General features: G+C 68.3%; 205 protein-coding genes and 1 pseudogene (2 of these 206 cut by a window edge). 91 read left to right on the top strand and 115 right to left on the bottom strand.

Annotation, left to right across the window (positions count from 1 at the left end):
- The 5 genes from MF270_RS02045 to MF270_RS02025 all read right to left on the bottom strand — a co-directional run.
- Positions 1-115, bottom strand: the 5' portion of a protein-coding gene (locus tag MF270_RS02045) for a carbohydrate ABC transporter permease (protein WP_238364182.1). 716 nt of this gene lie to the left of the window's left edge; the window shows 115 of its 831 coding nt (coding positions 1-115); its start codon is at positions 113-115; the stop codon falls past the left edge of the window.
- A 13-nt stretch (positions 116-128) separates the two neighbouring features.
- Positions 129-995 carry a carbohydrate ABC transporter permease gene (locus MF270_RS02040; protein ID WP_238364181.1) on the bottom strand — a complete coding sequence of 289 codons (867 nt, stop codon included), beginning with the start codon at positions 993-995 and terminating at the stop codon, positions 129-131.
- A gap of 133 nt (positions 996-1,128) precedes the next feature.
- Complete coding sequence (locus MF270_RS02035; RefSeq protein ID WP_238364180.1) at positions 1,129-2,370, bottom strand: ABC transporter substrate-binding protein; 1,242 nt, start codon at positions 2,368-2,370, stop codon at positions 1,129-1,131.
- Positions 2,371-2,663: 293 nt separating this feature from the next.
- Entirely contained in the window at positions 2,664-3,623 is a 960-nt protein-coding gene (locus MF270_RS02030) for a sugar-binding transcriptional regulator (protein ID WP_238364179.1), read from the bottom strand.
- On the bottom strand, positions 3,620-4,303 hold the full coding sequence (locus MF270_RS02025; RefSeq protein ID WP_238364178.1) for an HAD family hydrolase: 684 nt from the start codon (positions 4,301-4,303) through the stop codon (positions 3,620-3,622). The genes MF270_RS02030 and MF270_RS02025 overlap by 4 nt, the downstream gene beginning before the upstream one ends.
- A gap of 85 nt (positions 4,304-4,388) precedes the next feature.
- On the opposite strand from MF270_RS02025, the gene MF270_RS02020 reads away from it, so the two are divergent.
- Together MF270_RS02020 and MF270_RS02015 are read left to right on the top strand one after the other, a co-directional pair.
- On the top strand, positions 4,389-5,216 hold the full coding sequence (locus MF270_RS02020; RefSeq protein ID WP_238364177.1) for a phosphate/phosphite/phosphonate ABC transporter substrate-binding protein: 828 nt from the start codon (positions 4,389-4,391) through the stop codon (positions 5,214-5,216).
- Between the two features lie 16 nt (positions 5,217-5,232).
- Positions 5,233-7,131 carry an ATP-binding protein gene (locus tag MF270_RS02015; RefSeq protein WP_238364176.1) on the top strand — a complete coding sequence of 633 codons (1,899 nt, stop codon included), beginning with the start codon at positions 5,233-5,235 and terminating at the stop codon, positions 7,129-7,131.
- Between the two features lie 42 nt (positions 7,132-7,173).
- Here MF270_RS02015 and MF270_RS02010 read toward each other — a convergent pair whose 3' ends face one another.
- Positions 7,174-7,833 (bottom strand): SOS response-associated peptidase, encoded by a 660-nt coding sequence (locus MF270_RS02010; protein ID WP_238364175.1) that lies wholly within the window; start codon positions 7,831-7,833, stop codon positions 7,174-7,176.
- A gap of 114 nt (positions 7,834-7,947) precedes the next feature.
- Here MF270_RS02010 and MF270_RS02005 point away from each other — a divergent pair, with 114 nt between their 5' ends.
- The 5 genes from MF270_RS02005 to MF270_RS01985 all read left to right on the top strand — a co-directional run bounded on the left by MF270_RS02005 (position 7,948) and on the right by MF270_RS01985 (position 12,567).
- A complete protein-coding gene (locus MF270_RS02005) occupies positions 7,948-9,717 on the top strand; it encodes a DNA polymerase III subunit gamma/tau (protein WP_238364174.1) in 1,770 nt (589 codons plus the stop codon).
- 320 nt (positions 9,718-10,037) lie between these two features.
- On the top strand, positions 10,038-10,382 hold the full coding sequence (locus MF270_RS02000) for a YbaB/EbfC family nucleoid-associated protein (protein WP_238364173.1): 345 nt from the start codon (positions 10,038-10,040) through the stop codon (positions 10,380-10,382).
- A 70-nt stretch (positions 10,383-10,452) separates the two neighbouring features.
- Positions 10,453-11,046, top strand: coding sequence for a recombination mediator RecR (recR, locus tag MF270_RS01995; protein ID WP_238364172.1), 594 nt, complete (start codon positions 10,453-10,455; stop codon positions 11,044-11,046).
- Between the two features lie 3 nt (positions 11,047-11,049).
- Positions 11,050-12,009, top strand: coding sequence for a 1-phosphofructokinase family hexose kinase (locus MF270_RS01990; RefSeq protein WP_238364171.1), 960 nt, complete (start codon positions 11,050-11,052; stop codon positions 12,007-12,009).
- 63 nt (positions 12,010-12,072) lie between these two features.
- Positions 12,073-12,567 carry a hypothetical protein gene (locus tag MF270_RS01985; protein WP_238364170.1) on the top strand — a complete coding sequence of 165 codons (495 nt, stop codon included), beginning with the start codon at positions 12,073-12,075 and terminating at the stop codon, positions 12,565-12,567.
- Here the strand turns inward: MF270_RS01985 and MF270_RS01980 are convergent.
- Genes MF270_RS01980 through MF270_RS01965 form a run of 4 tightly spaced genes read right to left on the bottom strand, consistent with a single transcriptional unit; the run spans position 12,548 to position 15,126 of the window.
- Positions 12,548-12,835 (bottom strand): PNPOx family protein, encoded by a 288-nt coding sequence (locus tag MF270_RS01980; RefSeq protein ID WP_238364169.1) that lies wholly within the window; start codon positions 12,833-12,835, stop codon positions 12,548-12,550. The two genes, MF270_RS01985 and MF270_RS01980, sit on opposite strands and share 20 nt — an antisense overlap.
- Positions 12,819-13,553, bottom strand: a complete 735-nt coding sequence (locus MF270_RS01975) for a lysophospholipid acyltransferase family protein (RefSeq protein WP_238364168.1) — start codon at positions 13,551-13,553, stop codon at positions 12,819-12,821. The genes MF270_RS01980 and MF270_RS01975 overlap by 17 nt, the downstream gene beginning before the upstream one ends.
- Complete coding sequence (locus tag MF270_RS01970) at positions 13,550-14,449, bottom strand: cell division protein FtsX (protein WP_418887852.1); 900 nt, start codon at positions 14,447-14,449, stop codon at positions 13,550-13,552. The genes MF270_RS01975 and MF270_RS01970 overlap by 4 nt, the downstream gene beginning before the upstream one ends.
- A complete protein-coding gene (locus MF270_RS01965; RefSeq protein ID WP_238364167.1) occupies positions 14,446-15,126 on the bottom strand; it encodes a cell division ATP-binding protein FtsE in 681 nt (226 codons plus the stop codon). Before MF270_RS01965 ends, MF270_RS01970 begins: the two co-directional genes overlap by 4 nt.
- Before the next feature lie 161 nt (positions 15,127-15,287).
- On the opposite strand from MF270_RS01965, the gene MF270_RS01960 reads away from it, so the two are divergent.
- Entirely contained in the window at positions 15,288-16,112 is an 825-nt protein-coding gene (locus MF270_RS01960; protein ID WP_238364166.1) for a zinc-ribbon domain-containing protein, read from the top strand.
- A gap of 172 nt (positions 16,113-16,284) precedes the next feature.
- Here the strand turns inward: MF270_RS01960 and MF270_RS01955 are convergent, their stop codons facing one another.
- The 4 genes from MF270_RS01955 to argH form a co-directional block, all read right to left on the bottom strand.
- Positions 16,285-18,906 (bottom strand): TIGR02302 family protein, encoded by a 2,622-nt coding sequence (locus MF270_RS01955; protein WP_336245981.1) that lies wholly within the window; start codon positions 18,904-18,906, stop codon positions 16,285-16,287.
- A 62-nt stretch (positions 18,907-18,968) separates the two neighbouring features.
- Positions 18,969-20,234 carry a diaminopimelate decarboxylase gene (gene lysA, locus MF270_RS01950; protein WP_238364164.1) on the bottom strand — a complete coding sequence of 422 codons (1,266 nt, stop codon included), beginning with the start codon at positions 20,232-20,234 and terminating at the stop codon, positions 18,969-18,971.
- Positions 20,235-20,532: 298 nt separating this feature from the next.
- Positions 20,533-20,685 carry an argininosuccinate lyase gene (locus tag MF270_RS01945; protein ID WP_238364163.1) on the bottom strand — a complete coding sequence of 51 codons (153 nt, stop codon included), beginning with the start codon at positions 20,683-20,685 and terminating at the stop codon, positions 20,533-20,535.
- Positions 20,682-22,073 (bottom strand): argininosuccinate lyase, encoded by a 1,392-nt coding sequence (argH, locus tag MF270_RS01940; RefSeq protein ID WP_238364162.1) that lies wholly within the window; start codon positions 22,071-22,073, stop codon positions 20,682-20,684. Before argH ends, MF270_RS01945 begins: the two co-directional genes overlap by 4 nt.
- Positions 22,074-22,088: 15 nt before the next feature.
- Between argH and MF270_RS01935 the strand changes: the two genes are divergently transcribed.
- Positions 22,089-22,646 carry a TlpA family protein disulfide reductase gene (locus MF270_RS01935; protein ID WP_238364161.1) on the top strand — a complete coding sequence of 186 codons (558 nt, stop codon included), beginning with the start codon at positions 22,089-22,091 and terminating at the stop codon, positions 22,644-22,646.
- Between the two features lie 63 nt (positions 22,647-22,709).
- Positions 22,710-23,138: a hypothetical protein gene (locus MF270_RS01930; protein WP_238364160.1), complete on the top strand. Its 429-nt coding sequence runs from the start codon at positions 22,710-22,712 to the stop codon at positions 23,136-23,138.
- A gap of 6 nt (positions 23,139-23,144) precedes the next feature.
- Here MF270_RS01930 and MF270_RS01925 read toward each other — a convergent pair whose 3' ends face one another.
- Both MF270_RS01925 and MF270_RS01920 read right to left on the bottom strand, forming a co-directional pair.
- Positions 23,145-23,978 (bottom strand): Hint domain-containing protein, encoded by an 834-nt coding sequence (locus MF270_RS01925; protein ID WP_336245977.1) that lies wholly within the window; start codon positions 23,976-23,978, stop codon positions 23,145-23,147.
- A 369-nt stretch (positions 23,979-24,347) separates the two neighbouring features.
- Positions 24,348-24,779 carry a hypothetical protein gene (locus MF270_RS01920; protein WP_238364158.1) on the bottom strand — a complete coding sequence of 144 codons (432 nt, stop codon included), beginning with the start codon at positions 24,777-24,779 and terminating at the stop codon, positions 24,348-24,350.
- 245 nt (positions 24,780-25,024) lie between these two features.
- Between MF270_RS01920 and MF270_RS01915 the strand changes: the two genes are divergently transcribed.
- Positions 25,025-25,480 (top strand): hypothetical protein, encoded by a 456-nt coding sequence (locus tag MF270_RS01915; protein ID WP_238364157.1) that lies wholly within the window; start codon positions 25,025-25,027, stop codon positions 25,478-25,480.
- On the opposite strand, the gene MF270_RS01910 is transcribed toward MF270_RS01915, so the two are convergent.
- From MF270_RS01910 to glpD, 4 genes are all read right to left on the bottom strand, one after another.
- Positions 25,458-26,498 carry a 2-dehydropantoate 2-reductase gene (locus MF270_RS01910; protein ID WP_238364156.1) on the bottom strand — a complete coding sequence of 347 codons (1,041 nt, stop codon included), beginning with the start codon at positions 26,496-26,498 and terminating at the stop codon, positions 25,458-25,460. The genes MF270_RS01915 and MF270_RS01910 overlap by 23 nt on opposite strands.
- The gene (locus MF270_RS01905; RefSeq protein WP_238364155.1) at positions 26,495-28,144 is read right to left on the bottom strand and encodes an FAD-binding dehydrogenase; all 1,650 of its coding nucleotides are present in this window, start codon (positions 28,142-28,144) and stop codon (positions 26,495-26,497) included. The genes MF270_RS01910 and MF270_RS01905 overlap by 4 nt, the downstream gene beginning before the upstream one ends.
- 342 nt (positions 28,145-28,486) lie before the next feature.
- Entirely contained in the window at positions 28,487-30,067 is a 1,581-nt protein-coding gene (gene glpK, locus MF270_RS01900; protein WP_238364154.1) for a glycerol kinase GlpK, read from the bottom strand.
- A gap of 28 nt (positions 30,068-30,095) precedes the next feature.
- Entirely contained in the window at positions 30,096-31,643 is a 1,548-nt protein-coding gene (gene glpD, locus MF270_RS01895) for a glycerol-3-phosphate dehydrogenase (RefSeq protein ID WP_238364153.1), read from the bottom strand.
- A 143-nt stretch (positions 31,644-31,786) separates the two neighbouring features.
- Here glpD and MF270_RS01890 point away from each other — a divergent pair, with 143 nt between their 5' ends.
- Positions 31,787-32,539 carry a DeoR/GlpR family DNA-binding transcription regulator gene (locus MF270_RS01890; protein WP_238364152.1) on the top strand — a complete coding sequence of 251 codons (753 nt, stop codon included), beginning with the start codon at positions 31,787-31,789 and terminating at the stop codon, positions 32,537-32,539.
- A 62-nt stretch (positions 32,540-32,601) separates the two neighbouring features.
- On the opposite strand, the gene MF270_RS01885 is transcribed toward MF270_RS01890, so the two are convergent.
- Positions 32,602-33,828 carry a Tm-1-like ATP-binding domain-containing protein gene (locus MF270_RS01885; protein ID WP_238364151.1) on the bottom strand — a complete coding sequence of 409 codons (1,227 nt, stop codon included), beginning with the start codon at positions 33,826-33,828 and terminating at the stop codon, positions 32,602-32,604.
- A 122-nt stretch (positions 33,829-33,950) separates the two neighbouring features.
- On the opposite strand from MF270_RS01885, the gene MF270_RS01880 reads away from it, so the two are divergent.
- A complete protein-coding gene (locus MF270_RS01880; protein WP_238364150.1) occupies positions 33,951-35,102 on the top strand; it encodes an amidohydrolase in 1,152 nt (383 codons plus the stop codon).
- On the opposite strand, the gene MF270_RS01875 is transcribed toward MF270_RS01880, so the two are convergent.
- Positions 35,099-35,542, bottom strand: coding sequence for a GFA family protein (locus MF270_RS01875; protein WP_238364149.1), 444 nt, complete (start codon positions 35,540-35,542; stop codon positions 35,099-35,101). The genes MF270_RS01880 and MF270_RS01875 overlap by 4 nt on opposite strands.
- A gap of 65 nt (positions 35,543-35,607) precedes the next feature.
- Here MF270_RS01875 and MF270_RS01870 point away from each other — a divergent pair, with 65 nt between their 5' ends.
- From MF270_RS01870 to MF270_RS01855, 4 genes are all read left to right on the top strand, one after another.
- Complete coding sequence (locus tag MF270_RS01870) at positions 35,608-36,453, top strand: helix-turn-helix domain-containing protein (RefSeq protein WP_238364148.1); 846 nt, start codon at positions 35,608-35,610, stop codon at positions 36,451-36,453.
- 61 nt (positions 36,454-36,514) lie between these two features.
- Positions 36,515-36,940: a hypothetical protein gene (locus MF270_RS01865; protein WP_238364147.1), complete on the top strand. Its 426-nt coding sequence runs from the start codon at positions 36,515-36,517 to the stop codon at positions 36,938-36,940.
- A complete protein-coding gene (locus tag MF270_RS01860) occupies positions 36,940-37,758 on the top strand; it encodes an HAD-IIA family hydrolase (protein WP_238364146.1) in 819 nt (272 codons plus the stop codon). The genes MF270_RS01865 and MF270_RS01860 overlap by 1 nt, the downstream gene beginning before the upstream one ends.
- Positions 37,755-38,510 carry an SDR family NAD(P)-dependent oxidoreductase gene (locus tag MF270_RS01855; RefSeq protein WP_238364145.1) on the top strand — a complete coding sequence of 252 codons (756 nt, stop codon included), beginning with the start codon at positions 37,755-37,757 and terminating at the stop codon, positions 38,508-38,510. Before MF270_RS01860 ends, MF270_RS01855 begins: the two co-directional genes overlap by 4 nt.
- A 144-nt stretch (positions 38,511-38,654) precedes the next feature.
- On the opposite strand, the gene MF270_RS01850 is transcribed toward MF270_RS01855, so the two are convergent.
- From MF270_RS01850 to MF270_RS01810, 9 genes are all read right to left on the bottom strand, one after another.
- Entirely contained in the window at positions 38,655-38,975 is a 321-nt protein-coding gene (locus tag MF270_RS01850; protein WP_238364144.1) for a 2Fe-2S iron-sulfur cluster-binding protein, read from the bottom strand.
- 11 nt (positions 38,976-38,986) lie between these two features.
- On the bottom strand, positions 38,987-39,748 hold the full coding sequence (locus MF270_RS01845) for an SDR family NAD(P)-dependent oxidoreductase (RefSeq protein ID WP_238364143.1): 762 nt from the start codon (positions 39,746-39,748) through the stop codon (positions 38,987-38,989).
- Positions 39,742-40,398 carry an HD domain-containing protein gene (locus MF270_RS01840; protein WP_238364142.1) on the bottom strand — a complete coding sequence of 219 codons (657 nt, stop codon included), beginning with the start codon at positions 40,396-40,398 and terminating at the stop codon, positions 39,742-39,744. The genes MF270_RS01845 and MF270_RS01840 overlap by 7 nt, the downstream gene beginning before the upstream one ends.
- A complete protein-coding gene (locus MF270_RS01835) occupies positions 40,398-41,834 on the bottom strand; it encodes an aldehyde dehydrogenase family protein (RefSeq protein ID WP_238364141.1) in 1,437 nt (478 codons plus the stop codon). The genes MF270_RS01840 and MF270_RS01835 overlap by 1 nt, the downstream gene beginning before the upstream one ends.
- A gap of 9 nt (positions 41,835-41,843) precedes the next feature.
- Entirely contained in the window at positions 41,844-42,437 is a 594-nt protein-coding gene (locus MF270_RS01830) for an HD domain-containing protein (RefSeq protein WP_238364140.1), read from the bottom strand.
- Between the two features lie 68 nt (positions 42,438-42,505).
- Positions 42,506-44,323 carry a PEP-utilizing enzyme gene (locus tag MF270_RS01825; RefSeq protein ID WP_238364139.1) on the bottom strand — a complete coding sequence of 606 codons (1,818 nt, stop codon included), beginning with the start codon at positions 44,321-44,323 and terminating at the stop codon, positions 42,506-42,508.
- A gap of 70 nt (positions 44,324-44,393) precedes the next feature.
- On the bottom strand, positions 44,394-45,461 hold the full coding sequence (locus MF270_RS01820) for a PEP/pyruvate-binding domain-containing protein (RefSeq protein WP_238364138.1): 1,068 nt from the start codon (positions 45,459-45,461) through the stop codon (positions 44,394-44,396).
- 8 nt (positions 45,462-45,469) lie between these two features.
- Positions 45,470-46,711 carry a cytochrome P450 gene (locus tag MF270_RS01815; protein ID WP_238364137.1) on the bottom strand — a complete coding sequence of 414 codons (1,242 nt, stop codon included), beginning with the start codon at positions 46,709-46,711 and terminating at the stop codon, positions 45,470-45,472.
- A 112-nt stretch (positions 46,712-46,823) separates the two neighbouring features.
- Positions 46,824-48,251, bottom strand: a complete 1,428-nt coding sequence (locus MF270_RS01810; RefSeq protein ID WP_238364136.1) for an AfsR/SARP family transcriptional regulator — start codon at positions 48,249-48,251, stop codon at positions 46,824-46,826.
- Positions 48,252-48,496: 245 nt separating this feature from the next.
- Here MF270_RS01810 and MF270_RS01805 point away from each other — a divergent pair, with 245 nt between their 5' ends.
- The 6 genes from MF270_RS01805 (at position 48,497) to MF270_RS01780 (ending at position 54,939) form a co-directional block, all read left to right on the top strand.
- Positions 48,497-50,116, top strand: a complete 1,620-nt coding sequence (locus tag MF270_RS01805) for a GMC family oxidoreductase (RefSeq protein WP_238364135.1) — start codon at positions 48,497-48,499, stop codon at positions 50,114-50,116.
- Positions 50,117-50,209: 93 nt separating this feature from the next.
- Positions 50,210-51,478, top strand: a complete 1,269-nt coding sequence (locus tag MF270_RS01800) for an ABC transporter substrate-binding protein (RefSeq protein WP_238364134.1) — start codon at positions 50,210-50,212, stop codon at positions 51,476-51,478.
- A gap of 86 nt (positions 51,479-51,564) precedes the next feature.
- Positions 51,565-52,521, top strand: a complete 957-nt coding sequence (locus tag MF270_RS01795; protein ID WP_238364133.1) for a branched-chain amino acid ABC transporter permease — start codon at positions 51,565-51,567, stop codon at positions 52,519-52,521.
- Entirely contained in the window at positions 52,521-53,498 is a 978-nt protein-coding gene (locus tag MF270_RS01790) for a branched-chain amino acid ABC transporter permease (RefSeq protein ID WP_238364132.1), read from the top strand. The genes MF270_RS01795 and MF270_RS01790 overlap by 1 nt, the downstream gene beginning before the upstream one ends.
- Positions 53,495-54,205 carry an ABC transporter ATP-binding protein gene (locus tag MF270_RS01785; protein ID WP_238364131.1) on the top strand — a complete coding sequence of 237 codons (711 nt, stop codon included), beginning with the start codon at positions 53,495-53,497 and terminating at the stop codon, positions 54,203-54,205. Before MF270_RS01790 ends, MF270_RS01785 begins: the two co-directional genes overlap by 4 nt.
- The gene (locus tag MF270_RS01780; protein ID WP_238364130.1) at positions 54,202-54,939 is read left to right on the top strand and encodes an ABC transporter ATP-binding protein; all 738 of its coding nucleotides are present in this window, start codon (positions 54,202-54,204) and stop codon (positions 54,937-54,939) included. The genes MF270_RS01785 and MF270_RS01780 overlap by 4 nt, the downstream gene beginning before the upstream one ends.
- Before the next feature lie 87 nt (positions 54,940-55,026).
- On the opposite strand, the gene MF270_RS01775 is transcribed toward MF270_RS01780, so the two are convergent.
- Complete coding sequence (locus MF270_RS01775; RefSeq protein ID WP_238364129.1) at positions 55,027-57,069, bottom strand: choice-of-anchor I family protein; 2,043 nt, start codon at positions 57,067-57,069, stop codon at positions 55,027-55,029.
- Positions 57,070-57,257: 188 nt separating this feature from the next.
- On the opposite strand from MF270_RS01775, the gene MF270_RS01770 reads away from it, so the two are divergent.
- From MF270_RS01770 to MF270_RS01730, 9 genes are all read left to right on the top strand, one after another.
- Positions 57,258-58,223 (top strand): diacylglycerol/lipid kinase family protein, encoded by a 966-nt coding sequence (locus MF270_RS01770; protein ID WP_238364128.1) that lies wholly within the window; start codon positions 57,258-57,260, stop codon positions 58,221-58,223.
- Positions 58,220-59,050: a metallophosphoesterase family protein gene (locus tag MF270_RS01765; RefSeq protein ID WP_238364127.1), complete on the top strand. Its 831-nt coding sequence runs from the start codon at positions 58,220-58,222 to the stop codon at positions 59,048-59,050. The genes MF270_RS01770 and MF270_RS01765 overlap by 4 nt, the downstream gene beginning before the upstream one ends.
- 74 nt (positions 59,051-59,124) lie before the next feature.
- A complete protein-coding gene (locus MF270_RS01760; RefSeq protein ID WP_238364126.1) occupies positions 59,125-60,252 on the top strand; it encodes a LacI family DNA-binding transcriptional regulator in 1,128 nt (375 codons plus the stop codon).
- The gene (locus MF270_RS01755; RefSeq protein ID WP_238364125.1) at positions 60,249-61,595 is read left to right on the top strand and encodes an ABC transporter substrate-binding protein; all 1,347 of its coding nucleotides are present in this window, start codon (positions 60,249-60,251) and stop codon (positions 61,593-61,595) included. The genes MF270_RS01760 and MF270_RS01755 overlap by 4 nt, the downstream gene beginning before the upstream one ends.
- A gap of 63 nt (positions 61,596-61,658) precedes the next feature.
- Positions 61,659-62,897, top strand: coding sequence for a sugar ABC transporter permease (locus MF270_RS01750; RefSeq protein WP_238364124.1), 1,239 nt, complete (start codon positions 61,659-61,661; stop codon positions 62,895-62,897).
- A 121-nt stretch (positions 62,898-63,018) separates the two neighbouring features.
- Positions 63,019-64,218, top strand: coding sequence for a carbohydrate ABC transporter permease (locus tag MF270_RS01745; protein WP_238364123.1), 1,200 nt, complete (start codon positions 63,019-63,021; stop codon positions 64,216-64,218).
- Positions 64,215-65,486, top strand: a complete 1,272-nt coding sequence (locus tag MF270_RS01740; RefSeq protein WP_238364122.1) for an MGH1-like glycoside hydrolase domain-containing protein — start codon at positions 64,215-64,217, stop codon at positions 65,484-65,486. Before MF270_RS01745 ends, MF270_RS01740 begins: the two co-directional genes overlap by 4 nt.
- A complete protein-coding gene (locus MF270_RS01735) occupies positions 65,468-66,517 on the top strand; it encodes an ABC transporter ATP-binding protein (RefSeq protein WP_238364121.1) in 1,050 nt (349 codons plus the stop codon). The genes MF270_RS01740 and MF270_RS01735 overlap by 19 nt, the downstream gene beginning before the upstream one ends.
- Before the next feature lie 54 nt (positions 66,518-66,571).
- A complete protein-coding gene (locus MF270_RS01730; protein ID WP_238364120.1) occupies positions 66,572-66,913 on the top strand; it encodes a hypothetical protein in 342 nt (113 codons plus the stop codon).
- 37 nt (positions 66,914-66,950) lie between these two features.
- Here MF270_RS01730 and MF270_RS01725 read toward each other — a convergent pair whose 3' ends face one another.
- The 3 genes from MF270_RS01725 to MF270_RS01715 form a co-directional block, all read right to left on the bottom strand.
- On the bottom strand, positions 66,951-68,189 hold the full coding sequence (locus MF270_RS01725) for a lytic murein transglycosylase (protein WP_238364119.1): 1,239 nt from the start codon (positions 68,187-68,189) through the stop codon (positions 66,951-66,953).
- A 222-nt stretch (positions 68,190-68,411) separates the two neighbouring features.
- Positions 68,412-68,906 carry a permease gene (locus MF270_RS01720; RefSeq protein ID WP_238364118.1) on the bottom strand — a complete coding sequence of 165 codons (495 nt, stop codon included), beginning with the start codon at positions 68,904-68,906 and terminating at the stop codon, positions 68,412-68,414.
- Positions 68,903-69,430 (bottom strand): permease, encoded by a 528-nt coding sequence (locus MF270_RS01715; protein WP_238364117.1) that lies wholly within the window; start codon positions 69,428-69,430, stop codon positions 68,903-68,905. Before MF270_RS01715 ends, MF270_RS01720 begins: the two co-directional genes overlap by 4 nt.
- Positions 69,431-69,583: 153 nt before the next feature.
- Between MF270_RS01715 and MF270_RS01710 the strand changes: the two genes are divergently transcribed.
- The 10 genes from MF270_RS01710 (at position 69,584) to MF270_RS01665 (ending at position 78,066) form a co-directional block, all read left to right on the top strand.
- A complete protein-coding gene (locus MF270_RS01710; protein ID WP_238364116.1) occupies positions 69,584-70,534 on the top strand; it encodes a helix-turn-helix transcriptional regulator in 951 nt (316 codons plus the stop codon).
- A 110-nt stretch (positions 70,535-70,644) separates the two neighbouring features.
- Complete coding sequence (gene pcaF / locus MF270_RS01705) at positions 70,645-71,847, top strand: 3-oxoadipyl-CoA thiolase (RefSeq protein ID WP_238364115.1); 1,203 nt, start codon at positions 70,645-70,647, stop codon at positions 71,845-71,847.
- 23 nt (positions 71,848-71,870) lie between these two features.
- Entirely contained in the window at positions 71,871-72,863 is a 993-nt protein-coding gene (paaA, locus tag MF270_RS01700) for a 1,2-phenylacetyl-CoA epoxidase subunit PaaA (protein WP_238364114.1), read from the top strand.
- A gap of 72 nt (positions 72,864-72,935) precedes the next feature.
- On the top strand, positions 72,936-73,271 hold the full coding sequence (paaB, locus tag MF270_RS01695) for a 1,2-phenylacetyl-CoA epoxidase subunit PaaB (protein WP_238364113.1): 336 nt from the start codon (positions 72,936-72,938) through the stop codon (positions 73,269-73,271).
- On the top strand, positions 73,271-74,023 hold the full coding sequence (gene paaC, locus MF270_RS01690) for a 1,2-phenylacetyl-CoA epoxidase subunit PaaC (protein WP_238364112.1): 753 nt from the start codon (positions 73,271-73,273) through the stop codon (positions 74,021-74,023). The genes paaB and paaC overlap by 1 nt, the downstream gene beginning before the upstream one ends.
- On the top strand, positions 73,987-74,472 hold the full coding sequence (gene paaD, locus MF270_RS01685; RefSeq protein WP_472850378.1) for a 1,2-phenylacetyl-CoA epoxidase subunit PaaD: 486 nt from the start codon (positions 73,987-73,989) through the stop codon (positions 74,470-74,472). Before paaC ends, paaD begins: the two co-directional genes overlap by 37 nt.
- A gap of 7 nt (positions 74,473-74,479) precedes the next feature.
- Positions 74,480-74,857 (top strand): nuclear transport factor 2 family protein, encoded by a 378-nt coding sequence (locus MF270_RS01680; protein ID WP_238364110.1) that lies wholly within the window; start codon positions 74,480-74,482, stop codon positions 74,855-74,857.
- A gap of 4 nt (positions 74,858-74,861) precedes the next feature.
- Positions 74,862-75,929: a 2Fe-2S iron-sulfur cluster-binding protein gene (locus MF270_RS01675; RefSeq protein ID WP_238364109.1), complete on the top strand. Its 1,068-nt coding sequence runs from the start codon at positions 74,862-74,864 to the stop codon at positions 75,927-75,929.
- A 7-nt stretch (positions 75,930-75,936) separates the two neighbouring features.
- Complete coding sequence (locus tag MF270_RS01670) at positions 75,937-76,695, top strand: Phenylacetic acid catabolic protein (RefSeq protein ID WP_238364108.1); 759 nt, start codon at positions 75,937-75,939, stop codon at positions 76,693-76,695.
- Between the two features lie 339 nt (positions 76,696-77,034).
- A complete protein-coding gene (locus MF270_RS01665; RefSeq protein WP_238364107.1) occupies positions 77,035-78,066 on the top strand; it encodes a sodium:calcium antiporter in 1,032 nt (343 codons plus the stop codon).
- A 92-nt stretch (positions 78,067-78,158) separates the two neighbouring features.
- Here the strand turns inward: MF270_RS01665 and MF270_RS01660 are convergent, their stop codons facing one another.
- Genes MF270_RS01660 through paaI form a run of 3 tightly spaced genes read right to left on the bottom strand, consistent with a single transcriptional unit; the run spans position 78,159 to position 80,503 of the window.
- A complete protein-coding gene (locus tag MF270_RS01660) occupies positions 78,159-78,755 on the bottom strand; it encodes a TetR/AcrR family transcriptional regulator (protein ID WP_238364106.1) in 597 nt (198 codons plus the stop codon).
- 3 nt (positions 78,756-78,758) lie between these two features.
- Complete coding sequence (gene paaK / locus MF270_RS01655) at positions 78,759-80,069, bottom strand: phenylacetate--CoA ligase PaaK (RefSeq protein ID WP_238364105.1); 1,311 nt, start codon at positions 80,067-80,069, stop codon at positions 78,759-78,761.
- Positions 80,066-80,503: a hydroxyphenylacetyl-CoA thioesterase PaaI gene (gene paaI, locus MF270_RS01650; protein ID WP_238364104.1), complete on the bottom strand. Its 438-nt coding sequence runs from the start codon at positions 80,501-80,503 to the stop codon at positions 80,066-80,068. Before paaI ends, paaK begins: the two co-directional genes overlap by 4 nt.
- 89 nt (positions 80,504-80,592) lie before the next feature.
- On the opposite strand from paaI, the gene paaZ reads away from it, so the two are divergent.
- A complete protein-coding gene (paaZ, locus tag MF270_RS01645) occupies positions 80,593-82,623 on the top strand; it encodes a phenylacetic acid degradation bifunctional protein PaaZ (RefSeq protein ID WP_238364103.1) in 2,031 nt (676 codons plus the stop codon).
- Between the two features lie 177 nt (positions 82,624-82,800).
- A complete protein-coding gene (locus tag MF270_RS01640; protein WP_238364102.1) occupies positions 82,801-83,559 on the top strand; it encodes a PaaX family transcriptional regulator C-terminal domain-containing protein in 759 nt (252 codons plus the stop codon).
- A 3-nt stretch (positions 83,560-83,562) separates the two neighbouring features.
- Here the strand turns inward: MF270_RS01640 and MF270_RS01635 are convergent, their stop codons facing one another.
- Positions 83,563-84,408 carry an urea carboxylase-associated family protein gene (locus MF270_RS01635; protein WP_238364101.1) on the bottom strand — a complete coding sequence of 282 codons (846 nt, stop codon included), beginning with the start codon at positions 84,406-84,408 and terminating at the stop codon, positions 83,563-83,565.
- Positions 84,409-84,574: 166 nt separating this feature from the next.
- On the opposite strand from MF270_RS01635, the gene MF270_RS01630 reads away from it, so the two are divergent.
- Positions 84,575-85,192 (top strand): hypothetical protein, encoded by a 618-nt coding sequence (locus MF270_RS01630; RefSeq protein WP_238364100.1) that lies wholly within the window; start codon positions 84,575-84,577, stop codon positions 85,190-85,192.
- 33 nt (positions 85,193-85,225) lie between these two features.
- On the opposite strand, the gene MF270_RS01625 is transcribed toward MF270_RS01630, so the two are convergent.
- From MF270_RS01625 to MF270_RS01570, 12 genes are all read right to left on the bottom strand, one after another.
- Positions 85,226-87,745 (bottom strand): calcium-binding protein, encoded by a 2,520-nt coding sequence (locus tag MF270_RS01625; RefSeq protein ID WP_238364099.1) that lies wholly within the window; start codon positions 87,743-87,745, stop codon positions 85,226-85,228.
- A 118-nt stretch (positions 87,746-87,863) separates the two neighbouring features.
- Positions 87,864-88,643: a succinate dehydrogenase iron-sulfur subunit gene (locus MF270_RS01620; RefSeq protein WP_238364098.1), complete on the bottom strand. Its 780-nt coding sequence runs from the start codon at positions 88,641-88,643 to the stop codon at positions 87,864-87,866.
- A 102-nt stretch (positions 88,644-88,745) separates the two neighbouring features.
- A complete protein-coding gene (locus tag MF270_RS01615) occupies positions 88,746-90,368 on the bottom strand; it encodes a sulfotransferase (protein WP_238364097.1) in 1,623 nt (540 codons plus the stop codon).
- 64 nt (positions 90,369-90,432) lie between these two features.
- Positions 90,433-90,795 carry a succinate dehydrogenase gene (locus MF270_RS01610; protein WP_238364096.1) on the bottom strand — a complete coding sequence of 121 codons (363 nt, stop codon included), beginning with the start codon at positions 90,793-90,795 and terminating at the stop codon, positions 90,433-90,435.
- Between the two features lie 5 nt (positions 90,796-90,800).
- Positions 90,801-92,606, bottom strand: coding sequence for a succinate dehydrogenase flavoprotein subunit (gene sdhA, locus MF270_RS01605; RefSeq protein ID WP_238364095.1), 1,806 nt, complete (start codon positions 92,604-92,606; stop codon positions 90,801-90,803).
- A 10-nt stretch (positions 92,607-92,616) separates the two neighbouring features.
- Positions 92,617-92,988: a succinate dehydrogenase, hydrophobic membrane anchor protein gene (gene sdhD / locus MF270_RS01600; RefSeq protein WP_238364094.1), complete on the bottom strand. Its 372-nt coding sequence runs from the start codon at positions 92,986-92,988 to the stop codon at positions 92,617-92,619.
- Positions 92,989-93,000: 12 nt separating this feature from the next.
- Positions 93,001-93,390 (bottom strand): succinate dehydrogenase, cytochrome b556 subunit, encoded by a 390-nt coding sequence (gene sdhC, locus MF270_RS01595; protein WP_238364093.1) that lies wholly within the window; start codon positions 93,388-93,390, stop codon positions 93,001-93,003.
- A gap of 305 nt (positions 93,391-93,695) precedes the next feature.
- Positions 93,696-94,103, bottom strand: a complete 408-nt coding sequence (locus MF270_RS01590) for a hypothetical protein (RefSeq protein WP_238364092.1) — start codon at positions 94,101-94,103, stop codon at positions 93,696-93,698.
- Positions 94,104-94,140: 37 nt separating this feature from the next.
- A complete protein-coding gene (locus tag MF270_RS01585; protein ID WP_238364091.1) occupies positions 94,141-95,169 on the bottom strand; it encodes a MaoC family dehydratase in 1,029 nt (342 codons plus the stop codon).
- Entirely contained in the window at positions 95,169-95,372 is a 204-nt protein-coding gene (locus tag MF270_RS01580; RefSeq protein WP_238364090.1) for a DUF1737 domain-containing protein, read from the bottom strand. Before MF270_RS01580 ends, MF270_RS01585 begins: the two co-directional genes overlap by 1 nt.
- Positions 95,373-95,385: 13 nt before the next feature.
- On the bottom strand, positions 95,386-95,931 hold the full coding sequence (locus MF270_RS01575; RefSeq protein ID WP_238364089.1) for an NnrU family protein: 546 nt from the start codon (positions 95,929-95,931) through the stop codon (positions 95,386-95,388).
- Positions 95,932-95,992: 61 nt separating this feature from the next.
- The gene (locus MF270_RS01570) at positions 95,993-96,847 is read right to left on the bottom strand and encodes an HpcH/HpaI aldolase/citrate lyase family protein (protein ID WP_238364088.1); all 855 of its coding nucleotides are present in this window, start codon (positions 96,845-96,847) and stop codon (positions 95,993-95,995) included.
- Between the two features lie 316 nt (positions 96,848-97,163).
- Between MF270_RS01570 and MF270_RS01565 the strand changes: the two genes are divergently transcribed.
- Positions 97,164-97,475, top strand: a complete 312-nt coding sequence (locus MF270_RS01565) for a hypothetical protein (RefSeq protein ID WP_238364087.1) — start codon at positions 97,164-97,166, stop codon at positions 97,473-97,475.
- A gap of 70 nt (positions 97,476-97,545) precedes the next feature.
- Here the strand turns inward: MF270_RS01565 and MF270_RS01560 are convergent, their stop codons facing one another.
- Positions 97,546-98,301 carry a sulfite exporter TauE/SafE family protein gene (locus tag MF270_RS01560; protein ID WP_238364086.1) on the bottom strand — a complete coding sequence of 252 codons (756 nt, stop codon included), beginning with the start codon at positions 98,299-98,301 and terminating at the stop codon, positions 97,546-97,548.
- A 162-nt stretch (positions 98,302-98,463) separates the two neighbouring features.
- Between MF270_RS01560 and mdh the strand changes: the two genes are divergently transcribed.
- Positions 98,464-99,426, top strand: coding sequence for a malate dehydrogenase (mdh, locus tag MF270_RS01555; protein WP_238364085.1), 963 nt, complete (start codon positions 98,464-98,466; stop codon positions 99,424-99,426).
- Positions 99,427-99,480: 54 nt separating this feature from the next.
- On the opposite strand, the gene MF270_RS01550 is transcribed toward mdh, so the two are convergent.
- Positions 99,481-100,494 (bottom strand): glycosyltransferase family 2 protein, encoded by a 1,014-nt coding sequence (locus MF270_RS01550; RefSeq protein WP_238364084.1) that lies wholly within the window; start codon positions 100,492-100,494, stop codon positions 99,481-99,483.
- Positions 100,495-100,628: 134 nt separating this feature from the next.
- On the opposite strand from MF270_RS01550, the gene MF270_RS01545 reads away from it, so the two are divergent.
- Positions 100,629-102,101, top strand: coding sequence for a hypothetical protein (locus MF270_RS01545; protein ID WP_238364083.1), 1,473 nt, complete (start codon positions 100,629-100,631; stop codon positions 102,099-102,101).
- 212 nt (positions 102,102-102,313) lie between these two features.
- Positions 102,314-103,507 carry an ADP-forming succinate--CoA ligase subunit beta gene (sucC, locus tag MF270_RS01540; RefSeq protein WP_238364082.1) on the top strand — a complete coding sequence of 398 codons (1,194 nt, stop codon included), beginning with the start codon at positions 102,314-102,316 and terminating at the stop codon, positions 103,505-103,507.
- A gap of 80 nt (positions 103,508-103,587) precedes the next feature.
- Here the strand turns inward: sucC and MF270_RS28120 are convergent, their stop codons facing one another.
- The gene (locus MF270_RS28120; protein ID WP_272490640.1) at positions 103,588-104,424 is read right to left on the bottom strand and encodes a hypothetical protein; all 837 of its coding nucleotides are present in this window, start codon (positions 104,422-104,424) and stop codon (positions 103,588-103,590) included.
- Here MF270_RS28120 and MF270_RS01530 point away from each other — a divergent pair.
- The 12 genes from MF270_RS01530 (at position 104,413) to MF270_RS01475 (ending at position 116,504) form a co-directional block, all read left to right on the top strand.
- Positions 104,413-105,252, top strand: a complete 840-nt coding sequence (locus tag MF270_RS01530) for a hypothetical protein (protein ID WP_238364081.1) — start codon at positions 104,413-104,415, stop codon at positions 105,250-105,252. The two genes, MF270_RS28120 and MF270_RS01530, sit on opposite strands and share 12 nt — an antisense overlap.
- Positions 105,253-105,267: 15 nt before the next feature.
- Positions 105,268-106,509 (top strand): hypothetical protein, encoded by a 1,242-nt coding sequence (locus MF270_RS01525; RefSeq protein WP_238364080.1) that lies wholly within the window; start codon positions 105,268-105,270, stop codon positions 106,507-106,509.
- 138 nt (positions 106,510-106,647) lie between these two features.
- Entirely contained in the window at positions 106,648-107,529 is an 882-nt protein-coding gene (gene sucD, locus MF270_RS01520; protein WP_238364079.1) for a succinate--CoA ligase subunit alpha, read from the top strand.
- Between the two features lie 54 nt (positions 107,530-107,583).
- A complete protein-coding gene (locus MF270_RS01515; protein ID WP_238364078.1) occupies positions 107,584-108,255 on the top strand; it encodes a hypothetical protein in 672 nt (223 codons plus the stop codon).
- 12 nt (positions 108,256-108,267) lie between these two features.
- Positions 108,268-111,231, top strand: a complete 2,964-nt coding sequence (locus tag MF270_RS01510; protein ID WP_238364077.1) for a 2-oxoglutarate dehydrogenase E1 component — start codon at positions 108,268-108,270, stop codon at positions 111,229-111,231.
- Positions 111,232-111,235: 4 nt separating this feature from the next.
- Positions 111,236-112,759, top strand: a complete 1,524-nt coding sequence (gene odhB / locus MF270_RS01505; RefSeq protein ID WP_238364076.1) for a 2-oxoglutarate dehydrogenase complex dihydrolipoyllysine-residue succinyltransferase — start codon at positions 111,236-111,238, stop codon at positions 112,757-112,759.
- 135 nt (positions 112,760-112,894) lie between these two features.
- Positions 112,895-113,227 (top strand): hypothetical protein, encoded by a 333-nt coding sequence (locus tag MF270_RS01500; RefSeq protein ID WP_238364075.1) that lies wholly within the window; start codon positions 112,895-112,897, stop codon positions 113,225-113,227.
- On the top strand, positions 113,224-113,748 hold the full coding sequence (locus MF270_RS01495) for a hypothetical protein (protein WP_238364074.1): 525 nt from the start codon (positions 113,224-113,226) through the stop codon (positions 113,746-113,748). Before MF270_RS01500 ends, MF270_RS01495 begins: the two co-directional genes overlap by 4 nt.
- The gene (locus MF270_RS01490) at positions 113,745-114,134 is read left to right on the top strand and encodes an MAPEG family protein (protein ID WP_238364073.1); all 390 of its coding nucleotides are present in this window, start codon (positions 113,745-113,747) and stop codon (positions 114,132-114,134) included. The genes MF270_RS01495 and MF270_RS01490 overlap by 4 nt, the downstream gene beginning before the upstream one ends.
- 93 nt (positions 114,135-114,227) lie before the next feature.
- Positions 114,228-115,616: a dihydrolipoyl dehydrogenase gene (lpdA, locus tag MF270_RS01485; RefSeq protein WP_238364072.1), complete on the top strand. Its 1,389-nt coding sequence runs from the start codon at positions 114,228-114,230 to the stop codon at positions 115,614-115,616.
- Positions 115,617-115,748: 132 nt separating this feature from the next.
- The gene (locus MF270_RS01480; protein WP_238364071.1) at positions 115,749-116,258 is read left to right on the top strand and encodes a hypothetical protein; all 510 of its coding nucleotides are present in this window, start codon (positions 115,749-115,751) and stop codon (positions 116,256-116,258) included.
- 54 nt (positions 116,259-116,312) lie between these two features.
- Positions 116,313-116,504: a hypothetical protein gene (locus MF270_RS01475; RefSeq protein ID WP_238364070.1), complete on the top strand. Its 192-nt coding sequence runs from the start codon at positions 116,313-116,315 to the stop codon at positions 116,502-116,504.
- Between the two features lie 150 nt (positions 116,505-116,654).
- On the opposite strand, the gene MF270_RS28115 is transcribed toward MF270_RS01475, so the two are convergent.
- Genes MF270_RS28115 through MF270_RS28330 form a run of 3 tightly spaced genes read right to left on the bottom strand, consistent with a single transcriptional unit; the run spans position 116,655 to position 121,715 of the window.
- Complete coding sequence (locus MF270_RS28115) at positions 116,655-121,019, bottom strand: calcium-binding protein (protein WP_272490639.1); 4,365 nt, start codon at positions 121,017-121,019, stop codon at positions 116,655-116,657.
- A complete protein-coding gene (locus MF270_RS28110) occupies positions 120,937-121,290 on the bottom strand; it encodes an acyl-CoA dehydrogenase family protein (protein ID WP_272490638.1) in 354 nt (117 codons plus the stop codon). The genes MF270_RS28115 and MF270_RS28110 overlap by 83 nt, the downstream gene beginning before the upstream one ends.
- Positions 121,275-121,715, bottom strand: coding sequence for an acyl-CoA dehydrogenase family protein (locus MF270_RS28330; RefSeq protein WP_336245976.1), 441 nt, complete (start codon positions 121,713-121,715; stop codon positions 121,275-121,277). The genes MF270_RS28110 and MF270_RS28330 overlap by 16 nt, the downstream gene beginning before the upstream one ends.
- 271 nt (positions 121,716-121,986) lie before the next feature.
- Between MF270_RS28330 and MF270_RS01450 the strand changes: the two genes are divergently transcribed.
- The 5 genes from MF270_RS01450 to MF270_RS01430 are packed head-to-tail and all read left to right on the top strand — an operon-like array spanning position 121,987 to position 127,899.
- Complete coding sequence (locus tag MF270_RS01450) at positions 121,987-122,607, top strand: TetR/AcrR family transcriptional regulator (RefSeq protein ID WP_238364069.1); 621 nt, start codon at positions 121,987-121,989, stop codon at positions 122,605-122,607.
- Positions 122,608-122,630: 23 nt separating this feature from the next.
- Positions 122,631-123,839: an acetyl-CoA C-acetyltransferase gene (locus MF270_RS01445; protein WP_238364068.1), complete on the top strand. Its 1,209-nt coding sequence runs from the start codon at positions 122,631-122,633 to the stop codon at positions 123,837-123,839.
- Positions 123,840-123,852: 13 nt separating this feature from the next.
- Complete coding sequence (locus MF270_RS01440; protein ID WP_238364067.1) at positions 123,853-125,994, top strand: 3-hydroxyacyl-CoA dehydrogenase NAD-binding domain-containing protein; 2,142 nt, start codon at positions 123,853-123,855, stop codon at positions 125,992-125,994.
- A complete protein-coding gene (locus tag MF270_RS01435; protein WP_238364066.1) occupies positions 125,991-127,118 on the top strand; it encodes a CaiB/BaiF CoA transferase family protein in 1,128 nt (375 codons plus the stop codon). Before MF270_RS01440 ends, MF270_RS01435 begins: the two co-directional genes overlap by 4 nt.
- A 10-nt stretch (positions 127,119-127,128) precedes the next feature.
- Positions 127,129-127,899: an enoyl-CoA hydratase/isomerase family protein gene (locus MF270_RS01430; protein ID WP_238364065.1), complete on the top strand. Its 771-nt coding sequence runs from the start codon at positions 127,129-127,131 to the stop codon at positions 127,897-127,899.
- A gap of 573 nt (positions 127,900-128,472) precedes the next feature.
- Here MF270_RS01430 and MF270_RS01425 read toward each other — a convergent pair.
- The 3 genes from MF270_RS01425 to MF270_RS01415 are packed head-to-tail and all read right to left on the bottom strand — an operon-like array spanning position 128,473 to position 135,226.
- A complete protein-coding gene (locus tag MF270_RS01425) occupies positions 128,473-129,348 on the bottom strand; it encodes a transglutaminase family protein (protein WP_238364064.1) in 876 nt (291 codons plus the stop codon).
- Between the two features lie 4 nt (positions 129,349-129,352).
- Positions 129,353-131,770, bottom strand: coding sequence for a circularly permuted type 2 ATP-grasp protein (locus tag MF270_RS01420; RefSeq protein WP_238364063.1), 2,418 nt, complete (start codon positions 131,768-131,770; stop codon positions 129,353-129,355).
- Positions 131,771-131,818: 48 nt separating this feature from the next.
- Complete coding sequence (locus tag MF270_RS01415) at positions 131,819-135,226, bottom strand: transglutaminase family protein (protein WP_238364062.1); 3,408 nt, start codon at positions 135,224-135,226, stop codon at positions 131,819-131,821.
- Between the two features lie 161 nt (positions 135,227-135,387).
- Between MF270_RS01415 and MF270_RS01410 the strand changes: the two genes are divergently transcribed.
- Together MF270_RS01410 and MF270_RS01405 are read left to right on the top strand one after the other, a co-directional pair.
- On the top strand, positions 135,388-136,044 hold the full coding sequence (locus tag MF270_RS01410) for a TetR/AcrR family transcriptional regulator (RefSeq protein ID WP_238364061.1): 657 nt from the start codon (positions 135,388-135,390) through the stop codon (positions 136,042-136,044).
- A 125-nt stretch (positions 136,045-136,169) separates the two neighbouring features.
- Positions 136,170-137,786 (top strand): alpha-glucosidase, encoded by a 1,617-nt coding sequence (locus MF270_RS01405; RefSeq protein ID WP_238364060.1) that lies wholly within the window; start codon positions 136,170-136,172, stop codon positions 137,784-137,786.
- A 72-nt stretch (positions 137,787-137,858) separates the two neighbouring features.
- Here the strand turns inward: MF270_RS01405 and MF270_RS01400 are convergent, their stop codons facing one another.
- Complete coding sequence (locus tag MF270_RS01400) at positions 137,859-140,072, bottom strand: transglycosylase domain-containing protein (RefSeq protein WP_238364059.1); 2,214 nt, start codon at positions 140,070-140,072, stop codon at positions 137,859-137,861.
- Between the two features lie 252 nt (positions 140,073-140,324).
- On the opposite strand from MF270_RS01400, the gene MF270_RS01395 reads away from it, so the two are divergent.
- Together MF270_RS01395 and MF270_RS01390 are read left to right on the top strand one after the other, a co-directional pair.
- Positions 140,325-140,663 carry a P-II family nitrogen regulator gene (locus MF270_RS01395; protein WP_238364058.1) on the top strand — a complete coding sequence of 113 codons (339 nt, stop codon included), beginning with the start codon at positions 140,325-140,327 and terminating at the stop codon, positions 140,661-140,663.
- A gap of 32 nt (positions 140,664-140,695) precedes the next feature.
- A complete protein-coding gene (locus tag MF270_RS01390) occupies positions 140,696-142,015 on the top strand; it encodes an ammonium transporter (protein ID WP_238364057.1) in 1,320 nt (439 codons plus the stop codon).
- A 292-nt stretch (positions 142,016-142,307) separates the two neighbouring features.
- On the opposite strand, the gene dxs is transcribed toward MF270_RS01390, so the two are convergent.
- From dxs to MF270_RS01370, 4 genes are read right to left on the bottom strand one after another with little or no spacing between them, the layout of a single operon-like run.
- Positions 142,308-144,236, bottom strand: coding sequence for a 1-deoxy-D-xylulose-5-phosphate synthase (gene dxs / locus MF270_RS01385; RefSeq protein WP_238364056.1), 1,929 nt, complete (start codon positions 144,234-144,236; stop codon positions 142,308-142,310).
- Positions 144,237-144,262: 26 nt separating this feature from the next.
- On the bottom strand, positions 144,263-145,132 hold the full coding sequence (locus MF270_RS01380) for a polyprenyl synthetase family protein (protein ID WP_238364055.1): 870 nt from the start codon (positions 145,130-145,132) through the stop codon (positions 144,263-144,265).
- A 6-nt stretch (positions 145,133-145,138) separates the two neighbouring features.
- Positions 145,139-145,381 carry an exodeoxyribonuclease VII small subunit gene (locus tag MF270_RS01375; RefSeq protein WP_238364054.1) on the bottom strand — a complete coding sequence of 81 codons (243 nt, stop codon included), beginning with the start codon at positions 145,379-145,381 and terminating at the stop codon, positions 145,139-145,141.
- Complete coding sequence (locus MF270_RS01370; protein WP_238364053.1) at positions 145,378-146,304, bottom strand: histone deacetylase family protein; 927 nt, start codon at positions 146,302-146,304, stop codon at positions 145,378-145,380. The genes MF270_RS01375 and MF270_RS01370 overlap by 4 nt, the downstream gene beginning before the upstream one ends.
- Positions 146,305-146,472: 168 nt before the next feature.
- On the opposite strand from MF270_RS01370, the gene MF270_RS01365 reads away from it, so the two are divergent.
- Both MF270_RS01365 and MF270_RS01360 read left to right on the top strand, forming a co-directional pair.
- Positions 146,473-147,612, top strand: a complete 1,140-nt coding sequence (locus tag MF270_RS01365; RefSeq protein WP_238364052.1) for a histidine kinase dimerization/phosphoacceptor domain -containing protein — start codon at positions 146,473-146,475, stop codon at positions 147,610-147,612.
- A gap of 1 nt (position 147,613) precedes the next feature.
- Positions 147,614-148,132 (top strand): hypothetical protein, encoded by a 519-nt coding sequence (locus MF270_RS01360; protein WP_238364051.1) that lies wholly within the window; start codon positions 147,614-147,616, stop codon positions 148,130-148,132.
- A 441-nt stretch (positions 148,133-148,573) separates the two neighbouring features.
- Here the strand turns inward: MF270_RS01360 and MF270_RS01355 are convergent, their stop codons facing one another.
- The 8 genes from MF270_RS01355 to MF270_RS01320 all read right to left on the bottom strand — a co-directional run bounded on the left by MF270_RS01355 (position 148,574) and on the right by MF270_RS01320 (position 161,217).
- A complete protein-coding gene (locus tag MF270_RS01355; protein WP_418887851.1) occupies positions 148,574-150,955 on the bottom strand; it encodes a glycogen/starch/alpha-glucan phosphorylase in 2,382 nt (793 codons plus the stop codon).
- Positions 150,956-151,086: 131 nt separating this feature from the next.
- Complete coding sequence (gene glgX, locus MF270_RS01350) at positions 151,087-153,174, bottom strand: glycogen debranching protein GlgX (protein WP_238364050.1); 2,088 nt, start codon at positions 153,172-153,174, stop codon at positions 151,087-151,089.
- 1 nt (position 153,175) lies between these two features.
- On the bottom strand, positions 153,176-154,606 hold the full coding sequence (glgA, locus tag MF270_RS01345; RefSeq protein WP_238364049.1) for a glycogen synthase GlgA: 1,431 nt from the start codon (positions 154,604-154,606) through the stop codon (positions 153,176-153,178).
- Positions 154,603-155,859 (bottom strand): glucose-1-phosphate adenylyltransferase, encoded by a 1,257-nt coding sequence (glgC, locus tag MF270_RS01340; protein WP_238364048.1) that lies wholly within the window; start codon positions 155,857-155,859, stop codon positions 154,603-154,605. The genes glgA and glgC overlap by 4 nt, the downstream gene beginning before the upstream one ends.
- Positions 155,860-155,875: 16 nt before the next feature.
- Complete coding sequence (glgB, locus tag MF270_RS01335) at positions 155,876-158,107, bottom strand: 1,4-alpha-glucan branching protein GlgB (protein WP_238364047.1); 2,232 nt, start codon at positions 158,105-158,107, stop codon at positions 155,876-155,878.
- 301 nt (positions 158,108-158,408) lie between these two features.
- The gene (gene glpX, locus MF270_RS01330; protein ID WP_238364046.1) at positions 158,409-159,371 is read right to left on the bottom strand and encodes a class II fructose-bisphosphatase; all 963 of its coding nucleotides are present in this window, start codon (positions 159,369-159,371) and stop codon (positions 158,409-158,411) included.
- Between the two features lie 195 nt (positions 159,372-159,566).
- The gene (locus tag MF270_RS01325) at positions 159,567-160,853 is read right to left on the bottom strand and encodes a homoserine dehydrogenase (protein WP_238364045.1); all 1,287 of its coding nucleotides are present in this window, start codon (positions 160,851-160,853) and stop codon (positions 159,567-159,569) included.
- Between the two features lie 70 nt (positions 160,854-160,923).
- Positions 160,924-161,217, bottom strand: a complete 294-nt coding sequence (locus tag MF270_RS01320; RefSeq protein ID WP_238364044.1) for a hypothetical protein — start codon at positions 161,215-161,217, stop codon at positions 160,924-160,926.
- 432 nt (positions 161,218-161,649) lie between these two features.
- On the opposite strand from MF270_RS01320, the gene MF270_RS01315 reads away from it, so the two are divergent.
- From MF270_RS01315 to MF270_RS01295, 5 genes are all read left to right on the top strand, one after another.
- On the top strand, positions 161,650-162,261 hold the full coding sequence (locus tag MF270_RS01315) for a TetR/AcrR family transcriptional regulator (protein ID WP_238364043.1): 612 nt from the start codon (positions 161,650-161,652) through the stop codon (positions 162,259-162,261).
- Positions 162,262-162,545: 284 nt separating this feature from the next.
- The gene (locus MF270_RS01310) at positions 162,546-163,970 is read left to right on the top strand and encodes a Do family serine endopeptidase (RefSeq protein WP_238364327.1); all 1,425 of its coding nucleotides are present in this window, start codon (positions 162,546-162,548) and stop codon (positions 163,968-163,970) included.
- A 149-nt stretch (positions 163,971-164,119) separates the two neighbouring features.
- Positions 164,120-165,844 carry an AMP-binding protein gene (locus MF270_RS01305; protein ID WP_238364042.1) on the top strand — a complete coding sequence of 575 codons (1,725 nt, stop codon included), beginning with the start codon at positions 164,120-164,122 and terminating at the stop codon, positions 165,842-165,844.
- A complete protein-coding gene (locus MF270_RS01300; protein ID WP_238364041.1) occupies positions 165,841-166,650 on the top strand; it encodes an enoyl-CoA hydratase/isomerase family protein in 810 nt (269 codons plus the stop codon). Before MF270_RS01305 ends, MF270_RS01300 begins: the two co-directional genes overlap by 4 nt.
- A gap of 2 nt (positions 166,651-166,652) precedes the next feature.
- Positions 166,653-167,549: an SDR family NAD(P)-dependent oxidoreductase gene (locus MF270_RS01295; protein ID WP_238364040.1), complete on the top strand. Its 897-nt coding sequence runs from the start codon at positions 166,653-166,655 to the stop codon at positions 167,547-167,549.
- Positions 167,550-167,612: 63 nt separating this feature from the next.
- On the opposite strand, the pseudogene MF270_RS28405 reads toward MF270_RS01295, so the two are convergent.
- The 3 genes and pseudogenes from MF270_RS28405 to MF270_RS01280 all read right to left on the bottom strand — a co-directional run.
- Positions 167,613-167,993: pseudogene (locus tag MF270_RS28405) on the bottom strand (hypothetical protein); the annotation flags it as partial.
- 1,049 nt (positions 167,994-169,042) lie between these two features.
- Entirely contained in the window at positions 169,043-169,186 is a 144-nt protein-coding gene (locus MF270_RS01285) for a hypothetical protein (protein WP_238364039.1), read from the bottom strand.
- Positions 169,187-169,199: 13 nt separating this feature from the next.
- A complete protein-coding gene (locus MF270_RS01280) occupies positions 169,200-169,634 on the bottom strand; it encodes an ABC transporter permease (RefSeq protein WP_238364038.1) in 435 nt (144 codons plus the stop codon).
- A 546-nt stretch (positions 169,635-170,180) separates the two neighbouring features.
- Here MF270_RS01280 and MF270_RS01275 point away from each other — a divergent pair.
- On the top strand, positions 170,181-170,423 hold the full coding sequence (locus MF270_RS01275) for an enolase C-terminal domain-like protein (RefSeq protein WP_238364037.1): 243 nt from the start codon (positions 170,181-170,183) through the stop codon (positions 170,421-170,423).
- A 254-nt stretch (positions 170,424-170,677) separates the two neighbouring features.
- On the opposite strand, the gene MF270_RS01270 is transcribed toward MF270_RS01275, so the two are convergent.
- From MF270_RS01270 to MF270_RS01220, 11 genes are all read right to left on the bottom strand, one after another.
- Positions 170,678-171,142 (bottom strand): LysR family substrate-binding domain-containing protein, encoded by a 465-nt coding sequence (locus MF270_RS01270; protein WP_238364326.1) that lies wholly within the window; start codon positions 171,140-171,142, stop codon positions 170,678-170,680.
- Positions 171,028-172,056: a LysR family transcriptional regulator gene (locus MF270_RS01265; protein ID WP_238364036.1), complete on the bottom strand. Its 1,029-nt coding sequence runs from the start codon at positions 172,054-172,056 to the stop codon at positions 171,028-171,030. Before MF270_RS01265 ends, MF270_RS01270 begins: the two co-directional genes overlap by 115 nt.
- 119 nt (positions 172,057-172,175) lie before the next feature.
- Positions 172,176-172,643 carry an IS66 family insertion sequence element accessory protein TnpB gene (tnpB, locus tag MF270_RS01260; RefSeq protein ID WP_238364035.1) on the bottom strand — a complete coding sequence of 156 codons (468 nt, stop codon included), beginning with the start codon at positions 172,641-172,643 and terminating at the stop codon, positions 172,176-172,178.
- A 570-nt stretch (positions 172,644-173,213) separates the two neighbouring features.
- Positions 173,214-174,227, bottom strand: coding sequence for a zinc-dependent alcohol dehydrogenase (locus tag MF270_RS01255; protein WP_238364034.1), 1,014 nt, complete (start codon positions 174,225-174,227; stop codon positions 173,214-173,216).
- Complete coding sequence (locus MF270_RS01250; RefSeq protein ID WP_238364033.1) at positions 174,227-175,219, bottom strand: branched-chain amino acid ABC transporter permease; 993 nt, start codon at positions 175,217-175,219, stop codon at positions 174,227-174,229. Before MF270_RS01250 ends, MF270_RS01255 begins: the two co-directional genes overlap by 1 nt.
- A gap of 11 nt (positions 175,220-175,230) precedes the next feature.
- Positions 175,231-176,091 (bottom strand): branched-chain amino acid ABC transporter permease, encoded by an 861-nt coding sequence (locus MF270_RS01245; RefSeq protein ID WP_238364032.1) that lies wholly within the window; start codon positions 176,089-176,091, stop codon positions 175,231-175,233.
- Complete coding sequence (locus tag MF270_RS01240) at positions 176,078-176,800, bottom strand: ABC transporter ATP-binding protein (protein ID WP_238364031.1); 723 nt, start codon at positions 176,798-176,800, stop codon at positions 176,078-176,080. The genes MF270_RS01245 and MF270_RS01240 overlap by 14 nt, the downstream gene beginning before the upstream one ends.
- The gene (locus tag MF270_RS01235) at positions 176,797-177,531 is read right to left on the bottom strand and encodes an ABC transporter ATP-binding protein (RefSeq protein WP_238364030.1); all 735 of its coding nucleotides are present in this window, start codon (positions 177,529-177,531) and stop codon (positions 176,797-176,799) included. The genes MF270_RS01240 and MF270_RS01235 overlap by 4 nt, the downstream gene beginning before the upstream one ends.
- A 3-nt stretch (positions 177,532-177,534) precedes the next feature.
- Entirely contained in the window at positions 177,535-178,830 is a 1,296-nt protein-coding gene (locus tag MF270_RS01230; RefSeq protein WP_238364029.1) for an ABC transporter substrate-binding protein, read from the bottom strand.
- 75 nt (positions 178,831-178,905) lie between these two features.
- Complete coding sequence (locus MF270_RS01225) at positions 178,906-179,724, bottom strand: SDR family NAD(P)-dependent oxidoreductase (protein ID WP_238364028.1); 819 nt, start codon at positions 179,722-179,724, stop codon at positions 178,906-178,908.
- 33 nt (positions 179,725-179,757) lie between these two features.
- Positions 179,758-180,252: a 2,4'-dihydroxyacetophenone dioxygenase family protein gene (locus tag MF270_RS01220; RefSeq protein WP_238364027.1), complete on the bottom strand. Its 495-nt coding sequence runs from the start codon at positions 180,250-180,252 to the stop codon at positions 179,758-179,760.
- A 260-nt stretch (positions 180,253-180,512) separates the two neighbouring features.
- Here MF270_RS01220 and MF270_RS01215 point away from each other — a divergent pair, with 260 nt between their 5' ends.
- A complete protein-coding gene (locus MF270_RS01215; RefSeq protein ID WP_238364026.1) occupies positions 180,513-182,138 on the top strand; it encodes a XylR N-terminal domain-containing protein in 1,626 nt (541 codons plus the stop codon).
- Between the two features lie 199 nt (positions 182,139-182,337).
- On the opposite strand, the gene MF270_RS01210 is transcribed toward MF270_RS01215, so the two are convergent.
- Positions 182,338-182,544, bottom strand: coding sequence for a hypothetical protein (locus MF270_RS01210; RefSeq protein WP_238364025.1), 207 nt, complete (start codon positions 182,542-182,544; stop codon positions 182,338-182,340).
- Between the two features lie 292 nt (positions 182,545-182,836).
- Between MF270_RS01210 and MF270_RS01205 the strand changes: the two genes are divergently transcribed.
- Entirely contained in the window at positions 182,837-183,988 is a 1,152-nt protein-coding gene (locus tag MF270_RS01205) for an efflux RND transporter periplasmic adaptor subunit (RefSeq protein WP_238364024.1), read from the top strand.
- Between the two features lie 4 nt (positions 183,989-183,992).
- Positions 183,993-187,085, top strand: coding sequence for an efflux RND transporter permease subunit (locus MF270_RS01200; protein WP_238364023.1), 3,093 nt, complete (start codon positions 183,993-183,995; stop codon positions 187,083-187,085).
- A 42-nt stretch (positions 187,086-187,127) separates the two neighbouring features.
- Here the strand turns inward: MF270_RS01200 and MF270_RS01195 are convergent, their stop codons facing one another.
- From MF270_RS01195 to MF270_RS01175, 5 genes are all read right to left on the bottom strand, one after another.
- The gene (locus MF270_RS01195; protein WP_238364022.1) at positions 187,128-187,658 is read right to left on the bottom strand and encodes an OsmC family protein; all 531 of its coding nucleotides are present in this window, start codon (positions 187,656-187,658) and stop codon (positions 187,128-187,130) included.
- 15 nt (positions 187,659-187,673) lie between these two features.
- Entirely contained in the window at positions 187,674-188,909 is a 1,236-nt protein-coding gene (locus MF270_RS01190) for an NAD(P)-binding domain-containing protein (RefSeq protein ID WP_238364021.1), read from the bottom strand.
- Positions 188,910-188,978: 69 nt separating this feature from the next.
- A complete protein-coding gene (locus MF270_RS01185) occupies positions 188,979-189,710 on the bottom strand; it encodes an OsmC family protein (RefSeq protein WP_238364020.1) in 732 nt (243 codons plus the stop codon).
- 66 nt (positions 189,711-189,776) lie between these two features.
- Positions 189,777-190,247, bottom strand: a complete 471-nt coding sequence (locus MF270_RS01180; RefSeq protein ID WP_238364019.1) for a cupin domain-containing protein — start codon at positions 190,245-190,247, stop codon at positions 189,777-189,779.
- Between the two features lie 130 nt (positions 190,248-190,377).
- A complete protein-coding gene (locus MF270_RS01175) occupies positions 190,378-191,262 on the bottom strand; it encodes a class I SAM-dependent methyltransferase (RefSeq protein WP_238364018.1) in 885 nt (294 codons plus the stop codon).
- 118 nt (positions 191,263-191,380) lie between these two features.
- On the opposite strand from MF270_RS01175, the gene MF270_RS01170 reads away from it, so the two are divergent.
- Positions 191,381-192,949 (top strand): winged helix-turn-helix domain-containing tetratricopeptide repeat protein, encoded by a 1,569-nt coding sequence (locus MF270_RS01170; RefSeq protein ID WP_238364017.1) that lies wholly within the window; start codon positions 191,381-191,383, stop codon positions 192,947-192,949.
- A gap of 32 nt (positions 192,950-192,981) precedes the next feature.
- Here MF270_RS01170 and MF270_RS01165 read toward each other — a convergent pair whose 3' ends face one another.
- A complete protein-coding gene (locus MF270_RS01165) occupies positions 192,982-194,181 on the bottom strand; it encodes a polyhydroxyalkanoate depolymerase (RefSeq protein ID WP_238364325.1) in 1,200 nt (399 codons plus the stop codon).
- Positions 194,182-194,293: 112 nt separating this feature from the next.
- Here MF270_RS01165 and MF270_RS01160 point away from each other — a divergent pair, with 112 nt between their 5' ends.
- Positions 194,294-194,950 (top strand): glutathione S-transferase family protein, encoded by a 657-nt coding sequence (locus MF270_RS01160; RefSeq protein WP_238364016.1) that lies wholly within the window; start codon positions 194,294-194,296, stop codon positions 194,948-194,950.
- 32 nt (positions 194,951-194,982) lie between these two features.
- On the opposite strand, the gene MF270_RS01155 is transcribed toward MF270_RS01160, so the two are convergent.
- Genes MF270_RS01155 through MF270_RS01125 form a run of 7 tightly spaced genes read right to left on the bottom strand, consistent with a single transcriptional unit; the run spans position 194,983 to position 202,076 of the window.
- Positions 194,983-195,444 carry a RidA family protein gene (locus tag MF270_RS01155; protein ID WP_238364015.1) on the bottom strand — a complete coding sequence of 154 codons (462 nt, stop codon included), beginning with the start codon at positions 195,442-195,444 and terminating at the stop codon, positions 194,983-194,985.
- Positions 195,437-196,600 carry an amidase gene (locus tag MF270_RS01150; protein WP_238364014.1) on the bottom strand — a complete coding sequence of 388 codons (1,164 nt, stop codon included), beginning with the start codon at positions 196,598-196,600 and terminating at the stop codon, positions 195,437-195,439. The genes MF270_RS01155 and MF270_RS01150 overlap by 8 nt, the downstream gene beginning before the upstream one ends.
- On the bottom strand, positions 196,597-197,568 hold the full coding sequence (locus MF270_RS01145) for an ABC transporter ATP-binding protein (RefSeq protein WP_238364013.1): 972 nt from the start codon (positions 197,566-197,568) through the stop codon (positions 196,597-196,599). Before MF270_RS01145 ends, MF270_RS01150 begins: the two co-directional genes overlap by 4 nt.
- On the bottom strand, positions 197,565-198,593 hold the full coding sequence (locus tag MF270_RS01140; protein WP_238364012.1) for an ABC transporter ATP-binding protein: 1,029 nt from the start codon (positions 198,591-198,593) through the stop codon (positions 197,565-197,567). The genes MF270_RS01145 and MF270_RS01140 overlap by 4 nt, the downstream gene beginning before the upstream one ends.
- Positions 198,580-199,473 carry an ABC transporter permease gene (locus MF270_RS01135; RefSeq protein ID WP_238364011.1) on the bottom strand — a complete coding sequence of 298 codons (894 nt, stop codon included), beginning with the start codon at positions 199,471-199,473 and terminating at the stop codon, positions 198,580-198,582. Before MF270_RS01135 ends, MF270_RS01140 begins: the two co-directional genes overlap by 14 nt.
- Positions 199,470-200,450: an ABC transporter permease gene (locus MF270_RS01130; RefSeq protein WP_336245973.1), complete on the bottom strand. Its 981-nt coding sequence runs from the start codon at positions 200,448-200,450 to the stop codon at positions 199,470-199,472. The genes MF270_RS01135 and MF270_RS01130 overlap by 4 nt, the downstream gene beginning before the upstream one ends.
- A gap of 18 nt (positions 200,451-200,468) precedes the next feature.
- Positions 200,469-202,076 (bottom strand): ABC transporter substrate-binding protein, encoded by a 1,608-nt coding sequence (locus MF270_RS01125; RefSeq protein WP_272490636.1) that lies wholly within the window; start codon positions 202,074-202,076, stop codon positions 200,469-200,471.
- Positions 202,077-202,444: 368 nt separating this feature from the next.
- Here MF270_RS01125 and MF270_RS01120 point away from each other — a divergent pair, with 368 nt between their 5' ends.
- Positions 202,445-203,086, top strand: a complete 642-nt coding sequence (locus MF270_RS01120) for an aspartate/glutamate racemase family protein (protein WP_238364010.1) — start codon at positions 202,445-202,447, stop codon at positions 203,084-203,086.
- Positions 203,079-203,801, top strand: a complete 723-nt coding sequence (locus MF270_RS01115; protein WP_238364009.1) for a hydratase — start codon at positions 203,079-203,081, stop codon at positions 203,799-203,801. Before MF270_RS01120 ends, MF270_RS01115 begins: the two co-directional genes overlap by 8 nt.
- Here the strand turns inward: MF270_RS01115 and MF270_RS01110 are convergent.
- A complete protein-coding gene (locus tag MF270_RS01110) occupies positions 203,788-205,134 on the bottom strand; it encodes an amidase (RefSeq protein ID WP_238364008.1) in 1,347 nt (448 codons plus the stop codon). The genes MF270_RS01115 and MF270_RS01110 overlap by 14 nt on opposite strands.
- A gap of 155 nt (positions 205,135-205,289) precedes the next feature.
- Here MF270_RS01110 and MF270_RS01105 point away from each other — a divergent pair, with 155 nt between their 5' ends.
- Positions 205,290-206,864 carry a fused MFS/spermidine synthase gene (locus MF270_RS01105; RefSeq protein ID WP_238364007.1) on the top strand — a complete coding sequence of 525 codons (1,575 nt, stop codon included), beginning with the start codon at positions 205,290-205,292 and terminating at the stop codon, positions 206,862-206,864.
- 9 nt (positions 206,865-206,873) lie between these two features.
- Here MF270_RS01105 and MF270_RS01100 read toward each other — a convergent pair whose 3' ends face one another.
- Positions 206,874-207,449: a L,D-transpeptidase gene (locus tag MF270_RS01100; RefSeq protein ID WP_238364006.1), complete on the bottom strand. Its 576-nt coding sequence runs from the start codon at positions 207,447-207,449 to the stop codon at positions 206,874-206,876.
- Positions 207,450-207,735: 286 nt separating this feature from the next.
- Here MF270_RS01100 and MF270_RS01095 point away from each other — a divergent pair, with 286 nt between their 5' ends.
- Both MF270_RS01095 and MF270_RS01090 read left to right on the top strand, forming a co-directional pair.
- Complete coding sequence (locus MF270_RS01095; protein ID WP_238364005.1) at positions 207,736-208,494, top strand: MauE/DoxX family redox-associated membrane protein; 759 nt, start codon at positions 207,736-207,738, stop codon at positions 208,492-208,494.
- 242 nt (positions 208,495-208,736) lie between these two features.
- The gene (locus MF270_RS01090) at positions 208,737-209,342 is read left to right on the top strand and encodes a c-type cytochrome (RefSeq protein ID WP_418887850.1); all 606 of its coding nucleotides are present in this window, start codon (positions 208,737-208,739) and stop codon (positions 209,340-209,342) included.
- Positions 209,343-209,804: 462 nt separating this feature from the next.
- Here the strand turns inward: MF270_RS01090 and MF270_RS01085 are convergent, their stop codons facing one another.
- From MF270_RS01085 to MF270_RS01070, 4 genes are all read right to left on the bottom strand, one after another.
- A complete protein-coding gene (locus tag MF270_RS01085) occupies positions 209,805-211,331 on the bottom strand; it encodes an acyl CoA:acetate/3-ketoacid CoA transferase (RefSeq protein ID WP_238364004.1) in 1,527 nt (508 codons plus the stop codon).
- Positions 211,331-212,506 (bottom strand): acyl-CoA dehydrogenase family protein, encoded by a 1,176-nt coding sequence (locus MF270_RS01080; protein WP_238364003.1) that lies wholly within the window; start codon positions 212,504-212,506, stop codon positions 211,331-211,333. Before MF270_RS01080 ends, MF270_RS01085 begins: the two co-directional genes overlap by 1 nt.
- 18 nt (positions 212,507-212,524) lie before the next feature.
- Positions 212,525-213,100, bottom strand: coding sequence for an NIPSNAP family protein (locus MF270_RS01075; RefSeq protein ID WP_238364002.1), 576 nt, complete (start codon positions 213,098-213,100; stop codon positions 212,525-212,527).
- A gap of 90 nt (positions 213,101-213,190) precedes the next feature.
- Positions 213,191-214,093: a helix-turn-helix domain-containing protein gene (locus MF270_RS01070; protein WP_238364001.1), complete on the bottom strand. Its 903-nt coding sequence runs from the start codon at positions 214,091-214,093 to the stop codon at positions 213,191-213,193.
- Between the two features lie 129 nt (positions 214,094-214,222).
- Here MF270_RS01070 and MF270_RS01065 point away from each other — a divergent pair, with 129 nt between their 5' ends.
- The 3 genes from MF270_RS01065 to MF270_RS01055 are packed head-to-tail and all read left to right on the top strand — an operon-like array spanning position 214,223 to position 217,423.
- Positions 214,223-215,920 (top strand): FAD-dependent oxidoreductase, encoded by a 1,698-nt coding sequence (locus MF270_RS01065; RefSeq protein WP_238364000.1) that lies wholly within the window; start codon positions 214,223-214,225, stop codon positions 215,918-215,920.
- Entirely contained in the window at positions 215,917-216,687 is a 771-nt protein-coding gene (locus MF270_RS01060) for an SDR family NAD(P)-dependent oxidoreductase (RefSeq protein ID WP_238363999.1), read from the top strand. Before MF270_RS01065 ends, MF270_RS01060 begins: the two co-directional genes overlap by 4 nt.
- Positions 216,680-217,423, top strand: a complete 744-nt coding sequence (locus MF270_RS01055) for an SDR family oxidoreductase (RefSeq protein ID WP_238363998.1) — start codon at positions 216,680-216,682, stop codon at positions 217,421-217,423. The genes MF270_RS01060 and MF270_RS01055 overlap by 8 nt, the downstream gene beginning before the upstream one ends.
- A 12-nt stretch (positions 217,424-217,435) precedes the next feature.
- Here the strand turns inward: MF270_RS01055 and MF270_RS01050 are convergent, their stop codons facing one another.
- The 8 genes from MF270_RS01050 to MF270_RS01015 form a co-directional block, all read right to left on the bottom strand.
- On the bottom strand, positions 217,436-217,867 hold the full coding sequence (locus MF270_RS01050) for a type II 3-dehydroquinate dehydratase (RefSeq protein ID WP_238363997.1): 432 nt from the start codon (positions 217,865-217,867) through the stop codon (positions 217,436-217,438).
- Positions 217,864-218,592, bottom strand: coding sequence for an ABC transporter ATP-binding protein (locus MF270_RS01045; protein ID WP_238363996.1), 729 nt, complete (start codon positions 218,590-218,592; stop codon positions 217,864-217,866). The genes MF270_RS01050 and MF270_RS01045 overlap by 4 nt, the downstream gene beginning before the upstream one ends.
- A 2-nt stretch (positions 218,593-218,594) precedes the next feature.
- Positions 218,595-219,341 (bottom strand): ABC transporter ATP-binding protein, encoded by a 747-nt coding sequence (locus MF270_RS28325; protein ID WP_238363995.1) that lies wholly within the window; start codon positions 219,339-219,341, stop codon positions 218,595-218,597.
- Positions 219,338-220,318, bottom strand: a complete 981-nt coding sequence (locus tag MF270_RS01035) for a branched-chain amino acid ABC transporter permease (protein WP_238363994.1) — start codon at positions 220,316-220,318, stop codon at positions 219,338-219,340. The genes MF270_RS28325 and MF270_RS01035 overlap by 4 nt, the downstream gene beginning before the upstream one ends.
- Positions 220,315-221,193: a branched-chain amino acid ABC transporter permease gene (locus tag MF270_RS01030; RefSeq protein WP_238363993.1), complete on the bottom strand. Its 879-nt coding sequence runs from the start codon at positions 221,191-221,193 to the stop codon at positions 220,315-220,317. The genes MF270_RS01035 and MF270_RS01030 overlap by 4 nt, the downstream gene beginning before the upstream one ends.
- 81 nt (positions 221,194-221,274) lie before the next feature.
- Positions 221,275-222,402, bottom strand: coding sequence for an ABC transporter substrate-binding protein (locus MF270_RS01025; protein ID WP_238363992.1), 1,128 nt, complete (start codon positions 222,400-222,402; stop codon positions 221,275-221,277).
- A 20-nt stretch (positions 222,403-222,422) separates the two neighbouring features.
- Positions 222,423-223,223: a shikimate dehydrogenase family protein gene (locus MF270_RS01020; RefSeq protein WP_238363991.1), complete on the bottom strand. Its 801-nt coding sequence runs from the start codon at positions 223,221-223,223 to the stop codon at positions 222,423-222,425.
- A 199-nt stretch (positions 223,224-223,422) separates the two neighbouring features.
- On the bottom strand, positions 223,423-223,838 hold the final stretch of the coding sequence (locus tag MF270_RS01015; protein ID WP_238363990.1) for an NAD-dependent epimerase/dehydratase family protein. It continues 496 nt past the right edge of the window; only the last 416 of its 912 coding nucleotides appear in the window; the start codon falls outside the window, past its right edge; it ends in the stop codon at positions 223,423-223,425.

Genomic DNA, 223,838 nt, shown 5'->3' with positions numbered 1-223,838 from the left:
CGGTCTTGAAGCTTGTGAGGATGGTCCAGAGGATCGGGAAGAAGATCAACAGGCCCACGGCCCAGGCCGCGATGGTGTTGATCGTCTTGCGTTGGTTCGTGACGGATCGTGCCATGGTCAGGTCCTCCTCACGCGTCGAGGTTCTTGCCGACGATGCGCATCAGGAATGCGGCAACGATATTGGCAAGGATGATGGCGTAGACACCGCCGGCGCTGCCGAGGCCCACGTTCTGGCTTTCCAGCACGCGCTGGAAGATCAGATACGACAGGGTGCGGGTGCCGAAGGCGCCGCCGGTGGTCACGAAGATCTCGGCGAAGATGGCCAGCAGGAAGATCGTCTGGATCAGGATCACGATGGTGATCGCCCGGCCGAGGTGCGGCAGGATGATGTACCAGAACCGCTTGATGACCGGCGCGCCGTCCATCTCGGCCGCTTCCAGCTGCTCGCTGTCCAGCGACTGGATCGCGGTCAGCAGGATCAGCGTGGCGAAGGGCAGCCATTGCCAGCTGACGATCATGATGAGCGACGGCATCGACGCCTGGCTCAGCCATTGCACCGGCTCGGCCCCGAAAAAGCGCCACAGATGCGCCAGCAGGCCGTTGGTCGGGTCCATGAACATGTTCTTCCAGACCAGCGCCGACACCGTGGGCATGACGAAGAAGGGCGCGATCACCAGGATGCGCACGATCCCCTGCCCCCACATCGGCTGGTCCAGCAGGATCGCCAGCAGGATGCCGAGGCAGACGGTGATGATCAGCACACCGACCACGATCACCAGCGTGGTCTGCACCGCCGGCCAGAATGAGCTGGAGCTGACGAAGCGGGTGTAATTCTCGAACCCCGCCCATCCCAGGTCCCCGCCGCGCAGCGGCAGGTAGGTCTTGAACGAAAAGTAAAGCGTCATCGTGAGCGGCACCAGCATCCATCCCAGGAGGAGGATGACCGCGGGGGCCATCATCAACCTGGCTGCTGACCGCGACTGCTGTGTCGCCATGACGTCATCCTCCCATGGACAGCGGGTCGGGCACCGCCCTTCGGGCGGCGATCGGGGTCGAATAAAGGAACAAACGAATGGAACGGCCGGGGGGCAGCGATCGGCTGCCACCCCCCGGCACCGGGAGGAGACCTTAGCGGTAGCCTGCGGCTTCCATCGCCTCGTTGGTGATGTCCTGCGCCTTGGCGAGGGCTTCATCCACGGTCTGCTGACCGGCATAGACGGCCGAGAACTCCTGGCTCACCTCGGTGGCGATGCCCGCGAACTCGGGGATGGCCGCGAACTGCACGCCGACATAGGGCGACGGCTCGACCGTCGAGTTGTTCGGGTCAGCCGTGAGGATCGAGTCCAGCGTCATCTTGGCGAAGGGCACTTCCATGTAGTTCGGGTTCTCGTAGAGCGAGGTGCGCGCGCCCGGGGGGACGTTGGCCCAGCCTTCGTTCTCGGCAACCAGCGCAATGTAGTCCTTCGAGGTGGCCCATTCGATGAATTCCTTGGCCGCGGCTTCCTTCTGGGTGCCGGCGGGGATCGCCAGGGCCCAGGCCCAAAGCCAGTTCGACCGCTTGCCAAGGCCGTTGTCGGGCGCCAGGGCAAAGCCCACGCTGTCGGCGACTTCGGATTCGTTCGGGTTGGTCACGAAGGACGCGGCCACGGTGGCGTCGATCCACATGCCGCACTTGCCCTGCTGGAACAGCGACAGGTTCTCGTTGAAGCCGTTCGTGGCATAGCCCGCCGGGCCGGATTCGTTCATCATGCCGACGAAGAATTCCAGCGTGTCCTTCCAGGGCTGGGTGTCGAACTGGGCGTTCCAGTCCATGTCGAACCAGCGTGCGCCGAACGAGTTGGACATCGCGGTGATGAAGGCGCCGCCCTCACCCCAGCCGGCCTTGCCGCGCAGGCAGATGCCGTTGATGTCGGCGTCGCGGTCGGTCATCGCCGCGGCCGCTTCGCGGATGAAGTCCCAAGTCGGGGCGTCGGGCATCTCGAGGCCCGCCTTTTCCATCAGGTCGGTGCGGTACATGATCATCGAGCTTTCGCCGTAGAACGGCGCCGCGTAAAGCGTGCCGTCATGGCTCAGGCCGCCGGCCATTGCGGGCAGGATGTCGCCCACGTCGTATTCTTCGCTGAGATCGTCCAGCGGGACCAGCCAGCCGTTCGCACCCCAGATCGGGGTCTCGTACATGCCGATGGTCATGATGTCGAAGGCACCGCCCTTGGTCGAGATGTCGGTGGTGACGCGCTGGCGCAGCACGTTTTCCTCGAGCGTCACCCACTCGACCTCGTGGCCGGTCTTTTCCGAGAAATCGTCGGTCAGGCCCTGCATGCGGATCATGTCACCGTTGTTGACGGTGGCGATGGTCAGGGTCTCGCCCATGCTTGCGGTTGCCAATGCGCCCAGGGCGCACGCACCCATCAGGGCGCGAACGTGCGTGTTCATGATTGTCCTCCCAATCGTGTTCTTTTCCGGGCCAGGCCAGTTCGAGTGTCAAACTGAGCATATGCCCATCACGTGCACAATTACTCACTCAAGGCTTGATTCGTGTCAACCAAGATTTTCCGAGTGACTTGTTTTCAGGCAGGACGGGCTGTTTTTAAGGAGTTACACGACGAAACCGCCCGCGGCCGGCGGGGCCACGGGCGGTCAGGCGCGTCGGGATCAGGATGTGGTCAACCGGCCAGCAGGGCCCGGGCGGTGTTTTCGTCGGTGATGAGATCGGTGATCAGGCGGCCCTTCAGCGCCGCCCTCAGGGCGGCCTGCTTCTCGCGCCCGCCGCCGATGCAGAGCCGCCGGGCGCTGCCCGACATCAGCCGCTGGCCCACCATCAGGTCGTTCACCGGGTGGTCGAGATACCGCCCCTCGGCGTCGAAGATATGGCTGCAGATCTCGCCCACCGCCCCGGCCGCACGCAGGCTGGCCAGTTGCTCGGCGGTGATGAACCCGTCCTTGAGCAGCGGCGCGCTGTCATCCATCTGGCCGATCCCGACGATGGTCAGGTCGGCCGAACGCGCCAGTGCCATGGTGCTTTTCACGTGCGGAAGGTCGCGGAAGGTCGCCAGCTCTTCAAGGCTGCGGGCCATCACCGGGGCCGACATCGGGTAATGCGCCGCGCCGGTCTTGTCGGCAACGCGCATGATGACCTCGTAGAACGAGGCCGAGCCGTCGGGCGAGACGTTGCCGATCAGCGACACCACCTTGTGGTGCTTGCCGTCCATGGTCTGCATCTGCTCGATCACCGCGCGCAGCGTCCGCCCGGTGCCCAGCGCCACGAGCCGCGGCGCACCGTCGGCAAAGACGCTTTCGATCGAGGGCGCGGCAAAGGGGGCGAGCGCGGTCAGCGCCTCGTCCCCCGCCGCCAGCGCCGGGGCGACGCGCACCCAGTCAAGCGCGTAATGGCCGCGCAGGTCGCGTTCCAGTTCGAGACATTCGGCGATCGGGTGGTCGATGCGCACCCGGATCAGGTTCTCGGACACGGCCAGCGCCACCAGCCGTTGCGCCCGCTGGCGCGAAATGCCCAGCTCGCGCGCGACCTGGTCCTGGGTCATCCCGGCGACGTAGTACAGCCAGGCCGCCCGCGCCGCGAGATCGCGCCGTCCGGCGCCGGTGTCGTCGGCTGCCACGCGGTTCATGGGCCTGTCTCCTTTCGTGAAAGATGCGGGGCAATGTGGAAGAAATCCGCAAAGCTTGCAAACGTCGCGTGCGGCTGCGGCCCCGGTTCGGCCCCGAGGTCGAGCCCGGCAAGATGCGTTCCGCCGGTGAATCGCCAGACTTGCATGCCCGCGGCAAGCCCCGCCTCGATCCCCGCGCGGCTGTCCTCGATCACCAGGCACTCGGCCGGTGGCACGCCCATCCGCTCGGCCGCCAGCAGGAACAGATCGGGCGCCGGCTTGCCGTTCGCCACCTCGGAGGCGGTGTTGACCCGCCCGGCAAAGGCGCCTGCCAGCCCCACCAGGTCAAGCGATTGACGCACCCGCTCGGGCGAGGAGCTGGTGGCCAGGCAATAGGGCACGGAAAGTTCGTGCAATACGTCAGCTACGCCCGGCATGACCTTGAGATCACGTCGAAAGGCCCCGATCAGCCGGGCGCGGTACTCGGCCTCGAACCCCTCGGGCAGGACCACGCCGAACGCACGTCGGACCTGGTCCAGCACCACCTTGTAGCTGCGCCCCAGGAAATGCCGCGCCACGTAGGCCATGTCGATCTCGACCCCGTGGCCGGCCAGTTCGGCCACCAGCATGCGCGCGCTGATCGCCTCGCTGTCGATCACGACCCCGTCGCAATCGAAGATTACCAGCCCGGTCCGCGCCATCGCCCCGGCCTCCTTTGTCGAGTTCTTAACACCTGTCCGATATCGCCTGAGAACCGCAGCCGCAATCACCGCCGGAGGTCGGGTCATGTCGCGTTCACGTTTTCGGGCCGCCTGGCTGGCGCTGGTCGGCGTGCTGGTCCTGCTTGGCCCGGCACGGGCGGACCACTATACCATCGGGGTGGTGCCGCAGTTCGACGCGCGGCGCATCGCCGACACCTGGCTGCCCATTACCCGCTACCTGTCCGAGGCGACGGGGCATGAGTTTGTCCTCAGGGGCGCGCCGACAATCCCGCATTTCGAACGCGAATTGCGGAACGGGGATTACGATTTCGCCTTCATGAACCCCTATCACCTGGTGCAGACCATTGGCACCAGCGACTACCGGCCACTGGTGCGCGACGGCAACCGCGCACTATACGGCGTGCTGGTGACGGCGCGGGACAGCCGTTTCGACACGCTGGACTCGCTCGAAGGGGCCATCATCGCCTTTCCGGCGCCCAATGCGCTCGGGGCCTCGTTGCTGATGCGCGCCGTGCTTGCGCGCCAGTACGGGCTGAGCTTCGAGGAACGCTATGTCCAGACCCACGATTCCGCCTACCTGAACGTGGCCCTTGGTGAAACCGCCGCGGCCGGCGGGGTGAAAAGCACCTTCGACAGCCAGCCGGCGGAACTGCGCAACCGGCTGCAGATCATCTTCGAGACGCCGCGCGTGGCGCCGCATCCCTTTGCCGTGCACCCCCGCGTGCCCGAGACGATGGCGGCAAAGGTGCGCGATGCCCTGATCGCTCTGGGATCGACCGAGGAGGGCCGCGCCCTGCTGGCCGGTGTGCCGATCCAGCAGCCCGTGCCGGCCGAGGCGTCAGACTACGCCCCCATCGCCGAGCTTGGCCTCGAGGAGTTCGCGGTCGAGTGAGGGCAGGAGAGCGACGATGACCAGCCTGCGGTCCGGCAAGCGCCGCTTTGCCCTCAGCGGCACCCTGCGCGAACGCTTCATGCTGCGGTTCGCAACCGTCGCCGTGCTGGCGGTGCTGCTGGTCGCGGGCGCCTGGGTGTCCGAGCTGCGCAGCAGCATCGAACGGACCGAGCGGCAGAAGCTGGAGAGCGAGCTCGACATCCTCTCCGAGGCGCTGACCCCGCTGATCCTGCAGTCGCATTTCAGCGCGGTCTATTCCAGCCTGCGCAGCCTGCAGACCGGCAACCGGCGCTGGACGCGCGTGGTGCTGAATGCGCCGGACGGGCGGCAGCTTTACCCGCTGTCCGCGGTGCCCGCTGCCACCGGCGATCACATGGTGCCGATTTCGCGCGACATCATGTTCGACGGCCGCCGGATCGCCACGATCGAGATCACCAGTGACTACGCCCCGACCTACCATGCCGCGATGCGCCAGTTCCGCACCATCTTCGGCTTCATGACGCTGGCCTGCGTCGTCGGCGTCGCCTTCACGCTGGTCGGCATCGACCGCGTGGTGGTGCGGCCGATCATGCTGCTGTCAAGCGCGGCGCGCCGCCTGTCGCGCGGCGATTACGAGGCCGAGCTGCCGCGCATGACCCGGGACGAGATCGGCACGCTGACCTACGGCTTTGCCCGGATGCGCGAACGCATCCACCTGAACGAGGAACGTCTGATCGCCGCCCGTGACGAGGCGCGCCACAATGCCGAGGTCAAGTCGCGGTTCCTGGCCACAATGAGCCACGAGATCCGCACACCGCTGAACGGCATCATCCCGATCGCCCAGTTGCTGCTTGAAACCGACCTGGAAGAGCCGCAGCGCGAGCTGGTCAACACCATCGTCGACAGCGGCCATGCGCTGCGCTCGGTCATCGACGACATCCTCGACATCGCCAAGCTCGACGAGGGCAAGCTGGCGATCCGGCCCCGGCCGTTCGACCTGTCGCGCACGCTCGGCTCGCTGCACGCCATGTTCGCGGTGACCGCCGACCAGCGCGGGCTGACCCTGACCGTGCAGATCGACCCTTCGGTCATTCCGCGGGTGACGGGCGACGAGGACCGGCTGCGCCAGGTCCTGCTGAACCTCGTCGGCAACGCGCTGAAATTCACCAATTCCGGCGGCATCCACGTCACCGTCGAACCCGCCAGCCCCAAGCCCATGCTGCGCTTTTCCGTGCGCGACACCGGCATCGGCATCTCGGAAGACGACCGCCCCAAGGTCTTCCAGCGGTTCGAACAGGTCGACAACCGCTCGAACCGCGAATTCCAGGGCACAGGGCTGGGCCTGCCGATCTGCAAGGCCCTGGTCGAGGCGATGGAGGGCGCGATCTGGGTCGAAAGCGATCTCGGCATCGGCAGCACCTTCGTCTTCGAGCTGCCGATGCCGCCCAGCGATCCGGAGGCGCTGCCGGCCAGGCCCGCCGAGATCCCGAACGAGACCGACCCGGAGGGGCTGCGCGTGCTCGTTGTCGATGACAACAAGGTCAACCGCAAGATCGCCAGCGCGATCCTGTCCCGGATGGGGCATTTTCCGGCGGTGTCCGAAGATGCCGAGGACGCGCTCGACCGGATGCAGATGGAATTCTTCGACGCGGTTCTGATGGATGTCCACATGCCTGGCATGGACGGGCTCGAGGCGACCCGCCGCATCCGCGGCATGGGTGGCACCCTGGGCGAGACCTGGATCATCGGCTTTACCGCCAGCGCCTTCGACGATGACGTGGCGCGTTGCCGCGAGGCGGGGATGAACGGGTTCCTGGCCAAGCCGCTGGCGCGCGACAAGCTGCGGGCCGAGCTGCGCCGCTGCGCCCGCGCGATGGCCCGCGACCTGCCGCCCGCGTCCCCGCGCCCCGATGTGCCGCCCGCCCCCGGGCCATGAGCGCCGGCGAAGCAGGCCGCAAGGGCGTGAGGCGCCCTGCCTTCAGACCTCGATCGGCTCGATCAGCTCCGGCCCGCTGGCGCGGTTGGAATTGACCGCCTTGTCCACCCGGTGAAAGGCCAGCACCTCGTCCCCCGGCGGCTGCATCAGCGTGGCCGCGCCCTTGCCCTCCTCGCCCAGCCACAGCGCCCAGGCCGCGGGATCGAGGATCACCGGCACGCGGTGGTGGATCTCGGCCATCGGCCCGGTCGCCTCGGTCGTGACGATGGCGCAGGTTCGCAGGGTCTCACCGTCCCGCTCCCAGTCCTGCCAGATCCCGGCCATGACCAGCGGCTCGCCGTCGGCGCGCCGGATGAACCAGGGCAGCTTCTCCTCCTTGGTGCGGGTCCATTCATAGAACCCGTCCGACGGGATCAGGCAGCGCCGGCTGCGACAGGCGGCGCGAAAGGCGGGCTTGTCGGCAATCGTCTCGGCCCGGGCATTGATCAGCAGCGGGCCATCGTTCGGCGCCTTGTACCAATGCGGAATGAATCCCCAGCGCATCCCGCCCAGCCGCCGCCCTTCATCGCCAAAAACCACGTGCACCTGCGTGGTCGGGCAGACGTTGTAATTCGGCACATCCGGCAGGTCGTTCCCCGGCACCGCCTCGAAGAGGCGCGCCATGGCGTCAGGCGGCAGGGTCACGGCGAAACGTCCACACATGCGCCCGACGGTAGGCCGCGCCACGGCCCGCGGCAAGCCCCGGCCATTGTCCTGCCCCCGCCAACCCCCTAGGTTCGGGGCACGCCCGTCCGAATCCAAGGAACCCCTGCCCAGATGTCCGATCCCGCGCAGCCCGCCTACCAGGTCCTGGCCCGGAAATACCGTCCCGAGACCTTTGCCGATCTCGTCGGCCAGGATGCCATGGTGCGCACGCTCCGCAATGCCTTTGCCGCCGACCGGATCGCGCAGGCCTTCATCATGACGGGCATTCGGGGCACCGGGAAAACCACGACCGCTCGGATCATCGCCAAGGGCATGAACTGCATCGGCCCCGAGGGCGGCGGCGGCCCGACCACCGACCCCTGCGGCAAGTGCGAGCATTGCCGTGCCATCATGGAGGGCCGCCATGTCGACGTGATCGAGATGGACGCGGCCTCGAACACCTCGGTCAACGACATCCGCGAGATCATCGACAGCGTGCATTACCGGGCGGCCTCCGCGCGCTACAAGATCTACATCATCGACGAGGTGCACATGCTCTCGAACAGCGCCTTCAACGCACTGCTCAAGACGCTCGAGGAACCGCCCGCGCACGTCAAGTTCATCTTCGCCACGACCGAGATCCGCAAGGTCCCGGTCACGGTGCTGTCGCGCTGCCAGCGGTTCGACCTGCGCCGGATCGAGCCCGAGGTGATGATCGCCATGCTGCGCCGCATCGCCACCGCCGAAGGGGCGGAGATCACCGACGAGGCGCTCGCCCTCATCACCCGCGCGGCCGAAGGCTCGGCCCGCGACGCGACCTCGCTGCTCGACCAGTCGATCAGCCACGGCGCGGGCGAGACGGGCGCCGACCAGGTCCGCGCCATGCTGGGGCTGGCGGATCGCGGTCGCGTGCTCGACCTCTTCGATCTGGTGATGCGCGGTGACGCCGCCGGCGCCCTGGGTGAGCTCTCGGCGCAATATGCCGACGGCGCCGACCCGCTGGCCGTGCTGCGCGACATGGCCGAGGTGACGCATTGGATCTCCGTGGTCAAGATCACCCCCGAGGCGGCCGAGGACCCCACCGTCGGCCCGGACGAGCGCACCCGCGGCCTGACCATGGCCGAGGCGCTGCCGATGCGGGCGCTGACCCGCATGTGGCAGATGCTGCTCAAGGCGCTCGACGAGGTCTCCCAGGCCCCGAACGCCATGATGGCGGCAGAGATGGCGGTCATTCGCCTCACCCACGTCGCCGAACTCCCGAGCCCCGAAGAGCTGGTGCGCAAGCTGCAACACAGCGCGCCCCCGGCCCCCGGCCCGGGCGGCGGCGGCGGCGGTGGTCAGGCAAGCCCCGGCGGCAGCACGACCGCCCGAGGCGCGCTCTCGGGCCCCGGCCCGGGCACCCCGGTCCATGCGCCCACCATGCGCTCCGGCGGCGCGCAGCCGGCCACTCAACTCGACGCGGCACTGGCCCGCTATCCCAGCTTCGACCATGTGATCGAGCTGATCCGCCAGAACCGCGACGTCAAGCTGCTGGTCGAGGTCGAAGGCTGCGTCCGCCTCGCCGCCTACCAGCCCGGCCGGATCGAGTTCACCCCAACGGACGATGCCGCCCCCGACCTCGCGCAGCGCCTCGGCGCCACGTTGCAGCGTTTCACCGGCAACCGCTGGGCGGTGATCGTGGTCAACGGCGCCACGGCCGAAACCATCGCCGAAGTGCGCGACGCCGCGAAACGCGCGATCGAGGAGGAGGCCCGCGCCCATCCCATGGTCCAGGCCGTCTTCGCCGCCTTCCCCGGCGCCAAGATCGCCAATATCCGCTCGGCCCAGGACCTCATGGCCGAAGCCCAGGCCGAGGCCCTGCCCGAGGTCGAGGACGAGTGGGACCCGTTCGAGGAAGACTGACCCTCGCGCGCGCGGCACCTTCGGGAGCCTCCGGCGGGAGTTTATTGGCAAGATGAAGCAGGGGATCCGATCCTTCATTCATCTTGCCCCTAAACTCCGGGGAGTGTGAGGGGCTGGCCCCTCACTCCGACGACGGCCACGGGCGCGGACCGCGGGTAGAAGCAGAGGGAAGAACACCAGGACGCCTCCCGGCCCATCGGATCTTGCGGTTCCTGCCGTGCGGCGCGGGCGATCTGCGTGCATTTCCGCCCGCGGCCCTTGTGTCCCCTGCCCCCTCCCCCCTATCTAGCCAGAAACAGCGGATGCGAAGGAGAGACGCGATGTTCAAGGGTCTGGGCAACATGGGCGACATGGCCAAGATGATGAAGGCCGCCGGCGAGATGAAGCAGAAGATGGAGCAGCTGCAGGAAGACCTGCATACCATCATGGTCGAGGGGCGCTCGGGCGCGGGCCTCGTGACCGCCACCTGCTCGGCCAAGGGCGAGCTCAAGGGGCTGAACATCGACCCGTCGATCTTCAACCCGTCGGAAAAGGAAGTCGCCGAGGACCTGATCCTCGCCGCGATCAAGGACGCCCAGACCAAGGCGACCGAACGGGCCCAGGCCGAGATGTCGAAGATCACCGAAGGGCTTGGCCTGCCGGCGGATTTCAAGCTGCCGTTCTGAGCGCCGCAACGGGCATTGCCAATCCGCAGCGCCCGCGCAAAAGTGGACGAAACGGGAACAAGGCACGGCCATGAGCAGCACCCAGTCCATCGAGGCCCTGATCGACCTCATGGCCCGGCTTCCGGGCCTTGGCCCGCGCTCGGCCCGGCGCGCGGTGCTGCACCTGATCCGCAAGCGGGCGCTGCTGCTCACCCCGCTCGCGGACGTGATGACCGAGGTGGCGCAGACTGCCCGCGAATGCCTCAACTGCGGCAACGTGGGCACCGCAGACACCTGCGACATCTGCAACGACGCGCGCCGCGCCAATGGCGAGCTTTGCGTGGTCGAGGACGTGGCCGACCTCTGGGCGATGGAGCGTTCGGGCGTCTTCAAGGGGCGCTACCACGTGCTGGGGGGCACGCTCTCGGCGCTCGATTCCATCGGCCCCGAAGACCTGTCGATCCCGCGCCTCGTGGACCGGGTCAGCAGCGAGGCGATCTCGGAAGTGATCCTGGCGCTGAACGCCACCGTCGACGGCCAGACCACCGCGCATTACATCGCCGACCAGCTCGAGGGGCGGGTCACCGTCTCGTCACTGGCGCAGGGCGTACCGATCGGGGGCGAGCTCGACTATCTCGACGATGGCACGATCACGGCCGCCCTGCGCGCACGCAAGAGGGTCTGAGCCATGCGGCCGATCCTGACCATCACCCTGAACCCGGCGCTGGACCTGGCCAGCGCGGCGCCCGGTATCCGGCCCGGCCCCAAGCTGCGCTGCACCCCGCCGACCCGCGACCCGGGCGGCGGCGGGCTGAACGTCAGCCGCGCCATCGCCCACATGGGGGGCACGTCGCGCGCGCTGGCCGCGCTTGGCGGGCCCAATGGCGAGGCCGTGGCTGGGCTGCTGGCGGCCGAGGGGATCGACCTGATCCCCCTGCCCGCGCCGGGCGAAACCCGGCTGAGCCTCGCCGTCACCGACAGCGACACCGGCGGGCAGTACCGCTTTGTCCTGCCGGGCCCGGACTGGTCGGGCACTGATCCCGAGACGCTGATTGCGCGCATCGCCGCCGATTGTCCCCAAGACGCGCTGGTGGTGCTGAGCGGCAGCCAGCCGGCCGGCCTGCCGGATGACCTGCCACAGCGCATGGTCGCGCCGCTTGGATCGGCGCGGTTGATCGTCGACACCTCGGGCGCGCCGCTGATGACACTGGGCCGCGCGCCGCGAGCCGGTGCGGCGCCCTGGGTCTTGCGGATGGATCATGCCGAGGCAGGCGAACTGACCGGGGAAACCCTCGACAGCGCCGAAAAGCTCGCCGCCGCCGCGCAGGCCATGGTGGGCCGTGGCGTGGCCGAGACCGTGATCCTGGCCTTCGGCAAGGACGGGTCGGTCATGGCCGGGCGCGAGTTGCCCCGGCCGCTGCACGGCGTCGCGCCCTACAACACCATTGTCAGCACGGTCGGCGCGGGCGACAGCTTTGTCGGCGGCTTCACCCTTGCCACGGCCCGGGGCGACAACCCCGCCGAGGCCCTGCGCATGGGCGTCGCCGCCGCCTCGGCCGCCGTGCAAACCCCCGCGACCGAGCTATGCCGGGCCGAGGACGTGGCCCGCATCGCGCCGCTGGTCCGGGTGACCGAAATTGCGCTCTGACGGCGCGGAATCCGCCGCCGTTGCCATGATCTTGCCGCATCGCGATGCGACAACGGCCATAGAATGACACCCCGTCCGTACCCGTTCCGCGCCCTGTTGTTTGCGCTGGGGGCAACGCTGGCCCTTGCCCCGCGCCCTGCCGTGGCGGCAGAGCCGCGCCCGCTGGTCATGGATGTGTCCGAGGTACTGACCTATGTCGGCCCGTCCGGCATCACCAATCATTCGGATGTCGAGCTGTCGCTGTGCCGACTGGCCTTGCAGGGCCGCGTGCTCATGTTGCCGGTGTGGCGGCGCAACAGCGGCTATGCCCTGGCCGAGGGGCAGTGCCGCGCGGCGCGTTACCTGCCGCTGCCGCCCGAAGAACTTGTGGCGGCGCAGCGCACCGGCCTGTTGCCCGCCGCCCTGCCCGCCAAGCCGCCACTGACGCTGGGCGATCGGATCGCCGGGTTCTGGGGCCTGGCGGTGATCGGGGCGCTGACCTTCCTGATGTGGCGTCTGCCGCGCCGCTGGCGGGCTCGGTCGCGGGCGCATCAGCGGCTCAAGGGGTTGCAGGGTTAGGCGCCCGCCACATCGCCCGTGCCGCGCGGCCGGGCCGGTCGGGCATGGCCAGCGTTCCCGGGTGCACCGCGACCACCGCCTGGCCGTCGTCGCCACCGGGCCAGCCGGCGGAGCCCTCCGCGCCGGGACTGCCGGGCACGCAGACCCGCGCGGCCACGACCCGTTGACGGTTTGGCGACGTCATCCGCGTCACCACCTCGCGCAGCGGCCACGCACCGGGGGCGCCGCCAAGCGCGTCGAGCCCGGACACGTCAGCCAGGCACCCCATCGAAGCCCGCCTCTCTCATCAGCGCGTTCGAGCGGGTCTCGACCACCTCTTCGAGGGTCTTCATGAAGGTGTCGCGGGCCATGCCCGGCGCCATGGGGTCAAGGAACTCGACCACCGCCAGCCCGCGCTTGCGCAGGATGCCGTGGCGCGGCCAGAAGACGCCCACGTTGGTCGCCGCCGGCACCACCGCCTGCCCGGTCTGTTCATAAAGCGCGTAGGTGCCGACCTTGTAGGGCAGCTGCGCGCCCGGCGCGACGCGGGTGCCCTGCGGGTAGATGATCAGCTGCCCGGCGGGCGCGTCGCCATGGGTCACCTCGGCCACCATGCGCTTGATCGCTTCGGCCCGGCGGCCCCGGTTGACCGGCACGCAGCCGATGCGCATCGCGTACCAGCCCAGGATCGGGGCAAAGCGCAGCTCGGCCTTCATGATGAACTTGGGCCGCGGCACCTCGGACACGATCAGGATGATATCGAGAAAGCTTTGGTGCTTGGCGGCGATCAGCAGCTCGGTCGTGGGGATGGGGCCGCGCACCTCGGTCCTCAGGCCGACGATCCAGCGCGCGCTGAAGCGGACCCAGCGGCAATAGGCATGCACCGCGTCATAGGCCGACTGGCGGCGGAAGATGGCCAGCGGCGTGTAGAAGACGGCCAGCACGGCCATGGCCAGGTACATCTGGACGATGAAGATCAGCGACAGCACCCATTGCACGGCGATCATGAGAGCCCTCCCAACATGCGCAGCGCGGCGGTGCGCGTCGCGACGAAGGCCACGATGGCGGCCAGCAGCGGCACCATCAGCGGCCAGATCCAGTGCGGCCCGACAAAGCTCAGCCCGGTGAGAAAGCCCGCCGTCTCGCCCGCATCCGGCAGTAGCGCGACGGCGATCATGGCCAGCGCGGTGCCCACGGCCGCGCCGGTCAGGGCACGCAGGGTAAAGCGGCGGACAAAGGCGCGGGCGATGTAGCGGTCGGTCGCGCCGACCAGCCGCAGCACCGCGATCACCTGCGCATTGGCCGACAGGGCCGCGTTGGCCGCCAGCGTGATCATCGCCGCCGTGGCCAGCGTGATGAGGCCGATGGACACCAGCCCCAGCAGCTTCAGCCGCGACGCCGCCTGCACCAGCGGCCGCCGCCAGCGGGCATGGTCGTCCAGCACGGCGCCCGGCACCTCGGCCGCAAGGCGCAGGCGCAGGCCGGCGGGATCGAAGCTGCCATCGCTCTCGATGATCTCGATCAACTGGGGGATCGGCAGGTCCTCGACCGGCAGGTCCGGGCCGAACCAGGGCTCGAGCAGGGCGCGCTGCTCGTCCTGGCTCAGCGCCCGGGCCGCACCGACGCCCGGCGTGGTGTCCAGCACCCGCAGCGCGGCCTGGGTCTGCGCCGCGACCTGGTCCGCCGGGGCCGAGATGCGCAGCGTCGCGCCGTTCGCCAGCTCGTCCCCCCAGCGCGTCGCCAGCCGGCCCGAGGCCAGCGACAGCGCCAGCGCGAAAACGGCAAGGAACGCCATGGCGCCGGACACCAGCAGCGTGAGCCGGGCCGAGACGCCCGTCGGCGGCACGACCCGGTCGGCATTGGTGTCGCCGGCCAGCAGCGAGGCAAAGGCAGGCAGTTTCACAGGTCCGCCCCCGCCAGTTGCAGCCGCTTGTTGGAAATCCGCAGCACCCGTGCCTGGACCTGCGCCTTGGCGGCGCGGATCAGCGACAGGTCATGGGTGGCGATCATGATGGTCTTGCCCATGCGGTTGAGTTCCACCAGCAGGGTCAGCAGGCGCTGCGACATCTCCCAGTCGACATTGCCCGTGGGCTCGTCGGCCAGCACCACGTCAGGCGACATGATGACCGCCCGCGCCAGCGCCGCGCGCTGCCGCTCGCCGCCCGACAGCTCGGCCGGCAGGGCATTCGCGCGCTCGGTCAGCCCGACCCAGGCCATCAACTCGTCGAGGTTGCCGTCGGCCAGGTGCTCCTGCCCCGAGACGGCCAGCGGCAGGGCGATGTTCTCGGCCACGCTGAGGTGATCGAGAAACTGGCAATCCTGGTGCACCACCCCGATGCGCCGCCGCGCCATGGCGATGTCGTCGCGGTCCATGCCGCGCAGGTCCTTGCCAAAGATCTGCACCTCGCCCGAGGTGGGCCGCAGCGCGCCGTAGCACAGCTTGAGAAAGGTGGTCTTGCCCGCCCCCGACGGCCCGGTCAGGAAATGGAACGAACCGGGCGAGAGTTTCAGCGACAGCTCGCTCAGCAAGGCGCCTCCGCCATAGCCGTAGCTATAGGCCACGTTCTCCAATTCGATCACCCGGGATCCCCTTCGCCTGCGTGCCCTGTTGTGCCGCAGCGACGGTCGGGTTGCAATCCGCACCGGGTGGACGATTTGGACTTTTCCGCGGCAGGACGGCAACCTATTGTGGCATGGAACGGGCCGCGATGAGAACGGCCACCCGAGGTAGAGGGGGCAAGATGCGACTGATCTGCCCGAATTGCGGCGCACAATACGAGGTCCCGGACGAGGTCATTCCGGCGACCGGTCGCGACGTGCAATGTTCCAGTTGCGGCCACACCTGGTTCCAGTCCCATGGCGACCAGGAGGCCGAGGCCGAAAGCGAGCTTGGCCGCCCCGTCGCGGACGAGGACTGGGTGCCCGAGGACGCGGCGGACGACACCCCCGAAGAGATCGAGGAACGGCCCCCCGTGGCCGCCCCTGCGCCGCAGCCGACGCGGCGCAAGCTCGACCCCGCCGTGGCCGACATCCTGCGCGACGAGGCGCAGCGCGAGGTGGCCCGGCGCCAGGCCGCGCCGCTCGAGACGCAGCCCGAGCTTGGCCTGGACGAGCCGATGGACGAAGAGGCCAGGCGCGCCGAGCAGGCCCGCGTCCGCATGGCCCGCATGCGCGGCATGCCCGACAAGGAGCCCGCGACACCCCGCCCGGAAAGCACCGCTTTGACGGTGACCGAAGGGCTGAACACCTCCCGCCGCGACCTGCTGCCGGACATAGACGAGATCAACTCGACCCTGCGTTCTGCCTCCGAGCGGCGCGAGGGGGGACAGGGGGACGGCGCCACGCCGGCCCTGCCCGAAGAGCTCGAGGCGCAGCGGCGCACCGGGTTCCGGCGTGGCTTTGCGCTGACGGTGTTGCTGTTCACGGGTCTCGCGGGGCTCTACGTGCTGGCGCCCAGGATCGTGGACAGTGTGCCCGCGCTGGCCCCGGCGCTTACGGTCTATGTCGCGACGATCAACGACCTGCGGCTCTGGCTGGCCGACCTGGTGGCCGGCCTATCCGGCTGACCCCCGACGCGCCGGCAAGGGCGCGGCGACACCGTCCCGACGTCATGCCCACATGCACAGGCTGACCCCCGCCGCGCCCGCAAAGGCGCGGCGATTCCTTGCAGACCACATGCCGACACGCACAAGCTGAGCCCCGCTGCGCCCGCAAGGGCGCGGCGCGCGGGCCGATCGCCTAGAACCTGTCCAGCAGGCGCTTGAGGTAATCCAGTTCCACGTCCGGCCGGTCGCTCTCGCCCGAGCGGCGGCGGATCTCGTCCAGCAAGTCGCGGGCGCGGCGGTAGACGTCCTCGCCCTGCAGCAGCTGTTCCTCGGTGCCCACCTGCCCGTTCGAGCCGGGGTTGCGGCCCAGCGGGTCGCGGCGCTGGCCGGCCTGCGCATTGTTCTGCGCATCGCCCTGCTGGCCCTGGTTGCGCTGCTCCTGCGCCATCGCCTCGCCGAGGTTGCGGATGCCCTCGCGCAGGGCTTCCATCGCCTCGGACTGGCGGTCGATCGCCTCGGCCATGTCGCCCTCGCGCAGCGCGTCCTCGGCGCCGTCCATCGCGCCCTCGGCCCGCTCGAGCGACCGGCGGGCTTCCTCGCCCTGCTCGGTGCCGCCGCCGGGCAGGTTCTGCCGCTGGCGGTTCAGCTCGTTGCGCAGGTCGCGCTGGCGGTCGGCAAGGCTTTGTTCCAGGTCGCCGTCGCCCTGGCCCTGGCCCGGCTGGCTTTCCGCCTGGTCCTGGCCTTCGCCCTGGCCCTGGCCGGGCTGGCCGCCCTGGCCCTGCTGATCATGCTGCTGGCCCTGGCCCATGCCGCCGTTGCGGCCCTGGTTCTGCTGCGACTGGCCCTGCTGGCCCTGGCCGAACTGCTCCTGCAGGTCGCGGAACGCCTGGTCGCTGAGGCCCTGCTGTTCGCGCAGCGTCTCGCCCAGCCCTTCCATGGCCTGCTGGCCGGGGCTCTGGCCCTGCTGACCCTGCTGGCCCTCGGTGACGCGCATGTTTTCCATCATCTGCCGCAGCTGGTCCAGCGCCTCCTGGGCCTCGGCCATGCGGCCCTGCTCCATCAGCTCCTGGATGCGGTCCATCATCTGCTGCAGGTCGTTCTGCGTCATCTGCATCGACTCGCCGCCCTGCTGCTGCTGCGGCTGGTCGCCCTGCTGGCCGTCCTGCTGCGCCTGGCGCGACAGCTGGCGCAGATAATCGTCGGTCGCCTCGCGCAGCTCCTGCATCAGCTCGGCGATCTCCTGGTCGCTGGCGCCATTGCGCATCGCCTCGCTCAACCGGTCCTGCGCGCGCTGCAGCCGCTCCATCGCATCCTCGAGGTCGCCCTCTTCGATCAGCAAGGCGAGATCCCAGAGCGCCTGGGCCAGCTCGTCCCGCGTGGTGTCGTCCATCGCGGGGCCCGCCGCCTCGATCCGGCGCAGGATCACCCGGTGCTGGAGATAGGCCGCCTCCTTGCGGAAGAGCCCCTCGTCCGGGCGATGCGAGATGGCGCGCATCAGCTGCGCGATGCGGGGCATGTTGGCTCGATTCCACAACAGGTCGCGCCGCTGCTCGGAAATCGCCCGGGCCAGCGGATCGAAGAAGCGCCGCCCCGGCAGCACCTGCGTCTCGGCCACGCCGGTCGCCTCCTGCCCGGCCTCGTCCACGACCGTGAGCTCGATCTTGACCGGCAGATTGGCCCAGGGGTGAAGCGAGAAATCCTCGATCAGCGTTTCCTCGAAATCCTGCCGCTGGCCATTGATCGGCATGGGCAGCGGCACGGTGATCACCTCGACCGGCTCGGGGTCCAGCGCGAGGCCATGGCGGCGGTCAACGGCCGCGAGGTCGAGCGTGATCCGCGCCTCGCCCGATTGCACGCCGTAATCGTCCCAGGCGGTGAAGGGCATGGTCATTTCGCCCTCTGCCCCGACCTCGGCCTGGCCCGAGATGATCACGCCCGGCGCGGTGTCGGGCGTCACGGTGACGGACCAGCTGCGCCCACCCTCGCCGGCGATCTCGATCGTGCCGTCGCCTTCGACGGTAAAGGCCTGGCTGGGGGCTGCGACCGAGCCGACCTCTTCGGTGCGGCCCGAGACGGTTTCGGTCACGGTCAGCGCGCCGACCTCGCCGTAGAGGCGCAGGGTGATGGTGCTGCCCTCGGGCAGGCTCAGCACGCCCGGCGGCTGGTCGTTGAGGTAGAGCGTCGGCAGGCGGGTATAGGCGGGCGGCTCGGCCCAGCCTTCCCAGGCGGGGCCGGTGGCGAGGGCCGTGCCGCCGCCGGGCGTCATCTCGGTGACCGAGCCGACGCGCCAGATCGAGCCGAACATCAAAGCGGTCAGGAAGGCCAGCAGCGCCACGTAGCGCAGCGCGAACGGATCGCGGCGCGACACGCGCAGGTCGGGCTGCACCGGGCGGGCGTCGTCCAGCCGGGCGTACATGCGGCGGCGGTGCGCCTCCCACACGGCGACCGAGGCGGCGTCGCTGCCGCCGATGGCCTGGTGGTCGAGCAGCGCGGCGATGGGACGGTTCGGCAGGGTCGCGTCCAGCCGGTCGAGCGCGGCGGTGCGGTCCGGCCAGCGGAAGGCGCGGATGCCCCAGACCAGCGTGCCCAGCGCGGCCAGCACGGCTATGACGCCGCCGGCCCAGACCACCTCGACCCGGGCGCTGTCGTGCAGGCCCAGCATCAGCAGCGCAAGCGTGACGAACAGCACGGACCAGAAGGGCCAGAAGGCGCGCGTCAGGCTTTCGGCAAACATTCCGGCGCGCGTCAGACGCAGGGGCCAACGCAGTTGGTCCAGCGGGCGGTCGGTCGGGGTTTGGGGGCTGCGATCTGTCAGCGCCTCGCTCCTCGTTCAGGGTGGCGGACCCGCCGCCCCGACGAGGATTCGCCGCGAGCCGCCTAGAGCCACTCAGGTATGCTATCGCGGTTTATGATGTCTTCATAGCTGGGCCGCGCGCGGATAACCGCAAATTGATCGCCCTTCACCAGCACCTCGGGGATCAGCGGGCGGGTGTTGTACTCGCTGCTCATCACCGCGCCGTAAGCCCCGGCCGAGCGGAAGGCGACAAGGTCGCCATCTGTCAGCGGCGGCATGGCGCGCTGCTTGGCAAAGGTGTCACCGGATTCGCAGACCGGGCCGACGATGTCATAGGGCTGCTGCTCGACCCCCGGGGCGGGCTCGTTCACGGGAATGATGTCGTGATGCGCCTCGTACATGGCGGGGCGAATGAGGTCGTTCATCGCCGCGTCGAGGATCAGGAAATCGCGTCCCTCGCCCGACTTCACGTAGATGACCGCGCTGACCAGCAGCCCCGCATTGCCGACGATCAGCCGGCCCGGCTCGATCTCGATCTCGCAGCCGAGATGGCCGAGCACGCGCTTGACCATGGCGCCGTAATCCATCGGCAGCGGCGGCGCCTCGTTGCCGCGGGTGTAGGGAATGCCAAGGCCGCCGCCGAGGTCGAGCCGCCGGATGTCATGGCCATCGGCGCGCAGCACCTCGGTCAGCTCGGCGACCTTCCGGTAGGCTTGCTCGAACGGCTCGAGCTGCGTCAGCTGCGAGCCGATATGCACGTCGATGCCGATCACCTCGAGCCCCGGCAGGCTGGCGGCCAGCGCGTAGACCTCGCGCGCGCGGGCGATGGGGATGCCGAACTTGTTCTCGGACTTGCCGGTGGCGATCTTGGCATGGGTCTTGGCGTCGACATCCGGGTTCACCCGGATGGTGATCGGCGCCGTGACGCCCAGCCGCGTGGCCACGGCCGAGATCGCCTGCATCTCGGGCTCGCTCTCCACGTTGAACTGGCGGATGCCGCCGGTCAGCGCCTGTTCGATCTCGGAGACGGTCTTGCCGACGCCGGAGAACACGATCCGCTCGCCCGGCACGCCGGCCGCTATGGCGCGGGCATATTCGCCGCCCGAGACCACGTCCATCCCCGCCCCCAGCTCGGCCAGGGTCCTGAGGATCGCCTGGTTCGACGCCGCCTTCATGGCGTAGCAGACAAGGTGCTCGGTCCCCTCGAGCGCCTCGTCGAAAAGCTGGAAATGCCGGGTCAGCGTGGCGGTCGAATAGACGTAGAACGGCGTGCCGACCTCGGCCGCGATCTCGGCGATGGCGACGTCCTCGGCAAAAAGCCGGCCGTCACGGTAGAGGAAATGATCCATGGGCAAGGCCTTTTGGCTTGGGTCCGGAGCGAGGGGCCAGCCCCTCACGCCAGAGGCGTGGTACGAAGGTGGGCGCCCCGGAGTTTATGGGCACAACGAAGGGGCTTCCAGCGCCCCTGCTTTCATTATTCCCCAAGTACTCCCGCCGGAGGCTCCGGCAGGTGCAACGGGGTGCGGCAGTCGACATGTCGCGCCGGTGGGGCCACCTGCGCTGGCGAGGGGCCAGCCCCTTGCGCCAGAAGCGCCGCATGATGGTGGGCTCCCCGGGATATTTCGGGCGACATGAAGGGGATCGGGGTTACCAGCGGCCCTTGACGCCCGCCCATCCTTCGACGCCGACTTGGACACCGTTGCGGGTGGCGGGGGTGTCCTGTTCGGGCGGCACCGGGTCGCCGTCGGCGCCGCAGGCGGCGAGCAGGGCAAGGGCCAGGACCAGGGCGAGCGGTTTCATCGCAGGATCTCCTTCCAGCGGGCCACCTGGGCGCGGACCTGGGTGGGGGCCGTGCCGCCGTAGCTGGTGCGCGAGGCGGTCGAGGCCTCGACCGTCAGCACCTCGTAGACATCGGTGGTGATGCCGGGGTGGACCGATTGCATGTCGTCCAGCGGCAGTTCGGGCAGGTCGCATCCCGCGCGTTCCGCCATGGCGACCAGCGCACCGGTCACGTGATGCGCCTCGCGGAAGGGCAGGCCCAGCACGCGGACCAGCCAGTCGGCGAGGTCGGTGGCGGTGGAGAAGCCCGAGGCGGCAGCCTTGCGCAGGCTCTCGCGGTTGGCGGTCATGTCCTTGACCATGCCCTCCATCGCCGCCAGCGCCAGCATCCAGTTGTCGGCCGCATCGAAGACCTGTTCCTTGTCTTCCTGCATGTCCTTGGAATAGGCCAGCGGCAGCCCCTTCATCACCGTCATCAGCGCCACGTTGGCGCCGAAGATCCGGCCGATCTTGGCGCGGATCAGCTCGGCCGCGTCGGGGTTCTTTTTCTGCGGCATGATGGACGAGCCGGTGGAAAAGCGGTCCGACAGGGTGACGAAGCGGAACTGTGCCGAGGACCAGATCACCAGCTCTTCGGCAAAGCGGCTGAGGTGCATGGCGCTGATCGAGGCCACCGCCAGGAACTCCAGCGCGAAGTCGCGATCGCTGACCGCATCGAGCGAATTGGCCATGGGGCGGTCAAAGCCCAGCGCCTCGGCCGTCATGGCCCGGTCGATGGGGAAGGATGTACCGGCCAGCGCGGCGGCGCCCAGCGGGCTTTCGTTCATCCGGCGGCGGGCGTCGCGAATGCGGCTGAGGTCGCGCGCGAACATCTCGACATAGGCCATCATGTGGTGGCCCCAGGTCACCGGCTGCGCGGTCTGCAGGTGGGTGAATCCGGGCATGACCCAGTCGGCCCCCGCCTCGGCCTGGCCCAGCAGCGCGCGGATCAGCGCCATGAGGCCGCCCTCGGCCGCGTCGCACTGGTCGCGCACCCAGAGGCGGAAGTCGGTCGCCACCTGGTCGTTGCGCGACCGCGCCGTGTGCAGCCGCCCGGCCGCGTCGCCGATCAGCGCCTTCAGCCGCGCCTCGACGTTCATGTGGATGTCTTCCAGCGCGGTCGAGAACTGGAACGTGCCGCTTTCGATCTCTGACAAGACCGTGAGCAGCCCTTCCCGCATGGCCCGCGCGTCGCTATCACTCACGATGCCCACCGCTGCCAACATGGCCGCATGGGCCCGAGAGCCCGCGATGTCCTGGGCCGCGAGACGCTGGTCGAAACCGATCGAGGCGTTGATCGCTTCCATGATCGCGTCGGGGCCAGCCGAAAAGCGGCCGCCCCACATCTGGTTCGAGGCAGAATTGGTCATGTCGAGGGAGGCCCCATGCGCATCTTGAAGTCGCTCGTCCTTTATACCGCCCTTGCGGTTTCTGCAAATGCCGCCGCGGCGGACATGTCGGGGCTCGAGGCGCTGCGCGAGGGCGACATGAAGAAGCTGAACTTCGTCGCCACGCCCGAGACGGTGCCCGATGCCGCGTTCCTCAAGGACGACGGGACCGAGGGGCGGCTCAGCGATTATTCGGGCCAGTATGTCGTGCTCAACTTCTGGGCGACATGGTGCGCGCCGTGCCGCCACGAGATGCCGTCGCTTTCCGCCCTGCAAACCCGGTATGGTGGCGCGGGCCTTGCCGTCGTGACCCTTGCCACCGGGCGCAACGCCCCCAGCGCGATCGACCGGTTCCTCGACGAGATCAGCGTGACCAACCTGCCCCGCCACCGCGATCCCAAGCAGGCGCTGGCCCGCCAGATGGGGGTCATGGGCCTGCCGATCACCGTGCTGATCGACCCCGAGGGGCGCGAGATCGCGCGGCTGACCGGGGATGCCGACTGGGCCTCGCCCGAGGCGATCACGCTTTTCGACGCGTTGCTGAAAGGCAGTTGACGCTAGGGCAAACACGTGGGACGCTGGCTTTGTAATCAGTTTGTTCAGGATGTTTCCACCACCATGCCTTGCTTCTACCGCGTGTACGCTGACCGCAACCTGCTGTTGCGGTGGTACCACGGAACCATCACTCCGAAGGCCGTGTTGGCGATGTATGACCGCATGCAGGTGGACCCTCAGCTGCCCCTGGCGCAGTTCGATATCTGCAACCTTGACGGCATCGACGCGCTGGATGCCGAGCCCCGAGAGCTTCGCAACCTGGTGGAGATGGGCGCCTCTATCTACCACGCACGCCGGTCCACCTTTGTCGCCGGAGTCGTGGTGGCGCGGTCCGACCCGGCGCGGTTCCTCGCGCATCATTTCAAGCAGGCCCTGGCCGAGCCGTTCCGCCACCGCTTTCGCGTGGTCGAGTCGATGGAGGAGGCCCTGCGCGCCTTCGACCTGCCCAAGGACCTGGACATCGCGCCGCAGGCGGTTGCGCTGCGGGCCTGAGACCGGTCAGGCCGCCTCGTGCATCAGGATCGCCGCCTCGGAGGGCGACAGGTTGCGCCGCGCATAGGGGCCGTAAAGCTGCGCGTCGTACTCAAGGTCCGGGAACCCGGCCAGCAGGCGCAGGCGGTCCTCCGTATCAAGGCTGGCCAGCGCGGTATTGGCCGGGTGGAAGCTTTCGGTCTCGATCCCGTTGGCCCAGAGCACCTGGTGATCGCTCAGCATGATGTGGATGTAGGTCACCTCGCGCAGCAGCATGTCGACGCAGACCGACTGACCGTTGACCATGTCGCGCGCCGCCACCAGCACCTCGTCGGTGTTGAACAGCGCCCGGGCCACATCGCCGCGCACCAGCATGCGATGTTCGGGCGAGACCAGCAGCTCGTTGTCCGGCCGGTCGAGGCCGAAGGCCCCGGTGCGGATGCGGATCGGGCGCAGCTGCGGCATGGCGAACAGCCGCGCGCCGGTCATCCGGCGGGCGCCCTTCCACAGGATCTCCTGCGGGCCGTTGTCCTTGGTCAGCACCTGGTCGCCTTCGCGCAGGTGGTCGATCAGGCGCGGGCCCTCGGGCGTGTCGATCAGCGTGCCCGGGGTAAAACAGATCACCCCCCCGTCGGTGCGCGCCAGGTCGCGATGCGGTCCCTGGTCCAGCGCGTGATGCACCACCCAGAGGTCCCCGCCCTGCGGCGGCATGTCATCGCAGAACATCAGCAGCGGGGCCGCGCCCGTGCCGGTCTCGATCAGCGTCACGGTAAAGCTGCGCGTGCCGTCCGTCACCACGAAGGTGCTGTCGGAAAAGCTGTCCTCTGCGCCGGTCGCGCCCAGGTTTGTCGTGTTGGACAAGGCTGCGCCGACCAGCCGCCGCACCTTGCGGGCCGCACTGCGCCTGACATTTGCCTCTCCGTCCGCGTCCCCGAGTCGCAGTACACCAGTCGGTCCATCGACGCGCACCGCTTCGCCGCGCCAGGCCCAAGCAGAACCCACCATCAGCGACTCGAGCGGAGCCGCCGTCACACCGTCTACATCTGTCTGCGACCAGGAGATGACGAACGTGCCCCGAAAGCCCGTTCCCATACCCAAAATCCCGCCTCGTTCATTATTATTAACGAATCGTTAACAAATGAACGACGATTGGGGAAGCCCCGTCCGAATCACCCCTCGCGAATCAACCAGAAAGCTTGCGGGCGTTGCGCGCATCCCACAGATGCGCCGTCAGAACCCCAGCGTAAGACGCAGCGATCCGCTGAGCGCCGCGCCCGATGGCCCGACCGGTCCCGGGCCCGTCCAGCCGAGGTCGCCCGACAGGTGCCAGGCCGCACTGGCCGGCACCTCGGCAGCTGTCCGATCCGGGCCGACCCGCGCCGGGCCAACGGCCGCAGAGAGCGGCACCGCAAGGGTGACGGGCCAGGCCTGCCCGCCCAGCGAAAAGCCCTGCCCCGGTGCCCCGCCCCCGTCCGGGGCCGGCGCATTTGGTCCAACGCCTGCATCAGTGTCGGCAAAAGGCAGGCCCGCCCCGGTCTCGGTGGCCAATGGCGCCTCTGCCACGACCTGCCGTGCCAGGCCCAAGCGCAGGTCCTGCCCCGCGACCGGCCCCGGCCCGGCAGCCGCCCCGGCAAGGACCAAGCCTGCCCACGCACGTCTCATCTCGCCTGTCCCCAAGATCCCCGTGGCCCCCGCCCGGTCTGCGCTCAAGCCTGCCTCCGCCACCGTTAACGATACGTAAACCGACGCGCCCTCCGCGCGCCGAATCCGCGGGTCGTGACAGTTTGTCGGAAAATTTGCCCAAAACTGCCGCACCAGGTCCCGCTTGACGCCCAGATCGCCCGCTACACCGCCTCAATCCTGGTTAACGGACGGGGCATGGCGCCATGGCACAGCAACGGAACACCTTGACCGATGCCACACGGCGTCTTTGGGTCTTTGCAACCTACATGGTGGCCGCCGGGCTGGCGCTGCTGGCCTGGGTGGTGATCGGCTACCTTGCGCCCCAGACCGCCGCCACGGGGCACGGCCCCTCGGGCATGGCGCTGCTGCTCGGGCTGGTCTTTGCCGCCTACATGGGCTTTGCCGTGCGCCGCAACTGCCTGAAGGCGCTGGAAGATTTCCGCACGATCATCCTGGATGACGAGATCCGCCAGTCCCTGATCCGTGCCATCCTGCGCGCCGCCCTGCCCTGGGGCCTGGTGCTGGGCACCGGCGCTGGCCTCTTGGGGTTCGAATTCGGAGACCTCGGCACGCTGGTGCAACTGGCGCTGTTCCTGCTGATCGGCATCTGGGTCGATGCCCAGGAAACCCGCAGCGTGCGCAAGATCTGCCGCCCGATCACCGGCCCGCTGTTGCACTGACCGCCGCCTCGAGTTCGGCCAGCAGCTGGCCCGCCGGCCAGGACAGCCGGCGCGGCGCGCCATGGGCGGCCAGCACCAGCTCGGCCAGCCGCGCGTTGACCGGGGCCGCGCGGCCAAGGCGGCGGGCCAGCGCCTCGATCTCGCCGTTGATCCAGGCCACTTCGGGCAGGCGCCCCTCGGCCAGGTCGTCCGACATGGACGAGCGCGCCTTGCCATCCATCTCGAGCATCCGCTTTGCCAGCCGCCGGAAGATCCCGTCCGGCAGGCGCAGCACCGCCGGCAGCCAATGCGGCGGCAGCGGCGTGAGCCGCGCCAGCCGCACACGCCCCTCTTCGTCCAGCAACGCCAGCGCCTCTTCGATCGCCAGCGCAAGGCACAAACGGTAGCCGCGCTGCATCAGCTCGTCCTTCAGCGGCCGGTTGGCCAGCGCGTTGACCGCGTTGTTGAGGTTCATCAGCAGCTTGGCCCACAGCACGCCCTCCATGTCCCGCACCGGCTTCAGCGGCCGTCCGGCGTTGCGGAAGGCCTCAAGAAAGGGCGTCAGCCGATGGCTTTCGGCGACGCGGATCTGCCCTTCGGTCCCCTGGTGGTAAACGCCCGCCGCAACGATCACCACGTTGTAGGGCACCATCCCGGCCAGCACCTCGAGGTCGGGCAGCCCCGCCGCCAGCACCCCGGCATTGCCGATCCCGTTCTGCAGGCTGATCACCAGCGCGTCGTCCTTCAGCACCGGCGCCAGCGCCTCGGCCGCCGCATCGGTCTGGCCGGATTTCACCGTCACCAGCACCAGGTCGCAATGCGCCAAAGCGTTCGGATCGGTGTGAAAGCTGATCCGGCCCGGCGGCAGGATCACGTCCGCCTGGCGGTAATCGGTCAGCCGCATGCCGCGCTGCGCGACCTCGGCCCGCCGGCTGTCGCGCCCGACCAGCACCACGTCCGCGCCGCCATGGATCAGCAGCCCGCCCAGGTGGCCGCCGATTGCGCCGGCACCGAACACTCCGATCTTCGGCCCCGTCACGCGTGCTGCCCCGCGACCCGCCCCGAGAAGATGCAGCCGCCGAGGAACGTCCCCTCGAGCGCGTTGTACCCGTGGTAACCGCCGCCGCCAAAACCTGCCGCCTCACCGGCCGCGTAAAGCCCCGGCAGCGGCGCGCCATCGTCGCCCAGCACGCGCCCCGAGAGGTCGCATTCGAGGCCCCCCAGCGTCTTGCGCGTCAGGATGTGCAGCCGCACGGCGATCAGCGGGCCTTTCGCGGGGTCGAGAATGCGGTGCGGTTTCGCGGTCCGCATCAGCCGGTCCCCGCGATAGGCCCGCGCCTGGCGCAGCGCGATGACTTGCGCATCCTTGGCGAAAGGGTTGGCCAGCTCGCGGTCCCGCGCCTCGATCTGCCGGCGCAGGTGGGCGGCGTCGATGGGCCGCCCGCCGATGCGGGTCATGCCCTGGGCCAGCCTGTCCAGGTCATCGGCCACCACGAAATCCTCGCCATGCTGCTTGAACGCCTCCACGGGCGGCGGCGCGCCGCCACCAAGGCGCGATTTCAGCAGCAGTTTCCAGTCCTTGCCGGTCAGGTCCGGGTTCTGTTCCGACCCCGAGAGGGCGAATTCCTTCTTGATGATCGCCTGCGTGGTGACGAACCAGGAATGGCCATGGCCGAGCTTGCAAAGATGTTCCAGCGTGCCGAGACTGTCGAACCCCGGCAGGCAGGGCGCGGGCAGCCGGTTGCCGTTTGCGTCGAACCAGAGCGAGGACGGCCCCGGCAGGATGCGGATGCCGTGGTTCGGCCAGATCGGGTCCCAGTTGCGGATGCCTTCGGTGTAATGCCACATGCGGTCCCGGTTGATGACGCGCCCGCCCGCGGCCTCGGCATGGCCGATCATGAGCCCGTCCACATGCGCGGGCACGCCGCAGACCATGCGCTCGGGCGCGGGGCCAAGCCGCTCTTCGGGCCAGGCCGCGCGCACCAGCGCCTCGTTCCCGCCGATGCCGCCCGAGGCCACGACGATGGCCTCGGCCGCGTAGTCGAAATCGCCAGTGACCTCGCGGGTGCTCGGCCGGCCGCGCTCCGCGTCATCTTCGGCCAGCACCTCGCCCGCGACGCCCGTGACCTTGCCGTCAGTCACCACCAGCCGCGTCACCCGATGGCGGAAGGCATAGCGCAACCGCCCCGCCGCCTCGGCCTCGGCGCAGAGCCGCGCGAAGGGCGCCAGCACCCCCGGCCCCGTTCCCCAGGTCACGTGGAACCGGGGCACCGAGTTGCCATGCCCATGCGCCAGCCCCCCGCCGCGCTCGGCCCAGCCGGGCACCGGGAACCAGCGCATGCCGAGACCATGCAGCCAGCCGCGCATGTCGCCGGCCGCGAAATCGAGGAACGCCTCGGCCCATGCCTTTGGCCAGCGATCTTCGTCCCGGTCGAACCCGGCCGAGCCCTGCCAGTCCTGTGCGGCAAGATCGCGGCTGTCGCGGACACCCATGCGCCGCTGCTCGGGCGTGTCCACCAGGAACAGCCCGCCGAGACTCCAGAACGCCTGCCCGCCCAGCGAGGCCCGCGGCTCCTGGTCCAGCACCAGCACGCGGCGCCCGCGCGCCGCCGCCGTGCTCGCCGCCACAAGGCCGGCAAGGCCCGCGCCGATGACGATGACGTCGGCCTCAGTGCTCTGGGTCATGGTGCTCTCCCCTCTCCGGCCCAGCATGGACCGAAACCGGGGGCGCTGTCAGCGGTAACGTGGCGCCCCGTGGTGAGGCTGGGGGGCCAGCCCCCCAGACCCCCCGGAGTTTACAGGCACAATGAAGGGGACCGGACCCGCGTGCTTTCATCTTTCGCCAAATATACCCGCCGGAGGCCATCGCGCGGCGGCGCGATAATGGACGGGTCGGCATGAGAGGTGCTGCCCTTAGAACCTCCGAATTGCTTCCAGCAAGGTGAACGGAGGGCGCCCGCCCCTGCTTTCACTTTTCCATAAATACTCAATATTCCGACCGCTGCGGCACAGAGCTCGGCTGGCCGGTCATTCCCCGGCGGCCGAGATCGTGGCGGCGACGGCGCGTTTCCAGGCGGCATAGCGGGCGTCGCGCGTGTCCGCGTCCATCGACGGGGTGAATTCGCGGTCAACGGCCCAGCCCTTTGCGAACTCCGCCATGCCCGGCCAGGCGCCCGCGCGCTGGCCGGCGAGCCAGGCAGCCCCCAGCGCCGTGGTTTCCAGCACCGCGGGCCGGTCGACAGGCGCGCCGAGGATGTCGGACAGGAATTGCATGGCCCAGTCCGAGGCCGTCATGCCGCCGTCGACCCGAAGGGTCGCGGATGACGTGTCCCGAAGGGTCGCAGATGACGTGTCGCGAAGGGTCGCAGATGACCTGTCCCGCAGGGTCGCGGATGACCTGTCGCGCAGCGCGGTGTCGGAGGCGCCGCCCATGTCGGCCTGCATCGCTTCGAGCAGGTCACGGGTCTGGAAGCCGACGCTTTCCAGCGCCGCGCGGGCGAATTCCGCGGGGCCGGAATTGCGGGTGAGGCCGAAGACCGCGCCGCGGCACTCCGCGTTCCAATAGGGCGCGCCGAGGCCGGTGAAGGCGGGCACCAGGATCAGCTCCTGCCCCGCATCGGCCTTGGCCGCCAGGTCCTGCGTCTCGCCCGCCGCGCCGATCAGCCCTAGCCCGTCGCGCAGCCACTGCACGACCGCCCCGGCGACAAAGATCGACCCTTCCAGCGCATAGGTGACCTCTCCGTCCAGCTGGTAGGCGATGGTGGTCAGCAGCCGGTTCTGCGAGGCGACAGGCGACTTGCCCGTATTCAGCAACGCGAAACAGCCCGTGCCGTAGGTGGATTTCAGCATCCCCGGCTCGAAACAGGCCTGCCCCAGCGTCGCCGCCTGCTGGTCGCCCGCGACGCCGAGGATCGGCAGCGCGGTGCCGAAATGCTCGGCCGCGCAGGTGCCGAAGTCGGACGCGCAGTCGCGCACCTCGGGCAGCATCGCCATGGGGATGCCGAGGATGCCGCAGATCTCGTCGCTCCAGTCCCCCGCGTGGATGTCGTAGAGCATGGTGCGGGCCGCATTGGTGGCATCGGTGACATGGGTGTCTCCGCCCGTCATCCGCCATATGAGATAGCTGTCGATCGTACCGAACAGCAGGTCCCCGGCCTCGGCCTTGGCCCGTGCGCCCTCGACAGTGTCGAGCAGCCATTTCACCTTGGTGCCGGAAAAATACGGATCGGCCAGCAGGCCGGTGCGCTCGGTGATCAGCCTGTCATGCCCGGCCGCGCGCAGCTCGGCGCAATAGGGCGCTGTGCGGCGATCCTGCCAGACGATGGCGTTGTGGATCGGCCGGCCGGTCTTGCGATCCCAGACCACGACCGTCTCGCGCTGGTTGGTGATGCCGATGCCGGCGACGGGGGCACCCACTGCCTTCAGCGCCGCGCGGGCGGTGGCGACAACGCTTTGCCAGATCTCCTCCGGGTCGTGCTCGACCCAGCCGGAGCGTGGGAAATACTGGGTGAATTCCTGGCTGGCCTGGGCCGCGATCCGCATCCGATCGTCGAACACGATGGCCCGCGATGACGTGGTCCCCTGGTCGATGGCCAAGACGTGACCCATGGCTTTGCCTCCCCTTCCTTGTCGTCGTTCAGGCCGCTGCGCGATGCGCTGTCAGCCAACCCTCCAGAGTCTCAACCTGTTCCGGTCCGAGGTGCAACCCCAGCTTGGTCCGGCGCCACAGGATGTCGTCGGCGGAGCGGGCGAATTCGCGGGTGATGAGCCAGCGGACCTCGGCCTCAGTCAGCCCGGCGCCGAAATTCTGCCCGAGATCCGCCATCGCAGAGGCGCCGCCGATCACCTCGGCCGCCTCGGTCCCGTAGCACCGCACCAGCCGCCGGGCGAGCGCCGCCTCCAGCCAGGGGTGGTCGCGACGCAGGTCCGCCATCAGCCCCTCGGCCCCGTCCACGGCGAAATCGCCGCCGGGTAACGGCACGCCGGCCGTCCAGGCGGGCTTCAGGTCCGGGATCACCGGCGCCATCTTTTCCAGCGCATGTTCTGCCAGCTTGCGGTAGGTGGTGATCTTGCCGCCGAAGACCGACAGCAGCGGCGCGGCGGCGCGGTCCAGCCGGAACACGTAATCCCGTGTCGCGGCCGAGGCGCTGCCCGCCCCGTTGTCATGCAGCGGGCGCACGCCGGAATAGCTCCAGCGGATGTCGTCCCGCGTCACCTCCTCGGCCACGTAGCGGTTCACGGCGCCCAGCAGGTAATCGCGTTCCTCGGGCGTGCATTCGGGGCGTTCGTCCGGGTTCGGATGGTCCACGTCGGTGGTGCCGATCAGGGTAAAGTCGTCCTCGTAGGGAATGGCAAAGACGATGCGCCCGTCCGGTCCCTGGAAGAGGTAGCACTTGTCGTGATCGAAGAGCCTACCGGTGACGATATGGCTGCCGCGCACCAGCCGCACCTTTTCCGGCGTGTTGAGGCCAAGCGTCTGGCCCAGCACCTGCGCGACCCAGGGGCCGGCGGCGTTGACCAGCACCCTGGCCTCGACGCTGTGCGGGCCGGCCTCGGTGTCCAGATGGACGACCCAGTGGCTCTCCAGCCGCTCGGCCCCGGTGACACGTGTGCGGGTCAGGATCGTCGCGCCGCGCGCCGCCGCGTCGCGGGCATTGAGCGCGACCAGCCGCGAATCCTGCACCCAGCAATCGGAATATTCCCAGGTCGGGCCTAGGCCGGGCTTCAGCGCCTTGAGCGCCGGCGCATCCGGGGCGACGCGCGACGTGGGCGGCAGGATCTTGCGCCCGCCCATGTGGTCGTAAAGGAACAGCCCCGCCCGGATCATCCACGCCGGGCGCCGCCCCCGCGCCCAGGGCATGACCGCACCCAGCAGGCGCGAGGCCGGGGTCGCGGTGTCAAAGCGCATGTCGGGATGGGTCGGCAGCACAAAGCGCATGGGCCAGGAGATATGCGGCATGGCCGAGAGCAGCCGTTCACGCTCGACCAGGCTTTCGCGCACCAGCCGCGCCTCGAAATACTCGAGATAGCGCAGCCCGCCGTGGAACAGCTTGGTCGAGGCCGAGGACGTCGCCTGGCCGAGGTCCCCCATCTCGGCCAGCGTGACCTTGAGGCCCCGGCCCACCGCGTCGCGGGCGATGCCGACGCCGTTGATGCCGCCGCCGATGACGAAAAGGTCCTGCATGGGGCTGTCCTTGGCTGCGCGAATCTCTGGGTTCAACGGCGAATGTATTTTCGTTTACGCGCGATTTCCAGCCATAGCGAACAGAAACGAAAATTCTTGCCGCGTTCCGCGCCTGCGGCTAGTCAGGTCGAAAAGGGACCGGGATGGCGCAGAGCTTTCGCAAATCGCAGATCGTCGCCGAGGCGCGCCACAGCGGCCAGGTGACCGTCGACGGGCTGGTTGCGCGGTTCGGCGTCACGCCGCAGACCATTCGCCGCGACCTGGCCGAGCTGGCCGAGGACGGCCTGCTCGAGCGGGTGCATGGCGGGGCCATCCCGGCCTCGGGCACCGCCAACATCGCGCATGGCGAACGCGCGCGGCTGAACGCGGCAGGCAAGCAGGCGATCGCGCGGGCCGTCGCGCGCGACCTGCCGGGGGGCGCGTCGGTCTTTCTCAACATCGGGACCACGACCGAGGCGGTGGCCGAGGCGCTGACCGGGCACGCGGACCTGCTGGCGGTGACCAACAACATGAACGTGGCGGCGCGGCTGGCGGCGACGGCCAAGGTGATCGTGACCGGCGGCACGCTGCGCCCCTCGGATGGGGCGCTGGTCGGCACGCTGGCCGAGGCAAGCGTGCGGCAGTTCAAGTTCGACTACGCCGTGATCGGCTGTTCGGCGCTGGATGACGCGGGCGACATCCTCGATTTCGACATCGAGGAGGTGGCGGTGAGCCAGTCGATCATCGCCCGTTCGCGCCGGGTCTTCCTGGTGGCCGATCACAGCAAGCTGGGCCGGCCCGCACCGGCGCGGATCGGGTCGCTGGCGGACGTGGATGCGCTTTATACCGATGCCGAGTTGCCGGAAGGTCTGGCGGCGCGATGTACCGAGTGGGGGACGCGGGTGAAGGTCTGCTGATGCGGGTTGACCGCGATAGGGTCGATAGCTCTCTGCGTCCTGCCCTGTTCAGGTCCCACCCCTCACACCGCCGTCTTCACCACTCCCTCGGCGATCCAGCCATCCAGCACAGCCAGCACCGCCTCGGCAAAAGCCGCATCGTTGATATGCGCGTCCACCTCGGTCAGCGACGTGACCACCTTCCGCACCTCGTCCACCATCGCGGACAGCCCCTCGGGGTCATGGGCCGGGCCACCGGGCTTGTCCCATTCCTCGACCCCCTGGAGCGGCATCACGAAATGCACCGGCCCCTGCGCCTGCCCCAGCCGCTGCGCGATGTCACGCACCAGCGCGCGGCGTTCGTCGGGTGACAAACCGGAGGACTTGATCAGCCGGTTGTGCGCGTGGAAGGGACGGTCGGCATAGGTCTCGGGGATCTCCTGCCAGCCGGCATAGTCGATCAGGTCCGCGCAGCCCGGCGCCACGATCTGCGGTATGCCCACGGCCCCCGCGCCCAGCAGCCGGTCAGGGCCGGAATTGACCACCGAGCCGACCATCAGGTTGCCCACCTCGGGCAGCGCCAGGTCCAGCACGGCGGCGAAATAGCCCTGCCGGGCCAGCGCCTCGAAGGCCATGCCGCCCATGCCCGTCGCGTGGAACACGGCGACCTCGAAGCCGCGCTCCTCGAGCGGCTCCTTCAGCAGCTTCATGTATGTCAGGCACGACGAGCCAAGGCTCATCATCCCGATCACCGGCTTGTCGCGACGCGGCGGCTCGGCCGCCTGCGCGGCGCCCAGCACGGCACCAGCCGCCTGGCTCAGAGACGATTTGCAGACCGAGTTCAGACCATAGAGGCCCCCCGCCCAGAGGATCATCTGCACATCCGGCGCCAGCCGGTCCGGCGGGATCAGCGGCGAGAAGCTGATGGTCGAGACCACGTATTTCGGCACCCCCAGCGGCAGCGCCTGGCAGCAATCAAGCACCAGGTCCGTGCCCATCGACCCGCCCAGCCCGATCATGCCGTCGATCCGGCCCGCCGCCTGCAGCTCGGCCGTCAGCCGCGCCGCGCCGCGCGCCATGATCTGCATCGCGTGGTTTTCGTCGCCTGCGTCGATGGCGTCCTGGATCGAGCTGCCCGCCGCGTCGGCCACCTGGTGTTTCGAGATGTCCGTGGGCTGCGACGGGTCGCCCAGCACGCTGACGTCCATCGACAGCACCGCGCCGCCCAGGGCCCGGATGCGGTCGCAGATGTAATGCAGCTCGTCGTCCTTGGTGTCGTAGGTGCCGATCACGAGGATTGTCTTGGTCATGGGCGCTCCCTCCTGCTGGCGGCCAGAGAGCCACAGATCGTTGCGCAGTGCAACGATCTCGCCCAGCGTCTTGCCCGCGCCGCGCGGCTTGCTAGGCTGGGGCCATGAGACCCGGAGGAGCCATGCCGATCACCCTGCCCGACACCGACCTTGCCCGCCTGACCGCCTGGCGCCGCGCGAGCCACCGCGCACCCGAGCTGTCCGGGGCCGAAGCCGGCACCGCCGCCCGCGTGGTGGCCGAGCTGGGGCCGGCACACCCGGACCGCGTGGTCACTGGCCTGGGCGGCCACGGCGTGGCGGCGGTGTGGGACAGCGGCGCGCCCGGGCCGTCGGTGCTGGTGCGGTGCGAGCTTGACGCCCTGCCCATCGTCGAGACCGGCGCGCCGGACTGGGCATCGCAGATCCCCGGCGTCGCGCATCTTTGCGGCCACGACGGGCACATGGCGATCCTGCTGGCAGTGGCCCGCTGGCTGGGCCGCAACCGCCCCGCGCGCGGCCGCGCCATCCTGCTGTTCCAACCGGCCGAGGAAACCGGCGCCGGGTCTGCCGCCGTTCTGGCCGACCCAAGGATGGCGCAGCTGCGGTACGACCTTGCCCTGTCGCTGCACAACATGCCGGGCATGCCGCTGGGCCATGTGCGGCTGGCCCCGGGCGCGATGAACTGCGCCTCGCGCGGGATGCGCATCCGGCTGACGGGCCGCACGGCCCATGCCTCGGACCCCGCCACTGGCCTGCCGCCCACGCCCGCGCTGGCGCGCCTCGCGCTGGAAATGCCCCTGCTGGCGCGCGAACAGGGCCCTGAGGACGAAGGCTTCCGCCTTGTCACCATCACGCATCTGAGCGTCGGGGAACCCGCCTTCGGCATCGCCCCCGGCACCGGAGAGCTCTGGGCCACCCTGCGCACCCGCCACGACGATGCCATGGCCGCGCTGGTGGCCGAAGCCGAGGCGATGGTCGCCGCCGCCGCCGGGCCGCTGGGGACAAGGGTCACCTACCACGACATCTTCGACCATTGCGACAACGCCCCCGAGGCGGTGGCCGTGCTGGACGCCGCGATCGACGCCGAAGCCCTGCCCCGCGCCACCTTCCCCCTGCCGATGCGGGCGAGCGAGGATTTCGGCCGTTTCGGCCAGCACGCCCCATCGGCCATGTTCCTGTTGGGGTCCGGCCCCGATTGCCCGGTCCTGCACGCGCCCGATTACGACTTTCCCGACGCGCTGATCGAACCCGGCGCGCGGGTGTTCTGCCGCGCCCTGTCGGACCTGTTGCTTTAGTCCCCGTTCACGGAGACAGGCGCATAGCTCGACGAGGTCTCGAACGAGTCCTCGAGGCACAGCTCGACAAACGGCGCCTTGCCCCGCGCGAAGACCTCGCGCTTGACGTCGAACCAGAAGGTCGGCGGATCGAAACTGCCGCCCGCGATTCCGCGCAGCCCCGGAAACACCTCGAGCGTCCACATCACGTTGGTCCCGCAATCGGGGCAGAAATGCGTGGTGAAATCGCGCCCCGACTCGGTGACGAAGCTGTAATCCTTCATCTGTCCCGACAGGATTTCGACATTGCCTTCGTTGAAATAGGCCGACACGCCAAAGGCACTGCCGGTCCGCGCCTGGCAGTAGCGGCAATGGCAGACGGCCGCCTTTTCGGGCTGGCCCGTGGTCCGATAGCGCACCTGCCCGCATTGGCAGCCGCCCTCGTGAATCTCCTCGCTCATCTTTCATCCCCCCTCGGTTCGGGGCAGGATGGGGCAAGGCGCACGGATTTGGCAAGGGGCCGGGAATGAAGCAATTGCAGGTCAAGTCGATCCGGTCGCTGGCGCGCGGGCTCGAGGTGCTGCAATTGCTGCAGACCTCCGGCGCGCTGACCCTGCACGACCTGCATCGCCTGTCGGGTATTCCCAAGCCGTCGCTGCTGCGCATCCTCAAGACGCTGCGCGAACAGGGCGTGGTCTGGCAGCGCATGGTCGACGATGCCTACGTGCCGTCCTATTCGCTGACCGAACTGGCCGGCCGGATGGACCGCGAAAGCGAGCTGACCGAGGTGGCGAGCCCGGTGCTGGCGCAGCTGGCGGATGCGGTGAAATGGCCCTCGGTCCTGGCCGTGCCGCGCCTGACGCATATGGAGGTGATCGAGACCTCGGCCTCGCGCGCCTATATCGACAACATGCCGCTGGGGCCGGTTGGCTTCCGCGTGAACATGCTGCGCAGCGCCTCGGGCCGGGCCTTCCTGGCCTGGTGCGAGGCGCCGATCCGCGAGGCGATCCTGGACCGCCTGCGCCGGTCCGACAACCCCGGCGACCGGCTGGCCCGCAGCGCCGATTACGTGGCCCGCGCGCTGGACGAGACGCGTGCGGCGGGCTACGGGCTGCGCGATCCCGATTTCGGCGGCGATTTCGACGAGCCCCGCGCCAGGATCGACGACAAGCGCGATTCCCTGGGGGTGGCGATCCGCCTTGGGCAACACGTGCCCGGCACGATCAACATCACCTGGTCGCGCCGCGCCTTCACGCGCGAGCGGGCGATCGCGGTCTTCGCCAAGCCGGCGATGGAAGCGGCCGAAGAGATCGCCCGCCGCCTCGCCCGTCCCGATCCGGTTTCACAGGGTGAAACGCCCCAAGGCGCGTGATTGAGCGCGCTTAGGCTGCTGCCTAGCCTCCGGCCGCATGCATTGCCTTGGGGAGGACAGGATGAGCGACCTCGGCCACAGGGTCATGGTCACGCCCTTTTCCCGGGCCGTCGGCACCATGGCGCTGCTGAACGTCATCGGGACCGCGCGCGACGTCACCGTCCCCGGCACGGTCACGCGCTGCCTGCGCGGCCGCGTCGGCCTGCCGATGAGCGATGAGGTCGAGGACCGCAACCGCTCATCCAAGCGCGCGAAGGAACCGGAGGCCGAGCCGCACATTGCCACGCTCGACGCGCTGCGCGGGAAGATCGGCCGCCACCTGGCCGACGAGGCGTTCCTGCCGCACCCCGTCATGCCCGCCGACCAGGTGGATGCCCTGATGGCCGCGCCCAAGGCCGCAGACCGCTACGCCCCGGCCAGGCGTAGGCTGGCCCGTGCACGGATCGAAACCCCGGGCCTCGCGCTCAAACTGAACGGAGAGACATGATGCGCTGGAAAGCCGCCATCTTCGACATCGACGGCACGCTTGCCCTGATGAACAAGGCCGAGGGGACGTTCACCGCCCTGCCCGGCGCAATCGAGGCGATCGCCGCCTGCCGCGCCGCCGGCACGCGGGTCGTGGCCTATACCAACGGCACCTTCTTCCCGCCCGCGCATTACTACCCGCTGCTGGCCGATGCGGGGATAAGGATCGAGCCCGGCTTCCTGCTGACCCCCGCCGCCGTCGCCGCCGCGCGGCTGCGCGACATGGGCTACACCCGGATCATGGTCATGGGCGGCGACGGCACCACGGTGCCGGTCGCAGAGGCAGGGATCGAGATCGTCGCCCCCACCCCCGACGCCGGCCCCGTGGACGCGGTGCTCTTGGGCTACACCCGCGATTTCGGCGCGACGGAACTCGAGGCGGTGGTGCAGGCGGTCTGGGACGGCGCCAAGCCCTTCGCCGGCTCGGTCGCGCCCTATTTCGCGTCCAGCAAGGGCCGGATGCTTGGCATCTCGGGCGCCATCGCCGCGGCGCTCGAGAACGCGACGGACCAGAAGGTCACCGTCTTCGGCAAGCCCGAAACCGCGGGGCTCGACATGGTCGCGGCCCTCACCGGCGCGGATCCGTCCGAGATGGTGGTGATCGGCGACGACCCCAAGCTGGAAATCCGCATGGCCCGCCGCGCCGGCGCCCATGCCGTGGGCGTGACCACCGGCATCTCGGACGCGGCGATGTTCGCGTCCTTCCCCGAGGGCGAGCGCGCCCACGAGGTCCTGCCGACGCTCGAGACCTTCGCCGATCTCCTGAAAGCCCCGGCATGAGCGATCCGGTCTTCTCGGTCGCGGGCCGCGCGGCGCTGGTCACCGGCGCTGCCGCCGGCCTCGGCTTTGCCATGGCCGCCGCACTGGCGCGCAACGGCGCGCGTGTCGCCTGCCTCGACCGCGACGCCGACATGCTCGCCCGCTGCGCGGCGTTGGGAGAGGTCCTGACCCTGCCTGCCGACGTCACCAACGCGGCCGCGATGGAAGACGCCGTGGCGCGTACCGTCGCCCGTTGGGGTGCCCTCGACATCTGCGTCGCCAACGCGGGCGTCTCGGATCGCCCCGGCACCCTGCTGCACAAAACCGCCCCCGAGGACTGGCGGCGCGTGACTCAGGTCAACCTCGACGGCGTCTACAACACCGCCCGGCCCGCGCTGGCGCAGATGATGCGGCAGGGGCACGGCAAGCTGATCCCGGTCGCCTCGATGTGGGGCCATGTCGGCCCCGCAGGCCTTTTCCCGCGGCCCGCCTACGCGGCCTCCAAGGGCGCGGTCGTCAACCTGACCCGCGAACTTGGCGCCGAATACGCCCCCCACGGCATCCAGGTGAACGCCCTCTGCCCCGGCTTCTTCCGCACCGAAGGCCGCCCCCGCACGAACGAGGCCGCCGCCGCCATGGCCGCCTACACCCCCATGTGCCGCATCGCCGAAGCAGATGAAATCGCCGGCCCACTCCTGATGCTCGCCTCGGCCGCATCGGACTTCATGACCGGCACGTCGCTCGTGGTGGATGGCGGGGTGCTGGCGCGCTGACGCGCGCAGATTCAAAGCCTCCGGCGGGAGTTTAGCGGCAAGATGAAGACTGGATCCTTCATTCATCTTGCCAATTAAACTCCGGGGAGCGCGAGGGGCAGCGCCCCTCGCATCCGACGCCTGCAACGCAAAGGCGCCCGAAGTTTACCGCCCCGTCGCCACCTGGAACACCGCGCCTTCCATATCGGCGGTCACGGTGATCTGGCAGGGCAGGCGCGAGTTTTCCTGCGGTTCATTGGCCATGAATTCGATCGTGTCCGCCTCGGCCGCCTCGGGGGCGGGCAGGCTGCCCTCGGGCGCCTCGATCACGTAGCAATGGCAGGTCGCGCACATGGCCGAGCCGCCGCATTCGGCTATGATGCCTTCGACCTCGGCATCCTTGGCGGCGTACATCAGCGGCTCGCCCTCGGTCGCGTCCACCTCGCGGCGGGTGCCGCTTTCCTCGATGAAAATCACCTTGACCATCGTTTTCCCCTTCAGATGAATTGCTTGCCGCCATCGACGATCAGCGTCTGGCCGGTCTGGAAGGACGACAGGGGCGACCCGAGGTAGAGCGCCGCGCCCGTGATGTCCTCCACCTCCGCGTTGCGCTTGAGCGCGGCGCGGTCGACGCCGTAGGTCTTCGCATCCTCGATCTGCGCGAGACTCGCTTCGGTCAGCACGAACCCCGGCGCGATCACGTTGACGCGGATGTTGTCGCCGCCCAGTTCCTTGGCCATCACCCGGCTCATGGCGATCACCGCGCCCTTGGAGGCGACGTAATGCATCCATTGCGGCGACCCCGAGAACACCGTGGCCGAGGCGATGTTGATGATCGACCCGCCCGCCGTCTTCATCAGCGGGGCCACGGCGCGGGACATCTGCCAGACGCCCTTGACGTTGACCGCCATGACTTTGTCCCAGACGCCTTCCTCGATGTCGAAGTGGTGGCGGCGTTCCAGCCCACCATACAGCGCGGCGTTGTTGACCAGCACGTCCACGCCGCCCATGGCCTCCTGCGCCGTCGATGCCAGCGCGCGGCAGCTGTCGGTGCTGGTGACGTCCACCGCCGCCGTATGGGCCGTCCCGCCGGCGGCGCGGACCAGCTCGGACGTCTCGCCGAGGCCGCCCGCGTTGATGTCTGCGACAAGCACCTTTGCCCCCGCCCCGGCGAAGGCCAGCGCGAAGGCGCGGCCCAGCCCCCCGGCGGCGCCGGTCACGATCACCCGTTTCCCTTGCAACCCCAGATCGGTCACCATGTGGTCTTTCCTTCCTTGCGTCGTGGCGGTCCATGCTCGGGCGCGCGGCCCAGAAAGGTCTCGATTTCAAGCTCGGCCGCCATGGTGGCGGTCTGCGCCTCGGCATAAAGCCGCCCCGCATCCGTCAGCATCATCGGGTTCGAGCGTTCGCGCAGCATCTGCAGCACCTCGTGCAGCGGCACGTCGTACCAGCCGGCGATGGTGCGCATCCCGTGCCAGGTGCAGCGCCAGCCCTTGTCGGCATCCTTCATCACCGCGTCGTTGAGCGACCTGGCCTCCTTCACCGTGTCGTGGCCGTCGATAATTTCGAGCACGGCGTCGATGTCCACACCCTCGGGGCGGTGCCGTTCCAGGATCTCGCGGGCGATCCTGACACCTTCCAGCTCGTGGTCGCGTACGAGGTCAAGCCGCGTGGGGTGGCGCCCGATGGCGAGCAGCAGCAGGTCTTCGGGGATCATCTTCCAGCCGACGTCATGAAGCAGGATCGCGGGCAGGACCACGCTTTCGTCGGCCTCGGGGATCTGGGTCAGCAGGAAGCGCGCCAGGCCGTAGGCGACGATCGTGTGTTCGTCGTTGTTGCGCACGTCGAGGTAGGGTTTGGCGTCCTGCCACATCGGCAGGTCGCGGGGCAGGAAAACGCTGTCATCCATCAGGCCGGAACCTCGTAGCTGAGATACATTGTCTTGTATTCCAGGTAGGACTCGACGCCGTAGTGGCCCTTTTCGCGGCCCAGACCCGATTGCTTCATACCGCCGAAGGGCACGTAATGCGAGGAGCGCTGGATGTCGTTGAGCCAGACGGATCCGGCCTCGAGCCCCTCGCAGATCGCCAGCCCTTTCGCGAGGCCGGCCGTGAAGGCAAAGGCGGCAAGGCCGTAGATCGAGGCGTTGGATTTTGCGAGGCCGTCGCGCCAGTCGGCGACGGGAGAGATGCCGAGGACGGGGCCGAAGGTTTCCTCCTGCATCACAGCCATATCCTCCGTGGCGTCCGCGATCAGCGTCGGTGGCCAGTAATGACCCGCGTCGAAGCCCGCGCCCAGCGGCTTGTCGCCCCCCGTGAGGATGCGGGCGCCCTTGGCGCGGGCGTCTTCGGTCTGGGCAATGGAATTGGCGAGGATGCGGGCGTTGACGAGGGGGCCGAGGTCGCCCTCGCCGCCGGCGGGGGCGAGCGTGAGTTTCTGCACCAACGGGGTGAGGCGCGCGAGGAAGTCCTCGTAGACCGCCTGTTCCACGTAGACGCGGTTGACGCGGTAGCAGAATTGCCCGGTGTTGGCGAAGCCATGGCGGGCGATGGCAGCGGCGGCTTGATCAAGGTCCGCGTCGGCGCAGACCAGCGCGGGGGAATGCCCGCCCAGTTCCAGCGTCAGGCGTTTCATCGTGCCGGTCGCGGCGGCGGCGATGGCGCGGCCGGCCGCGGTGCCGCCGGTGAAGGCGACCTTGCGCGGCACCGGGTGGTCGACCAGCGCGGCGCCGATGCCGCGACCGGTGCCGGTGACCACATTGAAGCAGCCCGCAGGCAGGCCGGTGGCGTGGAAGAGCTCGGCCAGAGCGAGGGTCGACAGGGGCGTGTCCTCGGCGGGTTTGGCGACCACCGTGCAGCCAGCGATCAGGGCCGCGCCGAGTTTGAACATCAAGAGCGTGATGGGGTAGTTGAAGGGGGTGATGGCGACGACGACGCCCACCGGCTCGCGCGTCACGACGGTGCGTTCGCCGGGGGCGCTGCCAAGGGACATGGTGGCCGAGAGGCGCAAGCCCTCTTCGGCGTAGATGTCCAGCAAGTCGGCGGAGCGGGCGATCTCGCCCACGCAGGCGGCGTGCGGGCGGCCGAGTTCCAGGTGCAGCAGCTGCCCGATCCGGTCGGCGTTGTCGCGCATCGCCTGGGCGAGTTTCTTTTGCAGTGCCACTCGGTCGGCCATGGGCACCTGACGCCAGTGTTCCATGGCGCGGGCGGCAGAGCGGATGGCGGTGTCGGCATCGGCAGGCGTGCCCATGGGCACGTCGTCCACCAGCGATCCGTCGCGGGGATTGCGCACCTCCATCGGGGCGCCGTGGCCCGGGGTCCAGGCGCCGTCTATGAACATGTCCATCGGGCGATCCTAAAGCACGTGCAGCATGAGCTGGGCGCGGCTGATGTCGAGCGCTTCCTCGGCCATGCGGCGGCCGTGGTCGGTTTCGAACTTGTGCAGCTCGCCTTCGATCCGGTCCGCGTAGCCGCCGGGGGTCGTGCCGAACCAGTCGGCGGCGACGCTGATCCCCGTCACCTCGTAGCGCCAGAGCTTGTCGCTGTCGCGCACGATGCGGTCGTTGAGGTGATGCGGGGTGCTGCGCGTGTCATGGCCGTCGATGATCTCGCAGACCTGCGCGATCACGTCCTCGGACCAGCCGGTGGCCTTCAGCACCTCGGTCCCCAGCCGCACGCCCTCGATCTCGTGCAGCACGCGCACGTCCGAGGTCAGGAAGTTTTCCGACCGGAAGCCTTCGGTCAGGATCCGCTCCATGTCGATGGAATACCAGCCGATGTCATGCAGCAGGATGGCCAGTGAACAGATGTCGGCATCGGCGCCGGGGTGGAGGGCCAGCAGTTTCTGGCACCAGGCGAAGGACAGCGGGATGTGCACGTCGTTCTTTCGGGCGCGCATGTAGGGTTCGGCTGCGCGCCATACCGGGTCGTAGAGAGACAGGTCTCGCATCACGGGTCCTTGGAAAGTCTTTCAGGCAAAGATGGGGGCCGCCGCAGCGGCCCCCAGTCGGGGAGAGATCAGTCCTCGAGGATGGTCACGGTGCCGGCATTGCCGTCCACGCGCACGCGCATCCCGGTCTTGATCTTGGACGAGGCGGAGCCCGTTCCGGTCACCGCCGGCAGGCCATACTCGCGGCAGACGATGGCCGCGTGGCTCATCATGCCACCGATGTCGGTCACGGCCGCCGAGATCTTGCCGAAGACCGGCGCCCAGGACGGAGCGGTCACGGGGGTGACAAGGACTTCGCCCTTCTGCAGCTCGCCCAGCTGGTCGGGGCTGCGCAGCACGCGCGCCACGCCCTCGACGACACCCGGGCTGCCGGCCATGCCTTGCAGGGCGCCATCCTCGCCCTCGCCCGAGCCGGCCCAGCGCTTGATCGAATCCGAGGTGATGCCCCAGAGCATGATCGTGAAGGGTTCGGTGATGACCTCGGGCGGGTTGTTCAGCGCCGGCAGCGGGGAATGCTGCGCCAGCGCGTCGACGATCTTGCGGCGCCGCTCGATCTCGCGCGGCCAATGGGCCAGGCCCTGCTGGCCGCAGCCAATCGCCCAGCTCGAGCCGTAATCCCAAAGCACATCGCGCACCTCGTTGCGCGACAGGAAGAACATGCCGTCCTCGGTGTCCCAGTAGCCCTGGTCCTTGAGCAGGTTCGACAGCTGCCGCATCTTGCGCCAGAAGACGCCCAGCGCCCAGTGCTCGATGTAGAAGTTGTGGTCTTCCACGTAAGGAAACACGGTGCGCGCAAGGCCCAGCTTGCCGTCAAAGACCTCCTGCGCCTCTTCGTCCATCATGTCGCGGTATTCGCCCGCGATGCGGTCGCGTTCCTCGAGCAGCCTGGCGGTGGGGCGCATGATCTCGTCGCCCGCCTCGACCCGCTCGATGTAGTCGCGCAGGTAGGTCATCGGGATGTCGAGATGGTCGATCCAGTACTTGTCGGTCGAATAGAACCCGTTTCCGCTGGTGAAGTTGAACCAGGGGTCCTTGGCGGCCTCCCACTGGGCGATCCACTGGTCCCCGCCGGGGGCTGCGGCCACGGCGGCCAGCGCCGCGTCCACGGTGCCGGTCTTGAGCTTGTCCGCGACGCCCAGCTCGACTGCCAGCTTGGCCAGCTTCTTCAGCTCGTCATCGGGGCGGAAAAGCTCAGAGTCCACGCCCTGCACCATCTTGGCGATGGCCTGGTCGGGGATCGACGGGAACTGTTCCTTCACGAAACCGAAGAAGTCGAGATAGGCGGCGTAGCCGAGGTTCAGGAACTCGAAATGGTATTGCCAGGTCTTGTAGCAAAGCCGGATCGCGTCGTCATAGGCATTGAAGAGGTCATAGGTGTTGTCGAGGCCCTTGCCCGACTTGACCCAGTCCACGTCCACCACCTCGGGCAGCGGATCGAAGCTGATGGCGTTCATCTCGTCGATGGTCGCCAGCACCTTTTTCTTCCAGTTGGCCAGCAGGTCGTCCCAATTGGCGTAGTAATGCCCGGCGCGTTCCAGGAATTGCGGCACCCGCGCCTCGATCTCGGACGGATCGACGCCGATGGGCGAGAAATAGACGTAGCCGTTCAGGATGCGGTAATCGACGCCGTTGGCGGGCGGGACAAGCAGGTGACGGGTGTTGTATTGCCCCAGACCCTTGGTCGCGAAATCGACCATGATCGTGTCGAAGGGGCGGAACGGCGTCGGCCAGTGCTGCGAGTTGCAGAACCAGAACTTGCCTTCCTCTTCCGCGCGCCGCTCGGGCTGGTACTGGACGTAATAGGGGTAGATGCTCTTCCAGTCCTCCGCGCCGGCCGGGGCCTCGACCTCGTAGGGGCTCGGGAACATCGGGGTTTGTGCGTCCATTCGGTTGTCCTCCCTGGGAATGGAATTATTGGCGCGGGCCTGTCTTCCTGCCCGCGCAGGTGTCTGCGCCTCAGCCGCGAGAGGCGTAGGGGTTGGTCAGCGTGCCGACGATGGACATCATCCCTGTCGCGTAGCTGGATTTCTTTTCTTTCTTCTTCTGCGACCAGATGGTTTCCGGGCGCGATTGCAGGGCCAGCAGGTTCTCGCCGGCCGGCAGGTCGGCGTCGATCGCCCATTCCACGTCCTGCGGGCACTTGTTCTGCTTTTCCAGACGCTTGGCGAGCCGGGCGACGGCAATCACCTCTTCGTCGCTGAGGCAGGGCACCTTGCGGCGGGCCGCGTCGACCTCGCGTTCGACCGCCTCGCCCCGGGCGGGATCGCCCACCAGCTCCACGTGCTTGTCGCTGATCTTGCGGTCGATGATCTCTTCCAGCACCTTCTCGACGCTGTAATTGTCCGGCGTCACGACGCCCGAGACGACCATCTCGCCCAGCCCCCAGGAGGCGTCGATCACGATGCGGGTGCGGTCACCGGTGCCGGGGTCAAGCGTCATGGCCACGCCGGCGGCGCGGGCATTGACCATCTTCTGCACGGCCACCGACATGAGCACGTCGATATGCGCGATGCCCTGCTTTTCGCGGTAGGCCACGGCACGGGTGGTGAAGAGGGACGCCCAGCAGTCGCGCACCTTGGCAACCACGTCATCGGCGCCGATCACCCACAGGTAGGTGTCCTGCTGGCCGGCGAAGGACGCGTCCGGCAGGTCCTCGGCCGTCGCCGAAGACCGCACGGCCACGGCCATGTCCTCGCCCATCTCCGCATAGGCGGCGCGGATCGCGGCCTCGACGTCGGCGGGCATGTGGTGGGACCGGATGCGGATGCGGATCGCCTGGGCGGCCCGGTCCACGCTGTCGATATCCTCGGGGTCGACATTGGCCAGCGCGCGCTCGATCTCGGCCCTGAGGCCGTGGTGTTCGAGCATGGCGGCAAAGGCGTCAGTGGTGACGGCAAAGCCCGGCGGCACGGCGACGCCCGCTTGGGTCATCTCGCCCAGGGACGCGCATTTGCCGCCGACGCGGGCATGATCACCCGCACCGATGGTGGAAAAGTCGAGGGTGTAGAGGTCGTTCGCACTCATTTTATTGCTCACTTGTCCCACTCGACCATGACCGATTTCGGCACACGGAAGGTGATGTTGCGATTGTATTCCGCCACGAAGCCCGGAGTGACGCGCAGGGACGGGAACCGTTCGGCCAGCTGGCGGATGAGGATCTGCGCCTCCATCTTGGCCAGCTGGAAGCCGAGGCAGTAATGGATGCCATACCCGAAACTCAGGTGCGTGCGGGCGTTCTTGCGGGTGATGTCCAGCGTCTCGCCATCCGGGAACTGGCTGTCGTCGCGGTTGGCCGCTCCGGTCAGCATCAGGATCTCGGCGCCCTCGGGCAGGTCCACGCCGCCGATGGTCTTGGCGTGGCGCGCCTTGCGGCGCCAGCCGACGACCGACGGGGTGTAGCGCAGCATCTCTTCGACCGCGTTCGGGATGAGGCTGTGGTCGGCCTTGACCGCCTCCCAGGCCTCGGGGTGCGCGGCCATGGCCAGCACGTAATTGCCCATGAAGGTCGAGGTCGTCTCGTGCCCGGCGAACAGCGTGGAATAAAGCACGCCCGCGATCTCGTCGTCGCGGATATCCGCGCCCTCGGCTTGCAGGCGCAAAAGGTCGCTGGGGAAGTCATCGCCCGGATCGGCGCGGCGCATGTCCAGCAGGTCGTGGATGTAATTCCAGTAGGCGACCATGTCGTGGGCGACGGGGATCTGTTCCTCGTCGGTCAGGTCGGACCAGGTCATCTTGGCCCGCGCCTCGCCGTAGCGCTTGATCTTGGGCACATCCGCGTCCGGAATGCCCATGAGGGTGAAGAGCACGTAGGCCGGCACCGGGTAGGCCACGATGTCCCAGAAGTTCACCGGGCCGCCGTCCTTTCCCGCCTCTTCCAACTTGTCGAGATGGCGCGCAACGATCTCTTCGATCTTCGGCTCGATCGACTTGAAGCGGCGGGGGCCGAAACAACCCTGCGCGATCTTGCGGATGCGGGTGTGATCCGGCGGCACGCGGGCAGTCAGGCCCGAATAGGCGGTGAACCCGCCGTCCTTGAGCACCTGGCGCCCGGCCTCGCACATCGGCCGCATGGGTTTCTGCGCGTTCTCGGACGAAAAGGTTTTCCAATCGTCGAAGATCGCCTTGATATCCTCGTAGCGCGAGGCGACCCAGTAGCCGCTGTCCTCGTGGAAAAAGATCGGCTCTTCCCGAAACTTGGCCCACTGGGCGTGGGGTTTGTTCAGGTCAAACGGGTCAAAGGCATCCGCCGCGCGGATGCTGTCATGTGCAGTCATCGGATTGTCCTCCCAATCGCCGTATCCGGCTTGAGACTCACGCTAGCGCACGATCTTTGTTTTTTCTTTGGTGCATGTTTCATACCTGTTTTCAATGCCTTGCCGTTGCCGATCAGGCGTGCCCCCCCATCAGCTCATGATACAGCGCGTCCATCTCGCCCCGCCCGGAGAGGTCGCCGAGGCTGGCGGCGGCGGCGCGGTATTGCTTGTATTGCCGGGTCAGCGCGTCGCGCCGGCCCTGCGCCGCGAAGACCCGCAGCGTTTCCGCATGGGCGACGTCGCTGGCGGGGTCGAGCCCCAGCGCCTTCTGGCAATGTTCCAGCGCCGCACGGGTGCGGTCCGCCTTGCGTAACAGGCGCGACATGTCGCGGTGCAGCTTGATTGCCACCTCGCGCAGCCAGGTGCGACGGGCCAAGCACCAGTCGTCGTATTCGTCGTCGACATAGTCCTGCGGCAGGTCGGCAAAGAGATCGCCGACATAAAGCCGCTCGGCCTTGGCGAAAAGCTCCAGCGCCTCGGCATCGCGGCCCGCGTTCGCCAGCACCAGCCCCCGGCGGCAGAGCTGTTCGAAACTGGCGATGTCGATCCAGCTGCCGGGCGGGATGTTCAGCCGGTAGTATTCGCCCGTGCGCAGCAGCGCGTCCTTGCCGCCCAGCGTCTTGCGCAGCATGGCGACGGCGTAGTGCAGCCGTGCCCGCTTGGTCTGTTCGTCGCCGTCGCCGGGCCAAAGCAGTTCGCCGATCCGGTCGGCATGGACGCCCTTTTCACCCGCCTGAAGCAGGTAGGCGAACAGCGTCTTCGTCTTCTTGGGGCTGCCGCCCTTGATCTGCCAGTTCACCCGCTTGTTGCCGCCGACATAGACGCGCAGCTGGCCGAAACAATGGATGTGCCAACGCTCGGCCGAGGCGCCCAGCGGTTGCGGGCTCATCTGTTTTTCCAGCCACTTGGGGTCGGCGCCCCGCGCCGCGACCCGGTCGGCCCGGCGCGCCCGGTCGAGCCCGGCCAGCCCCGGCACCGCGCGGCCCAGCAGGTAGTTCAGCTGCTCGTCCAGCGTCGCCGCTTCGCGCATGGAGACCGGCAGGAAGAACGGGTTGTCGGTCAGCCCTTCGGGTGCCAGGAAATGCGGGTGCAATTGCATGGCGGCGCGCAGCTGGTCCTCGATCATCAGGTCGTGGTTGTAGAGCGCGACGATCCCCACGCCCTCGGCCGCCAACCGTTCGGCCAGCGCGCCCCAGGTCTCGAAGGCGGCGGTGCCGTCGGCCTGCGCCTGGCACCAGCTCATGTCGATGGCAAGCGGCCCCTCGGTCGCGCCGGCCAGCCGGGTCAGCGCCTCGTGCACCAGGTCGGACTCGAGCGCCGCCGTGTCGAGCCCGGCCGCGTCGAGCCCGTGGCGGGCCAGGCCCAGCGCCTCGGCCAACGCCTCGGACCCGGTGACGATATGCACCGACCCTCCGCCCGGCAGCGCCCCCAGCGCCGCGCGCAGGAAGCCGCCGCCCGAAAACGGGCCGATCAATGCAGCGTTCACGGCCACGGGTGCCATTGGTTGCGGTCCTCCTCCTCCTTCGGCGCGCCCTCCTCGCGCGCCGTCCCCTTCTCCAGGCCTGTATTCAAGGAATGGGCCGCGCGCCCCGCCATAGCAATCCCCTGGGATTTCACCCTGTGAAACGGCGTAGCATGGCTCGACGGGCAACTTTACATGTTAAATAATCGACAGCTATTCTCAAGGCGCGCGGCGTGTCCCCGGAGTGGAGGCCAAGAGCACGACAGCCCGCGCGCGGAGGATACATGGCGCAGCAGGACCAGTTCGACTACGTGATCGTCGGCGCAGGCTCGGCCGGGGCCGTGCTGGCCAACCGGCTGAGCGCGGACCCGAAGGTCTCGGTCTGCCTGCTCGAGGCCGGGCCCGCCGACCGCTCACCGTTGATCCGCATTCCGCTGGGCGTGATGTGGCTGACGAAAGACCCCAGGCACAATTGGCTGTTCGGCTCGACCCCGCAGGAGGGGCTGGGCGGACGCAGCGTCTCGATCCCGCGCGGCAAGGTGCTGGGCGGGTCCTCTGCGATCAACGGCATGGTCTACATCCGGGGCCACAGGGCCGATTACGACGCATGGGCGGCGCAGGGCTGCACCGGCTGGGGCTACGACGACGTGCTGCCCTACTTCAAACGGTCCGAGGACAATGGCCGCGCGGCGATAGACGACGCCTGGCATGGCCGGGGCGGTGAGCTGTCGGTGCAGGACCTGCGCGACCCCTCGCCCATGGACCATGCCTTTGTCGCGGCGGCGGAGCAGTTGCAGGTCCGCCCCTGCCCCGATTTCAACACGCCCGAGCCCGAGGGCGTCGGTATCTACCAGGTGACGCAAAAGGACGGGCGGCGGCATTCGACCGGCGCGGCCTTCCTGGCGCCGATCCGGGCGCGCGCGAACTTGACCGTGATGACGGGGGCCGAGGTGGCAAGGTTGCAGCTTGAGAACGGTCGCTGCACGGGTGTGGTGCTGAACCGCGACGGCGGCGAGGCCGTGGTCGGCGCGCGGGCCGAGGTGGTGCTGTGCGCCGGGGCCATCGGGTCGCCCGACCTGCTGCTGCGCTCCGGCATCGGGCCGGCGGCGCAGTTGAAATCCGCCGGGATCGAGGTGCTGCGCGACCTGCCCGGCGTCGGGCAGAACCTGCAAGACCACGTGGACGTGATGGTCATCGCGAAAAGCCGCTCCACGACCCCCTACGGCATCTCGGTGCGCGCCCTGCCGGCGCGGGCGCTCGACACGCTCAACTGGATCACCCGGCGGCGCGGCATGTTTGCGTCGAACATGGTCGAGGCGGGCGGGTTCGTGCGCAGCTCGCCGCAAGAGGACCGGCCGGACATCCAGTTCCACATCATCCCCGGCCGGAAAAGCCACCGCGGCCGCATGGTCGAATGGGGCCATGGCGTCAGCCTGCACACCTGCGTGCTGCGCCCCGACAGCCGGGGATCGGTCACCCGCACCCGCCCCGAGGGCGCGCCCGACATCGACCTTGGCCTCTTGCGTGAGGACAGCGACCTGATCCGACTGTCGAAGGGCGTCAAACTGGCGCGCGAGATCCTGCGCCAGCCGCCCTTTGCCCCCCATGGCCTCAGCGAAATCATCCCGGGCGACCACGTGCAGGACGACGCCGCGCTGGCCGATTACATCCGCGCCCAGGCGCGCACCGTGTACCACCCGGTCGGCACCTGCGCGATGGGCACCGGCCCGGGTGCCGTGCTCGACCCGGCCCTGCGGGTGCGGGGCGTGGACGGGCTGCGCGTCGCCGATGCCAGCATCATGCCGACCATCGTCAGCGGCAACACCAATGCCCCCGCCATCATGATCGCCGAGAAAGCGGCCGACATGATCGCGGCAGAGGCCCGCGCGGCCCGTGCCGCGTGACGGCTTGATCGTTACAAAATCCGGCACGAAGCTGGAACACCTGGGGAAACGGGCCGGAGGAGCCCGCCCCCATGTCCAAGGGAGGAAGGACATATGAAACTCAAGGCAGGACTCTGGGCCGCGACGGCCCTCGCCGGCATGACCATGGCCAGCGGTGCCATGGCCGGCAGCCACGGCGAAGGCCCGATGTGCGGCGCCATGACCGGTGAGGCCGCAAGCGGCGATCCGATCATCGTCGGCGGCATCCATGGCAACGCGGCACCGGGCGACTTTTCCGCCGCGACCGACGCGGCCAAGGCCTATTTCGACTGCGTGAACGCGAACGGCGGCATCCATGGCCGGCCCATCGACTACCGCGTCGAGAACGACCAGTGGAACCCGGAACTGGCCGCGCAGGCCGCCGCCAAGCTGGTCAATGACACCGACTCCGTGGCCCTCGTGGGCAACGGGTCCTTCATCGAGATGGCCGTGAACGCGGGCACCTACAAGGACGCGGACATCATGGTCATGGCCTCGGCCTGCGCCATCTCGGAATGCTTCGAGACCTCGAACATCGTCTCGACCAACCAGGGCCCGCTGCCGTCGAACCTGGGCGCCGTGCAATACGCCCGCGAAGAGCTGGGCGCGACCAACGTGGCCTGCATCGGGCTCAACATCCCCAACAACGGGATCTGGTCCTGCGAAGCCTCCATCAACTACATGAAGGACAACGGCGGCGACGGCTCCATGGCGCTCTTGAACCCCGGCGCGCCGGACGTGAACTCGGCCCTGCTCGAGGCCGTCGCCTCGGGCGCGGACACGATCCTGATCAACCAGCCCGCGGGCCTGGCGCTGGCGATCCTCAAGGCCGCCGAGGAACAGGACCTGCGCGACGAGTTCAACTGGATCGCGCCGACGCCGCTTTATGACCTGTCGATCCCCGACGCGGTGGGCGAATACTGGCACGGCCATGTCTACGTGAACGCGGAACTCGCGCCGTTCCAGGTCAACGGCCCGGATGCGCAGAACTGGATCAAGGTGATGGACGCCTATGCCCAGCCCGAGGACCCGCGCGACACCTTCGCCCAGGCCGGCTACCTGTCGGCCAAGTTCTTCACCGAGACACTGCTGGACATGGACCCGGCCGATGTCGATGACCGCGCCAAGGTCGGCGCGGCGATCCGCGCGATTTCCGGCAAGGAAAGCGACCTGATGTGCGGGCCCTACTACGTGGGCGATGCCGATTTCCACATGCCGAACCACGCCGGCTACATGGTGAAGATCATCGAGGGCGGCTACGAGATCGTCCGCGAGTGCTACGAGTACGACAGCGCCTTCTTCGAGCCGCATATCGCGCTCGAGAAAGAACTCGGCCTGCGCTGAGCACGGCTGGGCGAACCGGCGCGGCGGCGGATGGGGATCCGGCCGCCGCGTCCGGCCTTTCGGGGCCAAAAAAGGGGACAGGGCAGATGGGTCAGGCGCGCGCGCTGAATTGGCTCCTCTACGTCGGGCTGATGGTGCTGATCCTCGGCTGGCTCGGCTGGGGGATGAAATTATCGTTGACGGGGCGGTTCTTTGTCGCCGGGCTTGCCGTCGGCTCGCTTTACGCGCTTGGCGGGATCGGCATGGTGGTGCTCTACCGCGCGACAGGGGTGCTGAACCTTTCGGCCGGGGCCGCGGGGGCGGCAGGCGCCATGACCGCCTGGCAACTGGTCGAGTGGGGCACCTGGCCGCCGTTGGCCTGGCTGGCCTGCATCGCCGTGGCGACGGTGATCACGCTGGCCTACGGGCGGCTGATCGCGCCGCACCTTGCCTGGCGTGACACGGTGGTCAAGGCGGTGGCGACGCTGGGTTTTGCGCTGATCATCCTCGGCCTCGTCAGCTGGCTCTGGATCGACGATCCGCGCTCGATCTCCCTGCCGACCGACAAGATGCGGTTCGAGTTCCTCGGGCTGAAGGTCACTGTGACGCGGCTGATCGTCTTCCTCGCCTCGGTCGCGCTGGTCGTCGGCATCTGGCTGTTTCTCGCCAAGACCAAGGTCGGCCTGCAAATGCGCAGCCTCGCCAATGACCGCGACCTGTCGGCGCTGATCGGTATCCCGATCCTGCGGGTCGAGACCATCGCCTGGGGCATCGCAGGCGTCATCGCAGGCTTCACCGGGCTGATGTTCGCCGACCTCATCCGGCTCGAGGCCACGGTCATCACCTTCATGGTCATTCCTTCCGTCGCCGCCGCCGTCTGCGGCCGGCTGGAAAGCCTTGCCCTCGTCCTGCTGGGCGGGCTTTCCATGGGCGTGATCGAGGCGATGCTGACCCTCTCGCCCACCTTCAAGGGTGCCCGCCCCATCGCGCCCTTCGTCATTGCGGCGCTGGTGCTGCTCTGGTCGCAGCGCGGGACGCGGCTGACGTTCGGAGGGCGCGACTGATGGGCCTTTTCACCATCACCCCCTCGGGCTGGGCTGGCATCGCTTTCGCCATCGTCGCGGGCCTTGTGATCCCCATGATCGCCGGCAACCTGTGGCTGTCGGTCTTCACCTCCACCGGTTGTTTCGTGCTGGCGCTGGCCGGGGTCGCCTTCATGTATGCCCGCCTTGGCATGGTGTCGCTGACGCAGGTGGGCCTGATGGGCGTCGGCGGCTGGGTCATGTTGCGGCTGAACCACGCCCTGCCCCTGCCGTTCGAGGCGAACCTGGTCCTGTCGGGCCTCGTCACCATGGGCTTCGGCTGGCTCTTGGCCCTGCCCGCGCTGCGGATGCGCGGGCTTTACCTGGCGCTGGTCACGCTGATGGCCGCCGGGGGACTCGAGATCATGTTCGCCACCTTCCAGTTTCCGAACGGGGGCGCAGGGTTCTGGGGCGTCAAGACCGGCTCGGCCGAGGCGTTCCGCCGCCCCTGGATCGCCCAATCGGCCGAGGGCTACCTGCGCTACACCGTCGCCGTCGTGACCCTGGGCTTCCTGCTGATCGAGGCGCACCGCCGCACCGCCCCCGGCCGCGCCTGGGCGATGATCCGGCGGTCCGAGGCCGCCGCCATGGCCGCCGGGGTCAATGTCACCCTGATGAAGACCTGGGCCTTCGGCATCGCCGGTCTGCTGGCCGGGGTCGCGGGCGGGCTGCTGGCTGGTTCGCTGGGGCTGCTCGATGACGGCACCTTCAAGGCCAGCGAAAGTATCCTGCTCTTCGCCCTCGCCGTCGTGGGGGGCGCGCGCTACTGGTACGGCGTGGTCATCGCCGCCGCGCTCTACCGCATCCTGCCCGCGCTTCTGAACAACTGGGGCGTCGATGCGGACCTCAGCTTCGTCATCTTCGGCGCGGGACTGCTGCACGCGGTCATCACCGCCCCCGACGGCATCGCCGGCCAAGTGCGTGGGCTGGTCCTGCGCAAGAAGGAGGCCGCCACATGATCCGCCTCACGGATGTCACCGTCCGCTTCGGCGGAGTCGTGGCGCTGAACGCCGTCTCGGCCGAGTTCACCAAGCCCGTCAGCGGCATCATCGGCCCCAACGGCGCCGGCAAGACGACCCTGATGAACGTGCTCTCGGGCTTCGTCTCGGCCACCGGAACGCTCGACAAGGATGGCGACAGCCTCATGGCCCTCGCCCCCCACCGCCGCGCCCGCTGGGGCCTGCGCCGGTCTTTCCAGCGCGAAGAGATCGCCAACGATCTGACGGTCTTCGACAACGTGCTGGTGCAGGTCGACAGCGCCGGCAAGGGCGGCCGGCGGGACGAGGTCGCCCGGATGCTGGACCTTGTCGGCATGGGCGACAAGGCGGGCAAGATGGGGGCCGAGCTCTCGGGCTTCGAACGCCGGTTGACCGACGTGGCGAAATGCATGGTCGGCGCGCCGAAGCTGATCATGTTCGACGAACCGGCCGGCGGCATGTCGATCGAGGAAACCCAAAGGCTGGGCGACCTGATCCTGTCGATCCCAAAGGCGACCGGCGCGCAGGTGCTGGTCATCGACCACGACGTCGAACTGATCGCGCGGGTCTGCGCGGAAACGCTGGTGCTCGACTTCGGCCGCCGCATCGCCTTTGGCCCGACGTCCGACGTGCTGGCCGACCCCAAGGTCAAGGCCGCCTACCTGGGAACCGAGGAGATCGCGACATGATCCTGCGCACCACCGGCCTTTCGGTCGCCTCGGGCGGCCGCACCATGGTCTCGGGCGTCGACCTGGAACTGGCGCAGGGCACCGTCACGGCCGTGCTCGGCTCGAACGGCGCGGGCAAGTCGGAACTGGTGCTCGCCATGGCCGGGATGTTGCCTGTGACGGCAGGCAAGGTCCTGCTGGGCGAAACCGACCTGACCGGCAAGGGCCCCGACGTGATCCGCCGCGCCGGCATCGCCGCCGTGCCCGAAGGCCACCGCGTGCTGACGCGTCTGTCGGTCGACGACAACCTGCGCGCGGCGGGGTCCCTGCTGGACAGCGGCCTCGACGCGGCCCTCAGCGACGTCTACGCCCTCTTCCCCGAGCTGGCCGAGCGCAAGCCGCAGCTGGCCGGCACCATGTCCGGCGGGCAGCAACAGATGCTGGCGCTCGGCCACGCCCTGATGTGCCGCCCGAAATTCCTGCTGATCGACGAGATGAGCCTCGGCCTCGCCCCGCTGATCGTGAAACGGCTGATGGGCGTGGTCACCGACCTCAAGGCGCGCGGCGTCGGCGTGCTGCTGATCGAACAATTCACCGACATGGCCCTCGCCGTCAGTGAACAGGCGGTGGTGCTGCGCGGCGGCAAGGTGCGCTACGCGGGCCGCGCCCAAACGCTGATCGACCACCCCGAGCGGCTGGACGAGGCCTATTTCGGCGTCGACCACGCCAAGGCCGGAACACACCTCGGCACCTGAAAAGGGGCCGGACCCACCCGGATCCAGCCCCTTCATCTTGCCATGAAACTCCGGGGGGTCTGGGGGGCTGGCCCCCCACCTCCGACGTCAGAACAGGAAGCTGTCCTCGGTCAGTTCCACCAGGTTCCCCGACAGCGTGACGTGGATGCTGTCGTCCATCGCGCCGTATGCGACCATGTAGTCCTTGCCGCCCAGCGCGGTGACGGTGATGTCGTCGAACCCGAGGCCCGTCGCAGACAAGTCGATCCGGTCGTGCATCATCAAATCTAGGATCATGTCGTCGCCGTCACCTTCCACGAAGACGAAAGTGTCGTGGCCGTAATACCCGGTCAACACGTCGTCGCCGGTGCCACCCTCGATCAGGTCATGGCCGAACCCGCCGCCGATGAAATCGTCGCCCGCGCCGCCATGCAGCGTGTCGGCGCCCATGAACCCCTTAATCACGTCGTCGCCCATGCCGCCCTCGCCGAGGTCGTGGCCGAAACCCAGCCCGAGGAAATCGTCGCCTGCCCCGCCCAGGACGGTGTCCGCGCCCATCCCGGCGGTGACCACGTCGTCGCCGCCATTGGCGTCGATCATGTCCGCGCCGTTGCCGCCGTCGATCACGTCGTCACCGATCGAGCCCGCGATCTCGTCGGCCAGCACCGTGCCGGTGATCATCTTGCCGAATTCGAGGTCGTAGACCCCCGTCGTGCCCGAGATCTCGTAGCTGACCGCGATCTGCGCGAGGCCCGAGGCGCTGTCTTCCGGGGCGATGAAGGTCACCACCTCGGGCGAGATGTGGCCGAAATCCGAGCTGTCGAGGTAGTCGACAAAGCTGGCCGCGCCCGGCTCTGTGATGTCGTAGATCATCACGCCGCCGTCCCGCTCGAGCCCGACGAAGGCCAGCATCTTGCCGTCGACCTCGCCCACGGCGATGGCCTCGGGCTCGGGGCCCTTGTTGTCCGACCGGTTCTCGTCGATTTCGTCCGCATCGCCCGAGGGGTAGCCGTCGTTGTTGAAGGCATTGGCGGGGCGGGTCGCCGCGATGACCTCTTCGAAGTCCGAGCCGCTGTCGAAGACGACATTGCCCGAGAGGTCGAAGATGGTGAAGGACCGCGATCCGTAGCTGTGCAGCACGTCGATGTCGCCGTCGCCATCCGTGTCGCCGTCGATGATCGACACGGTCAGCCGCTCGAGCCCGGTCGTGTCCACGCCGGCGTCGATCGAAAGGCCCGCGACGTCGCCGTCCAGGATGTCGCCCACGCGGGCCGCATCGCCGCCCTCGTCGAAATCGCCGCGGTCATCGCCTTCGTTCGCGGTCAGGACATAGGTCTGCCCGCCGATCTCGGCCGCGGCGATGGCATCGGGCATGCGCAGGCCGACGAGGTTCTCGTAGGTGCGGATGTTGATCGCGTCGTCGCGGTCCGAGGCGTCGAGTGCCACGACCGAATGATCCTGCGTGCCCAGCGGCAGGATGCTCTCCCACGCCATGGTGGCAAGGTCGAAGACGGCGACCGAATTGGCCTCCTGCAGCGTCACGAACAGCTTGCCACCGGCCTCGGCGATGTACTCCGGCTCCCAGTCGGTCGAGGGCAGCTTGCCCGGGAACATCCGCACGCCCGCATCGACCAGCGCGTCCAGCTGGGCGTCGAAGGCCTCGAAACCGTAGGTGGTGCCGGTCATGGTCGCCACGTCGATCACGGTGATCGAGCCGGCCGGGTCGGTGTCGCCCGGCTCGCCCTCGTTGGCGACGAAGACCTGGGTGCCGTCCTTGGAAAAGGTCACCATGTCCGGCAGGTTGCCGGCGCGAACAAAGCCACGATAGCTGCCGTCCAGGTCGAAGAAGGCCACGACGCCATTGGCGTAAAGGTCCATGTCGCGTTCGACCGCGACGGCCACCCCGGCGGCCGAGGCCGAGACCGAGTTCAGCCCGTCGAAGCCGTCGATCCCCGACAGGTCCAGCGTCGACAGCAGGTTGCCCGAGACCGCGTCGAACACATCGATGCGGCCCAGCGCGCCGTTTGTCACGTAGAGCTTGCCGTCGTGATGCGAGACGACTTCCGAACCGCCTTCGCCCGCGCCGCTGTCGGCAAAGGTGGCCTGGGCCAGTTCGAGGGTATCGAGAATGGTGGTGGTGATCGCTTGCATGGCGCTGTCCTTCCTGTCCTGTCGCCCGGAGGGTCCGGGGGGTGTCGCGCCCGGCGCTACCGGGGTTTCGTGACGTCCCGACAACGGTTTTGTAACAGCGGCTTGGCAGCCGGCCCGCCGCGGGATGCAACCTTTTGGCCACGCCCGCGTTGACTCGCCGACCGGATGGACCGGGCCCAGAGGGACAGATGCGCGCAGAAACCAGCTTTGACACGGGCGAAGTGTCCCCGGCGACGGCCCCGTCCGGGCCGTTCGTCCTGATCGCCAACCGCAAGTCAGGCACCAACAGCCGCGACCGCGACGCACTGGACCGCGCCTGCGCCGTGCTGGGTGACGACACCCGGCTCGAGACCTGGGACGCCGAGGGCGGCGAGGACTTGGGCGCGGTCGTCGCCAAGGCCATCGACAGCGGTGCCGGCTGCATCGTCGCGGCGGGCGGGGACGGCACGGCCATGGCCGTGGCCGACGCGCTGCTGGGCACCGGGGTGCCGATGGGCTGCCTGCCGCTGGGCACGTTCAACTACTTCGCCCGCGGCCTTGGCCTCTCGGAAGATCCCGAGGAAGCGGCCCGCGCGCTCAAGTCCGCCACCCCGGTCGAGATCGAGGTCGGCACCGTCGGCGGGCACGTGTTCCTCAACAACGCCTCGCTGGGCATCTACCCGGCCATCCTGAAGGAACGCGAGAGCATCTACGCCCGCTGGGGCCGCCGCCGCATCATGGCGCATTGGTCGGTGGTGCGGACCTTCTGGCAGTTCCAGCGGCCCATGCGGCTGCATCTCGACGTGGATGGCGCGGTGCACCAGGTGCGCTCTCCACTCGTCTTCGTCGCCCGCTCGGCCTACCAGCTCGAACGGTTCAACCTCGCTGGGGCCGAGGCGATCTCGGACGACCGGATGGCCGTGCTGATCGGCCGGGCGGACAGCCGCTGGGGTCTCTTCAAGCTGACCTGGCGGCTGGTGACCCGGCGGATGCGGCAGGGGCGCGACTATGACCTTCTGCCCGCCCGCAAGCTTCTGGTCGAGACGACCCGCAAGCGCGCGCTCGTGGCCTATGACGGCGAAAAGCGCCGCGCCGCCGCGCCCTTCGACTTTGCGATGAGCGGCGACAAGCGCCTAACCATCCTTTTGCCCGAAGCCGATCCAAGAACCCCATGACCCGACTGATCCACCTGTCCGACCTGCACTACGGCCGCGACGATCCCGAGCTGGAGACACCGCTGCTGGACACCATAGCCGAGCTCGACCCCGATCTCGTGGTCATCTCGGGCGACTTCACCCAGCGCGCGCGGCGGTCGCAATTCGCGCGGGCGCGGGCCTTCCTTGACCGGATCGCGGCGCCGACGCTGTCGGTGCCGGGCAACCACGACACGCCGCTCGACAACCTCTTCCTGCGGTTCCTGCGGCCCTTCCACCGCTACAAGCGGGCCATCGACCGCCAGCTGGAACCCGTGCACGAGGGCGACGGGATCATCGTCGCCGGCGTCAACACGGTGAACCGCTTTGCCTGGCAGCGCGGGCGCATGTCGCGCCATACGACGGCTCGGGTCTGCCGCGTCTTCGACGAGGTGCCCGACAAGGTGCAGATCGCCGTTCTGCACCATCCGCTCGAGCATGGTCCCGAGGTCGACAAACGGCTGATGAAGGGTGCCAGGGCCGCGCTGCAATCGCTGGCCGAGTGCGGCACCGACGTGGTCCTGTCGGGCCACCTGCACGAGGCGCGGGCGCAGCCCTTCTCGACCGCGCCGGGGCTCTTGTTCGTGCAGGCGGGCACCGGCCTGTCGACCCGGCTGCGCGGCGAGCCGAACACCTTCAACCTTCTGGACATCGACGGGTCGCGGATCGCCGTCACCACCTATTCCAACGCACTGGAAACCGCCAACTCCCCCGCCTTCCGCGCCACGGGAACCGCCGTGTTCGAACGCGCCCCGAGCGGTTGGGACAGGGTGGCGGAAACGGTCGGGCCGACCCGCGCGGCCCAGTGAATTTGACCCAAGGGTAAAAAAACACTTGCCGAAACCGGTTTCGGAGGCTCATCCTTGGTAACAGGGAGCGAGAAATGCCAACGAAGACCACTGCCCATCGGCCGCCGACACGCCCGCGCAAACGCCGGGTGACGATTGCGGACGTGGCCAACGAACTCGGTGTGACCAAGGGTTTGGTGAGTCGCGCGCTCAACGATTATCCCGACATCTCGGAGGCCACGCGCGAGCGGGTGCGGGCGGCGGCAGAGGCGATGGGCTACCGCGCTCTGTCCCATGCGCGCGCGATCCGGACCGGGCAGGTGCGGGCGCTGGGTCTGGTGATCCAGCTGTCGGACCATGACGGCCAGCGGCCTTTCCTCGCCGACCTGTTGTCGGGGATCTCGCAGGCGGCGTCGGCCGCGGACTGGACGGTGACCATCGCCACCTCGACCTCGGACGCGGACACGCTGCACCAGCTCGGGCACCTGGCCGACGCGCACAAGGCCGACGGGTTCATCCTGCCACGCACCTATGAACACGACGCCCGCATCGACTACCTGCGGGCCGAAGGGTTGCCCTTCGTGCTTTACGGACGGACGGCCGACGACACCGGCTGCGCCTGGTACGACGTCGACAGCGGCGCGGCGATGGCCGAGGCGGTGGCGTTGCTGGCCGGCCTGGGCCACAGGGTCATCGGCTTTGTCCCCGGTGCGACCGGAACCATGTACGACCGGTTGCGGCGCGAGGGGTTCGCGGCCGGGATGCGCGCGGCGCACCTCGACACGGCCCCGGTTTCGGACCCGGCCTGCGACCGCGCGCAAGGCGCCGCTGCCGCGCGCGCCCTGCTGGGACGCGACCTGCCGCCGACCGCAATCCTCTGCGCCACCGACGCGGCCGCCGTGGGCGTCTACGACGCGGCGCGGGCGGCCGGCCTGTCCATCGGCACCGACCTGTCGGTGATCGGCTACGACGGCCTGCCCGAAGGCGCCGTGCTGGACCCGCCCCTTTCGACCTTTCACGTCGACGCCGCCCGTGCGGGCGCGCGCCTGACCGACCTGCTGATCCGATCCATCGCGGGCGAAGACCCGGCGGATCTGCGGGACCTGGACCCGGCGACCTTCCGCCCCGGCGGATCGCACGGGGCCCCGACCCTGACCCCGGCGGAATTGGCCGCCCGGGTCGCCCATTCCAACCACGTCTCCAACCCTGGGAGGGAAAGATGACCATTCAGTCGAAACTACTCGGTGCAAGCGCGCTGGCCCTGGCGCTGAGCGCGCTTGGCGCGCAGGCCGACACGATCCGGTTCTGGACAACCGAGGAACAGCCCGACCGGCTGGCCAAGCAGCAGGCCATGGCCGAGGAATTCGAGGCCGCCACCGGCACCGAGGTCGAAGTGATCCCGGTCACGGAAAGCGACCTGGGCACCCGCGCGACGGCCGCCTTTGCCGCCGGCGACCTGCCGGACGTGATTTACCATACGCTTCAGTACGCCCTGCCCTGGGCCGAGGCCGGCATCCTCGACACCGAGGCGGCAAGCGAAGTGATCGAGGACCTGGGGGTCGACACCTTTGCCCCCGGCGCACTGGCCATGGCCGCCTACGAGGGCGAGACGGCGTCCGTCCCCGTGGACGGCTGGACGCAGATGATCGTCTACCGCAAGGACCTGTTCGACGAGGCGGGCCTCGAGGCGCCGACCTCCTATGCCGCGGTCGAGGCCGCGCTCGAAGCGCTGCACAACCCGCCCGAGATGTACGGTTTCGTCGCCGCCACCAAGGTGGACGAAAACTTCATGTCCCAGGTGCTGGAGCATGTCTTCCTCGCCAACGGCGTGACCCCGGTCGGCCCGGACGGCTTTGCCCCGCTGGACGAGGCCAAGACCATCGAGGTCCTGGAATTCTACAAGGCCATCGCCGAGGCGTCCCCTCCGGGCGATCTTTACTGGGACCAGTCGCGCTCGCTTTATTTCTCGGGCAACGCGGCGATGATCATCTGGTCGCCCTTCATCCTTGACGAGCTGGCCGGCCTGCGCGACAGCGCCCCGCCGACGATCACCGACGATCCGACCTCGGCCGAGCTGGCCAGCAAGACCGGCGTCGTGACGACCTTCAGCGGCCCGTCGAACCCCGATGGCGCGGCCTGGGGCGACATCCGCTATTTCGGCATCACCAACGATGCGGACACGGATGCGGCGATGGAATTCGTCAAGTTCTCGGTCGACCAGGGCTACGGCCAGACGCTGTCGATCGCGCCCGAGGGCAAGTTCCCCGTGCGGGCCGGCACCATGGACGAGCCCAACAAGTTCAAGGACCTTTGGGCCACCCTGCCCGTGGGCGTGGACCGCAAGGCGCCGCTGGGTGACCTTTACGAGGCCTCGATGATCGACGAGATCGTCGGCGGGCTGGACGTGGCCCAGCGCTGGGGCGTCGAGGAAGGGCAGCTGGCGCTGGCCTCCAAGATGATCAACAGCCAGGTCATCAACCGCGTGGTGCGCCAGTACATCGACGGCGAGATCGACGCGGCCGCCGCCGTGGCCGAGATGAACGACGAGCTGTCCAAGATCGAATGATCCAGCTGTCCCGGGCGTCATGATGGCGCCCGGGACCCTTTCCCCAGAAGACCGGAGGGCCGGATGAGCGCGACATCCCCCGAACCGCCCCGCAAGATGACCCCGCTGGCCCGGCGCGAACAGCACCTGGCCTGGGGCCTGCTGTTCCCGACGCTGGCGGCCGTGTCGCTGGTGGTGATCCTGCCGCTGCTGGCGATCTTCTGGATTTCCTTCAAGCCCATCGGCCTTGCCGACCTGCGCCCGCCGGTGGCGGTGGTGCGCGAGAACCTGCGCGGCTCGGGCACGGACATGCGGGTCGAATACCGGGTGCGCAACTCGAGCCAGGACAAGCAGATCACGAACGTGACCCTGTCCGACACCCTGCCCGAGGGGCTCGAGGTCGTCGGCCCCCTGCCCGAGGGCTGCACGCTGGACGGGCGCGCGTTCAACTGTGACCTCGGCACCCTGCCCGGCGGCTACAACGAACGCCTGCGCCTGCCCGTCAGCGCCGCCGATGCGGACGCGATGGAGGCGGCCGCCGAGGGGTCCGAGCCCAATGTCACCGGCAAGGGTGACAACATCCTGACCAATTTCACCTTCACCACCGAGAATTTCGCCCGCGTCTTCGACGGCGACGAGTTCTGGGGCGTGCTGGGGGTGACGCTGTTCTACACCGTGGTCGGCACCGTGGGCGCGCTGGTCACGGGGCTTTTCGCGGCGATGCTGCTGGACAAGAGCTTCAAGGGCCAGGGCATCCTGCGGGGGCTCTACCTGTTCCCCTATGTGGCGCCGGTGATCGCGGTCGCCTTCTCTTGGCTGATCCTCTTCGATCCCTTCTCAGGGAGCGCCAATGCGCTGCTGATCCAGATGGGCGTGACGGACGAGGCGATCAATTTCTTCGGAGAGAAGCCGCTGGCGCTGATCATGGTCACGGTCTTCGAGATCTGGCGCTACTTCCCGCTGTCGTTCCTGTTCATCCTCGCGCGGATGCAGTCGATCGACACGGACATGTACGAGGCGGCGGACATGGACGGGGCCTCTCCGTTCCAGAAGTTCTGGTACCTGTCGCTGCCGCAGCTGCTGGGCATCCTGTCGGTGCTGTTCCTGCTGCGCTTCATCTGGACCTTCAACAAGTTCGACGACATCTTCCTGCTGACGGGCGGCAACGCGGGCACGCGGGTGCTGACCGTGAACGTCTACGAGCAGGCCTTTGCCGTGTCCAACATCGGCGCCGGGGCGGCCGTGGCGGTGGTGATCTTCTGCTGCCTGCTGATCTTTGCGATCTTCTTCTTCCGGGTCATGAGCCGGGAGGAAGGGTTGTGATCGGGGGCGTGACGGTCGTGCGGATGCGCCCGCGGCGGGCGGGAATGGGGGGCCAGCCCCCCGTCGCCATGGGCGACTCCCCCCGGAGTTTAACTGGCAAGATGAAGCAGGGGATCATTTGATGAGCGTTCTGCGACAAGGATACGTGACGGCCGCGTTGCTGGGGGCGCTTTGGTGTCTCGTGATTGCCGTGACCGTGGCGGTGGCGATGAGCTTTGTGACCGGGGAACCGTTCCGGCCCGCCGCGCTGTGGTCGCTGCTCTGGGGCGCGGGGATCGGGGCGGCGGCGCTGTCGGGGCGCACGGCGCTTTGGGGCGCGGCGGCGGTGGTCTTTGGGCTGGGGATGGTCGGCATCGGCGCGCTGACGAGCGAGGCCGGGTTTCTGGCGGGGGCCGTGGGCCAGGCCGCGCTGGCCGGGTTCACGGCCGTCGGCCTGTGGAAGATCCTGGACGAGGTCGTGCCGGGGCCGCTGACGCGGCATGTCTTCGAGGCGGCGGTGATCCGGTTCCTGACCGGGTTCGGCTACATCTTCTTTACCGCCATCGTGCTCATCCCCTTCTACGTCATGGTGATGACCAGCCTGAAGAACCAGTCCGAGCTGATCCAGAACCCGCTCGATTTCTCGATCGACCTCAGCCTCGGATGGGAGCTGTTCCGCAGCTACCGCGAGCTTATGGTGGATTTCAACTTCGGCTCGTATCTCTGGACGTCGTTCTACATCTCGGTGCTGACGGTGTTGATCACGCTCGCGTTCTCTATCCCCGGCGCCTATGCCGTGGCGCGGCTGCGGTTTCGGGGCCAGGCGCTGATGGGGCGGTCGATCCTGCTGATCTACATGGTGCCGATGATCGTGTTGGCGCTGCCGATCTACATCGCCTTTTCCATGGCGGGTCTGCGCAATTCGGTGCTGGGGATCGTGATGATCTACCCGGTGACGACCATTCCGGTCGCTTTGTACATGCTGCAGGGCTATTTCCGGGGCCTGCCGGCCGAGGTCGAGGAGGCGGGGCTGATGGATGGCCTGTCGCGCCTGGCCGTGATCTGGAAGATCACCCTGCCGCTGTCGCTGCCGGCTCTGGCTTCGGTCTCGCTGTACGTTTTCATGATCGCCTGGAACGAGTTCCTGCTGGCCTTCATGCTGCTGGATGACCCCAGCAAATTCACGCTGACGCGGGGGATCGCCTCGCTCAATTCGTCCGAGATCCCGCGCCAGCACCTGATGGCCGGGTCGGTCATCGCGACCGTCCCGATCATGGTGATCTTCCTGGGGCTCGAGCGGTTCATGACCAAGGGCCTGACGGCCGGGAGCGTCAAGGGATGACCACGATAGACGCGCGCGACGCAGAGGCGCGCCAGATCCTCAGGACCAACGACCGGGGCGGCTATACCGTGCCGACGCACGGGCTTTACCCCTACCAGTGGAACTGGGACAGCGTCTTTGCCGCCATCGGGTTCGCCGAGCATGACATGGGCCGGGCCTGGCAGGAGATCGAGACGCTGATGTCCGCGCAATGGCCCAACGGAATGGTGCCGCATATCGTCTTTCACCAGATCGATCCGGGGTATTTCCCCGGCCCGGACGTCTGGCGCGGCGTGGGGCCGGTGCCGTCCTCGGGCATCTCGCAGCCGCCCATCGCGGCCACCTTCGTGCGGTGGCTGCTCGCGCTCGATCCGGGCGGCGAAGCGCGGGCCAGGGCGCTCTACCCCAGGCTGGTCGAGTGGCACCGCTGGTTCATGACCTGGCGTAACGAGGGCGGCGCCATCGTCGTGACGCACCCCTGGGAGACCGGGCGCGACAATTGCCCCGATTGGGACGGGCCCTTTGCGGCCATCGAGCCCGAGGGCGTGGACCAGTATTACCGCCGCGACACCACCCATGTGGTCGAGGAAGAACGCCCGCGCCGCTGGGATTACGACCGGTATCTCTACCTCGTCAAACTCGGGGCCGAGAGCGGCTGGGACGAGGCGCATCTGGGCCGCGTCACGCCCTTCCGCGTGGCCGATCCGACCATGACCTTCACCCTTCTGCGGTCCACCCGCGACCTGGCCGCCATGGGGCGCGACTGGGGCGAGGATGTCAGCGAGCTTGAGGCATGGATAGGCCAGATGGAGGCCGGGGCGGAGACGCTCTGGAACCCGGCCATCGGCGCGCATGACACGCTGGACATCCGCTCGGGCGCGCATTCCGGCGTCGTGTCGAACGCGTCCTTCCTGGCCTGGTACGCAGGCGTCGGCGACGACCGGCTGCTGGCGGCCTATGACCGGATCATGACCGAGGTGCGCTATGGCGTGCCCTCGACCGACCCGCATCACCCGGCCTACGAGCCGAAACGCTATTGGCGGGGCCCGGTCTGGGCCATGCTGAACGCGCTGGTGGCGCTGGGGCTGGCCGAGGCGGGCCACTTGGACCGCGCCAGGGCACTCACCGACAGCTCACGCGAGATGATGCGCGAGAACGGCTTTGCCGAATATTTCGACCCCCGCGACGGCGCCCCCGCCGGCGGGCGGAACTTCACCTGGACGGCCGCTGTCTGGCTGGCCTGGGCCTCTCCGAACACGAGGAACGCGATATGGGCAGCATACATCTGAACGCCGTCGAGAAATGGTACGGCGAGGCGCAGGTCATCAAGGGCATCGACCTTGAGATCACCGACGGGGAATTCGTGGTCTTCGTCGGCCCGTCCGGCTGCGGGAAATCGACGCTGCTGCGGATGATCGGCGGGCTCGAGGATATCAGCCGCGGCACGCTGGACATCGATGGCACGGACGTCACCGCCGACCCGCCCTCCAAGCGGGGCCTCGCGATGGTGTTCCAGAGCTACGCGCTCTACCCGCACATGACGGTGCGGGACAACATGGGGTTTGGCCTCAAGACCGCCGGCGCGCCCAAGGCCGAGATCGCGGAGAAGGTGAACGCGGCGGCCGATGTGCTGAAGCTCGACCCCTACCTCGACCGCCGCCCCAAGGACCTGTCGGGGGGGCAGCGCCAGCGGGTGGCCATCGGGCGCTCCATCGTGCGCGAACCCACGGCGTTCCTCTTCGACGAGCCCTTGTCGAACCTCGATGCGGCGTTGAGGGTCGAGATGCGCTACGAGATCGCCAAGCTGCACCAGCGGCTGGCCAAGACGATGATCTACGTGACCCACGACCAGGTCGAGGCGATGACGCTGGCCGACCGGATCGTGGTGCTCGAGTTCGGCAAGATCGCCCAGGTCGGCACCCCGCGTGAGCTGTATGAACGGCCGCAGAACCTGTTCGTGGCGCAGTTCATCGGCAGCCCCAAGATGAACATCCTCGGCGTCGAGACGTCGGGTGACAGCTACGCCCTGCCCGGCCATCGCGGCGGGCCCTTCTCGGGCGACCATGCGGCCACCCAGCTGGGCATCCGGCCCGAACATATCGAGGTGGGCGCGGAAGGCAGCGGCCAGGTGGATGGCGAGGTCGACCTGGTCGAATACCTCGGCGCCGACAGCTACCTGGTGGTGGAGTGCGGCGGCGACATCGGCAAGCTGACCGTGCGCTGCATCGGCGAAAGCCCGGCGACGCTGGGGCAGCGGGTCGGGCTGAGTTTCGCCCCCGAACACATGCACTTCTTCGACACGGAGGGTCTGAGGGTCTGACCGGCGGGAACTCCGGGCCAAGCGCGGCGTTGTCCCTTGAAAGAGGAGACAGCCATGACCCGCCATCCCCGCGACCTCGACCTGCCCGCGCCAAGTGCGCTCAGCCCCGAGCGCGGCTCCATCGCGCCGGTGGTTTACGCTGGCGGGATGCTGGCGGCGGGGGCGCTGCTTCTGCTCGCCAAGCCGCGGATCGGAGAGGTCCCGGACCCACGTCATCGCGGCGATGCCCCGCGCCGCAGCCGCGTTCGCCGCGCGGCGCAACACGGGCGCGACGCGGCGCAGACCTTCGCGCCGACGAACCTCACGGATTCCATCGGCCGGTCGCTGCTGATCGGCGGCGCCGCCCTGCTGATCGCGCGCACATTCGATGCGCTGACCGGCAGCGACGGCGACTGACAGGGGGCGCTCATCCGCCTTGACGGGCGGCCTCGCCTCAGCGCAGGCGGCGCAGAAGATCGGGCGACGCCTTGCCCGTCGCCGGCAGCCCCACGCTGCGCTGGAAGGCGGTGATCGCCGCCTCGGTACCCGAGCCGATCACCCCGTCCGGCGTGCCCGCGTCGAAGCCGCGCGCGTTCAGACGCTCCTGCAACTCGCGCCGCTCGGCTTGGGTCAGGCCGGTCTCGTCCGGGCCGAAACCGCGCGTCAGCGCCGGGTCGCCCGCGATCCGCCGCGAGAGGTACCCGATGCCCAGCCCGTATTTCTCGGCATTGTTGTAGCGCAGCACGGTGTCGAAGTTGCGCCCGATCATGAAGGCAGGCCCCGAGCCGCCCCCCGGCAGCAGGATCGACGCCGCGCCAAGCCCCGGCAGGTTGCCCCCCGCGACGGGCCGCACGCCAAGCGCCTGCCAATTGCCGACCGTCCGCCCCGATCCGCGCCCGGCAAGCCGCGTGTCGAAGCCCGAGGGCAGCCGGACCTCCAGCGCCACCGACTCCCCCCGCTGCCAGCCGGAATTCGCCAGGTAGGCCGCGGCCGAGGCGAGCCCGTCCGTCGGATCCTCGCCCCAGATGTCGCGCCGCCCGTCGCCGCGGAAATCCACCGCATAGGCTTCGAAGGTGGTGGGAATGAACTGCGTATGCCCCATCGCCCCGGCCCAGCTGCCCAGCATCCGGTCGGCGCTGGTGTCGCCCCGCTGCAGGATGCGCAGCGCCGCCATCAGCTGCTTTTCGAAGAACACGCCGCGCCGCCCGTCATAGGCCAGCGTCGAGGTCGCCGCGATCACCGGGATGTCGCCGCGCCGGGTGCCGTAATTGCTCTCCATGCCCCAGATCGCGGTGACCACCTCGGCGGGCACGCCGTAGCGGCCCTCGATCTCCGACAGCAGGCTGCGCCGCGACGCCAGCGCCGCGCGGCCCGCCTGGACCTTTTCCTCGCGCGCCACGATGGCGAGGTAATCCTCGAGGCTGCGCTGCACCTCGGCCTGGTTGCGATCGCGCTCGATCACCTCGGGCAGGTAGCCAGCCGACCGGAAGGCCGCGGCCAGCACGCTCTCGGAAATCCCGCCCGCCGCCGCCCGGCCCCGGAACGCCGCGACCCAGGCGTCGTAGCCGGCGTTCGGCACCGCCTGCATCGCCGTTGCCCGCGCCGGGGCGCTGCGCGGCGCGCCCCCGCCAGCCCCGCAGCCGGCCAGAAGGGCCAGCGTGCCAAGGGCGAATCCTCGTCTGGACAGTGTCATGCCTGTCTCCTTTTCTGCTCACCGCAAGCATGCCGCGCCCCGCGCCACCCGGCAAGAAGATGCCGCCCCGTCGGCAACAGATCGCCCGCCCCTTTCATCTTTCCCCAAATATGCAAATCCAACGCCTGCCGCGGGCGCGCCGACCGGGATGACGCGGCTCTTCCCCTTTCATTATTCGAAAAATACTCGACCCCGCCGCCCGCCACGGGCGCGCCCGCCCGGCTAGGGCCCCCAGCCCGCCGCCATGACCACGGCGCCCAGCAGCAGCGGCACCGGCCAGGTCACCGCCACACGCATCCAGGTCGGACGCCGCCCCATCAGCGGCATCTCGTAGGCGAGGATCTTGGTCATGGAAAACAGCGACCAGCCGGTCACATAGGCCATGACCGGCCCGACCGCCGCCCCGGCCTTGAGCGCCGTTGCGCCCAGCGCAAAGCTGACAAAGGCGCCGCCGGGCGTCACCGGCCCCAGCACCGTGGCCAGAAAAAGCCCGCGCCAGCCGGAGGAGGCGCCAAAGAGCTCCTCGATATGCCCCTCGGGCACCAGCTCGGCCAGGAAGCCGGCACCCAGCAGGGCGACCAGCATCCGGGGCAGGGTAAAGGCGGCGGTGCGCAGGTACCGGGCCTTCGCTTCGGCCCCAAGCCCGGCCGCCCGCACGCGCCGACCGACCCAGGCCGCGACCAGCGCGAGAAACAGCGTGCCGATGAGGATGTTCATGCTGCCGCCCGCCGCATGAGCGCCCGCGCCAGCGCGCCGGCGATGATCGGCACCGGCAAGCTCAGCAGGATGCGCAGCGCCACGAAATCGTAGGGCAGGAAAGTGAGTTCCCAGATCAGGATGCGGTTCAACGACAGCAGGCTCCAAGAGGTGACATAGGCCACCGCCGCCCCCAGGTCGGCGCCCGCGGCCAGGAACCCGGCGGCGAGCGCAAAGCTCATGGACGGCCCGCCCGGGATCAGCACGCCGGCAAGGCTCGCCACCGCGAGGCCCTTCAGCCCGGAATCGCGGCCGATCCACGAGGCGATGGTCTCGCGCGGGAGCAACAGCGGGATCGCGGCGGCCACGAAAAGCCCCAGCAGGACCTTGGGCAGCAGGATGCCGAGGAAGCCGAGCGTATGCCACGCCACCTCTCCCACGTGCCCCCATCCGTCGCGCCAGGCCACGGCCGCGCCGGCCACCAGCGTGACGACGATCAGGATCACGAAACCGCTGTCGATGAATTTCCGGGGGCCGGGCGTCATGGCGCGCAAGGTAACGTTTTCCCGGGCAAGGTCCATGGCCCTTTGCCCCGGTCCGGAAGGGCGCAAGATATCCCTCATCCCCGGTGAAATTGGATTGATAAACCGCCCTCATCCCGTAAGGTCGTGCAGGATAATTCACAAGATGCCCAAGAGATGAGCGAGATCACCAATTTCCGCGGCGAGGCGTTGCAGCCCGCCCCCGCCAAGGCCCAGGACGCCGCGGTCGAGGAGCTGATGGCCCGTGTCGGCGCGCGCGTGCGCAAGGCGCGCGAGCTGAAGGGGTTGTCGCGCCGCGTGGTTTCGGAACTGTCGGGCGTCTCGCAGCGCTACCTTGCCCAGCTCGAGGCGAGCGAGGGAAATATTTCCATCGGCCTGTTGCAACGGGTCGCCGGGGCGCTGGACATGCGGATCGAGTGGCTCGTGGGCGCGGATGATCCGTGGAGCGCGGACACGATCCGCGTGGTCGAGCTGTTTCGCCAGGCCACTGCAGGGCAGCGCGCCCAGGTGATGGCCACGCTCAGCCCCGAGCCGCCCGAACGCATGCGCGCCCAGCGTATCTGCCTGGTCGGGCTGCGCGGGGCGGGCAAGTCGACCCTCGGAGCGCGCGCCAGCGAGGCGCTGGGGATGCCCTTCCTCGAGCTCAACCGCGAGATCGAGGCGCATTCCGGCATCCCGGTGAACGAGGTGATGGCCTTCTACGGCCAGGACGGCTACCGCCGGCTCGAGGCGCAGGCCGTCGACCGCGTCATCGCCACCCATGACAGCGTGATCCTGGCCGTCGCGGGCGGGATCGTCACCGAGCCCGCGACCTACAACACGCTGCTGGCCAATTTCCACACCATCTGGATCAAGGCCCGCCCCGAGGAACACATGAACCGCGTCCGCGCCCAGGGCGACCTGCGCCCCATGGCCGGGAACCCCGAGGCGATGGAGCAGCTGCGCGCCCTGCTGAAGAGCCGCGCGCCGCTGTACCAGCGGGCCGATGCGCAGCTCGATACCGGGGGCAAGAGCCTCGAGGACAGCCTATACGACCTGCTCCAGCTGATCGCGGCGCGGGGCTATGACGGCTCGCGGCCCAAGGATGTTTCGTTACAGAAATCCTGACACGCCGCCCGAAGGGTAACATTTAGCTTGCATCGAATCGGCCGGGGGCTTATCCCGACCATACGGTCGGTTATTTCCGCGCCGCCACGGGAGGAGTCAGGGAGAATCTCATGACCGCATTCATCTGCGACGCGATGCGTACGCCGATTGGCCGCTACGGCGGGGCCCTGTCGTCCGTCCGCACGGATGACCTGGCCGCGATCCCCATCGCCGCGCTGATGGCGCGCAACACGGGCGTCGACTGGGCCCGCGTGGACGAGGTCGCCTATGGCGACGCCAACCAGGCGGGCGAGAGCAACCGCAACGTGGGCCGCATGGCCGCGCTGCTGGCCGGCCTGCCGGTCGAGGTACCGGGCGTGACCGTCAACCGCCTTTGCGCAAGCGGCATGGACGCGGTGGGCATGGTGGCCCGGGCGATCCGCGCAGGGGATTACGACCTCGGGATCGCGGGCGGCGTGGAATCGATGTCCCGCGCGCCCTTCGTCATGCCCAAGGCCACCGACGCCTTTTCCCGCGCCAACGCGGTCTACGACACCACCATCGGCTGGCGCTTCGTCAACCCGAAGATGGAACAGCAATACGGCATCGACAGCATGCCCCAGACCGCCGACAACGTGGCCGAAGACTGGGGCGTCAGCCGCGAGGACCAAGACGCCTTTGCCGCCCGCAGCCAGGACCGCTGGGACCTGGCGCACAAGGCCGGCATCTTTGCCGACGAGATCACGCCGGTCACCATCCCGCAGCGCAAGGGCGATCCGATCGTCGTGGACACCGACGAGCACCCCCGCCCCGGCACCGGCGCGGACAAGCTGGCGAAGCTCAGGGGCGTCAACGGGCCGGACAAGAGCGTCACGGCCGGCAATGCCTCGGGCGTGAACGATGGCGCGGCGGCGATGCTGATCGCGTCGGAGGCTGCCGCCAGGGACCACGGCCTCACCCCCATGGCCCGCATCGTCGGCTTTGCCGCCGCGGGCGTCGCGCCCCGCGTCATGGGCATCGGCCCGGTGCCCGCCGTGCGCAAGGTGCTGGCGCGCACAGGTCTCACCATAGAGCAGATGGATGTGATAGAGTTGAACGAGGCTTTCGCGGCCCAGGGCCTTGCCGTGTTGCGCGACCTTGGCCTTTCGGACGACGCGCCCCATGTGAATCCCAACGGCGGGGCCATCGCGCTGGGTCACCCCCTGGGCATGTCGGGCGCGCGGCTGGTGCTGACGGCGGCCTACCAGCTGAAACGCACCGGCGGGCGCTATGCGCTGTGCACCATGTGCGTCGGCGTCGGCCAGGGCACGGCCATGATCATCGAACGGGTCTGATCCCGCGATAAGGAGGACGACAAATGTATGCACAAATGGTGAAGTCCACCGGCCAGGGCGTAAAGACGCGCGAAGAGATGAGCCCCGAAGAGGCGCATTTCCAGGACCGCGTCGATGCCGACGAGAAGATCGAGGCGCGCGACTGGATGCCCGAGGGCTACCGCAAGACGCTGATCCGCCAGATCGGCCAGCACGCCCATTCCGAGATCGTCGGCCAGCTGCCCGAGGGCAACTGGATCACCCGCGCCCCCACGCTGGACCGCAAGATGATCCTGCTGGCCAAGGTGCAGGACGAGGCGGGCCATGGTCTCTACCTCTACTGCGCGGCCGAGACGCTGGGCGTCAGCCGCGACGACCTGACCGAGCAGCTCTTGTCGGGGCGGATGAAATACAGCTCGATCTTCAACTATCCGACGCTGACCTGGGCCGATATCGGCGCGGTCGGCTGGCTGGTCGATGGTGCTGCGATCATGAACCAGGTGCCGCTGCAGCGCACCTCGTACGGGCCCTACAGCCGCGCGATGATCCGCATCTGCAAGGAGGAAAGCTTCCACCAGCGGCAGGGCTACGACATCATGATGAAGATGGCGCAAGGCACCGAGGCGCAGAAGCGCATGGCGCAGGATGCGCTCAACCGCTTCTGGTACCCGTCGCTGATGATGTTCGGTCCGTCGGACGCGGAAAGCGTCCACTCGGCCCAGTCGATGGCGTGGAAGATCAAGATCGACACCAACGACGGACTGCGCCAGAAATTCGTCGACCAGACGGTGCCGCAGGCCGAATATCTCGGTCTGACCATCCCCGACGAGACGCTGAAGTGGAACGAGGACAAGGGCGGCTATGACTTTGCCGAGCCCGACTGGACCGAGTTCTTCGACGTGCTGAAGGGCAACGGCCCCTGCAACCACGACCGCCTCAAGGCCCGCCAGGACGCCTGGACCGATGGCCAATGGGTGCGCGACGGGCTGCTGGCCCATGCCCGCAAGAAAGCCGCCCGCAAGGTGGCCGCAGAGTAACGACAACCCCATGGCTGCCGCCCCACCCCGCCCGCGGGATCGGGGGCCGTGCATCCGACAGGAGGAAAGCCGATGTCTTCCGTGAACCCGGGCGCCCTGCCCCAGACCGAGTCCAAGGCGAAACCGCGCAACGAATGGCCCCTGTGGGAGATCTTCATTCGCGGCCAGCACGGCATGAGCCACCGCCACGTGGGCAGCCTTCATGCGCCCGATGCCGAGATGGCGATCAAAAACGCCCGCGACGTCTATACCCGCCGCAACGAGGGCGTGAGCATCTGGGTGGTCGAGGCGCGCCACATCGCGGCCACCGCGCCCAGCCAGAAGGGCCCGATCTTCGAGCCGTCGGAAAGCAAGGTCTACCGTCACCCGACCTTCTTCGACATCCCCGACGAAGTGGGGCACATGTGATGAACGCCTTGCATGAATTCCTGCTGCGGACGGGCGACAATTGCCTGATCCTCGGCCACCGGGTCAGCGAATGGTGCGGCCATGCGCCGGTGCTGGAAGAGGACATTGCCCTCGCCAACACCGCGCTCGACCTGCTGGGCCAGACCAAGCTGTGGCTGACCTATGCCGCCGAGGTCGAGGGCAAGGGGCGCAGCGCCGATGACCTCGCCTTCCTGCGCGACGCATGGGATTTCCGCAACGTGCTGCTGACCGAGGTGCCGAACGGCGATTTCGGCCGCACGATGATGCGGCAGTACCTCTTTGACCAGTACCACCTGCTGATGCTCCAGGGCCTTGCGCAAAGCAGCGACGAGACGGTGCGCGGCATCGCCGCCAAGGCCGTCAAGGAGGTTGCCTACCACGTCGACCGTTCCCGCGACACGGTGGTGGGCCTCGGCGACGGGACGGATGAAAGCCACAGGCGGATGCAGGAGGCGCTCGACTATCTCTGGCCCTACGTGGGCGAGATGTTCGCCTCCGACACCGTGGACGCCGAGATGGCCGAGGGCGGGATCTCCCCCGACCCCGCATCGCTGCGGGACGCCTGGGATGCCGCCGTCGCGGACACCATGGCTGAGGCGACGCTGGCGCTGCCGGACAGCCGGTTCCACCACAAGGGCGGCCGCGACGGGCGGATGCATACCGAGCACCTCGGCCACATGCTGACCCAGATGCAATGGCTGCAACGCGCCTATCCGGGGGCCACGTGGTGACCACCGAGGCCCAGGTCTGGGACTGGCTGGCAAAGGTGCCCGACCCCGAGATCCCCGCGATCTCGCTCGTGGACCTTGGCGTCATCCGGGGCGTCGCCTTTGACGGCGACACCTGCGTGGTGACGGTCACGCCGACCTATTCCGGCTGCCCGGCCACCGCCGTTATCAACCTGTCGATCGAAACGGCGCTGGCCGATCACGGCGTGCCGGTGCGGCTGAAACAGCAGATCGCGCCCCCCTGGACCACCGACTGGATCTCGCCCGAGGGGCGCGACAAGCTGAACGCCTACGGCATCGCCCCGCCCCAGCCCGCCGGTGGCCCGGCCGCCTGCCCGCGCTGCGGGGGGACACACCTGGAAAAGCTCAGCCAGTTCGGTTCGACCCCCTGCAAGGCCCAGTGGCGCTGCCGCGACTGCCTTGAACCCTTTGACTATTTCAAATGCATCTGAGACCGCGATGACCCAGACCGCCGATATTGAGGCCGTGACCGACATCATGCGCCGCTACATCGACGCCACGCGCGATGGCGACGCGGCGGCGATGCGCGACCTGTTCCATCCCGAGGCGATGCTGGCCGGATGGCTCGGCCCCGATCTCTGCCGCGATGGCAGGCCTGCGCCGTTCTTTGACCGGGTCGGGCAAGGCCCGGCCGGGCCGGGCTACCGGGCGCAGATCGGGGATGTTGCAGTGACCGGCCGGGTGGCCCGGGCCGCGATCACGGAAACCGCGCTTTGGGGCGCGGATTTCGAGAACCACTTTCACCTGCTGCAACGGGCCGACGGGTCGTGGATCATCACGGCAAAACTGTTCCATTGCGAACCACGGAAAGGATGACCGGATGGCGCGTTTCCACCCGCTGGAAGTCACCGATATTCACAAGACGATCCGCGACGCGGTCGTGGTGACCCTGCGCCCCGAGGACGGGGCAGACTTCGGCTTTACCCAGGGCCAATACCTGACCTTCCGCCGCGATTTCGACGGCGAGGAGCTGCGCCGCAGCTATTCCATCTGCGCGGGCCTCGACGACGGGGTGCTGCAAGTGGGCATCAAGCGCGTCGATGGCGGGGCGTTCTCGACCTGGGCCAACGAAGAGCTGAAGGTCGGCGACCGGATCGAGGCGATGCCCCCCATGGGCCGTTTCGCCGCGCCGCTGGAACCGGGCGCCGCCCGCGACTACCTCGGCTTCGCCGGCGGGTCGGGCATCACGCCTGTGCTGTCGATCATCCGCACCGTGCTGGCGCGCGAGCCGCGCTCCACCTTCACGCTGGTCTATGCCAACCGCGCTGTCACCTCGATCATGTTCCGCGAGGAACTCGAGGACCTCAAGAACAGCTACCTCGGCCGCCTGTCGGTGATCCACGTACTGGAAACCGACGCGCAGGAGATCGAGCTGTTCACCGGCCGCGTGACGGAAGAGAAATGCGCGCAGCTCTTCGCCTCGGGCTTCATCGACCCCGAGGCGGTGGACACCGCCTTCATCTGCGGGCCCGAGCCGATGATGCTGGGCATTGCGGCCGCCCTGCGCGCCGCCGGCATGTCCGAGGACCAGATCCGGTTCGAGCTCTTCGCCTCCTCCCAGCCCGGCCGCGCCAAGCGCAAGGCCGTGAGCGCCGAGGCCAGCGCCGCCGCCCGCACGGGGGCGGTCATCACGCTTGACGGCTCGACCCGGACGATCGAGATGGACAAGGACCAGTCGATCCTCGACGCGGCACTGGCCAATGCGATGGATGCACCCTACGCTTGCAAGGCGGGGGTCTGTTCGACCTGCCGCTGCAAGGTGATCGAGGGCGAAGTCGAGATGCTGACCAACCACGCGCTGGAGGATTACGAGGTGGCCAAGGGCTACGTGTTGTCCTGCCAGTCCTACCCCGTGACCGACCGCGTCGTCGTCGACTACGACCAGTGAGGCAGCCATGACCGAGACCATGAAGATCGAGGATTACCTGGCCCGGGGCGGCCGCCTCACCAGCCCCGCCAACGTGCCCGCCCGCTACCGGGCCGAGTTGATGAAGATCATGGCGATCTTCGTCGACAGCGAGCTGGCCGGGGCCGCCGGGTTCGCCGACCGGATCAACGATGCCGCCGGGATCGAAGGCCGCATCGCCGCCGCCCGGATCGTGGCCGAGAAGACGGCCCATGCCGGCAAGGTGCTGAAGCTGATGGGCGAATTCGGCGCGGCGACGGACCGCTACGTGTCGCACCACCCCTGGACCGCGCGGCTGGACCGCGGGGCCGAGGTCGGCTCGACCCGGATCGACCACGACATGCGGCTGTCGGTCTTCAACTACCCGCTGACCGGCTGGGCCGACGCGGTAGTGATGAACTGGCTGATGGGCATGGCGGTCGACATCCAGCTGGGCGAGCTGGGGCAGTTGTCGTACCAGCCGCTGGCCGAGACCTTCCGCGAGATCAGGCCCACCGAGGCGCGCCACACCGAGCTCGCCGCTGCCGGGATCGCGCTGCTACTGTCCGAGGGCGGCGAGGTGCAGGCGTCGGTCGATTACTGGTGGCCGCGGGTGGCGACGTCCTTCGGGCGCGAAAGCTCGGACAAGCTGGCGATGCTGCAGGGCTTCGGCCTGCGCCACAGCTCCAACGCCGATCTGCGCGCGGCCTGGGAGCTGCGCGCCGGAGCCGCGCTGAAGGCGCAGGCGCTGGAAGTTCCCGCCGGCTGACGGCGCTTTGGGCCGAAAGGAGGGGCCGGCGCCCTAACGCCGGACAAGTGGGGGCCGGCCCCCACACCCCCAGGATATTTCCGGAAAGATGAAGAGGGAATGCGCGCCTGGGTGCGTGCGGCAAAGGCAGGGGCCGCGCACCGGGTTGAAGGGGCGGACATGGGGGCCAGCCCCCATACCCCCGGAGTTTATCGGCAAGATGAAGAGGGATCGGCGCCCCTGCTTTCACTATTCTCCAAACACTCAATCCGGCATCGCCACGGACGCGGCGCCCAAAGGACGGGGCACCTGACCGCAGGAATGCGCGGAACAATGCGGGGGGCGGCGGGTTGACCGGCGATGTTTGACGATCTTTCCCTCACGCTGCTCTTTGTCGTTTTCGCCGTCGCAGGCGGCGCGGTGATTGCCGCCTCGATCCGCGCGACGCACCTGGCCGACATCATCGCGGACCGCAGCCGGATGGGCGAGGCGATGGCGGGCGGGTTGATCCTCGGCGGGGCGACCTCGCTGTCGGGGGTCGTCGTGTCGGTGACGGCCGCGGCCTCGGGGGATGCGAGTTTCGCCGTGTCGAACGCGGTGGGCGGGATCGCCGCGCAGACGCTGTTCCTGGCCATCGCAGACCTCCTGCACAAGCGCGCCAACCTCGAACATGCGGCCGCAGAGCCCGCGAACCTGTTCCAGGCCGTGCTGCTGATCGTCCTGCTGAGCCTGCCCATCGCAGCCATGTCCGGGCCCGACATCGCCTATTTCGGCGTGCACCCGGTCTCGATCGTGCTGTTCCTGGCCTATCTCGCCGGGGTGCGCATATCGGCCTCGGTCACCGAAAAGCCGATGTGGACGCCGGTCGAGACCCGCGAGACGCGCCACGACGAACCCGAAAGCGAGGCCGAGGCGCAGAAGAGCGCGCGCAAGCCGGCCATGGGCTTCATCGGCCTCGTTGCCATCATGGCGGCCTGCGGCTGGGTGATCAGCCAGGTGGGCGGCGCCTTCATCACCCGGTTCGGGCTGTCGTCCAGCCTGGTCGGCGCGCTGGTCACGGCAGTCGTCACCTCCCTGCCCGAGCTGGTCACCACCATCGTCGCCGTGCGCAAGGGTGCGCTGCAGCTGGCCGTGGGCGGAATCATCGGCGGCAACACCTTCGACACGCTGTTCCTCGTGTTTTCGGACATCGCCTATCGCGACGGGTCGATCTACAACGCCGTCGGCATGAACGACCTCTACTGGCTGGCGACCGGCATGTTGATGACCGGCGTGCTGCTGGGCGGGCTGATCATCCGCCAGCGCGAGGGGCCGGCGCGGATCGGGGTCGAGAGCGTGCTGATGATGGCGATCTATGCCAGCGCCGTGGCGGTGGAAGTGACTGCGGGCTAGGCGCTTCGGGATAGGATGCTCTCGAAAATGCCCTGCCACACGCCGCGGTCTCGGGCCATGTTCGATGCCAGCTCTGACGATCCCGAAACGCCTTAGATGGCCGGCAAGCCACCGAGGGTCATCCGCGTGACCAGCTGCGCATAGCGCTGACGCTCCGCAGCATCGGCGCCGGCGTTCCACATGTAGAACCAGTTCAACATGCCAAAGACCGACATGGTCGCCGCGCGCAGCTTTTCGGCATCGGCGGAAAAGACCTGCGGCGCGTTGCGCATCAACAGGGCCGAGACGAACCCGACCAGTTCCTTCTGGTAGCCGCGCAGGGCCTGCTGCTGCTCGGGCGCGAGCTTGTCGGTGTAATCGACCTGCAACCGGTGTTCGTGATCCGCGCCCTCGTAAGCCAGCAGGATCTCGCGCAGGCAGGTCTGCAAAGCCTCGTCCGGCGGCATCCCCGACAGGTCCAGCCCGCAGACCCGGTCGCGCAGGGTGGCGAGATGTTCGTCGAGGATGCCGAACAGGATCGCATCCTTGCCGCCGTAATAGTGGTAGAGGTTGGCCTTGGAGATGCCGCAGCCCTCGGCCACCTGCACCATCGAGGCGCGGTCGAACCCTTCGGTGGCGAAGACGCGCGCAGCGGCCCGGAGGATCTGCGCGCGCTTCTCGTCGTGGTCCTTGGCGATGGTCCGCGCCACAGGTCAGCCCTTTTGCCGGTTGTCGACAACCCGGCGGGCCTTGCCCTCGCTGCGCGCGACCGCGCCGGGATCGCCCACGACCACTTCCGTCGACACGCCCACCACGTCCTTGATGCGTTTGGACAGCATCCGGGCCGAGGCCGCGCGCGACGCCTCGTCGGCGGCGTCAGGGGTCGCCTCGACATGGACCCGCATGGCGTCCATGCGGCCCGAGGTGTGCAGTTCGATCAGGAAATGCGGGGCGAGGCCGCCGGTGGCCATCACCTGTTCCTCGATCTGGGTCGGAAAGACGTTGACGCCGCGCAGGATCATCATGTCGTCCGACCGGCCGGTGATCTTGGCCATGCGCCGCATCGACCGTGCCGTGCCCGGCAGCAGCCGCGTCAGGTCGCGGGTGCGGTAGCGGATCATCGGCAGGCCCTCTTTCGTGAGGGTAGTGAAGACCAGTTCGCCCTCTTCGCCGTCGGGCAGGGTCTCGCCAGTTTCGGGGTCGATGATCTCAGGGAAGAAGTGGTCCTCCCAGATGGTCGGGCCATCCTTGGTCTCGACGCATTCGTTGGCCACACCCGGCCCCATGATTTCGCTGAGGCCATAGATGTCGACGGCGTGCATGTCGAAGGCCGCCTCAACCTCCTTGCGCATCGAATCCGTCCAGGGCTCGGCGCCGAAGATCCCCACGTTCAGCGAGCTTTCGCGCGGGTCGAGGCCGGCCTTGTGGAAGCCTTCGAGGATGTTGAGCATGTAGGACGGCGTGACCATGATCGTGGTCGGCTTGAAGTCGGTGATCAGGGTCACCTGCCGTTCGGTCATCCCGCCCGAGACGGGCACCACCGTGGCGCCCAGCCGCTCGGCGCCGTAGTGGGCGCCGAGGCCCCCGGTGAACAGGCCGTAGCCATAGGCGATATGCACGATGTCCCCGGCCCGCGTGCCGCTGGCGCGCATGGACCGGGCGACGAGGTCGGCCCAGTTGTCGATGTCATTCCGCGTATAGCCCACCACCGTCGGCTTGCCTGTCGTTCCCGACGAGGCATGAACCCGCACGATCTGCTCGCGCGGGACGGCGAACAGCCCGAACGGGTAGTTGTCGCGCAGGTCGGTCTTGTAGGTGAAGGGGAACTTCGACAGGTCCGACAGCTGCTGCAGATCGTCGGGGTGCACGCCCGCGTCGTCGAACCGCTTGCGGTACATCGGCACGTTGTCATAGGCGTGGCGCACGGACCATTTCAGGCGGTCCAGCTGCAGGCTGCGGATCTCGTCGATGGACGCGATCTCGATCGGGTCCAGGTCTTCCTTGCGCGGGGCCAGGTCTTTCATTCTTCGCTCCCTTCTTCGAAGAGGTGGCCACGGATGGCGCGGGACATGCCGCGCATCCGGGCGATTGTGGTGCCGTCCTGGTTGGTGACGTCGATGTCGTAGATGCCGCTGCGGCCGGTCAGTTCGACTTCCGAAGCGGTGGCGGTCAGCACGTCCCCTTCGCGGCCCGGTGCCAGGAAGGAGATCATGTTGTGCTGCGCCACGGTGTTCTGGTTGCGGCTGTTGCAGGCAAAGGCAAAGCAGCTGTCGGCCAGGGTAAAGGTCATGCCGCCGTGGCAGATGCCGTGGCCGTTGCACATGTCGCGGCGCACTGTCATGCGCAGCTGCGCCGTGCCCTCGCCCACGGAAACGATCTCCATCCCCATGGCCTGGCTGGCCCAGTCTTCGCGCCAGAGCGCCTCGGCCGATTTCTCGGCGCGATCCTGCGGTGTCATATGGGCCTCCCCCGGCTTTCCTCGCGACTCATCTTGCATAAACCGACTGGTCGGTCAATTATGTTGGCAAGCAAGGGAGGATTTTCCGAATGACGATACGTGACGTGGCAAGCTTTGCGGCCGGTGAGTGGGTGGCATCCGGGGCGGGGGCGCGGTCTGTCGCCTCGGCCGTGACGGGCGAGGTGATCGCGCGGGCCGGGAACGACGATCTGGACGTGGCTGCAATGCTGGATCATGCGCGCCGCGTCGGCGGGACGGCGCTGCGGGCGATGACCTTTCACCAGCGGGCCAAGATGCTCAAGGCGCTGGGGCAGCACCTGGGCCGGCACAAGCAAGAGCTGTATGACCTCAGCTTCGACACGGGCGCGACGCAGGGCGATCACGCCTATGACATCGACGGCGGGATCGGCACGCTGATGGTCTTCGCCTCGAAGGGGCGGCGCGAGCTGCCGGACGGGCATGTCTACCTCGATGGCGAGGTCGAACAATTCTCGAAACACGGCACGTTCCTTGGGCAGCATATTTGCACGCCCTTGCAAGGGGTTGCGGTGCATATCAACGCCTTCAACTTCCCGGTCTGGGGGATGCTGGAAAAGCTGGCGCCGACCCTGCTGGCGGGCGTTCCGGCCATCGTGAAACCGGCGACGGCGACCTGCTATGTCACCGAGCATTGCGTGCGGTTGATGGTGGATTCCGGCCTGCTGCCCGAGGGCGCGGTGCAGCTGGTCACCGGGGGTATCGGCGACATGCTGGACCGTCTGACCAGCCAGGACGTGGTCAGCTTTACCGGGTCCGCCGCCACCGCGCGCAAGCTGCGGGGCACGCCGGCGATCCTCGACAATTCGGTGCGCTTCGTGGCCGAGCAGGACAGCCTGAACGCGTCGATCCTGGGCCCAGACGTGACGCCCGAGACGCCGGAGTTCGATCTGTTCGTCAAGGAGGTCACCCGCGAGATGACCACCAAGGCGGGGCAGAAATGCACCGCGATTCGGCGGATTCTGGTTCCGGCCGCGCAGCTGGGTGCGGTGCAGGAGGCGATCAGCGCCAAGCTGGCCAAGGTCGTCGTGGGCGATCCGCAGGCCGAGGGAACGCGCATGGGCGCGCTGGTCAGCCGGGCGCAGCGGGCCGATGTGCTGGACAAGATCGCGAGCTTCGGCGACGAGGTGACCCGCGTCTTCGGCGACCCCGACACGTTCGAGGTCAACGGCGCGGACCGTGACAAGGGCGCCTTCCTGCCGCCGATGCTGTTTCGCTGCGACGATCCCGACAGCGCGCAGCGGGTGCATGACACCGAGGCGTTCGGCCCCGTCTCGACCATCATGCCCTACCGCGACCTCGCCCATGCCATCGCGCTCGCCAATCGCGGCGACGGCTCGCTGGTTGCCTCGGTCATCACCCATGACCCGGAGGTCGCGCGCGAGGTCGTGCTGGGCGCGGCCAGCCACCACGGGCGGCTTTACTTCAACGACCGCTCATCGATGAAGGAATCGACGGGCCATGGCTCTCCGCTGCCGCACATGATCCATGGCGGGCCGGGGCGCGCGGGCGGTGGCGAAGAGATGGGCGGCATCCGCGGCGTCATGCATTACATGCAGCGCACGGCCATCCAGGGCTCTCCCGCGATCCTGGCCGCGATCGGGCAGAAGTGGGTGCCGGGTGCCACCGAAGTGACCGGCCCCGCCCACCCCTTCACCCGCAAGTACGGTGAGCTGGCAATCGGCGAGACGCTGCACACGGCGCCGCGCGAGATCACGCTGGACGACATCGCGCATTTCGCCGAGTTCACCGGCGACACGTTCTACGCCCACATGGACGAGGACGCCGCCGCGCGGAACCCGTTCTTTCCGGGTCGCGTCGCCCATGGCTACCTGCTGCTGAGCTTTGCCGCCGGGCTTTTCGTCGAGCCGAACGAGGGGCCGGTGCTGGCGAACACGGGGCTCGACTCACTCCGGTTCATGAAGCCGGTGCAGGCCGGAGACAGCATCGCGGTGCGCCTGACGGTCAAGCAGAAGACCGGCCGCACGGATGAGTACGGCGAGGTGCGCTGGCACGTCACGCTGACCAACCAGGACGGCGACAAGGTGGCGGAATACGAGCTGCTGACCATGAACGCCTACTGAGGCGAGACGCCGGGTTCGGCGGCGCAACCTGAGGGCTCGACCTGCCCCGCCGCGCCGCCGGATGTCACCTGCACGTCGCAGGGCAACCCATTGCCGGGGAAGGATAATGTCCACCCCGGCACCCATGCTGCATTATCCCTGTTCCATGTTGTCGCGACCCGCTCTAGAACCGATCGCATGAGCACCGCGAAGACACTTGCACATCTCCAGGGCCTCGGCACGCTCAAGGCGTGGTCGGTGGTCGTGACCATCCTTGGCGACCTGTGCCAGGCCGAGACCGACCGCATTTCGGGCCGGCTGCTGGACCGGCTGGTGGGGCCGATGGGCATCTCGAACCAGACCCTGCGCGTGGCGCTGCACCGGCTGCGGCGCGACGGCTGGGTGATTTCGGAAAAGTCCGGGCGGTCGTCCAACTACGGGCTTTCGGCGCCGGGCTGGGCGATGACCGTGGCCGCGCGCCCCGTCATCTACCCCGCCCCCGGGGCCGAGGCAGACCCCGTCAACGTCGTGATTGCCCCCCCGGGCCTGTCGGCCGCCGATTTCGCGGAAAGCCTGCCGGACGAGGCGGTGCAGCTCTCGGCCCGCTCGGCCCTCGCCCCCGGCGAGGAGTTCGGCGACGAGGCGCTCGTCGTGCCCTTCGCAGCGGAAAAGCTGCCGGACTGGGTCGCGGCCCAGATCGCCCCGGCCGCGCTGTGTGCCGAATATGCCGCGCTGGCCCGCGCCGTGCCGCAATCCGGCTGGCCCGAGGCGATGATCGAGGCGGTTACCCTGCGCCTCTTGATCCTGCACCAGTGGCGGCGCCTGCGGCTGCGCCACGGCCCCCTGCCCGACCAACTGCTGCCCCATTGGGACGGCGCCCTGGCCCGCACCCGTGTCATGACCGCGCTCTCGGCCCTGCCCCGCCCGACGCTGGTGGAACTGGAAGGCGCCGCCTGAGCCTCACCGCCCGTGGCTGCGGTCGTAGCCGTTCGGGGGCGGGCTTTCCCATCCCTCCAGCGCGCCCGGCGCGGGCGCCAGCACCTCGATCTTCAGCGGATGGCAGGCGGCGGTGTCCGAGGAATGCTCGGACCCGCAATCGCCGCCCGGACAGGCGCTGAGCGCGCCCAGCAGGTCGATTTCCGCCAGGAACGTTAGCGCATCGCCGGGGCGGACGGGGCTGGCCTTCATGAAATACTGCCCGGTGTCGCGGGTGAAGCCGGTGCACATGAAGACGTTAAGCACGTCATGAACATGCGGCTCGGCCTCGTGCAACGACAGCCCCGTGGCATCGGCCAATGCGCGGGTCAGGTTGGAATGGCAGCAGTGGTGGTATTGCGAGCCCGACAGCAGGTTCCCGGTATAGGGATCGCAGCGCGTGCCGATCACGTCATGGACCGAGCCGCCATATGCGTCGATTCCGTACCAGTCGAGGCTATCCTCGACCACCGTCGCCATGGGGCGCAGGGTCGGGAAGGACGACCACATGCGCTCCCCGGTCGTGATGTGGGTGCCATGCAGGGCGCGGGTCTTGCCGGAGTAGAACCGCTCACCGAGATCATGCGCGTTCCAGAGGTTCAGGTCCCCGACCTGCGGCCCTCCGGTGCAGGAGATGCGGAAGAACTGGCCTGCCTCGACCCGGAAACTCGCGGCATCGCGGGGCGGGGCAAGCGTCTCGCTGACCACCCGCGCGCCTGCCAGCGCGGCGCGGTAGAGCGAAAGGTCGGGCCGCGGCAGCGTCTCGGTCGGATAGCAGATCACGGGGGCGATGGCGCGGCGGGCCTCGGCGTCGGATGGGGGCGTGGACATGGGGGCTCCGGGGTCTTGGGTCGGGCGCAGGTTAGGCGCGGCGCGGCCGAAGGGAAAGCGGGGTGTGGCACCGCGGACTCCCCCGGCCGGTTTCTGGCACGGGGGGCTTTGGAGGCGCGGGCAACCTGCGGTATCCTGCTCTCAACCAAACAGAGGCAGCAGGCCCATGAGCAGGATTTCCCCTTTCGCGCCGCTGGCGCTGGTCGCGCTGGCGGCCTGCACCGAGGGCAATGGCGACAACCCCTTTGACGGCATCGGCACGGTCACGCTGACCACGACGTCGTCGCTGGCGACCCCGGCCGACGATGGCACGATCACCCACAGCCTGACCGACACCAAGGAGGTCGCGGTGATCGACGCCAGCACCGACGGCTTCGGCGCCGTCGTGGGCGCGGATGGCACGGTGCTGACGGCGCAGGCGGGCACGGTGGTGACCTCGGTCTTTGCCGATCCGCCGATCAGCGGCACCGCGCAATGGTCAGGCGACTATGCCCTGATCAAGAGCGATGCCACGCTGGACGCCGACGACCAGATCGTCAGCACCTGGACCGAGGAAAGCGGCACCATCACGCTCGACGCCGATTTCGACGCGCAGACACTGACCGGCACGCAGGGTTCGCTGACCGTGGCCGGGACCTATGCGGGCCAGGACCTGGGCGGCACGGTGACGGTGGACGGGGTGGACGGCACGCTGGATGGCACCATCGGCGCGACCAAGGCCATCGGCGCATTCCACGGCACGGACGCGGCCAGCGCCTATGCCGGCGGCTTCGTGGTCGAATGATCCGGAGGGGGCGCCGCGCGGCGCCCCGCCCGTTCAGGCAAAGATGAAATCGTCCGGCGAATAGGCCAGCAGCCAGCCGAAATCGGCCACCGCCACGCCTTCAAGCAGGATGGCGTTGGCGCCGATGACGATCTGCGCCTCGCCGCCCAGGTCGACGAGGTGGTTGTTGATCAGGTCCCAGTAGCCGCCGACCTCGGCCTGGGCCGACAGGTCGATCTTTTCCGCGTCAACCGCGTCGAACGCCTTGACCGTGTCCTGGCCGAATTCGCCGGTAAAGACGAAGGTGTCGGCATCGAGCCCGCCGTTCAGCGTGTCGTTGCCGGCGCCGCCGTCCAGCGTATCCTCGCCGCCGAAGCCTTGCAGCAGGTTGTTGCCATCGTTGCCGGTGATGGAATTGTCCACGCCGTTGCCCGACCCCTTGATGTCGGCCGTGCCCGTCAGTTCCAGGTGCTCGACATCCTGGCCGAACCGGGCCAGCGACAGCTCAATGTTGGCACTGATCGTGTCCTGGCCCTGGTAGAGCTTTTCCACCACCCAGTCGCCGGTGTCGTTCACGATGTAGAGGTCATTGCCGTAGTTGCCGATCATCCGGTCGCCTCCAAGGCCCCCGTCAAGCGTGTCGTCGCCCGCAAGGCCGATCAGCTTGTCGCGGCCGTGCTTGCCCTCGAGCAGGTTCTGCCCGGTGGTGCCGGTGATGACGTTCGGGCGCCCGTTGCCGGCGCCGTCCATGTCGCCGGTGCCGATGAGGGTCAGGTCCTCGAGTTGCTGGTTCAGGTCCGACAGCGCGATCGAGATCGAACTCTCGACGCTGTCGCGACCTTCCCCGGCCGCCTCGATGATGACGTCGCCGGCATCGTCGACGATGTAGACGTCCGACCCGGTGCCGCCGACCATGGTGTCGGCCCCGGCCCCGCCGTCGAGCGTGTCATTGCCCGCATCGCCCTCGAGCCGGTCGTTGCCGCCCTCGCCCGCGAGGCTGTCGAGGCCCTCTCCGCCCTGCAGCAGGTCGTCGCCGACGCCGCCAAAGCCCGTGTCGTCGCCCAGACCGCCGATCAGCGTGTCGTCGCCCCAGTTGCCGTTCAGCAGGTCGGCGCCCACCCCGCCTTCGAGGATGTCATGCTGGGCAAAGCCGTTCAGCGTGTCGTTCCCGGTCCAGCCGGCCAGGTGATCGGCGCCCGAAGTGCCGTCCATCAGGTCATGGCCCGTGGTGCCGAGGGTCGAGATCGAGACGCGCTGTGCAAAGACACCGGCGTTGTTGCCGTCCTGGTCGTAGCTGGTCCAGCTGACCACAAGGTTCTGGCCGCTTTCGTCCAGCGCGATGGCCGGATCGAACTGGTAATCCGTGGTCTCGGTGTTGACCTGGAACTCGACCGGCCCGACATGGCCCATCGCCACCCCGTCGTCGGAAAAGCGGGTCAGGTAGACCCCGGTGAGCGACCCGTCCTGTTCCGAGCTGAAGGCGACGATGAAGCCGCCCTGCGGCAGCGCCAGCACCTCGGCCTCGTACTGGTTGCCCAGCGTTTCATCGTGCACGAGCCCGGTCGTTATGGTCGAGCCATCGGCAGTCATCAGCCGGTAGGCGATGTTCCCGCCCCCTTGCCAGTTGGTTTCCCAGGTCGCGACGAAGCGGTCGCCGGAAAGTGCGGTCAGCGTCAGGTTCGCCCCGGCCGAGCCGTCGGCGTCGCTGCTGACATGCACGGTGCTGCCCGCCACCTCGGTGCCGGAGGCGTCGAAGGTCTTGGTGTAATAATCCAGCCAGTAGCGGTAGCCGACGACGAAACCGCCGCCCGACAGCGCGATGACCCAGGGAACGCCCTCGGTCGCGCCCAGTTCGTCCGCCACCGCCGTCTCGCCGCCGATGGCCACGCCGCCGCTGGTGTAACGCTGCATGTAGACGCCCCATTCGTAGGGGGCGGCCACGTTCTGGGACTGCCAGACGCCGACGTAGCTGCCATCGTTCAGCTCGGCGATCACCGGGTCGCGCTGGGTGCCGCTGGTCGACGTATGCAACTGGGTTTCGGTGCCCAGCTTGCCGCCGTTGCCGTCGAAGCGCTGGAAGTAGGTGCCGCCGGTGTCGCCGTCCTGGCTGTAGGATTCCCAGCTGACGACAAAGCTGCCGTCATCGTCCTGGGTCACCGTGAATTCGTCCTGGGTGTAGGCGGTCGTGGTGTTGACGGTCAGTTCGAGCCCCACCCGCGCGCCTGTCTCGTCAAAGCGCTGGTAGGCGATCTCGCCCACGCCCTGCCAGATGGCCATGAAGCCGCCGGTGTTCAGCGCGACAAGCTGCGGCAGTTGCTGGGTATAGGCGGTGTTCGCCGGGACCAGGAACTCGGCCCCGTAGACCGTGCCGTCGGCGTTGTACATCTGCGCGTAGATGCCGTCGTCGCCGCCGTCCTGGCCCATGCTTTCCCAGGCGATGACGTAGCGGCCGCCGGTCAGGACGACCACATCGCTGTTTTCCTGGTCGTTAAGCGTATAGGTGTTGACCTGAGTCTCGTCGCCAAGCGGCAGGAAGGTCGAGACGTAACCAAGGTCCAATGGATTGACGGGCATGAAAATTCCTCCGGTGAATGGAGGCAGCCTAACGAACTGCGCGGCCTGCGACAAATGACATTCGCAAGAAAAAGGGCGCCTCCGGGGCGCCCTTTCGCATCTGGTGTCGGCGGGGCGGTCAGACCGCGCGCTCGACCATCATCTTCTTGATCTCGGCGATGGCCTTGGCCGGGTTCAGCCCCTTTGGGCAGGTCTTGGCGCAGTTCATGATCGTGTGGCAGCGGTAGAGCTTGAAGGGATCTTCCAGCTCGTCCAATCGCTCGCCCGTCGCCTCGTCGCGGCTGTCGATGATCCAGCGGTAGGCATGCAGCAGCGCGGCGGGGCCAAGGTAGCGGTCGCCGTTCCACCAGTAGGACGGGCACGAGGTCGAGCAGCTGGCGCACATGACGCATTCATAAAGACCGTCCAGCTTCTTGCGGTCCTCGATGGACTGGCGCCACTCCTTCGCGGGGCGGTTGGTCTTGGTCTCGAGCCAGGGCATGATCGAGGCATGCTGGGCGTAGAAATGCGTCAGGTCCGGGATCAGGTCGCGCACCACCGGCATGTGCGGCAGCGGGTAGATCTTGACGTCGCCCTTGATCTCGTCGAGCCCGTAGATGCAGGCCAGCGTGTTGATCCCGTCGATGTTCATCGCGCAGGATCCGCAGATCCCCTCGCGGCAGGAGCGGCGGAAGGTCAGGGTCGGGTCGATCTCGTTCTTGATCTTGATCAGCGCGTCCAGGACCATCGGGCCGCACTTGTCCATGTCGACGAAATAGGTGTCGACGCGCGGGTTCTCGCCGTCATCGGGCGACCAGCGGTAAATGTGGAAGGACCGCACGTTGCTGGCCCCCTGGGGCCGGGGCCAGGTCTTCCCGGTGCGGATCTTGCTATTCTTGGGAAGCGAGAATTGAACCATGGAGATCCCTTTCGTCTGGGCCACAGGGGCCGTGGATGAGGTTTAGCGCGCCTGCCCCGGCAGGGAAAGACGCGGGTCGTTCAACTTTGTGCTGGGCGCGGGTCATGCCAGCGCCTCCTGCGGGAGGGGCGGCTGGCCGTGGATGCGCGACAGGATCGCCGCGTCGGCCGGGAAGTGGCGTTCGAGCCGGTCCACCAGCGCCGTATCGCGGGCGGCAAGATGCAGCACGGCCTGGAATTCCGGGTCGCCCGACATCTGCTGCCAGCGGTTGGCGGTCTGCAACTCCTCGGCGCGGGTGGCGTCCTTCTGGAAGGACGAGCCGCCGCCGTAGCCCTGCACCTCGCCCAGCCCGTTGTCCCGCAGCTCAAGGCCGAGGCGGTCGAGCAGGCGGGCGCGGTAGGCATCGTCTTCGGTCCAGCGGTCGTAGCAGATCGGCACAAGCCGATCGTCGGCCGCCGCCACGCGGTCGAGCACCCGGCAATAGGTATCGACCGAGCGCAGAAGCACCCCGGCCCGGTACGACAGGCCGAAACTGTCGTTTGCCTGGAGTTTCTTGAGCAGCGACGCCGCCCAGTTGAGAAAACCCCGGTAGATTGCGACTTCGGCGGTGAACAGCGCCTCGTCCATGGGGCCCGAGAGGCGCCGCGCGCCCTCGTCCCGTTCGGGCACCGCATCCTCGTAAGAGATCAGCAGCAGCGCGCCATCGCCGGCCTCTGCGGTGACCGAGGCGAGGTCGCGCTGCGCCTTGCGGGCCTGGGCATGGGCATCGCCCATCTCGATCCCGCGGAAGCTCCGCAGCGGGTCGGTGCCGGGCTTGCAATTGTTCAGGAACACCGCGCGGCCGTCCGGCGCGTTGCGTTGCAGCCACGAGGCGATCGCGTGGTTGCCCGACCGGCGCATGCCGTACATGCGCAGCAAGGGTCCGGGCGCAAAGCCCAGCCGATGCGCCAGCTCGGCGCTTTCGGGGGCGTGGGCGATCCCGTCCTCGGCCCGGGCCGAGCGGGGGAAATCGGGGCCGGAGGCTTTCGCGGGCAGCGTCTTAACCCAGGCGCCGTTCTTTTCGAAACCAAGGTCGCGCAGCGCATCGCCGTAACGCAGGTGGTAGGCCTCGCCCACGGCGCGGGGCAGTTCGCGCGGCCAGCGGGTCAACAGCCCTTCGACATGGGCATCCGACAGGCCCGCGACGGCGGCAAAGGGGTTGAGTTCGCGGAAGAAGTCCACGCCCTTGCGCTGGATCTGCGGATCAAGCCCGAAGTTCGACAGCGCCGCCTGGATCAGGTAGCCGTCGGTGTCGGCAATCAGGTCCTCGTAGCGCAGGGTGATGACGCGGGACGGCGCGGCGCACCAGTCCATCATCTCGTCCAGCGTATCGGCGTGACGGTTCTCCATCTCGAACAGCAGCTTGTCCTCGGCCGTGGCGAGGCTGGCCAGATGTTCGTGGTAGCTGACCCCGCCGAGGTCCCGGCGCGGGCGGGCGAGGTAGCCGCTGCCCTCGACCGGCGGGATGTGGTGATCGTGGCAACCGGTGATCAGCAGGTCGCGCGGGTCGCGCAGGATGTGCAGGAACGCGGCCTCGGGGTCGGACCAGAGCGGCTGCGGGAACCGCCCCGACCAATGGCCAAGGATCGCCTGCCCGGTCTCGGGCACCTCTTCCAGCCGCCCGCCCGAGATGTTCACCAGCGGGATCCCCGTCTCGTCAGACAGCCGCCGGAACGTGCGGCGCATCCACGATGCGCCGCCTTTCAGGTGGGTCGTGACGACAAGAAGACGGGGGGCTTTGGCCATGGCGTCAGATGAGTTGCAGCGCGTTGCGCGCGATGCACTGCACCGAGTCGGGGCGCTGCGCGATTTCGAGCACCAGCGTCGCCGTTTCCGGCTGCACGCCGGTCAGGCTGTCGGTGGCGATCGTCAGGATCTCCTGCGCCGAGGCGGCGTCGATGATGCAATCGGTCACCGGCGCGGCGTTCACACCGGGAAAGTTGCGCTCTACCACGTTGCCGACCACGACGCGGGCGCGGTCCCGGGCGATTTCGTCCGCCGATTGCTGCACCACCGAACAGGCGGCCAGCAGCGCAACGGCCGCGATGGCCACGGCGCGCCGCACGCCCCGCAAGGCTGCGGGACGGCGGGCGGTATCTGAGAGGGAGACCATGGCGATCAGAAGGTCCGGGCCTTGGGCGCGATCTTCTTGAGGCTGATGCCGCCCTCTTCCTCGGTGGTCAGCGTCTCGGTGATCACCGGGCGGTACGACAGATCGACCTTCGGCCCGTCCACGCGCGCGATGGTGTGGATGCGCCACTTGTCGTCGTTGCGTTCCGGGTAATCCTCGTGCGCATGGGCGCCGCGGCTCTCGTGCCGCGCCTCGGCCCCGTGGATGGTGGCGAGCGCGTTGGGCATGAGGTTTGTCAGCTCCAGCGTCTCCATCAGGTCCGAGTTCCAGACGAGGCTGCGGTCGGTGACCTTGATGTCCGACATCTTGCCGGCGATCTCGGTCATCTTCTCGACACCTTCCTTCATCGTCTTGGCGGTACGGAACACGGCCGCGTCGGCCTGCATGGCGCGCTGCATGTCCAGCCGCAGCTCGGCCGTGGGCGTGGCGCCATCCGCGTTGCGCACGGTGTCGAACCGGTCGAAGGCCTTGTCGACCGACGCCTGGTTGGCCGAGGGCACGGCCGAGGCCGGATCGACCACCTTGCCGGCGCGGATCGCGGCGGCACGGCCGAAGACCACGAGGTCGATCAGCGAGTTCGACCCGAGGCGGTTGGCCCCGTGGACCGAAGCGCAGCCCGCCTCGCCCACGGCCATCAAGCCGGGGACCACGGCGGTCGGGTCGTCCTTGGTCGGGTTCAGCACCTCGCCCCAGTAGTTCGTGGGGATGCCGCCCATGTTGTAGTGCACGGTGGGCAGGACCGGGATCGGTTCCTTGGTCACATCGACACCGGCAAAGATCTTGGCGCTTTCCGAGATGCCCGGCAGGCGTTCGGCCAGCGTCTCGGGCGGCAGGTGTTGCAGGTTCAGGTGGATGTGGTCGCCATGTTCGCCCACACCGCGGCCCTCGCGGATCTCCATCGTCATCGAGCGGCTGACGTAGTCACGCGGCGCGAGGTCCTTGTAGTTGGGCGCATAGCGCTCCATGAACCGCTCGCCCTCGGAGTTGGTCAGGTAGCCGCCCTCGCCCCGCGCGCCCTCGGTGATGAGGCAGCCCGAGCCGTAGATGCCGGTGGGGTGGAACTGCACGAATTCCATGTCCTGCAGGGGCAGGCCCGCGCGGGCGACCATGCCGCCGCCGTCGCCGGTGCAGGTATGCGCCGAGGTGGCCGAGAAATAGGCCCGGCCGTAGCCGCCGGTCGCCAGCACCACCATCTTGGAGCGGAAGACATGCATCGTGCCGTCATCCAGCTTCCAGCAGACCACGCCCTGGCACACGCCGTCGTCGGACATGATGAGGTCGATGGCGAAATACTCGATGTAGAACTCTGCGTTGTTCTTCAGCGACTGGCCGTAGAGCGTGTGCAGGATCGCGTGGCCGGTCCGGTCGGCGGCGGCGCAGGTGCGCTGCACCGGCGGGCCTTCACCGAACTCGGTGGTGTGGCCGCCAAAGGGACGCTGATAGATCTTGCCTTCCTCGGTCCGGCTGAAGGGCACGCCGTAGTGCTCGAGCTCGTAGACCGCCTTGGGCGCCTCGCGGGCGAGGTATTCCATCGCGTCAGTGTCGCCCAGCCAGTCGGAGCCCTTCACAGTGTCGTACATGTGCCACTGCCAGTGGTCCGGCCCCATGTTCGACAGCGAGGCGGCGATGCCGCCCTGTGCCGCCACGGTGTGCGAGCGGGTGGGGAAGACCTTGGTCACGCAGGCCGTGCGCAGGCCCTGTTCGGCCATGCCCAGCGTGGCGCGCAGGCCCGCACCGCCGGCCCCCACCACCACGACGTCGTATTCATGCGTCTCGTATTCGTAAGCGGCCATGGGGGTCTCCTTAGAGGGCGAGCTTGATCAGCGCGTACACCGAGGTCGCGATGATCGCATAGGCGATGCAGGTCACGGCGATGATGGCGAAGCGGCCGGCATAGCCATGCACATAGTCCTCGATCGCCATCTGGCAGCCGTTCTTGAAGTGGATCATGCCGACCCAGATGGTCAGCGCGGCGACGATCGCCGGGAAGGGGCGGCCGTAATAGGCCTGCACTTCCGCGAAATCGCGCCCGAGGGCGCCGCCGATGGTGAAGACAAAGAGTGGCACCAGCACGATCAGCGCCATGGAGCTGATCTGCATGGACCAGTGATGCTCGGTCCCGGACTTGGCCGAGCCGAGGCCGGCGGCGCGTTTGCGGTCGGTGAGATAGCGCATGAAAGCCTCCGGTCAGGTCAGGGCGATTGTGGCGATGGTCATCAGGACAGAGCCGCCGATCACGAGCCAGCCAAGGTTGTCGGCGGTCTCGACGTCGAGGCAATAGCCCTGGTCCCAGATCAGGTGCCGCACGCCGGCAAAGCTGTGGTACCACAGGCCCAGCGTGGACAAGAGCAGGATGATGTCACCGATCCACGAGGTCAGGATCCAGTTCGGGGCGGCAAACGCCTCGGGCGAGGTGGCGGCGCCGATCAGCCACCAGGCGATCAGCAGGGCCGTGACGATCAGGGCATTGCCGGTGATCCGCGTCAGGATCGAGGTCACCGAGTTCAGCTGTGGCCTGTAATAAGTTCCCAGCATGAAGGGAGAAAGCGGGCGATTGCCCCGGTTCACGTCAGCCATGGCGTTGATCCTTTCCGGTTCGGACGGCCCCTGAATAACCGTTTTTTGCGGCGTGTCACGTTTCCGAACCGTTTAAGGCGTGGAAATTCCGCCGAACGCGGCAATTTGCCGAGTTTTGTGATCACTGCTTGCGCGGCTGTGATCACATATTTCGAGCCGAATGCTGCATCGCGCGAATCCGTTGGCGTTAACGGGCCTCGGTAAAGTCAAATGGTCCGGTTTTCCAAGGCTTGCAAAGCCGCGCCGCGGCTGGTCTTGCGGGTCGGCGCGGCACGGGCGCACCGACCAGACAGGCCTAGACCGGCTCAGACCAGGGCGGCGACCAGCCCGGCCGCCAGCAGCAGCCCCGCCACGGCGGCCAGGCGCCAGGGCGTGCGCACGCCGGTGTCCCGCTCGACCCGGTAGGGGACCCACGCGCCCGTGACCGCGACAAGGGCGCCGGCCACGAAGATCGCAAGCGCCGCCCAGGTCTGCCCGGTGCGGACCGGGCCGAGGGCCAGCACCAGCGTCAGCAGGCCGGCCGTGCCCATGGCCGCGCCCATCACCCGGTAGAGCGCGAGCAGGACCTTGCGCACGCCCGGCGTGATCTCGCCATCTGCCGCGATGATGCTGGCGTGGTAATCGACCGGCACCGGGCCCAGCCCGTACTTTGCGGCCATGGCAAGAAGGCCGAGCGCGGCCAGCACGAAACAGATCGTCGCAATCATGAGCATTCCCCCGGGCGGTCGATCCGCCGGGGGCAAGTCTAGCCTAGATCGGCATCAACGCCCAATAGTCGAGGTCCAGCAGCACCTCGGGCAGGTACTTGCCGTTCTCGGACTTCAGCGCGAAGGGCGTGCCGCCCTTGGTCGCCACCAGCCGCAGCCGGATCGCGCCGACGCCGGGGGCCGGGGTTTCGGCCTTGTCCAACACCTCGGACCAGCACTTGATCGTGTCACCGGCAAAGCAGGGATTCGCGTGCGCCCCGCCGTTGAGGCCGACGATCATCTGCGCATTGGCGAGGCCGTTGAACGACAGCGCCCGCGCCATGGAGATCACGTGCCCGCCATAGATCAGCCGCCCCTCGGGCCGGAACGTCAGGTCGAAATGGACCTTGGCCGTGTTCTGCCACAGGCGCGTGGCCATCATGTGCTCGGCTTCTTCGATGGTCACGCCGTCGACATGGTCGATGGTCTCGCCCACCGCGTAATCGCCCCAGCGGTGCGGCTCGCCCGCCAGCGTGAAATCGTAACCGGAGAAATCGAGTCCGTCCGGGATCGACAGGTCCCCGACTGCCAGCGCCGCCTTGAGGTCGGGCACGACGGTCTCGGGCGCGGGGGCATCGAGGTCGTTCTTGCGCACCATGACCCAGCGGACATAGTCCATCACCGCCTGACCGTTCTGGTTCGTCCCGGTGGTGCGCACGTAGACCACGCCGGTCTTGCCGTTCGAATTCTGCTTGAGCCCAATCACCTCGGACGAGGAGCGCAGCGTGTCGCCGGGATAGACAGGTTTCAGCCAGCGCCCCTCGGCATAGCCGAGGTTGGCAACGGCGTTCAGCGACACGTCCGGCACGGTCTTGCCGAAGACCACGTGGAAGGCGGCAAGATCGTCGAGCGGGCTGCCGGGCAAGCCGCTGGCCCGGGCGAATTCGTCGGACGAATACAGCGCATGCCGCGCGGGGTAGAGCGCATGGTAGAGCGCGCGTTCCCCCTGCCCCACCGTACGCGGCACCGCGTGGTCGATGACCTGGCCGACGCTGTAATCCTCGAAGAACCGTCCGGGGTTGGTCTTGGCCATCACTGCTCTCCCAGCTTGATGTCGGGGGTGTAGTCGCCGGGGGCGTCCTTGGTGACCGCCTGGCCGCAGCGCATCACGCCGTTTGCGGCGTCGAAGGCATAGGTGGGGCTGCCGTGCAGGGCCCAGCCCTTGTTCAGGGCGGCAGTCACCTTGTGGCAGAACTCGGACGTGTCGTCGGCCGACAGGAAGCGGTAGAGTTTCATCGGGGTTTTCCGTTTATCCGAAGGCCGGGACGCCCAGCCAGGTGTGGATCATGCCGATCACGCCGACCAGCAGCAGGGCGATGACGGCGAACATGATGTCCTTGCCGATGGAGCCCTTGGCCGGCGGCGTCCAGGCCGGTTCGGCCCGGTTGATGACGCGCATCTCGACCAGCGCCCAGGCGCCCAGCCCGCCAAAGAGGACAAAGGACGGCACGTCGCCGTTCACCAGCAGGTGCGCGAGCGTCCACAGCAGGAAGCCGGTGAGCATCGGGTGGCGCATCTTGTAGAAGATCGCGCCCTTCTTGGGTCCCGGGCTGACGAAGTAGAGCGCGGCGAGCATGAGCAGGTTGTTGATCCCGACCGTGGCCGGGTGACGGCCCCAGAAGAACGCCCCGTCGGCCATGCGGTAGCCGAAGATCATCAGCAGGATCGACACGCCCAGCGCAGCCGCGACGGCGCCCTTGCCGCCATCGCCCATGCTGGCGCGCTTTGCGGGCGCGATGCGCTTGAACAGATGCGCGGCCCACCAGAGCGCGACGCCGAGGATCAGGATCAGCATGGGGATCTCCTTTGGTTAACCCCCGGAAGGGTGCCCGGATGCGGGCCGGGCCGCAATGGCGTTATGCGGACATCGCCGCGATCGCGTCCGCCTTGGCGAGCGTCTTCTTGGCCGTCTCGACATGCAGGTTCTCGACGATCTTGCCATCGACCACGGCGACCCCCTGCCCCGATGCCTCGGTTTGCTCGAAGGCGGCGATCTGGCGGCGGGCAAGGTCGATCTCGGCCTCGCTGGGCGCGAAGGCAGCGTTGGCGATGTCGACCTGCGCGGGGTGGATCAGCGTCTTGCCGTCAAAGCCGAGGTCACGGCCCTGGTCGCATTCGGCCTTCAGCCCCTCTTCGTCCTTGAACTGGTTGTAGACGCCGTCGATGGCGATGACGCCGTGCGCGCGGGCGGCCAGCAGCATGGTCTGGAGCGCGGCCTGCATCGGCAGGCGGTCGGGCCGGTAGCGGCAGTTGAGCTCCTTGGCGAGGTCGTTGGTCCCCGCGACAAAGCCCTTGAGCTGCGGATGCGCCGCGATTTCCAGCGCGTTCAGCACCCCCAGCGGGGTCTCGATCATCGCCCAGATATCCGCATCGCCCACGATATCCGCCAGCGCCTGGATGTCGGCGGCCGAGTTCACCTTGGGCAACAGGAAGGCATCGGCGCCGGCGTCCTTGAGGGCCTCGGCATCGGCGCGGCCCCATTCGGTATCGAAGGCGTTGATGCGGATGATCTTGGCCCGCGCGCCGAAGCCACCCTGCGCCAGCGCGGCCTTGAGCGTATCGCGCGCGGCGACCTTGGCGTCGGGCGTCACCGCGTCCTCGAGATCGAAGATGATCGCGTCGACGGGCAGGCCGCGCGCCTTGTCCAGCGCCCGCTCCTTCGAGCCGGGAATATAGAGGACAGAGCGATAGGGGCGAAGGTCGGCAGTCATCCTGACTCTCCATCAAGCAAGATTGTTGCGTGGGTTGGGCCATTTTTTCACGAAAACTTCAAGAGGATTTTCGCCGCGATGCAGAAAAAAGTTGCGCCCGAGGGCAAAGGCAACGGGTTCGTATCGGCATCTTAACGTTAACTTCAGCAGTTGGTCGCAGCCTTGAGCGCATCGGACCTGCGGGAGGGCCGTGCGGCACGGCCGCCGACAACACGACACAACGAGACGTCCGTTCAGCAACCCCGGGGGGCCGGGCACCGCGACCGGGAACCGGTCAGGCCAGGCGGTGCCGCACCCGTAACGGAAGGTGGATAAGATGAAGAAGACTGTTCTGAAAGTCGCCTACGGCATGAGCCTGGCCATTCTCCTGGCGGGCGCCGCGACGGCCCAGGGCCGCGCCTGCGGGCCGCGCGACGCGGTGGTCGAACGGCTGGCCTCGAAATACGGCGAATCGCGCCAGTCCATGGGGCTGGGCGCCAACAACGCGGTGATGGAGGTGTTCGCCTCGTCCGAGACCGGCACCTGGACGATCACCGTCACCATGCCCGACGGCATGATGTGCCTTGTCGCCAGCGGCCAGGCCTACGAGGCGCTGGCCGAGGCGCTGCGCAAGGGCAACGACGCCTGACGCCGCTGGCCCGGACCGCGTGGAGGGACGCGGCTTCGGGCCCGGCGGCGCTGTCCTCTGGCCAATCGCCTCAGGTCAGCGCATCCCAGATCAGCTTGGCCCCGGTGCAGGTCAGCAGCACGTAGGTCAACAGGAAGAACTGCCGTTCGGGCACAAGGTGATGCAGGCGCACGCCCAGCAGCGCGCCCAGCACGGCAAAGGGCGCCAGCGCAAGGTCGGCGCGCAACGTGTCCCAGGTGAAGATGCCCAAAAAGGCATAGGGCACCACCTTGAAGATGTTCACCATCCAGAAGACGATCACCGTGGTGGCCTGGTACTGCCCCTTGGTCAGCTGTTTCGACAGCAGGTAGACCGCCGCCGGCGGCCCGCCCGCGTGGCTGACGAAACTGGTGAAGCCGGCGACCATCCCGGCCAGCCCGCCCGCCCAGTCGGGCAGCGCGCGCCCCGCCCCCTTGATCCATCCCATGCCCCGCCCCGCCTGCCAGGCGACAAAGCCGATGCTGATCCCGCCGATCAGCAGCCGGAACAGGTCGGCATCGGCCACGGAATACAGCGCCGCGCCTAGCGCCACGCCGGGGATCGCGCCCAGTGCCAGGAACAGCGCCGAAGGCCCGTGCCACTTGCCCCACCAGGGCCGCAGCGAGGTGACATCCATCACCATCAGCAGCGGCAGCATGATGCCCAGCGCCTGCCCCGGTTCCAGCACCAGCGCCAGAATCGAAGAGGCGGCAAAGGCCGCGCCGGACCCGAAACCGCTTTTCGAAATGCCTGCGAATACGACAGCCGGGGCGGCAATCGCAAAAAATCCCCAATCCAGCGCCAGCATCGCATACCCTTGGAAAATTGCCGCTTTGTTCAGGGTTTAGCGGTAACTTTTCCATAACACCAGCGCCCCGCCACAGGGGCCCTCGCGCGCCCACCCTTGCGCGACGGGGCAAGTCGCACTAGGCCAAAGCGCGAATTCAAAACCAGCCGGAGACATGAATCCATGGCAAGACCCAAGATCGCCCTCATCGGCGCCGGCCAGATCGGCGGCACGCTCGCCCACCTGGTCGCCCTGAAGGAACTGGGTGACGTTGTCCTCTTCGACATCGCCGAAGGCATCCCCGAGGGCAAGTCGCTCGACATCGCGGAATCCGGCCCGTCCGAAGGCTTCGACGCCTCGCTCAAGGGCACCCAGGATTACGCCGACATCGCCGGCGCCGACGTCTGCATCGTCACCGCCGGTGTCCCCCGCAAGCCGGGGATGAGCCGCGACGACCTGCTGGGCATCAACCTCAAGGTCATGAAATCCGTGGGCGAGGGCATTGCCAAGAATGCCCCCGACGCCTTTGTCATCTGCATCACCAACCCGCTTGACGCGATGGTCTGGGCGCTGCAGCAATTCTCGGGCCTGCCGGCCGAGAAGGTCTGCGGCATGGCCGGCGTTCTCGATAGCGCCCGCTTCCGCCACTTCCTGAGCCTCGAGTTCGGCGTGTCGATGAAGGACGTCACAGCCTTCGTGCTCGGCGGCCACGGCGACACCATGGTGCCGCTGTCGCGCTACTCGACCGTGGCCGGCATCCCGCTGCCCGACCTGGTTGAAATGGGCTGGACCACGCAGGACAAGCTTGACGCGATCATCCAGCGCACCCGGGACGGCGGCGCCGAGATCGTCGGCCTGCTCAAGACCGGGTCGGCCTTCTACGCCCCCGCGACCAGCGCCATCGAGATGGCCGAGGCCTATCTCAAGGACCAGAAGCGCGTGCTGCCCTGCGCGGCCTATGTGGACGGCGCCTATGGTCTCGACGGCTTCTACGTGGGTGTGCCCACGGTGATCGGTGCCGGCGGCATCGAGAAGGTCGTGGACATCAAGCTGAACAAGGCCGAGCAGACGATGTTCGACAAGTCGGTCGACGCCGTGAAGGGCCTGGTCAAGGCCTGCAAGGAAATCGACGGTTCGCTGGCGTAAGCCTCTGACCTGACACGATTTTGAAACGCCCGTTGCCTCGTGCAGCGGGCGTTTTCATGTGTGCCGATCCACCAGCGCGGTCAGCTCGGGCTGGCGCGCCCGCAGCGCGGCGTCGAAGCCTGCGACCGAAAGGTCCAGCCGCCGGTGCAGCACCCGTTCGGCCACCGGGCCGGGGTCGAAGCCCGCGCGGTCGAGCAGGCCGAAGGCCTCGAGCCGGTCGCAGGCGCTTTCGTCCAGCACACGCAAGAGGTCATGAAACGCCGCCGCCTGCCCCGGTTTCGCCAGCCGCCGCATGTAGCGGATCACCTGCGTCTTGCGCGGATCGGACACGAGGCTGGTCAGCTGCGCCTCGCTATGGGCGGCGTAGCGCAGCATCTTCACGTGCCAGTGCAGCGGCGTCAGCCCGTCGAAATGCAGCAGCCGCGCATGGGTCGAGCCGTAGCTGGCCGCCCGCGGCGCCCCCTTGCGCGGGCCCCGGTAGGCATTGTGGATGCCGATGCGGAAATTGCCCGCCACCGGCACGGCGCATTTGCCGGCCGAATGGGCGAGCAGCCCGTGGTGGCGCAGCTTGCGCTGCCGGCCAAGGATCTGGTCGTCGAACCCCGGCCGCCCCTTGGTGGACCCGCGCAGCACCCCGTCGAACAGGCCGTCCTCCGGTGCACCAAGATAGGCGCGCTCCCAAGCGGGCAGGTTCAGCTCGGCATCGAGGCTGGCGACATGGGCCAGCTCGCGGCCCAGCGGGCGGTCCTGAAGGACGAATTCATCGGCGTCGAGATGGACCAGCCAGTCCGCCCGGCACCGCGCCTTGGCGTGGTTGGCGTTCAGCGACTGGCGGCGCATCTGCAGCTCGGGCCGGCCTTCGCCCAGGGCCTGCCAATGGGCGTCATCGCAAACGGTGACGTGCAACCCCGGCACGTCCGTCAACGCGGCCAGCGGGTCGTCCGGCCGGTCGAGATACAGGTGCACCTCGGCGGCACCCGTGCCGAGGTGCCAGCCGACATTGGCCAGCACCAGCGCCGCGGGCTCGTCCGCGGTCAGCACCACGGCCCATGTGGCCTCTTGCGTCATCTGCCTCTCCGCTGCCTCGCCGCAGCATGGCGGGCGGCGCGAGGCGTGGCAAGCGGGGCTCTTGACCGGAGGGCCCGGCGGTCCGACACTGGTGGCAGGGACGGAACGCGCCGACCGGCGAAAGGGATTGCCACATGTCAAAGCTCTTGATGTCCACCGCGCTTGCCGCGTCCCTGCTTGCTGCGCCCGCCATCGCGCAAGAGGCCCCCGTGACCTTGGCAGAGCACGGGTTGCAGGCCCGGATCGACGCGCTGGCCGGCACCCCCGACGGCGCGTTCGAGATGGGGCTACTGCAGACACTGCGCGGGGTCGAACGGGCCTTGCAGACCGGCTATCGCCACGGTCTCGATACCGGGCAGCTCGATTTTCCCGTGCTGCGCCTGATGGAGGGCGGCAACCCGGCGCCCGAACCGGCAGGGCCGGAGCTGATGGGCGAGAGCCTCTCGGCCTTCCTCGCCGACATGGACCAGGCCCGCGCGCATCTTGACCGGGTGCCCGAGGGCGCTGAACCCGAGGCGCTGATCACCCTGCAGGACATCTGGTTCGATATTAACGGCGATGGCATCCGCGCCCCGTTCGAGGGCGCGATGGAGCTGCTGGCGCCCGAGGTCCTCGACTGGCGCGGGATGCAGGCGGTGCGCGACGGCAACCTGCTGGACACGCCCCTGACCATCCGCTTCGACGGGGCCGACGTGGCCTGGTTGCGGGCCTATACGCATATGCTCTCTGGCCTCGCCGAGGCCTTGCTGGCCTTCGACCCCACCCCGTCGCTGGTCGCGCTGGCGGTCTACGACCGGCAGATGCAGGCCGCGCCGGTCAAGCCAATAAGTGGCGACCAGGACGAACTGGCCGCGCGGCTTGAGCAGCTGACGACCGAGCGGGACGCGCTGAACAGCCGGATTGAGGCCGTGAACACGGAAACAAACGCGATCTGGTCGCGCATCCGAGAGCTCGAGGCGCAGGGCGACGCCGGGGATTCGCTGGCGGCAGAAAAGGACCGTGCCGCGAGCCTGCAGGTCGAGCAGAACCGCATGTGGAATGACCGCCGCGCGCTGGACGCCCGGATCGACGCCACCCGGGCACTCATGGTGCCCGAGGCGCCCTCGATCGGCGACCAGTTCGGGCGCGAGCTGGACCTCGTCTACATCGTCATCGACACGCTGCGGCGTCAGCCCGACGTCGCCCATGCCCAGGCCGTGCGGGACCATTGGCGACGGATGATCGCGCAGAACAAGCTCTTCTGGGCCGCACTGGACGACGAGACCGACAACGACCGCGAATGGATCCCCAATGCGCGGCAGACATCGGCCCTGCCGCTCTCCGTGCCGCCCGAGATCCGCGAGACCTGGCTGGCCGTGCTGGACGATGCCGAAGCGGTGCTCGAGGGCGAGTTGCTGATCCCCCACCCGCTCCTGCCGGCGGGTTACGGCATCGACCTGGCTGCCTGGTTCAACGCGCCCTCGCCGCTCAACATCCTTGACTGGCTGCACGGGATCGGGGCGGTGGACTACACCGCCCGCGGGCCGCGGATCAGCAACGGCAACTGGCGCGCGCTGGAACGATTGACCAGCGGGAACGCCGGCGCCTTTGCCTTGTTCCTGAACTGAAGGCCCGGCGCAGGGCGCGGCGAATCAACCGGCGCGACGGCGATGAAGGCGCGCCAGAGTGGCAGCGCAACCATTGTGATCACAGCCCGAAAGCGTGTGATCACAAAGTAAGCCAAATGGCGACAAATGCAGGAATAATGCGAAAAACCGTTTAAGAACTTGTTTGGGTTGTGCCTATACCCGGGTCAAACTGGCAACGAAGGACGGTTTTCATGAACATCCACGAGTATCAGGCGAAAGCACTGCTGCGTTCCTATGGCGCGCCGGTCAGCGACGGGCGTGCCGTCCTCAAGGCAGAGGAAGCCAAGTCCGCGGCAGGTGAGCTCGACGGCCCGCTGTGGGTGGTCAAGGCGCAGATCCACGCCGGTGGCCGCGGCAAGGGCTCCTTCAAGGAGGCCGAAGCCGGCGAGAAGGGCGGCGTGCGCCTGGCAAAGTCGGTGGAGGAAGCCGCCGAGGAAGCCAAGAAGATGCTGGGCAAGACGCTGGTGACCCACCAGACCGGCCCGGCCGGCAAGCAGGTCAACCGCATCTACATCGAAGACGGCTCGGACATCGAGCGCGAGTTGTACCTCGCCCTGCTGGTTGATCGTCAGTCGAGCCGCATCAGCTTTGTCTGCTCGACCGAGGGCGGCATGGACATCGAGGAGGTCGCGGCCTCCACCCCCGAGAAGATCCTGAGCTTCAGCGTCGACCCGGCCACCGGCTACCAGCCGTTCCATGGCCGCCGAATTGCGTTCTCGCTGGGCCTGACCGGCGCGGCCGTCAAGGAATGCGTCAAGCTGATGGGCATCCTCTACAAGGCCTTCGTCGAGAAGGACATGGAGATGCTCGAGATCAACCCGCTGATCGTGATGAAGGGCGGTGCGCTCAAGGTGCTGGACGCCAAGCTCGGGTTCGACGGCAACGCGATGTATCGCCAGCCTGACATCATGAACCTGCGCGACGAGACCGAGGAGGACCCGAAGGAACTCCAGGCCTCCAAGTACGACCTGAACTACATCGCGCTGGATGGCGAGATCGGCTGCATGGTGAATGGCGCGGGCCTGGCCATGGCGACGATGGACATCATCAAGCTTTACGGAGCGGAACCGGCGAACTTCCTCGACGTGGGCGGCGGCGCCACCAAGGAAAAGGTGACCGAGGCGTTCAAGATCATCACCAGTGACCCGAACGTGAAGGGCATCCTGGTCAATATCTTCGGCGGCATCATGCGCTGTGACGTGATCGCCGAGGGCGTGATCGCCGCGGTCAAGGAAGTCGGCCTGAAGGTGCCTCTGGTGGTGCGCCTCGAGGGCACGAACGTCGAGAAGGGCAAGGAGTTGATCAACAATTCCGGCCTCGACGTGATCGCCGCGGACGACCTCAAGGACGGCGCACAGAAGATCGTGAAAGCGGTCAAGGGCTGACGCCCGACCGGCCGCGCGCCAGCCGCGCGGCCATCACCCACGGTTCCGGCGGGGGGCCCGCCGGGACGTGTCCCCGACCTTCAGCGCATCGGATATTCTCCATGGCCAGCGACGACGATACCGACAAGACCCCCGACACCCCCGAAGCCGCCCCGCAGGGCGGGCCCGGCGCAGGGCGCGGCGGGCGTCGTCCCGGTCGGCCGCAGGGCCGCGGGCAGAGTCCCGGCGCGGATGACGCGGCCGAGGCCGGTGCAGAAGGCGGGCGTCGCGGCCCGGGTGGTCCCGGTGGCCAGGGTGGCCAAGGGCGGCGCGGCCAGGGCGGCCCCGGCCGCCAGGGGCGCGGACCGGGCGGCCCCGGCGGCGAGGGACCTCGTGCAGGTGGTCCGGGCGGCGCAGGCCGCGGACCGGGCGGCCCCGGCGGTGCAGGTGGCCAGGGGCGTGGTCCCGGCGGCGCAGGCGGCCAGGGGCGTGGCCCCGGTGGCGAGGGACCCCGTGCAGGCGGTCCCGGCGGCGCAGGCCGCGGACCGGGTGGCCCCGGCGGTGAAGGCCGCCGCCCGGGCGGCCCCGGTGGTGCAGGTGGCCAGGGGCGTGGCCCCGGCGGCGCAGGCGGCCAGGGGCGCGGTCCCGGCGGCACGGGCGGCCAGGGGCGTGGTCCCGGCGGCGCGGGCGGCCAGGGGCGTGGTCCCGGCGGCGCCGGCGGCCCCGGCCGCAAGGGGCGTGGCCCGCAGGCACGCGGCGAAGGTGGCCCCGAAGGCGGCGCACCGCGTCCCCGGTTCAAGGGCGGCAAGCGGCCCGACCAGGGCCCGGCCGAGCTCGGTGCCCAGTGGAAGGACGTCCCCGGCCGTCCGCTGGACTTCATCGTCTTCGGCGCCACGGGCAGCGGGATCAACGAGCTGGTTCAGGTGATGAACGGGCACCCCGAGATCATCTGCGGGCTCGAGCGGTTCAGCCCCACCACCGATTTCACCAAGGTCAGCTTTCCGCAGTCCTTCTTCGACCCGTCGTTCCCGACCCAGCGCGGCGGCGCCCGGCGCGTGCACACCCTGATCAACGAGCGCAGCAAGGTGTCGCTCGCCGGGGACAAGACGCCGACCTTTTACCTGCACCTCGACGCGGTGATGCAGGGCATCGCCGGCAAGAAGGGCATCGTGACCCTGCGCGACCCGAACGAGATGGTGCAGGCCGGCCCGGCCCGGCCCCGCCCCGGCGGCGATGGCGGCGGCGGCGAGGCCGTCCCGCGCCTGGCCATCCTGGGCGCGCTGGCCCTGCCCGTCAGCCTTGGCGCGGCGCTGACCTGCCCCGAGGGCCGGTTCCTGGCCGTGCCCCATGGCGCCTTCGCGGCCGACACCGCGCGGCTGGCCGCCGAGGTGGTGCGTTTTCTCGACCCCGCGGTCGAGAGCGCGGTCACGCTGCCCGAGACCGCCGCGCCCCAGACCGGTGCGGCCGAGGCGCCCGGCACCCCCGCGCCCCTGGCGCTGGAGGCCGCCGCCTTGGTGAGCTCGCCCGCGCTGGCCGAACTGCTGGCCCGCCCCTCGACCTTCGAGGTCGGCGCCGCGGCAGGGGCTCTGACCGACTGGCTGCGCAGCATTCCGGCGGATTTCCTCGACCAGGCCCAGCACCTGACCGGGACGGACGGGACCAGCGGGGCGAACATCAAGATCGAGCAGTGGCTGACCGCGCATCGCGCGGCCTGGACCCGGATCCTCGACGCGCTGGCCGATGGCCGGCCGCGACCGGTGGCCTGAGGCAGGCCCCGAACGATGAAGGCGATCTTTCACATAGGCTGCCCCAAGACCGGGACGACGACGTTGCAGGCCTTTCTGCACAGCAACACCGAGGCGCTGCGCGAGCAGGGCGTTCGGTTCCAGCGCAGCGTCGAAAATCGGGGCAGCCAGTTCGAGCTCCCGATGACCGCCTTTGTCCGCACGGGCACCCTGCTGCCGCATCGCGAGCAGCGCATCCGCTACAAGGCCACCACGCTCGAGCAGCAGAAGGCCGAGTACGGCGGCTACATCGACCACCTGCGCCGCTTTGCCGAGACCTATCCCGAGCCGGTGGCGATCTTTTCGTCCGAGCATGTCACGCCCTGGCTCAACCGGCCCGAGCTGGTGCAAAGCTTTCACGAGCTGCTGACGGAAAGCTTCGACGAAGTCCGCTACGTCGTCTATTTCCGCGACCCGGCCCTGGCGTTGGCCTCGTCCTATTCCGAGCGGATCAAGCGCGGCGGAGGAATGACGCTGGACGAATTCATCTCTCGGCAGCTCAAGCGGGAAGGGTCGTTCTGGCGGGTCGCCAACTGGGCCGACACCGTGGGCCGCGAGAATTACGATGTGCGCCTGCTCGACAAGAGCTTCCTGGCCAAGGGCGACCTGATTTCGGATTTCTGCCAGGCCTGCGGGCTTGACGAGACCCGGCTGGAGCGGCCGTCGCGGATGAACGAGGCGCTCAGCAGTGTCTCGGCCGAGGCGCTGCGCATGCTCAACCGCCGCATTCCCGAGTTGCGCCGCGACGGCAGGATGAACCCGCTGCGGCGGGGCCTCCTGCGCGTGGCGACGCGCCTGGGCGCCGAGGCGCCGGCGATCCGCCTGAACGACCAGCAACGCCGCCGGGTCGGCTGGAAGCGCAACTGGGTCGACAAGAAGATGCTGTCCGAGTTCTTCCCGGACCGTGACCGGCTCTGGACCCCGATGGACGCCAAGGACGAACCCATGCCGGTCGAGGAGCTGCGCGAGCGGGCGCTCGAGCTGATGACCGAGCTGGTGATCCGCCTGCGCCTTGGCCGCATCCCGCCGCTGGACGAGGCCGAGAAGGAGCTGTCGGTGCTGCGCCCGCGCGGCGCGCCGGTGGCCTCGGGCGCGGACGAGAGCGACGAGGGGGACGAGCTTGACGAGACGGTCGAGACCGGCCCCGAGGAATCGGCCAATGCCACCATCGCGCCCGAACTCGAGCTCGAGCCGGAGCCCGATCCAGGGCGCGCCGCCGCAACCGCGGGGGCGTCGTGATGCGCCGCCCTGCCCCGCTTTCCCCGCCTTGCCGGAGCGCCTCCGCGCGCCCGGCGGGCGATCCGCAGACCAACCGACTTGCCCAGCCCGCCCTCCCGGCGGCCGGGCCAATGACCGACAAGTGAAGGAAGGACCGTTATGGCCGTACTTATCGACGAAAACACCAAGGTGATCTGCCAGGGCCTCACCGGCAGCCAGGGCACCTTTCACACCGAGCAGGCCATCGCCTACGGCACCAAGATGGTCGGCGGCGTGACCCCCGGCAAGGGCGGGTCCGAGCACCTTGGCCTGCCCGTCTTCAACTCGGTCCACGAGGCCAAGCACGTGACCGAGGCGAACGCTTCGGTGATCTACGTGCCGCCGCCCTTCGCCGCCGATTCCATCATGGAAGCCATCGACGCCGAGATGGAGCTGATCGTCTGCATCACCGAAGGCATCCCGGTGCTCGACATGATGAAGGTCAAGCGCGCGCTGGAAGGGTCCAAGTCCAAGCTGATCGGCCCGAACTGCCCCGGTGTCATCACGCCGGACGCCTGCAAGATCGGCATCATGCCCGGCCATATCCACAAGCGTGGCTCGGTCGGTGTTGTCTCGCGCTCGGGCACGCTGACCTATGAGGCCGTGAAACAGACGACGGATGTTGGCCTGGGCCAGTCCACCTGCGTGGGCATTGGCGGCGACCCGATCAAGGGGACCGAGCATATCGACGTGCTCGAATGGTTCCTCGCGGACGAAGAGACCACTTCGATCATCATGATCGGCGAGATCGGCGGCTCGGCCGAGGAAGAGGCCGCGCAATTCCTGGCCGATGAGCGCAAGAAGGGCCGCTGGAAGCCCACCGCGGGCTTCATCGCCGGCCGCACGGCGCCTCCGGGCCGCCGCATGGGCCACGCGGGCGCCATCGTCGCCGGCGGCAAGGGTGGTGCCGAGGACAAGATCGAAGCCATGCAGAGCGCGGGCATCGTCGTGGCCGACAGCCCCGCGACCCTGGGCGAAGCCGTGCTGAAGGCGATCGGCTGAGCGATGCTTCTTGACAGCAAATCACGTCCATCAGAGAGCGCTTCAAGGGACACCTTGAAGCGTCTCATTGCGCGTGTTTTGCAGTCTGAAGACTACCGTTCCCCCCCCACTTTGGCGAGCGATCTTGATGCGTCAGGCTGGGAAGAAACTAACGCCCCTCCGCTTGCACGGCTTCATCGGCGCGTTGATGTAAACAAGCTCAATACCGTTTTTGGGATACGGACGCGCGAGATGTATCGCACCGTGTTTCTGTACCAACGGGCAAGCAAGACCCCTCACGCGATACGTTTCTTGGCAGGCAAAGTTGTTCCAAAGGGGTTTCGGCACAACGACGCCAAAGACTTGCCCGTTTTCATCGCCGAAGGCGCTTCGATCGGCGGCAAAGCCCCCGACTGGAAGTATGCAGCGCTCTGGGCTTTTGACCACGATGTCCTCACTCCCCTTGGAGAGACCTCTTTGATCAACCCCGAAAGCTACGCTGAGCTTTACAATGGGCAAGGGCCGGCGAGCAGAACCCCGTCAGGCAACTACAACGGGAGCCTTCACTACTTGAAGCGCAGCGAGGACAGCATCGAAGGGTCTGTGTTTCATAGCGGCGCCTGGGGCTACCAATCCGGCCATCGACTTTATGCTGGTCGCTTCCTTCGTGAGCTTTTGCCCGGCTTCGACCTCCCCGATCAGACCCGCCTGTACTGTGCCGAACGGTTCTTCATCACTTACAACTAACTGGAAGACGCTATGACCGACCAAAGCCCCAACGACCTCTTCCATGCCTCGAGCTTCATGCAGGGGCACAACGCGGAATACCTCGAACAGCTTTACGCGCAGTACGCGAACGACCCCAGCGCGGTCGATGCCAGCTGGGCCGAGTTCTTCAAGGCCATGGGCGACGACGAACGCTCGGTCAAGGCCGAGGCTGCGGGCCCGTCCTGGGCGCGGGGCGATTGGCCGCCGGCGCCGAATGACGACCTGACCGCCGCGCTGGACGGGCAGTGGCCCGCGCCGGCCGAGGCCAAGGATGCCGGGAAGAAGATCAAGGAAAAGGCTGCCGAAAAGGGGATCGAGGTCACTGATGATCAGGTCAAGCAGGCGGTGCTGGACAGCATCCGCGCGCTGATGCTGATCCGCGCCTACCGCATCCGCGGTCACCTGGCTGCCGATCTCGACCCGCTGGACCTGCGGGCGCATGTGGCCCACCCCGAGCTCGACCCGGCCAACTACGGCTTCGGTGCGCAGGACATGGACCGGCCGATCTTCATCGACAACGTACTGGGGCTGCAGGTCGCCTCGATGCGGCAGATCGTGGACATCGTGAAGCGGACCTACTGCGGCACCTTCGCGCTGCAGTACATGCACATTTCGGACCCCGAGCAGAGCGCCTGGCTGAAGGAGCGGATCGAGGGCTTCGGCAAGGAGATCCAGTTCACCCGCGAGGGCCGCAAGGCGATCCTGAACAAGATGGTCGAGGCCGAGGGCTTCGAAAAGTTCCTGCACGTCAAGTACATGGGCACCAAGCGCTTCGGCCTCGACGGCGGCGAAAGCCTGATCCCGGCGATGGAGCAGATCATCAAGCGCGGCGGCGCGCTGGGGGTCAAGGAGATCGTGATCGGCATGCCCCACCGGGGGCGCCTCAACATCCTCGCCAACGTGATGAACAAGCCCTATCGCGCGATCTTCCACGAGTTCCAGGGCGGCAGCTACAAGCCCGATGACGTGGACGGTTCGGGCGACGTGAAATACCACCTCGGCGCCTCGTCGGACCGCGAGTTCGACGGCAACAAGGTGCACCTGTCGCTGACCGCCAACCCCAGCCACCTCGAGGCGGTCAACCCGGTCGTGCTGGGCAAGGCGCGGGCCAAGCAGGCGCAACTGGGCGATACGGACCGCATCGCGGTGCTGCCGATCCTGCTGCACGGCGACGCGGCCTTTGCCGGCCAGGGCGTGGTGGCCGAGGGCTTTGGCCTTTCGGGCCTGGTCGGGCACAAGACCGGCGGCACCATGCATATCGTCGTGAACAACCAGATCGGGTTCACCACGGCGCCGCATTTCAGCCGCTCGAGCCCCTATCCCACGGACATCGCCCTGATGGTCGAGGCGCCGATCTTCCACGTCAACGGCGACGACCCCGAGGCCGTGGTCCATGCCGCCAAGGTGGCGACCGAGTTCCGGCAGAAGTTCCACAAGGACGTGGTGATCGACATCATCTGCTACCGCCGCTTCGGTCACAACGAAGGCGACGAGCCGATGTTCACCAACCCCTTGATGTACAAGAAGATCAAGGGCCACAAGACGACCCTGTCGCTGTACACCGACCGGCTGGTCAAGGACGGGCTGATCCCCGAGGGCGAGATCGAGGACATGAAGGCCGCCTTCCAGTCCAAGATGAACGACGAGTTCGAGGCCGGCAAGCAGTACCGCCCCAACAAGGCGGACTGGCTGGACGGCCGCTGGTCGCATCTCGACCGGGAAGAGGCCGACCAGTACCAGCGCGGCAACACCTCGGTCAGCCCCGAGACGCTGGAGCAGGTCGGCCGCGCGCTGACGACGCTTCCCGACGGCTTCCCGGCGCACAAGACGGTCGAACGCCTGCTCGAGGCCAAGTCCAAGATGCTCGAGACCGGGGAAGGGTTCGACTGGGCCACGGCCGAGGCGCTGGCCTTCGGCTCTCTGCTGACCGAGGGCTACCCGGTCCGGCTGTCGGGCCAGGATTCGACGCGCGGCACCTTCTCGCAGCGCCATTCCGGCATCATCAACCAGCAGGACGAAAGCCGCTACTACCCGCTGAACCACATCCGCGAAGGCCAGGCCCATTACGAGGTCATCGACTCGATGCTCTCGGAATACGCGGTGCTGGGCTTTGAATACGGCTATTCGCTGGCCGAACCCAACGCCCTGGTGCTGTGGGAAGCGCAGTTCGGCGATTTCGCCAACGGCGCGCAGATCATGTTCGACCAGTTCATCAGCTCGGGTGAATCGAAATGGCTGCGGATGTCCGGCCTGGTCTGCCTCCTGCCGCACGGCTACGAGGGGCAAGGCCCGGAACACTCCTCGGCCCGGCTGGAACGCTTCCTGACCATGTGCGGCCAGGACAACTGGATCGTGGCCAACTGCTCGACCCCGGCGAACTACTTCCACATCCTGCGCCGCCAGCTGCACCGGTCCTACCGCAAGCCGCTGATCCTGATGACGCCCAAGTCGCTGTTGCGGCACAAGCTGGCGATCTCGAAGGCCGAGGAGTTCACCGATGGCTCCAGCTTCCACCGGGTGCTGTGGGACGATGCCCAGTACGGGAACTCGGACACCAAGCTGGTCAGCGACGACAAGATCAAGCGCGTGGTGATGTGTTCCGGCAAGGTTTATTACGACCTGCTGGAAGAGCGCGACGCGCGCGGGATCGACGACGTCTACATCCTGCGGTTCGAGCAGTTCTATCCCTTCCCCGCCATCTCGGCGGTCAAGGAGCTCGAGCGCTTCAAGCAGGCCGAGATGTACTGGTGCCAGGAAGAGCCCAAGAACCAGGGTGCCTGGAGCTTCATGGAACCCAATCTCGAATGGGTGCTGGACCGGATCGGCGCGAAATACACGCGTCCCGGCTATGCGGGTCGTCCCGCCAGCGCGTCGCCCGCAACGGGCCTCGCGTCGCAGCACAAGGCACAACAAGAAGCGCTGGTGAACGCCGCGCTGACGATCGAAGGAAAGTAAGACGATGACCATCGAAGTGCGCGTGCCCACGCTGGGCGAATCCGTGACCGAGGCGACGGTGGCGACCTGGTTCAAGAAGCCGGGCGATACCGTGGCGGTCGATGAAATGCTCTGCGAGCTGGAAACCGACAAGGTGACCGTCGAGGTGCCGGCCCCCGCCGCCGGCACCCTGTCCGACATCGTCGCGGCCGAGGGCGAGACGGTGGGCGTGGACGCCCTGCTGGCCAACATCGCCGAAGGCGAAGGCGCGGCCCCCGCGCCGAAAGCCGAGGCGCCCAAGCAGGAGGCCCCGGCCGCGTCGGGCGGCGGCGCAGGCAAGTCGATCGACGTGATGGTCCCGACCCTGGGCGAGTCTGTCACCGAGGCGACCGTCGCCACCTGGTTCAAGTCCGTCGGCGACAGCGTCGAGCAGGACGAGATGCTCTGCGAGCTCGAGACCGACAAGGTCTCGGTCGAGGTTCCGGCCCCCGCCGCGGGCGTGCTGGCCGAGATCGTCGCGGCGGAAGGCGCCACCGTGGATGCCTCGGCCAAGCTGGCCGTGATCACCTCGGGCGGCGCCGCACCGAAAGCCGCGCCCGAGGCGAATGCCCAGGCGGCGGATGGCAAGGCCTACACCGCCACCACCCCCGGCAAGGATGTCGAGGACGCACCTTCGGCCAAGAAGGCCATGGCCGAGGCCGGGATCAGCCGCGACCAGGTCACCGGCACCGGCCGCGACGGCCGCGTGATGAAGGAAGACGTGGCCAAGGCGGTCAGCTCAGCCTCTGCCGCGCCCAAGGCGTCCGCGCCCGCCGCCGCACCGCGCGCGCCCTCCCCGGCCGAGGACGCCGCCCGCGAAGAACGGGTCAAGATGACCCGTCTGCGCCAGACCATCGCCCGCCGCCTCAAGGACGCGCAGAACACCGCCGCGATCCTGACCACCTACAACGAGGTGGACATGACCGAGGTCATGGCGCTGCGGAACACCTACAAGGACCAGTTCGAAAAGAAGCACGGCGTGCGGATGGGCTTCATGTCCTTCTTCACCAAGGCCTGCTGCCACGCGCTGAAAGAGGTCCCCGAGGTCAACGCCGAGATCGACGGCACCGACATCGTGTACAAGAACTTCGTCCACATGGGCGTCGCCGCGGGCACCCCGCAGGGTCTTGTGGTGCCGGTGATCCGCGACGCCGACCAGATGTCCTTTGCCGAGATCGAGAAGGCGATCGCCGAAAAGGGCCGCCGCGCCCGTGACGGCAAGCTTTCCATGGCGGAAATGCAGGGCGGCACCTTCACCATCTCGAACGGCGGCGTCTACGGCTCGCTCATGTCTTCGCCGATCCTGAACCCCCCGCAATCGGGCATCCTTGGCATGCACAAGATCCAGGACCGGCCCATGGTCATCAACGGAGAGATCAAGATCCGCCCGATGATGTACCTGGCGCTGTCGTACGATCACCGCATCGTCGACGGCAAGGGCGCCGTGACCTTCCTCGTCCGCGTGAAGGAAGCGCTCGAGGATCCCCGCCGCCTGCTGATGGACCTGTAAGCGCCGATGCGCTCGGCGCCCCGCAGACCCTTCAGCGTCTCAACGCTCGGCCTTGGTTCAAGGCCGGGCATCTGGGCCAAGCTAACCGGTCTTCGGTGCCCCTCCTGCGCGGTCATCCAACCGATAGGAATGCTGATGCGCACGAACCCGTATCGCGGCTGGAACAAATCGGATTTCCATAGCTGCCATGCCTGCGGCGCTTTCCTGTACTGCACGGGCCGGGGGCGTTTCCGCAGGTTCTTTGCAGTCACCGTGCCCGTGTTCTTCGCGGTTATCATCGTCACGAGCTTTCTGCTCGAAGCCCTTGGAATGACTGTCGAAACCGGACCCAAACCTGGCGAGCCGACGTTCATTGGCGGCCTTTTGATGGTGGCCACGCTCATTCTAGTGGTCAATTCTATCCAGGGACGGCTCGAGGACATCGCGGCCACCGACCCGCTGCCCGATCAGGACATTGTGCCAGCATGACCCCCAAACCCACCCGAGACCAGACCCGCGACGCCCTCGTCCGCCTGCTCCGCGGGCTGGACTTCTATCGCGACTGGCAGCTTGCCCTGTGGCGCCAGGCCCATGGCCCCGAGGCGCAGCCGGACCTCGATGAATTCGTCGTCACAGGTGCCTCCACGCTGGCCGCCTTCGACGCCTACACCGGCCCGGCTTACCGGCAATTCCTCACGGACGTGCAGCAATGGTACGCCGTCACCGCCGCAGAGCTGACGCATCACCTGCGCAAGGGCACGCCAGAGCTGCGGGCCGAGGTCGAGCGGTTCCTGGCCACTTTCGAACGTCACACCGGCTTCAGCTTCTTCTCCGAATCCGGCCTGCTGAAACGCGCCGCCGCACGCGTCCTCAAACGCGGCCACGTCGCCACGAGTGACGAATGGTATCTTATCAAGGACCTGCTGGACGACACCGGCACCACCATCGTCACGGGCGACCACCGCACTACCCTCAGCCGGTACGTTTCCGACTACGAGGCCAAAGCATGACCCCCGAACTCACCGCCCTCTGCCTCGCGCTGCTGCTGCAGATCGCGCAATTCACGATCTACTCCGTCACGGCGCAGATGCAGGTCGGCCCCAAGGCCGCCCTGTCGCCCCGCGACCGGCAGATCGAACTGACGGGCACCGCCGGCCGCGCCCAGCGCGCGCTCAACAACCATTTCGAAGGGCTGACCCTCTTCGCCCCCGCCGCCCTCATCATCGGCCTGACGGGCCAGTCGACCGGATACACCGCCACGCTGGCCTGGATCTACCTTGCCGCCCGCCTCGCCTACGTCCCCGCCTACCTCTTCGGCTGGGTCCCCTGGCGCAGCCTCATCTGGTGCGTCGGCCTCATCGCCACCCTTCTCATGATCCTGGCCGCCCTCACCTGATCCATCCTTCATCTTGCCCCTAAACTCCGGGGGTGAGGCGCACAGCGCCGAGGGGGCAGCGCCCCCTCCCCCCACCACCAGAAAGGACACCCCATGGCACAATACGACGTCATCGTCATCGGCGCGGGCCCCGGCGGCTACGTCGCCGCCATCCGCTGCGCCCAGCTGGGCCTCAAGACCGCCTGCGTCGAGGGCCGCGACACGCTCGGCGGCACCTGCCTGAATGTCGGCTGCATCCCGTCCAAGGCCCTGCTGCACGCCTCCCACCAGTTGCACGAGGCCGAGCACAACTTTGCCAGGATGGGCCTCAAGGGCAAAAGCCCGTCGGTCGACTGGAAACAGATGCTGAGCTACAAGCAGGAGGTCGTCGACGGCAACACCAAGGGCATCGAGTTCCTGTTCAAGAAGAACAAGATCGACTGGCTCAAGGGTTGGGGCTCGATCCCCGAGGCCGGCAAGGTCAAGGTCGGCGACGAGGTGCACACCGCCAAGTCGATCATCATCGCCTCCGGGTCCGAGCCGGCGTCGCTGCCCGGCATCGAGATCGACGAGAAGACCGTGGTCAGCTCGACCGGCGCGCTGTCGCTGCCCAAGGTCCCCAAGACCATGGCCGTGATCGGCGCGGGTGTCATCGGGCTCGAAATGGGCTCGGTCTATGCCCGGCTCGGCACCCAGGTGACCGTGCTGGAATTCCTCGACCACATCACCCCCGGCATGGACGGCGAGGTGCAGAAGCAGTTCCAGAAGATGCTGAAAAAGCAGGGGCTCGACTTCACCCTCGGGGCCGCCGTGCAATCGGTCACGACCGACAAGGGCAAGAACACCGTCACCTACAAGCTGCGCAAGGACGACAGCGAGGCCACGCTCGAGGCCGAGGTCGTGCTGGTCGCCACCGGCCGCAAGCCCTATGTCGCGGGCCTTGGCCTCGACTCGCTGGGCATCGAGATGACCAAGCGCGGCCAGATCGCCGTCAACAGTTCGTGGGAGACGAACGTGCCCGGCGTCTACGCCATCGGCGACGTGATCGAAGGCCCGATGCTGGCCCACAAGGCCGAGGACGAGGGCATGGCCGTCGCCGAATGCATCGCCGGCAAGCATGGCCATGTGAACTATGGCGTGATCCCCGGCGTGATCTATACCGCGCCCGAGGTCGCCAGCGTCGGTGCCACCGAAGAGGCGCTGAAGGACGAGGGCCGCGCCTACAAGGTCGGCAAGTTCCCCTTCATGGGCAATGCGCGGGCCAAGGCCATCTTCCAGGCGGAAGGCTTCGTCAAGATCCTCGCCGACAAGGAGACCGACCGCATTCTCGGCGCCCATATCATCGGCCCGGGCGCGGGCGACCTGATCCACGAGGTCTGCGTGGCCATGGAATTCGGCGCCTCGGCGCAGGATCTCGCGCTGACCTGCCACGCCCACCCGACCTATTCCGAGGCGGTGCGCGAGGCGGCGCTGGCCTGCGGCGACGGCGCGATCCACGTATAGGCCGCGCCCCGTCCGGCCCCTCGATTGGCGCCCCCGCAGGTCTCTGCGGGGGCGTTTTTCGATGGACCGGCGGAGGGTGCATCGGGGATAGTGCCGACACCCCGAGGCGCGGCGAGACAGAAGGATGGCCGGTTGACCAGGACGACCTCTCCCCATGGCAAGGCGGCGGCCCTCTTGGCCTATGCGCTCGACATCGAGGCGGCGGGGACGATTGGGCCGGCGCAGCTCGCCCGGCTGGTCGATGATGTCTGCGCGGACGACACGGAACGGGCGCGACTGGTGTCGCTGCTGTCCAGCAGCCAGAGCCTGCACCTGCCCCGCGTCATCGCCGAGCTGCTGGGCACCCGGCTCGACCGGCTGAGGACCGAGCTCGAGACGGCAGAGGACGCGGACAATGTCTATGGGATCTGGGCGCAGCGCCTTGCCGGCGGGACGATCCTGGCCAGCCTCGGCTTTGTCGCGACGGGCGTGGTCACGGGCGGCTGGGGGGCGCTCGCGATCGCGGGCGGGCTGGCCTCGGGCGCGGTCACGTCGCTTGGTCGCGACCGGCTGAAACAGCGGGCCCGCGCCGCGCGCCGCGCGGTTGAGCAGACCGAGCGGCTGCTGGGCACGGTCACGGCCAACATGGGGCGCGCGCCCTGATACTGGATTTTTTCACCTCCGGACGTTAAATGTACCCGTGAAGGAGAGCGTTGCATGTTCGAGTCCCTGACCAACGAAGTCGTCTTGTCGCTGGCCACCGTCGCCATGAGCGGACTGGCCATCTGCGGCACGCTGGTCGCGTTGCGCGCCACCCAGCGCCGGCAAGAGCCGGTGGATCTGGACGTGGTCGTCAAGACCGCGCCGTATCACCGGTTGCACAACCTGGTGCGCGGCAACGGCGCCTGAGGCCTGCGCCGGCCGGTGACCCCGGGCGCGCCTGGGCGCGGCAGCGGCCCGGCAGATACGGCCTGACCCCAACGCGATACGATCCCGCGGCCTTCCGCAGCGCGGCCTGGCACCTCTGCCGCGTAGCAAGCGCCCCTGACAACCGGCCACTCACCCCAGCGCGATATCCCCCAGCAGCCCCGCCGTCCCTTCCACCCCTTCGAGCAGCAGCGCGCTGCCCGTGTCGATGGTCAGCACCAGCCCGGCTTCCGTGAGGGCGGCGCGGGTGGCCAGGTCCGCTTCGGTCAGCGGACCGGACCAGAGGGCCGCCGCAAGCACCAGCGCGTCCTCGCCCACCGCGTAATCGGTGATCGTGACATCACCCATCCCCGCGCCAAAGACAAAGGTATCCGCCCCCGGCCCGCCGGTGAGCGTGTCCTCCCCGCCCAGCGACGTGATCCTGTCCCAGCCGCCGCCGCCAAAGACGCGGTCGTTGCCGAAGGCGTCCTGGGTGTCGTCCTCCCAGCTGTCCGCGCCGCGCCCCAGCACCGCGTAGTCGGCCCCGGCCCCGCCGACCACCAGGTCGTTGCCGTCATTGCCGTAAAGCGTGTCGGCCTGGGCGCCGCCATGAAGCGTGTCGAACCCCTTGCCGCCGCGGATGAAGTCGAACCCGTCCCCGCCCCCGAACAGGTCAAACCCGTTGCCGCCAAGGATCGTGTCGTCGCCCGCCCCGGCCCAGACGCTGTCATCGTTCGTCGGCGTGGCTTGCGTGTTGTCCTCGAACACGTCGTCGCCCTGGCCCAGCCAGACGCTGTCCTGCCCGTCGCCGCCGATCACCGTGTCGTTGCCGTGCCCGCCGTCCAGGCTGTCGTTGCCGGCGCCCCCGTTCAGCAGGTTGGGCGCGTCGTTTCCGGACAGGGTGTCGTCGCCCGACCCGCCCATGACATGCTCGATTCCAAGGATATCGTCGATCTCTCCGCCTGCGAGATATGCCTGGCTTTCGCCGCTGGTCAGCCGCAGCGTCACCGCCTCGGCGCGGGTTTCGTAGGACAGGGTGTCGGCCCCCGCGCCGCCGCGCAGCAGGTCGTCGCCAAGCCCGCCCGAGATCCAGTCGTCCCCGTCCATGCCAAAGACCGAATCCGCGCCGCCGCCGCCCGACAACCGGTCGTCGCCGCCGTTGCCGGTCAACACGTTGGCGACATCGTTGCCGGTCAGGGTGTCGGCGCCGGCCCCGCCCCAGGCGTGTTCGATCGACCAGAAGCTGTCGGTTTCGACCCCGTCCACCCAGGTTGTGCCATTGCCTTCGGCGTCGAGCGCCAGCGCCACGTCCTCGGGCCGCCCGGCATAGCCGAGCGCATCCAGCCCGGCCCCGCCCCAGATCGAATCGCGGCCCAGCCCCGGGACCAGCACGTCGTCGCCTGTGTAGCCGCGGATCTCGTCATCACCAGTGTAGCCGCCGTCCAGCGTATCGTCTCCGCCAAGGCCGAGCAGCACGTTTGCCTCGTTATCGCCGGTCAGCGCGTCGCCGTATTGCGAGCCCGTCAGGTTCTCGATCCCGCCCAGCTGGTCGACGAAACCCGGCCCCGTCGCGGTGCCGCCGCCACCTTCGCCAATGACGATCTGCACCGCCCCGGGGCTATAGGCATAGGTGACCACGTCGCGCCCGTCACCGCCCAGCAACCTGTCGTCGCCAAGGCTCGCGACCAGGCTGTCGTCTCCGCGCCCGCCGTCCAACCGCTCGGCCCCTGCACCGCCGGTGAGCGTGTCGTCTCCGTCTTTCCCGTCGGCATGGGCGACGCCGCCCAGTACCGTCAGCCGGTCGTTGCCTGAGCCCAGGCGCAGATACTCGATCCCCGAGAGCCGGTCGGTCTCCGTGTCGGACCGGATCTCTCCGGTGCCGTCCGTGCCGATGGTGACCATCAGCCCCTCGACCCGATCCGAGAAGTCGGCCCTGTCCCAGCCGGACCCGCCCGCCAGGGTGTCATTGCCCGGCCCGTCCACCAGACCGTCGTTGCCCGGGCCGCCGTCCATCAGGTCGTCGCCCTCGTCGCCGCGCAGCCAGTCTTCCTCGCCGCCTCCGTACAGGCTGTCGTGCCCCGCGCCACCTGTCAGAAGATCCGGGCCACCGGCACCGTACAGCGTGTCGTCGCCATCCTCGCCCGACAGGGCATCGTCGCCGGCGCCGCCGAAGAGCGCGTCGAGCCCCCCGCCGCCCCAGATCACGTCATCGCCGTAGCCGCCGAACAGCGTGTCGTTGCCGGCGCCGACGCTTTCGGGGATGTCGTGCCGGTAGCGCGCCAGCGATGCGGGCTGGCCAGAGAGCGCGGTGAAATCGAGCGTGAAGCCGCCCGCGTCCCAGCTGACAGGGTTGGCGATGGCATCCGCGCCGGTCTCGGCCCAGGCGTAGAAGGCCGGGCCGTCGCGGTCGGAGAACCAGGCGGCCAGCGCCTCGGACGACAGGAACCCGTCGCCATATAACGTGTCGTCGCCGAACCCGCCGTCGATCACGTCCTCGCCCATGCCGCCGGCGACCAGGTCGTCGCCATGTTCGCCCTTGATCGAATCGTCGTCGCGGCCGCCGTCGATCAGGTCGTCGTCCCAGCCGCCAAGGATATCGTCGCGGTTGCGCCCGGTCTCGCCGCCGCCGGCGTCGCCAAAGATCAGGTCCTTGCCCCGGTTGCCGGCCAGCACGTCGTCGCCCTGCCCGCCGACGACCAGGTCGGCCTGCCCGTCGCCGCGGAAGGAATCGTTGCCGCCGCGCAGGACCGCGATGTCGCTGCCGTTGTCGCCGACGGTGGCGTTGGTCAGGTCCCCGGCCAGGTCAAAGAAGACATCGCTGCCCTTGCCGAGGTTGTTGAAGCTGGCATAGGCATTGCCGCCCGCGTTGAAGATGAAGTTGGCCGGGTCGGGATCGTAGGTCAGCGCGGCCTCGCCCGCGGTGGTGACGGTCACGGCAAAGGTGTCGTTCAGCGCGTCGCCCACGCCCGGAAAGGGCACGTCCTTGAAGATCTGCGCCTCGGTCGCGGCGGCCGCGCGGGCGGCGGGGTGGTCGATCTCGACGGCAAAGATGCGGTCGGCGGCGGCCAGGACATCGGACAGGGCAATGCCTTCGAACACGATGTGGCGTTCGACCGAAGGGTCGTTGAACTGGAACAGGCGGATATGCGTGTCGCCGTCCTTCTCGAAGGCGCCGACCGTGGTGCTGCCCGCGCTGGTCGCGGCGGTCAGCTGGTCCACCGTATAGGGCAGGTAGGACAGGTCGACCCGGTCGCGGAGCAGGTCGAAGCCGACGATCCGGTCCTCGAAATAGCCGCGCGCCGGGGGGGCCGGGTCGGTGGGCAGGTGCTGGAAGTTCGCGCCGATCACCACGATATCGCCATCGGGCGCCGCCGCGTCGCCGGGATCCAGCGCCGTCACCAGCGAGGCCGAGGGCAGCGTGCTGTCGTCCCAGTGCTCGAGGAACAGGCCGGTGTCGGTGGCGCCGCTGTCCGTCAGGATCTCGCCCCGCGTCCATGGCGTGACAAAGGCGGCAAAGGTCGCGGCGGCGTCGGTGTAATAGAGGTTGTCGCGGAAGCCGCCGATCAGGATGTCATGGCCCGCGCCGCCCAGCAGGCGCACGTGGGGCAGCTCGTCCCCCGTGGCCATCGCTTCCTCGGACCGGGCGAAGGCGCCGTTCAGGATGTCGTTGCCCGCGCCGCCGTCAAGGAAACCGACCAGCCACCAGGCCTCGAGGATGTCGTCACCGTCGCCGCCCGCCGCGCCGTTGTAACCCCATCCGAGGCCCGTCGCCCGGTCGACCTGCACGAGGGCATAGTCGATGATCCCCGGCACCTGGTTCTCGTCCGGGCCATAGGCCTTCAGCTCGGCGCTGAAGGCGATGTAATCGGCGCCGTCGCCGCCATCGGCAAAGCGGTCGTGGCCCTCGTTGGTCTCGATGAAATCGTTGCCCGCGCCGCCCGCGGCCACGTCGGCCCCGTGGTCGGAAAAGACGAAATCGTTGCCTGCCCCGCCATGGACCAGGTCGCGGCCGTAATTGCCCGAGATGTTGTCGTCATCGGCGCCGCCCTGCACGGTGTCGTCGTCCGGGCCGCCGAACATCTCGTCCGCGCCGGCGCCGCCCATGATCCGGTCGTCGCCGTCGAAGCTGGCCACCCAGTCGTCGCCCGCGCCCGCATCGACCGTGTCATGACCAAGGCCGCTGTCGATCACGTCGTCGCCCGCGCCGCCCGACAGGCTGTCCTCGCCCCAGCCGCCGCGCAGGTCGTCATCGCCGTCCCCGCCCAGAACGGTATCGTTGCCGACGCCGCCGCGCAGCGTGTCGGCGCCCGCGTTGCCCTCGACCCGGTCATCGTCGTTGCCGCCATCGGCCACGTCACCGCCATCGCCGCCCAGCAGCCAGTCGTCGCCGTCCTGCCCGTTCAGCAGGTCCGCGCCGCCAAGACCCGACAGCGTGTCATCGCCGGCCAGCCCCTCGAGCGTGTCGGCGGTCGTCGTCCCGGCCAGGCTGTCCGGCCCCATGGTTCCGGCTTGGTACATCGCGCGTCTTCCCTGATTGTGGGTGCAGCCTAGGGGCGTTTGGGGCGCGGCTCAACTCACGTCTCGCGCAAGTCCGTTCGTCAAGGCCCAGGCCGATGATCTCGCGCATGATCTCGGAGGTGCCGGCATGGATCCGCGCGATGCGGGCGTCGCGGTAAAGCCGCAAGGTCTTGTCTTCGTCCATGTAGCCCGCCCCGCCGTGCAATTTCAGGCATTCGTCGACCACGCGACCCTCGACCTCGGATGTGAAGAGCTTCACCTCGGCGGCCATCTCGGGGCTGAGCGCGCCCACCAGATGCGCGTGCAATGGTCGGTCAGCGCCCATGCAGCGTCGATCTCGATCCGCATCGAGGCCATCTTGAAGCGCGCGTTCTGGAACGTCCCGATGGGCCGGCCAAAGGCGCGCTGCTCGGTGATGTATTCCATGGTCAGGTTGAACGCCTGTTCGGCCCGCGCGGCAAACCCGCAGGCGCCGAACAGGCGTTCCTTTGCCAGGTTCATCATCATCGTCTTGAAGCCGCCGCGCCGGCCGCCCGGCAGGTTCGCCTTGGGCACCTTGACGTTGTCAAAGGACAGCTCGGCCTTGGGCACCTGGCAGCCGCGATCCTCGGCCAGGTCGGTGGTCTGGCAGCCATGCAGACCATGCTTGGCGTTCACCTCGTCGAAATGGGCCTTTGCGGCGGCGACAGAGGGCACCGAAACGGGCGCGAAGGTGCCCGACAGGTCATGCGCCCGCCAATCCTGTTCCTGTCTTCGCTGACGCCTGGGGTTTCGGCCAGCGCGGGGCGGGCCAGCAGCGCGGCAGTGGCAAGTGTCTTCAGCAGTGCATGGATCCTCCTCGCTGGACCTTGCGCATCGTCGCCCCTTGCCTGTGACATGTCCTCCGGGCGACGATCAACGTGGTTGACTTGAATTAGACACTGATGTTCATTTTTCGTCAGGAGTGTCTCCAACGAAAGGTCCGCCGGTGAATTCTGCCACGCGTCGCATCCACCAGACCGCGCTCCGAATCTTCGCCGAGACCGGAGGCACCTCGCTGGCGGTCAGCGATCTGGCGCGCGAGGCGGGGCTGTCGCGCGGCACGATCTACAACAACCTCGACGATCCCGGGGCGCTGTTCGATTCGGTCTGCGACCAGACGGCCGCCGAATTCCGCAGGGCGGTCAATCGCGCCTGCGCAGGCATGCAGGACCCGGCCGAAAAGATCGCCGCCTCCATCCGGCTGACGGTTCGGCGGGTTCATGACGACGCGTCATGGGGGCGCTTCATCGCACGCTATGCCATGCTTGAGCCGCGGCTTGGATCCTTCTGGGCCGACATGCCCGCGCAGGAGTTGCGCCGGGGCCTCGCGGCCGGGCGGTTCAGTTTCGAGCCGGACCAGGTCGCCTCGATCACCGCGACGGCGGGCGGGGCCACCTTTGGCGCGATGAGCCTGGTACTGGACGGGAGGCGCACCTGGCGGCAGGCGGGCAGCGACACGGCGGAAATCGTGCTGCGCGGCATCGGCATCGACCGGGCCGAGGCGCGGCGCATCACCGAAGTAGAACTGGACCCATTGCCTCGGGTCGCGTTCTTCGAGACGATCTGAGGCAGCGAGAGGGAGGAGAGACCATGGCGGAAACCGCATATATATACGACGCGATCCGGACACCGCGATCCAAGGGCAAGGCGGATGGCACGCTGCACGAGGTCAAGCCGATCGACCTGGTGACCACCCTGCTGCGCGAGATGCAGGGGCGGCATGACCTCGACACGGCTCGGGTGGACGACGTGATGCTGGGCTGCGTGGCCCCGGTCATGGAACAGGGCGCGGTGCTGCCCAAGATCGCGCTGCAAAAGGCGGGCTGGTCGGATTCTGTGCCCGGCGCGCAGGTAAACCGGTTCTGCGCCTCGGGCCTCGACACGTTCAACACCGCCGCCGCCAAGGTCGCCAGCGGCTGGGAGGACCTGGTCTGCGCGGGCGGGTTCGAGAGCATGTCCCGCGTGCCCATGGGCGCGGACGGCGGCCCGTTTGCCGAGGACCCCGAGACCGCGATCCAGACCGGGTTCGTGCCTCAGGGCATCGGCGCCGACCTCATCGCCACCATCGAGGGCTGGAGCCGCGATGACGTGGACGCCTTTGCCCTCGAAAGCCAGAAACGCGCGGCCCATGCACGGGATGCTGGCTGGTTCGACCGCTCGGTCGTGCCGGTCAAGGACGGCAATGGCCTCACGATCCTCGAGCGGGACGATTTCATCAAGCCGGACACCGACATGCAGAAGCTGGGCGCGCTCAAGCCGTCCTTTGCCGGCCCCGGCGCGCTGGGGTTCGACGCGGTGGCACTGGCCAAGTACACCAACGTCGAGCGGATCAACCATGTCCACACGCCGGGCAACTCGTCGGGCATCGTGGACGGCGCCTCGCTGGTCATGGTGGGTAGCGAACAGGCGGGCCGCGACATCGGGCTCGACCCGCGCGGACGGGTGGTGTCGATCGCGCTGACAGCGACCGATCCGACGATCATGCTGACCGGGCCGGGGCCTGCCTCGCAAAAGGCGCTGGCCAAGGCGGGGCTGACCATCGACGACATCGACCTGGTCGAGATCAACGAGGCTTTTGCAAGCGTTGCCCTGCGCTTGCAGCGCGATCTTGATGTACCGGATGAAAAGCTGAACGTGCTCGGCGGCGCCATCGCCATGGGCCATCCCCTGGGCGCGACGGGCGGCTGCCTTGTCTCGACCATGCTGGACGAGCTGGAGCGGCGCAATCTCAAACGCGCCCTCATCACGATGTGCGTCGGTGGCGGCATGGGCATCGCCAGCATCATCGAACGGGTCTGAAGGGGAGCGGATCATGGAAGATTTCATCTACGACAAGGACGCCGCTGGCATCGTCACGGTGACGATGAACATGCAGGGCCAGGGCGCCAACACGATGAACAAGCGGTTCGAGCCGGGGATGCGCGCCCTGCTCGACCGGCTCGAGGCTGAAGAGGGGCTGACCGGGGTCGTCTTTGCCTCGGCCAAGTCGACCTTCTTTGCGGGCGGGGACCTGAACGACCTGCTGGCCACGGACAAGGCCGACCAGGCGGCCTTCGAGTTCATCGAGGCGAACAAGCTTGTCTACCGCCGCCTCGAACGCCTGCCCGTCCCCGTCGTCGCCGCGATCAACGGCGCGGCCCTCGGCGGCGGGTTCGAGCTGTGCCTGGCCTGCAACCGCCGCATCGTGCTGGACAGCCCGCGCGCCATAACCGGTCTGCCCGAGGTGACGCTGGGCCTGCTGCCCGGCGCCGGCGGCGTGGTGCGGATGACGGCGCTGCTGGGTCTGGAAAAGGCCCTGCCCCTGCTGCTGGAAGGCCGCCAGCTGAAGCCCGCCAAGGCGCTGGAAACCGGCCTCGTGGATGAGATCGTGGCCGAGGCCGACCAGCTGGTCCCGACCGCCAAGGCGTGGATCACCGCCAACCCCGGTGCGCATCAGCAGCCCTGGGACACCAAGGGCTTCCGCTATCCCGGCGGCGACGCGCTGCACCCGCGCATCCGGCAGACCGTCGTGGCGTCCTCGGCCATGCTCTTCGCCAAGACGCGCGGGCTGATGCCGGCGCCGGAGCGCATCCTCGACGTGGCCGTGAATTCCATGCGGATGAATTTCGACGCCGCGCTGCGGTTCGAAACCCGCGCCTTCATCGGGCTGGTGCCGACGCCGCAGGCCAAGGCGGCGATCACCACGTTCTTTTTCGGGATGCAGGCGATCAAGGGCGGGGCCGTGCGCCCGGCCGGCGACCGCTGGAAGGCCGGGTCGGCGACCGTGCTGGGCGCGGGCATGATGGGCGCGGGCATCGCCTATGCCCATGCCAAGGCCGGGCTGCCGACGGCGCTGCTGGATACCGAAATGACCAAGGCCGAGAAGGGCAAGGGCTATTCGGAAACCCTCTGCGACAAGGCGATCAAGCGCGGCCGGATGAGTGACGCGGCCAAGGCCGCCCTGCTGGGCCAGATCACCCCCGTGACCCAGGCGCCCGAAGGCTCTGACCTCATCATCGAGGCCGTCTTCGAAGACATCGACCTCAAGGAAAAGGTCATCAAGGACACCTTCGGCACGCTCTCGGACGATGGCATCTACGGCTCCAACACCTCGACCCTGCCGATCTCTGTCCTGGCCAAGGCCTGCCCGGACCCAACCCGTTTCATCGGGCTGCACTTCTTCAGCCCCGTCGACAAGATGAAGGTGGTCGAGATCATCATGGGCGCGCAGACCAGCCAGGACACGCTGCGCCGCGCCTACGATTACGTGCAGCAGATCGGCTATATGCCGATTGTCGTGAACGATTCGCGCGGCTTCTTCACCAGCCGCGTCTTCGGCACCTACCTGGACGAGGGCTGCCAGCTGCTGGTCGACGGCATGGCCCCGGTGGCCATCGAACGCGCGGCCTGGGCGGCAGGAATGCCCGTAGGTCCGCTGCAGGTCTTCGACGAGGTGTCGCTGATCCTCAGCCAGAAGGTGCGCGAGACCCATGCGGCGCTGGATGCGCGGCTTGGGGTGGACAGCCAGTTCGGCGCGCAGAACACCGCGACCGTGGCCGTGACCGACCCGATGATCGAGATGGGGCGCGGTGGCCGGCACTATGGCGGCGGCTTCTACGATTACGATGCGGCGGGTGAGCGGATACTCTGGCCGGGCCTTGCACAATTCGCCAAGCGCAATGCCGAGATCACCCACCAGGACGCCATCGACCGCCTGCTCTACCGCCAGGCCATCGAGACCCTGCGCTGCCTGCACGAAGGCGTGCTGATGACCGAGGTCGAGGCGAACCTGGGCAGCATCCTTGCCATAGGCTTCCCGGCCCATACCGGCGGGGCGATCCAGTTCATCCGGGGGCTGGGCATCGACGCCTTCGCGGCCCGCGCCGCCGAGTTGGCCGCGCAATATGGGGACCGCTTCGCGATCCCCGAGGGCGCGCTTGACCGGCTGCGCGAGAGCAAGGCGGTGGCCGCATGAGCGGGCCTCTGTCCGGCCTGAAGGTCGTCGAAATGGCGGGGCTGGGACCGGCCCCGCTGGCCGGGCAGCTGCTGGCGGACCTTGGCGCCGAGGTGGTGCTGATCGCGCGCAAGTCCGGCCCCGAAAACCCGGCCACCGTCAACGATCGGGGCAAACTGTCGGTCGCGCTGAACCTCAAGACGCCCCAAGGGATGGAGGCCGCCATGGCCCTCATCGCCCGCGCCGACGTGCTGATCGAAGGGTTCCGCCCGGGCGTGATGGAGCGGATGGGGCTGGGGCCAGAACCCTGCGCCGCCGTGAACCCCGGCCTGGTCTTTGCCCGCATGACCGGCTGGGGGCAGGACGGGCCGCTGGCGCAGACGGCCGGGCATGACATCAACTACCTCGGGCTCACCGGCATCCTCAACGCGATGGGAGAGCCGGACCGCCCGCCCGCGCCCCCGCTGAACATCGCCGCGGACTATGGCGGCGGCACGATGTTTCTGCTCTTCGGCATCATGGCCGCGCTTTACGAGCGCCAGAGCTCGGGCAAGGGCCAGGTGGTCGATGCGGCCATGGTCGATGGGGCGGCCGCGCTGATGGGGCTGATCCACAGCTTCCGCGCGCGCGGGCAATGGACCAGCGAGCGCCAGGCGAACATGCTGGACGGCGCCGCGCCGTTCTATCGCTGCTACACCTGCGCCGATGGCAAGTTCCTCGCCGTCGGGCCGCTCGAGCCGCAGTTCTTTGCCAAGCTGGTCGAGCTGGCAGGACTGCCGCGAGAGCACCTTGGCGACCAGAACGATCCGCGCAATTGGGCCGAGAGACGCGACCTTTATGCCAAGGTCTTCGCGTCGAAACCCCGCGACGACTGGGCTGCGATCTTCGACGGCTCGGACGCCTGCGCGACGCCCGTGCTGGACTGGGAGGAAGCGCCCGAGCACCCCCACCTTGCCGCGCGCGGCACCTATATCGAGGTGGCCGGCGTGCCCCAGCCCGCCCCGGCCCCGCGCTTTGACCGCACCCCGGCCCCCGCCCCCACACCGCCCCATGCACCGGGCAGCGACACCCGCGCCGTGCTGGCGGCGGCGGGCTATGATGATGCCACGCTCGACGCCCTTGCGGCGGCGGGCGTCCTGACCTGAGGACCATGCGATGACCGACCCGCTGCTCTACGAGACCGAGGGCGCCATTGCCCGCATCACCCTGAACCGCCCCGAGGCGTTCAACGCCATGGACAAGGCCATGCGCGACGGGTTCAAGCAGGCGATCATGAAGATCCACCGCGACCCTGCCGTGCGGGTCGTGATCGTGTCGGGCACCGGCCGGGGCTTCTGCGCCGGCACCGACCTGGCCGAGGGCATCCAGAGCCCGGTGACCCTCCTACTCGAGCAGGAATACCGGCCGATCCTGGCGGCCATCGCGACTTCTCCGCGCATCTGGATCGCGCAGGTCCATGGCTCGGCCGCCGGGATCGGCGCGGCACTGGCGATGAATTGCGACATGATGACGATGGCCGAGGATGCAACGATCTACATGGCCTTTGCCGCCATCGGGCTGATCCCGGACGGCGGCAACACCTGGCTGCTGCATCGCGGCCTCGGCTACAAGCGGGCGCTGCAGGCGATCCTCGAAGGGCGCAAGATCCCCGCCGATGAAGCGGTGGAACTGGGGCTGGCGAATGCCGCTTACGCGCCCGATGCGCTGGTGGCGGAAACCGAGGCGCTGGCCGCCCGGATTGCGGCCGGCGCGCCGCTGGCCCAGGCTGCGGCCAAGCGGCTGCTGCGGGCGATGGACGGGATAAGCTACGAGGCCTCGATCACGGCCGAGGCGCTGGAGCAGACCGCGCTGGTGGAGTCCGAGGATTCGCAGGAGGCGGTGAAGGCGTTCTTTGCCAAGCGGAAGCCGGAGTTTCGGGGGAGGTAGGGCTTCTGGCGCAGCTCGCGGTGCGTTGGGTTTTTGGTGGCACGGTGATACTGTGACGTAACGGTCTCAAGGTCCGCCATTCGCCTTCCTTGGCGTGCTTCACCCGAAACACCTCACGGCACGCGCCTGCCTTTCAGGTGACGTTTTGCTACAGGCATTCAGAAGGGTAGGAATCGCCGCCAACCACCGCTTCGCCGCGCTTCCCCGATCACTTCGAAGCGCAACACGCGCGATCGTCGACCCGCCGGGGTGGCGATCCGACGGTGGTCAGAGGCACTTTATCGCGCCAAATCCGAAGACGTGCAGAAGGAATTGCATACGTTGCAAGATCGCCGCCCCGAGGGGGCGGGTCATGCCGGAGGCATGCTTGCAGCATGGCGATGGCGCGGCGCCCTTCGGGCTTGATTCCGTGGGGAGCCCAGATCTGGACGTTTCGTGCCATTCCAACGCTGGAAAGCAAAATCGGGCGCGGAGCATCACCAAATACCTACGTTTTGATCAAACAGGCGCCCATCGGGCAGCGTCCAAACCAGGCGCCTAGCCCATCCGCTTGACGGAATAGCTCCCCCTACCCTAGCCCACCGGCACCACGTCCACCGCGTGGGTGGTCGTATGCGACCCCGAGGACCGCAGCGACCCCTTCACCGGCGCCACGTCGCCGTAATCGCGGCCCAGCGCGACCTCGACATGGTCGAGCCCCGCGTCCATCGCGTTGGTCGGATCGACCTGCATCCAGCCCGTTTCGGCCCCGCACCAGGCGGTGACCCAGGCGTGCATCGCGTCGGCGCCTTCCAGCCGGGGCTTGCCCTTGGGCGGCTCGGTCCGCAGAAAGCCCGACACGTAGCCCGCAGGGATGCCCAGCGACCGCAGCCCGGTGATCATGACGTGGCTGATGTCCTGGCAGACCCCGGCGCGGGCGCGGAAGGCGTCGATCGGGGCGGTCGTGACCTCGGTGGCCTCGGGGTTGAAGTCGAAAAGCGCGTGCAGCGCGTCGCTCACCGCCCGCGTGGCGGTCAGCGCGGTCATGTCCTCGCTCACGACCGAGCGGCAGAACCGCGCGATCTCGGGCGCCGCGGGCAGCCGGGGCGAGGCCCCGAGGAAGTGGTGCGGTGCGTCGGGCGCCACGGAATGGATCGCCGCGATCTCGGGCGCCAGGGCGGGCCAGGGCGGCGACAGGTCGAGCCCCTGCAGCGGCGCGTTGCGTTGCACCCGGCCCTCGAAGCGGAACTCGATCTCGCGCAGCGGCCGGTCATGGGCCACCTCGGTCGTGGCATTGCCAAAGAAATCCACCCCGTCGCGGCGCCAGCTGGGCATGGGGTCGGTCGAGACCTCGCCCATAAGAAGCTGCTGGTCCGCCGAGCCGCGCGGCAGCATGCGCAGCAGCGACCGGCTGGCCCCGGCCGGGCTGTCATAGTCATAAGAGATGGCGAGCCGGATGTCGTAGAGCATGGGCCTAGCCGAGGTACTGCGTCGAGATCATGGTCGAGACCTGCAGGAGCTGACCGCGGATCGCCGCCAGCCGATCGGCCGTCAGGGCGTCGGGCGCGGCGATCTCGAGCTCGGTCCGCAGGCTGAGCAGGGCACGCGCCGCCTCGCCGCGCTGCGAGGCGCGACCGGTGCCCGACAGCTTCTCTTCCTGCTCGGTCAGCACGGCCAGCTGGAAGACCAGCGACCGGGGATTGTCCCCGTCGAGCGCCAGAAGGTCCATGACCGTGTTCTGGTAGGTCTCGACCGAATAGCGCCGGCGGTGGGTCATCACGCTGTCGCCCAGTTCCACCGCGACGTCGTAGCCGCCCGAGGGGCTGTCGAAATCGGCGAAGCGTTCCAGCATGGCGGCCATCTGGATCGCGCGTTCGAGCGCCCGGCCGATGGTCAGGAAGCGCCAGCCGTCGAACCGGAACATGTTTTCGTGCACGAGGCCGGAAAACCCGGCGAGCTTGCGCAGCAGCACACTCATCGCGCGGGCGGCATCGTCACCGGGCTTCACCCGGGTGGCCAGGTCGCGGGCGGTGCGCGCCAGGTCGTTCAGCGCGTTCCAGCCATCGGTCGAAAAGCGGTCACGCACACCCGCAGCGCAGCCGACGGCATGATCGAACATGGCCAGCAGCGGCTCGGGCAGCGGCGCCTCGGGGTCGAGGTCGAGGCCGGCCATATGCGCCTCGAGCGCCTCGAGCAGCGGCAGCGGCGTCTCGCCGTAAGCGGCGATGCGCAGGTGGTAGGCGCGCAGGATGCGCACGGCCGTCTCGGCCCGCTCGGTGTAGCGGCCCAGCCAGAAGAGGTTGTCGCCGGCGCGGGCCGGCAAGAGGCCGGGATGGCGCCGGCTGAAGGCCCCGTCGCGCTGCGGCGCGGTCAGCGTGTCGAGGCTGACGGGCGCGTCCCCCACCACCCAGACATCGGCAACCGAGCCGCCCGATTGCATGGCGAGCGCGGTCGGGTCATCGGTCTGGCCGATCCGGGCATAACCGCCGGGCATGACCGTCCAGCCCTGCGGCGTGCGGGCGGCAAAGACCCGCACCACCATGGGGCGCGGCACCAGCTGGCCGTCGATCATCGCGGGCGTGGTCGACAGCGTCACCGCCTCCTGCCCGCACAGCGCGCCACCCTCGCGGGCGAGCCAGTCGGCGACTGATTGCTCGGCCCCGGCGCGGAACCGGCCACCCAGCGCCGTGGTGCCCGAGATGTCGAAGGGCAGCCGCGTGGACAGCGCCGGGCCGATCATCATCCGGTCGAGGTTGGCTGCCACGTAGTCGCGTTCGCGGTCCTGCCCGCACCACCATGTCGCTATGTTCGGCAGCTTCAGCGGCTCGCCCAGCACCTCGCGCGCGATGCGCGGCAGGAAGGCCATGAGCGCGCGGCTTTCCAGCACGCCGCTCCCGAGGCAATTGACCATGGTCATCGCGCCCGCCCGCAGGGCCGAGACCATGCCGGGCGTGCCGAGAGCCGAGCCTTCGTCCAGTTCCAGCGGGTCGGCGAATCGCGCATCCAGCCGCCGCCAGAGCACGTCGATCGGCACCGGCCCGCGCGTGGTACGCACGGTCAGCGCGCCGTTCTCGACCTTGAGGTCCCCGGTTTCCAGCAGCATGAAGCCGAGGTAGCGGGCGATATAGGCGTGCTCGTAATAGGTGTCGGTGTGCTGGCCCGGCGACAGGATCGCCACCCGCCCCTCTTCGCTTGCGCGCATCCCGTTCAGCGCATCGCGGAAGCCGCGAAAGAAGCCCGCCAGCCGCTCGACATTGGCGCGGGGGAAGAGCTCGGGAAAGATCCGCCCCGAGGCCATGCGGTTTTCCAGCGCGAACCCCGCGCCCGAAGGGGCCTGCGTCCGGTCGCCCAGCACGAACCAGCTGCCGTCGGGCGAGCGCCCGATCTCGAACGCCAGCAGGTGCAGGAAATGCCCCGACCGGGGCCGTGTTCCGACCACCGGGCGCAGCCATTCGGGGTTGCGGGTCAGCAGCTCGGGCGGCAGCATCCCGCCGCGCACCAGCGTGGCGGGGCCGTAGAGATCAGCCATGACCCGCTCGAGCAGCTCGGCCCGCTGCGCGATACCGCCTGCCAGATCGGCCCATTCGGCGCCCGAGATGATCACCGGCACGTGGCTGAGCGGCCAGTCGCGCGGCATCGGCCCGCCCTTGGCATCCGATTGCAGGAAATAGACGCCGGTGTCGTGCAGGTACTGGTCGCCGCGGGCAAAGCTTGCCGCCCGCGTCTCTGGGTCCTGCGCCGCGAGATGGCTGATCAGCGGCGCCCAGGCGGCGCGCATGGTGCCATCGGGGCGCATCAGTTCGTCCGGAATGCCCGGCGTGGGGCGGTATTCGCCCAGCAGCGCCTCGACCGCGCCGGGTCGGGGCGCAGGTGGTGCCAGATCGTCGGCCATGCTCCCCTCCCCTTGTCGTGCCGCAGTCAGATCCCTGTCACATGCCCGTCAGATGCCCGGAGCACGGCGCAGGTCCAGGGTCATGGGAAACTCCGGATGCGTCTCGTTGGGCGCAGGGATGTAAGGACCCGGTGTGTGCCCCATCTTTTCGAACCGCGCAAGGCGGCGCGCGTCCGCCTCGTTGGTATTGATCGGGAACGTGTCGTAATTGCGTCCCCCCGGATGCGCCACGTGGTAGGTACAGCCGCCGAGGGCCCGCCCGGTCCAGGTATCGTAGATGTCGAACGTCAACGGAGCGTTGACGGGCAACACCGGATGCAGCGCCTCGGCCGGTTGCCAGGCCTTGAACCGCACGCCGCCGACCGACTGGCCCGAGGTGCCCGTCGCCGCCAGCGGCACGGGCCGGCCATTGCAATGCACGGCGTAGCGATCCGGGTTCAGCGTGGTCAGCGCGACCTGCATCCGTTCGACCGAGCTGTCGGTGTAGCGCACGGTGCCGCCGATGGCACCGCGTTCGCCCATGACATGCCAGGGCTCGAGCGCCTGGCGCAGCTCGAGGTGGACGCCCTCGTATTCGACCTCTCCCATGAACGGAAAGCGGAACTCCTTCTGCGCCACGTACCATTCGGGCCGCATCTCGAACCCGTGGTCGGTGAGGTCGCGCAGAACGTCGAGGAAGTCGGCCCAGACGAATTCGGGCAGCATGAAGCGGTCATGCAGCTGGGTGCCCCAGCGCACCGGCTTGCTCTTGATCGGGTCGATCCAGAACCGCGCCAGCAGCGCGCGGATCAGCACCTGCTGGGCCAGGGACATCTTGGCATCGGGCGGCATCTCGAAGCCGCGGAATTCGACCAGCCCCAGCCGGCCCGTTGGGCCGTCTGGCGAGAAGAGCTTGTCAATGCAGATCTCGGCCCGGTGGGTGTTGCCGGTCACGTCGATCAGGATGTTGCGCAACAGGCGGTCGACCAGCCAAGGCTGGGGCGGCGTGCCCTCGTCCGGGCTGGGGATCTGGCTGAGCGCGATTTCCAGCTCGTAGAGCGTGTCGTGCCGCGCCTCGTCGATCCGGGGCGCCTGGCTGGTCGGCCCGATGAAAAGGCCCGAAAAGAGATAGCTCAGCGACGGGTGCTGCTGCCAGTAAAGCACCATCGAACGCAAAAGGTCCGGCCGCCGCAGGAAGGGGCTGTCGAGCGTCGTCGCCCCGCCCACCACCACGTGGTTGCCGCCCCCCGTTCCGGTGTGACGCCCGTCGATCATGAACTTGTCGGCGCCAAGGCGCGATTGCCGCGCGTCCTCGTAGATGCCGAGGGTGATGTCCTTGCACTCCTGCCAGCTGTGCGCGGGCTGGACGTTCACCTCGATCACGCCCGGATCGGGCGCCACGCGGATCACGTTCATGCGCGGGTCGTGCGGGGGCGTGTAGCCCTCGATATGCACCGGCAGGCCGAGTTCCTCGGCGGTGGTTTCGGCCACGGCGAGCAGCTCGAGGTAATCCTCGAGCGTCTCGGTCGGCGGCATGAAGACACAGAGCCGCCCGTCGCGGGGTTCGACCGCGATGGCGGTGCGGACCTGGCCACCGGCGGGGTCCACCCCTTGCTCCATGATCGTCTGGCGGTCGCCGACCTCGCGCGGGGCGCTTTGCGGCTGAGTGCGGTCCTTGTCGACCTCGGGCATCATCTCGGCTTCTTCGCGGGCGATGCGGGCGAGCTCTTCCATGATCTCGTCGCGGCGGCGCTGGTGTTCCTCGTGGAAATCCGGCAGCGGCGCGCGCTCGACCGTGGGGTCGGTCGGGTAGACGTAAGGGTAGGACGAAGGCGGGATATAGGGCAGCGCGCCCAGCGGCAGGCGGAAGCCGACGGGGCTGTCACCGGGCACCAGGAACAGCTCTCCGCGCCGGGTGCGCCAGAGCTCGGAGCGCCAGCGGGTCGAGGGCTTGGCCTTGGATTGCCAGCGCTGCACCGGCAGCACGTAGCCCGCGGCATTGCCAAGCCCGCGAGAAAAGACCTTGGCGATCCGTGCCCGCGTCTCGGGGTCCTTCAGCTTGCTGTCCTCGGGGGTGACGTTGGCGGGCAGGTCCGCCTCTTTCAGGATCCATTCGGCCGGGTCCTCGTAGGTCGGCCGCACGTACTCGCTGGTCACGCCCAGGTTCTCGGCAAAGGCGGTCAGGTAGCTTTGCGCCTGCGCGGCCGTCGCGCCTGTCGCTTTCTCGCGGGCGATGGTGTCGGGGTTCTTCCAGATCGGCTTGCCATCCGTCCGCCAGTACAGCGAGAAAGTCCAGCGCGGCAGCGTCTCCCCGGGGTACCACTTGCCCTGGCCGTAATGCAGGAAGCCGCCGGGCGCGAAACGGTCGCGCAGCTTGCGGATCAGCGTGTCGGCAAAGCCGCGTTTCTGGGGCCCGACCGCGCCGGTGTTCCACTCGGCGCTTTCGAAATCGTCGATTGACACAAAGGTCGGCTCGCCCCCCATGGTCAGGCGCATGTCATTGGCCTGAAGCACCTCGTCCACCTTGTTGCCAAGCGCGTCGAGCGCCTGCCAGGCCTCTTCCGAGAAGGGCTTGGTGATGCGCGGATGTTCGGACGTCCGCGTCACGGTCATGTCGAAATCGAAGGTGGTGGTCACGTCCGGCGGGCCGGAAAAGCCGCCGACAATGGGCGCGGCATTGGCATAATGCGGGGTGGCGGCCAGCGGGATATGGCTTTCGCCCGTCAGCAGGCCCGAGGTCGGGTCGAGCCCGATCCAGCCGGCGCCGGGCAGGTAGACCTCGCACCAGGCGTGCAGGTCGGTGAAATCCTTGTCAGTCCCGGCCGGGCCGTCCAGCGACACGAGGTCCGGTTTCAGCTGGATCAGGTAGCCCGAGCAGAAGCGCGCGGCAAAGCCGAGGTTGCGCAGAAGCTGCACCAGCAGCCACGAGGTGTCGCGGCAGGAGCCCCGCACCAGGCCCAGCGTTTCCTCGGGCGTCTGCACGCCGGGTTCGAGCCGGACGATATAGTCGATCTCGCGCGCCAGCCGGGCGTTCAGCCCGACCAGGAAATCCACCGTCCGCCCGGTGCTGCGGTCGATCGAGGCCAGCAGCTTCATCAGCAGCGGCCCGGCGGGTTCCGGCTTGCGATAGATCGACAGGTCCTCGACCACGTCGGCGGGGTAGTCGAAGGGCCATTCCTCGGCCACCTCGTCGACGAAGAAATCGAACGGGTTGTAGACCGTCATGTCGGCGACCAGGTCGACCTCGATCTTGAACTCGGTCACCGGCTCGGGAAAGACGAAGCGCGCCAGCCAGTTGCCGTAGGGGTCCTGCTGGTGGTTGACGAAATGCCCGCCGGGCGAGACCTTGAGCGAATGCGAGATCACCCGCGTGCGCGAATGCGGCGCCGGGCGCAGGCGGATCACCTGCGGGCCCAGTTTCACCGGCTTGTCGTATTTGTAATGCGTCAGATGGGTGATGCCTGCCGTGATGGCCATGTCCGCTCCCGTCGTTCAGTTCGGGCCCAGCAGACAGCCCAACGGGCGGAATGTAAAGTTCTGCATCCCGGCCCGACGATGAAACATGCGCTGCCGCGCCCAAAGGCTGGGCAGCCCGCGCGGGCGCTGCTATGAGGGGCCGTACGAGGGCACGGGACCGCATGACCGACAGCGACGCAAGCAAGGATCGTCCGCGCAGCGGATGGAAGCAGAACCCGGAAGCGGTCAAGCAGGACATCCTGCAGGTCGCGACCGAAATGTTCGCCGCCAGCGGCCTTACCGGCACCCGCATCGACGAGATCGCGGCGCGCACGACCACGTCCAAGCGGATGATCTACTACTATTTCGGCGACAAGGACGGGCTGTGGGCCCGCGCGCTCGAGGCGGCCTATGCCCGCGTGCGCGAAGGCGAACACCGCCTCGACCTCGACGCCCTGCCCCCGGCCGAGGCGCTGGCGCATCTGGCCGGGTTCACCTTCGATCACCACAGCCGGAACCCCGAGTTCATCCGCATGGTGATGATCGAGAACATCCACCACGCCGACTACCTCAAGCGGTCCGAGGTGATCCGCGTGCTGAACACCGCCGCCATCGACCGGCTGCGCCGCCTGGTTGCGCGGGGCGAGGCGGCCGGCGTCTTTCGCGCCGGGCTCGACCCGGTCGCGCTGCATTGGCACATCTCGGCGCTGAGTTTCTTCAACGTGTCGAACCGGCCGACCTTTTCCGCGATTTACGGACAGGACCTTTATGGCAAGGAGGGCCAGGCCGCGCTGCGCCGACAGGTGGTGGAAAGCGTGCTGGCCTGCGCGCTGGCCTGAGGCGCTGCCCATGCTTTGACCCTGCGGCGGCGTGACCTCGCCCTTGCGCTGCATTTCCCCTTCCCGTTAGCGCTCACATCAATAGAGTCTTCGGGGATTCGAAGATTCTGCGGGAAGGACCCGACATGACAGAATGGTGGCGCGACGCGATCATCTACCAGATCTATCCCCGCAGCTTTCAGGACGACGACGGCGACGGGGTCGGCGACCTGGCCGGCATCACCCGGCGGCTCGATCACGTGGCGCGCCTTGGCGTGGATGCGATCTGGCTGTCGCCGATCTTTGCCTCGCCGCAGAAGGACATGGGGTACGATGTCAGCGATTACCTGGCCATCGACCCGCTGTTCGGCACCCTGCCCGAGTTCGAGGCGCTGATCACCCGCGCGCATGAGCTGGGCCTGAAGATCATCACCGACCAGGTGTTGTCGCATACCTCGGACCAGCACGAATGGTTCCGCGAAAGCCGCGCCAGCCGCGACAACCCGCGCGCCGATTGGTACGTCTGGGCCGACCCGCAGCCGGACGGCAGCCCGCCCACCAACTGGCACAGCCATTTCGGTGGTCCGGCGTGGGAGTTCGACCCGGGCCGCGGGCAATATTACCTGCACCACTTCCTGGCCTCGCAGCCCGACCTCAACTTTCACAACCCCGAGGTGGTCGAGGCGATCCTGGGGACCTGCAAATTCTGGCTCGACAAGGGGCTGGACGGGTTCCGGCTGGACACGGTGAACTACTACTTCCACGACGACCAGCTGCGGTCGAATCCACCGGCCGAGACGCGGCCGCAGGTCATGGCGACCGACCTCTACGGGATGCAGCACAACATCTACAACAAGAGCCGGCCCGAGAACCTGGGCTTTCTCGAGAAACTCCGCGCGCTGACGGACCAGTATGACGACATCATGATGGTCGGCGAAGTGGGCGAGATGGGCCACCGCTCGATCGAGCTGATGGGCGAATACACCGCCGGCACCAAGCGGCTGCACATGACCTACAGCTTCGCCATGCTCGGCCCCGATTTCAGCGCGGCGCATTTCCGGTCCTGTATCGAGGGGTTCCAGAAAGGCGCGCCGGACGGGCATCCCTACTGGTCCGTCAGCAACCACGACGTCCCGCGCGAGGTGACGCGATGGGCCGAATACGCCGTGAGCGAGGATGACATGGCGCGGCTCGCCTGCGCGATGCTCATGTCCTTTCCCGGCACCATCGGCATCTACCAAGGCGAAGAACTTGGCCTTTCGGAGACCGAGCTGACCTATGACGAGCTGACCGACCCGCCCGCCCTGCGTTTCTGGCCGGCGGTCAAGGGACGAGACGGCTGCCGCACGCCGATGGTCTGGGAAAAGGACGCGCCGAACGCGGGCTTTTCCACCGGCACGCCTTGGCTGCCCGTCAAGGCGCCGCAGGCCGCGCGGGCGGTGGACCAGCAGGGGCAAGGCGGGATCATGGCGTTCTACAAGGACGTGATCGCCTACCGCAAATCCAGCCCCGCGCTGAGCGGCACGAAGACGGACTTCATCGACCTGCCCGAGCCGATCCTCGCCTTTCATCGCATCGCGGCGGAGCAGGTGCTGACCTGCGTCTTCAACCTGTCGCCCGATCCGCTGTCCCTGAATGTCGACCGCGACTGCACCCCGGTCGGGCCGGTCAATGCGCACCTGCTGGACGGGGTGCTGACGCTGCCGGGCAACGGCTTCGTCTACCTCGAGGCGGCCGCGCCGGTGGAGCTGAGCAAGGACTGACCGGGCCCTGACCAAATGAAAAGGCCCTTGCCCGCAACCGGCGGGCAAGGGCCTTTTGCCATGCGGCGACGCTCAGTTCCCGCCGAAGATATCCCGCAACACGTTGTCGATCACCCGCGCCACCGGATCGTCCGAGCGTTGCGGCTGCGGCGCCGGGGCACGCTGCACCGTCTGCGGCTGTTGCTGCGGTTGCGGCGCGGGGGCAGCGCGGGGCGCCTCGGGCACGTCCATCGGCAGCTCGGACACGGGCACGCCCTCGTTCACGCGCACCATGACCTCGTGCCAGATCTCGGCCGGCAGTCCGCCCCCCGTCACGCCGGTCAGCGGCGTGTTGTCGTCATAGCCCATCCAGACACCGGCCACGTAATCGGCGGTGAACCCGACGAACCAGGCATCGCGCGCGGCCTGGGTCGTGCCGGTCTTGCCCGCCGCCTGCCGGTCGGGCAGACGGGCGCGGCTGCCGGTGCCCTCGCTCACCACCTTCTCCATCATCCAGACCAGCTGGCGCGCGGCATGGGGCTGGATCACCCGCTCGCCGATGCCGCCCTGCTGTTCGATCAGCGGATCGTTGTCGTCGCGCATCCGCAGGTCGATCATGCCATAAGGCGCCACGCTCGACCCGCCGTTGAGGATGCCCGCATAGGCGCCCGTCATCTCGATCAGCGTCGATTCGCTCGCCCCCAGCGCCAGTGCCGGCCCGGCGGCCAGGTCGCTGGCGAGGCCGAACTGGTCCGCCACCGTGCGCACGATGTCGCGCCCCACCTCTTCGGACACTTTCACCGCCGGGATGTTGAGCGAGTTCTTCAGCGCCTCGATCAGCGTCACGCGGCCGTAGAACTGGTTGGTGTAGTTCTTGGGGCACCATTCCCCCGAGCCGGGGATGTTGAGGCAATAGGGTTCATCCACCACCGTCGAATAGGGCGAATGGCCGACGTCCAGAGCGGCCGCGTAAACGAAGGGCTTGAAGGCCGACCCGGTCTGCCGCCGCGCCTGCACCGCGCGGTTGAAAAGCCCCGCGCCATTGGCCTTGCGCCCGCCGACCATGGCGCGCACCGCGCCATCCGCGCTCATCACCACGATGGCAGCCTGCGCCTTGGAGCCTTCGCGCACCTTGGTTTCGAAGATGTCGGCCAGCGCCGTCTCGGCCGCGCGCTGGATGCGCTGGTCAAGCGTGGTGCGGATCACCAGGTCGGACGAGGTCTTGAGCGTCAGGAAATCGGGCACCTCGGTCAGCACCCAGTCGGCGAAATATCCGCCCGCCCGCGCCTCGGCCGCCTCGGACAGTTCGGCCGGGTTGGCGAGGGCATAATCCGCCTCGGCCCCGGTCAGGTAGCCCTGCTCCTCCATCAGCCCGACGACAACCGCGGCGCGGTTCTGCGCCCGCTCGAGATCGGCGGTCGGCGCAAAGCGCGTCGGCGCGGTCAGAAGGCCGGCCAGCATCGCGCCTTCGGACGGCGCCAGTTCCGAGGCGTGCTTGCCAAAGAACCGCTGCGCCGCCGCCTCGGCGCCATGCGCCCCGCCGCCCATGTAGGCGCGGTTGAGGTAGATCGTCAGGATCTCGTCCTTGGTGTACTTGACCTCCATCGCGATGGCATAGAGCGCCTCCTTGCCCTTGCGCATCAGCGAGCCCTGGCGGCAGTCGTTCTCGTAGTCGGTCTGGGTCTTCCAGACCTTGGGGTCATATTCGACGCCCAGGCACATCAGCTTGGCGGTCTGCTGGGTGATGGTCGACCCGCCGTGTCCCGACAGCGGCCCGCGCCCTTCGCGCAGGTTGATGCGCACGGCACTGGCAATGCCGCGCGGCGAGATGCCGAAATGCCGGTAAAAGCGCTTGTCCTCGGTCGCGACCACCGCGTTCTTGAGATGGGGCGACACCGTTTCGGCCGTGACCAGCCCGCCGAACTGCTCGCCCCGCCAGGCGAAGACCTGGCCATAGCGGTCCATCATGGTGACCGAGCCGCGCGCGCGGCCGTCCGCGACCTCGCTCACCGGTGGCAGGGTCGAGTAGATGTAGAGCACGGCAAGGCCGAGGATCAGCGCCGCGATGGCCCCGAGGCGCCAGCCAAAGCCCCAGACGACGCGCAGGACGAACCGGATGATCCCGCCGAAGAAGGCCAGCACGGGATTGCGCCGGCGCCTGGGCGCGGCCTTACGCGCCTTTGCCTTTGCCTTCGGCTTGGCCGCCGCCTTGGGTTTCGGCTTGGCCGCGCCCTTTGCAGGCGTCGTTTTCGAGGCGAAACGACGCTCTGCAACCAGTGGCGGCTTCCTGCGCCCTGAATCACTCATGTCCGACCTGCCCGATCTCGCTGTTTTGCGATATCCTACATCCGTATCCCGGGAATGTAGAGCGATCCTCCCGACAAAGTGCGTTCTCTTACCGCACAATTTTCAGGCATCATTTCTGAAAAGCACATTTTTTGTGCTTAATGCGTGGAATCCAGCGCCTAATTTCGCGGCATTTCTTCCGATTCCGTGCCCGCGGGGGCTTACCTGCCTGTGCGAATAGCAGGGCGACCTGCCAAACCGAAAGGGACCAAGGTGAAACTCATCATTGCGACGATCAAACCGTTCAAGCTCGAGGAGGTCCGCCAGGCGCTGACCGAGGCGGGCGTGCGCGGGATGATGGTGACCGAAATCAAGGGCTTCGGCGCTCAGTCCGGCCACACCGAAATCTACCGCGGGGCCGAATACGCCGTGAACTTCGTTCCCAAGGTCAAGCTCGAGATCGTGGTTCCGGCCTCGATGGCAGACCAGGTGGTCGAGACGATTTCGACGGCAGCCCGCACCGGCAAGATCGGCGACGGCAAGATCTTCGTCCTGGACGTGTCGCAGGCGGTGCGTGTGCGCACCGGCGAAACCGACGCCGACGCCATTTGAACGCACGGGATACACAGAGGGAAACTCACGACATGAAACTGACCAAGTTCATCCTTCCTGCGGCGCTGGTCGCGCTGCCGAGCCTCGGGCTCGCGCAGGAGGCCGAAGCGGCCGCCCCCGGGTTCGACGAGATCGGCCCCTACATCATGACCACCCTGCTGTTCTGCATGGCCGGCTTCCTGGTGTTCTTCATGGCCGCCGGCTTTGCCATGCTCGAAGGCGGCCTGGTGCGGTCCAAGAACGTCACCATGCAGATGACCAAGAACATCGCGCTGTTCTCGATCGCGGCCATCATGTACTGGTTCATGGGCTTCAACCTGATGTACCCGGGCGATTTCAACGGCTACGTCGGCACCTTCTTCTCGCCGACCGTGCTCGACCCGGTGGGTGTGGCTGCGGCCGATGCGGCGCTTGACTATGCCTCGGTCGGCTCGGACTTCTTCTTCCAGCTGGTCTTCGTCGCCGCCACCGCCTCGATCGTGTCGGGCGCGCTGGCCGAGCGGATCAAGCTGTGGCCCTTCCTGATCTTCACGATCGTCCTGACCGGCGTCCTGTACCCGATCTCGGGCTCGTGGAAATGGGGCGGCGGCTGGCTTGACGGCATCGGCTTCTCGGACTTCGCAGGCTCGACGATCGTGCACTCGGTCGGTGGCTGGGCCGCGCTCGCCGGCGCCATCGTGCTGGGCCCGCGGATCGGCAAGTACGGCAAGGACGGCAAGGTCACGCCGATGCCCGGCTCGAACCTGGCGCTCGCCACACTCGGGACCTTCATCCTGTGGCTCGGCTGGTTCGGCTTCAACGGCGGCTCGCAGCTGGCCATGGGCACTGTGGGCGACGTGTCGGACGTGTCGCGCATCTTCGCCAACACCAACATGGCGGCAGCTGCCGGGTCCATCGCGGCGCTCATCATGACGCAGATCATGTACAAGAAGCCCGACCTCACCATGGTCCTGAACGGCGCCCTGGCCGGCCTCGTGTCGATCACCGCCGAACCCCTGGCACCTTCGCTCTTCGGCTCGCTCCTGATCGGCGGCGTCGGCGGCATCCTGGTGGTCTTCGCGGTTCCGATGCTCGACAAGCTCAAGATCGACGACGTGGTCGGCGCCATCCCGGTGCACCTTGTCTGCGGCATCTGGGGCACCATCGCGGTTGTCTTCTCGGGCTCCGCGACCCTGACCGCCCAACTGACCGGCATCGTGGCCTACGGCGTCTTCACCTTCGTCGCCTCGCTGGTGGTCTGGTTCATCCTCAAAGGTGTCATGGGCATCCGTGTCTCGGAAGAAGACGAGATCATGGGTCTCGACATGGCCGAGCTGGGCATGGAAGCCTACCCCGAATTCTCGCGCGGCTGACCTCCTCCCTGAGGCCACGCGACATGGACCCGGGCGTTCGCGCCCGGGTCTTTTCTATTAGGCAAGCAGGCCCACGGTCCCGCGCCGCCTTGCCTTTCGCTGTTCCTCGAATACTCGATCGACGTCTGCCCAGGCCCCACCCGCCGGAGTGAGGGGCCAGCCCCTCACACTCCCCGGAGTTTAGAGGCAAGATGAAGAGCGGATCAGCGCCCGCAGTCTTCATTGTTTTGAAAATACCTCGGGGGGCGGCGGCAAGGCCGCCGGGGGGCAGCGCCCCCCTACCCGGCCCGCCTCAGGCCTGGCGCTGGCCGATCCGCGCGACGCCGAGCACGTCCAGCACCTTGGTCTCGATGTCCGAGGCGTTGAGGCCCGCCACGGCGTACATGTCCGCCGGGCTTGCCTGGTCGATGAAGATGTCGGGCAGCACCATGGAGCGGTACTTGAGCCCGGTGTCGAACACGCCTTCCTCGGCCAACAATTGGGCGACATGGCTGCCGAACCCGCCGATCGCGCCTTCCTCGATGGTGATCAGCGCCTCGTGGCGGGCGGCAAGGTCAAGGATCAGCGCGCGGTCGAGCGGCTTGGCAAAGCGGGCATCGGCAACGGTCGGCGTGATCCCCCGGGCGCCAAGCGCCTCGCAGGCCGTTTCGACCTCGGACAAGCGCGTGCCGAAGCTGAGGATCGCGACGCGCGCGCCTTCACGGATCATGCGGCCCTTGCCGATTTCCAGCACCTCGCCGCGCTCGGGCATCTCGACACCCGTGCCTTCGCCGCGCGGGTAGCGAAAGGCGATGGGGCCGTCGTCATGGGCCACGGCGGTGGCGACCATGTGCTTGAGCTCGGCCTCGTCGGCGGCGGCCATGACGACCATGCCCGGCAGGTTCGCCAGGAAGGCCACGTCGAAGGCGCCCGCATGGGTCGCGCCATCGGCGCCGACCAGACCCGCGCGGTCGATCGCGAACCGCACCGGCAGGCGCTGGATCGCCACGTCATGCACCACCTGGTCGTAGCCGCGCTGCAGGAAGGTCGAGTAGAGCGCGCAGAAGGGCCGCATCCCCGCCGCCGCCAGCCCGGCCGAGAAGGTCACGCCGTGCTGTTCCGCGATCCCCACGTCAAAGACGCGCGACGGGTAGCGTTCGGCGAAAAGGTCCAGCCCCGTGCCATCGGGCATGGCGGCGGTGACGGCGCAGATGCGGTCATCCTCGGCCGCATGGTCGAGCAGCGCATTGGCGAAAACCTTGGTATAGGCCGGCGCGTTGCTGGGCGTCTTCTTCTGCTTGCCGGTGACCACGTCGAACTTGGCCACGCCATGGCCCTTGTCGGCGGCATGTTCGGCATGGGCATAGCCCTTGCCCTTCTTGGTCAGCACATGCAGCAGGATCGGTCCCGTCGCGCGCTGGCGGATGGTGCGCAGCACCGGCAGCAGCTGGTCGAGGTCATGGCCGTCGATGGGGCCGAGGTAGCTGAACCCCAGCTCTTCGAAGAGCGTGCCGCCGACGGTCATGCCCTTCAGCATCTCCTTGGCGCGCTTGGCGCCTTCGCGGAAGGGTTCGGGCAGCAGGCTGACCGCGCCCTTGGCGGCGGCCTTGAGGTCCTGGAACGGCGCCTCGGCGTAGAGGCGGCTGAGGTAGGACGACAGCGCCCCCACCGGCGGGGCGATCGACATCTCGTTGTCGTTGAGGATGACGATCATCCGTTTCCTGAGGTGCCCGGCGTTGTTCATCGCCTCGAAGGCCATGCCGGCCGACATCGCCCCGTCGCCGATCACCGCGATGGCGTCGCCGATCCCCTCGGGGATGACGCCGCCCAGGTCGCGGGCCACGGCAAAGCCCAGCGCGGCCGAGATCGAGGTCGAGCTATGGGCCGCGCCGAAGGGGTCAAAGGGGGATTCCGACCGCTTGGTAAAGCCCGACAGCCCGTCCTTCTGCCGCAGGGTGCGGATGCGGTCGCGGCGGCCGGTCAGGATCTTGTGCGGGTAGCATTGGTGCGACACGTCCCAGATGATCTTGTCGCGCGGCGTGTCGAAGACCGCGTGCAGCGCCACGGTCAGCTCGACCACGCCAAGGCCCGCGCCCAGGTGGCCGCCGGTCTCGGACACGGCCGAGATCGTCTCGGCCCGCAGCTCGGCGGCGAGGCGGTGCAGCTCGGCATCCGAGAATTGCTTGAGGTCGGCGGGCCGCGCCACGCGGTCAAGCAGAGGGGTCTGCGGTCGGTCGGTCATGGTCTTCCCTGCCTTGGCGGCTGGCGTCAGGTTTCGCGCGAGATAACGAAGCGGGCGGCTTCCCGCAAGCTGTCTGCCCTGTCACCATAGCCAGATAGGACATCGCAGGCCCGAGTCACCAACTCGGATGCGCGGCTTTTTGCCCCGTCGAGGCCCAGCAGCGACACGAAGGTCGCCTTGCCCGCCTCGGCATCCTTGCGCACGGCCTTGCCGACAAGGGCCGCGTCGCCCTCGATGTCGAGGATGTCGTCGGCGATCTGGAAGGCCAGTCCCAGCGCCCGCGCATAGGCGCGCACCGGCTCGGGGTCGGCCTGGCCGAGGATCGCGCCCGCCGTCGCCGACCATTCGAACAGCGCGCCGGTCTTGCCGGCCTGCAGCGCGGTGATCTCGTCCAGTGTCAGGGGCGTGGCGGCGGTTTCGGCCGCGATGTCCAGCGCCTGCCCCATGACCATCCCGCGCGCGCCCGCCGCGCGCGCGAGCGTCAGCGCCAGCTCGGCCCGGACGGCGGCCGAGGGATGGCAGGCGGGCGCCAGCACCAGCTCGAACGCCAGCGATTGCAGCGCGTCCCCGGCCAGCACGGCCGTCGCCTCGTCCCACTTGCGGTGGACGGTCGGCAATCCGCGCCGCAGGTCGTCGTCATCCATGCAAGGCATGTCGTCATGGACAAGGCTGTAGCCGTGCATCGCCTCGATTGCGCAGGCGGGCCAGATCGCGTGCTCGGGGCCGACACCGTGCAGCGCGGCGCTTTCCATCACCAGGAAGGCGCGCAGGCGCTTGCCGCCCTGCGTGGCCCAGCCCATCGCCTGATGCACCGGCAGCTCGCCCTGCGCGGCGATCACATCGGCCAGCCGCGCCTCGACCAGCGCGGCGGCGCTGGCCAGCCGTCCGGGGAACATGGCGCCTTACAGCCCCTCGACCGGGGTCGTGCCGGTCGGGTTGCCGTCCTTGTCGGTGGTGATCGCGGCGACCTTTTCCTCGGCCTCGCGCAGCTTGGCGTCGCAACGCTTCTTCAGCTCGGCGCCCCGCTCGTACAGCTTGATGGAATCCTCCAGCGCCACGTCGCCGCGTTCCAGCGCGCCCACGGTGCGCTCGAGCTCGGCCATGGCTTCCTCGAAGCTCATCTCGGCCACGGGTTTGTTGCTCATGCGCCTGCCTCCTGCAAAACCTTGACATGGGCCGCACAGGACGCGGCCAGCGCCTCAAGATCATACCCGCCTTCCAATGTCGAGACGACCCGCCCGCCGCAGTGGCGCGCGGCGATCTCGCATAGACGCTCGGTGAGCCAGGTGAAGTCCTCGACTTCCCAGCGCAGCTCGGCCAGCGGGTCGGCGCGGTGGGCGTCGAAGCCGGCCGAGATGATCAGCAGCTCGGGCGCGAAGGCCTCGAGCCGGGGAAAGACCTTGTCCTCGTAAAGCTGCCGCATCATCGCGCCATCGCTGGCGGGCGGCAGGGGCAGGTTCAGGATGGTGTCATGGGGGCCGGTCTCGGACGGCTTGCCGGTGCAGGGCCAAAGCGGCATCTGGTGCGAGCTGACGAAGAGGCTGCGCGGCTCGTCCCAGAGCAGGTCCTGGGTGCCGTTGCCGTGGTGGACATCGAAATCCACGACGGCGACGCGGGCAAGCCCGTGTTCGTCCAGCGCCAGCTTGGCCGCCAGCGCGGCATTGCCAAACAGGCAAAAGCCCATCGGCGTCTCTCGCTCGGCATGGTGGCCGGGCGGGCGGATGGCGCAGAAGGCATTGGCGACCTCTCCGGCCAGGACCATGCGCACCGCCTCGCGTACCGCGCCAGCGCCGCGCAGGGCCGCGTCGAAAGATCCCGGCGACATCCAGGTGTCGGCGTCTAGCTGGGCGCGGCCCGTCGCCGGGGCCGCCGCGCGGATGCGGTCGATGTAGCTTTGAGGATGGATTCGAATTAAATCCGAATCGTCTACCAGCGGGGCGGTAACCCGCTTGAGGTCGAGCGTTTCAAGCGCATGAAGCACATGTTCCAGCCGCGCCACCCGTTCCGGGTGTCCATCGGGCGTTTCATGGGCCATGCAATCGGCGTGAGTCAGGAGAGCTGTGGTCATGCTTCGGACTGTTCCACAACCCGTCCAGCAGGTCCAGTGACCGCCGAAGCGGCGATTCGCCGGAAACTTCCACGACGTCCCGAAAGGGTTTGTTGTGTGACCAAAAGACACGTATTCTAAACATTACGTCCGAAATTACGGACACGACGTTTTGGGGACCTTCCACACATGACCAAGCAGACGAAAGTCCCGATGGATGAAGAGGTGCGCCTGGCCACCCTGTCGCGCCTGGGGCTGCTCGACACGCCGGCCGAGCGTGACTTCGACGACATCTGCCAGTTGGCATCCGAGATCTGCGGCACGCCGATCGCGCTGGTGTCACTGGTCGACCGCGACCGCCAGTTCTTCAAGGCCAGGGTCGGCATCGAGGCGACCGGCACGCCGCGCGACCAGTCGGTCTGTGCGACCACGATGCTGGGCAAGTCGGTGTTCGAGATCCCGGACACCACGCGCGACAGCCTGACGGCGACCAACCCGCTGGTCAATGACGGGGTGGTGGACATGAAGTTCTACGCCGGCGCCCCGCTGACCACCTCGGACGGCACCCCGCTGGGCGCGCTCTGCGTCATCGACCGCGAGCCGCGCGTGCTGACCGAGATGCAGAGGCGGGCGCTCGAGGTGCTGTCGCGCCAGGTGATGGCGCAGATCGAGCTGCGCATGGCCCTGCGCGAAAGCCGCGACCGTGCCGATGCGCTGACCGAGGCGCTGGCCCGCGAATCCGTGCTGCGGGGCGAGGTGGATCACCGGGTCAAGAATTCGCTGATGCAGGTGATGGCGCTGCTGAGGCTGCATGCCAACCGCACGCCCAACGCCGAGGTGAAGGAAGAGCTGCGGGCCGCCGAGGCGCGCGTCTCGGCCATCGCGCAGATCCACGAGATCCTGCATTCCTCGAGCGGCGGCACCGACGTGGACATCGCCGAGTATTTCAAGCGCCTTGCCGGCAACCTGCGCAGCACCGCGCCCGAGACGGTGGCGATCACCACCGCCGTGCCCGCGCTGCGCCTGGCGACGGCGCAGGCGACGTCGCTGGCGCTGATCGCAAACGAGTTCGTGACAAATTCGCTGAAATACGCCTTTCCGGACAGCGGGGCCGGCACCATCAAGCTGGAACTGCTGGAAGAAGCCAGCGGCGTGGTCGCCCGCTTCACCGACGACGGGATCGGCCATACGGGCCAGTCGCAGGGGCGCGGGCTGGGGCAGCTGATCATGCAGGCCGCGGCCGAGCAGATCGGCGCCGTGCTCGACTGGTTGCCGGGCCCGGGCACCCATCTCGAGATGCGCTTTGCCTCGCGGCTGGGCGTGGCCTGACATGCTGCGGGCGGCGCTGCTTGGCCTCTGCCTTGCGGCGGGGCCGCTCGGGGCCTCCGAGCAGGTGGTTTCGGACCTGAACGGGGATGGACGCGCCGAAAGCTTTGCCCTGCGCGACACGGGCGAAGGCACGGTCGACCTGCTGATCGACGGGGTCGTGGCGGCACCCGACATCGCCTGGAAAGGCGGGATCGGGCAGGAGCCCGCGCTGTCGCTGGCGCCCAACGGCTCGGTCCGGCTGAGCTCGATGAACGAGAGTATCGGCCGCGACCGTTGGCACCTGATGCTGACAATCGCCTGGCGCGACGGGGCCTATCGCGTGGCCGGGCTGACCTACGAGTGGTACGACACGCTTGACCTGGACCGTGCGGGGTTCTGCGATCTCAACCTGCTGAACGGCCGGGGGTTTGCCAGGCGCGGTCAAGGGGATGAGGTCGCGGTGCGGACGTCGCTTCGCGCGCCGCGCGTGGACCAGTGGCACGAGGGGCGCGCCCTGCCCGAGGTCTGCCCGACGGGGTGAGGTGGGGCTTGTTCCGGTCCCGGCCCGGACCGCCAAGTGTGCCTCAACCCTGATAAATGCCTTGTGCTGCAAAGGCGCGAAGCCGATCAATTTCGCCCGGAAGCCAGGATCGACCATACGGCAAGTGTCGAGCCCCTTACGGACCTCTCCGCCACGAACAAGCCGCGCAGCGTCGGGCCGCGGTACGGCGATCCGACGGTCGTGGGAGGCACTTTATCCCGGCCACATCCGTAGAACTTTCGAAGGGAGCACCCAGCCTCACCAAATCGCCGGACCGGGGGGCGGCCCGGCGATGCGCGGCGGCCTTGCGGCCTTGATTCCGCGCTGGGTTCTTCCGACAGGCTAAGGCGCAAGATGACAACGAATAAGGCTCGCCTTGAGTGGCGAGGCGGTTTGCTTGCGGCTTAGTTTCTGGGCGGGGCTAGGGTTCAGACCAGTCCCCTACCCCAGCGCCTTGGTGTGCCAGACCTCGTCCATGTACCCCCGGATCGTCCGGTCGGACGAGAAATAGCCCGACCCCGCGATGTTCTGCAGCACCATCGCATCCCAGCGCGCGGTGTCGGCATAGGCGGCATCCACCTCGGCCTGCGCGGCCATGTAGGCGTCGAAATCCGAGGCCACAAGGAAGCTGTCGTGGTTCCAGGTCATGTCCACCAGCCCGTGATACCGCGTCGGCTCTTCGGGGCTGAAGCGGCCCTCAGCCAGCATCTGCAGCACGTCCTGCAACACCTGGCTTTGCAGGATCGCGGCGCGGGCGTGGTCGGGTTTCCGGTAGCACGCCTGCACCTCCTCGGCGGTCATGCCGAAGAGAAAGAAATTCTCCGCCCCAACGTGTTCGCGGATCTCCACGTTGGCGCCGTCGAGCGTGCCGATGGTCAGCGCGCCGTTCATGGTGAACTTCATGTTGCCGGTGCCCGATGCCTCCTTGCCGGCGGTCGAGATCTGCTCGGAAAGGTCCGCCGCCGGGATCAGCCGCTGCGCCATGGAGACGTTGTAATTGGGCGGATAGACCACTTTGAGGCGGTCGCCCACGACCGGGTCGGCATTCACCACCCGCGCCACGTCGTTGACCAGGCGGATGACCTGCTTGGCGGTGGCATAGCCCGGCGCGGCCTTGCCGCCGAAGACCTTGACGCGCGGCACCCAATCCGCGCCCGGATCGCGCCTGATCGCGGCCCAGCGGGCGATGGTCTCGAGCACGTTCATCAGCTGGCGCTTGTATTCGTGGATGCGCTTGACCTGCACGTCGAACATGGCGTCGGGGTTCAAGGTCACGCCCATCTCGGCCTGCACCCAGGCGGCAAACGCCTCCTTGTTGGCGCGCTTGGCCGCGCGGATGGCGGCGTGGAGCGCATCGCTTTCATGGCGGACAAGCTCAGAGAGGCGGCCAAGGTCATTTTCCCACCCCGCCTCGATGGTGTCGGTGATCACGGCGCTGAGGCCGGGGTTCGACAGGCGCAGCCAGCGGCGCGGAGTCACGCCGTTGGTCTGGTTGAGGATGCGGCCCGGGTAGGCGGCATTCAGCTCGGCAAACACGGTGTCCTTCATCAGGTCCGTGTGTAGGGCCGAGACGCCGTTGACGTGCCGCGCCATGACGAAGGCCAGCGTGCCCATGTGCACCTGGTCGTGCCAGACGATGCGCAGATGCTCGGGGCACTTGGTGGCGGCCACATGCTCGGCGTCGATGCGTTCGATGATCTGCATGTGGCGCGGCAACACGCGGCCCATGAGCCAGGTGGACCAGCGCTCCAGCGCCTCGGGCAGCAGGGTGTGGTTGGTGTAGTTCAGACACTGGCCGGCGATCTTGCGCGCGTCGGACCAGTCCAGCCCGTGCTCGTCCACCAGCAGGCGGATCAGTTCCGGCCCGGCCAGCGCCGGGTGGGTGTCGTTCATCTGGATCGCGACCTTCTCGGGCAGCAGCGCGAGGTCGTCGTATTCGCTGAGGAACCGGCGCAGCATGTCCTGCAACGTGGCCGAGGTCAGGAAGAATTCCTGCTTCAGCCGCAGCTCCTTGCCGCTGTCGGTCGTGTCCTCGGGGTAGAGCACGCGGCTGAGCGTGCGCGCCAGCGCCTCGGGCGCGGCGGCGGCGGTGTGATCCCCGGCGTTGAAGCGTTCGAGGTCGAAAAGCTCGGTCGGATGCGCCGCCCAGAGCCGCAGCGTATTGGCCCAGGTGCCCTGCCAGCCGACCACCGGCGTGTCGTAGGCGCGCGCCAGCACGCTTTCGGACGGGTGCCAGATGGCGCGGCCGTCAACGGTTTCGACCCAGCCCTTGAACGGCACGGTGTAATTCGCCTCGGGGCGTTCGAATTCCCAGGGGTGCGGCTGGGTCAGCCAATCCTCGGGCGTCTCGACCTGGCGCCCGCCCTCGAACCGCTGGCGAAACAACCCATGTTCGTAGCGGATGCCGTAGCCCATGCCGGGGCAGCGCAGCGTCGCCATGGAATCGAGGAAACAGGCCGCGAGCCGCCCGAGGCCGCCGTTGCCCAATGCCGCATCGGGTTCATCCCCGATCACATCGTCCAGCGCGATGCCGTGGCGCGCCAGAACGTCCTTGATCTTGTCATGCAGGCCAAGGTTCACCAGCGCGTCGTCCAGCAGGCGCCCCATGAGGAACTCCATCGACAGGTAATAGACCCGCTTGCCCTTTTGCTCGTAGGTCTGGCGGGTGGCGGCGAACCAGCTGTCCACCACCGCGTCGCGCACGGCGTAGCTGGCGGCCATGCGCCAGTCGTGCGTGCTGGCGTGATCCTTGTCCTTGCCGATCGTGTAGACCAGGTGGCGCAGGATGGCGGCCTCGAGGTCGTCGGCACCGATGGGGGTCATGGCGGTCATAGTCATCCTGTCGCTGGGTTGGTCGCGCGGCCGGGCAATTACCCGTTCCGCAGGCATTTGCCACGGTTTTCCGCCGCGCGGCAAGCGGGGACAGCGGCCAATTGCGCAAGCGGCCCCGGGTGTTACGGGACGGGCACGGCGGGGACCTGTTCGAAGACCACGACCGATTGGGCCGCGACGCAGGTGCCGTCGAAAGCGCCGATCAGCTCGGGTTCGGCCGTGTCGAAGCGGCGCTGCCAGGCGCGGCCCTCGGGCAGCGGCGGTGGCGTGATCTCGAGCCCCTCGCCCGCGTTCAGCACCACCAGCAGGGCGCCCTCGCGGGCCACGTATTCCGGCGTGCCCGAGGCCATGCGCAGCTCGGCCACCACGAGGCGGAGGGCGGGATCGTCCCAATCCTCCTGTGTCATGGCGGCGCCGTCGGCGCGGCGCCAGAAGAGGTCGGATGCGCCATCGACCAGCCGCGGCTGGGAATGCAGGAACCGGGTCTGGCGCAGGATCGGATGCGCCTTGCGGAAGGCGATGGCCTTGGCGCAGAAGGCGAAAAAGGCGTCGTCCGGGTCCGACCAGCCGATCCAGCCGATGCGGTTGTCCTGGCAATAGGCGTTGTTGTTGCCCGACTGGCTGTTGCCGATCTCGTCCCCGGCCAGCAGCATGGGCGTGCCCTGCGACAGCAGCATGGTGGCGATCATGTTGCGCCGCCGCCGGGCGCGGGCGGCGCGGATCGCGGGATCTGGCGAGGGCCCCTCGGCCCCCATGTTGTCGCTGTGATTGTCGGAATGGCCGTCGCGGTTGTCCTCGCCATTCGCCTCGTTGTGCTTGTGGCTGAAGCTGACCGTATCCATCAGCGTGAACCCGTCATGGGCGGTCAGGAAATTGACCGAAGCCGAGGGCGCCCGCCCGTCGTGGTCGAAGAACTGGGCCGAGCCGGTCAGCCGCGCGGCCATGCCGGCCACCATGCTGTCGTCGCCGCGCCAGAACTTGCGCACGTCGTCGCGGAAGGTGTCGTTCCATTCGGCGAAGGGCGCAGGGTACGCGCCCAGCTGGTAGCCGCCGGGGCCGATGTCCCAGGGTTCGGCGATCAGCTTGAGCCGGTTCAGCACCGGGTCCTGACGGATCGCGCGGAAGAACGGCCCGTCGCGGTCGAACCCGCCCGCCGTGCGCCCCAGCGTCGAACAGAGATCGAACCGGAAGCCGTCGACATGCATCACTTCGGCCCAATACCTGAGCGAGTCCATGACCAGCCGCAGCACGAAGGGGTTGTCGAGGTTCAGCGTGTTGCCGCAGCCGGTGTCGTTGATGTAATACCGCTTGTCCTCGGCCAGCCGGTAGTAGCTGGCATTGTCGAGGCCTCGGAAGGACAGGGTCGGCCCGGTCTCGCCGCCCTCGGCCGTGTGGTTGTAGACCACGTCAAGGATCACCTCGATCCCGGCGGAATGGAACCGCGCGACCATCTGCTGGAACTCGGCGATCTGCCCGCCGTGCAGGTAGCGCGGATCGGGCGCGAAGAAGCCGTAGGACATGTAGCCCCAGTAGTTGCGCAGCTTCTGGTCCACCAGGAACTTGTCGTCGACGAAGGCGTGGACGGGCAGCAGCTCGACCGCCGTGATGCCGAGGCGCGTGAGGTGGTCGAGCACCGGATCCTCGGCCATCCCCAGGAACGTGCCCGGCCGCACGATGTCGCGCCGCCCGGCGGTCATGCCCTTGACGTGGGTCTCGTAGATCACGCCGTCGGCAAGTGGCGTGTTCGGGCGCGGCTTGGCACCCCAGGTAAAGGCCGGGTCAACCACCACCGACCGGGGCATGTAGGGGGCAGAATCGCGCTTGTCGAAGCTGAGATCGCTGCCCGGGTCGCCCGGCGTGTAGCCGAAGAGCGCATCGTGCCAGATCGGGTGGCGCGTCAGCTTTTTCGCATAGGGGTCGATCAGCAGCTTGTAGGGGTTGAAGCGGTGGCCCTTCTCGGGCTCGTAGGGCCCGTGGACGCGGTAGCCATATTGCTGCCCCGGCCGCATCCCCGGCACGTAGCCATGCCAGACATGACCGTTGCGTTCCGGCAGGGTCACGATCTGGTTCTCGCGCCCCGCATCGTCAAACAGGCACAGCGACACCTTGGTGGCATGGCGAGAGGCGATGGCAAAGTTTACGCCATCCCCGTCGAAGGTGGCCCCCAGCGGATCGGGGTGCCCCGCAAGGATCGGGAAATTTCCGCGCATCTCAGCCCGTTACCAACTCTGCATAAAGCGCGGCATAGGCGGCGGCCGAGGTTTCCCAGCCGACGGGCTGCTTCATCCCGTTGCGTTGCAGCGTGGCCCAGGTCTTTGGGTCCGCGTAAAGGTCGCAAAGCTGCGCCAGCGCGTTGCCGAGGCTCAGCGCGTCGATGGGGAAGAACTGCACCCCCGTCGCCACACCCCGCGCCAGCGCGGCGGGCGAGGCGTTGATGACCGTGTCCGCAAGCCCCCCGGTCAGCGCAACCAGCGGCACGGTGCCGTAGCGCAGACCGTAAAGCTGGGTGAGGCCACAGGGCTCGAACCGCGACGGGACGAGGATCGCCTCGCCGCCCGCCATCATGCGATGCGACAGCGCCTCGTCATAGCCGATCTTGACGGCCACGCCCGGATGAGTGGCCGCGTAATCCTTGAGCAGGCTTTCGAGATGCGGATCGCCCGAGCCCAGCAGCGCCAGCTGCCCGCCGCGTTCCAGCAGGGCTGGCAGCGCCTCGATCAGCAGGTCGATGCCCTTCTGGCCCGATAGACGCGAGACGAGCACGCACAGCGGACCGGGCGCGTCGTCGGGCAGGCCGAACTCGGCGCGCAGCGCGGCGGTGTTGGCCGCCTTGCCGCGCGGGGTCGAGTAGGTCGCCGCCAGCGCCGGGTCGGTCGCCGGGTTCCAGGCGTCCGTGTCGATGCCGTTGACGATGCCGCTCAGCACCCCCTTGCGGGCGCGCAGCACTCCTTCCATCCCCATGCCGAAAGCGTCGGTCAGCAGCTCGTGCGCGTAGGTGCGCGAGACGGTGGTGATGCGGTCGGCGCCGGTCAGCCCGGCCTTGAGCGCCGAGACCTGCCCCCAGTATTCGAAATGCTCCTGCCGGAACCGCCAGGGGTCGAGCCCCAGGCTGCCGATGCGACCGGGTTCGACATTGCCGTGGAAGGCGACATTGTGGATCGTCATGACAAACGGCACGCGGGCGCCCATGGCGTGCATGTATTCCGGCGTGAAGCCGGCCTGCCAGTCGTGGCCGTGCACCACCTCGGGCCGCCAGTCGCCCGCGCCGTGGGTCGCGATATGCGCCGCGACCCAAGCCAGCGCGGCAAAGCGTTCCGGGTTGTCCGCCCAGTCGCGCCCCTGCGGGTCGAGGTAGGGCCCGCCCTCGCGGTCATAAAGATGCGCGGCCTCGATCGCGTAGAGCGCCAGCGGGCCGACCTGCGCAAAAAGCAGCCGCGCCGGCCCGCCGAAAAGGTCGTCGAATCGCGCGACCTCCGCCGCCCCGTCCATCCGCGCCAGCACCGCCCGGTAGCCCGGCAGCAGCGTGCGCATCTCGCACCCCTCCCCCGCCAGCGCGCCGGGCAGCGCACCGGCCACGTCGGCCAGCCCGCCGGTCTTGACCAGCGGTGCGCATTCCGAGGCGACGGAGAGGATCGTGGTCATTTGCTCGCGGCTCGTCGGTCCAGCATGTTCTGCGTGATGAGGGTGGTGCCCCGCTCGGACACGCGGAACCACTTTGCGTCTTCCTCCGGATCCTCGCCGACCACAAGTCCTTCCGGTATCACGACACTGGAATCGATCACCACCTTGTGCAGCCGTGCCGAACGATTGACCACCACGCGCGGCAGGACCACCGCGTGGTCGAGCACGGCGTAGGAATTGCTGTGCACGTTGGTGAAGAGCACCGAGTTGCGCACCTCGGTCCCCGAGATGATGCAGCCGCCCGAGATCATGGACGAAATCGCCATGCCGCGGCGGTCGCGTTCGTCGTGGATGAACTTGGCCGGAGGGACGGATTCGGAATAGGTCCAGATCGGCCAGCTGCGGTCCCAGAGGTTGAGGTCGGGGGTGAAATCCGTCAGGTCGATGTTCGCCTGCCAGAAGGCATCGACCGTGCCCACGTCCTTCCAGTAGGCCGGCGCGCCCTCGGCCCGCACGCAGCTGTCGTCAAAGCGGTGGGCGATGGCCTTGCCGTTCTTGACGATGGCCGGGATCAGGTCGTTGCCGAAATCGTGGCTCGATTCCGTGTCCTCGGCATCGGCGGTCAGCAGGTCGCGCAGGAAGGACCACTTGAAGACATAGATCCCCATCGACGCCAACGCCTTGGTCGGATCGCCCGGCATGGCCGGCGGATCGGCCGGTTTCTCGAGGAACGAGGTGATGCGCCCGCTGGCGTCCGTGGCCATGACGCCGAAAGCCGAGGCCTCTTCGCGCGGGACGGTCAGGCAGCCGATGGTCACGTCGGCTTCTGCCTCGACGTGCTGGCGCAGCATCAGCTCGTAATCCATCTTGTAGATGTGATCCCCGGCCAGGATGATCACGTAGTCGATGGCGTAGCTGTCGACGATGTCGATGTTTTGCGTGACCGCGTCGGCGGTGCCGCGGTACCAGTTCTCGTTGCCGGACCGCTGCGAGGCGGGCAGGATGTCGAGGAATTCGTTGCGCTCGGCGCGGAAAAAGTTCCAGCCCCGCTGCATGTGCCGGATCAAGCTGTGCGCCTTGTACTGGGTCGCCACCGCCATGCGGCGGATGCCCGAGTTCAGCGCGTTCGACAGGGCAAAGTCGATGATCCGCGTCTTGCCGCCAAAGTAGACGGCCGGCTTGACGCGCCGGTCGGTCAGCTCCTTCAGGCGACTGCCGCGCCCCCCTGCCAGAACGAAGACCATGGACCGTTGGGCCAGTCGCGTGGTTTCCATGACGTTATCCTCCCCTTTATGTGTCGGCCTTGCGCAGCCGCAGGACCACGGTCGCAAGCGGCGGCAATGTCAGTACGATCGAATTCGGGTGGCCATCGCAGGGCTCGGGCGTGCTGGTCACCCCGCCAAGGTTGCCGCGATTGCCGCCCCCGTAAAGCTCGGAATCGGTGTTGAGCACCTCGTCCCAATGCCCGGCCTCGGGCACGCCCACCCGGAAGGCCGAACGTTCCACGGGGGTGAAGTTGCACATGACCACGACGGGCGCATCGCCCGTGTCGCCGTAGCGCACGAAGCCCAGCGTCGATTGCGCCGGATCGCCGTTCAGCCAGCGGAAGCCGCTTTCGTCGCAATCCTTGACGTGCAGCGCGGGCGTGTCGCGGTAAAGCCGGTTGAGGTCACGCACCAGCGCCTGCACGCCTGCATGGGCCGGCTGTTCGGCCGCGTGCCAGTTCAGTTCCGAATTGTGGTTCCATTCCTCGGGCTGGGCAAATTCGCAGCCCATGAACAGCAGCTTCTTGCCCGGATGCGTCCACATGAAACCGTAGTAGGCCCGCAGGTTGGCGAATTTCTGGTCCTCCGGCCCCGGCATCTTGGCCAGCATCGACCCCTTGCCGTGCACCACCTCGTCATGGCTGATCGGCAGGATGAAGTTCTCGGAAAAGGCATAGTGGATGCCAAAGGTCATGTTGTCCTGGTGGTACTGGCGGTGGATCGGGTCGCGCTGCATGTAGCTGAGCGTGTCGTTCATCCAGCCCATGTTCCACTTGAAGCCGAAGCCCAGCCCGCCAAAGTTCACGGGCCGCGACACGCCCGGAAAGCTGGTGCTTTCCTCGGCCACGGTCATGACGTCCGGGTGGGCGGCGTAGACGGCGCTGTTCATCTCTTTCAGGAAATCGATGGCCTCGTAATTCTCGCGGCCGCCGTCCTTGTTGGGGATCCATTGGCCTTCGCTGCGCGAGTAGTCGCGGTAGAGCATCGAGGCGACCGCATCCACGCGCAGCCCGTCAAGGTGGTATTCCTCCATCCAGTAAAGCGCGTTGGCGACAAGGTAATTGCGCACCTCCGTGCGGCCGTAATTGTAGATCAGCGTGTTCCAGTCCTGGTGGAAGCCTTCACGCGGATCGGCATGTTCGTAAAGCGCGGTGCCGTCGAACCGGGCAAGGCCGTGGTCGTCGGTCGGGAAATGCCCCGGCACCCAGTCCAGCAGCACACCCATGCCCGCCTCGTGCGCGGCCTCGACGAAATCGCGGAACTCATGCGGCGGGCCAAAGCGGATCGTGGGGGCGTAAAGCCCGACCGGCTGGTAGCCCCAGGACCCGTCGAACGGGTATTCCGAGACCGGCAGCAGCTCGATATGGGTAAAGCCCATGCCCTGCGCATAGGCCACCAGATCGCGGGCCAGTTCCTTGTAGGACAGCGACCGGCCGTTTTCATCCCAGCGCCGCCGCCACGAGCCCAGATGCACCTCATAGATCGAGATCGGCGCTTTCAGACTGCCCGCTTCCTTCCGCGCCGCCATCCAGTCCGCGTCCTTCCAGCCGTAGCCGGTGATATCGCGCACGACCGAGGCTTTCTCGGGCGGATGCTGAGAGCCGAATCCCACCGGGTCGGCCTTGAGGTGCAGGCCCCCGTCGGCCCCCAGCACCTCGTACTTGTAAAGCGCGCCCTCGCCGAGGCCGGGCAGGAAGATCTCCCACACCCCGGTCGCGCCGACCCGGCGCATGGGGTGGCGGCGCCCATCCCAGAGGTTCCAGTCGCCGACGACCGAGACGCGCCGCGCATTCGGCGCCCAGACCGCGAAATGGATGCCGATCAGCCCCTCGTGCTCGCGCACATGGGCGCCCAGCGCGCGCCAGAGCTGGCGATGCGTGCCCTCGCCCATCAGGTACTCGTCGAAATCGGTCAGCACGGGGCCAAGGGCATAGGGGTCGACGTGATCGACCACCGTGCCGTCGCCGTATGTGATGCGCAGGGTGTAGGCCTTGCCGGGCACGGGGGCGGCGAACACGTCGCCGTCGATTCGTGCCAGCGGAGTCTCCTTGGCATCGACCACCGCCGAAACGGAGGCCGCATCCGGTTGCAAGGCACAGATCCAGCGTTTGCGCGTCTCGGCATGGGGGCCCAGCACGTCGAAGGGCGCACCGTGCCGCCCCGCGTTCAGCGCCGCCACGCTGTCCGTATCAAGGAACCCGGGCCGCGCGGCTGCACGCGACGTCTTTCCGGCCGCTGTCTTCCTGTCGCCCGCCATTCTGGCCTCCCTTGGCGCCAAATGGCACCCTTTCCCGGCAACGTTAGCGCTATCATCGGCGGAAATCCAACGATTTCGGCCTCTGCGCGCCAGGCCGCGCCGCTGCACCACGTGGCGCGACGGCCCGATCAGTCAAACCCTAACCGCCCGCCCCCGGCCCTGTCACGGGCAAACCTTGGGATCCCGCGCAACGCGCGGGGGCCCGGAGGCGCCAGCCTCCGGGCCCCCGCCCCGGTCGGATCGCGCAGCGATCCGAAATATCTCAGCCGGATCGCGCAGCGACCCGGCCCCCGTCACCCGATCAGACCGGGTTGCGATAGGTCATGCGCCGGACCGATCCGGTCTTCGAGCGCATCAGCAGCGTCTCGGTGGTGATCCAGCCGACCTCGCGCTTGAGCCCCGGCAGCAGCGAACCGCTGGTGACACCGGTGGCGGCAAAGATCACGTCCTTGGTCACCATCTCGTCGCGGGTATAGACGCGGTCGAGATCCTCGATCCCCGCCTTGCGGGCGCGGCCGATCTCGTCCTCGTTGCGGAACAAGAGCTTGCCGTAGATCTGCCCGCCCATGCATTTCAGTGCGGCCGCCGCCAGCACACCCTCGGGCGCGCCGCCCGAGCCCATGTACATGTCGATGCCCGTGACGCCCGGCTCGGCGCAATGCATCACGCCCGCCACGTCGCCATCGGTGATCAGCCGGATGCCGCAGCCGGTCGATCGCAGCTCGGCCAGCATCTCTTCGTGCCGGGGCCGTTCCAGCACGCAGCAGGTGATGTCGCGCGGCGTGGCGCCCTTGGCCTTGGCCAGCGCGGCGACACGTTCCGACGGCGACATGTCCAGGGTCACGGTGTCGGGCGCAAAGCCCGGCCCGATGGCCAGCTTTTCCATGTAGACGTCGGGCGCATGCAGCATGGACCCGCGCGGCCCCATGGCGATGACGCACAGCGCGTTGGGCATGTCCTTGGCGGTCAGCGTGGTGCCTTCCAGCGGATCGAGCGCGATGTCCACGCCCGGGCCGGTCCCGGTGCCGACCTCTTCGCCGATATAAAGCATCGGCGCCTCGTCACGCTCGCCCTCGCCGATCACCACGACCCCGGCGATCTCGAGCAGGTTCAGCTGTTCGCGCATGGCGTTGACGGCAGCCTGGTCGGCGGCCTTCTCGTCGCCGCGGCCGACCCAGTCGGCGCTGGCGATGGCGGCCTGCTCGGCGACGCGCGCCAGGCCCAGGGACAACATGCGGTCATTGAAATCGGCGGGTTGGGACATGGGGGCTTCCTTGAAATTCCGGGTGCCCCAAAGGCATAGCCCGCCCTCATTACGCTCACAAGGCAATGGCAGCGGTAACAGGGCCCTCGGGCCCCGCAAACCTGCCATTTCGGGTCATGCTGCCGGGCAGACCGGGGCGAAATGCGCCGCCGCAGCGGGCGCGGCGGGGCGGATGTCACGGCCCCGAGGCGCGTGTCAGACTTCCTCGATCCGGATCGCCACCGGCGCGCTTTCCAGCACGCCCGTGCCCGGCATCGCCGCCAGCGCCTGCTCCAGCGCCACCCGGGTGCATTTGTGCGTCACGATCAGCACCGGCGCGCGGCCGCCCTCGTGATCGTATTGGCGCATCCGGTTGATGCTGATCCCGGCCTCGCCCAGCACGGTGGCGATGCGGGCCAGCGCGCCCGGCTTGTCGGTCAGCGTCATGCGCAGGTAATAGGGCGCGGGCGACGCGCTGTGCGCCGGGGCCGCGTCGGCCAGCTGCGCCGCCGGCTGCCCGAAGGTCGAGATCCGCAGCCCGCGCGCAATATCCATCACGTCGCCCACCACGGCCGAGGCGGTCGGCCCCTCGCCCGCGCCCGCGCCGCGCAGAACGATCTGGCCGACCGCGTCGCCCTCGATCACGCACATGTTGGTGCCGCCCTCGAGCTGCCCCAGCGGGGATTTCTTGGGCACGAGGCAGGGCGACATGCGCTGCTCGAGCCCCCGGCCGGTCATCTGCGCGACACCCAGCAGCTTGATCCGGTAGCCCATGTCAGAGGCGCGCTTGATATCCTCGATGGTGATCGCCTGGATGCCCTCCAGCTCGACCGCGTCGAAGGCCACTTTCGTGCCGAAGGCGATCGAGGCCAGCAGCGCCAGCTTGTGGCCCGCGTCGATCCCGCCCACGTCAAGCTCGGGATCGGCCTCGAGGTAGCCCAGCTGCGCCGCCTCCTCGAAGACCGCCTGGTAGGGCAGCCCGGCCGATTGCATCCGGGTGAGGATGTAGTTGCAGGTGCCGTTCATCACGCCCATGACGCGGGTGATCTCGTTGCCGGCCAGCGCCTCGGTCAGCGCCTTGATCACCGGGATGCCGCCGGCGACCGCCGCCTCGAAGCGGATGACCCGCCCCGCCGCCTCGGCCGCTTCGGCCAGGGCCTGGCCATGGATCGCCAGCATTGCCTTGTTCGCGGTCACCACGTCCTTGCCCGCGGCGATCGCCGCCTCGGTCGCGGCCTTGGCCGGGCCATCGGCGCCGCCCATCAGCTCGACGAAGACATCGACGTCGTCGCGACGCGCCAGCGTGACCGGATCGTCCTCCCAGGCGTAGCCGTCCAGCGGCACACCGCGGTCCCTGCCGCGGGTCCGGGCCGAGATCGCGGAAATGGTCACGGGCCGCCCGCAGCGCGCCTCGATCAGAGCGGCCTTGCGGCGCAGGATCTTGACGGTACCGACACCCACGGTCCCGAGGCCGGCGATGCCAAGACGGAGCGGTTGGGTCATGGGACGATCCTTTGAGATAACACTGTCGCCGCGCGATGTACCCCTGCGGCGCGATCAGCGCAACGTGCCATCAAACAGGACTTTCGGGAACGTCCACGCCGCCGTCCAGCCGCGCGCGATCCTCGGGCGTCAGCCCCCTGCGCCGCTCGAGCGCCGCGGCCCGCGCCTTGAGCGCCGCGACCCGCGCTTGCATCGCCTCCACGTCCGCGTCGCCCAGGGTGGCTTCGCCCCCGTCCAGCAGCTGCTCGATGGGCAGCAGGCGTGGATAATCGCCCGTCACCTCTGACGCCGGCACCGCCGCGTCGAGTTCGGGAAACTCGGTGCAGGCCACGAGGGCCAAGGCTGAAATCAAGGCAAGTCGCATGGCGATCCCTTCAGACACCTCTCCTCTTTGCCGCGCCCGCGCGCCTCGCGCAACTGATCCCTCTTCATCTTGCCCGTAAACTCCGGGGAGTGTGAGGGGCTGGCCCCTCACGTCGACACCGGCCGCAGGACGCCTCCGGCGGGAGTATTTGGGGAATAATGAAAGCAGGGGCGGCGGGACTGACCGCCGACGGCGCGGCTGGCGGCACATGCCGGACTGCCTTTGGCGGGCATATTTGGCGAAAGATGAAGAGCAAGTGCATCCAAGTCCCTTTCATTGTGCCCGTAATCTCAGGGGAGTGTGAGGGGCTGGCCCCTCACACCGGCGCTTGCCGCTCGCGCGCCGCCCGTCGTGTCTCGCCCCGTCGCCCCAACGCCCATTGGAAACGAACGAGCGTTCAGTTAAACCGGCAGGACAGGAAGGAAATCGCCCATGTCCCGCACGCAAGGCTCCCGCGCCGAGCTGACCGGCCCGCGCATCCGTGCCGCCGCGCTGCGCCTCTTCGCGCGGCACGGGTTCGCCGCCGTTTCCATGCGCCAGATCGCGGCCGAGGTGGGGGTGCAGGCCGGCACGCTTTACTCCTACACGCCCGACAAGCAGAGCCTGCTGGCCTCGCTGATGGAGGGCCATATGGAAGAGCTGCTGGAGGCCCTCGCCGCCCTGCCCGCCGGCGGCACGCCCACCGAGCAGCTCGAGCGGTTCACGCGCCACCATATCCGCTTTCACGCCGCGCGGCCCGAGGCGGTCTTTGTTGCCTACATGGAGCTGCACAGCCTCGAGCCCGACAACTTTGCCCGGATCGAGGCGCTGCGCGGCCGCTACGAGGATGCGCTGCAGCAGATCCTCGAGGACGGCTGCGCGACGGGCGCCTTCGCACTGCCCGACACCAAGTTGACCACCCTTGCCTTGATCGCCATGCTGACCGGGGTCAACACCTGGTTCCGCGAGGGCGGTCGGCTGGACCTGGACGGGATCGAGGCGATCTACTGGCAGCTGGTGCAGAAGGCCGTTGCCGCGCCGGACACCGCCCGCGCGCCGCGTTAACCAAGGCTTTACCACCCTCGGTCAAAGCTCTCGGCCAAGCATGTCCGGGCGCGACATCCGCCGCCATTTCTTCCGTCACGGGGTTTCACAAGGGCTTGAACCCCCTCTTGAGTCTTTGCGTCATGCCTGCGACTGCCTACATTGTCGTCAGACGCGGCCCAGTGACACCGCCTCCGGACCGCATCCCGCTTTCAACCCCGTGAGGGAAATCAGGAGATATGGGAGTGAACACAGACATCATCGCCACGCCGGCCCGCCGCAGCATCGGCGCGCGCACGGCCTGGATGGGCTTCGTCGCCACCGCGCTGGTCTTTTCGCAAGCGCTTGGCGCCGCCGCCCGCGGCACGCCGGAAAGCTTTGCCGACCTGGCCGAGCTGATCAGCCCCTCCGTCGTCAACATCACCACCTCGACCACAGTCGCCGGCCGCACCGGGCCGCAGGGGATCGTCCCCGAGGGCTCGCCCTTCGAGGATTTCTTCCGCGAGTTCAACGACCGCAACGGCGGCCAGGGCAACCGGCCGCGCCGGTCCTCGGCGCTGGGCTCGGGCTTCGTCATCTCGGAAGACGGCTTCATCGTCACGAACAACCACGTGATCGAAGGCGCCGACGAGATCATGATCGAGTTCTTCTCGGGCAGCGAGCTGCCGGCGGAACTGGTCGGCACCGACCCCAACACCGACATCGCCCTGCTCAAGGTCACGACGGACGAACCGCTGCCCTTCGTCAGCTTCGGCGACAGCGACACCGCACGCGTGGGCGACTGGGTCATGGCCATGGGCAACCCGCTGGGCCAGGGCTTTTCGGTCTCGGCCGGGATCGTCTCGGCCCGCAACCGGGCGCTGTCGGGCACCTACGACGATTACATCCAGACCGACGCCGCCATCAACCGCGGCAACTCGGGCGGTCCGCTGTTCAACATGGACGGCGAGGTGATCGGCGTGAATACCGCGATCCTGTCGCCCAACGGCGGCTCGATCGGCATCGGCTTCTCGATGGCGTCGAACGTGGTGACCAAGGTGGTCGACCAGCTGCAGGAATTCGGCGAGACCCGCCGCGGCTGGCTGGGCGTGCGCATCCAGGACGTGACCGACGACGTGGCCGAGGCCATGGGGCTCGAGACCGCGTCGGGTGCGCTTGTCACCGACGTGCCCGAGGGCCCGGCGATGGAGGCCGGGATGCAATCGGGTGACGTGATCATCAGCTTTGACGGCCGCGACGTGGCCGACACCCGGGGCCTCGTCCGCCAGGTCGGCAACACCGCCGTCGGCAAGTCGGTCCGCGTGGTCGTCTGGCGCGAAGGCGCGACGGAAACGCTGATGGTGACGCTGGGCCGCCGCGAAGAGGCCGAGGGCGCGATCCCGGCCGCCCAGCCCGGCGGCGAAGACCCGGCCGAGCCCGAAAAGCTCGACCTGCTGGGCCTGACCCTGTCGCCCGTCACCGACGAGATGCGCGAGGACCTCGGTCTTGGCGCCGGTGAGGACGGCCTCGTGGTCGAGGCGGTGGACGAGCTGAGCCAGGCCTACGAGAAGGGCCTGCGCGCCGGTGACGTCATCACCGAGGCCGGCCAGCAGAAGGTCCGCGCCCTGAGCGACATCGAGGACCGCATCGCCGATGCGACCGAGGCGGGGCGCAAGTCGATCCTGCTGCTGATCCGCCGGGGCGGCGAACCGCGCTTTGTCGCGCTGTCGCTGGAGGAAGGCGAGGAGTAAACGCTCCACACCCCCAAGACCCTCGTGAAGGCCCGCCCGTCAAGGCGGGCCTTTTTCATGCGCGGGACCCGAGGATTTTGATTGACGTCAAACATATTCCCCGCAGAATGACCGCGTGGCGCCAGGAGGCGGCGCCCGAGGGAGGACATATGACCGAAGCGCAGGCGGACCTGTCCGCATGGTGGCGGCCCGACGGCTCGGGCCCCGAGATCTGGGACATCACCCTTGGCGACATGCTCGACCGTCAGGCGGCGGCCTTTGGCGACCGGCCCGCGGTGCGGGTCGACGACCAAGGCGGCGCCCGGCGCACCGCCTGGACCTATGCCGAGCTGAAGGCCGAGGCCGAGACCATCGCCCGGGGCCTCATGGCGCTGGGAATCGCCGCCGGCGACCACGTGGCCGTCATGGCGCAGAACTGCGCCGAGTGGATCGCGCTGGAATATGCCCTGGCCAAGGCGGGTGCCGTGCTGGTCACGGTGAACCCCGGGCTCCAGCGGGCTGAACTGGACTACCTGCTGGGCCAGTCGCAGGCCCGCGCGCTGATCTTCGCGCCCGCCGTGCGGGGCAATGACATCGCCGCACATCTCGCGGCGCTGATGCCCGACCTGGCCAGGGCGCAAGACGGCCGGCGCACGGCGCCAGAGGCGCTGCCCCGGCTCATGCAGCTCATCGCCATCGGCGACGAGGTGCCGGACTTCGCCCTGCCCTTCGACACCCTGCGCGACCTCGCGGGCCAGATCCCGCCCGAGGCGCTGACCGTCCGCCAGGCCGGGATCGTCAGCACCGATGTCGCGCAGATCCAGTACACCAGCGGCACCACCGGCAAGCCCAAGGGCGCCATGCTGACCCATCGCGGCACCGTCAACAACGCCCGGCTGACCGCCGACCGCGCGGGCTTTGGCCCCGAGGACCGGCTGCTGTCGCCCATGCCGCTGTTCCACACCGCCGGCTGCGTCTGCGGGGTCATGACCATGCTCGCGGCGGGCGGCGAATTCATCGTGATGGACGCCTTCGACCCGCAGCGCATGCTGGCACTCTGGCACGAGACCCGGCCCACCATCGTCAACGCCGTCCCCACGATGATGACGCGGATGCTGGAACATCCCGACCTCGGGCAGTTCGACATCCACACGCTGCGCCATGCCTTCACCGGTGGCACCAGCATCCCGCCCAGCCTGATGCGCCGTGTGCACCAGCTGACCGGGGGCGAGCCGCTGATCATCATGGGCATGACCGAAACGAGCCCGCTGATCACCACGACCAACCCCGCCGATGACGAGGCTCGGCGCTATGGCACCGCCGGCATCCCCCTGCCCCATACCGAGATCCGCATCGTGGACCCCGAGACAGGCGCCCCCGTCAAATGGGACGAAAGCGGAGAGCTTTGCATCCGCGGCTACCTGGTCATGGCGGGCTATTTCGACATGCCCGAGAAGACCGCCGAGACCATCGACGCGGAGGGCTGGCTGCATTCCGGCGACCTGGCCGAGCTGTCGGCCAGCGGGCATCTGCGGATCGTCGGGCGGCTCAAGGACATGATCATCCGGGGCGGCGAGAACGTCTACCCGGTCGAGATCGAGGACTGCCTGATGGATCATCCGGACGTCAGCCAGGCGCAGGTCGTCGGCGTGCCCGACCCTGACCTGGGCGAGGAGACCTGCGCCTTCGTGGTCGCGGCGCCGGGGGCGTTGATCGACCCGGCGGCGCTTCAGGCCTTCTGCCGCGAGAGGATGGCGCGCCACAAGATGCCCAAATACGTGGAGCCGATCGAGGCCCTGCCGCTGACCGCCAATGGCAAGGTGCAGAAGTTCGCGCTGCGCGACATGGCCGCAAAGGCCATCGCGGACGGGTCCATGCAGCCGGTGCGCCGATGACCGCGCCGCTGCTGTTCCAGCGCGACGGCCATGTCGCCACGTTGACCTTCAACCGCCCCGCCCAGCGCAACGCGATCTGCCCCGAGACGGCCTGTCTCTTTGCCGACGCGGTGGACGAGATCGCGGCCGACGACCGCCTGCGCGTGGTGATCCTGACCGGGGCCGGCGACAAGGCATTCTGCGCGGGGGGCGATCTTGGCCTGACCCTGCCGCTGATCTCGGGCGCGCGGGCGCCCGAGACGGACCACGACCGGCGCTTTCTCGCGGACCCGTCGATCAACGAAAAGCTGGCGTTCCGCGGCATCGACTTTCCCAAGCCCATCGTGGCGGCCGTCAACGGCCCCTGCATGGCCGCGGGGATGGAGATCCTGCTGGGCACCGACATCCGGCTTGCCGTGCCAGGCGCGAGTTTTGCCCTGCCCGAGGCGGCGCGCGGCGTGATCCCCTTTGCCGGGGCGCTGGCGCGCCTGCCAAGGCAGATCCCCTATGCCGCCGCGATGGAAATGCTGGTGGCCAACGTGCCGCTGGATGCGACGGGCGCCCTGCGCCACGGGCTGATCAACCGCATCGTGGAGCCCGACCAGCTGATGGACGCGGCGCGCGAGATGGCCGCGCGGATCGCGGCCAACGCCCCCGTCTCGGTCCAGCAGATCAAGGCCAGTGTGCAGGGCGCCATGGGCCGCCCGCTGGCCGAGGGCTACGCGCTGGAAGACCGCGCCAGGGCCGTGGTCATGGCCACCGATGACGCCCGCGAGGGCCCCCGCGCCTTCATGCAGAAGCGCGCGCCCAGATACGAAGGGAAATGAACATGGATCTGACCGGACAGGTGGCCGTGGTGACCGGCGCCGGGCGCGGCATCGGCCGCGAGATGGCGCTGCAGCTGGCGGCGGCGGGGGCGGCGGTGGTGGTCAATGACCTCGACGCGGCCCCGGCCGAGGCGGTGGCGACCGAGATCGCGGCGGCAGGCGGCAGGGCCGTTGCCGTTGCCGCCGCCATCGGCACGTCGGGGTCGGCCGAGACCTGCATCGCGGCGGCGCTCGACGCCTTCGGGCGGCTCGACGTGCTTTGCGCCAATGCGGGGGTCCTGCGGGATTCGGTTCTGTGGAAGACCGAGGACGACGCCTTTGACCTCGTGGTCCAGACCCACCTGCGCGGCACCTTCCAATGCGCCCGCGCCGCCGCGCGCCACTGGCGCGAGGCAGGGCACGGCGGGGCGCTGGTGCTGGTCGGCTCGCCCGCCGGGCAGCTGGGGAACTTCGGCCAAAGCGCCTATGCCGCGGCCAAGGCCGGGATCGCCGCCATGGCCCGCACCTGGGCGGCCGAACTGGGCCGCACGGGCGTCGCGGTCAACGCGATCATTCCCACGGCGCTGACGCGCATGACCGAAACGGTGCCGGTGCTGGAACCTTTCGTGAAGGCGATGGAGCGCGGCGAGCCGCTGCCCGAAAAGCTGCGCGCCGATCTCGGCATCGGCGGCCCCGAGGACATCGCGCCGCTGGTGGTGTTCCTGGCGTCCGAGGCCGGGCGGAAGGTGACCGGGCAATGCATCGGGATCGGCGGCGACCGGCTGGCGCTCTGGTCACATCCGGCCGAGCTGCGAGTCGACACCCGCTCCGGCGGCTGGACGGCAGAGGCGATTGCAGCGGCTTGGCCGGAGCTGACCGAGGGCGCCTTGCAACCCTTCGGAATCAAGATGGATCTTTGACGGCCGCGAGACTCCGGCGCACAAATCGGCCGGCATCCGTGGTTCCCATTCGCTGGGCAGGCAACCCACAGATTCCGTGACCGGCATGCCAGGTGCTGTATCGCCGTTCGGACCGGCGGTGCGGACCTGACGCCCGGCCGCCTGGCAGTCGCATCCCGCGTCATGAGCCGCTGGCCCGGCAGTGTGACACAGGCTCCTTCGCGCGACGCGGCGCCGGCGGCGGGATCCCCTCTTCAAGCAGATCGGGCGGCACCGGAACATCGCCGAGATCGACCCCGCCGATCTCGACAGCGCGGATGTCCCGCGTCTCCTCGTCGACCCCAAGCTGCATCTTGCGCCGCACGCGCGCTACGCGCCGTCACGCCCGACCTTGATACCGGGGCCAACCCGCCGCAATAGGCTCTCGACGCCCCCGGTCACCTGCCGCAGCGCCATGCCGAACAGCCCAGGGCTTTGCCGGTTCAGGGCTGACACCGGTCTTCCGGATTGCTGTCCGGGCGACCTTCACCCGTCCTTGCCGGGCGGGATTGGCCGGCGTGTTTCTGTCACAGCCTCCTCGAACCCGGAATGATCCGGCGCGGGACTTGTGATGACTGCGCTGTGGCCGAGAGCTTCTGCCGGTTTCTCAATCGCGAACGTCTCAGGTGCCGGACCGATCCGACACGCGACAAAGCCGGGCGCGACGTCTTCGCATTGATCGGGATGTGCCATGACCCCACACGAAGACGCATGAAAAACGGCATGATGTCGCCCTGTGACTGCGATACCAGACAGCAGAAACGGAACAGGCAGATGCCCGGGACCGCAAGGCCACCTCACCTTGCTTCGCCACCGGGTCAGCAACCCTGAGCGGGCGCCAAGTGACCTATAGCGCCAGCTTCGCCTTGAACTCCGCACCGTCGTTCTATCGCTCGCCAACCACGCCGGTCTCCCTCCACTTCGTCGACGACAAGCTTGGCAGGGTGTCCGGTTTCCGGGGACAATCCCACTGATGCGACCGCCGCGGTATCCTTTGGCATCCGAGACCTGTTTCGGCGCGATTTCCATTCCCTGCGGTTCTCGCAGGACCGGCCGAGCGAAAAGAACTGGCAGACAAAGAGCACCGACGAATTTCCGACGGCGAAGGCCATGTAAGACATGGTCAATTCCGTCATCGAACGGGAGCCCGGGAACGGGCGACCCGCACCGGGAGCGAGATGCCGGAGCCGCCGCCCAACGCATCGACCTGTGCCGTGACAAGGCGGAAGACTTCGGCAATCACCCATGTTCCGATGGCAAGATACGCGCCTTGGAGGCGGAAGGCGATCATGCCGACGGGGAGCGCCGGAATGCCCGCCAAGACCGATGCGCGTATCATCGCCGATTACCGGCATGCCCAGAAAGATCGTCGATGCAAGAAAGAGGTAAACGCCCAGTCCGACCCATGCCTGTTGGCCGACGCTGACACGGCCGGTGAAGCCCGCGAGCAGGTTCCACATCTGCGCAACGGCGCGCTATGCACGCACCTCCATCAACAGGCGCAGGTCCGCGCGCCCCGCCCACCAGGGGGCGGCGGCCATCACGGCGATTGCAAGTGCCACCACGGCAATGGGGATGAACCGTGCCGCCGGGGCGCTCCTTGGAGATTCAATGTCCATGGACGTCATGAGGTCAGGCCATTTTCGGCATCAACCCGCGCGGGCTGACGATGAGGATGACGAGGCAGGCGAGGTGGACGGCGAGGATCTGATAGCCCGCGTCGACCTGGGCACCGATGGCCTGCGCCACGCCAAGGATGATGGACATTCCGAAAGTCACGAGGATCGGCAGCAGGATGCATTGACCCAACACCCGATTGCGCAGGTCGCGCTGGTTCAAATGGCCTGCCGCGGCCAGAAGCAACACCACGGGCACGACGCCCATTGCGGCGGGAAGCCCCAATGAAACAAGGAAAAAGTGGATCGCATGGGCGCCAAGGACGATGAAATCTCGGTGTGCGATAATGATGAAGCGCAAGACACCGAACATCAGGCTCGGCCCGGCGGCACAAAGCGCGCGGAGCCCGCCAAGCATGACCCCCTGGATCATGGCATTGATCCAGACCATCAGGCGGCCCCTTCCATATGGTGTGGAACCACCGGGGGCTGCCGGACGCGATATCCTCTTGCATGCCCAAAGACACCGGTGCGATCTGGGCGCGGGTGAATAGGTCGGGCGTACCCGAAAGCGTCACGCGGCCCCCCATGAAACAGTGAACCCTGTCCGCAACGGCCATGGCTCTCCCGACGTCTTGTTCAACCACGATGATAGAGGTGCCGTGTTCCCGGATACGGGGCACGGACTCGTGGATGTCCATGATGACCTTCGGCGCGAGGCCCTGGCTGATCTCGTCACCGGGCAGCAGCCTAGGGTTCGACATCAGCGCGCGCCCGATGGCGACCATTCGTTGGTGCCCACCAGACAGCGCGGTGCCGGGGTTGGTCTTTTTCGCCATGAGATCCGGGAACAGACCATGGACCTGGTCGAGCGACCATGGGCCCCAGCGCCCGCCAGCCGCGCCGATCAGCAGGCTTTCCTCGACCGTGAGCGAGCGGAACAACCGGCGCCCTTCCGGAACTCAGACGTGCCGCGGACGTCGCCAGCGCCTTCGGGATGGAACGTTTTGGCGGCTGCCTTTTGGAGTCGGGGATCGGCACAGCTGCACATCTCGCTGTCTTCGACACCGTGCCAGCGCTGGAACGGGGTTGCGAACACTTCGGTCCATCGATCCTGCGACAGGATCATGCCGCCTCCGGCATCTCGTACCGTGACTTCCACGTCGACCTGCCCCAAGGCCCCGGCCCCGGCATCACGGTCGACATGGACGCGCTGAAAGACGCCACCCGCAAGGCCTGAACTCTGCGCTTTCTTCTTTTGGGTGACTACGGCCGCGGGACCCGTCACCGCTTGCGCGTGAACTTACGCGCGACATCAAAGAACTGTGCCATCTTGGCCGATCGGGTGTCGCGCCTGGCATGGATCGTCAGTCCGATGCCGGGATTGACCCCTTATACTTTCGAAAGACCCCGCCACGACGAGAGGTCCGAGACACGCTTTCCGGCACAATCGAAATGCCCACGCCCAGGAAAACCAGGCTGATGGCGGTCTGGTCATCCTGCGCCAGTTCCAATGCCGCAGGTCTGAAACCTTCCTCGCGGCAAATGGCGAGGACCGAGTCCGCGTAGCAGGGGCGCGGTCGGCGAGGACAAAGGACAACCGTTTTTTTTGTTGAGGTCGGCCAGGCGGATCACCTTGCGCGAAGCAACTTCCGAGCTGTCGGGCACCGCGAGGATCAGATCCTCGTGAACCAGAGCTTCCGCGCGCAGTTCGTCATCCGACAGTGCCGGGCGAGCCACGGCCAGGTCGATTTCCCGCTGAACCAAAGCCGAATGCAACGCGGCAGTGTTCATCGCTGAATACGCCAGCTCGGCATTCGGGTAGGGTGTTCGGCAGGACTTTATCAGGTTGGGCAGGACACCATGGGATGCAGAGCCGACAAAAGCGATACGCAGTCGTCCCGCGCCACCTTCGCCAACGAGGCGGGCTTTCTTGTAGGCAGCATCCAGACGATCCACCAACACCCGCGCTGACGCTCCGGCACCTCGCCTGCCTGCGTCAGCCGGATCTGGCTTCGAGAGCGATCAGACAGCTGCGCTCCGATGTCCACCTCGAGCGCTGCAATCTGGCGCGACAGCGGAGGCTGCGCGATGTCCAGCCTCGCGGCCGCACGCCCGACATGCAACTCCTCCGCCACGGCGAGTAAACAGGTCAGCCTTCGAAGTTCCACGCTCCTCCCCCGATACCGATAAGGGATCAATATGGCCGCCATCATGCATTCCTGGTTTTTCGCACGGTCCCCAAGGCAGGCATCGATCACGCTCGCCCCAAGTTGAACTCTGACCCCCGGCGCGGCTGAGGCCTCGACGGTGCGGACTGCCCTCGGCTGCGCGTCAAGTCGGCTGCGCGGGATCGCAAGGCTTGGCACGGCATGTGGCATGTCGACGTGATTGTTGACCGGACCGGTGGCACCGATGACATCGCGATGAGGCTCTTTGACGCGGTCGGCTTTCCCGAACATCCCCTTGGATTTCTTCCGGACGTCCCGGGCGGAGGCACCGTCGTGGCGACGCCGTCTTCGTGCCGGGCGCGTGTCTGGGTGCGGTCGATACCTCCCTTGTCCGTTGGCGGCCGGTGCGCGCCTGCCATCCCGGTGCCATGCCGCGACTGGCGGCCTCGGTCTTGTGGAGTTCGGTGATCCGGCGTCCCCCTCGGCGGCGATCTCGGGGCCGTTGCGGTCGAGCCCTTCTTTGAGCTTGCGCCGGGAATGGGGCCTACAATGCGCCACATGAACCGGATCGCCGCCCTTGCGGGAGGGACGCGTCAGACGGTTGTAGCCCTGGTATCCGCCGCGTTGCCGGATGCCGCCGCAACCCCGCAGGATCGTCTCCGCGTGCTTTGCGGCGCGGTCGGGCGTGTCGAAGAGGACCACACCGGGTGGATCCTCTCGGCGCCAACCCGGGTGGTCACGGGCGCACGCCGGGACCGGTTCACGGACGGCGCCTGCGTCTCCTGCATCTCCTCGGCTTAGGCGACCGCACTCTCGAGATACTAGCACTGCGCCGGGTTCGACCCCATCACGCCGGTCGGAACTGCCGGCGAGGTGAAGGTCTTCCCTTTCCGCCACTTACAAGCCACCAGCGGGCCACGGCCGTTCGGGAACAGGATCTTCGGCCTGTCGGTGCGCCTGGCACCAACGCGAACAAGGGTGCCGGTGAACGGGTCCTCCTTCTGAACCGATTGCACCATCAGGGCGCGCCCGTCTTGGCCCTTCCTGATGTCGACCGGCTGTGTCGCCAACGGGATGCGGACAGCAGGGGACGGCATCATCTCATTGACACCCCGAGCGCATGCACGATCGCGGCAATCCGTGGTTTCGGCAGCAGGCGCGATCGTCTCGACACCGAAGGACCCGCGACACGCAGTCCGAGCATCCCTTGCGAAACGCACTTCCACCCTGAGACGGGCATCAACGCGCGGCTCCGTCACCGCATACGCGAACGCGGGCGCGGCTGCCATGAGACGTGCTGCGACCTGCCCGTTCGGAACCTGCAGTAGAGGACGGTTGAAGGGCGCCCCGACCGCAGTCCGGAGAACTGCTGTCGGCCCTGCACCGGCCGTGCCTTGGACGGCTCGGCGTGGCGCTCCGCAAGGCGACCCGGGGGCGCCGAGAGCCTGTTGCGGGCGGTTGGCCCGGGCCGGATTTGGCCCGGCGCCAGCACCCTGTCTCGCCGTCAGAGGATGCGCGCGGCAGGCATCGCGCATCGTGGGTCGCAGGGGGCCCGGCAGCCGTGCCCCCCTCTCGGGACACGGCTGGGACATGCCCTGCCGGGCGGCGGATGGCCCCGGCATCAAGGTCGCGCGTGACGGCGCATGGCACGCACGCGGGCGCGGCGGCCCGATACGGCGCGCCGGTCATGCCTGGCGCGGCGGCCATGGGATGTCTGCCTCGGGAAAGGGGAACCACGGGCGTCAGCCGATTTGTGCGACCGAGTCTCCCCGGGGGGGCGGGATCACGCCGGGGCCGGCCCGGCCGCCGCATAGGTCGAGGCCCGGTGGGCCGCGGCGCCTCCGCCCCGGCCGGGGCCGTCACCCGCCCGGTGCGATCAACACCTTGCATTCGGTCGTGCGTTGCTTGAGCGCCTCGAAGGCGACCGGGGCCGAGGCCAGGGTCACCGTGTCCGACACCAAGTGTTGCGGGGCGAAACGGCCCGCGTCCAGCGCGTCGATGGCATTGGCGAACTCGTGCATGTTGAAGAACACCGACATGATCATGGTCACCTCTTTCGAGATCGCGCGGAAGCTGTCCATCCGGTCGGTCCCGACGCAAAGGCCCAGCACGCAGACTGTGCCGCGCGGGCGGACAAGGTCGATGCAATGGTCGATCAGCCCCACCTTGCCCACGCATTCGAACACGATGTCGGGCGCGCCGCCGCAGGCCGCCGCCACCCGCTGCGCCATGTCCGGGCCCGAGGTGATGAACCCCGTGGCGCCCAGGTCCATTGCCCGGTCACGCTGGTACTCGTGCAGGTCGGCTGCCACGACGCAGCCCGCCCCCAGCCGCCGCGCCCAGTAGACGACCGCAAGGCCGATGGCCCCCGCGCCGACGACCAGCACCCGGTCGCCGGGCTTCATGCCCGAGCGCATGAGGCCATGCAGCGCCACCGCCAGCGGCTCGGCCAGTGCGCCGTCGGCCAGCGAAATGCCCTGCGGCAGCTTGCGCAGCTGCCGGCCCGCGAGGGCGGCGTATTCGGCGTAGCCGCCGCCGATCAGGGTCATGCCGTTGTCGCACCAGGCCGGGTCGCCGTTGCGGCAGGGGCCGCAGGCGCCGCATCCGCGCAGCGGGGCGGCGGCCACGAGGTCCCCGGGCTTGAGGTCCGTCACCTCGCGCCCGACCTCGAGCACCTCGCCCGCGAACTCGTGCCCGATCACGTCCCCGGTGCCGAGGCCGAAGGTCGCGGGGTCCTCGGTCATGTGCAGATCGCTGCCGCAGATGCCGCAGCGACAGACCGAGATCACCACCTCGTCGGCGCGGCAGGTCGGATCGGGCACCTCGGTTTCGCGCAGCGGCTGGCCGTGGGCGTCGAAGACAAGGGCTTTCATCAGCGGTCTCCCTGCACAAGCGTCCGGCGGGTCGGGAACCAGGGCGCGTCGAACTTGCGCCGCCAGAGGCCCCAGAGCCCTTCGCGGAAGAAGAGCGCGGTCATCAGGGTCAGAAGGCCCAGCACGATCAGGTAGCTGGCGCCATATTCCCCGAACCAGCGGTCGGCGAAGAAGTAGATGACGGCGCCGATCAGAACGCCCTCGATGCTGCCGATGCCGCCGACCATGACGATGAAGATGGCAAGGTTCGCCCATTCCATCGAAAAGGCCGAGGGCGGCGTGATGCGCAGTTGCACCATGAAGTAGACCGCCCCGGCAAAGCCTGTCCCCACGGCGGCGGCGACGAAGATCCAGAACCGCAGGCGCTGCACGTCGACCCCCTGGCTGCGTGCGGCGACCGGGTTGTCGCGCATCGCCGTCAGGGCGATGCCGTAGCGGCTGCGCAGCAGCAGGTAGCTGCCGCCCACGGTCACCAGCAGCAGCAGCGCGGCGAGGATCGAGCCCGCGATGGCCCGTTCATGTGCCGAGAACTGCGTCATGACGCGCAGGCTCATCCCCGCGCCGCCGTTGACCAGCGGCATGTTGGTGGCGACAAGCCGCAGCGCCTCGGCCACCACCCAGGTACCGATGGCGAAATACGGCCCCTCGAGCCGGTGCAGCAGCAGGTAGATCGGCACCGCCAGCAGCGCGGGCGCGATCAACGACAGGCCCACGGCGACGAAGGGGTTCACGCCAAAGGTCTGCGCCAGCACGAACATGGCATAGGCCGCGACCCCGACAAAGGCCTGCTGGCCGACCGACACAAGGCCGCCGTAGCCCGCCAGCATATTCCACATCTGCGCCACTGCGATGTAGCAGGCCAGCGTGATCACGTCCCGGATCAGCCCCTGCGAGGCCCACCAGGGCATCGATATGATGGCCCCCAGCGCGACAGCGCCGATCAGCAGCGCGATGCGGCCCGACGTGGTCATGCGTTCGACACGATAAGACATGCACCCGCTCCTTACGATTTGCGCTGGAAGATGCCTTGCGGCCGGATGGCCAGCACGGCGAGGAACACGATGTGACCCGCGAGGATCCCGAAGCCGGGATTGATGCGGAAGCCGATGGCCTGGCTGACGCCGAGGATCATCGCGCCGGTGAAGGCGCCCCAGATCGAACCGAGCCCGCCGATGATCACCGCCTCGAAGGCGTAGATCAGCTGGAATGGCCCGTCCGCCGGCGCCACGGTGGACCGCATCGCCTGGAAGGTGGCCGCAAACCCGAGGATGCCGACCGCGATGGCCGTGGCCGTGGCATAGACCGACTTGGGGTTGACGCCGACCATGGCCGCCGCCTCCACGTCGGCCGAGGCGGCGCGCAGGGACCGGCCGTAGCGGGTAAAGCGCAGCACGGCGTCCAGCCCTCCGGTCAGCAGAGTGGCGCAGATCAGCACGATCAGCGGCAGCACGCCGACAAACAGCGGCCCGATCTCGATGGACGCCTGCTGGATGCCGCCGCCGGACAGGGAACGCGTGTCGGCCGACCAGACCACCAGCATGGCGTTCTGCAAGGCGATCGAGAGGCCAAAGGTGGCGATCAGCGAGGGCAGCGGGTCATTCCCGACCACCCGGTTCAGCATGGCCCGTTGCAGCAGCCAGCCAATGGCCGCGCCGATGGGAACCAGCGTGGCCAGGACGCTCCACGGGCCGAGCCCGGCGAAATCCGCAAAGCTGATTCCGATCAAGGCCAGCAGGATCACCAGGTCGCCGTGGGTGACGTTGACGATCTTCATCACGCCGAACATCAGCGCCATGCCCAGCGCGTATTGGGCGTAGAGACCGCCCAGCAGGATGCCCTGCACGATGCCTTCAATCCAGTGCATGGCTTGCTCCGAAATAGGCCGCGGAGATGTCGTCGCGGCTGATGTCTTCTGACCGGCCTTCCAGCGTCACGCGCCCTTCGAGCAGGCAGTAGAGCCGCTGCGAGGCGCGCTGTGCGAGGCCGACGTCCTGTTCGACCAGCACCAGCGCGGTGCCCTGGGCGGTCACCTGCGGCAGCGCCTCGTAGATCTCGCGCACCACGCGGGGGGCGAGGCCCAGGCTGATCTCGTCACACAGCAGCACGCGCGGCTGCGCCAAGAGGCCCCGCCCGATAGAGACCATCTGCTGCTGCCCGCCCGACAGGTTTTCCACGTTCGTGCGGGCCTTTTCGCGCAGGATGGGGAAGAGGTCATAGACCCTCTCCTGCGTCCAGGGCTGGCCTTGCGGCGCGGCGGCATGTTCGCTGGCGACGCGCAGGTTCTCTTCGACCGTCATGCCCGCGAAAAGCCGCCGGCCCTCGGGCACGATGGCCACGCCGCTTTGCACCATGCGGTGTGGCTGGGTGCCGCCGACGGGCGCGCCGTCCAGCTGCACCATGTCCGCAGCCACGGGCAGCAGGCCCATGATCGAGCGCAACAGGGTGGATTTTCCGGCCCCGTTGGCGCCGATCAGGGCGACGGTTTCGCCGGGGTTCACGACCAGGTCGATGCCATGCAGGGCGCGCATGTCGCCATAACCGGCAATCAGGCCGTGGGTGGACAGCAGGCTCATGCTTCGACCCCCATGTAGACGCGTTTCACCTCGGGGTCCTCGATCACCACGGCGGGCGCGCCCTCGGCGATCTTCTCGCCGAAGTTCAGCACCAGCAGCCGGTCAGCCACGGCGAAAAGCGCGTGGAGGACATGTTCGATCCAGACAATCGTGGTGCCGCCGTCACGGATGCGCCGGATGAGCGCGACAAGGTCCTTGCCCTCGTCATCGGTCAGCCCGCCCGCGATCTCGTCCAGCAGCAGCAGGCGCGGCTTTGACGCCAGCGCCCGCGCCAGTTCGAGCCGCTTGCGGTCGAGCAGGGTCAGCGACCCGGCATTGGTGTTGGCGCGCTGGCTCAATTCGCAATCTTCCAGAATACGGACGCAATGGTCATAGCTTTCCGCCTCGGACATGCCGCCGCCGAAGGTCGCCGCGACCAGCAGGTTCTCGAAGGTGCTCATGCCGCCATAGGGCTGCGGGATCTGGTAGGTGCGGCCGATCCCGGCCTTGCAACGGTCAAAAGGCTGGCCCTTCAACGCCTTTCCGTCGAATTGGATTTCCCCAACATGATCGCGGATGTCGCCGCTGACCAGGTTGAACAGGGTGGTCTTCCCGGCCCCGTTGGGGCCGAGAATGCCAAGAACTTCGCCCTGCCGGACCTCGAAATCGAGGTCATGCAGCACGCGGACCGCCCCGAAGGACTTGCCCAGCCCGCGTGCCGTGAGCAGAGCGGCCTGTGCCGCGTCGCTCATCGCTTACATCGACCAGGGCAGCGGCTTCATCGCCTGCTCGGGCTCGAACAGCGGGTTGACGCTGTTGTCGACGATCTTGAGCTCAAAGGGCCATTTTTCGCCCTTGACCCACTGGCCGCCGAAGATCGGCGTGGTGGACACGTTCGGATGCGGCCCGGTCGAGAAGTTCACCGGCCCGATCAGCGTCTGCATGTCGGTGGCCTTCAGCGCGTCGCGGTTGGCGGCGCGGTCCAGCGGGTTGGCCGAGCGCTTGAGCGTGTCGATGGCGATTTCCCAGATCGCGTGGCTGTAGCCTAGGGGCTGCGTCCACTGGCGCCCGGTCTCGGATTCCCAGGCATCGGCCACGTCGCGGCTGACCTGGCCCGTGAGGGACGACTGGAACGGGAAGGCCGGGGTCCACCAGACCTCGGAGGACATGCCGTCGCCCAGCTCGCCCAGCGCCTCGATGCCGGACGGGAACAGCAGTGCGGCCGCCACGGTGATCGCCTTGGGATGGAAGCCCTGCTGCGCGCATTGGTTCACGAAGTTGGTCAGGTCGTCCACGTAGGTGATGCCGCCAACGATATCCGCCTCGAAGTTCTTGAAGGACGAGATCAAGGACGAGAAATCGTTGGTGCGCGGCTGGAAGAAGCCGGGCATGTCGATCTCGAAACCCGCAGCCTGGGTCGGCGACGGCAGGCCGTAATCGGTGTTGCCCCAGGTCTCGCCATCGGCGTTCTGCGGGAACAGCATACCGACCTTGCGGTTGGTCTCGAGGCTGTTCCACAGCCCGACAAAGGTGTTCAGCGCCTCGTCCAGACCCCAGAAGAAGTGGTAGGTCCAGTTGAACGGATTGTCCGCCCCGCCGCGCGGGAAGACGATGGCCTGCCAGGGCGCCGCGGTGGACAGGCAGGGGCATTCGAACAGTTCCGCCTGGTCGGCGGCGGGGTTGATCGTGTCGGTGGTCGAAGCGGGCAGCAGCATGTGCACCTCTTCGTTCAGGATCAGCTCGGCGGCCACTTCGGCCGACCGGTTCGGGTCGGACTGGCTGTCGCGCACGAGAATTTCCAGATCGTAGGTCTGGCCGTCCGCGCCGGTGATCTTGCCGCCCAGCGCCTCGCGGATCTTGTCCACGGTAAAGCCGTCGGTTTCACCGAAAAGCGCGAGCGGGCCGGTCGTGGGCGTCAGAAAGCCCACCTTGATCGTACCGGCGCTTTGCGCGCGCACGATGCTCGGCGCCGACAGCGCGACGGCCGAGGCGCCCATCCCTTGCAGGACGCGGCGGCGGGACGGGGTCCAGTTCTTCACATGCTTGGTCATCTTGATAGCTCCTCCCATTGATTACCTGCCGGGGATGTCGCGCGGGCCCGGCAGCCCTCCCGCTGGTCCGATCGGCTAGCCGCGCAGCGACGAGCCGCCGTCGATGGTCATCTGTGCGCCCGTGACATAGCTGGACGCGGGCGCGGCGAGGAAGAGCGCAAGGCCCTTGATCTCGTCCGGCCAGGCCAGCCGCCCCATCAGCGACTGCGCCTCGAACGCCTCGCGGTCGGCCTTGTTCTTGAGCCGCCCGCCGGCGATATTGGTGATGAAGGGCCCGGGCGAGATGCAGTTGACGTTGATCCCGTGCGCCGCCAGCTCCATCGCCGCGTTGCGCACCAGGTGATCGACGCCCGCCTTGGCCGGCATGTAGGCGGTGCCCACGATGGTCTCGTTCACCCGGGCCGCGACCGAAGAGGTCACGATGATCCGCCCGCCGCCGGTCTGCTTCATGTGCCGCGCCGCGTTGCGGATGGTCATGAAGACGCCGGTGAGGTTCACGTCGATGACGCGGTCCCACTGGTCCTCGGGCATGGCGTCGATCTGGCCCTCGGGCACCCGCTCGCCTTCGGGCGACAGGAAGCCCGGCCCGGCATCGACCCCGGCGTTGGCAAAGACCACGTCGATGCGCCCCTTATCGGCGGCAACCGCGTCGAAGGCCGCAGCCAGCGCCGCCCGGTCGCTGACGTCAAGCTGCGCGCCCGAAACCGTGCCCGGCCAGCCCTGCGCCGCGATCTCGGCCACCGTGGCCTCGAGCCCCGCCGCATCCATGTCGAGGATGCGGACATCGGCCCCCATCTCGACCATGATCTCGGCATAGGCGCGCCCGATCCCGGATGCGCCCCCGGTGACGATCACGGACTTGCCCGCGACGTCGAACATCGTCTGCAAGGACATCGGCTCCTCCCCTTTGGTTCCCCGACCGTTCGGTCAGATGAACATGTCCTTGTTGATCTCGATGCCGTTGGCCTCGCAGTGGCTGACGTAATGGTCGATGAACCAGAACACGTCTGCGGTGAAATCGTAGTTCGCGTTCTCGTCGTAGAACTCGATCGCGCCGTTCAGCCAGAACAGCGCCTTCATGCCGTTGGGATCGTCGGAATACAGCGTATGGGCCGTGCCTGGCAGCTCGTAGACGAAATCTCCGGGGCGGGCGACCCAGTCGTATTCGTGGTAGCCCCAGGACCCTTCCAGCGTCACGGCCGACACGACACCCCGGTGCTTGTGCGTGCCGATCACGCCGCCGCCCTTGACCCAGAGGATGTTCGCGGCCGAGTTGGTTCGGATGTCAAAGGCCAGGTGCTTGATCGCCGCGCTGTCGCCGAAAGGCACCCAGGGGTTGTTCTTGTCGTCGCCCGGGATGAACGCGCCCTCCTTGCCGAAGCGCTTGATCATCGCCTCGTGGGGTTCTGCGGGCAGCTTCATGATAAGCTCGGGTTTCGCCATTTGGGTCTCCTCCTAACCTGGGTGGCTGTGCGGCATTCATCCAACGGGCTGCGGCGTGTTGGCGTCAAACGGAATTCGTTAATTTTGCACCGCAGCATGGAGGAAAGCAGATTTTATCATTTCCTAACATACGTCTACCATCGAAATCTCATCGGAAATCTGCCCTGCTCCGATACCTGCGCCGCAGTGCGGCGTGATCATTTGGTGACAGCCGATCAACCATATGATCAAGTGCAGTCATGAAAATCAGCCCCGACGAATCCGCCCTCCTGGCCCGCGGCGGCCGCCCGACGCTGGGCGACCTGCTCGACCGGCTCAAGTTCAGCCCGACGCGCGGGTCGATCACGCTGAACGGCGCGCGGATGCTGATGACCCGCGCGACCTTTGGCAGCGACCTGCGCGACCAGCTGGTGCGCCGCTACGGCGAGCACGAGGCGATGATCCTGATGCTGCGGCTGGGCTATCTCAGCGGGCGCGAGGATGCGGAGTTCATCCTGCAATCCTGGCCCGAGCTCGACCCCGGCGACGCCTTCACCGCCGGCACGCGGCTGCACATGGTCACCGGCACCGTGCGGGTCGAGACGATCTCGAACGATTTCGACTTCGACGCCGACCGGTTCTCGGGCGATTTCTTCTGGCACGATTCCGTCGAGGCGGGCGAATACCACCGCCGCCACGGCCGCGCGCTGGCGCCGGTCTGCTGGGTGCAGACGGGCTATGCGGCTGGCTATGCCAGCCCGTTCTTCCGCAAGCTGGTGCTGTTCAAGGAAACCAGCTGCTCGGCCATGGGGCACAAGGCCTGCCGGGTGGTCGGCAAGACGGTGGATGACTGGGGGCGGGACGATCCGTTTGTCCAGCTGTTCCTGAACGAGGTTCTGCCGACCGGCGGCGACATGGCGTCAGCCGTGCGCAGCGGCGGCCGCGGGGCCGGTCGCGGCGATGCGTTGGACCTCGACGACCTGGTGATCCGCCCGGTACGCGACCGGCTCGACCTGGTGCTGCGCAGCGGCGTGCCGGCGCTGGTCACCGGCCCGGCCGGAGCCGGCTGCCGGGCCGCCGCGCGCTGGCTGCACCGGCAACGGTTCCGCCGCGGTGCGTTTTCCATCGTCCATGCCCGCTCGGACGAGCTGGGCGAACGGCTGACGGCCCTGCGCCAGCAGGGTGCCCAGGGGCAAAGCTCGGAAGCCTACGTGGCGATCTCGGCCATCGAAGAGCTGCCGACCGAGCGCCAGTGGACCCTGCTCAACCTCATCTCGCGCGACCAGGGCCCGCCGCCGCAGGTCATCGCCCTGTCGGACATGAGCCCGGCGCAGATCACCGGCGACGGGCGGCTGCTGCCGGAACTCGCCTATGCGCTGAACGTGCTGCCCGTCGCCCTGCCCCCGCTGTCCGAACGCGCCGCCGACCTGCCCGAGCTGGCGCGGGTGGTGCTGTCGAGCGCGCCGGCGCTGCGCGATGCCCCGCGCGCCCGGCTGACCGAGGCGGCCACGGACCGCATTGCCCGGCTGGACCTGCCCGGCAACCTGCCGCAGCTGCGCACCTTGCTGCAACGCGCGGCCCTGCTGGCGACCGACCCAAAGGCCATCGACGCCCCCGACATCGAGGCGGCCCTGGCCGTCGACACGGCGCGCGCGCCAGGCCGGGAGCGCACCGATCCGTGGATCTTGCTGGCACCGGCCTTCGCGAATGGCACGCTGACGCTCGACCAGCTGAACGAGACTCTGGTGCGGGGGGCTCTCGAGGCGAACGGTGGCAATGTTGCCGCCACGGCACGCCTGCTGGGACTTACACGGCCGCAGCTTGCCTACCGGCTGAGGGCAGCAACGGACAAGGGAACGACCGCGGCCGGCGATCCGCCCCGTTGAAGGCCGGTCGCCACAAGGCCTGCGACTTGATGCGGGGACGCTTCGGGGCGGCTGACGGACCGGGCCCCGCTGCCCCTGGCCCGATATGCTGCCCTGCCGGAGGATAATTTGTCCGGGAAAAGCGCGTCTTAGCCGAAGTGGACCGCCTGCCGCACAGCGCGACGCGCCGGTCACGGGGCCCGGTCGGTGGCCCATCGGCTCAGGCAACCTCCGCCAGGACAAGCTCTGCGAATGCGACACCCGCCCGGGAGCGGCCGGAGGTCCCGCTCCGCACGGCGCCGGTGGTCCCGATCCCGCTGTCATTGAGCGTGACGAGAATGTCGGCAAGGGGGGCCCGCGCGGGTTCGCCATCGGGCCCCTCGCGTTCGACCCGCGGGACCGGCGCCTCGCAGATGTCGGCGAACACGCAGAACTGGTGGCCATCGCCGGGCTCGCGATCCCCCCGCGCCGTCGATACAGGACCTGATCTGCACACCGTCGCGCCTCAGCTGCCCTGTGGCGGCGCGATCCCTGTCCCCGGTGTCGATACGCTCGTCCGCGTTTCGCTGGCACGACCCGCCTGCGCCCCGCGTGATCCCGCGCGTGGGCGCGCATCGGCCGCATGGCCGCACAGACCATGTGCACGCGCGGACGGACGGAAGCCCGGGGCCCGCACGTTAGTCCCTGCAACACAACAACCGTTCCGCCGAGAGACTTCGATGACCCGACCCCTGAGCCGCCTGCTCCCCCTCCTCCTGTTCACCCTGCTGCCCCTTGGCGCCGCTGCCCAGTCGGCCCCGCAGGAGCAGGCGCCTCAGGAGGTGGGCGTCGTGACGCTCGAAGAGGCCGCCGTGCCCTATTCGGTGACCCTGCCCGGCCGTGCGGTTGCCAGCGAACAGACCGAGATCCGCCCCCGCGTCAGCGGCATGATCGAAGAGATCCCCTACCCCTCGGGCCAGCGTGTCAGCGCCGGCGATACGCTGTTCCGGCTCGAGGCCGCGAGCTACGAGGCCGCCCTTGCCGCGGCCGAGGCGGAGCGGGTCGGCGCGCAGGTGGCGGTGGACACGGCGCAGGCCACGGTCGACCGCTACGCGCGGCTCGAGGGCTCGGCGGTCACCACATCGGACCTGCAGACGGCCCGGGCGACGCTGGCCCAGGCCAGGGCGACGCTCAGCAGCGCCGAGGCGGCGCTGCAAAGCGCGCAGCTGGATCTTGACCGGGTCGAGATCAAGAGCCCGATCGACGGCGTTGCGGACGTGCCCGCCGTCTCGGTCGGCACGTTGGTGACGGCGAACCAGACCACCGCGCTGACCACGGTGACGGCGACCGATCCGATCTTTATTGACGTGGCCGAAAGCTCGGCCCGGATCATGCGGGTGCGCGCGCGGATCGACAGCGGCGCCATGACGGTGGGCGACCGGCTCGAGGCGGTGCTGACGCTCGAGAACGGCGAGACCTACAGCGGCACCGGCCAGTTGGTCAGTCCCGGGCTGATCGTGTCGACCACCACCGGGTCGGTCGACCTGCGGTTCCGGTTCGACAACCCCGACCGAATGATCCTGCCCGGCCAGTTCCTGCGGGTCGAGGTCACGGTAGGCACGCAGTCCGCCGTGCTGGTGCCGCAACGCGCCACCGACCGCCAGTCGGACGGCACGCTGACCGCCTTCGTCCTGCGCGACGGGACGGCGCGACGGGTCGAGATCGCGTCGGCCGGGACATACCGGAACGCCTGGATCACGACGGGCGGCGTCGCGGCGGGCGACCAGGTGATCGTCGACGGGCGCAGCAACCTGATGGACGGGGCCCAGGTGACGCCGGTGCCGGTGACCATCGACGCCGCAGGCGTCGTGCAGGACGCGCAGGCGGACTGAGACCATGGCACACTTCTTCATCCACCGTCCCATCTTTGCATGGGTCCTGGCCATCGTGACCATGCTGGCCGGGGCCTTTTCCTTTACCCAGCTGGCCGTGTCGCAATACCCTGACATCGCCCCCACCACGATCCGCATAAGCGCGAGCTATTCCGGCGCCACCGCCTCGGCGGTCGAGAACTCGGTCACCTCGGTGATCGAGGATGCGATGACCGGGCTCGACGGGGTGCTTTACATGGAAAGCACCTCGCGCGAGGGGCGGTCGTCGATCTCGCTGACCTTCGACGAAAGCATCGACCCGGTCGATGCGCAGAACACCGTGCAATCCCGGGTCAGCCAGGTCGAAGGACGCCTGCCGGGCGCCGTGCAGACCTCGGGCGTGTCGGTGTCGCGGTCGAGTTCCTCGATCCTCATGGTCGGGGCGATCGTGTCCAAGGACGGCCGCTATTCCACGATCGAGCTGGGCGATATCCTCGACAACCAGGTCTCGGGGCCGATCCAGCGGACCGATGGCGTGGGCGGCATCAACGTCTTCGGCTCGGGCTACGCGCTCAGGGTCTGGCTCGATCCGCTGTCGCTTTACCAGTACCAGCTGACGCCCTCGGACGTGACCTCAGCCATCGCGGCGCAGAACACCACCGTCTCGGTCGGCGCGCTGGGTTCGCTGCCGGTGCTCGAGGGCCAGCAATTCACCGCCACGATCACTGCCCAAAGCCAACTGACCAGCGTCGCGGATTTCGAGGCGATCCTGCTCAGGTCCGCCGAGGACGGCGGCCAGGTGCGGCTGGGCGACGTGGCCCGGATCGAGATCGGGCAGGAAAGCTACGGCGGGGATTCCCGCTTTGACGGCGCCAATGCCGCCGGTTTCGGCGTCAACCTCGCCACAGGCGCCAACGCGGTCGACACCGCCGAGGCGGTGCGCGAGACCCTTGCGACGCTGATGGCTTCGCTGCCCTCCGGCGTAGAGGTCGAGACCGCCTACGACACCTCGCCCTTTGTCGAGCAGTCGATCGAAAAGGTCTACCACACCCTGGCCGAGGCGGTGGTGTTGGTGTTCCTCGTCATCCTCGTGTTCCTGCAGAACTGGCGCGCGACGCTGATCCCGATCATCGCGGTGCCGGTGGTGCTGGCCGGAACCTTTGCCACACTCGCCGCCCTCGGGTTCTCGATCAACACGCTGACCATGTTCGCCATGGTCCTGGCCATCGGCCTGCTGGTCGACGACGCCATCGTCGTGGTCGAGAACGTCGAACGGGTGATGGAGGAGGACGGGCTCGACCCCCTGCCCGCGACCGAAAAGGGGATGCGCCAGATCACCGGGGCGGTGATCGGCATCGCGCTGGTGCTCTCGGCGGTCTTTTTGCCGATGGCCTTCTTCGGCGGCTCGACCGGGGTGATCTACCGGCAGTTCTCGGTCACGATCATCTCGGCCATGGTGCTGTCGGCGCTGGTCGCGCTGATCCTGACACCGGCGCTGACCGCGACGCTGCTGAAACGGCGCGGCCACGGGCCCGCCATCGCCCCGGCCCGCGCCTTCAACGCCGGGTTCGAGCGGCTCACGACCGGCTATTCCGGCGTCGTAGGAAGGCTGTCGCGTCGGCCGGTGATCGCGCTGGCGCTAATCCTGGCGCTGGCGGCGGAGGCCGGCTATTCGGCGCTGCGCATGTCCTCGTCCTTTCTGCCGCAGGAAGACCAGGGCGTTCTCATCGTCATGGTGAACCTCACCGAAGGCTCGACCTCGGCCCAGACCGAGCAGGTGGTGAACCAGATCGAGGACTACCTGCAAACCGAGGAAAACGCGGCGGTCGACAGCACCTTTGCCACGCTGGGCTTCGGGTTCGGCGGGTCGGGGCAGAACACCGCGATGATCTTCGTCAAGCTCAAGGGGTTCTACGAGCGGCCCGATGACAGCCTGTCGGCCACCAGCGTCGCGGCCCGCGCGACGCAAAGGTTCGGCACCCTGCGCGCCGGCCGGGTGATGTTCGTGCAGCCACCCGCCGTGCCGGGGCTGGGCAACACATCGGGGGTCTCGATGTACCTCGTGGATTACGGCAACACCGGCAACGACGCCCTGCGCGCCGCCGCGACCGCGCTGGAACAACAGGCCATGGCCGATCCCCGCCTTGCCAGCGTCCGCGCCCAGGGCACCGAGCCCGAGGCAGTGCTGCGGCTCGACATCGACCAGCAGAAGGCCGAGAGCTTTGGCGTCAGCGTCTCGGCGGTGAACAACATCCTGTCGACGATTTTTGCCGGGTCGACCGTCAACGACTTCGACATGAACGGATCGCTGCGCCCGGTGATCGTGCAGGGCGAGGCCGCCGACCGGATGCAGCCCGAGGATATCGAGAAATGGTATGCGCTCAACAGCGCGGGCGAGATGGTCAGCTTTGCCTCGTTCATGGAAACCCACTGGGTTTCGACCACGCCGTCGGCGGCGCGGATCGACGGGATCGGCGCGATCTCGATCTCGGGCAGCCCGGCGCCGGGCGTGTCCTCGGGCGATGCGATGGACGCCATGGCGGACATGGTCTCGGGCCTCGACGCCGGCTATGGCGTGGCCTGGACCGGGCTCAGCTACCAGGAACAGCAGTCGGGCAGCCAGGCGCCCTTCCTCTACGCGCTGTCGGCGCTGGTGGTCTTCCTGTCGCTGGCGGCGCTTTACGAAAGCTGGTCGATCCCCTTTGCCGTGATGCTGTCGGTGCCGGTTGGCATCGCCGGGGCGTTCGCCTTTGCCTGGGCCTTCGGGCAGAGCAACGACGTCTATTTCAAGGTGGGGATCCTGACCACGATCGGGCTGGCGGCCAAGAACGCCATCCTGATCGTGGAATTCGCCCGCGACCTGGAATTGCAGGGGAAATCGGCGCTGGAGGCGTCAATCGCGGCGGCCCGGATGCGCCTGCGCCCGATCCTGATGACCTCGTTTGCCTTCATGCTGGGGGTGCTGCCGCTGGCACTGGCCTCGGGCGCCGGGGCGCAGGCGCAGAACGCCATCGGCATCGCGGTGCTGGGCGGCATGGCGGCGGCGACCTTCCTTGGCATCTTCGTGGTGCCGGCCTGCTTTGTCCTTGTCCGCAAGCTGACCCGGCGGCGGGCCTGACGGGCTGCCCGGCGGCCGGAACGGGCCGCCGGGCCCCCGCCATCACCCGGGCAGGACACCCGTCGGGGACCGGACGGTGAGGCAGGGCTCGACCACCTGCGCATCGCGCAGGGCAAGGAACCAGGGGTCCTGCTCGAGCGCGCGATCCACCACGGCGGCGACCTGCGCCGCGCTCTCGGGGCTGTCGATCTCGATGCGCACGCGGGTCCGCAGGGGCGCGGCCGAGTTCGCGCCCAGCCCCATCAGCGCGGTGTCGTCGAACTCGGTCTCGACGGTGATGGTCATGGCGTCGAAAGTCAGCCCCTCGCGCAGCGCCATCATCTTCACCCCGATGCCGACGCATCCGACGATGGCCGCGCGCCCGAGAAAGCCGGGCGACGGCCCCAGCGCCCCGCCGCCCATGGCCGGGCCAAGGTCGGTGACGATCGCGTGGCGGCCCTGCCGGACCTCGCAGGCCAGGCCCGCGCCGATCCGCCCCGTGGTCACGTAGGTCTTGCGGCAGGGGTCGGGGTCGGCCTCCATCCGGGCGATGACCTGCGCCTGGGCGGCCCGTATCTGCGTGTCGGTCTGCATCTGTCTCGTCTCCTCTCATGCGGCGCGGCTGGCGCGGTCTTGGTCGATGCGGGTGGCGACGTGGCGGGCATCCCGGCCCACCCCGTCGATCAGGGCAGAGGTGCGGTGGCGCTGGAACGGCAGGCCCAGCACGTGCAGCCCCGGCGCGACGGCGCCGCCATCGTGCCTGAGCCGCCCCTTGCGGTCGAAGACCGGCAGGTCGATCCAGGAATGGTCCGGCCTAAAGCCCGTGGCCCAGAGCACCGTGGCGATCCCGCCCGATGCCAGGTCCAGCGCCAGGCGCGGCGCCTCGGGCACCCGGGTCGGGGCAAAGCGTTCCGGCGCCGGCAGGCCGGCGATCCCGGCCGTTTCGGCGAAGGTGTCGAAGCCGGCCAGCAGCCGGGTCATCTTGAGGTCCGACAGCGTGCAATGGTTGGCCAGCGCGCCAGAAAAGCGCGCGACCCCGTCCTGCACCAGCGCAAGCCGTCCGGTGATCTCGACCCCCTGCTCCTGCAGCGCGGTGAGGTCGGTGAACTGCGGCCGGGCCTGGCCGGTCAGTTGCAGCGAGGGCAAGCGGCGCAGGCGGTCGATGTCCGGGACCTCGTCCACGGTGGCGGCGTTGAGGCCGCTGGCCTCCATCCACCGCTGGATGTCGCGGCCGCGGTAGTGGCGCGGCACGCGGATATGTTCTCCGGTCGACAGGATCACCGCGTGGCCCGCCCGCGCGATCTCGGCCGCGAGCTGCACGCCGGTGGCCGAGCCGCCGACGACCAGCACGCCGCCCGGCGCCAGCTGGTCCGGGTGCTTGTAGCTGATCGGCGTCAGCTGGGCGATATGGGGCGGCAGGGCGGCGGCAAAAGCGGGGACCGAGGCGCGCGTGCAGGCGCCCGTTGCGATGACCACCTGCGCGGCCTGCCAGTCGCCGCGGTCGGTCGCGACGCGGAAGCCGCCGGCCTCGGCGCTGAGTGCGGTGACGCGCACCCCGGTCTCGATGGGCGCCCGGGCGGCGACGGCATAGCTTTCGAGATAGCGCGCGACCTCTGCCCGCGCCATGAAGCCGTCGGGGTCGGGGCCGGTGTAGCGATGGCCGGGCAACCGGCTTTGCCAGTTCGGGGTCAGAAGGCGCAGGCTGTCCCAGCGGTCGGCGGTCCAGGACCGCGCGATGTCGCCGCGTTCAAGCACGACATGCGGGATGGCGCGCTCGGTCAGGCAATGGCTCATGGCAAGGCCGGCCTGGCCGGCGCCGATGACAAGGGTGTGGATGCGCCGCATGGCTCGGACCTTTCGGAACAGGGTGGGCCCGCCCGCCGGAACGGATATGTCCGGCGGGCGGGGCTGGGGTCAGGCGACCGAAACCGACACGTTGGTCGGGTTCGCCAGGATGTCGAACACGGCCGAGCGCTTCTGCGACTGGGCGACCACGGCGGCGATCTCGTCCGCGCTGGCCTCGGCATCGACCTGGAAGGTCACGCGGATCGCCGAGAAGCCGTTGCGGATCTCGGCATCCATTCCGAGGATGCCCTGCACGTCCACGTCGCCTTCGACGATGGCGCGGACCGAGTTCAGCTGGATCCCGCGGTGCTGGGCGACCGAGGCGACACCGCCGGTCAGGCAGCTGGCGAGGGCCGAGAGCACGATCTCAGGCGGGGTCGGCGCGCGGTCCCCGGCGGCGAAGACGGCCGGGTGATCGCTTTCGATGCGGAAGGTCTGGGCGCGGGCATGCTCCTGCCCGACGCCGAAATAACCGTTGATCGCGTTGACGCTGTAGGTGCCCTCGATCCAGTCGCAGGTGCTGCGAAAGGTGAATTGGGCGGCCTGGGGCGCGTCGGCAAAGGCGCCGCGGGCGCCGATCAGGGCTTCGGTGTTGACGCCGTTGTCGACGATGGTTGCAGTGGTCATGACATGTTCCTTTTCAGAGGGTTGGTTGGTGGACTCCGGGGCCGCGTCCTGCGCGGCGATCCGGTTGCGGCTGGCGAACCAGCGGGTGAAGGCGTCCGGGGCGCGAAGCCCGCGAAGCCGGGAGAAGCCCGCGCCGTAGGGCGGCTTGGGCAGGACGAAGGCAAAGTCCTTCATGACGGGAAATCCTGTGTTGCAGGGGGCCCGGCACCCGCGAGAGGCGGGGCCGGGACGCCCCATGGGTCACTGGCCCAGCGGGTTCATCGCGGGGTCCATGTAGGTGATGTCGAACGGGCCCGGGCCGTGGATCTGGACGATCGTCTCGGCCGTGGTCCAGGCAAAGTGCGGGTGGCCCGCGGGCATCTCGACGAAGCCGCCGGCGCGCAGCACGGTGCCGGCCGCGCGGTCCAGCGTCTCGCCGTGACCGACGTTGAACTCACCGGCGACGACGGTGATCAGCTCGTCACCCGAATGGATATGTGCGGGCACCTCGTAGCCCTCGGGGAACTTCAGGCGCAGCACGAACCAGCCCTCGGCAAAGGGGTTGCCCGAGAGCACGGCGATCCCGGCGCCTGCGGGCAGGACCGGCGGGGCGGGCGCCCATTCGGCGGTCTCGGCGAGATAGGGCGCCGGGGCATGGTGGTCCTGCGCCGTGGCGACGCCGGTCAGCGACAGGGCAGCGAGGACGGCGAGGAAAGAGGTCTTGAGGGTCATGGTCTTGGTCCTTTCGGGGTTGAAATCGGCACAGCCGGTTGGGGGACGCGAACGGGAGTGCCCGCGGCGGGGGAGGAGCCCGCGTCGCGGGCCTTGAGGGGGCGGGACAGGCCCGCCGGGGAAAGTCGGGTCAGCCCGGGTTGCGGGCCGTGATCAGCCAGGAGGAACTGTCCATCCACAGATCGCCCTCGCGGGCGATCACCGCCTCGAACATCGCGGCCAGGGCTGCCTCGATCTCGGGGCGCCGCTGCTCGGCCAGGTCACCGGCCTCGCGGAAGGTCTCGCCCGCCGGGCCGATGGCCAGCTGGAAGGCGATGGCATCGGCGATGTCGCGGCCCACGCGGACTTTGGCATCGACGCGGTGAAAGACGATGTCCGCGTAACCGGCGGCCTCCATCTGCGCCCGGGTGACGGCCTCGTCGGCCATCGAGAAGGGCCCCGGCCCGCAGCTTGCCGCATCCGCGCCCGGCGCGGGCAGAAAGCGGCGGACGATGTCGCGCGCCTCGATCAGCCAGGGGTTGTCGGCCCGGTCGCGCCAGACGATATGCGCCAACCGCCCGCCGGGCTTCAGGCAGGCCCGCATGGCGCGCAGCCCGGCCACGGGATTGGCGAAGAACATCGTGCCGAAGCGGGCGAACACCATGTCGAAGGCCGGGGCGTCGATGCCGCGTTCCACGTCGGCGCAAAGGAACCGGACGTTCGGCACCTGCTGCATCTCGGCGGCGTGCCGGGCCTGGGCCAGGAAGGCCTCGCAGCAATCGACGCCGAGGACCGCGCCCTCGGGGCCCGTCGCCTCGGCCAGCGCCACGGCGGTGTCGCCAAAGCCGCAGCCGACGTCGAGAATGCGCTGGCCGCGCTGCACCCCGAGCATCGGGAACACCGCCTCGGAATGGCGCGACAGCCCGCCCACCAGCACGTGGCGGTAGCGGATGAACTTCGGCGCAAGCACCGCGTTCCAGAAATCGACCAAGGGCGATACCGCCTCGGTCTCTGCGATATGAACTTGCTGGGTCATCGTTCGTCTCCGATCAAAAAACTTGCTGAAGACGATATGGACCCTGGCGGGGGTCCCAAGCTTGAGCCGAACCTGAGAATTTCGTGGCGGAGTCATGAGGAAATCGTAAACTGCCGCCATGCAGTACAGGTTCGCGGGTTTCACACTGGACACTGCCCTGGGCCAGCTTTCCCGCGACGGCGCGGAAGTGGGCGTGGAGCCGCGCGCCTTCACGCTGCTGTGCCACCTGCTGGCGAACGCCGACCGGCTGGTCACCAAGGACGAACTGGTCGACGTGGTCTGGGACGGCCGGATCGTCACCGATGCCGCGATCTCGACCCTGGTCAAGACGCTGCGCAAGGCGATCGGCGACGATGGCAAGACGCAGGGGCTGGTGCGCACGGTCCATGGCCGGGGGTTCCGGTTCGTCGGGACGCTGGACCGCGCCGTGCCCGCCGTGGCTGCGCCCGAGCCGCCGCCCACGCCCGAGCCCACGGAGCCGCCGCCCGAGACCACGCGCCCCTCGATCGCCGTGCTGCCCTTTCGCCTCGTCGGCCAGACCGAGGCCTGGGGCGCCATGGCCGATGCCATCCCGGCCGAGCTGATCTCGTCCCTGTCGCGGCTTCGCTGGCTGCGGGTGGTGGCGCGCGGGTCGACCTTCCGGTTCCGCGATCCCTTTCCCGACCTCGCCGTGATCCGCGCGCGGCTGGGCGCCGCCTATTGCCTGTCGGGCGATGTCGAGGTGATCGGCCGCCGCGTCGCCATCACGGTCGAGCTGTCGGACACCCGCGACGGCCGGGTGATCTGGTGCGAGACGCTGCTCGGCGGGATCGACGAGGTGCACCAGATCCGCACCGACATCGTGCGGCTGGTCTGCTCGGGGCTCGAGCTGCACATCAACATGCACGAGACGGAACGGGCGCGGCTGCGCGCGCCCGAAAGCCTCGATGCCTGGAGCCTCTTCCATCTCGGGCTGCACCACATGTACCGCTTCAACGGCAAGGACAACGCCATTGCGGCGGATTACTTCGCCAGGGCGACGATGCTCGATCCCGGCTTTGCGCGGGCCTTTGCGGCGCGGTCCTTCACCAGCTTCCAGTCGGCCTTTGTCAACTACGGCGACGACCGGGGCACCGAGGTCGGGAATGCCCGGCGTTACGCCGAGCGCTGCCTCGAGCTCGACCCGCTGGACCCGTTCGGCAATTTCAACTTCGGCCGGTCGTTCTGGCTGCAGGGCGACCACGAGGGCGGACAGGGCTATCTCGAGCGGTCGCTGGCGATGAGCCCGAACTTTGCCCATGGCCTTTACGCGCGCTCGCATGCCGACATGATCGCGGGCCACAGCGCGCGGGCCGTGGCCGCGGCGGACGAGGCGATCCTGCTGAGCCCGCTGGACCCGTTCCTCTATGCCATGCACCAGTCCAAGGCGATGGCGCTGCTGCATCTCGGCGATCACGAGGCGGCCTGCCGGATCACCGATGCCGGCGCCCGCGAGCCGGGGGCGCATTACATCGTGACCAGCATCGCGGCGGCGATCAACAAGGTGGCGGGCCGGGACGACCAGGCGCGCTACTGGGCCGACCGGACGCGGGCGCAGCGGCCCGACGCCTCGATCGCGCAGTTCTTCGCGGCGCTGCCGCTGCGGGAAACCAGTGTCCGCGACGAGGTGCTGCGGGCGCTCAAGGACCTGGGCTACCCGGACCAGTGATCACGTTGCGGGCCGGGGCCGGCCCGGCCCGGTCAGTGCATCGACAGGATCGTGTTGCGCACCACCGGGTAGATCTGCTGGTCCCACTTGCGGCCGTTGAAGACGCCGTAATGCCCCACGTTGGCCTGCAGGTGATGGCGCTTGAGATGCGGCCGCAGCGACGCGCACATGTCATGCGCCGCGCTGGTCTGGCCCAGGCCGCAGATGTCGTCGCGCCCGCCCTCGACGGTCAGCAGCGCCGTGTGACGGATCGCACCCGGGTTCACCTTGCGCCCCCGGTAGGTGAAATCGCCCGTCGCCAGCTCGGCCCGCTGGAAGATCCGTTCGATCGTCTCGAGATAGAATTCGGCGGTCAGGTCGAGCACCGCGAAGTATTCGTCGTAGAATTCCTTGATCTTGTGCGCCTCCTCGGCCTCGCCGGCGACGAGGTGGTCGTAAAGCCGGCGGTGCTGCGCCTGGTGCCGGTCCATGTTCATCGCCATGAAGGCGGTCAGCTGGACAAAACCGGGATAGACCCGCCGCCCGGCCCCGGGAAACCGGGGCGGCACCGAGGCGATGACGTTCTGCCGGAACCATTCGATCGGCTTGTCATGGGCCAGCTTGTTCACCTCGGTCGGGCTTTCGCGCACGTCAAGCGGGCCGGCCATCAACGTCATCGAAAGCGGCGTCGCGGGGTTGCGGTCCTCGGACATGACCGCGACGGCGGCGAGGGTCTGCACGCAGGGCTGGCACACCGCGAGCACATGGGCACCGGGGCCGAGTTCCTCGAGAAAGCGGATCAGGTAGGCGACATATTCGTCCACGCCGAAGGCGCCCGCATCCAGCGGCACGTCCCGGGCATTCTTCCAGTCGGTGATATAGACGTCGTGATCACGCAGCAGGGTCCGGACGGTCCCGGCCAGCAGGGTCGCGAAATGCCCCGACAGGGGCGCGACGACCAGCACCTTGGGCTGCGGCACGTCGATGTCACGCCGGAACCGCAGCAGCTGGCCGAACGGCAGGTCGCAGACCACCTCTTCGGTCGTCGGCACAAGGCGATTGCCGACCTGCACCGAGTCGATGCCGTACGCGGGCCGCTCGTGGCTGAGCTTGAACCGCGACATCATCTCGAGAAGCGCGGTGTTGTGGCGATAGAGCGACGCGGGAAAGCCGCTGAGCCTCGGGCTCATCGACAGTCCGAGCAGGGCGGAAGTTCGCAAAGGGGCGATAATATCATCAAACCCCTGGTACATGGCGTAAAGCACGTCGTTCTCCGCAATTGGCCTGTGAAAACGCTAGTCAGGCGAAACGGCGCGTGCGACGAAATAATGCAAGTTCCTTGCGACACCGTGAAATGAGGATTCGATGGCCCCCGCAACGCTCACGATTTCATCGAAAAACTACTCGTCCTGGTCGTTGCGCGGCTGGCTGCTGTGCCAGATGTCGGGAATCGACTTCGCCGAGCAGACGATCGACCCCGACGATGCGGACAATCGGCAGGAACTGCTGCTGCTGTCGCCCTCGGTCCGGGTGCCGCGGCTGCAGCACGGCGCGATCGAGGTCTGGGACACGCTGGCCATCGCCGAGTACCTGAACGAGACCTTTCCGGACGCGGGGCTCTACCCGGCCGACCCGGCGCGGCGCGCGCTTTGCCGCGCAGTCTCGGGCGAGATGCATTCGGGTTTCTACAACCTGCGCTCGGCCCTGCCGATGAACCTGCGGGCGCGGCACATCCGGTTCAAGATCTTCTCCGGCGCGCGCCCCGACGTGGAACGGGTCAAGCAGATCTGGCACGAGTGCCTCGACGCCCATGGCGGCCCGTTCCTGTTCGGCGCCACCCCGACGGTGGCCGATGCGATGTATGCGCCGGTCTGCACCCGGTTCCGCACCTACTCGGTCGAGCTGGACGAGACGCTCGAAGCCTATGTCAAAACGATCTTCGACTGGCCTCTGTTGCAGAAATGGATCGCGGATGCGCAGGACGAACCCGAAGAGATCGTGGAGCTCGAGGTCGAGTTCTAACGGCCCCGGACCGCGCGCGCGCCCCGACCGCCTTATCGCACCGCCAGCAGGGCATCCACCTCGACCGCCGCGTTGACCGGCAGGCTGGCCACACAGACGGCCGTGCGCGCATGGCGCCCGGCCTCGCCGAAGAGGTCGATGAAGAGGTTGGAGGCCCCGTCGATGATCGCCGGCCCCTGCCCGAAGCCCGGGGCCGAATTCACGAAGCCGCCCAGCCGCAGCACCTGTTCGACCCGGTCGAGCGATCCCAGCGCCTCGCGCGCGCAATAAAGCAGGTTCAGCGCGCACATCTGCGCCGCCTTCTGCATCTCGGCCAGGTCGCTGTCCTCTGTCACCGGGCCGAACCAGCGCGGCGTGCCGTTCCATTCGCAGATCTGCCCGGACAGGACCAGCAGCCCGTTCCACAGCCGGTATTTCACGAAACTGGCGCGCGGCGGGCAGTCGGGCGGCAGCTCGAGCCCCATGTCGGTCAGGCGTTTCTCGATCTCACTCATGGCCATGCTCCTCGACCAGTTGGACGGCCCTTTCGATCAGGGCCAAGTCGCTGCCCGGCGGGCCGATCAGCGACAGGCCCATCGGCGCGCCGTCGATCCGCGTGGCCGGAAAGACCACCTGCGGCAGGCCCGCGACCACGGCGAGGCACAGCAGGAGCCGGGCCTGGCCGGCAAAGGCCAGGTGCGCGGGCGCCCCGGCATCGGCGCGGATCGGCGCGTCATGCACGACCGGGGCAAGGATCGCGCGGCCGGCGATGGCCCCGATCACCGCGCTGGTGATGCGCGCGCGCTCGGCGCGCCAATACGCTTCGTCGTTGGCCGTGACCTGGCGCGCCCTGGCATAGCGGTCGCGGATGTAGTCGCCCAGTGGCATCTGGCGGGCCTCGATCCAGGCGCCGTGGGTTGCCACCACCTCGCGCGACTGGATCGCGTCGAAGGCCTGGAACAGGGTCTCGGGCGGCACGGAATAAAGCGGTGCGCGGCCCCGCGACAGCGCCTTGGCGATCGGCTCGATCGCCGCGCGGGCCCCGGGCGCGACGCGCGCCATCATGTCGGTGGCCAGCGGCGGCGGCCCCTCGGCCAGTGCCGCGCTGTCCGGGCCCATCAGCACCGAAGAGGCGCGCAGCAGCGTCTGGCCGTCGCGCGCGAAAAGCCCGCAGGTGTCAAAGCTGGGCACCAACGGCATGCAGCCGTCCAGCGGCGCCGCCCCCTGGGTCGGACGCAGGCCCCAGAGGCCGCAAAAGCTGGCAGGCGCGCGGATCGACCCGCCGGTGTCGCTGCCCAGCGCGATATCGGCGAGATTGCCCGCCACCGCCGCGGCCGAACCGTTGGACGACCCGCCCGTGATCCGGTCCGGCGCGGCGGGGTTCACCACGGGTCCGAAATGCGGATTGCGGCCGGTCATCGACCAGGCCAGCTCGTCGGTCTGGACCTTGCCGGCAAAGACCGCGCCGGCCTTGAGCAGGCGGTCGACGGCCCCGGCATGGGCGGTCTTGATCCCGCTTTCCGCCAGCTTGATCGGGTTGCCGCAGCTGGTCGGGTAACCGGCCACGTCGTAGATGTCCTTGACCGCCAGCCGCAGGCCGTCCAGCGGGCCGGTCCCGCTGGCGACCGGCGCCGGCGGATAGGGCATCAGCGCGCGCCAGGGGTCGATCATGCCGGGGCGGCCTCGAGCACGCAGGCGACGCGGCGCCCCGGCCCCGGTTCGACCACCGGCGGCAGCGCGGCGCGGCACTCGGGCCGGGCCTGCGGGCAGCGCGGCGCGAAGGGGCAGAAGGACGGCGGCTCTTCCAGCGTCGGCGGGGCGCCGGGAATGGCATCAAGCCGCGCGCCCTTGACCGCGCCGTGCAGGTTCGCGGCCAGCAGCCCCCTGGTATAGGGGTGGCGCGGGTCCTTCATGATCTCGGCGATGGTGCCGGTCTCAACAATGGTGCCCGCGTACATCACCGCGACGCGGTCCGCGATCTCGACCGCGACCCCGATGTCATGGGTGACAAAGATCACCGACATGCCCATCTCGCGCTGCAGGTTGCGCAGCAGCAGCAGGACCTGCATCTGCACCGTGGCATCCAGCGCCGTCGTCGGCTCGTCCGCCAGCAGGAGCTTGGGATTGCACGACAACGCCAGCGCGATCATCGCCCGTTGCCGCATCCCGCCCGACATCTCGTGCGGGTAGTTCTTGAGCCGCCGCTCGGGCGACGGGATGCGCACCTTCTGCAGCATCTCGAGCGCGCGGGACATGGCCGCCTCGCGGGTGATGCTTTCGTGCCGCATGACGGTTTCGGCGATCTGCGCGCCCACGGTGTAGACCGGGTCCAGCGCCAGCGCCGGGTCCTGGAAGATCATCGACACCTCGCCGCCGCGGAAATCGCTCAGCGCCCGGCCCTTCAGCGCCAGCACGTCTCTCCCGTCAAAGCGGATGCTGCCGCCGATCTTCGTCCGCTTGGGCGGCAGCAGTTGCAGGATGGATTTCAGCGTGACGCTCTTGCCCGAGCCGCTTTCGCCCAGAAGCGCCAGCACCTCGCCCTTTTCGACGCTCAGGCTGACGCCGTTCACGGCATGGACGCTGCGCCCGCCGCCGCCGAAGCGGACGGTCAGGTCGCGGATGTCGACCAGGGCGCTCATGCGGCGGCCTTTCCGTGGCCCGAGGCCGGGTCGCGCATGTGGCAGGCCACCTGGTGGCCTTCGCCCAGGGTCACGGCGCGGGGCTTTTTCGAGGCGCAGAGGTCCTCGGCAAAGGGGCAGCGGGTGTGGAACCGGCAGCCCGAGGGCGGGTCGATCGGGTTCGGCGGATCGCCCGCCAGCGGCGGCACCTGGGTCCGGGCGTACGGGTCCATCGACGGCATGGCCGAGAACAGCGCGGCCGTGTAGGGATGCGCCTGCCGCTCGTAGAGCGCCTCGGCCGGGCCGACCTCGACCACCTCGCCCAGGTACATGACCATCAACCGGTCCGAGATGTAGCGCACGACGTTCAGGTCGTGGCTGATGAACATGTAGGTCAGGTCGAAATCGCGCCGCAGATCGGTGAGCAGGTTCAGCACCTGCGCCTCGACCGACTTGTCGAGCGCCGAGACCGCCTCGTCCAGGATCACGAGGCGCGGGCGCATCGCAAGCGCGCGGCCGATGTTGACGCGCTGGCGCTGGCCGCCCGACAACTCGTGCGGGTAGCGCCCGGCAAAACGCGCGGGGTCGAGCCCGATACGCTCGAGCAGGTCGCGGGCGATGCGCCGCGCCTCGGCGGCATCGACACCGTTCACCTTTGGGCCGAAGGCGATGGATTCCTCGATCGTGAGCCGCGGGTTGAGCGAGGCAAAGCTGTCCTGGAACACCATCTGCACGCCGCGGCGCAGGTCGCGCAGGCTCAGTTCCTCGCCCAGTTCCTGCGCGTCGTAGATGATCTTGCCGCCGGTCGCCGGGGTCAGCCCGATCAGCAGCCGCGCGGTGGTGGACTTGCCGCAGCCCGACTCTCCCACCACGCCCAGCGTCTCGCCCTTGGCGATGGAAAAGCTGACGCCGTCCACCGCGCGCACCACCTTCTTGGGGCCGAAGGCGCCGGCGCGGACGGGAAAGTGGCAGGTGAGGTCGCGGGCGATGACAAGCGGCTGGCGCGGCCCGCCCTTGTCGGGCAGGCCCATTTCACTGGCGGACATTCATCGCGCTCCTCAATCCGTCGCTCATCAGGTTCAGGCAGAGCGAAGTGACGAAAATCATCATCCCCGGCAGGGCCGCGACCCAGGGGTTGATGTAGATGGCGGTGCGCAGCGTGTTCAGCATCAGGCCCCATTCCGGCTCGGGCGGTTTCACCCCGAGGCCAAGAAACGACAGCCCCGCCGCGATGATCATGCAGACGCTGGTCAGCGAGGTGGCGTAGACAAAGATCGGCCCCATCACGTTGCCCAGCACATGCACCCGCACGATGGTGAAATCCCCCGCCCCGCTGGCCCGCGCCGCGTCGACGTAATCGAGCTGGCGCACCGAGGCGGTGACGCTTTCCGCGACCCGGGTGATCGGCGGGATGAAGACGATGGTCAGCGACACCAGCGAATTGACGATCCCCGCCCCCAGCGCGCCCGAGATGGCGATGGCCAGAAGGACCGAGGGGAAGGCAAAGAACACGTCCACCGTGCGCATGATGACGGTGTTGGCCCAGCCGCCGACATAGCCGGCGATGAGGCCCAGCGTGGTGCCGATGACAAAGGCCGCGACCACCGGCGTAATGCCCAGGAACAGTGTCAGCCGGCCGCCGTAGATCAGCCGGGCCAGCATGTCGCGGCCCAGCTCGTCGGTGCCAAGGATGTGGCCCTCGGTGCCGATGGGCTTCAGGCGGCTGACCATGGAGCCCTGGTAGGGATCGTGCAGCCCGATGTAGGGCGCGAAGAGGGCCGACAGGACCAGCAGGCCCAGGACGGCGCCGCAGACCAGCGTCACCGGATCGCGGCGCAGTCGTGCCCAGACGCCGCCCCAGTAGCCCCGCGCGGGCGCGGCGGGCGCCTCGGCCGGCAGCACGGCGGTTTGCGTGGTGTCGGTCATGCGCGCGAGATCCTCGGGTCGATCAGGGATTGCAGCAGGTCGACGATCAGGTTGAGCGCGACAAAGAACATCGCCAGCACCAGGATCGTGCCCTGGAGCGTCGGCAGGTCGCGTTGCAGGATGGCGACCGACAGCAGGTAGCCCGAGCCGGGCCAGTTGAAGACCGTCTCGATCAGGATGGACCCGCCCAGCAGGTAGCCCAGCTGCAGCCCGATCACCGACAGCGCGGTGGGCGCGGCGTTGCGCGCCACGTGGCGCAGGATGCCGAGCCGCGTCATGCCCTTGGCCTCGAGCGCCTGCACGAAATCCTGGTCGAGGATATCGGCCACCAGCGCCCGGGTGGTGCGCATCACGATGCCCATGGGCACCACGGCCAGGGTCACGGCCGGCAGCACCAGGTGGCGGATATGGGCCCAGTCCCAGGTCCATTCGCCCGACCCGCCCGGCCCCGCGCCCATCGAGGGCAGCCAGCCGAGGCTGACGGAAAAGATGATGACCAGCACCATGCCCAGCCAGTAGTTCGGGGTCGAGACCCCGCCGATGGCCACCGCGGTGATGCCGCGATCCCAGACAGTGTTGTTCAGGTAGCCCGCCAGGAACCCCAGCATCAGGCCCAGCGGAAAGCCGATCACGCTGGCGGCGGCGGCCAGCAGCAGCGTGTTGCCCACGGCGCGCGTGACCTCGGTCGCGACGTCCCGGCCGGTGGCGATGGACCGGCCCAGGTCGCCGGTCACGGCATTGCCCAGCCAGATGCCGAACTGCACCGGCAGCGGCTTGTCGAACCCGTAGGCGGCGCGCATCTCGGCCTCCTGCTCGGCGGTGGCGTCGATCGGCATGACCGCGACCAGCGGATCGCCGGGCGCGATATGCACCAGCAGGAAACAGATCAGGCTGACCCCGATCGCGACGGGGACGACGTAGACCAGGCGGCGAAGAAGATATCCAAGCATGTCGAGGCGAAGGCGGGGGCGCGGCATGCGCGCCCCCGGCCCCCTTTACTCCATCGTGATGGTGCCGAAGTTCTGGTACCAGTTCTGCGCCTGGACAAAGCCCTTGACCTTCGGGCTCATCGCCCGCGGTGCCACGTCATGGGTGACCATCAGGAACAGCGCCTCGTTCACGAACTTCTCGTGGGTGCGCTGCAGCACCTTGGCCTGCTCCTCGGGGTCGAAGGTGGTGCGGATCGCCTTGAAGTTCTCCTCCATCTCGGGGTCGCAGTAATGGCCCCAGTTGGTGCCGTTGGGCGCGATCAGGTCACAGCTGAGGTGCCGGATCAGGCCGGTGAACGGGTCCTGGATGAAGTAGGTGAAGTTGATCGAATGCGCGCCCTGGCTACTTTCGTCCGCCGCCCCCGCGCGCCAGATGTTGATCATCGTGTTCCATTCGACCACCGCGAATTCCACGTCGATCCAGATCTCGGCCAGGTTCTGCTGGATGAACTCGTTCATCGGCAGCGGCAGCATCTGGCCCGAGCCCGAGGGCGAGATCAGCGCCTTGACGGCCAGCCGGTTGTCGGGGCCGTAGCCCGATTCAGACATCAGCGCCTTGGCGGCCTCCAGGTCGTAGGTCACCTTGAAGTCCGGGGTGCCGAACCAGGCCGAACCCGGCGGCAGGAAGCCCTCGGCCGGGACCATCAGCCCGCCCAGCAGCGTCTTCATGCCCTCGCGGTCGATGGCGAGGTTGGCGGCCTTGCGCACGTTGATGTCGTTCCAGGGCGAGCCCTCGAGCCGGTTCAGGTGCCAGGTCCAGTTGTGCGGCAGGGTGTTCGACACGATCTCGAACCCGTTGCCCTGCAGCGCCGGGATCACGTCGGGCGCCGGCGCCTCGATCCAGTCGACCTGGCCCGACAGCAGCGCGGCCGAACGTGCGTTCGGCTCGGGCAGCGGGATTAGCACCATCTTGTCCAGCTTGGGCACGCGGGTCTCGTCCCAGTGACCGGCAAAGGGCACCAGCTCGGCCCGCTCACGCGGGACAAAGCTTTCCATGATCCAGGGGCCGGTGCCCGACGGGTCCTCGGCCACGGCGTCCCAGCTCTTGCCCTTGGCTTCCCAGTTGGCGGGCGAGGACATCAGGATCCAGGCCAGCTGGTAGGGCAGCGTGGCGTCGGGCGTCTTGGTGACGATCTCGAGCGTGTAGTCGTCGACGGCCGAGTAGCTGGCCACCGCCGGGATGCGCGACTTGCCCTGGGCGGACTGGCGGGTGTCGTATTGTTCGGACGTGTCGTCCAGCAGCTTGTCGAAGTTCCAGACCGCCGCGTTGGCGTCGAACTCGGACCCGTCGTGGAACTTGACGCCTTCGCGGATCTTGAAGGTCCAGGTCAGCTGGTCCTCGCCCACGCTCCACTCGGTCGCGAGGCCGGGGATCAGGCCCGAAGGCTTGTCCGCCGAGGTCAGGTCCCAGTTGATGAGCGCGTCGTAGACGGTGTAGCCCATGAAGCGCATGCCTTCGCCGCCCTGGTCGGTCTGGCCGGTGGTCAGCGGAATGTCCGAGGCGGTCATGCCGACGCGCAGCGTGCCCTGCGCCAGTGCCAGCGCCGGTGTCGCGGCCAGCGCCGCGGCCAGCGCCAGCCCCCGGGCCCTGCGGGTCAGTATCTGGAAACTCATGGTCTTGTGACTCCCCTGTCGTCGTCATGTTGTCGATTGGCGTCTGTCGCGCCTGGCACAGTGTTGGCCGCCGCCCCGCGGCGCGGCGCAAGTCTTTCGATGCGCCGCGGTAAACCGCGAGAACATGCGGGGGATATGCCTGCTTTTCGCTCAGATCCGGGGGCGCGGATGAAGAATTGGGCGAAATGAAGCGGCGATCGCGGGCCCGCGCGGCGGCCGCGTCGCGAGAGCGGCGGATTCGGCTGGACGCCGGGGCCGCCAGCCCGGCATCTGGACGCGGGCGGGGACCCCCCGGCCCGGGACCGGGGCGCGGCCCGGCCCTTTCACGCCATGGCGCTGCCGCGGGGCGCCGCATGTCGGGGCAGGCCATGAAACCGATTCTCTTGATGAACCCCAACAGCAACGCGCAGACCACCGTCACCATGTGCGCCATCGCCGCGACGGCCCTTGGCGCGCCGCCGGCGGGCTGGACGGCCCCGAACGGTCCCGACCTGATCACGACGCCCGAGGCGCTGGCCGAGGCCGGGCGGCTGGTCGCGGCGGTCACACCTGACCCTGGGATCGCGGCGGTCATCGTCTCGGCCTTCGGCGATCCCGGCGCCGAGGCCCTGCAGCACCGGCTGGACTGCCCCGTGGTGGGGATCGGCGCGGCCAGCGCGCGGGCCGCCGGCGCGGGCGGCGTGACCTTTGCCGTCGCCACCACGACCCCGCTGCTCGGGCCTCAGATCGACGCGCTGATGCGGCGCGCGGGCGGCGCCTCCTACCTTGGCAGCGTTTTCGCGACCGGCGATGCGCAGGCGCTCATGGCCGACGCAGACGCGCTGGACGCCGCCTTGCTCGGGGCCATTGAAAGGGCTGCCGATTCGGGGGCGCGGCATGTCATCATCGGCGGCGGCCCGTTGGGGGCTGCGGCCGAACGGCTGCGGCCGCGCGCGCCTGCGCGTCTCTTCAACCCCATTCTCTGTGCCGCGGTCGAAGTCGCGGCCCTGCTGGAGCACCACCATGACTGACCTTTCCCCGCTGATCGCCGCCCTGATCGAGGCGCATCGCACCGGCACCCCCGCGCCCTGCCCGTTTCAGCCGCTGACAAGGGCCGAAGTGCTGGCCGTGCAGGAAGCCGTGATTGCCACGCTGGGGCCGGTCGCCGGGTTCAAGGTCGGCCAGGCCGACGGCAGCCCGCCGATCCTCGCCCCCATCCCCGCGCGCCTGCGGGTCGCGAATGGCGGCACCCGGACCATACGTGACCGGCTGGGGGTCGAGCTCGAGGTCGGGTTCGAACTCCTGCGCCCCCTGCCCTCGGCCGCGCTGCCCGGGGACCTGCCGCACTACTTCCGCCCGCTCGTCGCGCTCGAGCTGGTGGACACGCGCCTGTCGGGGCGGGCGGCCGAGGATGCAGTGATGAAGTTCGCCGATTTCCAGATCAACGCGGGCCTCGTGACCGGCGCCGCTCTGCCCGGCTGGGACGGGGGCGACTTCGGCACGGTCACGGCGTCGCTGACCGCCGGAGACAAGGTGGTGATCGACGGCCCGGCGACCATCCCCGGCGGCTCGGCCCTGGCCAACCTCGCGGCGCTCGTCACGCATCTCGGGGCGCATTGCGGCGGGTTGCAGGTGGGCCAGGTGGTGATCACCGGGTCGGTCTGCGGACTGCCCTGGTTCGAGCCCGGCGTGACCGTCGAGGGCCGGATCGAGGGCCTCGGCACCGCCAGCGTCACCCTGGGCTGACGTCCGGGTCCGGCCAGCGGAACTCCGGCGCGACGGGGGCGATGATGTCCATGAGACGGCTTTCGGTTCCCATCGGGCCGATCAACTGCATGCCGATGGGCAGGCCGCGCTCCGTCTCGGCCGGGAAGGCCAGCGCGGGCAGGCCGGCGGCATTGACCCAGCCGGTATAGACCGCGTGGCCGCGTGGCCCGACCGGCTGACCGTCGATGACAGGCGGATGCGTGTCGCCCGCCGGCCAGGGATGGGCGGCAGAGGCCGGCATCAGGATCGCGTCGAAGCCCCAGAGCCCGATGGACTCGTTGCGCAAGCGAAAGACCGCGGCGAGGATCCCGGCCAGCTCGGTCGCGCGGACCCCTGCCCCGCGCGCGGCCATGTCGCGATACTTCGGCGCCGCGGCCTCGGCGATCTCGGGATCGTCGGCAAACAGCGCGGCAAGCCCGACCTCGGCGATGGTGCCCCAGCCCGCGTTGAGATCCGCAAGGTCGCAGGGCAGCGCGCCCGCCTCGACGCGGTGGCCCGCCTGCCGCAGCGCCTCGGCCGTGCGGGCAAGGGCCGCGCGGATTCCGGGATCGCAGGGCGCATCGTCCAGCGTCTCGACCGTCAGGATGCGGGCGCGTGCCGGGGCGGCGACAGCCGGCTTGCCCGACAGCACGGCATCGAGCAGCCGCAGGTCGCGCAGCGACCGGGTCACCGGCCCCGCCACCTCGAAATCCAGCAGGAGTTGCGGCAACCCGCCCGCGCGCCGCACATGGCCGATCCCGGGCTTGAGCCCGTAGAGCCCGCAATAACCCGCCGGCCGCCGGATCGAGCCGCCGCCATCCGTCGCCAACCCTGCGACGGCCATGCCCGAGGCGACAGCCGCCACGACCCCGCCCGAGGACCCACCCGGCGTCAGGTCCGGATCGAACGGGTTGCGCGTCGTGCCGAAGGTGGCGTTGCCGGTGTAGCCCTCGACCGCGAATTCCGGCGTGTTGCCCTTGCCCAGCACCAGCGCGCCCGCCGCCCGCAACGCGGCGACCGGGCTTTCGTCCTGCCCTGCCACGCGGCGCGCCAGCGCGGCATTGCCCCAGGCGGCAGGCAGGCCCGCGACGACGAGATTGTCCTTGATGACCATCGGCACCCCGTCCAGCGGCCCCATCGGCGCGCCCTGCTGCCAGCGCCGCGTGGCCGCCTGCGCCGCGTCCAGCACCGTGCCCGACAGCTGGGAGAAGGCGTTCAGAACCGGGTCCGCGGCGGCGATCCGCTCCAGCATCGCCTCGGCCGCGGCGGTCGGCGTGACCGCACCGCGCGCGAAGGCGGCGACGAGGGCGGAGGCGTCCTGCTGCCAGATCACGTGAAGTCTCCCTTGTCGGTGGCCTTTGCCCGTGCCTGTCGACGACAGCACGCCGGTCGCGCGGGGACAAGCCATTTGGCCAGCGCAGACCGGGCCGGGCATGGGATCGCTGCGGCAGAGGGCAGGTCGCAGGCAGCTGTGCCCGCGACCCGGCCATGGGCGCCATCCCCGGCAGCGCGCGCAGGGCCGCCTTGCGCCACGTGACTTTCCGCGCCGCACGCTATCTGGTCGGCCAAGACCCCGGCCCGCCGGGCAGACAGGCAAGGAGACACCCCATCCGCTTCTCGATCATCATCGCCCTCACCCTCGTGCTGTCCGCCGTCGGGCTGACCTACGAGATCGCCGCCGGCCGGGTGCTCGCGCCGTTCTTCGGCACCTCGCTGCTGACCTGGACCACCGTGATCGCGACCGTGCTCGGGGGGTTCTCGCTGGGCAGCGCCATCGGTGGGATCGTGGCCGAGCGGCCGCGCGACCAGGCAATGCCGAACGTCCGCGCGGCGCTGGTCGCGACCGCCATGCTGATGGCCGTGTCGCCGACCCTGCTGGGGCTGCTGCACGCCTGGGGCGCGCGCGGGACCGAGGGCATGATCCTCACCGTGCTGCTTGTGTTCTTTCCGGCCTCGGTCTGCGTCACCCTGCCCTCGCCCCTGCTGGCCCGGCTCGCGATCGAGGCGCGGCCGGGGCGCGAAGGCTCGTCGCTGGGATTCGTCCTGGCGGCCGGGTCGGTCGGGGCCATCTTCGGGGCGATCCTGGCCGGCTTCGTGACGCTGCCGCTGATCGGCTCGACCGCCACCTTCGCGGCCTGCGCGGTGGTGACGCTGCTGTGCCTGCCCTTCCTGCGGGGCGGGGCGCCGGGCCACCCGGGCGTGCCGCTTGCCGCCGCTGTCTTCGTGGCAGTGTCGGGGGTCGCCGGATCGCCGGCCTGCCCCTATGAATCCGGCCTCTCCTGCCTGCGCGTGGTTCGGCAGGGCCCCGAGGTGCTGCTGCTGTCGGACGGCATCATCCAGGCCTCCGAACGCCCGGCCACGCAGGACGCGGACGCGGGCGATGTCGGGCTGGCGCTTGGCTATACCGAGTGGCTCTGGGCCCGGATGGCGCAGGACCTCGGGCCCGCGCCTTCGGTGCTGTTCGTCGGCGGCGGCGGCTACACGCTGCCGGCCAAGCTGCTGACCGCGCGCCCCGCGGCGCAGGCCGTCGCGGTCGAGATTGACCCGCTGGTGACCGAGGTGGTGCGCCATCACATGCCGCAGGCGGCCGGGGTGATCGCCCAAACCGGCTACCAAGCCGGCCACGGCACCGGGTCGGAGCAGCAGACAGGACGCCTCGGCATCGTCCATGCCGACGGCCGGGTCTACCTCAACCGCACCGAACGCCGGTTCGATGCCGCGGTGATGGATGCCTTTTCCTCGGGCTCGGTACCGGCGCACCTTGTCACGACGGAAACCTTTGCCCGCCTGCGCGAAATCGTCGACGGGCCGGTCTACGTGAACCTGATCGACGCCCCCGACGGCCCGCTGGCCCGCGGCGTCCACGCGATCCTGCGCGAGACATATCCCCACGTGATCGCCGAGGCCGGCCCGCTGAACGCCCGCGGCCGGACCAACGTGCTGCTGGCGGCCTCGCCCCGACCGCTGGACGCGCCGTCCGGGCGGCCCGAGGGCTACGCGCCGACGCGGATCTCGCCGGCCCGGCCCTTTACCGACGATCGCGGCTGGGTCGGGCATCGCTGAGCGCGCCTTTCAGGCGGTGGTGACCTTGGGATGCAGCACGACCCGGGTGCCGACGGGCACGCGCGGGTACAGGTCCTTAACGTGGTCGTTGGTCAGCCGGGCGCAGCCGTTCGACACTGCGCTGCCGATGGTCGAGGGCGCGTTTGTGCCGTGGATGCGCAGGTAGGTGTCGCGCCCCTGCCCGTCGTAGAGATAGAGCGCCCGCGCGCCCAGCGGGTTGTTCGGCCCGCCCTTCATCCCATCCTTGTACCTGGCATATTTGCCGGGATCGCGCTTGATCATTGCCGGGGTCGGGCGCCACCAGGGCCACTCGGCCTTGCGCGCCACGGTGAAGACACCCGGCTCGTACAGGCCCTTGCGCCCGACGCCGACGCCGTAGCGCAGCGCCGATCCGTCCTCGTACATGAGGTAAAGGAAGAAATCGTCCGGCACCACGTGGATCTCGCCCGGCAGCCACCCGGTCCGCGCCGTCTTGACGCGGGTCGGCAGGAAGCGGTCGGGCAACGTCACGCTATGGGCCCCGGCAGAGGTGGCAAGCGTCGCGGCAAGGCCGGCGAGTACGTGGCGGCGCGTGGGCAGGGTCATGAAGGTCCTTTCCTGGTCGGGTCCCACACATGCAAGAAGCGGCGCAAAACCCCACTCACATCCGCGTGACAGGGCGAGGATGCGGGCAAATGTTCCCGAAAAACAACGAAGTCTGCCCGAAATCGCGGATCGGCGGGAACCCTCCTGCGCTGGAAGGTCGTTGACAGGCAAGGACCCGGACGCGGAGGACCGCCCATGCCCGGCGCCCCGGCACGAGGGGCATTGCCGGGATCGGACCATCCGGCGCCGGGGTCCACGGACCGCACTGCAGCGAAGGAGAGACCTGATGCCAAGGGACGCCCGGACCGCCACGCTTTACCGCATGGTCATGCCCGACCACATCTGCCCCTACGGGCTGAAGTCCAAGGACCTGCTCGAACGCCAGGGCTACAGGGTCGAGGACCACCCCCTCGAGACGCGCGCCGAGACCGATGCCTTCATGGCGCGGCACGGCGTCGAGACCACGCCCCAGACCTTTATCGACGGGGCCCGCATCGGCGGCTACGACGACCTGCGCGTGCATTTCGAGCTTGACCCGCCCAAGGACGAGCAAAGCGACACAAGCTACCAGCCGGTCATCGCCATTTTCGCCGTCACCGCACTGTTGGCGTTGGGGCTGTCGTGGCACCAGTACGGCACGGTCTTCACCCTGCGCGCGGTGGAATGGTTCATCTCGCTGTCGATGACGGTCCTCGCGATCCAGAAACTTCAGGACATCGAGAGCTTTTCGACCATGTTCCTGAACTACGACCTCCTGGCGCGGCGCTGGGTGCCCTATGGCAAGCTCTATCCCTTCGGCGAGGCGCTGGCCGGCATCCTGATGACCGCCGGGGCGCTGACCTGGCTGTCGGTGCCGGTGGCGCTGGTGATCGGCGGGATCGGCGCAGTCAGCGTGGTCAAGGCAGTTTACGTCGACCGGCGCGAGCTCAAATGCGCCTGCGTGGGCGGGGCATCGACGGTGCCCCTGGGCTTTGTGTCGCTGACCGAGAACGTGATGATGATGGCCATGGCGCTGTGGATGGGCGCGCGGGCCCTGGCAGGGTGATCGCACACTGATCCGCGGTCGCGTCGACGGCCCCCGCGGCGGGCGTCAGGCCCTGCGCAGGCGCGCGCCCATGCGCGACCGCCGGGACGCAACCGCGCGCGGCCCTGGCCGCCGGGGCAGACACCTGGCCGTGATCATCCGCCCGCAGGACTTGCCGCTGCCGCGAAACTCGCCCATGCAGAAGACGGATCGGCACGCCCGGGCCGAAGGTGGCCGGGCCCCTCGCAAGGAAGGAAGGCTGCATGAAGACCACCCTTGACATCGCCCGCGACGCCGACGGCCTCCTGGCACGATTTCGACCGTTTCCCGGCCTGCGCAAATGCCGTGCCGGACACGGCCGGCGCGGGGACGGCCAGGCCGTCCGGGGCTGGCGACCCTCGCGGGACACGCAGCGCCCGGCTTTCGCCGTGCCGCGCCGAACCTGGCGCGCCGTCCTGATCCTGGCCTGCCTCGCGACCGGCGCACAGGCGGACCATCGCTTCGAGGGGCGGGACATCGAGACCGGCGCGTCGCTTTACGCCGAGGCCTGCGCCGCCTGCCACGGGGCCTGGCTGGAAGGGCAACCGGATTGGAGACAGCCCGGGCCGGACGGTGTTCTGCCCGCCCCGCCGCATGACGTGACCGGCCACACCTGGCATCACGACACGCCCCTGCTGCTGGAGTACACGCTCAGGGGTGGCAAGGCCGCCCTGGCGGCGCGGGGCGTGACGGATTTCGCAAGCGGGATGCCCGCTTTCGAGGGCACGCTGACCGAAGAGCAGGTCCTCGACATCCTCGCCTTCATCCGCTCGACCTGGCCCGAGGAAGCGCAGCAGGTGCAAAGCGCGCGGACCCACGCGGCGGATTGAGGCGCCTGCGCCCGGGCGTGATCCCGGGCTGGCTTGTCCGTCACCTGGGCTGCGACAAGGGCAACCTGCGTCGACACCCGGCTGGCGCAGCGCGGCGACGTCATCGTGGCGGCGATCAACCACCGGCCTGGCCCGCGCCGGGTGACCGGTTTCCCCCGCGTGCCGGGCTGCGACCGGGCCGCGCGCGCGAACCGGCCGGTCAGGCACATGGTCGCGCTGCGGGGCGTCTCGGAAAGCGCCCCGAGGCGCCGACAGGCGTCATCCTGACACGAGGCCCGTGGCCAAGTGCGCCGTCATGGCGGACGGCCCGTGGAAGCCGCCGCGCCGGGCGTCCCCTCGGGGTTCAGGCCGGTGTTCGACCGCGGACATGCCACCCATGCCACCGCCTGTCTGGGCGCCGTGCCGGTCGCGTTCCGGACTGGCGGGCCGCTTGCCGCCCCGGTGCACAGAAGGCGCGCGCCATCAGGCCGGGCGAAAGTGCCCCTCTGCCATCAGCCGTGGCCCGTCGACCCGGACCGGGAAGGCCATGCGATCCAACACGTCGGCCTGCAGGTCGATTCCCGGCGCCACCTCGACCAGGGCCAGACCGTCCTCGGCCAGGCGGAACACGGCGCGTTCGGTCACGAAGAGCACCTCTTGCCCCTGCCGCACCGCCTGGGGGCCGGAGAATGTGACCTGGTCGACGCGGGTCACGAACTTCTGCACCGCGCCATGGCGATGGATCGTCAGCTTGCCGTCGCCCGCGTCCACCTTGCCGCCCTTGGCATCGAAGGTGCCGACAAAGACCACCTTGCGCGCGTTCTGCGCAATGTCGATGAAACCGCCCGGCCCCACCGGCAGCCCGCCTAGCTTGGAGGCATTCACGTTGCCCGCCGCATCGACCTGGCCGAAGCCGAGGAAGGCGATGTCGAGCCCGCCGCCCGCGTAGAAATCGAACTGCGACGGCCCGTCGATCATGCAGGATGCGTTCTGCGCATAGCCGAAAAGCGAGCCGGTCAGCAGGCGCCCGCCGTAGGTGCCGTGTTCGATGGTCTGGTAATAGCGGTCGGTCTCGCCATGGGCGGCGACGATGGTCGCGATCTCGTCGGGGATGCCGAATCCGTAGTTGATGATCGCGCCCTCGCGCAGCTCTTCCCGGGCGCGGTTGGCGACGATGCGGCGGGGGGAAAAGCCCGGCTCCTCCGGCGGCGGCAGCGCGGTCCGCGCCTGGCCCGAGATCGAGGGGTCATAGGCGATGTCGTAGCCCTGCGTCTGCGCGGGATCGACCACGATGGCGTCCACGATGGCGGCCGGGATGCGCACCTGCCGCGCGCCCAGGGTGCCGGCGGGCACCCGCTCGCGCACCTGGAAGATCACCTTGCCGCCGGAATTGTGCACCGCCGCCGCGATGGCATAGGTGTCCACGTTGGCCGGCTCCTCGTCGAGCGAGATGTTGCCGTCGTCGTCCGCGATGGACCCCTTGAGCAGGCAGGCATGAACCGGGAACGGCAGGTAGCGTAGGTATTCGCGGCCGCCGATCTCGATCACCTCGCAGAGCGGATCGCGCGCGGCCCCGTTCATCCGCCCGCCGTCGAGGCGCGGGTCGATGAAGGTGCCAAGGCCCACATGGGTGATCAGCCCCGGCCGCCCCGCCGCGATTTCGCGCATCAGCTGCATGGCGACGCCGCCGGGCAAGACATGCGCCTCGATCTCGTCATTGGCCGCCATCTCCTGCATCTTGGGCGACCAGACCCAGTGCCCGCCGATCACCTTGCGCACCATGCCCCTGTGGGCGAACCGCCCGACGCCGGTGCCCTGCCGGTTGCCGATGCCCAGCGCATGGACCAGCGTCAGGCCCCTGGGGTGGCCGGTGGACAGGAACCGCGCCTCAATGGCCTCTTGCAGGCACATCGCCTCGCAGAGGCCCCCGCCGCCCCCGGTGATCGACAGCGTGGCCTCGTCGGGCACCAGCGCCACCGCCTCGGCGGCCGACATGAACTTGGATCGCATCAGTTGCTCCAGGGATCGTAAAGGTCGGTCGCGCCCTTCAGCAGGGTCTTGGCCACCACGCTGCGATGCACCTCCGACGCGCCGTCGAAGATGCGGTAGATGCGGGCGTCGCGGTAATAACGCTCGATCGGCAGGTCCTTGGAAAAGCCCATGCCGCCAAAGATCTGCACCGCGCGGTCCACCACGCGGTCGAGCAGCTCGCCCCCCTGCACCTTGAGCGCCGAGATATCGGCGCGCGGATCGAGCCCGCGGTCGATCTTGTTGGCGGTCTGCCACAGCGCGGTGCGGGTGGCGTTGATCTCCATCGCGCTGTCGGCCAGCATCTGCTGCACCATCTGGAAGTCCCCGATAGGCTGGCCGAACTGCACCCGGTCGCGGGCATAATCCAGCGTCAGGCCAAGGATCTTGGTCGATTTGCCCACCGCCCGGGCCGAGACCTGCGCCAGCCGCACCCGGCCCAGCACCGAGAGCGCCAGCTTCAGCCCCTCGCCCTCGGTCCCCAGCAGGTTCGCGTCGGTCAGTTCGACGTCGTCGAAATGCAGGTCGAGATGCGAGGTGCCGCGAATGCCCATCATCTGCTGGTCGCGGCCCAATGAGAAGCCGGGCGTGCCCTTGTCGACAAGGAACATGGAAATCCCGCGATGGCCCTTCTCGGGGTCGGTCACCGCCGTCACCACGAAGAAGTCGGAAAACGCCCCGTCCGAGATGTAGTGCTTCATCCCGTTCAGCACCCATTTGTCGCCTTTCCGCACGGCGCGGGTCTTGATCCCGGCCGCGTCCGACCCGGCGCCCGGCTCGGTGAAGGCGATGGAGCAGACCCGGTCGCCCTTGACCGCCGGGGTCAGCCAGCGGTCAACCTGCGCGCCGGTGCAGGACAGCAGCACCTCGTAGACATTGCCGAAGGCGCGGCGGATCAGGATGTCGGTGGTGTGGCCGAACTGTTCCTCGCACATCATCTGGTCGAGGCACGAGAGGCCCCCACCGCCGAACTGCTCGGGGATGTTCATGCCGTAAAGGCCTAGGCTGGAGGACTTTTCAAAGATCGCGTGGGCCGTGGCATCATCCAGCACGCCGCTGTCTTCGACCTGCTGCTCGAGCGGCGCCAGCTCGTCCTTGATAAAGCCGCGCACCGTGTCGACCAGCATGCGTTGTTCGTGGGAAATCTCGAAATCCATGGTTCTGTCCTTGCTGTGTCAGCGCAGCGGCGAAAGGCTGAGCGGGCGGAGAATCTCGTGGCCAAGCGCACCGGAGTTCCCGCTGGTGAGGCTGGCGAAGCTGCCAGCGGCGATCTGTACGTGGGTGCCGGGCCGGTCGCCCGAGAGCACGCGGAAGGCGGCGAGCGAGTCGTTGACCGGCGGGGTATCCGACAGTGTCAGCCCGTGCAGGCCGGGGGCGAACATCGGGGTCTCGGGCGCCTGGTTTTCAAGGCACGTGCGGCGCCCCGCGATCACCGCGTCGAAGGCATCGGACGAGGCGGTCAGTTCCATGATCCGGGTGCTTTGCGCCACCACGTCGGCAAAGGCGCGGGGGATGAAATCGTCCATCCAGGCGCTTTCCTTGACCAGGCCCGCGCGGCAGGCGTCGCGTTCGTCGAAACTGTCGTAGATCCAAAGATGCTCGATCCGGTTCAGCGCGCCGCTCTCGGTCATCCAGTAGCCGCCCATGGGCAGGTGGCGCGTCACCAGTGCCACCCCGAAGGTGCGGAAAAACTCCAGGTAGACCGGGACCTTGCCCGGCTTCAGGTCATAGGTCCGAAGCTCGAAGAACACCGCAATCCTCCCGATTTGGCGTCGGGAGGAAGATGCAAAGTGGAAAGACTTTCCGAAATGGACGATTGCGCCGTTGTGTTGGACGATCCGTCAGGTGCCGACGCGCCGGGTCGTCGCCGCCTCGGCGCGGTAGGTCCCCGGCGGCCGCCCCACCCGCTGCGAGAAGAAGCGGTTGAAATAGGCCGGGTCGTCGTAGCCGATGGCATGGCCGATCTCGGCCACGGTCATCTCGGTGTAAAGCAGGCAGCGCTTGGCCTCGACCAGGATGCGGTCGTACAGAACCTCGGACGCCGTGCGCCCCGCCCGCGCCTTGCAGGCGGCGTTCAGCCGCTGGGTCGAGGCGCCAAGCTCGCGGGCGTAGAAGGCCAGCGATTTCTGGTCGCGGAAATGATCCTCGAGCGCGGCGCGGTAGCGCGTCACCAGTTCGAAATCACGGTCCCTGCGCGCGGGTTCCGAAGCGCCCAGCGTTTCGGCCAGGCGGAAGAGCGCGACGAGGATCGACAGGAAGGCCCCGCGGATCGCCATGCGGCGGCCCGGCGCCTCCCAGCGCGCCTCGGTCAGGATCTGGTCGAAGTTCTGCGCCACCAGGGCCGCGTTCGCGCTGCCTTCGGGCACCGGGTAGGCGCCCGGGTGGCGGGTCACGGCGACAAGGCGCGGATCGTCCCGCGCGACCGCCTCCACGTAGGTCACGGCGGCGGTGATGACGCGCCCCTCGGTGCCGGGCTGGAACAGGATCTCGTGCAGCGCGCCGGCCGGCTGGACGACCAGGCTGCGCGGCGGGGCCAGCAGCTCCTGCCCCTCGATGGTAAAGCGCGCGCCGCCCTCGGTGATCCACAGCACCTGCACGTGGTCGGGGTGGACATGGGGATGAATGATCCAATCGTTGCGCTGCGACCGGTCGCGGATCGGCTCGACGTGAATCGTGTCCAGATCCTCGTCAAGCTGCGCATCGCCATACAGGTAAAAGCTTGGAATGGGTGTCTTGTGCGACACGTGTCCTATGTCCTCTGCCTCGCCCGGCTCCCCCGGGGTGATGAATTGTCCAACAAAAACGCCGCCCTGTCCATTGGCCTTGGCGGGCCTTCAGGGCGTAATCGCCACGCAGTCAGATGGGAGGACGACATGCGCCAACGGCCAAGCGGGGACGAGACCTGGGACGTGGTGGTCATCGGGTCGGGCGCCGGGGGCATGTCCACGGCGATCACCGCGAAAAAGCACGGGCTCTCCGTCGCGATCATCGAAAAGGCGCCGGTCTTTGGCGGCACCACGGCCTTTTCGGGCGGGGTGCTGTGGATCCCCGGCAACCGCCATGCGCAGGACGCGGGGATTGCGGACAGCCGCGAAGACGCGGTGCGCTACATGAAGGAAGAGACGGGCAACTTCTACTCCGAGGCGGCGGTCGAGGCCTTCCTCGACGCCGGTCCCCAGATGGTCGATTTCTTCGAGCGCGAGACCGAGGTGAAGTTCGTGCCGACCCTCTACCCCGATTACCACCCCGACGTGCCGGGCGGGGTGGACGTGGGCCGGTCGATCCTGGCCGCGCCCTTCGACACCTCGGCGCTGGGGCCGGACCTGAAGCGCCTGCGCCCGCCTTTGGCGACCATCACCTTCATGGGGATGATGTTCAATTCGTCCAACGCCGACATCAAGCATTTCTTCAACGCCACGAAATCGGCGGCCAGCTTTGCCTATGTGACCAAGCGGATGGTCAAGCATTTCGGCGAGATCGCCCGTTACGGTCGCGGGGTGCAGGTCACCTCGGGCAATGCGCTGGCGGCGCGGCTGGCAAAATCGGTCCTGGACCTTGGCATCCCGATCTACACCGATACCCCGGCCCAGGAGCTGCTGACAGACAGCGGCCGCGTCACCGGCGTGCGCACGCCGAGCGGGACGCTGACAGCCAGCCGGGCCGTGGTCATCGCCACCGGCGGATTTGCCCATGACCTCGAGAAACTGCGCAAGGCCTATCCGCACCTCGCGCGCGGGGGCGAGCATTTCAGCCCCGTGCCCGAGGACAACACCGGCGATGGCATCCGCCTGGCCGAGGCCATCGGCGGCCATGCCCCGATCGAGTTCAAGGACACCTCGGCCTGGATGCCGGTCAGCAAGGTGCCGCAGGGGGGTGGCAAGTTCGGCGCCTTCCCGCACCTGCTGGACCGCTACAAGCCCGGCATCATCGCGGTGCTGAAATCCGGCAAGCGGTTCACCAACGAAAGCAACAGTTATCACGATGTCGGCGCCGCCCTGATGCGCGCCTGCGAGGGCGAGGCCGAGACCGCCGCCTGGCTGATCGCCGACCACCCGACGATCCGCAAGTACGGCCTTGGCTATGCCAAGCCCGCGCCGGTCCCGGTCGGCAGCTTCGTGAACAACGGCTATCTCAAGCGCGGCGCCACCCTGGCCGAGCTGGCGCGCGAGACCGGCATCGACCCGGCGGGGCTCGAGGCGACGGTGGCGGCCTACAACACCGGCGCCGGGCGCGGCGAGGATCCGGAGTTCGGGCGCGGCCGGACCGCCTTCAACCGCTACCTCGCGGATCCGGAGCATGGGCCCAACCCCTGTGTCGGGCCGATCACAACGGGGCCGTTCTATGCGCTCAGGATCATCATGGGCGATCTCGGCACCTTCGACGGGCTGCGCACCGATGTGACGGGCCAGGTCCAGCGCGCGGACGGGACGGCCATAGACGGGCTTTACGCGGTGGGCAACGACCGCGCCTCGATCATGGGCGGGAACTATCCCGGCGCGGGAATCACGCTGGGGCCGGCCATGACCTTTGGCTACATCACCGGCCGTCATCTTGCCGGAGCGGGCGCATGAACTGGCTGGAGCTGGACGGCAAGACCGCCGTCGTCACCGGGGCGGCCGGCGGGATCGGCAAGGCCATCGCGGCGGCGCTGGTGGACAACGGCGCGCGGGTGTTCCTGCTGGATCTCGACGGCGCGGCCGCGCAGGCTTCGGCCACCGAGGTCGGCGGGCAGGCGCTGACCTGCGACGTGACCGATGCGGCCAGTGTCTCGGCAGCCGTCAAGGCCGTGGGCGCTGCGGACATCCTGGTCAACAATGCGGCCTTCCTCGCGGCCGGTCCGCTCGACACGGTCGACATCGCGGCGTGGCAAAAGATGCTCGACGTGAACCTCACCGGCTACCTGCGCTGCGCCCAGGGCTTCGGCGCCGGGATGCTGGCGCGCGGGGCCGGATCGATCGTTCATGTCGGGTCGATCTCGGGCCGCCACCAGCAGGCGTTCTCGAATGCCTATTCCGCCTCCAAGGCTGGGGTATTGATGCTGTCGCGTCAGCTGGCCTTTGAATGGGGACCGCGCGGGGTCCGATCGAACGTGGTGGCGCCGGGCCTCGTCCGCACCCCCCTGTCCGAGGCGTTCTACGCCGACCCCACAACAAAGGCCGCGCGAGAGGCGGTCGTGCCCCTGCGCCGGATCGGCCGCCCCGAGGACATCGCCGATGCTGTGCTGTTCCTTGCCTCGGACCGGGCCGGCTATGTCAGCGGACAGGAGATCATCGTCGATGGCGGCTATGCCCAGACGCTGATGAGCCACGTCCCCCGCCCCGGTTACGCCAATGAGTGAGCGGGTCGTGATCATCACGGGCGGCGCCGCGGGGATCGGCTGGGCCACGGCGCAACGCTTTGCGGCGGACGGTTGCCGCGTCGTCATCGCGGACCTCACGGGCGCGGACGAAGCCGCGGCCCGACTGGGCGCCGGGCACACAGGCGTCACGCTTGACATCACCGATGCGGCGGCGGTCGAGGCGATGGTGGCAGGGCTGGACCGCATCGACGTGCTGGTCAACAACGCCGGGATCGGCGACAGCCACCTGCCCAGCCTCGAGCAGGATATCGCGCAGTTCCGCAAGGTGCTCGACATCCATGTGACCGGCGCCTTCCTGGTGGCGCGGGCCTGCGCCCGGCGGATGATCGACGCGGGCGGCGGCGCCATCGTGAACCTGTCGTCCATCGCCGGGGTCACCGGATTGCCGCGCCGCAACGCCTATGGCGCGGCCAAGGCGGGCATCGCGATGATGACCCGGTCGCTGGCCTGCGAATGGGCCGGCGTGGGCGTGCGGGTCAATGCCGTGGCCCCGGGCTATGCGCGCACCGCGCTGGTCGAAAAGCTGGTGTCCGAGGGGCGGATCGACCTGGACGCGATCCAGCGCCGCGTGCCGCAGGGCCGGCTGATCGACCCGTCCGAGATCGCCGAGGCGATCTGGTTCCTCGCCTCGCCTGCCGCAAGCGCGATCACGGGCGTAACGCTGTCGGTGGATGGCGGCTGGGCCGCCTTCGGCGATTTCGGCGACGCCTCCTAGCCGCGGGCCCGGCTAGCCGATCAGCCCGTACATCGCCTGTACGGCCACCGGATAGCCCGCCGCGCCCAGACCGGCGATCACGGCCGTCGCCACGGCCGAGATCAGGCTGTCGTGGTAGATCGGGTCGCGGGCATGGATGTTCGAGATGTGCAGCTCGATGATCGGGCCGTCGAACGTTTTCAGCGCATCGAGGATCGCGACCGAGCGAAACGTCCAGCCCGCCGGGTTGATGACGATCCCGGCGGCTGTCTCGCGGGCAGCGTGGATCCGCTCGATCATCGCGCCTTCGTGGTTCGTCTGGTGAAACTCAAGCGGGCCACGGGCGGCGGCGCGGCACATGTGTTCGACCTCGGCCAGCGTGGTCGCGCCGTAGATATGCGGCTCGCGCTGGCCCAGCAGGTTCAGGTTCGGGCCGTTCAGAACGTGGATCGCAGGCGCGCTCATGCCGGCGCGTCCTCTTCGATATGGCCGCCGAGGAACAGGTGCCCGACCTTGGGATCGGCCAGCAGCACGTCGGCCCGGTCATGCATGCGGGTCTGGCCCAATTCCAGCACCAGCCCGTAATCGGACATGGCCAGCGCCGCCTTGGCGTTCTGTTCGACCATCAGGATCGTGACGCCCTGGTCGCGCAAAGCCTGGAGGGTGCGGAACACCTCGGCCACGAGGTTGGGCGAGAGCCCGATCGAGGGCTCGTCGATCAGGATCAGCTTGGGGTCGAGCAGCAGCGCCCGCGCCACCTCGAGCTGCTTCTGCTGGCCGCCCGACAGCTCGATCGCCTTGCGGTCACGGAATTTCCGCAGCATCGGAAACTGGTCCATCACCTGCTCGATCCGCGCCTTCACGCGGGACTGGTCGTCCGCCGTGATCCCGCCCAGTTCGAGATTGTGGTAGACCGACAGCTGCGGCACGACGTTGCGCCCCTGCGGCACGTAGGTCACGCCCTTGTTGATCAGCTGTTTCGGCGTCAACCCGACCACGTTCTCGCCGTTCAGCAGGATCTCGCCCGAATGGATGTTCAGAAGGCCGAAGATCGCCTTGAACACCGTGGACTTGCCCGCGCCGTTCGGCCCGATCACGGTGGTGATCGACGCCTCGGGGATCTTGAACGTGGTCCCGTTCAGGATCGTGATCTTGCCGTAGCCGCCGAAAAGGTTCTTGAGTTCCAACATGGTCAGCCCCCCAGGTACGCGTCGATGACTTGCTGGTTCGCCCGGATCTCCTCCGGTGCGCCCTCGGCGATGATCTCGCCCTCGGCCAGCACGATGATCCGGGTGCACAGCGACATGACGAATTCCATGTTGTGCTCGATCACAACAAAGGTGGTGCCGTGTTCGCGGTTATAGGTCTCGAGCCGGTCCTTGAGGCTGCCGAGCATGGTCAGGTTGACCCCGCCCGCCGGCTCGTCCAGCAGCACCAGCGACGGCCCGGCCATGAAGGCCATGGCGGCATCCACCAGTTTCTGCTGGCCATAGGACAGGCTGCCCGCCATCTCGTCGCGCAGGTGCTCGAGCCGGAAGAAGGCGATCATCTGGTCCGCCGCCCTGGTCAGCCCGGCATCGGACGGCCCGAACAGGCGCGAGGCCATCGACCCCTTGTGCTCCTGCCCCGCGAGGATGATGTTGTCGAGCACGCTCATCTGCGGAAAGACCGACAGCTGCTGGAAGGTGCGCCCGACACCCAGCTTGTTGAGATGCGAGGCGCGCATGTTGGCGACCTTGTGGTCGTTGATCGTCACCTGCCCGCTGTCGGGACGCAGCTGGCCCAGCACGCAGTTGAACAACGTGGACTTGCCCGAGCCATTCGGCCCGATCAGCCCCAGCACCTCGCCCTTCTGGACGTCGAAGCTGACATCGCGCACGGCCTGGATGCCGCCGAAGGACTTTGAGATGCCGCGCACGGAAAGAACGGTATCGGTCACAGCTGCGCTCCTTTCGCCATGTCCTTGCGGACCTCCTGCCTAGGCCGGATCTGCTGCATCAGCTTCTGCCCGATGCCGATGAGGCCCGAGGGCGAATAGACCATCAGCACGATCACCAGCGCCGCGTAGATCATCAGGTAATAGCCGTCGGTGAACCGCAGCACCTCGGGCAGCAGGATCACCACGGCGGCGCCCAGCATGGGCCCGTAGAAGAAGCCCGCGCCGCCCACGACCACCATCAGCAGGATCTTGAGCGAATGGATGAGGGCGAAGCTGCCCGGCTCGATGAACTGCACCAGCGGTGACATGATCGCCCCTGCCCCGCCACCGAAGGCCGAGCCGATGGCAAAGGCCAGCAAGGTGATGCGGCGGGTGTCGACGCCCAGGCTTTCCGCCCGCACCGGGTTCTCGCGCAGCGCCTTGAAGGCGCGGCCCCAGGGCGAGTTGACGATCCAGAAGAACACCCCGGCCGAGATCACGAAAAGCACCAGCACGAAGTAGTAGAATTGCAGGTTGCGGCCCGTGGAGATGCCGAAGAAATCGGGCCGCGGCATGCCCACAAGGCCGTGGTTGCCCCCGGTCAGCCAGTCTTCGTTCCTCAGCACGAGGAAGACGATGGTGTTGAAGGCGAGCGTGACGAAGGCCAGGAAATGGTGCTGCACCCGCAGCGCCGGGTACCCCAGCAACAGGCCGATGACAAAGGTCAGCCCCATGGCCGCCAGCCAGCCAAAGACCCAGTGGTAACCGGCCAGCGTGATCAGCGCCGTGACATAGGCGCCGATCCCCATGAAGCTGGCCTGCGCAAGGCTAATCTGCCCGGCATAGCCCAGCGTCAGGTTCAGCCCCATCGCGGCGATCGAGAACATCAGCCACGAGGTCAGCACGTAGAGGATGTAGTTCTTCTGCCCCAGCGGCACGAAGATCAGCAGCGCCAGCGCGATCACGGCAAAGGCGATATGGACATGTTTGCGGGTCATACGGTGCGGCCCTCCGACGTGCCCAGCAGCCCTTGCGGCCGGACCAGGATGATGACGATCAGCAGGATCATGGGCAGCGCCTGCCGATATTCGGAACTGAAGTAGGCGGCTGAAAAGTTGTCGACGACGCCCAGCAGCAGCCCACCCACAAGTGCACCGCGGATCTGGTTGAACCCGCCGACGATGGCCGCGATGAAGGCGACAAGGCCCAGGACCTCTCCGTTCGAGAACTTGGCAAGATAGACCGGCGTGATGAGGATCGAGGCGATGGCCGCCAGCGCGCCGTTGATCAGGAAGGTGTACATCACCATCCGCTTGATATCGACGCCCAGGATCTCGGCCACGTCCGGGTTCTGCGCCGTGGCCTGCATCGAACGGCCCGTGCGGGTGCGCGACAGGAAGAGTTGCAGCGCCACGATGGTGCCCATGGCGATGGTGAAATTGGCAATATCGGGGATCGAGATCGCGGCCCCGCCGATGCTGAAGACATCCTGCGGAAAAAGGCTCGGGAAGGGCTGGCCGAGGGGGGAGTAGAACTCCTTGACCATTTCCTTCAGCAGGATGCCGAGGGCGATGGTGGCGATGACCAGCGGGATGGTGCCGTGCTTGTGCATCGGCTCGACGATCAGCCGCTTGAACAGCGCGCCAAGGATCAGGACCGACAGGATAATCGCCAGCGGCATGGCCAGCCAGACCGGGAAACCCAGCTTGACCGACAGGGCCAGCACGAAGAAGGCCGGGATCATGACGAACTCGCCCTGGGCGAAGTTGATCGTCTGCGAGGCCTGCCAAAGCAGGGTAAAGCCGACTGCGGCCAGGGCATAGATCGACCCGGACGACAGGCCCGACAGGAGTAGTTGGATGAATTCGGACATGATGCGCCCGCGCCTCCCGGTTCAGCGGTGTTTCGGTGCGAGTGAGGGGCCGCGCGACTGACGCGCGGCCCGGCCGCGGCCTTAGTTGGCCGGCAGCGTCTTGGTGATGGTCTGCGCGCCGTCCACGACCTCGACCAGGAAGCTGGCGCGGCTCATCTCGCCGGTCTCGTCCCAGCAGACATCCATCAGAACGCCCGGGTGCGAGGCGGCGTCAAGGCAGAGGCCATGCATGGTCTCGGCGAACTTCTCGCGGTCAAACTCGCCGATCTGCTCGGTCACGTACTTGACCGTGTAGGCGCCGATGTAGCCCTTGATCGCGTTGTGATCCGCGCCGTAGCCGAACTTTTCCTGGAACTTCGCGGCCATCTCCTGGATCGCGGGCACCGGCGCCTCGGCGGTCAGGCCGACGTGGCTGGCCACGCCGTTGGCGGCCTCCCCGGCCAGGTCAATCACCTTCTGCGAGGCGATCACCGTGTCGCCCACGATGGGCAGGCCCAGGCCCTGCTTTTCCGCCTCGATCAGGAAGCGGGCGCTTTCCTCTTCGGTCATGTACGAGAACACGGCGTCGGCCCCGGCCGAGGCCAGCTTGGCGACGTCGGCGGCAAAGTCGACCTGCGCCTGTTCGGTCGGCACATCGGCCACGATCTCGAGGCCCAGATCCTCGGCCACGGCCATGAAGGCGTCATGACCACCCTTGCCGAACTCGGTATTGGCCCAGATCACGGCGATCTTCTGCGCGCCTAGATCGTCCTTGAGGTAGGTCCCCAGCTTGGGCAGGCCCTTCTGCGCGCCAAAGGCGGTGCGGAAGATGTAGGGGTTGCCCTTGGCGGTGATCGTCGGGCTTTCCGAGCCGGTAAGCTGCGGCACGCCGTTCTGCTGGGCGACCAGCATGTTCACGACGGTCGAGGACGAATAGACCGTGCCCAGCAGGACATAGGCGTCGTCGTCGATCGCCTTTTGCACCATGGCGCGGCTGTTCTGCGGATCGGTCTGGCTGTCGTATTCACGCAGGTCGATCTGTTCGCCCAGGATGCCGCCGGCGGCGTTGATCTCTTCGACCGCCATCTTGACACCATCGTGCCAGACGGCGCCGGCCGCGGCGCCCGCGCCCGACAGTTCCGCCACGTCGGCGATGACCACGTCGGCGAATGCGCCGGTTGCGGTCAGGGCAAGGCCGGTTGCGGCCGTCATTGCTAGTTTACGGATCATGATTTTCCTCCCTCAGTGTTTCAGTTCGCTTCAAGTGTCAGAAGAGCCTCTACCAGGAGCTCCTCCTGGGCCTGGAACATGCCTAATCCCGGCATGGTCTGGCATCCGATGGCCGCCGCCGCCTCGATGAAGGGCGAACGGGTCGGCTTGGTGATCGGGCAGGCCGCGAATTGCGCCGCCGTCAGTTTGTTGACCTGCACCGGCAGCGGATCGCCCGCGCGCATCCCCAGCGGGGTGGCGTTGGCGACGATGTCGAACCCGGTGGGATCGTCGCTGCCGATGGACAGCCGGCCCGGAAAGGCGGGTTCGAGCCGCGCGATCAGCGCGTCACGGCGCGCGGTGTCGATCTCGTGAATGGCAAGCTGCGCCGCGCCTTCCGCAAGGAATTCGTAAGCGATGGCGGCGCCCGCGCCGCCGGCCCCGACCAGAAGCACCCGCGCGTCCGCGACCGTGCCGCCGGCGGCCTTTATGCCCTGCACGTAGCCCTGCCCGTCGGTGTTGTCGCCGACCCAGCCGGTGTCCGTCCGCCGCATCACGTTGACCGAGTGCGCATGGCGCGCGCGGGCCGTCAGGTGGTCGCAGAAGGTCATCGCGGCCTGCTTGTGCGGCACGGTGATGACCACGCCGGGCGCGTTCTGCAACACGTCCAGCCGGGCAAAGAAGCCGTCCACCTTGTCCGCGCTCACATGGCCAGGCACGCAGACCGCGTTGACCCCGCGGGCGATGAAACGGGCGGTCAGAAGCGCGGGCGATTTCACCTGGGCGATGGGATCGCCGATGATGAAGACGACCTGCGTCTCGCCATTCAGGGCCAGGGTCATGCCGGCATCCTCCGCCTCGCGGGATTGTACTTTCGCCAGCCTGGCGCCCATTGGTGCAACTCCCCTCTTCCCCTGGTCCTGCGCTGGCTTCGGCCCGTCGCAGGACGTCCCCTGTGGCAGGAATTGGTGCACAATGCCGGGCGCCGCGGAAATGGACCAACGGGGGCAATGATTGGACAATTCGTCGGATGGGGTGCGATCATGTCGGCTCTCCCGCCGCGGCGCGCAACCGGTAGTGTGCGAGGGTGCGGGCGATGCCGTCGTCGATGCCGGTGACGGGCAGCCCGGCCAGCGGCCCCGGCAGGGGCGTTTCGGCCAGATCGCCCGGGATGCGCAGCGGCGCCCCGTCGATCTCGACGTGCGCGCCCGGCACGGCGGCACGGATGCGGCTGACGAAATGGTCCATCTCCGCCGTCTCGCCCGCCAGGGTGCAGACAGAGGCGCCGGACATGTCGTGGGTGACCGCGGTGACAAGGGCGGCCGCCACGTCCTCCACGTAGATGAACCCGACGCGACCGGAAAAGCGGATCGTCGCCTCCATCCCGCTGACTGCGGCAGCGAGCGCGACCGAGGGCCCCGCCGCGATGCCCGAGCTTTGTCCGGGCCCGTAGACGA

This window comes from Mesobacterium pallidum (genome assembly GCF_019966535.1).
In the GTDB taxonomy this organism is placed as follows: Bacteria; Pseudomonadota; Alphaproteobacteria; order Rhodobacterales; family Rhodobacteraceae; genus Mesobacterium; species Mesobacterium pallidum.
Note: the sequence above shows the minus strand (reverse complement) of the source record. Positions and strands in the feature narration are given on the sequence as shown.

What these genes read in the sequence shown, in the direction of transcription:
- MF270_RS01990 (WP_238364171.1), top strand. Translation starts at nt 11,050, where the DNA reads ATGCGGCCGATCCTGACCATCACCCTGAACCCGGCGCTGGACCTGGCC.
- MF270_RS01240 (WP_238364031.1), bottom strand. Translation starts at nt 176,800, where the DNA reads ATGAGCCTGCTGTCCACCCACGGCCTGATTGCCGGTTATGGCGACATG.
- MF270_RS01675 (WP_238364109.1), top strand. Translation starts at nt 74,862, where the DNA reads ATGGCGCGTTTCCACCCGCTGGAAGTCACCGATATTCACAAGACGATC.
- MF270_RS01360 (WP_238364051.1), top strand. Translation starts at nt 147,614, where the DNA reads ATGCTGCGGGCGGCGCTGCTTGGCCTCTGCCTTGCGGCGGGGCCGCTC.
- MF270_RS01935 (WP_238364161.1), top strand. Translation starts at nt 22,089, where the DNA reads ATGCGCATCTTGAAGTCGCTCGTCCTTTATACCGCCCTTGCGGTTTCT.
- paaA (WP_238364114.1), top strand. Translation starts at nt 71,871, where the DNA reads ATGTATGCACAAATGGTGAAGTCCACCGGCCAGGGCGTAAAGACGCGC.
- MF270_RS28115 (WP_272490639.1), bottom strand. Translation starts at nt 121,019, where the DNA reads ATGTACCAAGCCGGAACCATGGGGCCGGACAGCCTGGCCGGGACGACG.
- MF270_RS01030 (WP_238363993.1), bottom strand. Translation starts at nt 221,193, where the DNA reads ATGTCCGAATTCATCCAACTACTCCTGTCGGGCCTGTCGTCCGGGTCG.
- MF270_RS01375 (WP_238364054.1), bottom strand. Translation starts at nt 145,381, where the DNA reads ATGAGCAACAAACCCGTGGCCGAGATGAGCTTCGAGGAAGCCATGGCC.
- MF270_RS01510 (WP_238364077.1), top strand. Translation starts at nt 108,268, where the DNA reads ATGACCGACCAAAGCCCCAACGACCTCTTCCATGCCTCGAGCTTCATG.
- recR (WP_238364172.1), top strand. Translation starts at nt 10,453, where the DNA reads ATGAGCAGCACCCAGTCCATCGAGGCCCTGATCGACCTCATGGCCCGG.
- MF270_RS02005 (WP_238364174.1), top strand. Translation starts at nt 7,948, where the DNA reads ATGTCCGATCCCGCGCAGCCCGCCTACCAGGTCCTGGCCCGGAAATAC.
- MF270_RS01050 (WP_238363997.1), bottom strand. Translation starts at nt 217,867, where the DNA reads ATGAGCGCGCCTGCGATCCACGTTCTGAACGGCCCGAACCTGAACCTG.
- MF270_RS01575 (WP_238364089.1), bottom strand. Translation starts at nt 95,931, where the DNA reads ATGCTGATCCTGATCCTCGGCGTCGCGCTCTGGTGGGCCGCGCATCTG.
- MF270_RS01580 (WP_238364090.1), bottom strand. Translation starts at nt 95,372, where the DNA reads ATGAAACTCTACCGCTTCCTGTCGGCCGACGACACGTCCGAGTTCTGC.
- MF270_RS01740 (WP_238364122.1), top strand. Translation starts at nt 64,215, where the DNA reads ATGACCACGATAGACGCGCGCGACGCAGAGGCGCGCCAGATCCTCAGG.
- paaK (WP_238364105.1), bottom strand. Translation starts at nt 80,069, where the DNA reads ATGAAAGACCTGGCCCCGCGCAAGGAAGACCTGGACCCGATCGAGATC.
- MF270_RS02035 (WP_238364180.1), bottom strand. Translation starts at nt 2,370, where the DNA reads ATGGGCGAGACCCTGACCATCGCCACCGTCAACAACGGTGACATGATC.
- odhB (WP_238364076.1), top strand. Translation starts at nt 111,236, where the DNA reads ATGACCATCGAAGTGCGCGTGCCCACGCTGGGCGAATCCGTGACCGAG.
- MF270_RS01665 (WP_238364107.1), top strand. Translation starts at nt 77,035, where the DNA reads ATGTTTGACGATCTTTCCCTCACGCTGCTCTTTGTCGTTTTCGCCGTC.
- MF270_RS01670 (WP_238364108.1), top strand. Translation starts at nt 75,937, where the DNA reads ATGACCGAGACCATGAAGATCGAGGATTACCTGGCCCGGGGCGGCCGC.
- lysA (WP_238364164.1), bottom strand. Translation starts at nt 20,234, where the DNA reads ATGGATCATTTCCTCTACCGTGACGGCCGGCTTTTTGCCGAGGACGTC.
- MF270_RS01490 (WP_238364073.1), top strand. Translation starts at nt 113,745, where the DNA reads ATGACCCCCGAACTCACCGCCCTCTGCCTCGCGCTGCTGCTGCAGATC.
- MF270_RS01060 (WP_238363999.1), top strand. Translation starts at nt 215,917, where the DNA reads ATGAACTGGCTGGAGCTGGACGGCAAGACCGCCGTCGTCACCGGGGCG.
- MF270_RS01425 (WP_238364064.1), bottom strand. Translation starts at nt 129,348, where the DNA reads ATGCTCTACGACATCCGGCTCGCCATCTCTTATGACTATGACAGCCCG.
- MF270_RS01920 (WP_238364158.1), bottom strand. Translation starts at nt 24,779, where the DNA reads ATGAGACGTGCGTGGGCAGGCTTGGTCCTTGCCGGGGCGGCTGCCGGG.
- MF270_RS01355 (WP_418887851.1), bottom strand. Translation starts at nt 150,955, where the DNA reads ATGACCCCCATCGGTGCCGACGACCTCGAGGCCGCCATCCTGCGCCAC.
- MF270_RS01890 (WP_238364152.1), top strand. Translation starts at nt 31,787, where the DNA reads ATGGCGCAGAGCTTTCGCAAATCGCAGATCGTCGCCGAGGCGCGCCAC.
- MF270_RS01475 (WP_238364070.1), top strand. Translation starts at nt 116,313, where the DNA reads ATGTTCGAGTCCCTGACCAACGAAGTCGTCTTGTCGCTGGCCACCGTC.
- sdhD (WP_238364094.1), bottom strand. Translation starts at nt 92,988, where the DNA reads ATGCGCTATCTCACCGACCGCAAACGCGCCGCCGGCCTCGGCTCGGCC.
- glgX (WP_238364050.1), bottom strand. Translation starts at nt 153,174, where the DNA reads ATGCGCGGAAATTTCCCGATCCTTGCGGGGCACCCCGATCCGCTGGGG.
- MF270_RS01105 (WP_238364007.1), top strand. Translation starts at nt 205,290, where the DNA reads ATGGGCGCCATCCCCGGCAGCGCGCGCAGGGCCGCCTTGCGCCACGTG.
- MF270_RS01325 (WP_238364045.1), bottom strand. Translation starts at nt 160,853, where the DNA reads ATGACCCAACCGCTCCGTCTTGGCATCGCCGGCCTCGGGACCGTGGGT.
- MF270_RS01545 (WP_238364083.1), top strand. Translation starts at nt 100,629, where the DNA reads ATGTCAAAGCTCTTGATGTCCACCGCGCTTGCCGCGTCCCTGCTTGCT.
- MF270_RS01420 (WP_238364063.1), bottom strand. Translation starts at nt 131,770, where the DNA reads ATGGCCGACGATCTGGCACCACCTGCGCCCCGACCCGGCGCGGTCGAG.
- MF270_RS01640 (WP_238364102.1), top strand. Translation starts at nt 82,801, where the DNA reads ATGAGCACCGCGAAGACACTTGCACATCTCCAGGGCCTCGGCACGCTC.
- MF270_RS01750 (WP_238364124.1), top strand. Translation starts at nt 61,659, where the DNA reads ATGAGCGCGACATCCCCCGAACCGCCCCGCAAGATGACCCCGCTGGCC.
- MF270_RS01590 (WP_238364092.1), bottom strand. Translation starts at nt 94,103, where the DNA reads ATGCTCATGATTGCGACGATCTGTTTCGTGCTGGCCGCGCTCGGCCTT.
- MF270_RS01880 (WP_238364150.1), top strand. Translation starts at nt 33,951, where the DNA reads ATGCCGATCACCCTGCCCGACACCGACCTTGCCCGCCTGACCGCCTGG.
- MF270_RS01200 (WP_238364023.1), top strand. Translation starts at nt 183,993, where the DNA reads ATGGCACACTTCTTCATCCACCGTCCCATCTTTGCATGGGTCCTGGCC.
- MF270_RS01035 (WP_238363994.1), bottom strand. Translation starts at nt 220,318, where the DNA reads ATGACCCGCAAACATGTCCATATCGCCTTTGCCGTGATCGCGCTGGCG.
- MF270_RS01795 (WP_238364133.1), top strand. Translation starts at nt 51,565, where the DNA reads ATGGGTCAGGCGCGCGCGCTGAATTGGCTCCTCTACGTCGGGCTGATG.
- MF270_RS01720 (WP_238364118.1), bottom strand. Translation starts at nt 68,906, where the DNA reads ATGAACATCCTCATCGGCACGCTGTTTCTCGCGCTGGTCGCGGCCTGG.
- MF270_RS02000 (WP_238364173.1), top strand. Translation starts at nt 10,038, where the DNA reads ATGTTCAAGGGTCTGGGCAACATGGGCGACATGGCCAAGATGATGAAG.
- MF270_RS01885 (WP_238364151.1), bottom strand. Translation starts at nt 33,828, where the DNA reads ATGACCAAGACAATCCTCGTGATCGGCACCTACGACACCAAGGACGAC.
- MF270_RS01230 (WP_238364029.1), bottom strand. Translation starts at nt 178,830, where the DNA reads ATGACCAAGCATGTGAAGAACTGGACCCCGTCCCGCCGCCGCGTCCTG.
- MF270_RS01055 (WP_238363998.1), top strand. Translation starts at nt 216,680, where the DNA reads ATGAGTGAGCGGGTCGTGATCATCACGGGCGGCGCCGCGGGGATCGGC.
- MF270_RS02040 (WP_238364181.1), bottom strand. Translation starts at nt 995, where the DNA reads ATGGCGACACAGCAGTCGCGGTCAGCAGCCAGGTTGATGATGGCCCCC.
- paaC (WP_238364112.1), top strand. Translation starts at nt 73,271, where the DNA reads ATGAACGCCTTGCATGAATTCCTGCTGCGGACGGGCGACAATTGCCTG.
- MF270_RS01730 (WP_238364120.1), top strand. Translation starts at nt 66,572, where the DNA reads ATGACCCGCCATCCCCGCGACCTCGACCTGCCCGCGCCAAGTGCGCTC.
- MF270_RS01065 (WP_238364000.1), top strand. Translation starts at nt 214,223, where the DNA reads ATGCGCCAACGGCCAAGCGGGGACGAGACCTGGGACGTGGTGGTCATC.
- MF270_RS01370 (WP_238364053.1), bottom strand. Translation starts at nt 146,304, where the DNA reads ATGACCACAGCTCTCCTGACTCACGCCGATTGCATGGCCCATGAAACG.
- MF270_RS01805 (WP_238364135.1), top strand. Translation starts at nt 48,497, where the DNA reads ATGGCGCAGCAGGACCAGTTCGACTACGTGATCGTCGGCGCAGGCTCG.
- MF270_RS01020 (WP_238363991.1), bottom strand. Translation starts at nt 223,223, where the DNA reads ATGACCCTGGCCCTGAATGGCGAGACGCAGGTCGTCTTCATCATCGGC.
- MF270_RS01780 (WP_238364130.1), top strand. Translation starts at nt 54,202, where the DNA reads ATGATCCTGCGCACCACCGGCCTTTCGGTCGCCTCGGGCGGCCGCACC.
- MF270_RS01875 (WP_238364149.1), bottom strand. Translation starts at nt 35,542, where the DNA reads ATGAGCGAGGAGATTCACGAGGGCGGCTGCCAATGCGGGCAGGTGCGC.
- glpD (WP_238364153.1), bottom strand. Translation starts at nt 31,643, where the DNA reads ATGCAGGACCTTTTCGTCATCGGCGGCGGCATCAACGGCGTCGGCATC.
- MF270_RS01080 (WP_238364003.1), bottom strand. Translation starts at nt 212,506, where the DNA reads ATGGATTTCGAGATTTCCCACGAACAACGCATGCTGGTCGACACGGTG.
- MF270_RS02015 (WP_238364176.1), top strand. Translation starts at nt 5,233, where the DNA reads ATGACCAGCCTGCGGTCCGGCAAGCGCCGCTTTGCCCTCAGCGGCACC.
- MF270_RS01140 (WP_238364012.1), bottom strand. Translation starts at nt 198,593, where the DNA reads ATGTCCGCCAGTGAAATGGGCCTGCCCGACAAGGGCGGGCCGCGCCAG.
- MF270_RS01865 (WP_238364147.1), top strand. Translation starts at nt 36,515, where the DNA reads ATGAGCGACCTCGGCCACAGGGTCATGGTCACGCCCTTTTCCCGGGCC.
- MF270_RS01100 (WP_238364006.1), bottom strand. Translation starts at nt 207,449, where the DNA reads ATGACCCTGCCCACGCGCCGCCACGTACTCGCCGGCCTTGCCGCGACG.
- MF270_RS01960 (WP_238364166.1), top strand. Translation starts at nt 15,288, where the DNA reads ATGCGACTGATCTGCCCGAATTGCGGCGCACAATACGAGGTCCCGGAC.
- mdh (WP_238364085.1), top strand. Translation starts at nt 98,464, where the DNA reads ATGGCAAGACCCAAGATCGCCCTCATCGGCGCCGGCCAGATCGGCGGC.
- MF270_RS01190 (WP_238364021.1), bottom strand. Translation starts at nt 188,909, where the DNA reads ATGCGGCGCATCCACACCCTTGTCATCGGCGCCGGCCAGGCCGGCCTT.
- MF270_RS01980 (WP_238364169.1), bottom strand. Translation starts at nt 12,835, where the DNA reads ATGGGGTGCCTGGCTGACGTGTCCGGGCTCGACGCGCTTGGCGGCGCC.
- MF270_RS01300 (WP_238364041.1), top strand. Translation starts at nt 165,841, where the DNA reads ATGACCGCGCCGCTGCTGTTCCAGCGCGACGGCCATGTCGCCACGTTG.
- argH (WP_238364162.1), bottom strand. Translation starts at nt 22,073, where the DNA reads ATGACCAATTCTGCCTCGAACCAGATGTGGGGCGGCCGCTTTTCGGCT.
- MF270_RS01175 (WP_238364018.1), bottom strand. Translation starts at nt 191,262, where the DNA reads ATGACCCAGCAAGTTCATATCGCAGAGACCGAGGCGGTATCGCCCTTG.
- MF270_RS01275 (WP_238364037.1), top strand. Translation starts at nt 170,181, where the DNA reads ATGGAACGTTTTGGCGGCTGCCTTTTGGAGTCGGGGATCGGCACAGCT.
- MF270_RS01410 (WP_238364061.1), top strand. Translation starts at nt 135,388, where the DNA reads ATGACCGACAGCGACGCAAGCAAGGATCGTCCGCGCAGCGGATGGAAG.
- MF270_RS01245 (WP_238364032.1), bottom strand. Translation starts at nt 176,091, where the DNA reads ATGCACTGGATTGAAGGCATCGTGCAGGGCATCCTGCTGGGCGGTCTC.
- lpdA (WP_238364072.1), top strand. Translation starts at nt 114,228, where the DNA reads ATGGCACAATACGACGTCATCGTCATCGGCGCGGGCCCCGGCGGCTAC.
- MF270_RS01315 (WP_238364043.1), top strand. Translation starts at nt 161,650, where the DNA reads ATGTCCCGCACGCAAGGCTCCCGCGCCGAGCTGACCGGCCCGCGCATC.
- MF270_RS01845 (WP_238364143.1), bottom strand. Translation starts at nt 39,748, where the DNA reads ATGGTGACCGATCTGGGGTTGCAAGGGAAACGGGTGATCGTGACCGGC.
- dxs (WP_238364056.1), bottom strand. Translation starts at nt 144,236, where the DNA reads ATGACCGACCGACCGCAGACCCCTCTGCTTGACCGCGTGGCGCGGCCC.
- MF270_RS01220 (WP_238364027.1), bottom strand. Translation starts at nt 180,252, where the DNA reads ATGAAGCTGCCCGCAGAACCCCACGAGGCGATGATCAAGCGCTTCGGC.
- MF270_RS01760 (WP_238364126.1), top strand. Translation starts at nt 59,125, where the DNA reads ATGCCAACGAAGACCACTGCCCATCGGCCGCCGACACGCCCGCGCAAA.
- MF270_RS01280 (WP_238364038.1), bottom strand. Translation starts at nt 169,634, where the DNA reads ATGGTCTGGATCAATGCCATGATCCAGGGGGTCATGCTTGGCGGGCTC.
- MF270_RS02010 (WP_238364175.1), bottom strand. Translation starts at nt 7,833, where the DNA reads ATGTGTGGACGTTTCGCCGTGACCCTGCCGCCTGACGCCATGGCGCGC.
- sdhA (WP_238364095.1), bottom strand. Translation starts at nt 92,606, where the DNA reads ATGGCCGCTTACGAATACGAGACGCATGAATACGACGTCGTGGTGGTG.
- sucD (WP_238364079.1), top strand. Translation starts at nt 106,648, where the DNA reads ATGGCCGTACTTATCGACGAAAACACCAAGGTGATCTGCCAGGGCCTC.
- MF270_RS01135 (WP_238364011.1), bottom strand. Translation starts at nt 199,473, where the DNA reads ATGACCGACACCACGCAAACCGCCGTGCTGCCGGCCGAGGCGCCCGCC.
- MF270_RS01930 (WP_238364160.1), top strand. Translation starts at nt 22,710, where the DNA reads ATGCCTTGCTTCTACCGCGTGTACGCTGACCGCAACCTGCTGTTGCGG.
- MF270_RS01755 (WP_238364125.1), top strand. Translation starts at nt 60,249, where the DNA reads ATGACCATTCAGTCGAAACTACTCGGTGCAAGCGCGCTGGCCCTGGCG.
- MF270_RS02025 (WP_238364178.1), bottom strand. Translation starts at nt 4,303, where the DNA reads ATGGCGCGGACCGGGCTGGTAATCTTCGATTGCGACGGGGTCGTGATC.
- MF270_RS01025 (WP_238363992.1), bottom strand. Translation starts at nt 222,402, where the DNA reads ATGATCCGTAAACTAGCAATGACGGCCGCAACCGGCCTTGCCCTGACC.
- MF270_RS01305 (WP_238364042.1), top strand. Translation starts at nt 164,120, where the DNA reads ATGACCGAAGCGCAGGCGGACCTGTCCGCATGGTGGCGGCCCGACGGC.
- MF270_RS01125 (WP_272490636.1), bottom strand. Translation starts at nt 202,076, where the DNA reads ATGAGTTTCCAGATACTGACCCGCAGGGCCCGGGGGCTGGCGCTGGCC.
- MF270_RS01635 (WP_238364101.1), bottom strand. Translation starts at nt 84,408, where the DNA reads ATGTCCACGCCCCCATCCGACGCCGAGGCCCGCCGCGCCATCGCCCCC.
- MF270_RS01205 (WP_238364024.1), top strand. Translation starts at nt 182,837, where the DNA reads ATGACCCGACCCCTGAGCCGCCTGCTCCCCCTCCTCCTGTTCACCCTG.
- MF270_RS01295 (WP_238364040.1), top strand. Translation starts at nt 166,653, where the DNA reads ATGGATCTGACCGGACAGGTGGCCGTGGTGACCGGCGCCGGGCGCGGC.
- MF270_RS01630 (WP_238364100.1), top strand. Translation starts at nt 84,575, where the DNA reads ATGAGCAGGATTTCCCCTTTCGCGCCGCTGGCGCTGGTCGCGCTGGCG.
- sucC (WP_238364082.1), top strand. Translation starts at nt 102,314, where the DNA reads ATGAACATCCACGAGTATCAGGCGAAAGCACTGCTGCGTTCCTATGGC.
- MF270_RS01285 (WP_238364039.1), bottom strand. Translation starts at nt 169,186, where the DNA reads ATGGACATTGAATCTCCAAGGAGCGCCCCGGCGGCACGGTTCATCCCC.
- MF270_RS01945 (WP_238364163.1), bottom strand. Translation starts at nt 20,685, where the DNA reads ATGAAACCGCTCGCCCTGGTCCTGGCCCTTGCCCTGCTCGCCGCCTGC.
- MF270_RS01170 (WP_238364017.1), top strand. Translation starts at nt 191,381, where the DNA reads ATGCAGTACAGGTTCGCGGGTTTCACACTGGACACTGCCCTGGGCCAG.
- MF270_RS01250 (WP_238364033.1), bottom strand. Translation starts at nt 175,219, where the DNA reads ATGTCTTATCGTGTCGAACGCATGACCACGTCGGGCCGCATCGCGCTG.
- paaD (WP_472850378.1), top strand. Translation starts at nt 73,987, where the DNA reads ATGGCTGCAACGCGCCTATCCGGGGGCCACGTGGTGACCACCGAGGCC.
- MF270_RS01160 (WP_238364016.1), top strand. Translation starts at nt 194,294, where the DNA reads ATGGCCCCCGCAACGCTCACGATTTCATCGAAAAACTACTCGTCCTGG.
- MF270_RS01085 (WP_238364004.1), bottom strand. Translation starts at nt 211,331, where the DNA reads ATGCGATCCAAGTTCATGTCGGCCGCCGAGGCGGTGGCGCTGGTGCCC.
- MF270_RS01975 (WP_238364168.1), bottom strand. Translation starts at nt 13,553, where the DNA reads ATGATCGCCGTGCAATGGGTGCTGTCGCTGATCTTCATCGTCCAGATG.
- MF270_RS01870 (WP_238364148.1), top strand. Translation starts at nt 35,608, where the DNA reads ATGAAGCAATTGCAGGTCAAGTCGATCCGGTCGCTGGCGCGCGGGCTC.
- MF270_RS01145 (WP_238364013.1), bottom strand. Translation starts at nt 197,568, where the DNA reads ATGAGCGCCCTGGTCGACATCCGCGACCTGACCGTCCGCTTCGGCGGC.
- MF270_RS01615 (WP_238364097.1), bottom strand. Translation starts at nt 90,368, where the DNA reads ATGCGCCGCACGTTCCGGCGGCTGTCTGACGAGACGGGGATCCCGCTG.
- MF270_RS01150 (WP_238364014.1), bottom strand. Translation starts at nt 196,600, where the DNA reads ATGATCGACCCCTGGCGCGCGCTGATGCCCTATCCGCCGGCGCCGGTC.
- MF270_RS01855 (WP_238364145.1), top strand. Translation starts at nt 37,755, where the DNA reads ATGAGCGATCCGGTCTTCTCGGTCGCGGGCCGCGCGGCGCTGGTCACC.
- MF270_RS01735 (WP_238364121.1), top strand. Translation starts at nt 65,468, where the DNA reads ATGGGCAGCATACATCTGAACGCCGTCGAGAAATGGTACGGCGAGGCG.
- MF270_RS01310 (WP_238364327.1), top strand. Translation starts at nt 162,546, where the DNA reads ATGGGCTTCGTCGCCACCGCGCTGGTCTTTTCGCAAGCGCTTGGCGCC.
- pcaF (WP_238364115.1), top strand. Translation starts at nt 70,645, where the DNA reads ATGACCGCATTCATCTGCGACGCGATGCGTACGCCGATTGGCCGCTAC.
- MF270_RS01255 (WP_238364034.1), bottom strand. Translation starts at nt 174,227, where the DNA reads ATGAAAGCCCTTGTCTTCGACGCCCACGGCCAGCCGCTGCGCGAAACC.
- MF270_RS01850 (WP_238364144.1), bottom strand. Translation starts at nt 38,975, where the DNA reads ATGGTCAAGGTGATTTTCATCGAGGAAAGCGGCACCCGCCGCGAGGTG.
- glgA (WP_238364049.1), bottom strand. Translation starts at nt 154,606, where the DNA reads ATGACCACGATCCTCTCCGTCGCCTCGGAATGCGCACCGCTGGTCAAG.
- MF270_RS01810 (WP_238364136.1), bottom strand. Translation starts at nt 48,251, where the DNA reads ATGGCACCCGTGGCCGTGAACGCTGCATTGATCGGCCCGTTTTCGGGC.
- MF270_RS01715 (WP_238364117.1), bottom strand. Translation starts at nt 69,430, where the DNA reads ATGACGCCCGGCCCCCGGAAATTCATCGACAGCGGTTTCGTGATCCTG.
- sdhC (WP_238364093.1), bottom strand. Translation starts at nt 93,390, where the DNA reads ATGGCTGACGTGAACCGGGGCAATCGCCCGCTTTCTCCCTTCATGCTG.
- MF270_RS01610 (WP_238364096.1), bottom strand. Translation starts at nt 90,795, where the DNA reads ATGGTCTCCCTCTCAGATACCGCCCGCCGTCCCGCAGCCTTGCGGGGC.
- paaZ (WP_238364103.1), top strand. Translation starts at nt 80,593, where the DNA reads ATGACGATACGTGACGTGGCAAGCTTTGCGGCCGGTGAGTGGGTGGCA.
- MF270_RS01775 (WP_238364129.1), bottom strand. Translation starts at nt 57,069, where the DNA reads ATGCAAGCGATCACCACCACCATTCTCGATACCCTCGAACTGGCCCAG.
- MF270_RS01620 (WP_238364098.1), bottom strand. Translation starts at nt 88,643, where the DNA reads ATGGTTCAATTCTCGCTTCCCAAGAATAGCAAGATCCGCACCGGGAAG.
- MF270_RS01155 (WP_238364015.1), bottom strand. Translation starts at nt 195,444, where the DNA reads ATGAGTGAGATCGAGAAACGCCTGACCGACATGGGGCTCGAGCTGCCG.
- MF270_RS01500 (WP_238364075.1), top strand. Translation starts at nt 112,895, where the DNA reads ATGCGCACGAACCCGTATCGCGGCTGGAACAAATCGGATTTCCATAGC.
- MF270_RS01835 (WP_238364141.1), bottom strand. Translation starts at nt 41,834, where the DNA reads ATGGACATGTTCATAGACGGCGCCTGGACCCCGGGCCACGGCGCCCCG.
- MF270_RS01830 (WP_238364140.1), bottom strand. Translation starts at nt 42,437, where the DNA reads ATGCGAGACCTGTCTCTCTACGACCCGGTATGGCGCGCAGCCGAACCC.
- tnpB (WP_238364035.1), bottom strand. Translation starts at nt 172,643, where the DNA reads ATGGCAGCCGCGCCCGCGTTCGCGTATGCGGTGACGGAGCCGCGCGTT.
- MF270_RS01785 (WP_238364131.1), top strand. Translation starts at nt 53,495, where the DNA reads ATGATCCGCCTCACGGATGTCACCGTCCGCTTCGGCGGAGTCGTGGCG.
- MF270_RS01550 (WP_238364084.1), bottom strand. Translation starts at nt 100,494, where the DNA reads ATGACGCAAGAGGCCACATGGGCCGTGGTGCTGACCGCGGACGAGCCC.
- MF270_RS01725 (WP_238364119.1), bottom strand. Translation starts at nt 68,189, where the DNA reads ATGACACTGTCCAGACGAGGATTCGCCCTTGGCACGCTGGCCCTTCTG.
- glpX (WP_238364046.1), bottom strand. Translation starts at nt 159,371, where the DNA reads ATGTCCCAACCCGCCGATTTCAATGACCGCATGTTGTCCCTGGGCCTG.
- MF270_RS01860 (WP_238364146.1), top strand. Translation starts at nt 36,940, where the DNA reads ATGCGCTGGAAAGCCGCCATCTTCGACATCGACGGCACGCTTGCCCTG.
- glgC (WP_238364048.1), bottom strand. Translation starts at nt 155,859, where the DNA reads ATGGAAACCACGCGACTGGCCCAACGGTCCATGGTCTTCGTTCTGGCA.
- MF270_RS01800 (WP_238364134.1), top strand. Translation starts at nt 50,210, where the DNA reads ATGAAACTCAAGGCAGGACTCTGGGCCGCGACGGCCCTCGCCGGCATG.
- MF270_RS02030 (WP_238364179.1), bottom strand. Translation starts at nt 3,623, where the DNA reads ATGAACCGCGTGGCAGCCGACGACACCGGCGCCGGACGGCGCGATCTC.
- MF270_RS01045 (WP_238363996.1), bottom strand. Translation starts at nt 218,592, where the DNA reads ATGTTGGAACTCAAGAACCTTTTCGGCGGCTACGGCAAGATCACGATC.
- MF270_RS01445 (WP_238364068.1), top strand. Translation starts at nt 122,631, where the DNA reads ATGGCGGAAACCGCATATATATACGACGCGATCCGGACACCGCGATCC.
- MF270_RS02020 (WP_238364177.1), top strand. Translation starts at nt 4,389, where the DNA reads ATGTCGCGTTCACGTTTTCGGGCCGCCTGGCTGGCGCTGGTCGGCGTG.
- MF270_RS01185 (WP_238364020.1), bottom strand. Translation starts at nt 189,710, where the DNA reads ATGAAGGACTTTGCCTTCGTCCTGCCCAAGCCGCCCTACGGCGCGGGC.
- MF270_RS01235 (WP_238364030.1), bottom strand. Translation starts at nt 177,531, where the DNA reads ATGAGCGACGCGGCACAGGCCGCTCTGCTCACGGCACGCGGGCTGGGC.
- MF270_RS01585 (WP_238364091.1), bottom strand. Translation starts at nt 95,169, where the DNA reads ATGGCCAAGACCAACCCCGGACGGTTCTTCGAGGATTACAGCGTCGGC.
- MF270_RS01215 (WP_238364026.1), top strand. Translation starts at nt 180,513, where the DNA reads ATGAAAATCAGCCCCGACGAATCCGCCCTCCTGGCCCGCGGCGGCCGC.
- glgB (WP_238364047.1), bottom strand. Translation starts at nt 158,107, where the DNA reads ATGGCGGGCGACAGGAAGACAGCGGCCGGAAAGACGTCGCGTGCAGCC.
- MF270_RS01680 (WP_238364110.1), top strand. Translation starts at nt 74,480, where the DNA reads ATGACCCAGACCGCCGATATTGAGGCCGTGACCGACATCATGCGCCGC.
- MF270_RS01440 (WP_238364067.1), top strand. Translation starts at nt 123,853, where the DNA reads ATGGAAGATTTCATCTACGACAAGGACGCCGCTGGCATCGTCACGGTG.
- MF270_RS01180 (WP_238364019.1), bottom strand. Translation starts at nt 190,247, where the DNA reads ATGACCCTCAAGACCTCTTTCCTCGCCGTCCTCGCTGCCCTGTCGCTG.
- MF270_RS01745 (WP_238364123.1), top strand. Translation starts at nt 63,019, where the DNA reads ATGAGCGTTCTGCGACAAGGATACGTGACGGCCGCGTTGCTGGGGGCG.
- MF270_RS01320 (WP_238364044.1), bottom strand. Translation starts at nt 161,217, where the DNA reads ATGCGACTTGCCTTGATTTCAGCCTTGGCCCTCGTGGCCTGCACCGAG.
- MF270_RS01770 (WP_238364128.1), top strand. Translation starts at nt 57,258, where the DNA reads ATGCGCGCAGAAACCAGCTTTGACACGGGCGAAGTGTCCCCGGCGACG.
- MF270_RS01815 (WP_238364137.1), bottom strand. Translation starts at nt 46,711, where the DNA reads ATGACTGCACATGACAGCATCCGCGCGGCGGATGCCTTTGACCCGTTT.
- MF270_RS01405 (WP_238364060.1), top strand. Translation starts at nt 136,170, where the DNA reads ATGACAGAATGGTGGCGCGACGCGATCATCTACCAGATCTATCCCCGC.
- MF270_RS01985 (WP_238364170.1), top strand. Translation starts at nt 12,073, where the DNA reads ATGACACCCCGTCCGTACCCGTTCCGCGCCCTGTTGTTTGCGCTGGGG.
- paaB (WP_238364113.1), top strand. Translation starts at nt 72,936, where the DNA reads ATGTCTTCCGTGAACCCGGGCGCCCTGCCCCAGACCGAGTCCAAGGCG.
- MF270_RS01415 (WP_238364062.1), bottom strand. Translation starts at nt 135,226, where the DNA reads ATGGCCATCACGGCAGGCATCACCCATCTGACGCATTACAAATACGAC.
- MF270_RS01905 (WP_238364155.1), bottom strand. Translation starts at nt 28,144, where the DNA reads ATGACCCAGAGCACTGAGGCCGACGTCATCGTCATCGGCGCGGGCCTT.
- MF270_RS01120 (WP_238364010.1), top strand. Translation starts at nt 202,445, where the DNA reads ATGAAACCGATTCTCTTGATGAACCCCAACAGCAACGCGCAGACCACC.
- MF270_RS01130 (WP_336245973.1), bottom strand. Translation starts at nt 200,450, where the DNA reads ATGCCGCGCCCCCGCCTTCGCCTCGACATGCTTGGATATCTTCTTCGC.
- MF270_RS01825 (WP_238364139.1), bottom strand. Translation starts at nt 44,323, where the DNA reads ATGGACGCACAAACCCCGATGTTCCCGAGCCCCTACGAGGTCGAGGCC.
- MF270_RS01365 (WP_238364052.1), top strand. Translation starts at nt 146,473, where the DNA reads ATGACCAAGCAGACGAAAGTCCCGATGGATGAAGAGGTGCGCCTGGCC.
- MF270_RS01765 (WP_238364127.1), top strand. Translation starts at nt 58,220, where the DNA reads ATGACCCGACTGATCCACCTGTCCGACCTGCACTACGGCCGCGACGAT.
- MF270_RS01495 (WP_238364074.1), top strand. Translation starts at nt 113,224, where the DNA reads ATGACCCCCAAACCCACCCGAGACCAGACCCGCGACGCCCTCGTCCGC.
- MF270_RS28110 (WP_272490638.1), bottom strand. Translation starts at nt 121,290, where the DNA reads ATGGCCGCCGAGGTGAAGCTCTTCACATCCGAGGTCGAGGGTCGCGTG.
- MF270_RS01090 (WP_418887850.1), top strand. Translation starts at nt 208,737, where the DNA reads ATGAAGACCACCCTTGACATCGCCCGCGACGCCGACGGCCTCCTGGCA.
- MF270_RS01380 (WP_238364055.1), bottom strand. Translation starts at nt 145,132, where the DNA reads ATGTTCCCCGGACGGCTGGCCAGCGCCGCCGCGCTGGTCGAGGCGCGG.
- MF270_RS01530 (WP_238364081.1), top strand. Translation starts at nt 104,413, where the DNA reads ATGAACGGGCACCCCGAGATCATCTGCGGGCTCGAGCGGTTCAGCCCC.
- MF270_RS01095 (WP_238364005.1), top strand. Translation starts at nt 207,736, where the DNA reads ATGCCAAGGGACGCCCGGACCGCCACGCTTTACCGCATGGTCATGCCC.
- MF270_RS01195 (WP_238364022.1), bottom strand. Translation starts at nt 187,658, where the DNA reads ATGCAGACCGACACGCAGATACGGGCCGCCCAGGCGCAGGTCATCGCC.
- MF270_RS01565 (WP_238364087.1), top strand. Translation starts at nt 97,164, where the DNA reads ATGAAGAAGACTGTTCTGAAAGTCGCCTACGGCATGAGCCTGGCCATT.
- MF270_RS01625 (WP_238364099.1), bottom strand. Translation starts at nt 87,745, where the DNA reads ATGCCCGTCAATCCATTGGACCTTGGTTACGTCTCGACCTTCCTGCCG.
- MF270_RS01115 (WP_238364009.1), top strand. Translation starts at nt 203,079, where the DNA reads ATGACTGACCTTTCCCCGCTGATCGCCGCCCTGATCGAGGCGCATCGC.
- MF270_RS01560 (WP_238364086.1), bottom strand. Translation starts at nt 98,301, where the DNA reads ATGCTGGCGCTGGATTGGGGATTTTTTGCGATTGCCGCCCCGGCTGTC.
- MF270_RS01430 (WP_238364065.1), top strand. Translation starts at nt 127,129, where the DNA reads ATGACCGACCCGCTGCTCTACGAGACCGAGGGCGCCATTGCCCGCATC.
- MF270_RS01400 (WP_238364059.1), bottom strand. Translation starts at nt 140,072, where the DNA reads ATGAGTGATTCAGGGCGCAGGAAGCCGCCACTGGTTGCAGAGCGTCGT.
- MF270_RS01790 (WP_238364132.1), top strand. Translation starts at nt 52,521, where the DNA reads ATGGGCCTTTTCACCATCACCCCCTCGGGCTGGGCTGGCATCGCTTTC.
- MF270_RS01390 (WP_238364057.1), top strand. Translation starts at nt 140,696, where the DNA reads ATGAAACTGACCAAGTTCATCCTTCCTGCGGCGCTGGTCGCGCTGCCG.
- MF270_RS01225 (WP_238364028.1), bottom strand. Translation starts at nt 179,724, where the DNA reads ATGTCCTTGCAGACGATGTTCGACGTCGCGGGCAAGTCCGTGATCGTC.
- MF270_RS01165 (WP_238364325.1), bottom strand. Translation starts at nt 194,181, where the DNA reads ATGTACCAGGGGTTTGATGATATTATCGCCCCTTTGCGAACTTCCGCC.
- MF270_RS01435 (WP_238364066.1), top strand. Translation starts at nt 125,991, where the DNA reads ATGAGCGGGCCTCTGTCCGGCCTGAAGGTCGTCGAAATGGCGGGGCTG.
- MF270_RS01710 (WP_238364116.1), top strand. Translation starts at nt 69,584, where the DNA reads ATGAGCGAGATCACCAATTTCCGCGGCGAGGCGTTGCAGCCCGCCCCC.
- MF270_RS01525 (WP_238364080.1), top strand. Translation starts at nt 105,268, where the DNA reads ATGAAGGCGATCTTTCACATAGGCTGCCCCAAGACCGGGACGACGACG.
- MF270_RS01840 (WP_238364142.1), bottom strand. Translation starts at nt 40,398, where the DNA reads ATGGATGACAGCGTTTTCCTGCCCCGCGACCTGCCGATGTGGCAGGAC.
- glpK (WP_238364154.1), bottom strand. Translation starts at nt 30,067, where the DNA reads ATGGGTCACGTCTTGGCCATCGACCAGGGGACCACGTCATCGCGGGCC.
- MF270_RS01820 (WP_238364138.1), bottom strand. Translation starts at nt 45,461, where the DNA reads ATGAGTGCGAACGACCTCTACACCCTCGACTTTTCCACCATCGGTGCG.
- paaI (WP_238364104.1), bottom strand. Translation starts at nt 80,503, where the DNA reads ATGACACCGCAGGATCGCGCCGAGAAATCGGCCGAGGCGCTCTGGCGC.
- MF270_RS01570 (WP_238364088.1), bottom strand. Translation starts at nt 96,847, where the DNA reads ATGACTGCCGACCTTCGCCCCTATCGCTCTGTCCTCTATATTCCCGGC.